This is a genomic window from Taishania pollutisoli (genome assembly GCF_014518315.1).
Lineage (GTDB): Bacteria > Bacteroidota > Bacteroidia > Flavobacteriales_D > Crocinitomicaceae > Taishania > Taishania pollutisoli.
This window is the reverse complement of the sequence record NZ_JACVEL010000001.1, coordinates 461,370-692,055: the sequence shown is the minus strand read 5'-3', so window position 1 is coordinate 692,055 and position 230,686 is coordinate 461,370. Positions and strand designations below refer to the sequence as shown.

The window sequence follows — 230,686 nt, the reverse complement described above, 5'->3', positions numbered from 1 at the left end:
TGTAGCGATTAGAAAAACCAACCAGCCCAATAAAACATTAAGTTTTCTGTAGTTCATAATACATGTTTACGTTGGATAGAATGAAAAAAACACACTACACCAAATTATTAATCTCTGCGAAAATATAAATATTCGGTAAGGAACAGGTGTTAATTATACGAAAAAAATCCAAAATGTTCAATTCAACGGCTTCCTTCCATTGTGCTCCTTCACCATGAAAACAAATTGACAAGAGCATAGATACTGGTCCATAAATAACGATTCAACAGCTACGTGTAACGGCTTTCAGAATACAGAAAGACAGAAAAAGCAACTTGTTTTTACATTTGATTATTAATATTTTAATGCTTTTGATGGTGTACTTAATCGGTTTATTAGCGTGCAAAAACAACTATTATTGTGAATTATTCGTCTTCTTTGTGCAAAATTTAATTCACCGGTTCAAGTGTCAGTACAATACGATAACGCAACAAGTAATTATAAATCTTCCTACTTTTACAAAAAAAATGCTAAATTGTTGAAACGACTTTTGATATTCCTTTGCCTTTTCCACGGATTTCATTTGTCCGCGCAAAAATTAAGTGCCACGAAAGGGATCGAGCAGCTTCGTACAATTGCCAATCAGTCACCTGCAAAAAATGTCAATAAGAACGTTCTGAACTTTTTAACGGCCAACCAGGAAAAAGCGTTTATTGACGATAGCCATTACAATGTATTCCTGCACGAAGTCGACACGTTTTTCAACGAATCACAGGATAATTACCTGGATGTGTTATTTTTTCTGGGAAGAAGGTTCCAATTGTCCAAACAAAACCAGGATGCCTTTCCCTACCTGTACAAAATTGAGTTGTTGATGACTCCGGGGAAATCGTACGAATTTGAATGCGAATTTTATGAATTGATGGGATTGTCTTACTTTTTTTTCAAACGGTATGAGCAATCCAAGGTTTACCTGAATAAATCGCTGAATTGCAGCAACACAACAGAACATGCTAAAATAAATATCTTAAACACGCTCGGACTGATATACAGCACTTCAGATCCGGAAAAATCAGAAAATTATTACACCGATGCAATTGATCTGGCTAAAAAAACCAACAATACCGTCTGGGTGGGAGTGTTATCCGGTAATCTGGGGGTTCTTTATTACAATAAAAACCAATATGAGCTGGCCCGGAAGTTTTTGACGATTGATTTTAATACCAGCAAGGCTGCAGGCGAAGTAGAGAGTGCATTGTCGGCAATGACCCAGTTGATCGAGATTGACATTGTATTTAAAAATTCGAGTGGTGTTCAAAAGAAAATCCAAACCATTGATTCCCTGGTTGCTGTTTACCCTAAAATGCAGCGTAATATGAGTTATTACAGGTCCAAAGCACTGTGGTACGAATACACACGCGATTATGAAAAAGCACTGGAACTGTATAAAGTGGAACAACGAATCAACGACTCGATCAACCGGTTGCGCAATATTGTAAATGCCAACAACACAGAGTTCCAGATTGATTTTGAGCACCGTCAGGCTAAAATACAGGTTTTACAAGAGCAATCAAGAACCAGTAAACGAATCATGATCGGGTTGATCATCCTGGTGGTGATTATTGCCATCGGTGCCTACATCATCATTCTCCAGATTTTGAAACGGAAGAAAAAAGAAAAAGAATTACTGGAACTGAAAAACAAACGGGTAAAGGAAAACCTGGAAAAAACGGAACAGGAAATGCAGTCTGTTCTGAAAAGTTTGATGGAGAAAAACGAGACCATTGCTAAAATGAATGAAGAACTGGAATTGCTCTTCCTGAAAATGGACCGGACAGAAGAAGAACACAAACATCTCACAGACAAATTACAGTCGTTTACTTTACTGACAGATGAAGACTGGTTGCAATTCAAACACCTGTTCGAAAAACGCTATCCGGGCTTCTTTGACTTTTTCTATACCAACTACGAAGATATTACCAATGCCGAGTTGCGACTTGCCGCTTTATTGAAGTTGAACCTGGAAAACCTTGAGATTTCGAAAACGCTGGGAATCGGTCCTGATTCCGTTCGAAAAACCAACCTGAGACTTCGCAAGCGACTGGACATTACCGAACAAAAAGACTTGCAAAAATTGATTCAATCCATCGCTTAATTAAACGATTGATAATCAGTTGTTATAATAGATGAATAGTTGCCCGTTACCGGTTTTATTCATTGTCCCATTATTGTCCCGTACTGAAAACGAATGCACTGATTTTTTATTCATAGACTTGCAATAAGATTAACTCGTCGTTAACTCATCATTATTTTATTAACGTTTAATAACTAACTTTTATGAATGTATTATACAAACCATTGAAAAGTGTTTGGGGCTTGTGTTTGGGGCTTACTGCATCAATGGCAATTGTCACAGGTTCGGTTGCACAGACAGTCAATGTACAGGTCGGTAACCAAACGGGTACAACTACAAATCTTCCTTTAAATGCCTATTATGGGTATTCTTATTCGCAGCAGATTTATACCGCTTCCGATTTAACCAATGCAGGAATTACAGGCCAGGCACAAATTTCACGCATCCGTCTGTACAAAACAACCGGAGATATGTCAAACGGATTGCAATGGGTCGTTTACATGGGGAATACCTCAAGAACAGCTTTCGCCAGTAATACAGACTGGGAAGCTGTTGGAAACTTGCAGGAAGTTTATTCCGGAACAATTACCAATGCCGGAGACAATGCGTGGTGGGAAATTGTTTTTACTACTCCCTTTATTTGGGACGGCGTAAGCAACATTATTCTGGCAGTAGATGAAAATCAAAGTGGATACGGATCGAATACTTACTGGAGAAAATCAGATCTGGGTGCCAACAGAGGAATTTATTTCTATGCCGATGGCAATAACCCGAATCCTGCTTCTCCGCCATCGGCTACAGGAAGAGCAGGACATGTCAATAACATTCAATTGATAGGTGATTACCCGGTTTCATGTTCCGGAACTCCTGTGCTTACAGATATTCTTTCAAGTGCAGGGACAGATTTATGTGAGGGAGAAAACACCGTTTTGTCTCTACAGAACCATGATACACACTATTTCCTTGACGGAATTACGTACCAGTGGCAACAGTTTGACGGAACGAACTGGGTAGATGTTGCAGGAGCAACGGATAAAACACATGCAATCACCGGAATGGAAAATTCAACGGATTATCAGGTTGTTATTGGTTGTTCGCATTCCGCGCAAGAGACTGTTTTGTCACCGATCAGTTTGACTGTTCACGCCGCTCCGAATGTGGTTGTGGATGTTGAAGAGAGTGTGATTTGTCCGTCATCTTCTGTAGCAATTACAGCAAGTGGTGCAGCAACGTACGCATGGACTCCTGCTGCCGGATTGAACGTTGCAAATGCTGCAACAGTGAATGCCAACCCGACAGCGACAACAATTTATACCGTAACTGGAACTGACAGCCAGGGATGTACGGCTACAGCACAAGCGAAAGTAATACCATATGGTAATGTATCTACACAAACAACAACGAATCCAACTGAGTTGTGTGAACCGAATGTACCGGCATCTATTACAATCACAGAAGTTGCAGATGTTGTCGGAGGAACATGGGAATACCGCTTCCTGGGTGTTGACGGAACAACAGAGGTTCAACCATGGAATTCAACAAACGTGTACAATTTCATTCCTACACAGGATTCCGTGTATACCTTCTATTACCAATTGAGAAATTCTGCATGTACAAGCCCGCTTGATTCAGTAAAAATCGGTGTTGTTGTTGGTTTCGGAGCACAGGATGTTACAATTGTAAACTACGATTGTATCAACCTGGGAGGTTCGGCTACATTGGTAAACCCGTTCGGACAAAGAGAAATCATGGAAATTTATTCCAATGACTTTAATGCATCCGGTGATTTGTCGGCATTGACATTGACAGGTACAGTAACACAAACTGCGGACAGATTACAATTGACGACAAATACACCGTCTGCTCTTGGAACAGCGCGTGTATCCATTCCAGGGTTTTCAACCGGAGCAAATAACTCGTTCTCTGTTGCGTTTGACCTGACAGCAGATCAACCGTATGACCAATATGGTACAGGCGGGGGAGACGGCTTGACGTACTCATTCGGAGACGATGCGACTTCAACAGCGAATGGTAACGGACACAATGGGTACGGAACAAAACTGCGTTTATGTTTTGATGCAGCAGGGAACAGCGGTGAGAATAACAATGCTGCGGGAATTTACCTGGTTTACGGGTGGACAGCAAACAATGCATTTGGTCCAACCAGTTCTCAGACACTGGCATATTCGCCGAATATCGCTTTATGGAAAACAAAAACAGACATTCCGGTTGTATTTAATATAACATCTGAAGGAACAGCTAACCTGACGGTTGACGGCGTAACAATTTTTGAAGATGTTCAATTGCCGGCAGCTTACCTGAATGCAGATGTATCCAACTGGTACCATTTATTTTCAGCAAGAACGGGAGGTGATGCATTGCGTCATGCAGTAGACAATGTAAACATTACTTCGGGAGCATTGTTGTACGGAATTACACAAAGTGCAACGGCAACTCCGACGGCATGGCAAACATCTCCTGAATTTTCTGATTTGTTACCGGGAACATACTATATATGGGCATCAAAAGACGAAGCAGTAACATGCGGGAAACAAATTGAAACAATTGTGATTTCAAATAGTAATCCTGTTGTTGATCTGGGTGCTGATACAACTATCTGTGAAGGAGAAACGTTGGTGTTGGATGCCGGAAATCCGGGATCATCTTATGTGTGGAGCAATTCAAACAATGTGAACCAGACACTGGAAGTTGCTGCGGCAGGAACATACACCGTATATGCAACAGCTCCGAACGGATGTTTCGGTGTCGGAACAATCAATGTTGCTGTTAATGGAGAACCGACAGCAAGCGGACTTTACAGACAAGGATCCTACCCGAATTTTACATTCACGGTATTGAATGCACAAAATGCAGCTTCTTATAACTGGAATTTTGGTGATGGTACGACCGTAAATAATGCGCCTGCAACGATTCAGCATACCTATACAAGTGATGCTTCTGTTACAGTTACAGCTACATTGACAAACGATTGCGGATCTACAACAATTACAGCTTCTTATGCAGACCTGGCAGTTGAAGAAAACCAATTCTCAGATTTGAAAATCTTCCCGAACCCTGCGACAGACAATTTCAAAGTGTCATTAAGCAATGCTATGGACGCGACTGTTTCTGTGGTTTCTACAACTGGTGCTATCGTGTTGAATGCAACATCATTTGCAAACGAAGTAGTTGTGAATACAGTACAATGGGAGAAAGGAATTTACTTCGTAACAGTTACAAGCAACGGATCTGCAACAACCAGCAAAATTGCAATCCGGTAAATAGATTATCTAAGATACCAGATACAATAATGACCATAAAAGGGAGAGTTCAATCTCTCCCTTTTATCCCTTTAGACCCAAACTGACTCTAACACACACTTGAAAAAAGACATTAAATTCAAAAAAAATGAGATTAGCAGCAGCTTTAGTGATACTCGGAGGTTTTAGCGCAAACGGTTTATTAGCCCAATGCGGATCTGTAGTACCCGATCTGGGGAATGATACACTTGTCTGCCAGGGGCAGTCGGTTATTCTGAACCCGGGAACGTTTGACTCATATCTGTGGGATAATAATTCCACCAACCAAACCCGGGCCGTTACACAAACCGGAACATATTGGGTAAAAGTCGGTACGACAGACCTGACCAACAACCTGATCGTCAACGGAGATTTTGAGCAAGGAAATGCCGGATTTTCAACAGGATATATTTATACAACGTCATCTACAGGTACCTACGGAATTCTTTCGCAGGAAGGGAGGTATACAATTACTTCTTCCCCGAGCCTGGCACATACGAATTTTACTTCGTGCACGGATCATACACCGGCTCCCGGAAATCAGATGATGGTTGTAAACGGAGCAAGTACTCCTACAAATGTCTGGTGTCAGACCGTAAATGTGACACCGAATACGGATTATTATTTCGGAACGTGGGTTTCCTCTGCTCTGAATGATGCGAATGTAGCACAATTACAATTTTCAATTAACAATGCGACCATTGGTGCTGTGTTTTCACCGCCGGTTACAGGATGTACATGGACACAATTCTATCAGGTATGGAATTCAGGAGCGAATACAACGGCTCAGATTTGTATCCTCAATCAAAACACGAACGTTTCAGGGAACGACTTTATGATTGACGATATAACATTTGCAACAATTTGTTATGCCCAGGATACCATCAATGTAACCAGTGTTCCGAAGCCTGTTATTACCGTCACTCCGAATGATAGCATCTGTGCAGGAGAACTTTCTTCCATCATTGCTTCTTCTACTTCAACGGATTTGGTGTATAACTGGACACCAGGAAATATTAATTCATCTGAATTAAATGTTTCACCGGCTACATCTACATTCTATTCAGTTACCGCAACGGATACAAACGGATGTGTATCTAACCTGGTAAGCCGTCTGGTACATGTGAAGCCGTCTCCTTCCGTTACGATTGTAGAAGCAGAAAATCCAGTCTGTTCGGGGAACCCGGTGTTTTTAACCGCCACTTCCCCGTCGTCAAATCTTACGTATAACTGGACACCGATTGCAGCAACAACACAACAAGTATCCGATACCCCGATAAGTTCAACACAATATACTGTCCAGGTAACGAATCAACAAGGGTGCTCAGGATATGACACCATTCAGATTGATGTTATTCCACCGCTTGCATTAACGTTTGCAGGCAATACAACTATTTGTCAGGGAGATTCAACCCAGTTGACGGTTTCCGGAAATATTCCTCAGATGCAGTTTGAATGGGAAGGAACGGTAATTGGAAATCAATATACCGTTGCTCCGACGGAAACAAGTTATATCTATGCTACGGGTTCTTTTCAGAATTGTCCGCAGGTAACCGATTCCATTCAGGTTGTTGTCAATGAAATTCCTACATTTGTTACTCCGCAGGATGTACAGATTTGCAAAGGAGAATCATTTCAATCAACTGTTATTGCAACCCCTTCATCAAGTACTGTTTACTGGACTACGTTTGGTGGAATGACCGGTCCGACGCAATCCATTACGGCGACGGATGATCAATACATTATTGTTTATGTTGAAAACCAGGGGTGTGTTGCCCCGGCAGATTCATTTTTTGTTGATGTATTGTTGTCATGTGACATTGTTGTTCCCAACGTATTTACACCGAATAAAGATGGTATAAATGATTTGTTTTCATTGATTTCCGCGGATGGTATTGAAAGCTTGAGTTGTGTGATCCTCAACCGATGGGGGAATGTTGTTCAAACATTCAGTCAACCGAACTTTACATGGGATGGAAGAGATGCCGGAGGAAATGATATGATGGAAGGAGTTTACTTTTACCAGATTACCGGAACAACCTCAGGCGGAGAAGAGATCGATAAGCAGGGATTTGTATCGCTGGAAAGATAATTTTTACCAAGATGAATAACCGAAAGCCATTGCTTCCTGTGAAGTAGTGGCTTTTTTCATGGATACTACTCATTTTTTAAGTAGTTTTGGACAAGAAAATTATCAAACAGACATGAAAGTAGGAGTTTTAGGAGCCGGTACAATGGGAGCCGGAATTGCCCAGGTAGCCGCACAGGCAGGACATCAGGTTGTGTTGGTGGATGTCAACCGTGAAGTGTTGGATAAAGCAAAAGGTAACCTTGTAAAAGTGCTGGATCGCCTTGTTGAAAAAGGAACGGTATCAGTTGCCGGTGCAGCCGAAATCAGCGAGCGATTTACGTATTCAACTTCCACCACTGACTTTTCAGCCTGCGGGATTGTCATCGAAGCAATTGTGGAGAATATGAATGTGAAACATACGGTATTCAAGGAGCTGGAGTCCATTGTCTCGGAAGAATGTATCCTGGCTTCCAATACTTCTTCCTTGCCGATCGCATCCATCGGTTCTGTGTTGAATAATCCGTCCCGTATCATTGGTATCCATTTCTTCAATCCGGCACCGTTAATGCCACTCGTAGAAATCATTCCTGCCGTTCAAACCTCGCAGGAAGTTATGACTGCTGCAAAGCAATTGATCGACAGTTGGAAAAAGATCACGGTTTTGTGTAAAGACACTCCGGGATTCATCGTGAATCGTGTAGCCCGTCCGTTTTATGGAGAAGCTTTACGAATCTATGAAGAAGGCCTTGCTGATTTTGCTACAATTGACTGGGCGATGACCAAACTGGGCGGATTCCGTATGGGACCATTCACGTTGATGGATTACATCGGAAATGATATCAATTATACAGTTACAGAATCTGTTTTTACAGCATTTTACTACGATCCGCGCTATAAACCTTCGTTTACACAAAAAAGACATTTTGAGGCAGGGTATTTAGGCCGTAAATCAGGAAGAGGATATTACAATTACGCGGAAGGAATTGTGCAACCGGAGCCGTCTGAAAATCCGGAACTCGGACAACAGATAGTTGATCGCATCCTGGTGATGCTGATGAATGAAGCAATTGACGCATTGTTCCTAAATGTCGCTTCCAAAGAAGATATTGACCTGGCAATGACCAACGGAGTCAATTATCCGAAAGGATTGTTGGCCTGGGCAGAAGAAAAATCATTGCCATGGGTACTGGAACAATTGGAGAATTTATTTGAAGAGTACGGAGAAGATCGTTACAGACCCAGCCCATTGTTGAAACGATTGGTCAAAGCAGGGAAAACTTCGTTTTAATAATTCGATTCTTAATAAAACATCTCGCTAAGACACAAAGGTCACAATACCGTATAGGTTTTGCATGTTAGAGAGATTCGTTAATCCAATTATCCCGGGTGGTCATAATGCTATTTTTACATTGTTGCTTCTTTTGGTAACAATACCGAAGAACATGATCAATAATGCACTCCATAAGATACAAAACAGTGTTCTCTTATCATCCTCCGCGTCTTTGTGCCTTAGCAAGCCCTTATTAAAGTTGGGTGATGAAATCGTGTTGAATAACCACAGATTCACGAATTACCTCTCTATTGACTGTTAATCGGTGTCATTTTTTTCTTTGTTCGTTCCTTTTTAATCTGTGTATCGTGGTGAAAATAGCACCCGATTTTTAGAACAGGGCCCTTAATTATTAAACCCTGCAAATTTCAAGCTGATCTTCGGCACCAGATTTTTGATCGCATCCGCGTCGGAATGATAGCCATAGCGGTAGAATGCTCCGATTCCCAGTTTCAGGAAGTTGATATTCAGAATCCCTGAAAGGATTAATCCTCCTTCGAAAACTCCTTTGTCCATCGTCCAGAATTTCATATTGTGCTGCGTCCGGTTGGCCATATCTCCGTACCCGATACCGTGATGTAGGATAAACTCAGGAGCAAACCATTTCTTCCTGGTCTTAATGACAGGGAAGGAGTAACGCGCAATCAATGATGCCTGTCTGTCGTGATAAAACTCTCCCGGGTATACCGTTTCCAATGCATTGATCGTTACAATATTCCAGTCTTGTCGCGTTCCGACAGCATATTGTTTCAATGCCATTGGTACATCTCCGAATGTCTGAGATGCTTCCAGGTGTACATTCAGTTTACCGAAACGCAGGCTTTCTACATCTTCATCAACTGCCAGAAACAAACGGACATAATCTGTTTGCGCATTCGCAATGCCAGACCATCCTTTCGCAATTTTCAATTTAATTTTTGGATAATTCGTAGATTGAGCCATTCGGATGTCTCCCAGTACAACAATTCGTTGACGGATGTTCCACTTCATTTCAAATGCTGTTTCTGCAAGATCCAGTTTTTGCAAAACCGCTCCCTCGTCATTCGTAAACCGGTAATTGCGGGTAAATTCCAGCCGCTGATAGTTTCCGGTTACGTGCATCGTTAAATTCCCCAATGGAGCAATCGTAAAGGTCATTTCAGCCAATCGCTGACGATCCATGAACTTGCGGAAGAAATTGGTGAACAACGTAGGAGAAGTGATGTCCCAGCTTGTTTTTGTCATGTCATTTGCTCCACGGGTCAGTACATCTTGCTGGTAGCGCAATCCAATGCTGATACCAAGACGTTTGTTGAGGTGAAATGTGGAATATCCGCCATATTTCCAGTCTTTGTCGCGCGTTCCCCAGGCAAAATAACCTCCCACAACAATATTTTGCATCAAGCGGTCGGATGTTTCCAGCCCGGCACCCAAACGGTATCCTTCGTGAAAGTTAAAATCAATGATCCGATCCAAAGGAAGACTTACATATCCCAGTCGCAGCTTTCCTGTTGTCAGGGCAATCAACCCGTTTAGTTTCCGATCGAAGTTTTCTGCCTTGCTGAAGCTGTCCAGCACCCGGTAAGTTGTCGTTTCCCTACTACTCAGCGTATCTCGTCGCAAGCGGTTCCATTCCTCCTCGGATTTGTCTCCTGCATCTTTATTGGTAGAGAGGGCAATGTTCCCGAACCCGTTCTTTTTGAGATCATCGGGATTCAGCTTGATATTCGAAATGTATGTATTTCCATGCCCGGTGACGTATCCCGATTCTTTGTCGAGTGACATCTGGAATCCTTTCAATTCCACTTTGGTTTTCAGATCTACCGGAAACCATTTCTTACCCTCAATCAACTTGTATTCTTGGATGATCTTCACATACGTTTGACTTTCGGATGCTTTTGCAGGTTCTGCAATGACTTTCTCAATAGCAAATCCGTTCGTATTAATAAACAGCAACCCTTTCAATCCTTCAATTCCCGCATCCGGGCGGGGACGAAAGGAAATCATAAAAGTCGTATCCGTTCCTGCAATGGTGGTATCTTCAATCAGGTAATAATACCGTTTGGTGCTCCCCAGTGCAATCGGATTAAAATACTTGGTTCCCAATAATTCAAACTGGTTATCGTAAAAATGGAAGGATTGCATACTTTGTGCAAAGGTGGAGAACAATGGATTGTTCAGCCCTGAAACCTTGTACGCAGTAATGTTTTCACGGTCTCTTGCGGGTGGAATGAATTTGCGTTCGGAAGAACTTTCCATCATGAATAAATGTTGCGATTTGATCAGACCGATCATATATTTGGAAGTATCGTCCGGGAGCTCCATCACCTTTTTTGTGAATGCCGTGTCCATGTCAAAAATGAATTTACTGTAACTTTCATACGTAAATGCATCGTTTTCCAGGGGATGGTTTTTCTTGCGGTTTTCAGTTACTTTATTGATGATCCTCAATGCAGGATTTACACCCGGAAGAATGACCACTTCGTCAAATTCCGTCGGGAGGACGCGCATCAGAACGGTTACCTGTTGTTGTCCGTTTAGCAGTACCGTTGTATCTTCATAACCGGAAAAACTCAGTTGTAAAGAAGTCACATCATTGGAAAATGTTGCTTTTCCGTCAATGTTGGTAAAAAACGGTTGTCCGACATCCGGGAATACTTTTACAAACGGCATGGGTTCACGACCTGCAGTATCGAGAACAATTAACTGTTTTTGTGTGAAGGCCTGAAATGAAAAAAAGAGAGTAATGAATTGAAGGAGATAGATAAGATGAATGTTTGATTTCATAAGGGGCACTAATTTTTAATTAAAATCAAGTAATTTATGTGTTAATGTATCAAATGAGTAACAACATCTCCTAACAGATCTTCACGAATGGTCTGAATGACCGGATGAAAGGTCAAAACGATGAATGAACAGTATGTTAATGTGTCCATTTACAATTTCTTCTTCCTTTATTCAGCCATTACATGATCCAATCCCTGCTTGATCACTTCAGCAGCCTTCTTCAGAATTTCCGGGTTGTGGACGCTGGATATAAATCCAACTTCATAACCGCTCGGTCCGATGTAGACTCCGTTGTTCAACAGAAATGCGTGTAGTTGTTTGAACTTGCTCATGTCGGGGTTGATCTGATCCGCACGGGTAATATTTTTCTTCCCGTCAAAATTAAACCAGAAAATGGACCCGATGGTCACAAATTCAAAATCATATCCTTTTTCCTTTGCATATGTATTGACATTCTCAACAAATGCTTTTGTTCTTTTTTCCTGATCCTGGTAAAATCCTTCTTCCGCACAAACGGTTAATTGTGCAATCCCTGCTGCCATTGCTACCGGGTTTCCGGACAGTGTTCCGGCTTGATAGACAGGACCGTCCGGTGAAACGCACGACATGATTTCTTCTCGTGCGCCGTAAGCACCAACAGGCAAACCTCCTCCGATGATTTTACCATAGGTAATAATATCAGGTGTAATTCCATAATATGCTGCCGCCCCGTTGAAAGAAACACGGAATCCTGAGATCACTTCATCAAAAAACAACAATGCACCGTATTCCGAGCAAACACTTCTTAAGGTTTTGAGGAATTCACCTCCCTGAAGCAATAACCCGTTATTGGCGGGAATCGGCTCAATGATTGCACAGGCGATATCAAACCCATGTTGCTGGAAACAACTTCTTAATGCTGCTTCATCATTCAATGGCAGAACCAATGTTTCATTCACAAATGCAGCAGGAACTCCGGCACTGGAAGACTCACCGAAGGTAACCAGACCACTTCCCGCTTTTACCAGCATCGCATCGGTATGTCCGTGGTAACACCCTTCAAATTTTACAACCTTGTTTCTCCCGGTATACCCTCTTGCAAGTCTTAACGCCGACATGACGGCCTCCGTACCGGAACTTACAAACCGGATTTTATCGATAAACGGGTTGCGCGACAAGATCAATTCCGCCAATTCATTTTCCAAAGCCGTAGGAGCTCCGAAGCTGGTTCCGTTTTGAAGTGCTTCAACAACTTTCCGGTAGATAGCAGGGTGATTGTGCCCCAAAATCAAAGGTCCCCAACTGGCACAAAAATCAATGAACTCATTTCCGTCCTCATCCCAGATTTTATAACCGTCCCCCCGTTTGATAAACAATGGATTTCCATCAACGGATTTAAATGCTCTTACAGGAGAGTTCACACCTCCCGGAAAATAAGTTTTTGCCTTTTGGAATAATTTTTCTGAATTGGAACGAGAAATTGAATGACTCATGACTTGATTTGAATTTTTGCAAAGATAGCAAAAAGTGGATAGTCCCGAAATTGATTGGAGATTCTACGCAGGGCAAACGCATTAAAAATTTTCACGCTTTTAGTGTCCACCACACATATTTCTTTAATGATTTACATGAACAATTGCTGCTAAGCCACAAAGTCGCAAAGGGGGGTGTTCATTCCGATCGCATCTTTGTGTCTTCGTGCCTTTGTGAGAACAAAAGACCTAATGCATTTTAAATTAAAAGTAAATGTGTTTCCCCATAGGGTTTTGTTGAACAGATCAAAAAAATAATGATGTGAATTTTCCACCTCATAAATGAGCGTTACCTTTGCCTGAAAATTCCAGACGTTAAAATGACAAGTATCATCCTTCTTTTTTTGTGTTTATTCATTGGGATAGGAATCCGTTATCTGAAAGCATTTCCTGCAAATACTCACACAACACTTAATCAATTCATTATTCACATTTCGTTGCCTGCAATGGCATTGTTTTACCTGCCTAAAATTGAATTTTCATCCGACCTCATTTATCCGGTTGCGATGCCCTGGATCGCTTTTGCTATGGCATTTATTTTATTTGCAGGTCTCGGAAAATTGTTCGGATGGTCAAAATCATTGATCGGCTGTCTGATTTTAACAGGTGGGTTGGGAAATACATCGTTTGTCGGTATTCCCGTCATTGAAGCGGTGTATGGGGAAAAAGGGTTGGAAACACTGATAATGATTGATCTGCCGGGAACCTTTGTGGTGTTGTCCACTTTAGGAATTTTGGTCGCAACAATTTATTCCAGAGGTACAAATGATTTCAGCGTGATCTTTAAGAAGATCTTTACATTTCCACCATTCATAGTTTTTCTGATCGGGATTGTTTTGAATGTCCTGGATATTCGTTTCCCGGATTACCTGGATGACGTTTTTTACAAATTAAGTGCAACCATTACACCTATTGCATTGGTGTCTGTAGGTTTTCAACTGAAAATCAATAAACGCAGCAAACACTGGCGGTTTTTGTTCCTGGGACTTGCCTACCAGTTAGTGCTTTTACCGGTATTTATTTATGTACTGTATGTCATTCTTCTGAAGCAGGAAGGATTGGCGATAGATGTTTGCATCATGGAAGCAGCCATGGCTCCGATGATTACAGCGTCAATTATTGCAGCTTCTTATGGCTTAAAACCACGGTTGAGCAACATGATGGTCGGAATCGGAATCCCCGTTTCGTTTATTACATTAACAATGTGGTATTTCATTTTAAGCTGGTAGCTTATCTGATGGCATGTTGGTTGAACAGGATATACCCGAAGCTGATCTGGAATGTAAACGGCTGTAATTGTTTGGGAAAATAATTGAAGGTCGCGCGTACAGGACCAACCGGAGAATGATAAATTACCGATCCGGAAGCAACAAAAGACTCTCCTTTGAAAGGTTTCGCATAGCCGAATGTACCATCATCATTGAGGAGGATAGATCGAAACGGCTGATAATAATACCCGTCCGCACGGATATCAATATTTTTTCGGATAGTGAAAATTAAATTGGTTCCCACACCCACGTATTGAGGACTTCGGAATTCCGGCATAAAATACGTTGACATGTCCGGAAGAGGAGTATAAGCGGTCATTGCCAGAACAGAAGCGGTATAATTTGAAAACAGAGACTGCGAATTAAAAACGGCCGTTCCGTGGATTCCCCAATGAAAGATTTTTAAATCCAGCGGAAAAGTTTGAAAATCACCTGAAATATTGATCCAGGAATGGTGCTTGGATTCGTCAAACGGGATCAAAGCCGTTGACCCCGAAACAGAATGCTCCCGGCCGTATACGTAACGTACCTTGAACGCAGCATAATGCCCGGAAGTAGCAAATTGCTTTCTGTTGAGTGTATTTTGTGTAAATTCCCAGCTGAATGTCACCCCCTGAAACTGGGTAAAGTCAGTGGTGTCTGCATTGCTGAAGTTCTTCGTTTGGTAGTAATCATCCTCCAGGAGGAAATAACGTCCCTGAAAAGTACTTTTGGTCGAATTTCCGATCGGGTGCTTGAAATCAATACCGGTATAAACCTCATTCTGAACCAGGAAAGAGGGCTTTTCCGGAGCAAAAAAGGTGGCAAAATTGCGAAAGTAATCAAAGCGGTTCAATACAAAATAACCCGAAAGGTTGACCGGAAAGATGGAAGGGATATCCATTCCGAGTTCTGTTTTTACAGACGTATAAAATTTTCCGAAATATGAGTTGACGTAGGCCCGCGAGGCAACCTTCCCCAAGTGACCGTAGGAGACACCGACATATCCGGTATTGACTGCCCGGGTTGAAAAATGTCCTCCTACCTCAAAATTAAAATCTTTGGATTTATTAACAATCAAGTCCAGGTTATAGGTACTGTCCGATTTCAGGCTGAGGGTCGGGAACATAAATCCTACTTGCGGCGTTGCCCGCAACCTGAAATAACGACGCTCCAGGATACGTTCCGGGATCACTTCATTCTTTTTAGACCGGATCAGGGAGTTTTTTGCAAAACTCAATGATTTGTTTTTTCGTGAAAAAGCATTGATATTGCTGATTGTAATCGGTATAATCTTTTTCCTGAATGCCTTTCTTTTCATATCAATTTCATCTTTTGTCACACGTCTGTCAATCCGTGCGAGAATGGAATCAATGTAGGGCAATGTTTGTTCATACCCCTCGCGGATAATTTGGGCGGCATCCTGGAAGTCAAACGTAGAAGAATTAATTTCAGGTTCAATTAATATGCCTTCCTGGCAGGGAATGGAAAAATCGGAATAAGAAACCAGCATGTTTGTCAACTGGCTGATGATGTTGTTTTTTTCCGGTAGCTGTGCATTAAACGAGACATTACTTCCAATGATGAAGTCGGGGTGAAATTGTTCATAAATCACGTTTGCCGGGAAGTTATTGTACAATCCTCCGTCAAAATACAGGGTATTGTTGATTTCAATGGCTTCAAAATAAAACGGATACGTCATCGACGCCCTCACTGCCTGATTGAGTTTCCCCCTGTTGAAGGTCACAGATTTTTTGTTGGCAATGTCTGAAGCAATACAGCGATATGGAACAAACAGACTGTCAAAATTGTTTCCGGCAATTTCTCCTGCCGGAGCCAGTAATTCCATCAAGACATAATCGACGTAAGCAGATGATCGGTAGTGTGTCGGGATAGAATTGAGAATGGAACTGTCTATCCCGATTCCGAATTTAAACATGGAAGCATTTTCATCGGGTTCCCGGTAAGAAAAACGTTGATGCGCTTCAATCTGACCGGTAGACATTTTCTGAAATGCCTCTGAACTTGCCAGGAGTTCGATTTCTTCGGGACTATATCCTGCGGCATACAATGAACCGATCAATGCTCCTGCAGATGTGCCGGTGATATAATCAACCGGGATACCATGCTCTTCCAGCGCTTTTAAAACCCCGATATGTGCCAGACCTGTTGCACCACCGCCACTTAATACCAAACCTACTTTCTCCTGAGCTACAAGTAGAAATGTATGGTTAAGCAGAACAAATGCAAAAAGATACCGGAATATTGCTTTCAATTTCTTTCTTTTGTACAAAATTAGTATAAATATTAATTGGTTACCACGTGGATAAGTACAGACAATCATCAAAGATCAAAACAACGGATGTGTCCGGCACATTTAAAATAACGCTCAAAACCCTGTTCGGGTTGGAGCAGGTGTTAAAAGAGGAGTTGGAAGAGCTGGGATACAACGAGGTAGAAGTGCTCAATCGCGCGACGCAAATCACGGGAACATGGAGAGATGTTTATTTTTTAAACCTCCACTGCAGGTGTGCGATTTCTATTTTAGTGGAGATTGCCGCGTTTAGAATCAAACACGAAGATGATTTGTACAAGCAGGCGAAAAAAATTGACTGGACGGCTTATTTTGACATTAATAAGACATTTGCAATAAAAGGAGCGGTCATTTCTAACTTCTTTAATCATACACAATTCCCATACCTGGTTGTAAAAGATGCAATCGCAGATGTATTTCGTGATCAATACGGAAAACGCCCGGATGTAGACATCAAGCGGCCACAGGTATTGTTTGATTTGTACATCAACAATGATTGGGTAACCATTTCGTTGAATACGAGTGGATTGCCATTGTATCAGCGGGGATACCGGGAAGATGTAGGGGAGGCTCCTCTGAATGAGGTGCTCGCTGCCGGGATGTTGCGTTTGGCGAAATGGGACAAACAGACACCGTTGATTGATCCGTTTTGCGGCTCGGGAACGATTTTGATTGAAGCGGCATTATACGCGGCCGGGATTCCGTCAACGATTGAACGACAGCATTATGCATTCAAGAATTTCTACAATTACGACGAAAAATTGTGGCAAGAGATATACGGGGAAGCGGAGCAAAAAATGAAAGCAACAGGAAAATTACCGGTTGAAATTTTAGGATTTGATATCAATTCAGAAATGGTACTGAAAGCGAGAAGAAACCTGAGAAGATTCAATATCGGCCGTTTTGTAGAGATCAAAACAGCTTCCTTCGATGAAGTAAAAAACCTTGGCTTTGAAAAAGGGGTGATGGTGACGAATCCTCCGTATGGAGAACGCATCAGCGCTAATATTCCGGAATTGTACTCCAAAATAGGTGATTGGATGAAAACAGAACTAAAAGGATTTGACTGCTGGATGATTACTTCGAGTGAAGAGGGGTTGAAATCCATCGGTTTAAAACCGGATGCAAAGATTAAATTATTCAATGGAAGCCTGGAATGCAGTTACCGGAAATTCAGTATCTATTCAGGGTCGAAACGGGAAAAATTCCAGGTAAAAGAACACTGATATGAAGCTGCTGATCGTAAATACATCGACCGGGTGGGGCGGATTGGAAATGAATGTCGTTAAACTGGCAGGGGAACTGCAGAAAAACGGTATTGAACTTCATTTTGCCTGCCAGGAGAATACTGTGTTCGATCAGCAGATTACACCATTGTTTTCGTCCGTTTTGCGACTGAAAAAGGTGAAAAAATATGTTGATTTTAAGAATGCTTCACGCGTTGCCGGCTACCTTCGGAAAAACGGTATCAGTGTAGTGTTCACAGCTTTTCGTCCCGACCTGGATTTGTTGTTGTGGACCAAACGAAAGGCGGGAAACATCCATATTATTCACCAGCAGCAGATGCAGATTGGTATTCCTAAAAAAGGATACATTCAACGCATGCGGTTCAAGGCAGTGGATGTGTGGCTGACCCCTCTGCAGTGGCTGAAGCAGGAAGTATTAGAGAAAACAACCCTGGCGGAATCGAAAATCCGGATTGTACCATTGGGCGTGAGAGTGGAGCCCTTTCTGAGTCAGCAACCGTCACGTTATGAGGCACAGCAATTCTTCGGGTTTCATTCAGATGCCTTTGTGCTGGGAGTAATCGGTCGGATTGATGAAAAAAAAGGGCAGTTATTCCTGGTGAAGACGGTCAAACAGTTGCTGGATAACGGAGAAGATGTCGCTCTGTTGATTGTAGGAGCACCAACTGTCGATGATCCGAAAACGATTATTTACCACCGGGAGATTGTCCGGTTTATTGAAGAACATCACTTAACAGAACGCATTCATTTTGCTTCACCGACAAAAGAAATTATCAATTTCTACCGCGCAATTGATTTATTTGTGATGTCAAGTGAAGGAGAAACATTCGGAATGGTCACCGTGGAAGCTCAGTTTTCAAAAACTCCGGTCATTGGAACCAATTCCAGTGGCACACCTGAGGTACTGGGACACGGAACCCGGGGAGGATTGTATACATTTAATGATGAACAATCGTTTACAACTACCTATTTCCGGGTACGAAAACAACTGAATGCCGGAGAACTGGATCTGGATGCCATTCAACAGGAAGCGATTGAACGCTATGCGTTGGATAAAGAAGTAGAGGGTGTATTGCAGGCAATCCGTGAATGCACCACCGGGAAATAAAAAATCCGCCATTTCTGACGGATTCTTTCAATATTATTGTGTGTATGATTGATTAATACAACTCTTCTTTCAAAGCTGTACGGTAATCTTTGATCTCTTCACGGTTAATTTTATGCTCTGCGTTTTTCAACAAGTTCAGTAAGTAAAGAAGATTCTCTTTGTCTTCTACCTCAATCGGGTACTCATTACCGTCCTCGTCTTCATCGTACTGCGCTTCTACATCAAAAGCATCATTAGCGGAAAGGTATTCGTAAGTCAAGCGTAATACTTTTGTTACCAAAGGATCTTGTTCTTTTAAGGCAACTTCTCTCAGCTCTCGTAAATCCTCCACCAGGTTAGGAGCTGAAATTCCCTTCTTCTCAACCTTCTCAACAATTGCATCCAACTTCTGATTTGCTTCCGCAGTCTTCATGTCTTTTCTTTTAATAAGCTTTTTTCCAAATAATTACCTACACCTAAACCGATTAATTCAGATGTATTTACGATGCAAATGTAATCAACTTAATGCATAAAAACATAATTCAGTACATTTTAATCTAAAAATAGTTGTGCTTCGACGATCTCCTGGTGGTTTTTTGCCGTCCGATATTCTGTCTGATTGTTTCATTGTTCCACAGCTTTTCGGAACCGGATTCCACACCTTGGGGAAAAATTCTACAATTAACAGGTGTTTTTGCCCGAAAAACCGTGTGGAATGGTGTTTGTCTTTCCTTTTTACAAAAACAGACACTATGTACAGAGAGAATACATTATCCATTTCAGATGCGAAAGCGAATGAAGAGCAAGCGATACACCAGACGAGGAAAATAAACAGGAGTCGATTGAAAGAAAAGTTAACATCCCGTGATACGCTGATCATTATCGGGACATTGTCCCTGCTGATAGGCGCTTTGATTCTGGTTATCGTTTTACAACCCTACTTTGAACGATTGCACACAGAACGGATGCAATCTTTTTGGGGAATTACCCTGATTTCAGCAGGATTTATACTGCTTGCATTGAAAGTAGCCTTCCTGTTATACCTGGTTGTGTTGTATATCCGGTACAAATCAGTGAAATCCGTTTCAGATGAGTTGCTCCCCACAGCGACCGTTATCGTACCTGCTTACAATGAAGGGGAATTGGTCTACCAAACATTGATGAGCCTGGCAAAAAGTAATTATCCGCAGGAAAAACTGCAGTTAATTTCAATTGATGACGGAAGCCGTGACGACACGTGGCAATGGATGCAAAAAGCCAAAGCAGAATTGGGTGACAGAGTTGCTATTTTTCAGCAACCCGAAAACAGGGGGAAACGACATGCGTTGTACCGCGGATTTAACCTGGGAACAGGAGAAGTGTTTATTACGGTTGACAGTGATTCCATTGTAAAAGAAGATACACTCCGCAATATGACCAGCCCGTTTGTGGTGAATGAAAAATGCGGGGCAGTAGCAGGAAACGTGCGGGTACTGAATACCCGGAAGGCACTGATTCCAAAAATGCTAAATGTCAGCTTTGCATTCAGTTTTGAGTTTGTGCGCTCTGCGCAAAGTACATTGGGTTCCGTTTTGTGTACACCGGGAGCGCTTGCAGCATACCGGAGAGAGGCAGTGATGGAATGTCTTCCTGACTGGATCAACCAGAAATTTATGGGGCAACCGACAGATATCGGAGAAGACCGTGCGATGACAAACATGATTTTGAAACAAGGATTTCATGTGTTGTTCCAACGAAATGCATACGTGTATACCAACATCCCGGAGAAGTACAAAAACCTGTACAAAATGTTTATCCGCTGGGAAAGAAGCAATGTGCGCGAAAACATCATGATGAGTAAATTCGCTTTTGGAAAATTCCGCGAGGAATCAACATTGGGACCGAGAATCTTGTTGTTGAACCAATGGTTGCGCATTTCTCTGGCATACCCGATGATTCTGTTGATGCTGTTCCTGGTTGTTACACATCCGGTCTTATTTATCAGTTCGACATTGCTCGGAATCCTTGTTTTCTCAAGTGTACAAGCCCTGTTTTATGCAAAACGACACAGCGTGTCGGAGTCATTCTGGGCATATCCGTATAGTGTATTTTATGCGTTTTCTTTGTTCTGGATTACGCCTTATGCCATTGCAACAGCCAATAGAAGGGGCTGGTTGACGCGTGGATTATCAAGTAAGTAGTTAGTTAGTTTGGTAATAGTTAGAGTAGCGATGTGAAAAGCGGCGGGTTAGCAGTAGCCCGTCGTTTTTCTATTTTAACACACCAGGTTTTCTTCCTTTTTTGTACATTCAGCGCCTGTATGGAAAAAGTTCAATATATCATTCAGCTCACTTCTTTGAGCAACCGGTCGGTAGAAAATACACTAAAACTATTGGAATCAGGAGCTACGGTTCCGTTTATTGCCCGTTACCGAAAGGAACAAACGGGGAACCTGGATGAGGTAGAGATAACATCCATTCGGGACGAAGCGAAGAAATACGATGACATCATTTCCCGTCAGCAGACGATGCTTAATAGTATTGAACAGCAAGAGAAGCTGACACCCGAACTGGAGGAAAAAATCCGTACAACATTTGACCTGGCAGCGTTAGAAGATATTTACCTCCCCTATAAACAACGCCGGGAAACAAAAGGTGATAAAGCCAAAAAAGCGGGATTGGAACCACTGGCAAAAATGATTATGTCACAGCGCGGAGGAGATGTGTTGGCAATGGCATCCCGCTTTGTGAAAGGAACAGTGGAAAGTGAAGAAGAGGCCATTCAGGGAGCAAAAGACATCATTGCGGAATGGATCAATGAATCGGTTACGGCACGTGCAAAATTACGAAACTTATTTGCCAGAAAAGGAAAATTAACCGCTAAGCTGGTGAAGGGGAAAGAAGAAGAAGCGGAGAAATACAAAGATTATTTTGACTTTTCAGAACCCTTATACAAAGCTGCGTCTCACCGTTTTCTCGCATTATACAGAGCTGACCGGGAAGGATTGTTGAAATTGACTGTTCAACCTGAGAAAGAAGAAGCACTACAGGTGCTGTACCGCCAGTTTGTGAAAGGAACAGATGAATGCGCAGGTGTCGTTGAAGAAGCTTGCGACGAATCCTACAAACGGTTGCTATTACCGTCACTTCAGAATGAAGCCATCCAGGTACAGAAAGAAAAAGCAGATCTGGAAGCAATTAAAGTATTTAGTACCAATCTTCGTCAGCTGCTACTGGCCCCTCCTTTGGGAGAAAAACGCGTACTGGCGATTGATCCCGGATTCAGGACAGGTTGCAAAGTTGTCTGTGTGGACGAACACGGAGATTTGTTGACCAATGCGACCATTTATCCACACCCGCCGCAAAAAGAAACAGCTCCTGCGAAAGCAAAAATTGCCCAGCTGGTAGAAGCATACAAAATTGATGCAATCGCGATCGGAGACGGAACGGCAGGTCGTGAAACAGAAGCATTTATCAAGCACATTCATTTTAACCGGGACATCCAGGTGTTCTCTGTCCGGGAGGATGGAGCATCCATCTATTCTGCCGGAGCAATTGCGCGGAAAGAGTTCCCGGATTATGATGTAACTGTCAGAGGTGCCGTTTCCATCGGACGAAGATTAATGGATCCACTGGCAGAATTGGTGAAAATTGACCCGAAATCCGTTGGTGTCGGCCAATACCAGCATGAAGTGAATCAAACGGCGTTGAAACAAGCCCTGGATGATGTGGTCATTTCTGCCGTGAATACAGTTGGTGTAGACCTGAATACAGCCTCACCATATTTGCTGAGTTATGTTTCCGGATTGGGAATGCAACTGGCTGAAAACATTGTAGCACATCGATCGGAAATAGGGAAATTCACTTCCCGGAATGACCTGAAAAAAGTAAAACGATTGGGAGATAAAGCGTTTGAACAGGCAGCAGGATTTTTGAGAATCAGAGAAGGAGTAAATCCATTGGATAATTCAGCCTTACACCCGGAAAGCTACAAGCATGTTGAGAAGATTGCCAAACAGTTAAAGTTGACAACTGTCGAACTGATCGGGAATTCCGAACAATTGTCCCGGTTGAAACAAACAGATTTTCCGGAAATTGATACCTATACGTTCAACGATATCATCAACGAACTCAAAAAACCGGGCCGCGATCCGCGCAAGCAGGCAAAAGTACTGGAATTTGATGCCGCGATCCGAACCATTGAGGATGTAAAGATCGGTATGGAGCTCAACGGAATTGTTACCAATGTAACTGCATTCGGAGCGTTTGTCAATATTGGAATCAAGGAAAACGGATTGATTCACAAATCACAGCTGGCCGATGAATATGTCGAAGATCCTTCAAAATATATTGCGTTGCATGAACATGTAAAAGTACAGGTCATGGAGATTGATGCTCCACGGAAGCGCATAGGATTGAAGCGCATGAAGTAAAGGTATACAGAAGTTGACCGCCCTTTAAAGATTCAGTTTCTCCCGCAAAGCGTTTCTCCCGCTTCCGGAAACTTTGAACACTTCCCCGGTAGTGAGTTCAACGCTTCCACCGTCATTTTTATTGATCCGTTTGATACAATCAACATTAATCAGGTGGGATCGGTGGATTCGGACAAAGGAAAATTTCTGAAGAATGTCTTCAAAGAAACCCAGTGTTTTGCTTGCGAATATTTTTTCCCCGGTATTCAGGTAAACATGTGTATAGTTTTGTTCCGCTTCCATCCGGATAATGGAATGAATGGGGATGATCTCCAATCCGTTGATGTCCGGAATAATTAGCTTGTTTTCCAGTAAGTTGACTTCAGCGGTGTCATTTTCCTCTGTTGACAATTTCGCGTGATACCGTTTGATGACGTCAATTACTTCATGGATATTGATCGGTTTCAGAATGTAGTAGAAAATGCCATTTTTAACAGCTTCAATTCCTTTGGAATCATCAGCGGTACACAAAATCGTTTTCGAAGCCAGTTCCGTGTGTTTTCGAATGAGTGACATGCCGTCTCCGTCAGATAATTGCAGGTCAAGAAATAACAGGTCGAAGTCAGAATTCCGGATCAACACCAGCCCCTCTTCCAGGTTGGAAGCACAAGCGGAGTATTCCGCTTCCGGAATGTATTTCCTGATAATTCCTTTTAACAAGCGCTGGGCTTCAGGCTCATCTTCAATGTGAATGATTTTTACTTTTCTTTGCGACATATAAATGTACATTGGTTCCCGGGTGTGCAGCCTCCATCACAAGGTAGCTGTCCCGTTTGTTTTCGTCAATCAATGACAATCGCTCATTGATATTCTTCAGAGCAATCGAATTGCCTTCCCGGTTGGAATTTCCAATCCCAATTCCGTTATCCGTTACCGAAAGTATGAAATAGTTCCCATCCTCAGTATAATCAATTGTAATTTTCCCTTCCGGTTCATTGCTTTTCTGAATGCCGTGCCAGATAGCATTTTCAATAATAGGTTGGAGGATAAACACAGGGACCATGATGTTTCCCGAATGATTGTTCAACCGGTCAGAGATCACTAACTCTACCCGTTTAGACAACCGGTTTTGCTCCAGCAATAAGTACTTTTTGACCAATCCAATTTCTTCGTACAGCGATACCAGATCTTTTTTACTGTACGAAAGAGATAAGCGGAGGTAATTGTCCAGGTTGGTAATTAATTGACTGCTCCTGATTGGGTCATTTTCAATAAAGCTGGTTTGGAGCGAGTTGAAGATATTTGATAAAAAATGAGGCTTCATCTGCATAATCAGCATTTTCATGCGATTTTGGGAGGCATCGAACCGTTGCTGTAACTGTTTTACTTTTCGTTTGCGCTGAGCAATCAGGATTGATGAAACAACAATGACAATCGCAAGAATAACAAGAAAGAGAAACAAGTTGGTTTTATGGAAAGGAGGAGGATTGTGGATAAACAAGATTAGTTTCTTGTCAAATGGCAGACTCCTGTCATCTAATTTTGCCTTGATCTCCAATTCATATGCACCGTACGGAGGGTCGATAATGGTAATCGTTGGTTGACTGGACAGGTTCCACTTTCCTTTATTGATGCGGTAGTAAAACACAACTGATTGGGCAGAAAAAGGGAAATAAATGTATTGAAGATTAACCTGCATCAGGTTGTTTTCTCCCTTTAAAAATACCGTATCGCCGGATAATTGTTTCCCGTTGACAAAGACGCGTTCAATTTTGAAATTGACATTCTTTTCATAATTAATCTTCTTAATGGAAGCGTCATTGAATGTATAAAAACCGTTTTTACAAATGAGGAAGTAATCTGTACCTATTTTTTCAATTCCCAGCTTATAAGGAGCAGTGATGCCGTCAAAACGATTGATTTCCATCAGGATGCTGAGGTCGTCAGGGTCGAGTTTTACAATGCTTGACTCCCCCAATCCCCAGATTTCCTTACCAACCATCTGTATTTTTTGAAGGTATTTATAATTGTTGTATACTTTCAGTAGCTGATGCGTTTGTATGTCCAGTATCAGAATAGTTCCGTCTTCCTTTCGGACGAGTAAATACTTTGAAGTAGCACAGACATTTCGAAGGTTCATGTCATCTATTAACAGCGTTGTTTTCTTGGTATGAACATCTGTTTTTCGCAATCCGCTCAATCCGACGGAATAAATAGAGGAACCAATGGCGCATACATCAAAAACATAGCCCGTATACCAGTGAACAGCTTTGATTTTTCCCTTTTTCCAGAGAATGGAATACAACCCGGAAGATGTCCCGATGTGAAAGGACGTGTCTGTTTCAAAATGGCATTTATACGATTCGCCATCAAAGCAATAACTTTCACCAGAAGAGCAGGAAGTCCATTGATCAAATACAAGCCGTTTCATAGGTCCGGGTTTTTTAGCCATGAGATAAGCTGTATTGTAATAATATTCCAGGTCCCAATCCTGGAAAAAAGCGGCAATATCAGTGGAGGTAAGAATTTCTAATCCTTCATTGGTTACCCGGTCGATACGTTTCGTGATTCCCTTTTTTCTGATCAGGTAGTGATAAGATGAGGTTGTAGACAAGGTAATAACGCTATCAGCGGTTTTGCTGTGGGAGGTAATATCGTCAACATTTCCTAAATCTGTGTAAGTGATAGAGGGAGAGAGTGCTTTTTCAAACCAGATGCCTTTGGAATAATCGCAAAACCAACTGTTTCCATACCGGTCTTTGTATACCATCACTACATCTTTATAAGTTGTATTGTAGCAGGAATTGTAGGGAGTAATTGCCTTTGTTGCCAGGTTCAACTTAAAAATCCCGGCTTTCCCACTGAGCAGGATATGATTGGCATCCAGTTTGGAGATGTGCCTGAAACCATCCATGAAGCCCGCAGGGAGTAATTCCTTTTTATTAGTGACTGTATTCCAGATTTGGATGAATGCTTCACTCTTTTTGTTGATCAGAAAAGATGCAACGATATCTCCGACAACTGCTCCTTTTTGATAACTATACGGATGATGTTTGGTCCACACCCGCTTTTTTTGGGAATTAATCAGCACTAAAACAGAATCAATTGTTGCTACATGTCCGTCCACACCGATTTTGTGTGTCAGTTTAGAGTTAACGGAGCCAATGTATATATTTCCCTGCTCATCTTCCGAGAAATAGTTGAAATGAATGTCGTGCAGGTGTTCTGTATTTTTAACCCGGTGGATACTGTCATTGTAGATGTAGGTCATGGGTGCTTGTCTGTTTCTCAACCACAGCCTTCCTTTACGGTCTTTGAAAAAACCCCAGGAGAACATTGTCGTCAGGTTATCTCGCAAATCTACCTTTGTGAAGGTATAACCATCATAATAAGCCAACCCTTTATCCGTCGCGATCCATAATTTCCCCGTATTGGATTCGGCACAATCATGTACGGAATTTCCGGGAAGCCCCGAATAATGATTAAATAAAACAGGAACATTTTGAGACAACAGCTGTGTCGTTAAATGAAACAAAGAGACAAGGAATATAAATAGCGTTTGTTTCGCCATGGAGAAACTTTGAAAGTTCAACACAAATATAAATTATTTAACAGATAGTAAGAATAGTTAAGCGTCTCTTTCAGAAGCAGATTTTATTGACCTGTAAGCAAAAACAATCATGATTGGGTTGTTCAATAATTCAAAACAGGCATTCAATCATTCAGAAGGGTGTCCCACTAACTGGTTTGTTTTTTATAGGGTAAAACGATTTTTTACATCGAAATTTGCTTTGTCGCTGGAAAAGTTGAATTAGGTTAAAACATAAATTGTGTAGTTGATAGTAGCATTAGGGAGATTGAATTTATTTATTTTCTCTTTTGCTACTCCATGGTTAGGTTGAAGATTAACTATTTACTTACTTAATAGCACATAATTAGGTCAATAATACGCTAGCCACTAGTGGTAAGTCTCCTGCGGTAAATTTACTGCAGGAGCTAACCATAAGACAGGTTTCCTCCCATGAAAAACAGGGACATAAAAATCATTCAATAACCGGCAAGGTTTATTTAATAATTCATACAATCTATTCAATAATTGGATATGCTTTTCACTTGTAAAATAGGTTTATTACGCCGAAATTCGTTGTGTTAACTAGTTGTTTAGATATATACGAAATATAATGGTACGCTTTAGTCATGCAAAACCGATAGTTGTAAAATAAACAACGAAAGATTTCATATATAACAAGTAGTTTCTACTGTTAGCATTTTTAGGTAAGAAAACGGAGCTGTCTTAAGAGACGGCTCCTTTTGTTTTTAATGCAACGGGTTTTACCGGACATAATCCTGTTTCACCACCAACATGTACTGATCGTTTTCTAATTTGAGATATCCTTGTTCGTAGCAAAAATAGTAGATGGCTCCTTTTTTCGTTTCGTATACGTTGGTAAAGTAGTGAAAGTTGAATCCCTCTTCAGCAAGTGTGATCCCGTCTACGGTGTTTTTGCCGTTGGGATTCAATTGTTCCAGAATGCGGCGGTTTTTGCGTAAAATATTGTTGATGCGCCGTACATACTTGTTTGCATCTTCATGTAGCCGGTTGTTGTAGGTATTTCGACATTGATCGGAACAAAACTTCTGGTCTTTCCGACCCCTGAGTACAGAGCCACATTCCAGGCATTCTCGTTTTTCCATCTCTAAGTGTTATAATTTCACAATGTTAACAATATTTAACAGCATAATCAAGCCCTACAGCAACGGATATGCTCAACTTTGTATGTTTCATCTTTTAAAAAATTATGTCAGAAAATATAAACCAACCATTAAGCCCGGCAGAAACACTGCGCCAACTGAGTGAGAAAATTGCCCTGGAAGTAGCTGGAATTAATACGTTGAGACAGGAAGTGGCAAAAGTAATCGTTGGCCAGAAATACATGGTTGACAGATTATTGGTTGCCTTACTGGCTGACGGACACGTATTGCTGGAAGGTGTTCCCGGATTGGCGAAGACACTGGCTATAAAAACACTTTCGGAAGCAATTGATGTCGATTTCAGCCGGATTCAGTTTACTCCGGATTTACTGCCGGCCGATGTGACGGGAACATTGATTTACAATCAGAAAAGTGAATCTTTTTCCATTAAAAAAGGACCGGTTTTTGCCAATTTCGTATTGGCTGATGAGATCAACAGAGCACCCGCAAAAGTGCAATCAGCGCTGTTGGAAGCCATGCAGGAACGACAAGTAACAATCGGGGATGAAACATTTATGCTGCCGAAACCATTCCTGGTACTGGCAACGCAAAACCCGATTGAACAGGAAGGAACCTATCCGCTTCCGGAAGCACAGGTGGATCGTTTTATGTTGAAAGTGTACCTGGATTATCCGGGGATTGAAGAAGAACGAATGATTGTGCGCTCCATTGTTCGTCCGGAAGGCCTTCCGAAAGCACAGAAAGTGATTACATCGGATGACATTCTTCGGGCAAGGATGTTGGTGAAAGAAGTCTACATGGATGAAAAGATCGAACGTTATATCGTTGATCTTGTCTATGCCACACGAAAACCACATCACTACGGATTGGAATACCTGCAACCGATGATTACCTTTGGTTGTTCGCCACGTGCATCCATCAACCTTGCACTGGCAGCAAAAGCATACGCATTTATCAATGGAAGGGCATTTGTTATTCCGGAAGATATTCGTGCCATCGCTCCGGACGTAATGCGTCACCGGATCGGGTTGAGTTATGAAGCAGAAGCGGAAAATTTATCTGCCGCAGACGTGATTAATAAAATTATCAATAAAGTTGAAGTTCCGTAAGGAACCAGGAACATACAGCAGGAAAAATCGCGATTCACTTTACAGGAAGTAAAATGGAAACCAAAGAGTTGTTACAGAAAATACACCGCTTGGAAATCAAGGCAAAAGGACTGACCAAGCACATCTTCTCGGGAGAATATCATTCTGCCTTCAAGGGAAGAGGTATGGCGTTTTCTGAAGTACGCAACTACCAGGTGGGAGATGAGGTCCGTACAATTGACTGGAATGTTACCGCGCGATTCAATGACCCGTTTGTAAAAGTATTCGAAGAAGAACGGGAACTGACACTCATGCTCATTGTAGATGTCTCCGGATCTGAAAATTTCGGTTCGACAGATAAATCAAAACGCGATATCATTCTTGAAACAATGGCTGTTCTGGCATTTTCTGCCTTGTCAAATAACGACAAGGTGGGCGCCGTTTTTGTAAGCGATGATGTTGAACGTTACATTGCCCCTCAAAAAGGTAAGAAACATATTTTGTACATCCTTCGTGAATTTATTGCCCTGCAACCGAAAAGCAAAAAAACAAACCTGAGCAACGGACTGAAGTTTTTCAGAAATACACAGAAAAAACGAACCATCTGTTTTGTTATCAGCGATTTTATTGATGAAAACAATTTCATTGAAGGAATGAAGGTAACACGCAAAAAACACGACCTGATCGCGTTGAAACTGGAGGATCCTTCTGAATATGAATTACCTAAAATGGGATTCATACAATTGTATAACGCCGAAACAGGTGAGACAACCTGGGTGAATACCAACGATGCCCGTACCAGAGACGAATTCAGAACGAATTTCCTGGAACAGAAGCAGCATACCCTGAAAGAATTCAGCAGAAACGGAATCGATTATGCTGTTTTGAATACCGGTGAAAATCACATTGTTTCGCTGGTGAATTTATTTAAGAGCAGGTAAATGGCAAAAACAATTCACATAGTCCGTTCAGTTTTTTCTCTGTGCAGAGCAAAAGAGGGAAATGTGTTGCGTGCAAATCGACTGTTTGTTTGCGTTTATTGTGTGTGTACTTCCGTTGCGTTTGGACAAGAGCTATCTGCTTACCTGAATCACGACCGGGTAAAGATGGGAGAAGCGGTTGTGTTGAAATTGGTGGTAAAGCTTCCCGAGAATTCAGATATTTCAATTGAGCCGTATGAAAAGGAATTTCCCGCATTGCGTAAAAAAGAAGATTCCCGGGTAAGTGAGAACAGGATTGTACTGGAAATAGAAAGTGCATTTAAAGATACGATAAAGCGTTCCGGTAACAAAATCACATGGATCGGATCGTATTCACTTGTTGCATGGGATACGGGGAAGATTGTAATACCGCCCCAGAAGGTCATCATCAACGATTCTACTTTTCTGTTTAACGAAACAGCATTTACAGTCATTTCAGAGACGATCGGTGTACAGGATGAATTGTTTGACATCGAAGAAGGATTTGCAACTGTTCCGGATGAGCTGACCTGGTTGCAATGGTTGAAAACCTATTGGTACATCACAGCGGGAGGAATCGTACTTATTACCGCCTCCGTATGGTGGTATATCAAACGAAAAAACAAACAACCTGTAAAAATGGAAACGGTGATGTCGCTGAAAGACAGGACATTGTTTGCAATCAATGTGTTGGACAAGCAAAAGTTGTGGCAGGAAGGAAAACTAAAACAGCATTACTCGGAAATGTCCCACATCATGCGTTCGTATTTATCCGGACGATACGGTCTTAATTTATTGGAACGGACAACATTTGAAACAAAAGCATTACTGCTTCAAACAGGTTTACCGGCTGATACGGTTGAAACATTTATGACCATCCTGCGACAGGCGGATATGGTGAAATTTGCCAATTCAACCACTGACGAACTGAATATTTTGAAAATTTCCATGCTTGCAAAGCAAATTGTAGCAGAAACAAGTCCGTTGGAAATCGAGAGTGAAGAAAGAAGAAGTTGAAATAAAGTGTGACTAAACAGTGAGTGGAATTTTAAATATACGGTTTTGGGAATTTGAGTTCTTTGCTCCGCACTGGTTGTGGCTGTTGCTGCTCGTGCCGTTTTTACTCTGGTTTCTGTGGCGGTCGGAAGTGAGGAAGCCGGGAGAATGGAAATACACGGGTACAGTTACCACTCAGAAGAAATACGGTTCGCGATTCATTCATGTCATTCGAAAAGTATTGATCGTCAATGCAGGAATTGTACTGATGCTGCTGATTCTTGCCATGTCCAAACCATACAACTGGAATGATCATGTAGACAATAATCACGATTATAAAAACGGGATTGACATTATCCTGACCATTGATATTTCCGGATCTATGCTGGAAATGGATTTTCAACCCAACCGCATTGAAGTTGCCAAAAAAGTAGCAAAAGAATTTGTTGATGGGCGAAAAGGAGACCGCATCGGGTTGGTCGCTTATGCAGGGGAGGCTTATACCGCTTGTCCGGCAACAACCGATTACGATGTGCTGAAAAAACAAATTGACGCGCTGGACTGTTATGCTAATATTGAAGGAGGAACAGCGATTGGTGTGGGTCTGGGCACAGCGGTAACCCGTTTGAGAAATGACAGTATTCCATCAAAAGTGATTATTCTGCTAACAGACGGAAGCAACAACATGGGGGACATTTCACCGGAAGAAGCTGCCGATCTGGCAAAAGCAAAAAATGTGCGGGTGTATACGATTGGAGTGGGAGCAGAATCGGGTGGAGTAATGACCATCAATACACCGTTTGGAGTGATTCAACAACCGGTAGAATCGGATTTGGATGAAAATACGCTGCAGCGAATTGCGGTAAAAACAGACGGAAAATATTTTCGTGCCACAGATGAAAAAAGCCTGCGCGGAATCTACGATGAAATTGAAAAAATGGAAAAACGGAAAATCATTGACCGTCATTTTCAATCGGAACCACCGGCAATGCCACAGTCATTTTTAAATGCAGCATTAATTCTGGTTGTTCTCGGATGGGGTATTCCACGTTTTTTATTCAGACAAAATGATTAAGCAGGAAGCAATGACATATCAACTGAAACGCCTGGCATCACTCGTAATCGTGTGGGAGCTGATCTTTTGGGCTGTATTCGTGGTGTTTGTGAAGTCAGGAAACTTCCTTTATTCAGGAAAAGGTACTTTTTTCTCGTTTCAGGAACCGCAACAGCTATACTGGCTATGGATGGTAGTGATAATTGCGGGAATCTTCCTGTACAATGCCTATCGCAATGAAAAAATATACCTGAGTGCGGGGGAAAAGATTCGTTCTACTGTTTTTAAGCCGGTTGGGACTAAAAAAGCATTTATCAGTTACCTGCTCTTTCGCAATGCACTGGTCTTTTTAATCATTGCCATGGCGCAACCTGCATTCGGAAAGAAAAAAGTGGCTGGAACGGTGCAAAGTATGGAATTGGTCATTTGCCTGGATGTATCGAATTCGATGAATACAAAAGATGTGGATCCGGCTATCTCCAGACTGGGAATTGCTAAGCGGGCGATCAGTGAACTCATCAATAAGCTGGGAGGAGAACGTATCGGGATTTCCATTTTTGCAAGCGATGCGTATACACAGCTGCCATTGACATTGGATTACTATGCCGCCAAAATGTATGTCAATGACATTGAAACCAATATGATCTCCAGCCAGGGTACAAATATCAGAAGCGCGTTGGAAAATGCGTACTCCATTTTTTCAGACAACAAGAAAATGAGCAAAGCGGTTATCCTGGTTACGGATGGAGAAAACCACGATGAAGACCCTTCGGATATCCTGGCGAAATACAAAGAAGAAGGCATTCAGCTGGCAGTATTGGGTATCGGAACGCGAAAAGGAGGTTTGGTTCCGGTTGATCCTGAAATGCCGGAAAAAGGATACAAAAGGAACGCGCTTGGAACAACCGTTCATTCCAAATTAAATCCGCAGTTCATTGAACGAATTGCGGAAAAAGGAGGCGGATTGGCTGTTGTAACAGAAGATGCTTACCCGGATTTGCGTAAAATGTTGAAAGAAATTACACACATGAAACGGGTAAAGACCGAGTCAATGGATTTTGAAGTAGAAGAACAGCGGTATCAGATTCCGTTGGCAATTGCACTGGTGTGTTTTGCAGGATATTTGATATGGTCAGGAATGTATGTAAATAAGAGTCGATCAAACAGATGAAGTACGTTGTATATATAGTGTTTCTAATCAGCTCTTTTGCAGGGTTTGCACAGGAATGGAGAGATTCATTGGCTGTGGCAAGAGATGCGTATCAAAAACAAGAATACGGCAAAGCGCTGAAATATTACCGGTCTGCACAGGAAAAAGCACCGGAAGGAGTCGACCTGTCAAAGGAAATGGGACAATCAGCTTATAAGAACCTGCAATACAAAGATGCAGAGAAGATTTACCGGCAGCAGGCTTCTGCGGAAAAAGTACCGGCAGAAAAAGCAAAAGCGTACCACAACCTGGGAAATAGTCTGATGCAACAAAAAAAGTATGACGAAGCAATTGAAGCATACAAACAATCCCTTAGAAACAATGCTTCCAATGACAAAACACGACATAATTTATCAGAAGCCATGCGCCTGAAGAAAGAACAGCAGGAGCAACAAAATAAAAATCAGTCTCAGGATCAGAAAGAACAACAACAGAATCAGCAAAATCAGCAGAATCAACAAAATAAAAATAACCAGGGAAATCAACAGCAGCAAAATCAGAATCAAGGACAGAACGGACAGCAAAATCAACAGAATCAGCAAGGTAGTCAGGGAGGAAATCAACAACAAAAGAGCCCGGGCGGAGGATCAAAACTTCAGGACAAGGCGGTAGAGAAAAAATTGGACGAATTAATGAAACAAGAATCCGCGACCAAGCGTAGAATGGGAGGGAATAATAATTCCGGCGGATTTTCTAAATCAGGGAAAGATTGGTGATGAAAGCAGTTATAGTACATAGTTGGTTTTGTATTCTTTCCTTTTGGGCGTTCAACCAGAAGGGGAGAGTACAGTTAACGGTTGAGCCCGAAGAAGTAGGAATCAACCAACCATTGGCCATTACGATTAATTCAAATGTCGAAGGGGACATTGTGGAGAACTGGCCCTCTAATTTTGTGAAGGGATATGGAATTCAATCCCTTTCCCGTTATGTGCAAGACGTCAATACAGGGAAAATGGTGCAGGAGCACGTTGTCGTGTTTACAGGAACGTTTAACAAGGTAGGCAAATATAAAATAGGACCGTTTTATGTGAAGGCAGGAAATAAAACGTATACATCCAATTCTGTCAAAGTGAACGTTGTCAGCAGCCCGACACAAGGAACCGGAGAAGATATTTCCAGGCAACAATTGCGTCAGCCGGCCTTCGGAACCATTGAAGTTTCTGCGACTAAAATTTACGAGGGAGAACCGTTGGTGATGCTGGGAAGGGTATATGCACGTGAACGGACGTATGGAAGACCGGTATTGAGAAGGCCGTTTTCAGTAGAGGGAGTAAGTGACGTATATCCGTTGCAGCAAACGGAAATGTGGGAAAATGTATCCATCAAACGAAAAAATTACGAATCGTTTGCATTTGAAAAGAAAGTATTGTTTCCAGTAGGAAGCGGAACACTCAATATCCAGCCCTTTGAAATCTATTTGCCTTTCGGAACACAGGATTACAATGTCGTTTCCTCTGTTCCGGTAGTTGAAGTCATCCCGTTACCGGCTAATTCTCCTTCAGAGTTTATCGGGGCAGTAGGAGAGTTTTCCGTTGAGCAGAATTGCGGAGCTAAAAAAATGAAACAAGGGGACATCATCCAGGTGGAGGTCATTGTTTCGGGAACAGGAAACCTGCATGCAATCGAAACCCCTGTTCTGCCGTTGCCAAAGGGAATGAATACCTATGGAGACGCGGAAGTAAAAGAAGACTATATTTTTAATTCCCAGGGAGCGGTGGGAAAAGTGACGTATACCTATCACATACAGGTGACCAAAGAAGGAGATCAAACGATCAAACCGGTAAAAATTGCATATTTCAATCCGAAAGAAGAAAAATATGTTTCTGTATCTGCTCCCAAAGCGATTACGGTCTCTGTTACGGGAGACCCTGCGTTTGAATTGCAGAATGATACGGATTCAATGGCGCTGACGAACCGGAATGCGGACCAGAAAAATTTGAATGATCCGTCGCAACGCCGATTTTTCTCCGGTGAAAACAGCTGGATGTGGTACGGAGCAGGAGGATTGCTGTTACTCGCTGGAATAGTACTGTTTTTGATGTTAAAACCTAAAAAAGGAAAAGAGGAGCAACCTGTTTCACAGAAACAAAAAAGCATTGAAAAGCCCGTAGCTGTCAGTGAGGCCAGGGAATTAATCAGCCAGGCTTCTTTCTACCTGCGGGAAAAACAAGCTGATAAGTTTTATAGTTCGATTGAAAAAGCACTGGTTGTTATTATGGCCGTCAAACTCAAATTACCCGCAGATACAGGGATGGGAAGAAGTGAAATGCTGGAAGAACTAAAAATACAGCAGCATGCATCGGTTCCCGTGATTCAAAAGTTGCTGGAGAAATGTGACTACGCACGTTTCGGAGTTGCTGATTCAGAAGATGAACAGGAAATAATTCTCAAACAAACAGAGCAGTTGATCGGTTAATTTGGTTCGGATTGTTGTGGTATTTGTTGCTTGCGCTTTAATTCTGCTTCCAGGGCAATGAAGATGGCACACATTCCCCAGATCGGAACACAAGCTTTGTCGGTATCTAAGTAATTGTTCAGAAATGCATGGACAAAATAAGTCGTCAGAGACAAAATCATACTCATGATCAACACCCGGTTTTTGCGATCTTCTGCCGGCCATTTTACATATAGGGTGATGGATTGATAAAAAATAGCGGCAACGACGCCCAGGAAGGTCAGTAATCCGAAAACCCCCATTTCAGCAAGTGAACCCAGGTACTCGCTGTGTGCATTTCCCAAATCTCCGAAATTAGTAGAAATGACGGTCAGGTTTTCAGGCCGCTGAAAGCGTGCATATTCAAATGCATACGTTCCCGGACCAAATCCTGTGACTGGTTTTTCAGCAAACATATCCAGTGCACATTGCCAGCGATTGAGGCGTTCCAGGTTGGAAGCATCCGTTGTAACATTGGTTGCCGATTGCAGACGCTCTCCGAAGTTTTCCGTTGTGTGTTCCTGCTTGTTCCGTTCCAGGTACTGCGTAATCTGTGTCCAGCTGACCCATAAAATTCCTCCGGTTATCAGTAAGGTTGTCACAATCCATTGAAATTTAATCTTGAAATGGATCAATAAGAACACACCGAATGCAGCAACAATACTCAACCAGGCGGCTCGGGTATATGAAAAATACAACCCGATCAGTGTAATGAAAATCATGCTGAGCAAAATAGCCTGAACCAATGCCGTATGCTTCTTATAAAAATACAACCCGACTACCAGCGGCGTAATCAATGCGACAATGGCTCCGTAAATGGTGTGATCTTTGAAAAACGGCCACATCACCCAGTGCCCTTCCTGTTCACCGAATCGGTACTGCGCGTGGATCACCAGGGTATAGCAAATGGAAATGATCATCCCGATACAAAACAACCAAATAAACAAGATTCTGTTCCGTTCGGATGCGAAAAAAACAGGCCCCAGAAATAACATCGGAATCATTAACCACAGGTGTGCCAGTAAGAACTTAAACGATGTTACCGGCATGGTACTCAGGATGGAACTGATCAGCATCCAGAAAAGGTACAGGCAAACGGTCCAGATAATCGGAGATTTCCAGACAGTGGACGGAATACTTCCCCTGTACAATTGTTGAATGCAGAAAAGTAACAATAAGCCGAAGAGTAACGGCTCTGTCGGGATAAACAATCCGAAACTGTCCGTGTAACTTTCGATATTGACGGAAAGCGGCGTCAGAAAAGCGATGGATAAAAAAGCGATGCGGGAGTAAAAGATTGCTGCGAATATGGCAATCAACCCGACCGGAAACAGTGTTAAGAATTCCTGTTTGTTCCACATCAAATAAGCGGCAATAACCAGGTAACAGGTACTCCAGAATAAAATCCAGCTATTTTGACGAATAAATTGCATCAAGCGATTCGCTTTAATTCACCAATTTTTTCACGAATCAATAATGCGAAGACAATAAAAAGAAATGTTCCCATTGTCCCCAAAAGAACAACAACCATTCGTTTCGGCTTATCCTTTTTATCGGCAACAACCGCTCTTTCTACAATAAATTTGTGGTTCAGTTTTGCGTTGGCATCCGATTCCGTTTGTTCATATATTGCCATGAACAACTCAAATGCAGTGATTTTTTCTCTTCGGATGTGCTCTAATTCATCATAAAATGGCCCGTCTTTCTCATTGACAAGCAATTTCTCTTTAATTTCGGCCTTTTCAGCAGGGCTTTTTGAATCAACAAATGCCTGGTACAATCCGGCGCGGGCATCAATATTCATGACTCCCAACTTAGCGAGACTGTCGATTTGCACGCTAATTTTATTGAGATCTTCCTGAAGCATGTCGCGCTTCCGTTGTGCAACTTTAAACGCCTCGGCGGTACGCTGGGCGATCATTTCATTTTTCATCGTATCAATCAGATCAACGACTTTGTTGGCCATTGCTGCAGCTTTTACCGGATCTTTGTCCAATACGTCAATTTGAATGGAACCGTAGCGGGTACGTGCGAAATTAAAGTTGCTGTTGAATTCCTTTACAAGCTTGTACTGCTTGTTCACATCATCCGGACTGATTTCATAGTGTTTGTACAAATCAAATTGGTGGACGATTTCATCCCGGATACTGGAAGACTGAAGGATTTGAACCATTTGTTCTGCCTGCTCTTCCTCTCCGAAGTCCATCGAAGATGCTTTTGCATTTCGTTGTTCAGAGAACGAAACCGTACTGGTTGCCGTGGGGAAAACAATTGCAGTGGAACGGAAAATGGGTGTCATTAACAGTGAAATAATTAATGAAACGATAAACCCGACAGCAGATACAAGGATGATTACTTTTCTGTTTTTCCAGATAAATAACAATAGATTTTGACGATCCTGTTCAAACTTTTCAATGCTTTCAGTCATTTGATAACTTTTAGTTTTATAAGAAGTGCGAATTTAGTTTTAAAAATTCATTTTGCGTATAGAAACTCGATTAAACCTGAAATATTGTGAAAGTAAATTAAAAAAACAGCAGAATATCAGTCCGGCATTGTATGTTGTAGCCGATGGCGCTTTTTAAATCCAACAATATGCTTATTTTCGTAGTATGGCAAAATTGAAATCAGCTTATTTCTGTCAGAATTGTGGTCATGAAGCCCCGAAATGGTTGGGAAAATGCCCGTCCTGCAATGAATGGAACACGTTTGTGGAAGAATTGATTGAGAAAACACTTCCCGGAAACATCGTCGCATTTTCCAAATCGGGTAAAACGTCTAAACCAACAGCGATTCTCGAAATCAAAGGTGTGGAACAGGAACGCCATTTTCTGGCTGATAAAGAGATCAACCGTGTGCTTGGAGGAGGACTGGTTCTCGGTTCTTTAGTGCTGTTCGGAGGAGAGCCCGGGATCGGAAAATCGACCCTGATGCTGCAACTGGCGATTTCCGATAACAATTTACAGGTACTCTACGTTTCGGGAGAAGAAAGCGAACAGCAGATCAAGATGCGTGCAGAACGGATCGGCGTTCAGAATCCGAAGTGTTTTATCTTGTCAGAGACAAATATTCAGAATATTTTCAAGCAGGCGGAAGAGATTCAGCCACAATTATTAGTGATTGATTCCATCCAGACCCTGTACAGTTCCGACATTGAAAGCTCACCCGGAAGTATTTCCCAGGTACGCGAATGTACAGCACAATTGCTCCGCTATGCCAAGACCACAAATATCCCGGTTTTCCTGATCGGGCATATCACCAAGGAAGGTTCCCTGGCAGGCCCCAAGGTGTTGGAGCATATGGTGGATACGGTATTGCAGTTTGAAGGAGATCGCAATCACGTGTACCGCTTACTGCGTTCGGTAAAAAATCGCTTCGGGAGCACCAATGAACTGGGAATTTATGAAATGGTTGGTTCCGGACTGCGTCAGGTAGAAAATCCTTCCGAAATATTAATTACCAATGCGGACAGCTCATTGAGTGGTATTTCGATTGGTGCTACAATGGAGGGAATGCGCCCGATGCTGATCGAAGTGCAGGCATTGGTGAGCACGGCAGCTTATGGGACACCACAACGCTCGTCAACTGGTTTCGACAGCAAGCGCTTGAATATGTTGCTGGCAGTAATGGAAAAACGATGCGGGTTTAAACTCGGGGCAAAAGATGTATTCCTGAACATTGCCGGAGGAATCAAAGTAGATGATCCTGCATTGGATTTGGCAGTAGTTGCTTCCGTCTTATCGTCAAATGCCGATATTGCGATCAATAAAAGTATCTGCCTTTCGGCGGAAGTAGGTTTGTCGGGTGAAGTACGCCCGGTGAATCGCATTGACCAGCGGATTTATGAGGCGGAGAAATTAGGTTTTGAGAAAATCATTATTTCGAAGTACAACAAAGGAATCAATCAAAAGGATTTTAAGATAGAATTGGTCCAATGCGGAAAACTCGATGAAGTAGTGAGGGCATTGTTCGCTTAAACGATTCATAATCAAATATGAAAAATAATTTAAAAACGTGTCTTAATCCGAAAAAACATATTACATTTGTAATGACATGCTTACCCCGCTTCCCGCTGATCAGCGCGCTTAGGGTAAGCTTTTTTATTTTCTAATCATGATAAATAAAATACCCTACTCTAAAAATTTCTTAATTATGAAGATCAATTAATTCAATTGAAACAACGTGGTATGTTGATCGAAGATGATGCAAAGGCGTTACATCTGCTCCAGCATATTAGTTATTATCGTCTAAGTGGTTATTGGTTTCCTTTGTTAAAAGATAAGAAACAGCATCTTTTCAAAGAAAATGCGACTTTCAATACTGCTTTTAAATTATATTGTTTTGACCGACAATTAAGGCAAATGGTTCTCTCTGAAATTGAAAAAATAGAAGTCGCCATTCGTGCAAAAATTGTTTTTATAATGGCTGAAAAACACGGACCTTTCTGGTTTCAGGATGGAAATGTATTTAAAAACCTAATAAAACATGCAAATTCACTTTCGAAAATAGGAGAAGAATTTCATCGAAGTGATGAAGAATTCATAGTGGCATTTAAAGATAAATATTCTGACGAGCTACCTCCCGGATGGATAACAATGGAAATTACTTCTTTTGGAACATTGTCTATGTTATATAAAAACATTAAACCGGGTAAAGAAAAAAGAGCAATTGCACATCATTTTGGATTGTCTGATTCTGTTTTTGAAACATGGTTGCATAGCATTGTATATTTGAGAAATGTATGTGCGCATCATACCCGTTTATGGAATCGTGCAATGAGTATTCGGCCTCAAATGCCCAGAAATCCACATAAAACATGGTTGAAGAATCCATCTGTTTCTACTAATCGTACTTATTTTATTTTGAGTATGCTACTTTATTTTTTACAAACAATTAATCCAAAAAACTCTTTCAGTGAAAGGCTGAATAAGCTACTAAGTGAGTATAGCAATGTAGATATTAAAGCACTGGGATTTCCTGGCGATTGGAAAGAAGAAAAATTATGGGGAAATTAAAAACAAGATAGCGTGAATTTTTTGTTAGAGATTTGAACTATAAGTGTCACATAACCTCAAATACTCCTCAATTTTCTTCACAGCATGGTGATAATTGGCTTTTAATCCGCCTTCGGAAACACCCGTTAATTTGGAAATTTCGGAGAATTTCAGATCCTGAAAAAACTTTAATTCAAACACTTCTGCTTGTTTTTGCGGGAGTGTTTCGATAGCAGCCATCAGGTGCCATTCGATGACTTCCGTAGAAATGTTGTTGAACCCGAAATCCTGCGCAATGACTTCAATGCTCGTTTCGCCCAAATCGGATGTGAACCGGATTTTTTCTTTTTTGATGTAATTCAGCGCTTCGTTATTAGCAATGCGGTACAACCAGGAATAAATACTGGAATCGCCCCGGAAATCTTTCAGGCTCTGAAATACTTTAATAAAAACGTTTTGCAGGCAATCTTCCGTCCACTGACGGTTTTTGGTCAAACGCTGGATTTGCGGAAACAACCGCGGACCGAATTGGGTGACAATAATCGTGAAGGCTTCGTTGTAAGAAGAAGCACTCTGCTTTGCCAATGTTAATATGTCGTCGTCAGAGTGCTTCAATAGGTATTGATTTTATTTTCTGCTGATCACTTTCAATGCCGCGGCAACAACATCCGGTGTGTCGATGTGATACTTTTTCATCAGATCATCCGGTGTTCCCGATTCTCCGAAGGTATCATTTACAGCTACGTATTCCTGTGGTAATGGGTTGGTTCTCGCCAGTAACTGTGCAATTGAATCTCCCAAACCTCCGTTGTACATGTGTTCTTCTGCTGTTACTACACACTTTGTCTTCGCTACGGATTGTAAGACAGCTTGCTCGTCCAAAGGTTTAATGGTGTGCATATTTATTACTTCCGCAGAAATCCCTTGTTTCTCCAGCTCCTGAGCCGCTTCGATGGACTTCCATACCAAATGGCCACAGGCGATGATCGTTACGTCTGTTCCTTCGATAATTGTGTCTGCTTTCCCGATGATAAATTTAGCATCCGGCTTTACAAAAATCGGAACACTCGGACGTCCGAAACGCAGGTAAACAGGACCTTCATGAGCTGCGCAAGCAATTGTAGCCTGTTTTGTCTGGTTGAAATCTGCAGGTACAATCACAGTCATATTCGGCAGCATTTTCATCATCCCGATGTCTTCCAGAATCTGGTGTGTTGCACCGTCTTCACCCAATGTTAACCCGGCATGTGAAGCAGCGATTTTTACATTTTTGTTGGAATAAGCGACCGATTGGCGGATTTGGTCGTACACACGCCCGGTAGAGAAGTTGGCAAACGTTCCGGTGAACGGGATTTTCCCTCCAATGGTCATTCCTGCAGCGATGCTGATCATGTTCGCCTCCGCAATTCCTACCTGGAAGAAACGTTCCGGGAATTCTTTTTGGAACGCGTCCATTTTCAATGAACCTGTGAGATCGGCGCACAAAGCCAGTACATCAGGATTGTTCCGCCCCAATTCCAAAAGCCCTTCACCAAATCCCGAACGGGTATCTTTTTTTCCAAAAACTTCGATTTCAATCATCTTTTAAAAGTTTAATGAGGTTGTTTTATTCGAATAGATTCTAAATTCTTTTTCTGTTGTGTAAATGGTGCTTTTGACCTTTCTAAAACGGTATACAACTTTATAATTTCCCGGTTGTAACTGCCAGGAGCCCTGCACCGGCTGATCGTCCAGATTGCATACCCAGGTAAAAGTACCGTCACCATTCACAGTAAATACCTGTCCGGTAATTGCACTGGTGGCTTTGTAAGTAAATAAGCCGGGTGCTGTAATATCCACTTTACTGACACTGCTTTGAGTTACGTCAACTGTCAGGTAGGTCCTTGGCAGCGTCAATATCTCCAGGTCGTACTTCCCGATAATGTATTTATCCGTTTCGCCGTTTTGCTGTACATTCAGCGTTGCCGGATTTCCTGTTTCCATAATCCGGGAAGGAATTACATAACTTTTTGTTCCGTTCAGCACGCGTGTTTGAATATATCCCTGGGGAACGTCAATGGAAATGATATTGTGCGTGTTGCGTTTCAGTTTGATTCCTTTCAATTCCCGTTTCGGCAAGGTGTTGACCACCATGTCGTATTCCAATGCAGGGTCCATGATCACTGTATCCGGTACATTGTTTTGATTCATCGTGTGTGTGAACGTATATTTCAACTCTTTTGTGCCCGCCTTGTACAGGAATAAGGTCACATTGGTTTCTTTCGGCTCCCCGGAGTTGGTGTTGAGGTTGATCTGAACGGTTGTATTGACCAACGCTTTGTTGACCACATTGTTCAGAACTTTTTCAAAGCTTTCCGGTGTTTCTGCGTCGGCATATTCACCGATACAACGGAATTTTTCCAGGTACGATAAGTCCATTCCCACACCGATCACAAAGGGTTTTACATTAACTCCCTTGTCTTTTAGCTTTTTTGCGATGACACATGGGTCGTTGTCACATGCTTCCAAACCGTCTGTGATAAGAATGATCACATTGCGGGATTTGGCATCCGGGAAATCTCCTGCCGCTGCTTCCAGTGACCGGGCAATAGGTGTCGTTCCTTTTGCCTGTATGGTTCTGATCCTACTTTTAATCTGACTGTGATTGTTGCTGCCGAACGGAACTTCCAGTTTGGTATCGTTACAATCCTGATAGGTTGCTGTGATTTCGGATTGGTGTCCGTATACGCGCAGCGCGACTTCCAGGTTTTCAACCCCTTCGAGTTCTGTCACCGATTTTGCAAGCAATTCCTTTGCTGCATCAATACGGGTTCTCGATCCCCATGTTCCGTTCATGCTGTTGGAAGCATCCAGGATAAAAAGGATGCGTGTCAGCTGTTCCTGTCCGAATGATGGCAGACAAAACAATAAGCATGCTATGACAACGTATTTTCTCAACCGATTAGTAATCTCCTAACGTTTCTTCCAATTGATTCAACGCACTCTCCAATTGTTCCGCATTTGGTGCTGAACCATGCCACTTGTGGGTTCCCATCATGTAGTCAACTCCCTGACCCATTTCTGTTGTCATCAGGATGACGATTGGTTTTCCGTGACCTGTTTTTGCTTTTGCTTCAGCTAATGTTTTGCGCATATCGTCAAAATCATGACCATTCATTTCCAATACGTACCAACCAAAAGCTTGCCATTTTTCTTTCAGATTCCCCAACGTAATCACATCGTCTACATCTCCGTCGATCTGACGTCCGTTGTAATCGATTGTTGCAATCAAATTGTCTACTTTGTGAGCAGCTGCATACATCGCCGCTTCCCAGATTTGTCCTTCCTGTAATTCTCCGTCACCGTGAAGTGTATATACAAGGGCATCATCCACATTCAGTCGTTTTACTTGTGCGGCGCCGATGGCGTTTGACAATCCTTGTCCCAATGAACCGGAAGCCATGCGAATTCCTTCTAATCCTTTTGCCGGAGACGGATGCCCCTGCAAACGGGAAGAAATTTTTCGGAATGTACTCAATTCAGCTACAGGAAAATAACCACTTCTTGCCAATACACTGTACCATACGGGACTGATGTGACCATTGGATAAGAAAAATAAATCTTCATTTTTTCCATTCATGTCAAACTTTTTCGGATCCTGTTTCAACACTTCAAAATACATGAGTGTAAAAAAGTCTGCACATCCCAAAGACCCACCCGGGTGTCCTGAACTAACTGCGGCAACCATACGTACAATATCTCTGCGTACCTGAGAAGCAATTCGTTTCAATTCGCTGTTTTCCATATTCTGCTAAATCGTTTTTGTTCGATACTTATAGAGCACAAAACTAACTTTTATTCTCCAGTTCTAAAAATCAAAAAACAGAGTATTTTTCAAGAGTTATTAAGAATTGTAAACAAATGAGAACAAATTCATACAATGATTTTCCATTTCTTCCAAAACCACTATCTTTAAACCCGTAGAATTAAAAAATCAAACAAATGCAACGATATAAAAGCTATGCGCTCGGTCAGTGGATTGACGGAGAAGGTGTGGAAACCAGTTTGTTTAATGCCATTACCGGAGAACAGATCGGAGAACTGTCAAGTAAAGGATTTGACTATGCCGCAATTTTAAATTACGGGCGTACGACCGGAGGCAAAGTGTTGAGAAAAATGACGTTTCAGGAGCGTGGGCGTATGCTGAAAGCGTTGGCCCTGTACCTGTTGGAACGCAAAGAAAAATATTACCAGGTAAGTGCCTGGACCGGAGCAACCCATGTGGATTCATGGATTGATATCGAAGGAGGAATCGGGAACTTGTTTGCCAATGCTTCATTGAGAAGACAATTCCCGGATTTACCGTATTACGTGGATGGAAGTGCAGCACCGCTGTCTAAAAATGGTTCGTTCATTGGGCATCACATTATGGTGCCGAAAGAAGGGGTTGCCATTCACGTAAATGCATTCAACTTCCCGGTATGGGGGATGCTGGAGAAAATTGCCGTGAACTTTATGGCGGGAGTTCCTGCGGTGGTAAAACCATCAAGTGTAACGGGATTTTTGACGCAGGTGGTGGTAGAAGACATTGTGGCATCCGGAATTTTACCGGAAGGCTCCCTGCAGCTGATTTTAGGCTCGGCAAGAGATTTGATTGAGCATGTAAACTCTTCCGATGTGGTTACCTTTACAGGAAGTGCCGATACCGGATTGAAACTGAAGTCCAACCCGGTGATTGCCCGGAATAATGTTCCGTTTAACCTGGAAGCAGATTCATTGAATGCGACAATTCTGGGAAAAAAAGCAGTTCCTGGAACAGTTGAATTTGACTTGTTTGTCAAGGAAGCAGTAAAAGAAATTACCGTCAAAGCAGGACAAAAATGTACAGCGGTGCGCCGTATTTTCGTTCCGGAAGAATTGATTGATGATGTTCAAAAAGCCATCGCAGCCCGCTTGTCGTCGGTGGTGATCGGAGACCCTGCAACAGAAGGTGTTCGTATGGGATCACTGGCATCAAAGGGACAGGTACAGGCAGTGCGCGAAAGTGTTGAATTGCTGACACGTTCACAGCAGATCGTATACGGAGATCTGGATCACTTTGAAGTAACAGGTGCCGACAGACAAAAAGGAGCGTTTTTCTCTCCGATTCTATTCAGAAATGATGATCCGTTTGTAAACACGGATGTACATAACATTGAGGCATTCGGACCGGTTTCTACCATCATGCCGTATAAAGAAATAGCGGACGCGGTGGAGCTGGCAAAAATGGGGAAAGGGTCATTGGTTTCTTCGATCGTGACGCCATGTGATAAAGAAGCAAAAGAATATGTCATCGGAGCAGCGAGTATGCACGGACGTATTTTGGTGCTGAATGAAAGTTGTGCGAAAGAAAGTACAGGACACGGTTCACCAATGCCGTTGTTGACACATGGGGGTCCCGGACGTGCCGGAGGTGGTGAAGAAATGGGTGGAAAACGCGGAGTATTGCATTACCTGCAACGAACAGCAATTCAGGGACATCCGACAACCATTACAGCAATTACGGAACAATTCCAGGTGGGTGCAGCCATGCCGGAAGCAAATCCACACGTATTCAGAAAACATTTTGAAGAATTGGTGGTCGGTGAAACGGTATTTACACACAAGCATACGGTTACGGAAACAGACATCGTAAACTTTGCGAATGTTTCGGGAGATAATTTCTATGCACACATGGACGAAACATCATTGGAAGGAACCATCTTTGAACGCCGTGTGGCGCATGGATACTTCATCCTGTCCAAAGCTGCGGGATTGTTTGTAGATCCGAAAAAAGGACCAGTCCTGCTGAATTACGGAATCGATGAAGCACGTTTTACAAAACCTGTGTACCCGGGAGCAACAATCGGTGTGCGTTTTACAGTGAAAGAAAAAGTGGACCAGGAAAAACGAAGCGAGGAGGATATCGCAAAAGGAATCGTTAAGTTTTTAGTGGACATCTACGATGAGACCGGAGAAACAGTAGGAATTGCTACGATTCTGACGATGGTGAAGAAACTGGATCAGTCGAAGTAAATTGAAATAAGGAAACAGAAAGCGGCTTATGCCGCTTTTTTCTTAATATACCAGTTGTTACTTTTCAGTTCGTTTTACATTCTTTCTAAACACACGATGCATTATTTGATTCTATATCTTTTTCTTGTTGTGAGTTCGCTTTCACTTGCCCAGTCAGAAGTGGACTGGAACAATTATGATGCAGATCAACTGAATGAATACATTACGATTGAAGTCAATAAACTTCGAAGAAAAGCAAGAGTAGATACACTTCACTATCAGCCGTTGTTACTAAATGCGGCTCAGGACCATGCTACATATATGCTCGAAAAAAATGTACTGACCCATCACCAGAAAAACAAGCAAAAGAAAACACCGAAAAACCGGGTTGATTTTTATGGAGAACAGTTTGCAACAGTCGGTGAAAATGTGCAGGTGCTAACGCTGAATAGCATTCCGAAACAATTCCGAAAGAAAGGAGAGCCACAAACTATTAATAGCTATGAATTAATGGCAAAAATACTGGTGTTGAACTGGAAAAATTCTCCTCCGCACTTTGCAAACATGATTCGTGCGGATTATTCAGGGACACTGACAGCAATTCGTGTCGGGAGTAATGGTGCTGTTTATGCCTGCCAATTGTTGGCCAACGAACCGTTCAACCACCCGAAAAAAGACGATGCTTTAAATTTCAGGTACAAACCGGACAATCGGAAGTTGATTCCCCGAAAGAATGATTCATTACAATTAAGGGGAACCGTTCATGTATTGGAAGACAAAAGCATTTACTTTTCATCGCATTCAAAAAAAAAATTTAAAAAGAATGTGCGAAATCCCTGGAGATCGGGAATTGCTGCAGATATCGTGTTAAAAAGCCAATACATTTGCGCAACAACCAATGCATTCAACGGAAAACGTGGAGTACGGGGAATTCCGATGAATCCGGTGTTCAGAAAATCATTCAGGAAAGGAGATAACATGTTCCGGAAAGAGAATGTATACATTTACCTGGGAAAGGTTCCTGACTGGATCGATGAAGCGTATGAAGTGAACCTGACAATTGTCAAGAAAAAAAGGACGTTTACGAATCATAAATTTGATGTCATTCCACTTGCATTCAAATTGGATCTGGATATTCAGCCCATTGTTGATGTTCCCTTTACCGAATTATATGAAATCATGCGGGATACGATTACTATTCGTGTACCATATGAAAAGTCGGATACTTCTTTTGACCCGGAATCATTCAACCGATTGCTGTTGCCATATACGGAAAAGATGAATAACCGCTCCCGGGTACTTATCAGGGGTTTTTCAAGTATTGAAGGTTCACGTGAAATCAATGAAAAACTGTATTTGAAACGTGCTGAAAACCTGGCAACTGTTCTTCGTGGACACCACATTGACAGTGCCGCTATACAGGTGAGTTCAGCAGAAAATATCGCAGGATTCCGGAAGGATATCAAGGGAACCCGGTTTGAGTTCCTGGACACACTGGATGATGAAGAATTAAAACAAGCTGTTACTGAGAAATGGAGCGATTCACTGGAACCGATTCTGAAACATCACCGGTATGCTGAATTAACCCTCCGGCTTCAGTGGAACGATACAATTGGAATGGACCCGGATCGGTTGAAACAGCTGTTTGACCAGTCGATTCAACAATCCGATTTTAAACAGGCGGGATTGGTGTTCAACAATGTGCTGCATGCTATACAAAAAGGGATGTTGGATCCCAGTCAACTGGCATTCTTTGAGCTTCCGCAGATAAAAGAATTTACTTATCAGCAGTTTCAAAAATTATTGCTGACTGTTCAAACAGATACATCGGCACAAGTGTGGTGGGACGAAAAATTCATGGGTGAGCTATACCAACTTGTACTCCTCGATGAACGGCAGCCTGAAGTCAAATCGTATTATTATTGGTTGTTGTATCATCAGGCGATGACAGCTTACGATCCGGGAACAATCCGGGATATTTTTGAGAATTTGACAGAACAAAAAAATATAAATGCCGTGCTCAAAGCCCGTATGTTACTGTCTTTGGCGTCCAGACACGATGAAATAATGCTGTGGTATGGAGGAGCAAAACAGGATGACTACCTGCATCAACACATCCTCCCCGTATACAAAAAAGCGGGGTTAACGCCGGATGAAATGATTTATACGGCACAATACTTCTATTATTTTGGGTATTATCCGGAGGTCAAATCATTGTTAAGGCGGGGGATTTCCGAACACTCATCCATAGAAGACATTGTAACATACCTGAAAATAATGAATGATAGCAATATGGGACTTTCTGAAAAGCAATATGTCAACCTGTTTGTGCAGGTTGCGGAATGGAAAAAGGAAGAGTTCTGCACATTGTTTAATTCCCCGAAACTCAATTTTCAGGTGATGGACATCGAGCAGATTAAAGAACTGTACTGTGAAAAATGCAGTACGCCTTAATGCCTTACATTCATTGTATTAACCATTAAGCCGGACGAACGTAATCGTCTGTCAGCAGATGATGCAAATCCGGTCTTCGAGAAAATACTTTCACTACAAACGGACAGGTCGGATAAATTTTGATTCCTTTTTCGGTTGCAAATTCAATCAGTTTGTCAAATAAGGGCATTCCCAAACGATGATCCCGGTATTCGTCATGTACCAGTGTACCGTTCGCATTAATGTTGCCGTTTTCCAACCATTTGTATTTGATGTAACCGGCCTCCTTACCGTCCACTTCTACAATAAAACGTCCTTCTTTACCGTCATCCATGTGTTTAAATGTACTTGTGCTCATCGTGTTTTTGTTTGAGTTATAAATGGTTGAATGATCAGTTATCAATTATCAAAGGTTGATTATTAAAACGTCACTTGATAATTAAATCATTGATAACTACTAATTACTTCAACTTCCTGATTCCTATTTCGTACAGCGCAAAACTGATCAAATCGGCATTCTCACCGATTACCTGCTCTGTTGAACGACCTGCTCCGTGTCCTGCATTGACTTCAATTCTTACTAAAATCGGGTTATTGCATCCTTGCTTATCCTGTAATTCTGCTCCGAATTTGAATGAGTGTGCCGGAACTACACGATCGTCGTGATCACTGGTGATGATCATCGTGGACGGGTAACACGTTCCTTTTTTTACATTGTGCACCGGAGAATAAGACTTCAGGTATTCGAACATTTCCCTGCTGTCTTCTGCTGTTCCGTAATCGTATGCCCATCCTGCACCGGCTGTAAATTTGTTGTAACGCAGCATATCCAGCACACCTACACCCGGGAATGCAACTTTCGCAAGATCGGGGCGCATGGTCATTGTCGCTCCGACAAGCAATCCACCGTTTGAACGGCCGGAAATTGCCATGTATTCTTTGGAAGTATATCCTTTTTTCTGTAAGTATTCCCCTGCTGCGATGAAGTCTTCAAATACGTTTTTCTTTTCCATTTTTGTTCCTGCATCGTGCCATTTTTTCCCGTATTCACCCCCTCCGCGGATGTTGGGAACCGCATAAATACCGCCATTTTCCATCCAGATCGCATTGACAACGGAGAATGATGGTTGCAAACTGATGTTAAATCCTCCGTATGAATAGAGAATCGTCGGGTTTTTACCGTCCAGCTTGATGCCTTTCTTGTAGCTGATCATCATCGGGATCTTTGTTCCGTCTTTTGATGTGTAAAATACTTGTTCCGAAACATAATCTGCCGGATTGAATTTCACATTCGGTTGCTGATACACCTCCGATTTTCCGGTTTCCACATTGAATTTGTAAATCGTCCCCGGAGTAATGTAATTGGTAAAAGAGTAATACAAATCTTTTTGTTTGAGTTTACCCCCGAACCCACCTGCAGTTCCGTTGCCCGGTAGCTCAATCGTACGGATCAGTGCACCGTTGTAATCCAGTTGCCGTACATATGACAAGGCATCTTTCATGTATTTGGCAAAAATATACCCGCCACCGGTGGAAACCGTCAGTACGTTTTCTGTCTCGGAAATCACATCGATCCATTTTTCGGGCTGATTGATATCAAACTTCTGGAGTTTGTTGTTCGGTGCGTTTTTATCAGTCAGTACATAGATGAAATCTCCTTTTGTATCAATAACTCCCGAACTGCAATCGTACCCTTTCTGAATGGTAATGAAATCCGTTTTGTTTTTCAAATCTTTGATGTACAATTCATTTCCATAGGTAGTATTGGACGCGGAAACAATAAGAAAACGCTCATCATCGGAGAGATATGCTCCTAAATAACGTCTTTTGAAATCATCTCCACCGATAATCAGCTGGTCTTCCTTTTGTTTTGTTCCCAATTTGTGGAAATACACTTTATGGGTGTCTGTTTTTGCAGAAAGCTCACTCCCCTGAGGTTTGTCGTAGCTCGAATAATAGAATCCTTCATCACCCTGCCAAGCGATTCCTGAAAATTTGATATCAACAAGTGTGTCACCGATTTGCTGCTTTGTCACCGCGTCGATGATGATAATTTTATTCCAGTCACTGCCCCCTTCGGAAATGGCATATGCCGCAAGTGTCCCTTTTTTATTGAAAGACAGGTTGCTCAACGAAGTTGTTCCCTGTGCAGAGAATTTATTCGGATCCAGGAACACCTCTTCCTTGCCGGTTTTATCTTTCCGGTACAAAACAGATTGTGCCTGCAAACCGTTGTTTTTGTAATAATAGACATAATCTCCTTCCTCAAACGGAGCACTGATCTTTTCATAATTCCATTTGTCGCGCAATTGATTGCGGATTTCTTCACGGAATGGTATTTTACCCAGGTAATCGTTCGTAAATGTTACTTCCCGCTCTACCCAGTCTTTGGTATCTTCCGACCGGTCATCTTCCAGCCAACGATAAGGATCCGAAACAGTAACACCAAAATAGTCATCCGAATGCTCTACCTTTTTGGTGGTCGGATACGTATGTTGAGAATAACAGGTAATTGAAGTCATCGCGAGTGATAGTGTAAAAAGTTTTGCCGCCATTTTGTTTTAGATTTTCTCAAAAATACAAATTATTTTTCAGCTTCAAATCATGTAACGATTCTACAAAATCATGTAATAGATTTTCCCTCCCTCCGCTGTAATTTTGTAATTCAAAATAGTAGTTAATATGACAACGATAAAAATTCCTTTAACCATCGACATCACTGCGGAGCAGTTGAAGCAAATCCGGCAAATCGAAGGTGTAACAGAAGTAAGTGTAACAGGCGATGGCCAGTTGGTGGTGATTGCAGAGAAGGATGAAAATGATGTTATTTCGCAAGTTTTAAATCAAATCAACGGTTTTGATGCGAAACTATCTGTAATAGAATCAGATTTTCCTGTAGAAAAGCTGACGTGCGGAGGTTGCGCGGCAAGTGCGGAACGATTGTTAAACAACCAACCCGGGGTGGTGACAGCTTCCGTAAAGTTCCCGACAAAATCAGCAAAGATTTATTATTTGCAGAATAAAACAACGCCGTTAAAATTGAAAGTCGCATTGGAACAGTTGGGGTATGAGTTGAAAATATGAGTTGAAGTATATACAACAATAGTACATCTTCTACATTCCATTGTTTTATAGCTACGGATTTATAGCGCATGGCCAGAAAATGTAAAAGATACGAATCGTTTATCCCGTTGATGCAAAAAGAACAGAATAAAAAAACATGGAAAAGAAAACAGTAACAGTAACCAACATGACCTGTGCTGCGTGTGCAGGAAGTGTTGAGCGGTTTCTGAATAACCAGGAAGGAGTTAGCAGTGCTTCAGTCAATTTTGCCAACGAAAAGGCAGTGATTGAATACAGCGAAGTGACCAGTTTTGATGCACTTAAATCAGCGGTGCAGTCGATTGGTTATGACCTCGTAGCTACAGATTCGGAAGCAGGAAAACAACAGGTTATTCAGGGAAAAGAAAACGAATACCGGAAATTGAAAAGACGGGTGATTGGAGCAATCATTCTGGCTGTTCCATTGTTTGTCATTGGTATGTTCTTCATGGAGATGCCCTATGCAAATTACATCATGTGGGCATTGTCGACTCCGATGCTGTTTTATTTCGGACAGCAGTTTTTTGTGGGAGCCTGGAAGCAATTGAAGCATCGTTCGGCAAACATGGATACACTCGTAGCGATGAGTACCGGAATTGCCTACCTGTTTAGTGTTTTTAATACCTTAAATCCTCATTTTTGGCATTCCAGGGGAATTCATCCGCATGTGTATTTTGAAGCAGCCGGAATTGTCATTGCCTTTATTCTGCTGGGAAAACTGTTAGAGGAACGGGCAAAAGGGAATACGAGTGCCGCCATTAAAAAATTGATGGGATTGCAACCTAAGACCGTTACTGTCATCCTGGAAAATGGTGAACAAGCGGAACAAGCAGTCAGTACATTGACAAAAAATACAATCGTATTGGTTAAACCGGGCGAACGGATTGCAGTGGACGGAGAAGTTATCGCCGGAAGTTCGTACGTAGATGAAAGTACGATCAACGGAGAGCCGATCCCTGTTGCAAAACAAGCGGGCGACACGGTTTTTGCCGGAACGATGAATCAGAAAGGTGCTTTCCGGTTTCGCGCGGAAAAAGTAGGAGGAGAAACATTACTGGCACAGATTATTAAAATGGTGGAGGAAGCGCAGGGAAGTAAAGCTCCTGTACAAAAACTGGTGGATAAAATTGCAGCTGTATTTGTTCCTGTTGTGATCGGAATCGCTGTGCTGAGTTTTATTACCTGGATGATTTTAGGTGGAGAATACGGGTTTGAACGTGGTTTGATTGCTGCAGTTACCGTTTTGGTGATCGCCTGTCCGTGCGCGCTTGGTTTGGCAACTCCCACAGCGATTATGGTGGGCGTGGGAAAAGCAGCAGAAAGAGGGATTTTAATCAAAGATGCGGAAAGCCTTGAACTGGCACAAAAAATGAATTCGGTTATTTTAGATAAAACCGGAACCATCACGGAGGGAAAACCTGTTGTAACGGATTTGGAATGGTTCGGTAATTTTTCGCAGGAACAACAGGATATTTTATTCAGTATTGAGCAATCTTCCGAACACCCGTTGGCAGATGCAATTGTTGCCCGTCTGAAAGAAACAAGTAAGTTTCTGGAAGGGGTTGAAGTGGAAAATAATTCCGGACAGGGAATTACAGGACGGGTAAACGGGAAAGAATACTTCCTGGGAAATGAACGTCTGATGCAACAAAAAGACATTGTTTTTTCTGAAGAACAGAAGGCGTGGATCAGTCAGCGATTGGAAAAAGCACAAACCGTTGTTTTGTTTGCTGAGGATGCCCGGTTATTGGGAGCGCTTGCTATTGCCGATCAGGTAAAAGAGACGTCCGCAGCTGCCATTCATGAACTGCACCGGAAAGGAATCAAAGTCGTCATGCTGACCGGAGACAATCCCCAGACAGCGAAAGCAGTTGCAGAAGAACTGGGAATTGATGTGTACCATGCGAATGTACTTCCCGCTGAAAAAGCAAACTATGTGCGGGAATTGCAGGAAAAAGGCGAAGTTGTTGCAATGGTGGGAGACGGAATCAACGACAGTAATGCCCTGGCACAAGCAGATGTCAGCATCGCGATGGGAAAAGGGAGCGATATCGCAATGGATGTGGCGAAGATGACGATTATTTCATCCGATTTGCTGAAAATTTCCGAGGCGATTCGGCTTTCGAAGCAAACAAGTACTGCGATCAGACAAAATTTATTCTGGGCGTTTATTTACAACCTGATCGGAATTCCGGTTGCTGCAGGAATTTTATACCCGTTCAACGGTTTTTTACTGGATCCTATGTGGGCGGGAGCGGCAATGGCATTCAGCTCAGTGAGTGTGGTAATGAATAGTTTAATGTTAAAAATTAAGCAGGTTTAATCAAAAAATTAAAAAAAATTAAAATTTCGGAGCCACTGTTTGGAATAAATTTACGTCTCTATGATGTAAAAGTTTATTTTAAATGATCAGATTAACAACAGCGATATTAATTTCATTAATTGCATCAATCGCATATTCCCAGCAGACAACTATTTCTTTTGGACCGGGTAGTAACAACCAAACATTTAGTACATGTAATGGATTTATCATAGACTCAGGAGGGCAAGGAGGATCCGGTTATTCCAATAATGAAGACGTTGTCATAACGGTTTGCCCTGATAACCCGGGTGATATTGTAAGTGTTGTATTCAACTTGTTTAATCTCAGTACCGTTGACGACAATCCTGCGCCAAATGTTACGAATCTTGATTACATGGATGTATACGATGGAACCTCCACTACATCCACACACATGGGGACTTATTCCGGAACCCAGCTTTCAGGTGTGATCATCCAGCCGACAGAATTGAATACAACAGGCTGTCTTACCTTTCGTTTTCGCTCTAATAGTGCAGGAACAGGGAATTTCGCTGCTGCGGTAACCTGCAAAACACCTTGTTCGAATCCAATGGCGGTAGGAGCCATCATAGGCGGGATTACCCCGGATTCCATCAGAGTTTGTATCGGTGATGTAGTCTCATTTACAGATAACGGGTCATACGGACAACCTGGATTTGCCATTGAAAGCTATGCATGGGATTTCATGGACGGAACAACAGCGGTAGGTCCTCAGGCCTCCCATAGCTTTGATAATCCGGGTATGTACATCGTACAATTGACAGTAAAAGATAACAATACAGACACTGCCTGTTACAATACCAACTTAACGGAGTTGAGAGTACTGGTTGCAACAGAACCGGATTTTTCACCACTTCCGACAGAAATTGATGTGTGTATCGGCGAATCCTATTCCATTACAGCCTATCCGGATGACTATGAAGTGGAATGGCAGGGATTTCCGGGCTCGACAACCGTTGATGACGGATGTATCACAGATGACTTGCTCGGAGTACAGCAATCTATTCCTTTATTGCAGACTGGTTTTGAGTCCGGAACACAGATCACAAGTGCTTCAGATATTATAAGTATATGCATGGAAATGGAACATTCATTCATCGGAGACCTTCTGATCACGCTGACCTGTCCGACCGGGCAGAATGTCATTTTGCACCAGCAGGGTGGTGGTGGCGTAAATCTGGGAGTAGCAGTGCAGGCGGATAACGTCGATTGCAGTATTCCGGAAACGATGGGAACACCCTTTTCCTATTGCTTTACCCCGGTTGCTAACCAGACCTGGGTACAGGCTGTTAATGCAGGCGCGGCTGTCGGAAATATTCTTCCCGCAGGAGATTATGCTCCTATCGGTTCACTAAGCAATTTAGTCGGTTGTCCGACCAATGGTACCTGGTCGCTGAATGTGACAGATTTGTGGGCAGCGGATGATGGAACGGTGTTTTCGTTCTCATTGAACTTAAATCCCGACTTCTACCCGGATGATATTTCATTTAAACCTGAAATCGGACACACTGCTGATTCTTCTTTCTGGAGTACAAGTACTTCGATTCCTTATGCGCTTTCGAACCAGAACAGTACAATAACAGTAACTCCGGATACTCCCGGACAATACGTGATTACCTTTCATGCCATTGATGACTTTGGTTGCGAAAACACCCACGATGTATTGGTGAATGTCAATGAACTGGCAGTTGTCAATGCAGGTAATGACACGTTGGTTTGTGAAGGAAACAGCTTCCAGCTGGATCCGTCTGTTGTCTGGCCGCCAACTCCTTGTAATTATACATTGGTACTGATCGATTCGTGGGGAGACGGATGGGAGGGTAACACCATGACCCTCAACGTGAATGGCAACATGTCTAATTATACCGTTCCGCCAGGAGGATCTGAAAATTCCATTCCTTTTGCAGTAAATAACGGACAAACATATACAACTACATTCAACGCAACTGGTTTTTCTATAAGTGAATGTTCTTACCGTATTCTGGATGAAGATGGAACTGTTGTTTACCAGTCTTCCGGGAATTTATCCGGACATAATATGACATTTACGTCAAACTGCGTCCCTGCGTATGAATATACGTGGACGCCGGGAACCAACCTTTCGGACGGAAGTATTTTAAATCCGGTCTGGTCACCACAAGGAGATGAAACAATTACGCTGATCATTAATCCGGTCGGACATCCGCTTTGTGCAAGTTCAGACAGCATTGCCATTACCGTAATTCCTCCACCGTATGCAGGTGAGGACAGTTCTCTGGTGGTCTGTTCTCAAGACGCCCCGGTAGACCTGTTTACATTGTTATCCAACAACCCTCAGACAGGTGGTGTCTGGAAAAATCCGCAGGGACAGGTGATTACTATGCCTTTCGATCCGGCTGTGATGCCTTCCGGAAATTATACTTACACGATCGGGGCGGCTGATTGCCAGGATCAGTCAGTTGTTGTGGTAGATGTAACCGATACTGAAATTACGAATCATGTCATTATTGATTCCGATTGTAACAGCAAGCCAAACGGTTCCATTACCGTTACAGGAACAGCAATTGATTATTACACCCTGAACGGAGGCCCCCAGGTCAATGCTATGTCTCCATTCACAATTGACAGTTTATTTGCAGGAGATTACGTGTTGGATGTGTATTCAGTAGGAGGATGTACTGACCAGTTAACGTTCACCGTTGAAGAACCTGATCCATTGGTGATTCCATTTATTTCTCCTGATACGCTGATCTGTCGGGAAGGCGCAGCAACATTAACAGCAACAGGTGAAGGAGGAAGCAGTGCCTATTCGTATTCATGGACGTTAAACGGGGTGACCGTTGGAAATACTCAGACGATCACGGTATCTCCGGGAGCAGGATCTCACAATTACTGCGTCACATTATCTGAGGCATGTGGTTCACCAACCGCAACGGCATGTACGAATGTATTTATTGAGGAAGAGATCATACCTGCGTTACTGCCTGATTTCCCTGAAGGGTGTGAAGCACACAGTGTCATTTTTGATAATTTGTCGAATGGAAATATTGATTCGGTCTTCATTTCTTTTGGAGACGGGACAAAAGACACTGTTATTCTTGGAAACGGGTCGTTCGGTCATACCTACCAGTCACATGGATTGTATACCGTTGAAATGGAAGTGATTTCATCTCTGGGATGTTATTACAGCAATACTTTTACTGATTTTATCACGGTATATCCTGTGCCGGATGCAAACTTTAACGCTTCTCCGACACCTGTAAGCATGTTTGATCCGACGGTGCATCTGACAGATATTTCAACAGGGAACATCGACCAGTACCAGTGGGTAATGCCAGGTGCCAATCCGTCTTATTCTTCACTTCAATCACCGAAGATTACGTATCCTCAGGGAGAAACGGGGGTCTATCCGATCACCTTGTATGTAATGACGGAATACGGCTGTACCGATTCAATTACGAAAAATGTGGAAGTGGTCAATGATGTCATGCTGTTTGCTCCCAATACATTCACTCCGGATGGAGATGAATTTAACCAGACATGGAAAGTTTACATTCAGGGAATAGATGATTATTCCTTCCATTTACAAATCTATAACAGGTGGGGAGAGCTGATATTTGAGTCGTACGACCGGGATTTCGGATGGGACGGTACGTTCAATGGGAAAATTGTTCAGTCAGGTTCCTATACATGGACGATCTCTGCCCGCGATTTGTTCAATGACAAGAAATATACGTTCAACGGACATGTGAGTATACTGAGATAAGGTAAAAAGCTTAAAAAGTGTAAAAAACCGTCGGTATAGTTAGGCGAATATCGATTCCCTTCGCTAAATTTGTGCTTTTCTTTTGAGAAGTGAAAAACATTAAATTATACCAGGTATTTCTTGCGTTATTGGGCTTGATTGCCATTTTACTTACCATTAGCCTCTTCATTCCCGAAGAAGGAATCAGGGTGTTTGGAATGAATTTAAAATTCCCGACCATCGGACGGTTGATGCATCCCAAAAAGCAAGAAACGGCAGAAATTGACAACATTATTGTGGATGTCGATACAACATTTGCAGATCCGTTGTTACAACATCAGAATGGAAGCAACGGGGACATGGGAGCGCCGAATGCCGGAGAGTTGAGTGTTAAGAACTCAACGATTATTCACCTGAATGATGCCGGATTGGTCAATCTTCACAATTTTTTTGAGAAATTGAGCTCCGCCGCTACAGCCAAAAAGAAAGTACACATTCTCCACTATGGAGATTCCCAGATTGAAGGTGACCGGATGACCGGATTTATCCGGGAACGCCTTCAAAACCAGTTCGGAGGAAACGGACCGGGATTGGTTCCGGCAAACAATGTGTACAATACCTTCGCATTCGTACAAACCTATTCACCCAATTTTAAGCGCTATACCTGCTTCGGAGGAGATAAACTCAACTCCCGCAAGTACGGTGTGATGGGTTCCGCAGCGCGTTTTACCAGGGAATACAAAGACAGCGCGGAAATAGCCAATGAAACAAGCATTAAAACCGGCTGGATTGAATTGGCGGCATCGGGAAGCGCATTCGGACGCTCCAGAAGTTTCAGTACAGTGAAAATGTATTACAACAGTTGTATCAAGCCGTGTGCGATTAACGTATATGAAAACGGTGCGCTGATTCACCAGGATAGTTTGAAAGCGGACGGGAAATCCCATATTTTTAAACTGACATTCCCGGGAACTCCGGGGAAATTGAAATTTGAATTCTCAACAGCCATTAGTCCGACCATCAGTAATTTTACCCTGGAAGGAGATTACGGAGTGCAGATGTCCAACATCGGGATGAGAGGCTCCAGTGGTACGATTTTTGGTTCGATGGACAGAGGGGTTGTTGCAGAAGCAATGAACGATTTGGGAGTAGAATTAATCATCATGCAATACGGTGGAAACTCGGTTCCGTTTTTTAAAGACAGCGCGTCTGTTCGCAACTACGCCAGTTATTTCAAAGGGCAGTTGAATTCCCTGAAATCAATGCGTCCTTCAGCAGCTATTGTGGTCATCGGACCGAGTGATATGTCGCGAATGGTAGACGGAATTTATGAAACATATCCGTTTTTGCCATACTGCGTTGAACAGATGAAAAAAGTGAGCATGGAAGCCGGAGCCGGATATTGGGATCTCTATGGTGCTATGGGAGGGAAAAATTCAATGCCGGCATGGGTGAACAAAGGACTGGCAGGAAATGATTACATCCATTTTAGTAACGGAGGAGCCCGGGTGGCGGCCCAGTTGTTTTATGATGCGCTAATTGCAGAGTACGTCAAATGGAGCGGAAAAGGGGAATAGTAAATGATTGTTATTTATCGACGACAGTTTAAGTATTGGCTCACCGGTATTCTGACCGGGATTTCAGTGTTGGCATATTCCCAGCAAAAAGATTCCCTTTCAGCCTACAATTTCCCGGATTTCGTTCGCATAGATACATCCACAAGGACAACCTACCCGTTCATTGATTTTTCTAAGAACAATTATAAATTTTACACCAAAACGAGCCCCAATTTCGAGTACCTGTACCACCAACTCGATTCCATGATCCGTTTCCAGGACCGCAAACTGAATTTCTACCACATCGGAGGGTCACACATCCAGGCAGATATTTATACCAATGATGTTCGGATGTTTTTGCAAACCAATTATCCTAAATTGACGGGAGAACGCGGAATGGTCTTCCCATTTAATCTTGCAGGAACCAACAACCCGGGAAATTACCGCTTTTCGTCTCCCTCAAATTTCAGAGGGTACCGGGTGGTCGCCAATAAAGACAATACCATTGATTTTGGTGTGCTGGGGGCAACGATCATCAGCAGCGATTCGATTGTCCTGTTTTCATTTCAACACAAGAATACGGTTTCTAAGCCGGGATTCTGCAAACTCCGGGTATTTCACAACAAAGGAGAATTGCCGTATGAGCTCAATTTCGGAAGTGATGAAATTCTCATCGAATCGGTGAAGCAAAACCCGGAAATAGGGTACACGGAAATTGAGTTTACGGATGAACTGGATTCACTGGACCTTCAGTTTTCACGAAAAACGAATCAATATACAGAGTTGGAAATCTATGGCTTCCAGTTCATGAACGACGACCCCGGAATCTCGTACAATTCGATTGGAATCAACGGAGCAGGGCTTTATTCCTACCTGGATTGTGCACGGTTTGAGGAACAGCTGAAAACCTATCCTCCTGACTTTTTTGCGTATTCCGTAGGAACGAATGATGCCAACGTTCCGTACGAAAAATTTGATCCCCAGGTGTACAAGCGCAACCTGGAAAAAATGATGAAGATGGCTTTGCGTGCCAATCCGAATTGTGCATTGCTGCTGACTGTTCCGAATGATGCCTACTACCGCAGACGCTACCTCAATCGCAACATTGCGCGTGAGCGGGAGGTTATCATCGAACTGGCGAAAGAATACAAAATGGCCGTTTGGGACATGTATGGTGTGATGGGGGAACTGGGGGCTTCCAAATTGTGGCAGCGAAGCGGGTTGATGCAACCGGATCTGGTGCATTTTACTGCTGCCGGTTATCACCTCAAAGGCTCTCTGTTCATCGACGGATTCCTGAAATACATGATGCAGATGGGAGAGCAACTCAAACCACTCAGTAAGAATGATTGATCCTAAGTAATTATGTCTGAATTATCAATTATCAAACCCCGTAAATCTCATTCACAACAATCATTGATAATTAAGCCATTCTTAAAGTCCGAAGGTCAAACCGAAATTGGCACCGATGGATGTCCCTTTGTGAATGTACGGATATGTTTTCAGATAACTGGACATCAATTGATGACGGTATTCAAACTGTACAAATACCCCGAACCGGTTCGTAATGCTGTAATGCAAACCGATGTTTCCGACCGCAGCAACAGTGAACGTATTCATCCCGTTGATCGTTTTGGTTTCAACGGTTGAATTGGTTCCTTCCCGGTTAACGAATGTATCTTCTCTTCTGAATTTCATCTGCATTTGCGGAATCACACCTGCTCCGATCTGTAACCGGAGTTTGTTGAAGTCGTATTTGTAATACAATTTTAACGGAACCCCCAACCAGGAATATCTGGAAGTATAATTGTGACTTGTATCTGTTGCGGAAAAACTGTACTGTTCACCATTTTGCATAAATGCTACTCCTGCTTCCCACATCAGACTCTTATTGATGTCACTCGTAAATCCCAATTGAAACGACCAGCGGGTGAGGCTTTTTTCATCTGCCCGAAGTCCGATACTGTCTGCGAACAGTTCATTTTTGTTCGGTTCCAGTGTTCTGTATGTGCCGGCAACAGTCGTTCCTGCAAACAATCGCAAACTATATTCTGTACTATCGTTCGGGTCTTTTTTGACCTTTTCTTTCTTCTCTTTTTTTGCCTTCGGCTGATCTCCACCGATCTGGATTTGTCCAAATCCAAAAGTTGTTAAAATGTTAATAAAAACAATCAGTATTACAATTCGTTTCATGAAATCTTGTATATTCACATATGATTTTCAAAAATATCGAAAAAAAACGTCACATATGAAATCTACAACTAAAAAAAAGAAGAGTTTGTTCAGAAGAATCTTAAAATGGTCGGGCATCACATTCTTACTCTTACTGATTGCAATCATTCTGATTCCAATCCTTTTCAAAGATAAACTAAAGCAATTGGTAATTGATGAAGTCAACAAAACCCTTACAGCCAAATTAGAACTGGATGATTTCGATCTGACGTTATTGAGTACATTCCCCAATCTCTCTGTTCAGCTGCACGGAACACGTTTGAAAGGTCTGGGAGATTTTGAAGGAGTGACACTGGCGGATGTCAAAACCGTACGCGCAGATGTTGGTTTGTGGGACGTAATCAAAGGAGAAACCATTTCCATTGATGCAGTACACCTGTATGAGCCGAAAATAGATGTACGTGTATTATACGATGGAAAAGCGAACTATGATATCGTAAAGCCGGATTCATTGAAAACAAAAGAAGAATTGGAAGAACCGTCCAATTTTGCCTTGAAATTGAAAAAGTACTCCATTGAGAATGCACAGATTCGCTACGATGATAAACCGGGAGGATTATATGCAAAAATTGTGAACCTGAACCATGAAGGAACAGGGGATTTGACAGCAGATGTGATCGATTTTGAAACGAAAACAACAACGGATGAGCTGACGTTTGAAATGGGTGGATTGACGTACCTTTCAAAAGTGAAAACCGATATTGTTGCCAACCTGTTGATGGAATTTTCCGAGAAAACATCCAAATTTACATTGAAAGAAAATACATTCCAGTTAAACGCACTGAAGTTTGGTGTGGACGGGTTTTATGAAATGCTGGAGAAAAATGATAACATTGACCTGAAATTAAACGCTGATAAAGCAACATTCAAAGAGTTTATCTCATTGATTCCGGCGTTTTACAAAACAGGTTACGAAAGCATGGTTGCTTCCGGTTCGCTTGCCCTCAATGCAAAAGTGAAAGGAATCCTGGATGAGAAAAACCTGCCGGGATGGGATGCGGGAATTAAAGTATCCAACGCATCGATTAAATACCCGGATTTACCCGGAACAATCCAGAACATTGCAGTGGTTGCCGGTTCTAAATTCGCCGGAGGAAGTAACCTGGACAATCTGACGGTAGATGTGGATAAATTCCATGCGGATTTTGTCGGAAACGTTTTGGATGCGACATTAAAATTGCGAAATGTAATGACAGATCCTGCGTTGAAATCAACCATTCTGGCAAAAGTAGATTTAGCTTCATTGGGGAAAGTTGTCCCATTGGCAGAAGGAGAGAAATACAATGGAAAACTAGATGCGGATATCAGCCTGGATGGGCGGATGAGCCACATTGAAAAGGAGCAATATGAACAATTCAAAGCATTGGGAACATTGAACCTAAAAGATTTCAACTATGTTTCACCGGAGTTGTCGCAAGAGGTAGATGTGAAAGAAATGGTGTTCCGATTTGCGCCGCAATACCTGGCATTGGAAAAGCTGGAAGCAAAAACAGGTAATTCTGACTTTGCAATGAATGGAACGATCGATAATTACATGGGATATATGTTCCGTGATGAACTGTTGAAGGGAAAATTCACACTCAACAGTAACTACATGGATCTGGATGAACTGATGAACATTGTTCCGGCTACGGAAACAACTGAAACAGCTCCGGCACAGCAACCTGCAGCAACGGGAGAAAGCAGCGGAGTTGAAATTCCGGGCAACATTGATTTTGCAGTAAACACAAAAATCAATAAAGTGAAATTCAACGGGATGAATGCCAGCGATGTCAATGGAGCTGTTACGCTGAAAGATAAAGTGGCAACCTTGAATAACCTGAACCTGAACGCGATGGGAGGTGCTATTGGGTTAACGGGACAGTACAACACACAAAATCCGGAGCGACCGAAAGCATCCTTTGGTTACAACCTGAAAGAACTGGATATTCAGCAATTGGTCAATAATTTTGTTACCGTAGAAAAACTGGCACCGATTGCCAAGCACTTGTCTGGTAAAATTTCGTCCAATTTTAACTTGTCAACAGACCTGACCTCCAATCTGGATCCGATTTTGTCTTCGGTGAACGGATTGGGAGATTTACTGAGTTCTTCGTTAAATGTTTCAGGAGTAAAAGCACTGGATAAAATTGCAGACGTCACAAAACTGAAAAACCTGAATAACCAGACGATCAAAAACCTGAAAGCAAAATTCAAAGTGGAAGATGGTAAAGTAGCCCTGAACCCGTTTGATATCGTATTGGGAGGAATCAAAACAAATGTATCCGGGACAACCAGCCTGGATCAATCCATCAATTACGATTTAAAAATGAACATTCCGAAGGATAAAATCCCGCAGGAAATGGTAAAATTGGTAGAGCAGGCGGCAGCAAAGGTAAATTCACTGGCTCCGAAGTTGAACCTGAATGTCATTCCGAACGAAATTCCGATCAATGTAAACGTACTGGGTACGGTGACGGATCCGAAAGTATCTACCAACTTCAAAGAAAAACTGATGGAAGCATCCGGAAATATGAAGGATGCCCTGGTAGATGCTGCTAAAGACAAAGCGAAAGAAGTTGTAGACAAGACAAAAGATTCAGTAAAAGCGGTTGTAAATAATGCAGTCGACAAAGGAAAAGAAGAGCTGGATAAAAAGAAAACCGAAATAATCAATGCGGCACAGAAACAAGCTGACAATGCAAAAGCGGAAGGGAAGAAAGCAGCAGATAGAATCCGTTCGGAAGCCGATAAAGCGTATACAGATGCTGTTGCTGCGGCAGGGTCGAATCCGTTAAAGAAGAAAGCAGCGGAGACGATTGCTCAGAAAGCAAAAGATGAAGCATACAAAAAGGCGACACAAACAGAAGACGAAGCCAATAAACGAGCCGATGGAATTATGAACAAGGCACGGGAGGAGGCTGACAAATTAAAATAAGCAATGAAAGCGGGGAGTAATCTCCGCTTTTTTTATTTGATTGCTCGCAAAGGCGCGAAGACGCAAAGTAAGTTGTTATTTATTTAGTGTATGAATTATACTCCGACTAAACGGATAGTTATTTAAACAGCAAACAGATGAATCAATTGATTCCGTATACCCACAGTGGGGGAATGTTTCGCAGTTCAAAGTATTTCTTTTCAATCGGCAACTCTTTGTAGACATTCTTCATGATACCTGGCATGTATGTAAAGAAACGGTAAATCGTTCCCCGTCTCGTCAGCTGACAAATCGCTTCGTCGGTTTTTTGCTTGATATCACCTTTCAGAAACGGTAGCCCCGAAATAATCACATCTACTTTATCAATCCCCAACTCTTCCAGTGTTTCAGAAAGTAGATGAGCACTCTTATTCACCAGAGTGATGCGGTCTCCGAATTTATTCTGCAGTAAGTTGATGTACGTCGGTTCTAATTCAAAAACAATGATCTTTGTATCAGCAGTGACCGTCTTGATGATTTCCCGGGTGAAAACACCATTTCCGGGACCAAGTTCTACAACAACAGAAACCCGGTTGAAATCGATTCCCTTCAACATGGCTTTTGAGGATGCTTTTGAACTGGGAATAACCGATGCATTTCGCAAGGGATTCCGGAAAAAATTTTTGAGAAAAAGGACTTTTTCACGCATAGGCTTTGTTCTTATCGTTGCAAAGGAAATCTGAAATAACCGACCGTAGATTACGAAGGTATAAAGTTTTAGTTATACTTTTCTTTCGAAAGTATCCGGAAGCCAGATGATGGTTAAACTCTTTCATCCGTGCATCTGTGGTGAAATAAAATAAGTCTTGTACCCATTGCGCCGTAACTACAAATGCACGAATTATTGTACTTCAACAGCAAATAAAGTAAGCTGCTATGTGTCACTCGGCATTTACAAACAGAACCGATGTGCCGATGTTCCGAAAGCAGTTGGTACTATGTGGTAAAAACAATCCTCCATTTCTAAAATTGACGTTTAGTAACGATATAAAAACTACACGTAAATGCCCCGATCGGGGAATTCTTCGGAGATATTTTCATATAACTCAAAAGCTTCCTTATTTTTGTAAATAAAATCGATCCGTTTTAAATGGAAAAAGAAAGAGAAAAAGAAAAAGAAACAGGGAGAGAATTTCCTGTACGTGTTGGAATATCAATCGGAGATATCAATGGAATCGGGCCGGAAGTAGTGATCAAAGCATTGAGTGATAATCGCTTGCTGCTGGATTGTACACCGGTCATCTACGCTTCCAATAAAGTGTTGGCTTACCACAAGAAATTAATCGAAAACCAGGATTTTTCCTATCAATCGTGTAAGTCTGCAGACGATGCGGTACATAAAAAAGTGAATGTCATCAACTTGTGGGACGAAGAAATAAAATTTGAATTGGGGCAACCGACTCAGTTAGGAGGGAAGTATGCGTTTAAATCACTGGAAGCAGCTACACAGGATCTGGCTTCCGGTAAGATAGATGTACTCGTAACAGCTCCGATCTCCAAAGAAGCAATGGCACTTTCCGGGTTTCAATTTCCGGGACATACAGAATATTTGGCCAACCTGGCAGGACAGGAAGATGCATTGATGCTGATGGTAGCGGATGATCTGAGAGTAGCGTTGGTCACAACACATGTTGCGATCAAAGAAGTAAGTTCCATGCTGACAAAAGAACGAATTGTTGCCAAAATTGCAGAACTGGACAAAAGTTTGCGGCGTGATTTTGGTATCCAGAAACCAAAGATTGCAGTGTTTGGGTTAAATCCGCATGCAGGAGAAAACGGCAAGATGGGCTCCGAGGAAAACGACATCATTGTTCCGGCCATCAGACAGGCAAATTCGAAAGGACACCTGGCGTTTGGACCGTATCCCGCGGATGGATTCTTCGGATCGAATGCCCGGAATCAGTTCGATGCCGTACTGGCCATGTACCACGACCAGGGATTGGCGGCCTTTAAAGCGCTCGCGTTTGAGGATGGTGTAAACTTTACGGCAGGATTACCCGTTGTCCGCACTTCTCCCGATCATGGAACGGCATTTGACATTGTCGGACAGAACAAAGCATCGGAATCTTCCATGAGAAGCGCGATATACCTGGCAATGGATATCTACCGGAACAACCTGGTACACAAAGAGATTTTTGCGAATCCGTTGCCATTTACCCCTGAGGAAAAGAAAAAGGGAAGGCACCGGGACGATTAACTAAATTACTTGCGTATGGAAGTAAAACAATTAGACAATGGAAAAAGCGGAAAATTTGTAGTTTCCCGGAATGATGAACGTATCGGAAGTGTAAGTTATACATGGAAAGATGACCGGCACATTTCCATCGACTATGTAGAAGTCCGTTCTGACCTGCGTGGAAACGGATTGGGCTACCGATTGTTTCTGGAAGTAATGAATGAAGTCCGCAGGCAAGATTTGAAAGTGACACCGGTTTGCTCGTTTGCTGTGGCGGCAATGGAACGAACAGAATCACTTTGGGACCTGAGAAAATAATTCAATCTTAACACACAAAATCAACTTACTGTTCGTACAGTGATTACTTTTGACACGGTTTTTGCTCATATCGGGCAGAGACGTAATGAATAACTAAATGATGAATAAACTGTTTTTTGCTTGCACGTTGTTATTGTTCAGCTGCAATGGGTTGACTCAGAAAGGAACACATGTAATCGGTTTTTACAACGTAGAAAACCTGTTCGATACCATCAACCAATCACATAATGATGAAGAATTTCTTCCAAACGGAAAAAACAAGTGGACGGGACCGCGTTACCTGGAGAAACTGAAAAAAACAAACCAGGTGCTTGATTCCATGGGGAAAATCGTGTTGCTGGGAATGTGTGAGATTGAAAATGAACAAGTGTTGAAGGATTTGAATAATGCCTCTTCTTCCCGTAAGAATTTTGGAATCGTACACCATGAAAGTGCAGATGCGAGAGGAATTGACGTAGGGATGATTTACGATCCTTCTGTGCTGAAATTTGTACAGTCGGGATTTATCCGTTTTCAGATTCAGAACGATGAAGCTCCGAATACACGGGACATTGTCTGGGGGAAATTTGTCCACAAGAAAGATACCTTATTTGCGATGATCAACCACTGGCCTTCAAGAAGAGGAGGACAGGATGAAAGTGAGCCCAACCGGATCAAAGCGGCACAAATGGCGGCTGCATTCATTGATTCTGTTATGAAAGCATCGCCGGCATCCAGGATTGTTTTCATGGGAGATTTGAACGATTATCCGACCAATAAGTCTGTGCAGATGATTGCCGAGCGGTTGACCCCGATGATTACAAAAGCGTCAGGGAAATTTGGAGGAAGCTACAATTACAGAAACGAATGGGATGTCCTGGATCACATCATGGTTTCTCCGAATGCATTCAAAGGTAAATTCCGCATGGTGAATAATTCGGGAACTATTTTGTCCAATGACTTCATTATTGAGGAGTACAAAGGAAACCTGGTTCCCAAACGGAATTATGCAGGAGACAAATACCTGGACGGATATTCAGACCACTTACCAGTAAAAATTGATGTGATTCTGAAGTAAATCCGGATTTACACTTTCTTGTGATTTTTTTACATCTTTCCGTAAATCGTTAATTTTTAACTGTTTTTTTACGGTTTTTTGCCTCTGCTTGCTTACATTTGTCTCCATGTCGTTGACAAAGAACAAAAATAGCGTGCAAAAACTGGTGATATACCTGTCACTGGCAGTATTCATTACGGCCAATGTCGGAATGGCTGTTTACACGCATACCTGTTCGATTTCCGGTACTGAAAAATCCCTGTTCCTGAGTTATGCAGATCCGTGTGGTGGTGGTGATCATGAAGAACCGACTCAACAGAAAAAATCCTGTTGTGCAAAAGAAACAGCAGAAACCGAAGCAGAAGATCAGGCACATATTGAAAAATCGTGCTGTTCAACAGATACGGATTACGTAGCCCTTGACATTGATACACGGATTGATAACAATCATATCCAGTTCGTGTGGTCACCTGTTTGGATAGACCCGTCAACACTCAGTCCGGTTGTTTATTTTTCTCCGGAAATCAGTCTTACTTCCCGGCAAATTCCGGAACATTGCAACCTCCCTCCTCCTAAATACCAGGGACGGGATTTCCAAAGCATTCACCAGGTATATTTGATATGATGTTCGATTTCATTTAAGTCCATACTTAATTGTCGAATCTAACATGAATATCATATATGAAAAATAGTATAGCAATCGCCTTTGCTTTTATTTCCTTTGGAGCAATGGCACAATTAAAAGGAACCGTATTGGGGTCAAATGGGAGCGTACAAGAACCGATTGAAGGAGCAAAAGTATACTTGTTAAATGCGAAAACGGGAGACATCACCTGTGATGCAGGAAATTTTGAACTCATTCTCCCCCGAACATTGCCGGATACATTGGTTTTCTCCGCACTTGGATATATTTCAGACACTGTTGTGGTGACCAAAGAAGACCGGTTCATCAACATGAAAGTCGTCTTGTTTGCAGATGAAGTATTGCCTGAAATCATTGTCGAGTACAGAAAAAACACCAAAACAATATCCAAACTGAAAGTACTGGCCGTGGAAGAAATTTCACTGGGAGAATTGAGAAAAGCAGCTTGTTGTAACCTTTCAGAATCCTTTGAAACGAATGTATCGGTGGATGTCAATTTTACAGATGCTGTTTCCGGAGCGAGAACCATTCAAATGATGGGACTGGAAGGTGTGTATACGCAAATTCAGTTTGAAAACATTCCCTACCTCCGGGGGCTGGAACAACCATTCGGATTGTCGTCTTTTCCGGGTACGTGGATCAATTCCATTCAAATTACAAAGGGGACGGGAAATGTCGTCAACGGGTATGAATCCATGGCAGGATTGGTCAATATTGAAATGTTTAAGCCACAGGACATGGACGCGTTTTTTTTGAACGGGTATGGAAATATCTACGGCCGGGCAGAATTAAATGCGCACGGGAGCATGCACGTTAGTAAAAAATGGAGTACAGCATTGTTTGCACACGGATCGGGGATGTTTGCAGAAAACAATCACAACCATGATAACTTCATGGATGCACCGATGGGAACCTTATTTTCATTTAATAACCGCTGGCATTATCAGGGTGAAAAAATGGAAGCACAGATCGGGGTAAATTCCTACCTGGAATCTAAATACGGAGGAGAAGTCGGTTATCGGAAAGGTGCTAATAACGGGCTGTATGGAATGGAAACGGATGCAAAACACCTCGATGTGTATGCAAAAACCGGGTTTTTCATGAAAAAACCGTACAATTCGATCGGTGTGATCTACAATTTGAAATACCAGGAAAATGATGCTTTGTTTGGTGTCCGTCAATTCAGAGGAGTTGAAAAGCGCGGCTACGTAAACGGTGTGTTTGAAAGCATCATCGGGAATACCATGCACAAATATAAGGTGGGTTTGAGTGGTGTATTCATCGATATGGACCAGCAAATGGATTCCCTGACAGATAACCGGGTTGAAATTGTACCGGGTGCATTTGCCGAATATACCTATACCGGACCGCGTTTGACAACGGTAATCGGAGCAAGGGGAGATTACCACAACCTGTACAACTTCCAGTTTTCGCCGCGCGTTCATGCAAAATATGCGATTACGGAATTCACCGATTTACGCGTGACAGCAGGGAAAGGATGGCGTGTACCCAATTACATGATCGATAATATTTCGTTGCTGGCAACATCTCGTCAATGGATTGCTCCGACAGAAACATTACCTGAAATCTCCTGGAATTTCGGAGGGTCGTTGGTACAGTCGTTTAAATTGTTTGGCAATCAAGCCTCTGTTGTTGTCGATTACTACCATACATTGTTTGAGCGTCAGCTGATCGTGGACCGGGATGAAAATGTGCACCAGATTATTTTTAGAAATATGACGAGCAAGTCCTTTTCCAACAGTTTCCAAACGGAATTCTCTTTTACTCCGTTCAGCCGATTTGATATCCGACTGGCATATAAGTTCCTGGATGTCCGTGCGGAATATGGAGGTCAGTTGCAACAAAAAGTAATGGTACCGAAGCACCGCGGATTCATCAATGTAGCCTATCACACCCGCAACAATAAATGGGAATTTGATGTCACTGCTTCTGTGTTCGGAACTTCCCGTCTTCCGGTGGCACAGCTGGATTCCGTAACATTCACAACGGATAATCATTCCAAAGTATATCCGCAGTTGAGTGCGCAGATCACGTACAAACACAAAAAATGGGACTTCTATATCGGAGGGGAAAACCTGACCAACTACCGTCAGAATCACCCGATCATTGATGCGGAGAACCCGTTTGGAACATATTTTGATGCGACAAGAATCTGGGCACCTGTCATGGGGATCAATGTGTATGCCGGATTTCGGTATGTAATTGCACACAAAAAACAAGAATAATAAAAACCCGCGCAGGAAGAGCATCCTGCACGATAAAACAAAATAACATGAAAAATATAGTGGTAATTTTTGCACTTCTGTTCATCGGCAACGGATTTGCACAGGAAGAAAAAAAGACACAAACGATTGAAATCGCTACATCTGCAGAATGTGGAACGTGTAAGAAAACCTTAGAAGACAAGCTGAATTATACCAAAGGTATCCGCTATGCGGAACTGGACGTAGCAACAAAAAAACTGACGGTTTCATACACAACGAAAAAAATCAGTGCGGAAGAAATCCGGAAAATTATTTCTGATACCGGGTACGATGCAGACGATGTTCCTGCAAATGCAAGTTCCCAAAAAGCATTGCCGACATGTTGCCAGCCGGGTGGTATGAGTAAGTGATTGGAACAACAATGATTTACGGAAGAAAAACCTGCATTAGAAAAGATGCAGGTTTTTTTCTATAGTTATACCTTGTTTTCAGAATATGAATTTTGTCAGAATCAGGTCAAAGAAATGCATGCAAATCAAAAAGATTCGTTATTTTTACTCCTCATTCTTAATTTTTTGAACCATGTTAATGCCCTTTAATTTACAGCAGTGGATCAACGATAACCGCGATTTGTTAAAACCCCCTGTCAGCAATAAAAACCTGTATGTTGATGCAGGTGATTTCATTGTGATGATTGTCGGAGGACCGAATGCGCGGAAAGATTATCACTTCAATGAAAGTGAAGAACTGTTCTACCAGATTGAAGGAGACATTACGGTAAGGATTCAACACGAAGGAAAGGCAAAAGACATCCACATCAAAGAAGGAGACATGTTTCTGCTGCCGTCAAATATTCCGCACAGCCCTATGCGGGGAGAAAATACGGTCGGGCTGGTAATCGAACGGGTTCGGAAGAACACTGATTTGAGTGACGGACTGATGTGGTTCTGCGACAAATGCAACCACAAACTGCACGAATACCGGTTCCCGTTAGAAAACATCGAACGGGATTTCTTACCGCGATTCAGAGAGTTTTACGCTTCTGAAGACCTGCGTACATGCAAAGCATGCGGGCACATGATGGAAGTAGATCCACGGTTTGTCTGAGCGATTGATCGTACGATAGAATACGTTCGTTCACGGGATGAAAAAGCTGAAGGCATATTTGTTTACAACGGTCACCCAACCGGACAAGTCAATACGGAAGTTTTTCCTCTGGTGGGGATTCATATTTTTATTGAGTATTCTCGTTCGTTTGCCGCATTTTCTGTCAAAAAACTTTTGGTTTGACGGAGATGAAGCAATCATTGGGATTATGGCGCAAGACCTGTTAGCGGGCAGCAATTTCCCTTTTTACTTCTCCGGACAAAATTACGGACTTTCAACATTTGAAGTATTTTCCACCGCCATTTTTGAACTGCTATTGGGACCAGGTATCTGGGCATTGCGTCTGGGAGGATTACTGCTGTTTAGTTTAGGCGTTACCTTCGTTTTGCGAACCGTTCAATCTTATCCATTGCCACGGTGGCTGTTTACCGCAATCCTCCTGTTATTGGTAACCTTTCCAACCTGGTATTTGTGGGGAAGCATGGTTAGAGGAGGCTACGTAACGGCATTTTTATTTGTATGTATTATTTTCTATTGCCTGTTCCGAATGAGGACGTCAGCAGGTCAATTATTCTTAATCGGAATTTGCTCGGGGATCGCGTTTGAATCGCATGTGTTGATTTTACTTCCGTTTTCCACATTAATTGCCTGGTGGTTATGGCAACAGGAAGGAATCCTGGTAAAATCAGCTACCATTCTCACCGGGTTTGTTCTGACGGTCGTATTATTCAGATGGTTCGGTTACCTGGACGAAGCCAATTGGGGAGGGACACAGTCAACCTGGGGTTGGAACAGCCAGATTGAAAATTTACAACTACAAATGCATGGTTTAGTTGCCGGGTTTAGCAGTTTTTCCCATTTTGAAATGAACATTCCCCGACCTTTTTGGTGGGACATTTTACTTAAATTGTTCCTGATTGTAAGCGGAATTTACCTGATTTGGCACTTTTTTTATTCAAAATCAACAGAAAGGAAACAGTATCTACTGATTTTCCTCAGTATTGCGGCGTACCTGATTCTCATTTCAACAATCGGCACCGCATCTCCCCGTTATTGGATTGGTTTATTTACCGGATTACTATTCTGGTTGATTGTTGCTGTATGTACGACCAGATCAGCGAAAACTTCGATCCTTACGATCAGTTTTTTGTGTTTGATTTCTGTCGCGGGAGTTTTTTCCGGCTCTAAAATGAAACAGCATTGGTATGACGCCGGAGTAAACGAAATCAACGCATTTGAAGGATTTCATAAAACAGTTCATGAAAGCGGGGCAAAAGCTGTTTTTATAACCGATAACTTTGTTCAATACCAGTGGAATTACTTGTATGGGAAAGAAATTCCTGCTTCCACGTTCCGGACAAAAGGGGAGCGGATCGAACGATTTTGTAAGCGTGTAAATGAATACTACAAGGAGAATCCGGAGGATGTCGTAATAGGTGGTTTATGGGGGATTTTTTTTACGATGGATACCATTCCGGGCTTTAATGACAGTCGCCACCAGGTGGAAACAAAGTATTTTATCAACCCGAATGCGAAAGAGGAGTTTGTACAACAGGGATTCAGATTTGTTGAAGGAAAAGGAGGGTGACTTTTTATTTCGAAATAGATTTTCTGATGCCGACGCCAATAACAATACGATCAATCCGTACATCTGTGGCAAAAAGAATCTCCGATTGATGGAACATCACATAGAATTATCGATGAACAAATAGTGTATTCAGATTTTTATCTAATTTCGCACCTGCTCTAATTTCAGCGGAAGTAAAAGGTTATGATAAATACATTGGATTTTAGTAGAATCGTTGAAGTGTTCTCATTTCAATTCAATCCGGAAACGGCGTTCCTCTATACGGGAGCTGAGTTCTGGATTTTCTTTTTTGCCGTTCTGCTTGCATATGTATTGCTGGAATCTTCCGTATTTGTTCGTACGACAACCCTGTCAATTGTTGCCTTGCTGACCAGTTGGTTCTTCCAAAATGGTGATTTGATTGTCTTTGGAGGGTTGTGTATCCTCAATTATGCGTTCTTACATGCCCTGTTCAAAGCACAGAAAAAATGGGGATGGGTATTCTCCTTACTGGTACTCAATACAATTGTTATCTACTATTTCTGGTTCAAAGTTACCTACTTTGATATCTATTTTACGGTGCGTCCGGTTGATATCTGGCTGCTGTTTCTGGCTGTTATTTTTATTCTTTCCTACTTCAAACAAAAGACACTTATCCGGGCTATTTTCCTATCGGCTGTCAGCTTGTATTTCTACTACAAATCATCCGATAAGTTTGTTTTCCTGTTGATTGTATCGGTATTTCTCAATTATGGATTGGGAAAATGGGTTTTTGCAGCTGGAAGTCAGACTGCGAAGAAATGGATCGTAGCGTTTGCAGTCACGCTGAATGTATTGATTCTGGGATACTTTAAATACACATATTTCTTCACCGATGCGTTCAATACCATGTTCGGGACGGAATTTGTGCCCACCAATATGTTTGCCGAATGGGCGAACTGGTTACTGGGGAAACCAACCTTTGTAACCGATATTTTCCTACCTGTAGGAGTTTCTTTCTTTACCTTTAAAACAATCAGTTACATCATTGATATTTACCGAAAAGAGATTGCACCCCTCCACAACATCTTTGATTATGCGTTCTTTGTGACGTTCTTTCCTGCATTGGTGGCAGGTCCGATCATCCGGGCAAGGGATTTTATTCCGCAGATTCACCAACCGTTTCACCTGACAAAAAAGGAATACAGCATTGCGGTGATTATCATTGTGACAGGATTACTGAAAAAAATAGTCCTTGCCGATTACATTGCGATTCACTTCATTGACAAAATTGCGGATGCACCGGAAACCTATCCCGGATTTGTGAGCGTGTTGGCCATGTGGGGATATTCCCTTCAGATTTACGGTGACTTTTCGGGATATACCGATATTGCGATCGGCTTGTCCTTGTTGATGGGATTCCGCTTGCTGGAGAACTTTAATTCGCCTTACAAAGCAATCAACGTAGCTGACTTCTGGAGACGCTGGCACAAATCTCTGGGGTCCTGGTTGCGGGATTACCTGTACATTCCACTGGGAGGAAACAGGAGTGGAGGAATCGGAACCTTTATTGCGACATTCCTGATTCTTATCTTCCTGATCTTCATTACCCAATGGTACGAGTTGCTCTATGTATATGGCGCATTGATGATCATTTACCTCGTGGTTGTACGTTTTGTCCCGTCTGCCCGCACGAATGTGTACCGGGATTTAAACCTATTGATCACAATGGTTGTAGGTGGTTTGTGGCACGGAGCAAGTGAAAACTTTGTGATCTGGGGAGCCATGAACGGTGTTGCCCTGGTGATTTTCAACTACTGGAAAAAGATTTCACCTTATGAGAACAAAACCAATCTGTTGGTGCGTTTCTGGAAGATTTTCCTGACATTCAACTTCATTACCTTTACACGTATCTGGTTTCGACTGGAAGATGACGGTATGCCCGCAGTTATGTTAGATCAGATCTGGAATCACTTTGGATTTACATGGGATACATTTGTGTTGGTGCTTCAAACTTATCAATCAGTTTTCTGGATCATGCTTGCCGGATTTATTGTACATTGGTTACCCACTTCGTGGAAAGATGCATACAAGAATTTGTTCATCAAACTTCCTGTTCCCCTTCAGTTAATTGCTGTAACCTGCATTATTTTCCTGATGTACCAGGCCATGACAGGTGAATCGAAGACCTTTGTGTACTTCCAGTTTTAAATCAACGAAACCAATAGTAATCGAACAGCAAATGAAATGAGCTGCTATGTGTCACTAGATTGACCATGCATAGCAACTATGTATCTATGTGTACTATGTGGTTTAAAGTATTTCGACTCCGATTCTGCAGAATTGAACGGCCTAACTCCATAAAAATTATTATCTTGCGATAAAAATATCTCCGATAATTTCAACAAAAACGTTAGTATGTGTCGCATTCAAAATTATAGATCCGGAATCGTCTGTTTTTTTATACTTACATTTAAGATCCTCACACTTTCTGCACAAAAAACAACTGCCACAGCTAATGTGAATGATGATTACAATGAATTTTGGTTTGTGAACTATGTAAATCCGATGATTGGTACTAAGAACATGGGGCATACATTTCCGGGAGCGACAGTACCGTTCGGGATGGTTCAGTTAAGTCCCGAAACCAATCAGGAGCCCATGTTTGAAAACGGGAAATACAACCCGGAAACCTATAAATACTGCTCCGGATACCAATACGATGATAACACCATCTTTGGATTTAGTCATACACACTTTAGCGGTACCGGACATTCGGATTTAGGTGATTTTTTACTTATGCCCACAACCGGAGAATTAAAACTGGAGCCAGGTTCGGCAGGTTCACCCAAGAGTGGATTCCATTCTCAGTTTTCACACCTGAATGAACAGGCCGAAGCAGGTTACTACAAGGTATTGCTGGATGACTATCAAATACAAGCCGAATTGACAGCGACGGAACGTGTCGGATTTCATAAATATACCTTCGCTAAAAAAGAGAAAGCACACATTGTCTTAGATCTCATACACTCGATTTACAATTATGAGGATAAAAACGTATGGACCTTTTTGCGTGTTGAAAATGATTCGACCATTTCCGGCTACCGGCAAACAAATGGTTGGGCCCGCACCCGCACCGTTTATTTTGTTATGAAATTTTCGAAACCCATTAGTAGTTACGGACATAAAAAGTACGATCACATTCAATACAACGGATTCTACCGAAAATTTGACGAGACAAAAAACTTCCCTGAAATGGCCGGTAAAAATATTCGGGCATATTTTGATTTTGACGTGGAAGAAGGAGAAGAATTGCTCGTCAAGTTTGCCTTGTCAAATGTAAGTACAGCTGGGGCTTTAAATAACTTAAATACCGAAGTAAATCATTGGGATTTTGACAAAACAAAACAGGAAGCACAGCAGAAATGGGAACATGAGTTATCTAAAATTCAAATCGGAACAGAAACAGAAGCGCAAAAAACAACATTCTATACGGCATTGTATCACACGATGCTGAGTCCGGTTATTTACGAAGATGTGGACGGGAGTTATCGCGGGTTGGATCAAAACATTCATCAATCCGACGGATTTGAAAATTATTCCATCTTTTCATTGTGGGATACCTATCGGGCGCTACATCCGCTTTATAACCTGATCCAACCAACACGCAACAACGATATGGTTCATTCCATGTTAGCTCATTACGACCAAAGTGTTCATCATGCATTACCGATCTGGAGCCATTACAATAACGAAAACTGGTGTATGATCGGGTATCATTCGGTATCTGTTATTGCCGATGCAATTGCAAAGAAAACAACCAATGTAAATCAAAACAGAGCACTGGAAGCATGTGTTAATTCTTCCAATCTGAGTTATTACGACGGATTGGATTTTTATCTGAAAAACGGATACGTCGCTGAGGATTTAAGTTCCTCATCTGTTTCTAAAACATTGGAGTACGCATACGATGATTGGTGTATTGCACAGATTGCGCGCAATTGTGAAAATTCAGCGTTAACAAACGAATATGTAAAAAGATCCGAGAATTATGTACATGTATTTGACCCGTCGATTCGTTCCATGCGTCCGAAGTTGAGTACTGGTCAATTCCGGCAGGAGTTCAATCCAATGGATACGCATGGTCAGGGTTTTATTGAAGGAAATGCATGGAATTATGGTTTGTATGTGCCTCAGAACATTCCGAAGATGGTAGATTTAATGGGCGGTAAAGCTACATTCAGCCAGTTTTTGGATCAGATTTTTACAACCCCCATTGAAGATAAATACATCGAAAAAAATGAAGATATTACACGGGATGGAATCATCGGTAATTACGTGCACGGAAACGAACCGGGGCATCACATTCCCTATTTGTATAATTGGACAAATACACCATGGAAAACACAAGAGCGTGTAAGAATGATTGTAAAAACCATGTATTCTGACAAGGAAGATGGCTTATGCGGGAATGATGACGCAGGTCAAATGAGTGCCTGGTACATTTTTAGTTCGTTGGGATTTTATCCGGTACTACCAGGATCACCAACATACGCAATCGGTAGCCCTTCGGTAAGAAATGCCGTAATAACATTTGAAAACGGTCGAACATTGACCATTCGAACAAAAAATCAAAGCACAGCGAACGTATATGTCGATAAAATAGAATGGAACGGAAAACTGATTTCCGGTTTTGAACTCAATCATTTTGATCTGATTGAAGGAGGAGAATTGGTATTTTATATGTCAAACAAACCAAGAAAAGTAAAGTAATCTGCGAACAGCGAACAAAGTGAGCTGCTATGTGTCACTATGACTACTTTATGCATAGCTCTATGTTCCTTTAGTCCTATGTGGTTTAAAAATAACGAAAGAATATAAGTTGTGCGATGATACAAGCGACCACAGATTCCTTAAATGTTGTTTGTTCCGGTTACAGAAGGAAACCGTTCCTCAAACTTTTGTTTTTGCTCGCGTTTCAATTCTTCCAGATCTTCCGGAATTGTTCGCTTCCAGCGTTTGTGTGACCACAACCAATAAGCCGGTTGTTCCAGAATGGCTTTTTCGAGTAAATGTGTATGTGCTTCTGTGATTTCGCCCCATTGCATGGTTTCCGGTGTATCGGTAATGAGTTGCAATTCCAGTTCATAATAACCGCGTTTGACCTTTCGGGTATGGTAAAAAACAACGGAGAAACCATATTCATGTGCCAGTTGCTCCGCCCCGAACAAAACCGCAGTCTGTTGGTTTAAAAACTCCATCCAGTAACTTTTACGGGCGTCTCCCGGAGATTGATCGGAAAGGGTGAGAATGGCGATCGGATTCCCTTCCTGCTCGCGAAATTTTTCCCGGAAATTTTTTGCGTGTACCACAATCATTCCATAGCGTTCCCGGCGTTCGTTCACTTTTTTATCCCAAAATTTGGAAGTCAACGGCATCCCGATTCCCATCGCCTGGTGCGGAAACTGGAAATTCTGGGAAGTGATCAGCCATTCCCAGTTGTTGTAATGCCCCGAAACAAGCAACACACTCTTTTGACGCTGGTATAGCTCTTCCATTACCTTGGGATTTTTTACCGTGTAACGCCGTTGAAGTTCCTCTTTGGAAATACTCAGATTTTTGATCCCCTCTGCCAGAATATCGGTAAAATGACGGTAAAATTGCCGAACCAATGCATTGATTTCCCGGTCTGTTTTTTCAGGAAACGAACGACGGATATTTCCCTCAATTACCTTTTTCCGGTAGGGGAAGATCCGGAATACTCCGTACAATAAGTCCGATAACAGGTAAATTCCCCAAAACGGGAGTTTGGAGATCGGGAAAACGAGGAGGTAATATGCCAGTTTTGCTCCCATTACCGGTTCCATAGCTTTTTAATGATCGCAGCAATTTCCTGCTCCTTGTTGCTACTGCCTGCATTGAAAAACACGGCGTTTTTGAGTTCTTCGGGAAAGAAGTTTTGCTGGACAAAATTCCCCGGGTAATCGTGGGAATACCTGTATTCTTCTCCGTACCCCAATTCCTTCATCAACTTGGTTGGTGCATTTCTGAGAGGTAGCGGAACAGGTAAATTCCCGGATCTACGGACTTCTTCCTGTGCCTTGTTAATTGCCATGTAGGCTCCGTTTCCTTTGGGTGAACTCGCCAGATAAATGGTACATTGTGCCAAAATAATTCTCGATTCCGGCCATCCGATGGTTTGAACTGCCTGAAAACAGTTATTGGCCATCAGTAATGCATTCGGATTGGCCAGCCCGATGTCTTCGGAAGCACTGATAATCAGTCTCCGTGCAATGAATTTAGGATCTTCACCGCCCTCTACCATGCGTGCCAGCCAGTAAACCGCAGCGTCCGGATCACTTCCGCGAATGGATTTGATAAACGCCGAAATAATATCGTAGTGTTGCTCTCCGTCTTTGTCGTAGCGGGCCAGACTTTGTTGCGCGACCGATTCAATGACCCTGTTGTTGATCACAATTTCCTGTTGTGTCCGGAACGTACCGATAATGATCTCAAATACATTCAGTAATTTGCGGGCATCACCACCTGAAATGGCAAGCAGTGAACTTGTCTCTTCCAGGACGATTTTTTTCTCCTTCAGAACACTGTCTTCCCGGATTGCTTTTTCAAGTAATTGTTGCAAATCATCTTTGGTATGACTTTCCAGTACATACACCTGACACCGTGAAAGCAATGCAGAAATGACCTCAAAAGAAGGATTCTCAGTGGTTGCACCGATCAGTGTAACGATGCCTTTCTCTACGGCACCGAGCAATGAATCCTGTTGTGCTTTGGAAAAACGATGAATTTCATCAATGAACAGGATGGTTCCTTTCTGGTTGAACATCCCCTGTCGCTCAACACCCTGGATGATTTCCCGCACATCCTTAACCCCGGAAGAAATAGCCGATAAGGTATGAAAAGGACGGTTGAGGTGATTGGCAATGAGGTTGGCCAGCGTTGTTTTTCCGACACCCGGAGGTCCCCAGAAGATCATCGAAGGAATGACACCGGAATCCAATGCGAGCCGGAGCGACGCGTCTTTCTTGAGCAAATGCTGCTGACCAATATAGTCATCGAGTGATTTCGGACGCATTCTCTCTGCTAAAGGGGCATTAAAATTCATGGCTGTTTTTCCTTGTTGTATGACTTCCTGTATTCAAACAGCTAAATTAATTATTTTGCTCCGAACGGCTATGGGATAGGCTGGTTTTATTCAGGGCAAACGCATTTAAAATTTTTCACAGGTTTCTTTTTCGATCACGCTCTCCGGGTTCTATAATAATTTACATATAAATAGCTCTCCAAGCTGCTAAGTCGCCAAGGTAGGGGGTATCTGATTGCGCCTTTGCGAGAATAAGTTAAACGCATCTAAAAGTATAAACCCTACACAATCAAAAGTTAATCTGTTTGCCCTGTGGTTTTATTCCTGTTGTTTTTTGTTGCAGTGAATACCATCGGTTGGATGCAGATCAGATGTGAATAAAAATTAAAATTTTTCCCATTTCATCGGTTCGGTTCAAAGTATTTAGTTACTTTGGTGGCGTTATGATGGCAATTGAACTGATTACTGAAGAAATACCTCCGTTGACCCATCTTGATACCGGAGAAAAGGCCCTGATATGGATGGAAGAGTTCAAAGTTTCGCATCTTCCTGTCTTAAAGAACGGAAACTTTGTAGGAGTACTGTCTGAAAATGATGTGCTTGATAAAATGGATGAGCGACAGACCCTGGATGTGTTGTTTGATCATTTGCCGCGCCCGTTTGTGTGGGAAACCGATCACATTTATGAAGTCATCGCGAAAGTCGGGGAATTTAAAATTTCCGTTGTCCCGATTCTTGACAGAAATGAAAAATACCTGGGATGCACGAGCATTCACCGGTTGATTCAACTTATCAGTAATACCGGAGGAATCAAGGAGCAGGGAGGAATCATTGTGCTGGAAATGAATAAAGTGGATTATTCACTGGCGCAGATTTCCCAGATTGTAGAAGGAAACAATGCGAAGATCCTCAGTTCATATGTGTTATCACTTCCTGATTCCACAAAAATCGAAGTGACATTGAAAATCAACGAAATTGATCTGGAGCGAATTTTGCGTACCTTTGCACGGTATGATTATACAGTAAAGGCATCGTATCACAAAAGCGAGTTTGAGGATGACCTCCGCAACCGATTCGATGCACTGATGAATTTTATGAATTTATAATATGCAAGTAGCGCTCTACAGCCGGAAAGTAAGTAAAACAAACCTGCCCTACATTGTAGAGTTGTTAAACCAGTTCAAACGAATGGGTTGGAAACCGGTGCTGGAAAAAGAATTCAAAAAACAACTGGTTAAAAAAATCGGGATGGATAATTCCACGCTGGAATTCACATCACACAAGGATTTCGTCAGTGGAATTGACATGGTTATCAGTTTGGGAGGTGACGGAACATTTATCCAAAGTGTCAACTACATCCGCGATTCGCAGGTTCCGATTATTGGCATCAATACTGGTCGCCTGGGTTTTTTGGCAAATGTTTCGAAAGAATCAATCAATGACGCATTTGAAAAATTGCAGCGCAAACAATTTGATTATCAAAAACGATCGTTATTACGGGTAGAAACGGCATCCAATCACTTTGGTGATGCCAATGTGGCCTTGAATGAGGTGACGGTTTCCCGGAAAGACAGTTCCGCCATGCTCACTGTTCATGCTTCACTGGACAATGAATACATGAACTCGTACTGGGCGGACGGATTGATCATTTCTACGCCGACAGGATCTACAGCTTACAACCTCGCCTGTGGTGGCCCGATTATTGATCCGCAGTGCCAGTTGCACGTCGTAACACCAATTGCACCACACAATCTGAATGTGCGGCCGATTGTTGTTCCGGACAGTACAACAATTACGTTGAGTGTGGAAGGGAGAAGCAGGAATTATTTGTTGAGCTTGGATGGTAATTCGGTCAACATTAAACAACGGGAAGAGGTCGTGATCAGAAAAGCTGATTTTATGATCAATATGATCAAACTGGAAGGACATAATTTTCTGGATACGATCCGCAATAAAATGTTATGGGGAATAGACAGGAGAAATAACTAAATAAAGCTATAAAACAAACAAAAATGAGAAAACTAAGAACAATAGGGTTGTTGATGTCTGTGATGACAATCGGAACAGCATTGTATGCCCAAAAAAATGCAGCACCGAAACTGGAAGACGGAATCTATGCTGAATTCACAACAAAAAAAGGAACAATCACACTGAAGTTGGAGGACGAAAAAACACCGATGACTGTTGCCAACTTTGTTGGGTTAATCGAAGGAAATTTTACGTTTCAGGATTCCATTAAGATTACCAAACCGTATTACGACGGATTGAAATTTCACCGCGTGATTGCTAATTTCATGATCCAGGGAGGTGATCCGGAAGGAACAGGAATGGGTGGGCCGGGATATAAATTTTACGATGAAACCCGTCCTGATCTGAGACATGACAAGCCGGGAATTTTGTCTATGGCTAATTCAGGTCCTGCAACAAATGGAAGCCAGTTCTTTATCACGCACAAGGAAACTCCGTGGTTAGATGGAAAACATACTGTGTTCGGACAGGTAATTTCCGGTCAGGAAGTAGTAGACAAAATTGCACAGGATGATGTCATGGAAACAGTGAAAATCATTCGTGTAGGAAAAAATGCGAAGAAATTTGATGCAACAAAAGTATTCAATGCCGAATATAGCCGCATTTCCGAAGAATACAAAAAAGAAGCGGAAGAAATTGAGCGCATTGCGAAAATGTCTCAGGAAGAATACCGCAATTTCATGTACCAGGAAGTGTTGAAAAAGTACCCGAATGCGAAACAAAGTACTTCCGGATTGGTATATGTGATCGAGAATGAAGGAGAAGGACTGGCAATTGAAAAAGGAGCACCGGTTTCCCTGCACTATTCAGGAACGTTCAGGAGAGATGGCGATAAATTTGATTCTTCATACGACAGAGGTCAGCCGATGGATTTCCAATACCAGGTGAATCGTATGATCCCGGGATTTGAAGAAGGAATTGCACTATTGAAAAAAGGAGGAAAGGCAAAACTGATTATTCCTTATTACCAGGCATACGGACCAAATGGACGTCCGGGAGCCATTCCGCCATACGCTGATCTGGTATTTGATATCGAGATTGTTGATGTAAAAGCTCCTGTTGCTCAGGATGACCACCACGGACACGATCACAGCGATCCGAATCACAAACATTAAGAAAAAATACGATCAACGAACGAACCCCATTCAATGCGAGTGGGGTTTTTTAATGCGCATATGCCAACGATATTTTTTTTGAAACAGGGTCATACGAGATAACGACCCGTTCGTTGTCAAACAACCGGTAGGTAACAGATCCCAATACCGTTATCGCTTCATCCGGATATGCTTCACATTCTCCTTGTTCATTCCAGCCGTCCGGACAAGTATTTTCACTTTCAAAAAACAGGAATGTACTGACGTTATTCCAGTAAAAGCACTTTTCAGGTGTTCCATATTCCCATTTGGTTGTCGTTAGTTGCTTGTACCGGGTGAAACAGGCCATATCCGCATACCAACCATAAACAGGTTGCTCTGATGCTTGGGTAAGCTGTAAAGAGATGTGTGGTTTGTCCATCAATAATGCCTGTGCTTCTTCATGATCTTCCTCGTTATCCCAAAAAAGTAATTTATCGGTTTGAAGCTTATGAGTCGGTACAATGTCCATACTTCCACAACAGGCAACAGTTAAAGAATAATTGGAATCCGGTTTGAAGTTACAAAGCACCTTCATGAATTGATCCGGTCCTTCGTTCAAAAATGCCAGCGTGTCAAAATTTGGGTAGTTGGTGCTTATATGTATTTCCGTACTGTTAATACGATATGTTCTTCCGTTTATTTCTACTGGAAATCCGTCACCAATGGCAGATTGAATCGTAAATGTTTTTTGACCGTAGCTGAGTGCTGTGCTGAGGATAATAATCAGATAACTAATTGCTTTCATGTGGATAAATGTATGGTAAATTTCCGGAAGATGTATCCAATGCCATTACTACCTGATTGTGTAAATTAAACTAACAACCGATTGTAAATAAGTAATTCCCGCATTTAACACTATCATCTCATTTTCCCGTTAACTTTAAAGAAAAACTCCTACACATGGCCAAAAAGAAAAAAACCTTCGTATTGGACACGTCTGTACTCTTACATGACCACCAATCGATCACTAACTTCGGAGCTAATAACGTTGCGATCCCCATTACCGTTTTAGAAGAACTGGATAAGTTCAAAATCGGAAATGACACGAAGAATTTTTGCGCACGTGAAGTCATTCGGTTCATTGATAAACTTTCCGGAAACGGTGGTTTGCAAAACTGGATCTCACTGGGAAGCAAGTTGGGAAATTTCTGTATTATTCTTGAAAACCACCCGCGTGAACTGGATGCTGAGATTGTTTATTCTCCGGGGAAGAATGATCACAAAATCATCAATGCAGCACTGTGTGTAAAGGAGAAAGATCCCAAAGCAGAAGTGGTTTTGGTAACCAAAGACATCAACCTGCGGATCAAAGCAAAAGCATTGGGAATCTTGTCTGAAGACTACGAAACAGGAAAAGTAGTGAATACGGATGCAGATGAACCGAGCTCCAATACAATTGAGCACATTGATTCTGAGGTGATCCGACACATTTTTACAAAAGGTAAAATAGATGAAGAGGGGATTCTGGGAAATAAAAAGACAAATAACGGGTATTACATCCTGAAAAACGGGAAATCATCGTCGTTGGCGGTCTATAACCAATGGACAGACCAGATTGAGCGCATCGAGAAAGAATTTGTATACGGTATCAAGCCTAAAAATGCAGAACAGGCATTCGCGCTCAATGCCCTGATGAACGAAAAAATAAAACTGGTTGCACTACAGGGAGTAGCAGGAACCGGAAAAACATTACTGGCATTGGCTTCCGCTCTGGAACAGAACAAACACTACCACCAGATTATTTTAGCCCGGCCGATTGTACCGCTTTCCAACAAAGACATCGGGTTTTTACCCGGAGACGCCAACGATAAGGTGGGACCCTACATGGAGCCATTGTGGGATAACCTGAAATTCATCAAAGCGCAGTTCGGTGAAAACGAAAAAAAACATAAATCCATCCTGGAAATGGAAGAGCAGGGAAAGATTGTGATTACACCGCTTGCCTTCATCCGGGGAAGAAGTTTTTCAAATATCATGTTCATCATCGATGAAGCGCAGAACCTGACTCCGCATGAAGTGAAAACCATCATCACACGGGCAGGAGAAAATACAAAGATTGTATTTACAGGAGATGTTAACCAAATCGATACACCTTATCTGGACGAGAACAGCAACGGGCTGGCATACCTCATTGACCGTTTGAAAGGACAGGAATTGTTTGCGCATGTGAAATTGGAAAAAGGAGAACGTTCCGAACTGGCGAACCTGGCAAATGAGTTGCTGTAAATACCGTACTCTATCCACCACGACAGGTAAGAAAATGAAAGGCATTGACCGGATATTCCGGGTCGTGGGGCAAAATATTCACTAAAATTCAAAAAACAAGCAACATTTTTTGTAATTTGGTCGCTTGAAATTTTGTAAAATGACAACATATTTAGATTTCGAAGAGCCGATAAGAGAGTTGGAAGAACAAATTGCCAACACGAAAGAAATAGGGGAAAATACGGGCGTTGATATGGCCGATAAGGTTGGCGAATTGGAGAAAAAATTAGTTGCGACAACAAAAGAAATTTTCTCCGGATTGAGCCCATGGCAGCGTGTACAATTATCAAGACACCCTGACAGACCTTATACCCTGGCGTACATCAAAGCAATTGCAGGAGATACGTTTCAGGAAATTCACGGAGACCGTGGCGTAAAAGACGACAAAGCAATGGTAGGTGGATTCGGATTGCTGGATGGTGAGACCGTGATGTTCATCGGACAGCAAAAAGGAGTCAATACAAAGATGCGTCAGTACCGTAACTTTGGAATGCCGAATCCGGAAGGATACCGCAAAGCGTTGCGTTTGATGAAACTGGCTGAAAAGTTCAATAAGCCGATTGTAACATTTATTGATACTCCGGGAGCATTTCCGGGATTGGAAGCGGAAGAACGCGGACAAGGAGAAGCCATTGCACGCAACATCTATGAAATGATGCGATTGAAGGTACCAGTTATCTGTATTATCATCGGTGAAGGAGCCTCCGGAGGAGCACTCGGAATTGGTGTGGGAGATAAAGTGGTAATGCTCGAAAACACATGGTATTCAGTTATTTCACCTGAATCGTGCTCATCTATTTTGTGGAGAAGCTGGGAGTACAAAGAGCGTGCAGCGGATGCATTGAAGCTAACTTCTTCGGATATGAAGAAAAACGGTCTGGTAGATGACGTAATCCCTGAACCCATCAACGGGGCGCACCGCAATCATGAAGCAATCTTTGAAACAGTGAAAAAACACATCTCAAAGTACTTGAAAGATTTGAAAAAGGTCGACCCCGATAAGCGTATTGATAACAGAATCAAGAAATTCAGTAAAATGGGTGTTTGGAAATAAGTATCCTTAACGACAAGAAATGAATAAATCCGGTTCTGTTTTCAGAACCGGATTTTTTTATGTACCAATAAAATGAACAGATAGAATGAATACACAAAAAATAACCATCATCGGCGTAGGAAATATCGGAACAGCAATCGCGGAAGGACTGATCCGCAATCAATTTTGCAAGGTCAGTAATGTAACTCTTGCCAAACGCAATACCGCTACACTGCATAGATTTGAAGAACAGGGTGCAAAGATTACTTCAGACAACGTGAAAGCAATATCGGAAGCAGACTACATCATTTTAGCTGTGAAACCCTTCCAGATTCGTGAAATTGCGGAAGAAATCGCTCCTCATGTGGATTACACGAAACAAGTACTCATCAGTGTCATTACCGGCGTGTGGCTGGAAGATCTGAAAACCCTATTTTCCGACGAAGCAGTCTTATTCAGAGCAATGCCGAATACCGCTGCCGCAATTGGTGAAAGTATGACAACGGTAGCACACTGCAATGCGACACAGGAAGAACTCTCGTTTGTGACAAGCCTCTTTGAAACAGTTGGAGAGGTAGTGATGATCAACGAACAGTTAATGGATGCAGCTACCGTGCTGGGAGCATGTGGTACTGCATTTGCCCTGCGCTATATCCGTGCCAATATTCAGGGAGGAATTGAAATCGGGTTTGACGCAAACACAGCTACGCTGATTGCCGCGCAGACAGTTAAAGGAGCAGCGTCTTTGTTGCTGGAGAATAAGACGCACCCGGAGCAGGAAATTGATAAAGTTACCACGCCAAAAGGATGTACAATTGCCGGATTGAATGAAATGGAACACCAGGGCTTCAGTTCCTCGCTTATCAGGGGATTGAAAGCCTCGTACGATAAAATTGTAAAAGATATGTAATTCAGCTAACGTAGTTGGCTGCTATGTGCCACCCTTTCGTACATAATACCTGTCTATGTATCTATGCGGTTTATCAGTAATTATTTTTTTCAAAATTTTTAAGGCTGGGCAACCTTTTACTTTTCAGTTTTGTAATAAGGGGGATAACTTATAAAAACGACAAAAATGAGAAAACTAAAACAAATGATACTACCGATGATGCTATTGCTGGCAACACAACAGGTATTCGGTCAAATTCCGGCCATTGACAGCTTCACCGTTATTCCTGAAAATCCTGTTGCCGGTGATGAGGTCAAAGTGATTGTCTATGCAACATTTCCCTATGGTGATTGTGACCTGACCAATCATGCAATAGATGTACAAAATGGAATCATTGTGCTGGATTTAGTGTATACCATCGGGGCAGCTGCGTATATCTGCCATAGTACAGATACAGTGACAATCGGGTATCTCGAAAAAGGAAAGCATCCACTGGAGATAAACCTGTATGTGGAAACAGGACTTACCGGTGAACAAACGCTGGAAGATTCTGAATCGACTATAATACCGGTTGATCAGCCATTGAGCATTCATGTACCACCTGGTGATTCAGGAATCAGTATGTATCCGAATCCGTTTTATGAAGAAGTTTTCATTGCAACACATTTGGTGATTGACCGCATTGAGATTATTTCTGTTCTTGGAGAAAAAACTGTGCTTCATGAGGAATATACTGCAGGTCAACCGATTGATCTCTCTGGTCTTCGAAACGGAGCTTATTTTTTAATAATAACCGACAAGGACGGAAACCGCTATTCGGAAAAACTAATTAAAACAGCCCCCTGATTGGTGTATGTTTTCGTCTTAATTAAAAATGAGTGTCAGATGATGTAGGCGATATACATTGTTGGCGATCAGATACAGGAATGGAGGAGAATACGGAAGAATTCATCAACGGAAATAAAAAAGCGTTTGATCGGGTGTACGAACAGTACGCTCCTTCCATGTTCGGTATTTGCATGCGCTACGCAGCTTGTAAAGATGATGCGGAGGAAATGTTGCAGCAAGCATTTATCCGGATATATGAACAACGGGAAAAAGCAGATCCCAAACGTCCGCTTGGTCCATGGATTAAGACAATTACCATTCACACAGCAATAAATTTCCTGAAAGCAAACAAAAGGATGGTTCTCACAGAAAATGAATCCTTTTTTGAACCCGTACCTGAATGGACAGATTCGGAAGATGGTGAAAAGGATATGAAAACCCGGTTGCTGGAATTGTTGGGAGAAATGCCGGAAGGATACCGCGTTGTATTTAACCTGTTTGTAGTGGATAATCTGACACACAAAGAAATAGCCGAATACCTCAATATAACGGAAGGAACATCCAAATCGCAACTGGCAAAAGCAAAGAACTGGATAAAGAACAAACTTGAAAATGTAAGAAAAGATGAAAGAGCTGGATGAAATAGATCACTTGTTCCGGGAGACATTTGATGGGTTTGAGGTAATCCCTGATCCGTCCGTGAAGGAAAAAATCGATCGTTCAATCGCTTCCGGAAAACGGAGACGACGATTTTTATTGATTTTCTTTCCATTGCTTGGTCTTTCAATGACGGTATTAGCCATCGGAATGTTATACGGCCCTTCAGGGACATCAACCGGTTTTTCCCGTACGAGTACCAGATCAGTTAAGACGGAAGCAGTGTATGTGCATACAACATCTGCAGACACATATTCCTTAACCGTAAACAGTAGTGCTGAAAAGGAATTAAAACGATCCGGTAACAGGAAAAAAAGCCCGGGAGTTGAATTGCAACATAAAACATCATTTCGTTTAGTCGAAAAGAGCGATAAAGAGATGGGGCATGAATTTTCCGGGCAAATAGTTGCTGTGTCCGGAACACATAAAACGGGCGATTCATCACCCACTGAAAAGACAGAAAGCGAAGATATGGCTATGCATGTGGCTACCGATTCAATACCTGATACTTCAAACGTGAAAACTCCGGAATCACTACCTGCAGAGGGGGAATTGTTGAAAGCCCCGGAAAAAAACGGAACCGGTAGTCGGTGGAATGTAACTGGTCTCGCCGGATGGGAAGGGGAGCGGGCCAAACCGGTTGAATCCCTGAATAGCAATGAACTTTCAAATGTCGGAAAAGAGTTTGCCGGTATTCGTTCTTCCTCTTTGTACGGAAAAGTTGAGTTAAATTACGAATTAACTTCGGGGTTGGATCTCATTGCCGGCTTGGGATTCCGTTCTACGGAAGTACAGCAACAGGCGACACGTTATGTGCGCGACAGCATCCCCGAATATGGGGATATAGCAACATCTGTTCCTACGTCTTATACCTATTTTGCCCGGGAAGATCAGGGACAACAGATTTTCCGGGTAAATTCAGTGATAATGCCCATCGGTATTGCCGGTTCACTGAGCGTAGGACGTTCATTTGTGCTAAGGTGTTCTGCAGGGACAGAGTTCTCGTACGGCTGGTTGAATAATGTACAATTACAACCGGATTTCAACCGCCCGGTGTTTCGACCGTTTGGCTGGAATATTTGGGTCAGACCGGAGTTGCATTACCCGATCGGAAGATGGCGTTTGATTGCTTACGGAACTGTTAACCAGGCCATCTGTCAACAGTTGAGATGGGATGTGACGAGCAAGAGAAACCCACTGTTTGGAGCAGGAATCGGGGTAAGTATTCGTTTGTAGCAGGAATAAAAAAGGTTCCGGAATACGGAACCTTCTGCTCAATCTATTGTGTATTAATCTACGTAACTTAATTTGATCATATTGGATTTTCCGAGTTCTTCCAGAGGAATGGAGGCAATGTTGACAACCAATTCACCGTCTTTCAGTAACCCTTCTCCTTTCAGGATGTTCTTGATATCTGAAATGGTATGGTCTGTTGAGATGCGTTTATCGTAATAGAACCCTTTTACGCCCCAGATCAGGTTAATTTGGGTAAGAATACTGCGGTTGCTCGTAAATACATAAATCGGTGCTTTCGGACGCTGAGAAGCCAGCTTGTATGCGGTATATCCTGAAAAAGACATCGTCAGAATCGCATCAGCTTCTGTTCGTTGAGATAACCGTACCGCATTAAAACAGATCGAGTCTGTAATGAAGCGCGCCTGGTTTTTTTCAGGGATCTCCTCTTTGTTGTAAATACCGTCGAATGTTTCCATTTCCTTTACAATGTTGGACATTGTTTTGATTACCTCAATCGGATGAGCACCAACAGAAGTTTCTCCCGATAACATTACCGCATCAGCACCATCCAGTACCGCATTTGCTACGTCGTTTACTTCTGCACGTGTCGGCATCATGTTGGAGATCATGGATTCCATCATTTGCGTTGCAACGATCACCGGCTTCGCATTTAAACGCGCCCTGTTGATAATCATTTTCTGAATCAATGGTACATTCTGGTAGGGAACTTCTACTCCCAGGTCTCCGCGGGCTACCATTAATGCATCCGCTTCCTTAATGATTTCTTCAATTGAGGCAACAGCTTCCGGTTTTTCAATTTTGGCTATTACTTTCGCTTTCGCACCTCTGTGTGCAATGATATTTTTCAGCTCTTTTATATCCTGCGGACTTCGCACAAAGGATAAACCGATCCAGTCAACCCCCTGCTCGATTGCAAAGTCCAGATCTTTTCGGTCCTTTTCTGTCAGCGAAGGCATGGATATCGCCGTATTCGGGAAATTCACTCCTTTCTTTGAGGAAAGAATTCCACCATAAATCACTTTTGCCTTGAATTCATGTTGTTTATCTGTCTCAATCACCTCCAGGGTAAGTTTTCCGTCATCCAGCAAGATGCGCTCACCCGGATTAACGTCTTTTGGCAATTGTTCGTAATTGATCGAGAAATGAGTGGATGTTCCCAATACTTCCTGCGTTGAAATGGTCACAATCGAATCGTTTTCCAGTAATACGCCGTTATTCTCCATCTCGTGCGTACGAATTTTCGGACCTTGTAAATCTGCCAGGACAGCAACGTTTAAAGCTAATTCTTCATTCAATTCACGGATAATTCTCAACGATTCCAAATGAGCGTCATATCCGCCATGGGAAAAGTTAAGGCGGCACACATTCAAACCTTCGAGGAACATTTGTTTCAATGTTTCCTTTTTTGCTGTTGAAGGCCCTAATGTTGCTACTATTTTTGTTCTTTTCATACGTTAAAATATAATATTTTCTGTTGAAGGTAATGATTCAATGTCTAATTGAAAAACTGCCAGGATGCTATTCACATTTCTTAGTTTGTCCGATAACAGGTCCAGATCGATGCTATTGTTTTTATAAACAAACAGGAAAAAATCAATAGTTGGCCGTTCAGGAATCAGAAATTTTCCATTTTCCTTGTTCTTAATTAAAAAATAAGTCACTCTGTTTTCGTCTTCATAGTACTCAAACATCGAATGCGATTGATGTGTGGTAACTCCTTTTTTTGTGTGTGTAATAAAAAAAGGATCGGACGATTGTTCCAGGTGAAATCCCAGTGTTGCGTTAATGCTCCAGGCCAGTCTATAGTCATTGTGATGGCTGCAGATTCCTACGACATCGTAGTCTGCTTCCACTTCAAATTCCAACAGATGTTTTTTCTGTTTTGCCATCAGCATTCACTTCATTACAGGTACAAATGTACTTATTTTTGAGCGTTCGTGCCTGATAGCTCCGATTTATTAATGTTATGGTAACAAATAGATCGCGGGGCGAAATTTCTTTGCCCGTTATTCTGTTTTGTCTTCTTCGTCACGAGGTTCTTTAATGAAGACCTCTTTGAAGCTGATTTCCTCCAATTGATTTGCCGTGATTCCTTTTACGCGTGCATTGACCATAATCAACATATTGTTCATCAACAGCGGAATTACAACAGCATCTTCAATGATTTCGGATTGCGCTTTGATAAAATGAAACCCTCTTTTTCGGGGATCTTTTTCAACTAAAGCCGCTTGAAGATTTGAATTGAACACCTCGTTGTTGTAGCGGAATTTATTGAATTGTTTACCGTTCGAATAAAACAAATTCAGGAATGTAACCGGGCTCGGATAATCAGCTACCCAGCCGGAACGCCAGATACTTGCTTCACCGCTGTTAATGGCAGCTTCCCGCTCAGTAAGTGAACACAACTTGATTGTTAAGTCAACGTTCAATTCCCGCTTAATCGCTTTTACAAATCCCTGAACCAGAGCATGGTTCTTAGAGCCTTCTACACCATTGACATAAATGGTCGTCACAGGGAAGTTTTTCCCGTTCGGGAACCCTGCCTGCGCGAGTAATTTCCGTGCTTTCTCAGGATTGGAGACCGGGATTTGAATTGTATTGTTCGCTCCTTCTATTTCAGGAACAAACCCGTTGTAGGGAGGATAACCATCCCCTCCGATGTAATTTTCAATCAATTCGGAAGGATCAACTGCAAAATAAAATGCTTCCCGCACCTCTTTTGATTTAAAAACCCCTTCCGCTGTATTAAACCCGATGTAATCAATACTGAGACTGTAAGAAGACTCCACTTTGTGCTTTAAATTCTTCCCGGCAACAGCATCCTGCAAGGTTCCCAGTACGTTTTCAATTTCGTCAGCCGGGATGTCCAGCAACAGGTCAATTTCTTTGTTTCTGAATGCGAGCATCTCGTTTTTCTTCTCGCGGATGTATTTCATCGAAACGGCAGCAAGGTATGGCAACTGATTTCCGAAAGCATCTTTTTGCCAGTAATTTTCATTGCGGACCAAACGCAAACCGTTCTGATCCATTTTTTCTAATTTGAACGGACCCGTACCGATCGGATGATGCGTGATTTCCTTCCCGTATTTTTCGTAGGCTTCTTTCGCAAAAATGACAATGTTTTTTCTGGCAAGTAGCGCTTCAAAACCGATGAACGGCCGGTTGAGCGTAATTTCAATGGATTGTCCTTTGATTTTAATACCGGAAACCCCTCCCTTCGGAAATGATTTTTTAGAAGAAGCTTTGTATTCGGAAGCCCCCTTGATCTGGTCAACCAATACATTGTTATCGTCATTGAGTTCATTGCCGGAACAAGCAAAGTCAAGCGAATACTTTACATCTTCGGGAGTTAATTCCCTTCCTTTTCCTCCAAAACACTCATCATCGTGAAAGAAAATACCTTTCTGAATTTTTAATGTATATACATCACCAGCTTCATTGACTGTAAAAGAAGAGGCAATACTCGGAGTTACCTTCAAGGTTTTCGGGTCAATGTTTAATAAGGTCTCATAAATCTGGGAAGAAACGTTGATAACATGCTGATGTGCAGCTGCCAGAGGGAATAATTCTGTAATCGGTTCAGAATAGGAAAATACCAGTTCCCCTCCGTATGTTCTTCCTCCGTTAATCAACGTCAACTCAGTCGAGTTCTTTGTTTTTTCACCGCAAGATGCTAATACAACTAATGAAATAAGAGCTAATAAATAAGAAAGTTTCATTTTCAATGATAATTAAAGTGGCTACAAATATAATAACATTTAGTTTATAGCATCTTAATCTTAATAACCAATCGTATTCCTCACGCGACTCAACACCACTTTTGCATATTCTCTCGCCTTCTGTTCACCAATCGCCAGGGTAGCAACAATCTCATCGGGGTGTTCCATCAGGTACCAGTATTTTTCCCGCTGTGTTTTGTATTTTTCGACAATTAACTCAAATAATGCCTGCTTTGCATGACCGTATCCGTACCCACCGGCTCTGTACTGAGTGGCCATGGTTTCCACAGCATCCTGATCTGCCAGTAACCGGTACAAGGCAAAAACATTACACGTTTCGGGATCTTTCGGATCTTCCAGTTCCTTGCTGTCTGTTTGTATCGACATGATTTGCTTACGCATTTGCTTGTCCGGAAGAAAGATGTTGATGTAATTGTTGCGCGACTTACTCATTTTCTGACCGTCCGTTCCGGGAATGATTTTCGTTTCTTCATTGAACAGACCTTCCGGCATCACAAATGTTTCGCCGAACTGGGCGTGAAAGCGCGATGCAACATCCCGTGTGAACTCCAGGTGTTGTTCCTGGTCTTTTCCTACCGGAACATATTCCGCGTCATAGATCAGTATGTCGGCAGCCATCAGCATCGGATAGGTAAAAAGCCCGCCATTGACATCGTTTAACCGGTCTGCTTTGTCTTTAAAGCCATGTGCCAGACTCAGGCGTGAATAGGGAAACAGACACAACAAGTACCACATCAATTCCGTTACCTCCGGAATCTGGCTTTGCCGGTAAAAGATCGTTTTACTGGTATCTACTCCGAAGCTCAACCACACCGCAGCGGTAGACAATGTGTTTTGTTTCAGTTCGTTCGGATCCTTTATCTGTGTAAATGAATGAAGATCCGCAATGAAAAGAAATGCGTCATTTTCCGCTTTGTTCGACATATCGATTGCCGGAATAATTGCTCCCAGTAAATTTCCCAAATGCGGAGTTCCCGTACTCTGTGTTCCCGTTAATATTCGTGCCATGACTTGGTTTTGGTGCGAAGATAAGGAATCTGCCGGGATTATCTGACGGGCAGTTCAGATAATTAAATTTCAATTTAAAATTATTTTACAGCGTCAACAACTGCTCTAAAACAATGAAATACCCTAAATTTGCACCGTAAAATCCAAAAGCCATGAGATTTGAGTTAACCAAAGAGTTTATTGAACAAACGCGAAATGCAATTGCTTCTCAGGATGCGGACTGGCTCAAAATTAATGTGCTGGATTTGCACTTTGCTGATGTAGCGGAGATTTTAAGACCGCTGAGCAATGATGAAGCGAAATACATCTACTACCTGATGGATGAAGATCAGCAGGCAGATGTATTGATGGAACTGGATGAAGATGTCAGAGATCGTTTCCTGGCATCACTCTCTACAAAAGAGATTGCCGATCAGCTGGAGAACCTTGATTCGGACGACGCTGCAGACATCTTAGGGGAATTGTCCGATGAGCAGGTGCAGGAAGTCATCTCCCAAATGCAGGATAATGATGCGATTGGTGACATTGTCGACCTCTTGAATTATGACGAAGATACTGCCGGTGGTTTGATGCAGAAGGAGTTTATCAAGGCAAGAGTTGACTGGCCTGTTGACAGGGCGTTGGTAGAGCTCAGACGGCAGGCAGAAGATGTGGAGCAGGTATTTACGATATACGTAGTGGACGACCTCGGGAAACTGGTGGGAGTGCTTTCACTGAAACGATTGCTGTTCGCAAAGCCGAAAACCAAAATAGCGGATTTATTCAATGGGAAAAATATCATTTCCGTAAAAACCAGTGAAGATGCGGAAGAAGTAGCGAAAATCATGGAGAAATACGACCTGGTTTCACTTCCTGTAGTTGATCTGCAAAATAAACTGGTGGGTCGGATTACCATCGATGACATGGTTGATTTTATTAAAGAAGAAGCGGATAAAGATTTCCAGTTGGCATCGGGGATCTCTGAAAAAATTGAATCGAGTTCAACCGTCTGGAAAATCTCACGTGCACGCTTACCCTGGCTGGTCATCGGAATGTTGGGAGGGATTCTCGGTGCGCAGGTAATTTCCGGGTTTGAAGCGCAAATTACTTCTGTTCCTACACTGGCGTTCTTCATTCCATTGATTACAGCGATGGGCGGAAACGTAGGGGTACAGTCCTCTGCAATTGTTGTGCAGTCACTGGCAAAAGGGAATGACCTGTTTGGGAGTGTACTTAAAAAAATCGGGAAGGAAACCCTGGTGGCATTGACAAATGGAGTATTGTTGTCCAGTTTAATGTATGGAATCGGAATGTTATTCGAAGGAACCACACTTGCGATTGTTGTAAGTTTATCCCTGTTCACAGTCATCATATTTGCTTCCATTTTCGGAACATTGATCCCGTTGATCCTGAATAAATATAAAATTGACCCGGCATTGGCAACAGGTCCGTTTGTGACGACGTTGAATGATGTATTGGGACTATTTATCTACTTTACCATAGGTATGTTATTATACCACATATAGTTCATGAAAGTACTTTTTATAGATACCGTTCACGAAATTTTGCAAAAACGACTGGAAGAAAAAGGAGTTACATGCATCGACGGAACCCGGTTTTCAATGAAAGAATGCCAAAGCGAGTTGCAGAAAGGAGTACACGGTATTGTGGTTCGTTCACGCTTCCGCATGGATGCCGCATTACTTGATGTTGCCGGGGATTTGAAATTTATTGCGCGTTCAGGTGCAGGAATGGAAAACATAGATGAGGACTATTGCCGGAAGCGAAACATTCGTTTATTCAATGCGCCGGAAGGAAACAGAACGGCTGTCGGTGAACATGCACTGGGGATGCTGTTGGCCTTGTTCAACAACCTGAAAAAAGGAGATGCTGAGGTCAGAAAAGGAATCTGGGACCGGGAAGGAAACAGGGGAATTGAATTGACGGGAAAGACAGTTGGGATTATCGGTTATGGTAACAATGGAAGTGCATTTGCAAAAGTGCTCCGGGGATTTGACTGCCGGATTCTTGCCTATGACAAATACCGTACAGGTTTTGGTGATGAATGGGTGGAAGAATCGTATGTAGAGCAAGTGTACGAACAGGCGGAAATCATTAGTTTTCACATTCCGCAAAATGCAGAAACAATCCATTGGGCAAACACGGCTTTCTTTCAGAAGGTAAAGCACCCGTTTTACCTGGTTAATCTGTCCCGGGGAAAAATTGTTCAGACAAATGCGTTGATGGATGCCATTGAAACAGGTAAAGTAAAAGGTGCAGTATTGGACGTACTGGAATATGAAAGTTCCAGTTTTGAACAGGCGTTTTCAGAGGAGATTTCGCCCGATTTTCAACGACTGCTGAATAGCGAACAGGTGCTTTTATCTCCACATGTAGGTGGATGGACCAATGAAAGCTATTACAAACTAAGCAGTGTGTTAGCAGACAAAATAGAAGCAGTTTATTTTACCAATGATCTGGCTTGAAATTCAGATGATATAGACTGAATTGTCGAAAGCTATTTTGTACGGTTCGTTGTTTCATAACCATAGATTGCCTGCTCACTATCCATCTGTGTTATTTTTATCTATCGTTTCTTTTTAATCCATGTATTCGTAGTGAAAATGGTACCCGATTTTTAGAACCGAACCCCCATCCAATTAACATAGTTCTTTAAAAAAGGTGTATTTTAGTTGCTTTCGGGCAGATTTGAGGATGCGATAAATGTATTTCCGCGATTTAGTTCTGATTTTGTTTTTCCAACTGGCGTCCATCAACAATGGAAAATGGTTATCACATAATTGTGCCTGCATCCGGAGATACATAATTGCTAATTTCCGTTCTGTTTGTTGTTGGAAATTTTGGGATTTAGCGCAAATAGGCGTATTTTTATAATTCAGGTTTATGGAATGTTTTATTGTTCAGCATCCCAATAGAAACAATAAAATAACGAATTATGAGAAAATTGATGATTGCGGCTCTATTGATGACAGGGTATTCATCTTCCGCACAAGTAGCATTAGGAGAAATACAAGGATATTTGGTTGAAAAGTCGACGAAAGAGCCGGTACCGCTTACTCACGTATTCATCCGGGATCTCGATAAAGTGTACCAGGTGATATCAGACGAAGAAGGGATGTTCCGGATCAGTGCCATACCTGCTGGAACATATGCCTTACAGATTCGTTACGAAGGAGATACAATTAAGGTGGACCCGGTACAGATAAAAATGAATTCAATAACTCAATTGGGAAAAATCGAACTGGCACCAATTCAGCAGTTAGGAACGGTTTATATAACACCGGGTGTTCGGCTGATAGACGGTGATTTGCCAATTCCTCAGTTAACAGGTGATGAAATAGCAAAAAGTGTTGCAAAATTCGACCCGAAAGGACTCATTACATCCATGTCGTCAGAAGTGCGTATTGCAGATGACGGAAGTCTGGTGTTTCGCGGAGCACGAAAAGGAGATATGATCTATATGATAGATGGAATCAAGGCAAATGATGTGGTAACCGTTCCGAGTTCTGCCATCGGAAGTATGATGGTCTACACAGGAGCCTTGCCTGCAAAGTACGGTGATACACTGGGGGGAGTTGTGGTTGTGGAAACGAAAAGTTACTTTGATTTGTACCGTGCATGGATGGCAGGTAGATAAGCATGAATTTAAAGGTGTAATCGACCCGGATATATAACAAAAGGCTTTGGAAACGAAGCCTTTTTTAGTGAATATACCTACTTGTCTGTCTTTTCCGCAATATAATTCCGGATATCCAGTAAAAAATCAATGTCCTCTTCTATTTTATTCCCGATCACTACCACATTTGCACCTGCTTTGTGAAGCGTGTTGATTTGCTCCAGGGACTTGACGCCACCGCCTATGATTAATGGCTGACCAAGTTCTTTCATTGCTATAACCATTGAAACGGAAACAGCATGTTTCGCTCCGCTTCCTGCATCCAGGAACAGCGCTTGGTGACCGATTAATTTTCCGGCAAGAGCAGTATTATAAGCGATGGATACCTGGTTGTGCGGAATAGGTGTGGTTTGACTGACGTAAGCAACAGATGAATGACTGCCTCCGTCAATTAACAAATAGGAAGTAGAAATCACTTCTGCTTTACTTTCAATAATTTTTTGAGCTGCCTGAACATGATGCCCGATAAGATAATCCGGGTTGCGACCTGAAATCAGGTTCAACAGCAAAATTCCGTCCGCTTTCTCTGAAACCTGGTGTGCCGATCCCGGGAAGATTACCAGTGGGATGGTGATCAGTTGTTTTAGTAAGCCAATTGTTTGCTCGAACTCTTTTTCACTGACAGTACTTCCACCCACAAATACAAAATCAACCCCTGAGAAATGAATTTTCTCCACCAGGTTGCGGATGACTACTTCTGACTGACATTTTTCCGGATCAATGAGAATTGCAATCTGGTTGGGTTGTTTAAATCGTTCGGAAATGTTCATCGGGAATACAGATCAGTATGGTTAATGGTTATAATCATGTTATCAACTACTTTCGAAGTCAAATTTACGTATTTTTTCCCCGAATTGGTATGTATCGAACAGAGAAACTGATCGTTTCCCGGAACAGACTCAATAAGAAGGTCTTTTTTAAAGATGAGTCCTTTTCTTCCGGCCAGCTTCAAAAGCGATTCTTTACACGACCAGGCACGGGTCATTTCCACTACATCTTCTGTGTTCAGAAAACCAGCCTCTTCAGGGTTGATAAACTTGGAGTGCAGACGTTGAGCCTTGTTACTCATAGGTTCAATATCAAGTCCTACGATGTGATCGGGACATACTGCAATGGCGGAAGCCCCTTTGCAGTGACTGACAGATAGATGCGGAGCATGTTCAATAAACGGAGCACCTTCTTTATTGTAATCAATCAGTGCTCCCGGGAAAATGGTGTCCTTTAATATGCGTGTTGCAATGTATTCTGTTCTCCGTTTTTCACTGGCAAATGTTTGCAATCGCACCTGTTCAACAGGATGAAGAATCTGAAAAAAATCCTCAATCGGAAAGTGATTGTATTTAATAATGTATACAATACTACCACCAATAGCAACATTTTCAAGTGTAAACATGTTCGTAAAACTAATTATTTTTTCTTTTTATGTGATGATTAGAAATTGATTAACGGTATTGTTGTTTGATTGTTTGGTTTAAATGTTTATTTAAAGTGTATGAATCTGCAATTTAAGGTGTTTTTAGACATGTATAAAAGGGTGAAAAAATGACTTTAAAAATTAGTTTTTATTCATTCTTTTCTTCTACATTTGTTAACGAAAGTTAAGTAAATGCAAATTTTATTTTTTTTAACAAATAGTTAATACCAAGATAAAATTTCTATATTTACCGCTTCATTGGCAAAAAATAAGTTAAAAAAATAGACTGTACTTATGTTAAGAAATCTACATTTGTTGATTGTAAGTGTATTGTTGTCAGCGGCTTATTCCTTTTCTCAATCCGGTTTAGGAACGATTAGAGGGTCCGTTGTCGACGGCGACACAAGAGAACCGATCGCATTTGCAAAAGTGTTGCTTTTGCAAGATGGAACGGTTAAAGGAGGTGCAAACACCGACGATGAAGGGAAATTTCAGATCAATTCCATTTCTCCGGGTTCTTACGACGTTGAAGTAAGAAATGAGGGAGATGGTTACCAACCTACTGCGTTGACAGGTGTGGTTGTGAACGCTGAAAAAATTACCTTCCTGGATAACATCGAAATTTCCAAGCCTTCTGATGTAAAGCAGATTGATGAAATGGTGATCGTTGCCTACAAAGTTCCGTTGATCGATAAAGATGGTGGAGCGTCCGGGGCAACAGTTACGCGTGAAGACATCTCGCGTTTGCCTGTTCGTTCTGCTGCAGGAGTTGCACAGACAGTCGGAGGGGTAAATACAAATGAGGATGACGGATCAATCAGTGTTCGTGGTTCCCGTTCAGATGCGACCTATTATTATATAGATGGTATCAAAGTGCGTGGATCTTCTAACCTTCCGAAATCAGCAATTGAAGAGGTTTCTGTCATTACCGGAGGTTTGCCTGCAAACTACGGTGACGTTACCGGAGGGGTTATTTCCGTAACAACGAGAGGTCCTTCTTCTAAATTCTTCGGAAGTTTGGAAGGTGTAACTTCTGGTTTTTACTTTAAAGGAAAAGATCCGGATGGGTATGACGGAAAAGTATACGGATTGGATAAGTACGCATATAACATGGTCGAAGGAATGTTTTCCGGGCCTTTGTTTATGAAGAAAGATTCAACAGGAGCGAAAGTGAAACCTATCTTAGGATTCTTGCTTTCTGCCAATTATTTGAATGAAGTAGATAACCGTCCGTTGAATGGTGGTAGCTACCGTATTAAAAAAGAGATCAGAGATTCATTAATGGAGTCTCCGTTGGTGTTGAACGCTTCCGGTAACGGAACATTCTACAGATCTTCTTTGTTGAGACAAAAAGATTTTGAAAACACAAAATGGAGAATGAATGCAAAGAGCCAGACACTTTCTGCTCAGGCAAAAATTGATGTGAATACAGGACCTTCTGTAAACCTTTCGTTTGGTGGTTCCATGAACTACTACGACAGAAGTTTGTACGACAGAAGCAGCTCCCTGATGAACTTTCAAAACTTCGGTACAGCGAAAAACCTCGACTGGAGGGTGTTCGGACGTTTAACACAACGTTTCTCAAACAACAGAGAAGGGTCTGCATCCAAAGTAAAGTCAGCAAACTATTCATTGATGGTTGACTATTCACAATCCCGCCAACGATCATACGATCCGAAGCACGGATTCAAAATATTTAATTATGGTCACGTTGGTACATTCCGCTCCAACTACGATACGAGTTTAGTATTTGTAGATTCACTGAACGCATACGTCCAACAAGCGGTACCATTCCAAAATGGCGTTACGTTTGAAACTTCTGAAACAAACCCTGGATTGTCTGCATTGACAAATCAATACTATGATTTATTCGGAAGTGCAACAGACTTTGATATGTTGAGAAACAGAAACGCATTGTTAAATGGTGATGCTCCTATTTCTGTTTATCAAATCTGGAATAACCTGGGGACTCCGTACAACGGTTTCGGAATTGTTGAAAACAACCAGTTCCGTGTAACAGGTTCCGGATCGATCAATATCGGTGGTCACTCATTATCTTTAGGATTTGAGTACGAACAAAGAACTGACCGCGGATGGGGTGCCGGAGATAACGGACCACTTGGAATCTGGTCACATGCCCGTTTGTTGATGAACAGCCACATTTCTGAAATTGATGTAAATAATCCTACCATCATCCAGGAAGGTGCATACAGAAAAATTTATTACGACCGTTTGAATACCGGTTATGCCGCTTCAAATGGTGGTGTATATGGTGGTGCGCAAAGTGGTGCGACAGGAGGACAAGTTGATTATCAGTCGTTCTTTGACTACAATGTAAGAAAAGAATTAGGGTTGAACCCTGGAGGAAATGATTACGTAGATATCGACTCATATGATCCGGGTATGTACAATTTTTCTATGTTCTCTCCGGATGAATTATTAAACAATGGGAATTCATATGTGACATATTACGGATACGACCACGCAGGAAACAGAGTAAAAGGTCGTACAGACATCGACAAATACTTTACTGAATTTGATGAGAACGGAAACTACAAACGTTTTGTAGGTGCATTCCAACCAACGTATATTTCCGGATACATCATGGATAAATTTGCATTCCGTGACTTAGTATTCAACGTAGGGGTACGTGTAGACGTATTCGATGCGAACCAACCGGTATTGAAAGACAAATACTTGTTCTACAATGCACTTACTGCGGGTGAAGCACGTGAACGTGCAAATACAGGCGGACAAGACTATGATTGGGTTGTTGTTCCTCAGTCTATCGGTGATGATTATACCGTATATGTGGACGATGTTGCAGCTCCTACCAGAATTAACGGATTCAGAAGCGGAGATACATGGTACAATGCAAACGGTGACCAGATAGAGGATCCTGCGGTATTGAGAGGTGCAGGAGGAATTGCTCCTTGGTTGCAAAACCCGAATCAAAAATCAATCAGCAGTGATGCATTTGAAGATTACAAAGCGCAGGTGAGCGTGATGCCGCGTATCGCATTCTCATTCCCGGTTTCTGAAGAGTCTTCATTCTTTGCTCACTATGATATCTTGACAAAACGTCCGACAACAGGTGTGCGCTTTGACCCGTATGAATACCAGTTTATTCAAACAAGAGGACAGGCGATTAACAATTCTAACCTGAAACCTGAAAAAACGATTGACTATGAATTAGGATTCCAACAAGTATTGACAAGAACGTCATCCATCAAAATCTCAGCATTCTACCGCGAACAAAGAGATAACGTTCAGTTGATCAACGTGGTTGAAGCATACCCGGCAACATACAGAACATTTGGTAACAGAGACTTCGGTACGGTAAAAGGATTGACAGTTGCTTATGACTTGAGAAGAACAGGAAACATCCGTATGACTGCAGCATATACATTGCAGTTCGCGGATGGTACAGGATCTGATGCAACATCCATGGCAGGTTTGATCAACGCAGGTTTGCCAAACTTACGTGCAATCTTCCCGTATTCATTTGACCAACGTCACGCATTCGCTATCTCGTTTGACTACAGATATGGAAAAGGAGCAGATTACAATGGTCCGAGAATTAAAGACTTCCAGGTACTTGCAAATACTGGTTTGAACATCATGACAAACATCTATTCAGGAAATCCGTATTCTAAGAAACTGGATATCGTGAATGAAGGAATGTTTACACAAATCGCTTCCGGTTTGGATGGTACCACAAACGGGTCAAGATTACCATGGTCTTACCGATTGGATATGCAGTTGGACAGAACGTTTGATATCGAGATCGGAAAAACAGACGATAAAAAGCGTGTAACATTCCTGAATGTATACTTACGTGTTACAAACTTGTTCAATCAAAAGAATGTCTTGAGCGTTTACCGTGCAACGGGTAACTGGAATGATGACGGATACCTGGAGGCAGCAAACAGCCAGGCGTCTATCCAGAATCAACAGGATGAACAATCGTTCAGAGACTATTATTTGATGAAAATTCAAAACCCTTTTAACATCAGTGCACCTAGAACAATTCGTTTAGGGGTTAAGTTTGACTTTTAATTCATTCTAATATAAAAAGTATGAAAAATTATATTAAAACTACCTGCATAATTGGAGCGTTTACCTTGCTCGCAAATATGTCCCTGGCGTACCTATACACAGGAGGTAGTAATATTGGACAACAGGGTAACAAGCCGAATGGTGCCTCAGCCAATACGGGAGGACCTAAGAGTGCAGGATGTACTCCGGCTGTAAGAAAATACATTTTGGATTTCAATGATGTGTCTGCCTTGCTCGAAATGGGAGGGGTATTATTTGAAGACCGTCAAAAGGGTGTTGCTGCCTATGAAGTTCCGAAAGGAGGTGGTGCCAGAGCAATCTTTGCCGCAGCTTTGTGGATGGGAGGTACCGATGAAAACGGGCAGTTGAAATTAGCGGCGGTTCGCTTCCGTCAGGTTGGAAATGACTTTTGGGGAGGTCCGTTAACAGTATCGATTCCTCATCTTCCAAATGTTAACTACGATCCGTTGCTACCGGTAGGTGACAATACAATCAGACCGTATGGGGATGGAAATATTTCGGCAACGGAATGTGCTAAATACGATAAATTCTTCCCGATCAATAAAGCAGCGGTTGTTCGTTTCAGCTTGTGGTGGGAAGCTTGTATCGACCCGAATGCTCCTGCTGGATCATGTGAACAAATTGAAGAAGAATCTCTTCCTACAAATGAGGAATTGGCAGCAATTACGGAATGGCCGGCACACGGTGATGAATCGCTGTTTCAGGACTACTATTTAGCTCCTTTCTATGACAGAGACGAGGATAGAGTATATGATCCGATGCAGGATGGAGATTACCCTTGGTATGACGATATTTTGGGACGAGATGATGTACAATGTGGCGTTGACCGTCGCGTAACACTATTTGGTGACCAGACAGTATGGTTTGTCTTCAACGATAAAGGAAACGTGCATACGGAATCTCAGGGAGAACCAATCGGAATGGAAATCAGAGCGCAGGCTTTTGCATTCGCAACTTCTGACGAAATCAACCGAATGACATTCTACAACTATGAACTGATCAACCGTTCGACACAAACATTGACAAATACGTTCTTCTCACAATATGTTGACCCGGATTTAGGATACTCTGCGGATGACTATGTAGGGTGTGACGTATCAAGAGGACTTGGTTATGCATACAACGGAGATGCGTTCGATGAGACGAACGGTTCTCAAATCGGTTACCAGGCAAACCCTCCTGCAATTGGAGTGGATTTCTTTGAAGGGCCTTACCAGGATCCGGATGGAAGAGACAACGTAGGTCCTGTATATGATGAAAACACACAAACGTGGACAACACCAAATGTTGCGGAAGCGCTTGCAGATACTGGTATCGTGTACAGAGGTATCGGAACAGGATACGGTGATTCTATTGTTGATAACGAGCGTTTTGGTATGAGACGATTCACATACTTTACGAACCCTCCGGGAGCAATTTACCCATACATTGACCCTTCTGTAGCAAACCAATATTACAACTTCATGTCCGGATTCTGGGCAGACGGTTCGAATATCACATTCGGAGGTACCGGTGCCAATGGATCCATCCTGACAGATTATGTATTCCCCGGAGATTCTGATCCGTTACATTGGGGAACTGCAGGAATTGACCCTGGAAACTCACAACCGTGGACAGAAGCACAGGCAGGTAATGCCCCTGGAGACAGACGTTTCGTGCAATCTGCAGGACCATTTACACTTGTTCCGGGAGCAATGAACAACATTACGGTTGGTATCGTTTACGGACGTGCTGCAGGTGGTGATCTGATGGCTTCTGTGGAAGTAATGAAAATCGCAGATACCAAGGCACAAGCGTTGTTCGATGCATGTTTTAGAATTCTGGATCCGCCGATGGCTCCGAAATTGGAGATCCAGGAGTTGGAAAATGAATTGATCCTAATGATCTCAAACCCTTCAACGTCGAATAACAAAGGAGAGACGTATGAGCAAGTGGATGATATCAATATTCCGATCAATGCAGTAGACAGAACATATAACTTTGAAGGATATCAAATTTACCAGTTGGTTGATGCATCTGCTTCCGTAGCCGATTTGCAGGATGAGTCAAAAGCACGATTGGTTGCTCAGTGTGACCTGGAGAATGACATCAAGGATTTGTACAATTATACGTTAAATGAACAATACGGATTCCTTCAGGGAAGAAGAATGGTTCAGGCAGCAAATAAAGGAATCCAGCATTCATTTAAATTGACAACAGATGCATTTGCGATTGGTGATAACCGATTGATCAACCACAAGACATATTATTATGTTGCTGTAGCATACGCACACAATGAATTTGCTCCGTATGATCAAAACGACCCTACAAAGTTGACAGGTCAGAAAATTCCTTACGTGTCTTCACGTTTGTCATATGACGGTAACAACATCAGATCCGTTCCGGCAGTACCGCACAATCCGAAACCGGAATTGGGAGGAACATACCAATATGTGGAATATGGTACAATGCCGAGAATTACAAGAATTGACGGTCATGGTAATGGTAATAACGGACTTGAGTTGACTGCGGAATCGCACAATACGATTTTGAGAAATGGTTCACTCGATAAAGTGAAATATGACTTTGGAGGCGGACCGATCAAAGTGAAAGTAGTGGATCCGCTGAATGTAGCAGGTGGTTATTATGAAATCTTATTCAGAGATTATACTCCGGATAACATTACAAACTCTGCTGATACAGCCCATTGGATTATCAACCGTTACACAAGCGAAGGAGGCCAGTTCCTGGAATCTGTAAGCAGTGAGCGACGCATTATTGTAAATAATGAGCAATTAATCCCAGAGTGGGGAATATCTGTTCAGATTACTCAAAACAAGTACACTCCTGGTTCAGGAAATGCCTCTACCAACTTTGCAAACCCGATCTCTGCATCACTTTTCTTTGCAGATAGTTCGAAAAGATGGTTGGCAGGTGTTCAGGATAATGATATCTATGAGCCAACGAACTGGATTCGTTCGGGAACAAATGCCGCAGGTACTGATGATCCGATAGCAGTTCCTTGGAGAAATCCGTTGAACTATGGGGATGAAATTGGCGCGGATGACAACCAATTGTATGAGAAATTACTGAATGGTACTGTTGCTCCGCACAGAGTTACCGGACACAATGTTGAATTCATGCCGATGGCATACTCTCCAAACATTACGAACCCGGCATACTCAAAAGGATTGGCTTCAATCTCTTACTTGCCAAGTGTCGACATCATTATCACTTCTGATAAGAGTAAATGGACACGTGTACCTGTAATTGAAATGGGACGTGATGCGAACCTGACATTTGGAGGTGCCAGAGCAGGAGAGATGAGAAAGAGTGCAAGCGTTGACAAGAATGGTAACCCGGACGGAACAGGAACAGGTATGGGATGGTTCCCTGGTTATGCGATTGATCTGGAAACAGGTGTTCGTCTGCACATGGCATTTGGAGAAAACTCGTATATGTCTTATGACGGAGGACGAGATATGATCTGGAATCCTACGTCTCGTATGATTGACCAAAACGGTAATTACGTAATGGGAGGTGTACATCCGATCTGGGTATTTGGTGTGAAGTCAAGAACGATTAACGGATTGACAAACCACTTGAGAGATATGGAACCATACAATCCGCTGAACGAATCAAATAACTTCTTGGCAAATCAATTGAGAAACATTGAGACAAGTACAGGAAACCTGAACGAGTTGGCGAGAGTTGTATACGGTAACCTGGCTTGGATTGCCTATCCGTTACTTGCTCCGGGACAACAATTGTTGGCAACAGATGTAACAATTAAGTTACGTGTGAACAAAGAGTACAAGAATTATGTGGCAACGAATGAAAACCAGGGACGTCCGATGTATTCATGGAACATGGATGAAATCGCAACGACAACAGGTAGCCGTGACGCACTTTCTGAAATTCTGGATATGATTAACGTTGTTCCGAATCCTTACCTGGCATACTCTGAGTATGAGAAGAGCAGATTGGATACACGTGTGAAAATCACAAACCTGCCGGATCAGTGTACAGTGAAAATTTACACATCGAATGGTAAATTGATCCGTACCTTTAAAAAGGATAGCCCGGTAACATCTATAGATTGGGATTTGAACAACCACCAAAGAATTCCTGTAGCGTCTGGTATGTACCTGATACATGTGGATGTTCCGGATGTCGGAGAGAGAGTATTAAAGGCTTTCATTGGAGTACGTCAGGTTGACTTACAAGGAATTTAATCATCTATTAAGACTTAATTGAAGAAAATGAAAAGTTCAATTTTAAATATTAAAGCGTTGTTAATCTGTGGAGCCATGATAGGTGGCTTCACAGTAAACGCCGGAAATGAGGACAGGGTAGGTCAGGCAGGTGCTGCTCACTTATTGATTAACCCATGGGCCAGAAGTTCTGCTTTGGGTGATGTAGGTATCTCGTTTACCAATGGATTGGAAGCTACTTTTACGAACATTGCCGGGTTGGCATCTACAAATAAGACGCAAATCAAGTTTAATTATACAAACTGGATGGGGTCAATGACAGGTGTGTCCCTGAATAGTGCAGGTATTGCTCAGCGATTAGGAGGTTCTTCTGTGATAGCAGTGAGCATTCAGTCACTGAACTATGGAGATATCATGATCACTACAGTTCAGAACCCGGAAGGAAATATCGGTACATTCTCCCCGCGGGCAAATGTATTCAATGTAGGATATGCCCACACGTTTTCAGCTTCTATCTCAGGAGGGATTAACGTGAAAGTAATTTCTGAAAATATTTCTAACCTGAAATCTACAGGAGTTGCAATCGATGCCGGAATTCGTTACGTATCAGGTGAACAGGAGCAATTGAAGTTTGGTATCGCGTTGAAAAACGTAGGACCGACAATGAAGTACAAAGGAGATGGATTGAACACGCAGGTACAATACCTGACTTCCAGCTTCATTGGATCATTGGAGCAACGTACTGCAACATTTGAAATGCCGTCTTTATTGTCCATCGGAGGTTCATACGACTTCATCTTCAACGAGAAAAACCGTTTGATCCTTGGACTTGGTTTTACAGCTAACTCGTTCTCCTATGACCAATTCAGAATTGGTTTGGATTATGGGTTTTCTTCCGAAAAAGTTGCATTCAACCTGAGAGGTGGATATGTATACGAAAAGGGAATCTTCAATGCTGAGAACAGAGCAAACGCCCTGATCGGACCAACAGCAGGATTCTCTGTTGATGCATTGTTAGGTGAAAAGAAAAGCGCGTTGGGAATTGAGTACGCAGCTCGATTTGCAGGTCCTTTTGGAATTATTCACACAGTTGGAGCAACGATCAGCTTGAAGTAAATAAAATAATTACTATATTTGTATGACAAGAGAGTTCGATTCGGACTCTCTTGTTTTTATGTTAAAACGTACTGTTATGGCACAAATTAATTATTACACAGAAGAGGGATTACAAAAATTGAAAGATGAATTGCATGAAATGAAAACGGTGCAACGCCCTTCCATTTCAAATCAGATTGCTGAGGCGCGGGATAAAGGAGATCTTTCAGAAAATGCAGAATACGATGCGGCCAAAGAGGCACAAGGGATATTGGAAATGAAAATTGCCAAGCTGGAAGAAATTATCAGTAATGCACGAATCATAGATGATTCCAATATCGATACATCTAAAGTATACATCCTTTCCAAAGTGAAAATTAAGAATGTTGCCAACGGAATGGCGATGGAATACCTGCTTGTTGCAGAAAATGAAGCAGATCTGAAAGAAAAGAAAATTTCAGTTGAATCACCAATTGGTAAAGGATTGCTGGGGAAAGCTGTCGGAGAAATTGCGGACATCCAGACACCGAACGGAATTGTTAAGTTTGAAATCGTTGAAATCTCCCGGTAATGGCTTCTATCTTCACCAAAATTATCAATAAAGAACTTCCGGCATACATCGTTGCGGAAAACGATCGGTTCCTGGCGTTTTTAGACATTATGCCTTTAAAAAAAGGACATGTGTTGGTCATTCCTAAGGAAGAGATCGATTACATCTTTGACGTGGAAGATGAATTGTTGGGAGAAATGATGGTGTTTGCAAAAAGTGTTGCGGTTAAAATCAAAAAAATAGTTCCGTGTAAACGCATAGGGGTTGCTGTTATTGGTCTGGAAGTACCGCATGCACACATTCATCTCGTTCCGATTGACGGAATCGGGGATATCAATTTTTCAAACCCGAAACTCCAGGTGGAAAAAGCAGAAATGGAAAGCCTGGCCGAGCGGATTAAAAACGCTTAGCATTCACTTAGACTACAAAAAAGAAAAGCTCCTGAACGGGGCTTTTTCTTTTTTTAAGACTTTTTAGAACGATCTCCGAAACTATTTCACCGATTAATAGTATTTTTACTACTGAAATTTTAAACGATTATAAAATGACTGGATTATTGATTGCATTGGGAGTGGTTGTTATACTTGTTATATGGTACATAGCAACAAACAATAAATTAGTAGCATTGAAAAACAATCGTGAAAATGCGTTTGCTGACATTGATGTTCAATTGAAGCAGCGACACGATTTAATCCCTCAGCTGGTTGGAGCCGTAAAAGGATACATGGACCACGAAAGTTCTGTCTTGACACGCATTACGGAGGCACGTTCAAAGGCAATGAGTGCAAATGATGTGAATTCCAAGATCGAGGCGGAAAAAGAATTGGGTGCAGCAATGGGAGCATTCAATATCCAGGTGGAAGCATACCCGGACCTGAAAGCAAACACCAACTTCCTGCAGTTGCAAAACGAAGTTTCCGACATCGAGAACAAACTTGCGGCAGTGAGAAGATATTTCAATTCAGCAACGAAAGAATTAAATACGGCAATTGAGTCCATTCCGTCCAATATTGTTGCCGGATTCAAAAAAATGACCGTTCAGCCGTTCTTTGATTTAGGACACGAGCAACGCCAACAAATAGACAAAGCACCGGAAATTAAATTCTAAGTACCCGCATGAAATATGTAGGTTTACATACCCAGATCGGGAGAAACAACCGAAAATCATTCCTATTACTGGTCGCTTTTCCTGCACTGATTCTGGTGGGAGTGTATGCAGTCCTGTATTTTCTCGGGAAAGGTGATTTTGATCTGATTAATCAACAGTTTCTGGTTGTTTTTCCGATTGTACTCGCAGCAGTAGCAATTTGGTTTGTCATTGCTTTCTTTTTTCATACCAAACTGATTCAGATGGCAACCCATTCTGTTCCCCTGGAACGGAAAGACAACATGCGCGTATACAACCTTACGGAAAATCTGTGCATGTCAGTCGGGATGAAAATGCCAAAACTGTTTATCATTGAATCCGGAGCGTTAAACGCCTACGCTTCAGGAATCAATGAAAAGACGTATGCGGTGACCTTAACCCGGGGAATTATTGATGCGTTAACAGATGAAGAACTCGAAGGTGTGATTGCGCACGAACTCACACACATTCGCAACAAAGATGTGCGCTTGCTGATCGTGACAATTGTATTTGTCGGGATTTTCGGATTGATTGTCGATGTCGCATTCCGTTCGTTTTTATACAGCGGAAACACACGTAGAAAAAATGATAAAGATAACAGCGGTGCAGCCATGCTGATTATTTTATTAGTGGCGGTAGTATTGTACTTCCTTTCCATGATCTTCAAATTTGCCCTTTCTCGTAGTCGTGAGTACATGGCGGATGCAGGTGCGGTTGAAATGACCAAAAATGCGTCTGCAATGGCAAATGCGTTGCGAAAAGTATCCGGAAATTCAAAGCTGGAAACAAGTAACGATGAAGTAAGGGAGTTATTCATCGACAACGGTGATGACAAGTCCAATAGTTTCTTTTCTGCTATTTCAAATATCTTTGCGACACACCCTCCGATTGAAAAACGGATTAAGATATTGGAACAGTTATAATCAGTCAACAAACAGACGTATAAACAGAGAAAAATCATGATGCGGTTTTTTTACTTCATGCTTAAAATCACATTGCCTTATACGACAAGGATGTACTATCCAAGGCAAAAAATTATCAATGAGCCAAAAGAACGATTCGGAAGAACGATCTATGTAAGTAACCATACTGCATCTTTTATGGATCCGTTGGTGGTAGCAGGACTGAGAAGGCCTATTGTCTTTTTTATGACCCGCTCAGATGTATTTACACCGGTTACAAAACCCATTTTGTGGGCCGCGCACATGCTCCCGATATACCGTGAGCACGATGGGGAAGATACAAAAGGAAAAAATGCAGAAGTGTTCAGGAAATGCGCCAAAGTCCTTTCTTTCGGGAGAAATTTGCTGATCTTTGGAGAAGGATTTACCGATGATGTCTTTATCAGAAGATTGAAGCCGGTTAAAAAAGGGGCTGTACGTATCGGTTTTTCCGCACTGGAGGAACTGAAGTGGCAAAAAAAGATCTATATCGCGGCAGTGGGCTGTAATTATTCCGAGCCAAACGAAATGAGAAGCGACCTGTTGATTGCAACATCAGACAAAATCTGCCTGAATGATTACAAGCAGGAATACGAAGAGAATCCGAATAAAGTCATTACAGAGCTAACACGCAGAATAGAAGTACTCATGCGCGAGCAGATCACGCATGTTGACAACAAGGAAATGGCTCCTTTTCATGAAAATGTAATGAAGATTACACGAAAAGGAATGAATGCCCGTTGCTCTGATACATCGATTCCCCTGGAAAAAAGATGGAAATATTCACAACAGCTGGCCAACTGGTTTAATGAACATGTTACTCCGGAGAACGAAGAACTGATGGCATTGAAAAAAGACTTAGAGTCCTATTTTTCATTGCTGCGAAAGTTTCGTCTGGATGAAAAATATGTGTACGAATACCAGACAAAAAATGGCTCCCGGACCAAAGAATTGTTATTCATGCTGACCATGTGGCCGTTTGCAATCCTGGGATTGATTCATTGTGGTATTCCCTACATGCTTTGCAAACGATTTGTTGAAAAAACATTCCGTAGAAAAGTATTCTGGGGATCTGTGAAATTGTTGACAGGAAAAATTTCCATGGGATTGTTAAACATCCCGTTTATTTTTCTGTTTTACAAATTTGTTTATCCGAGTTATTGGCTGGCATTTGCCTATTACCTCAGTATCGGGTTGTTCGGATTAGCAGCTTACATGTGGTTCCGCAACTTCAAAGCCTTTAAAATTAAAGGAGCAATGAAGAAAATGGACATTGGCAAATTCTGGAAAAAAAGAACAGAATTAGCTGAAAAAATCAAGCAGTTGATTCCCGTTGCATAGACGCAATGATAAGCTAAGGTGCTGAAATATTGATTTCATCCCAAGGATAATTCAAATAGAACGCCCTTTGAATAAAAAAAATATTATTTTTGCATTTCGAAAAATTGATACTCAATGTTAGAAAACGTTACTTCAGAAGAAATTAAAAGACAGTTTAAGTCTAATAAGCGATTAAGACTCATCACATTTGCAGTGGGTGGGGCGCTGGTCCTAATCGTAGGTTATTTAGTATATTATCAATTTGTGAGCGTTCCGAAAAACAAAAAATCAGAAGATGCATACTGGAACGGATTGAACCTGGCATCCAAAGATTCTACGGATATGGCAATTGAAGAGCTGACTGCTCAGGTGAAAAAATACGACGGATATAAAGGCGGTGAAAACGCTCAGTTCGTATTGGGACGCCAATACATGGAAAAAGGAGAGTTTAACAAAGCTCTCGAAACATTGGAGAAAGTGAAAGTAAGCGATACATACCTTTCTTCCATGACATTGGGATTACAGGGGGATTGCTACAGCGAATTGAAAAAATACAAAGAAGCGGCAGCGAAGTACAAAGATGCAGCAAAGGAAAGTATCAATGAATGGACCACGCCAATGTACTTGTTCAAAGCAGGATTGTGCGCAGAAGAATTGCAGGATTTCGAATCAGCACTGAAATTGTACGAAGAAATCAAAAACGATTATACAACATTTGCGAACAATAAAGCAATTGATAAATACATCGCGAGAGTATCGAACTTGAAAAAATAATTTGTTATGGCAACAGCTAATCGCAACTTGTCAGAATACAACAAGGACTTTGTTCCAAATGGTGCCGATTATAAAATCGGCATTGTTGTTTCTGAATGGAATGAATCCATCACGCTTAACTTGCTGGAAGGAGCTAAAAAAGCACTATTGGACAATGGGGTGTTAGAAGAGCACATTGTTATTCGGTTTGTTCCCGGAACATTTGAATTGCCCCTCGGCTCACAGTTCTTCTGTGAAATGACAAACGTGGATGGTGTAATTGCCATCGGTGTGGTCATCCAGGGAGAAACCCGTCATTTTGATTTTGTGTGCGAAGGAGCAACATCGGGAATCAAAGACGTAATGCTAAAATACAACAAGCCGGTAAGCTACTGTGTATTGACAGATAATAATATTCAACAATCAATTGACCGTTCAGGTGGAAGATATGGAAATAAAGGCGTGGATTGTGCCATTGCTTGCATGAAAATGATTGACCTGTACCGTTCATTCAGAAAATAAACGGACTATGACACTCATCAAATCCATTTCAGGAATCAGAGGAACAATCGGGGGAAATGTAGGAGAAGCACTTACACCGGTTGATGCTGTCCGTTTTGCTGCTGCTTACGGAACCTGGTTAAAAGAAAATAATTCCGGGAGATTAAAAGTAGTCATCGGACGGGATGCCCGTATCTCTGGTCAAATGATCGCTGATCTGGTTATCTCGACGTTGGTCGGATTGGGAATTGATGTTGTCAATTTGAATCTTTCTACCACACCAACAGTGGAAGTGGCTGTTCCGATGGAAAATGCGCACGGAGGAATTATCCTTACGGCAAGCCACAACCCGAAACAATGGAACGCCTTGAAATTGCTGAACAGCAAAGGAGAGTTTATTTCCGGAGAAGAAGGAGCACGTGTACTCGAGATTGCGGAAGCGGATGCATTTTCATTTGCAGAAGTAGATGACCTGGGAAGCGTTACCAACGATGCGACCTATTTGCAAAAGCACATTGATGCAGTGCTGGCACTGCCGCTGGTAGACAAAAAAGCCATTGAAGCCGCAAATTTCTCTGTTGTCGTAGATGCAGTTAACTCGACCGGAGGAATTTTCGTTCCTGCATTATTGGAAACGTTAGGAGTGAAAAAAATTACCCGATTGTATTGTGAACCGACCGGACACTTTCCACACAACCCGGAACCGCTTCCGGAACATTTGACAGATTTGGCCGAAAAGATCAAAGAAGTAAGTGCCGACCTTGGAATTACAGTTGATCCGGATGTAGATCGTCTGGCAATGGTATGCGAAGACGGAAGTATGTTCGGAGAAGAATATACCCTGGTTGCCGTTGCCGATTACGTACTGACCCATACACCGGGTGCAACGGTTTCCAATTTGTCTTCTACACGTGCGCTGCGCGATGTAACGGAAGCGAGAGGATTGTTGTACACCGCCGCTGCAGTAGGGGAAGTAAACGTTGTGAAAGCAATGAAAGATTCCAATGCTGTGATCGGAGGAGAAGGAAACGGTGGAGTCATTTACCCGGAATCGCACTACGGACGTGATGCATTAGTAGGAATCGCATTGTTTCTGAGCCATCTGGCACATAAGAAGATGACCGTCTCTCAACTGCGCGACAGTTATCCGAAATATACGATCTCGAAAAATAAGATTGAACTGACACCCGAAATCGATGTAGATGCCATCTTACACGGAATGGCTGAAAAATACGCTTCAGAGGAAGTTGATACAACGGATGGAGTGAAAATCTATGTCGGGAAAGAATGGGTGCACCTGCGCAAAAGCAATACGGAACCAATCATCCGGATATATTCGGAAAGTGAAAACGAGGCAAAAGCAAATCAACTGGCAGAAAAAATCATCACAGAGATCAGAGCAATGATCTGATGATGGATGCTGCCCGGGCTTTTACTTAAAAACAGCTGCTATGAAATACCTGATACTAATGCTCCTGCTAAAGATTTCCTGTGCAACCTTTTCACAGGTTTTACAACCGGGATTCAGTAAAGAAGAATACAGGGAACTGATGTACGTATCAACACGTACCACTGCAAGCCCCGATTACTACAATAAGTTTCCGGAACCAGCTGATTTTAAAATGGTTTATCAGTCACAGCCGATCGGGTTGGATAATTTATGGGATTTCTGGGTTTCTGAAGACAAGCGGGCAGTTATCAGTATACGGGGAACAACATCAAAATCGGAAAGCTGGCTGGCCAACTTTTATGCGGCCATGGTTCCCGCAAAAGGAAAATTGCAATTACCTGAAAATAAGGTGTTCACTTATGAGCTTGCCCGTTCTCCCGACGCAGCGGTTCATGTCGGATGGTTGCTGAGTACAGCCTACCTGTCAGAAGAAATTGTTCCGAGAATCAAAGAATACTATGCGCAGGGATTCAAAGATATTATCATCACCGGGCATAGTCAGGGAGGTGCTATTTCGTTCTTATTGACCGCTCACCTGTATGGGTTACAGCGCAACAATGAATTGCCTACGGACATTCGCTTCAAAACGTATTGCAGTGCGGCACCCAAACCGGGGAATTTACATTTTGCTTACGAATACGAGGCAATGACGTATGGAGGTTGGGCGTTCAACGTGGTCAATGCAGCCGATTGGGTTCCGGAAACACCTATGTCAATTCAAACACTACATGATTTCAGTGAAGTTAACCCGTTTGTCAACGCGAAAAATGCAATCAAACAGCAAAAGTTCCCGAAAAACATGATACTGCGTCATGTCTACAACCAACTGGAAAAACCAACCCGTAAAGCACAAAGGAAATACGAGCGGTACTTAGGGAAAATGACTTCGAAAATGATTGGTGAAACAATAAAAGGGTATGTAACACCGGAATTTTATAAAAGCAATCACTACGTGCGGACAGGAAATACGATTGTCCTGTTGCCGGATGAAGAATATTACAAAAAGTATCCGAATGATCCTGCCCGGATATTCATTCACCACCCACATCCGCCGTACCTGGAACTGTTGGAAAAATTACCGGATTGAACATGAAATAGCTTTGTAAAAAATGGCTTCATGAAAACATATGTATTGATTTTGCTGTTTATCCTTGGAATTACCAGTTCCTTTTCGCAGAATACCCAGGTGATTAGCGGTACCATTACTGAACAATTTACACTCCAGCCCGTTCCGTTTGCAAAAGTACAAGTGGCAGGAACAGAATACCGGACGGTTTCGGATGAAGCAGGATACTTTGAGCTGAAACAAGTGCCTGTCGGAAGAATCAACCTGCAGATTTCTGCAACAGGTTATAAATCGGCATACTTATCCAACCTGGAGCTATTGACAGGGAAACAATTGGTGCTGACAATTGAACTGACCGAGGAGATTACATCGTTGGAAGAGGTGACGATTGTGTCGGATGACAAACAATACAGTTTCAATGAAATGATCAAAGTCAGCCGGAGACAATTTTCCATCGAAGAAAGTAAACGGTATGCAGGAAGTTTGAATGACATCCAGCGGATGGCCAGTAGTTTTGCAGGAATTACAACCGCAAATGACCAGGTCAATGACATCATTGTCCGGGGTAATACACCTTCCGGAATGCTGTTTCGACTCGATGGAATGAACATCCCCAACCCCAATCACTGGTCCATGCCCGGATCTGCGGGAGGAACGGTAAGTATGCTCAATAATAACGTGCTCCGAAATTCGGATTTTATTACAGGAGCGTTTGCCGCAGAGTATGATGCGTTTTCAGGTGTATTTGACCTGCGGACACGAAACGGAAATTACAACAAACACGAATTTCTTTTTCAATTGGGATTCAACGGACTGGAAGCCGGAGCCGAAGGACCGGTTCATCGCAAGTCGCGAACGAGTTATTTGTTCAATTACCGCAAATCATTGTTAGAATTCTTGTCCCTGTTTATGCAATTCGGCACAGGAACTGCCGTTCCGAAATACCAGGATTTTTTCTTCAAAATAAACGCGCCGACACAAAAAGCGGGAACCTTTTCCTTCATTGCGATGGGTGGAACGAGCAATATTCACTTCACCCCGGAAGAAGACAAGCAGAATAATTACACGTATGAAGACCTGAAAAGTGGTAGTAACACCGGAGTAATTGGTGTTTCCCACCAAATTTCACACACGGCGAAGTATACCTTCAATACTTCCCTGATGGCTTCGGGAGTCCTTTCCAAAACAACGATTGACAATACCTGGATTGACCCGGTGAGTTCTGACCTGGTAAGAGAACCGTTTGCGAATAATAAATTCCTGGACAGTAAGCTTGAACTTAACCATTACACCCATATCAAAACAAATAGTAAGAATTATTTCAAGGCAGGATTTTACATTGATTATTTCATGGGAAACTACACGCAAGACGTCTTTCTCAATAAAATTCCGGGAACTTCCAAGTATTGGGTGCGCGGTATTGATTATTCGGGTAATTATGTACAGACGAATGTATACCTCAATTACCTCCATAAATTCAATGACCGGATCGAACTGGTTTCCGGGGTGGCATACAAATACCTTACATTGACAAAGCGGCAGGTTGCAGAACCGAAGATCAGTGCGAGTTTTAAAACAGGAAGCCGCGGAGCGTTCAGCCTGGGTACGGGATTGTATTCCAAGGCACCTTCACTCATTCATGTCAATGTAGTAGATGTTGTTTATGCACCGGACGGAACAATAGCATCTTCTACGCGTCACAATACGGGACTGGATTACATGAAAAGTTTTCATTCCGTGCTGGGATATGATTTCTTCATTACTCCTAAATTACACATAAAAACAGAAGTCTATTATCAACGTTTGTACGATGTTATTACAGCAAATACAGCGACAGATAGCACTTCGGCAAATAACGTTTATACGTCGCTGAATGAATTTTCTTTTTCCTTTGAATCCATGCCAACGATCCTTGGAAATAACGGAAAGGGAGAAAATTATGGGATTGAGTTGACTGTTGAACAATTCTTATCGAAAGGATTCTATTTTTTGGTGACCGCAAGTGTGTTTAACTCCCGTTATAAATCCGTTGATAATGCCTGGCGGAATACACGTTTCAATAGCAATCTGGTAACGAATGCACTGGCCGGGAAAGAATTCATTCTGAGACCGAAATTTAAATTATTGCTGGATGTGAAACTCAATTACATGAAAGGAAACAGATACATTCCATTGCTCGAACAACAATCCATAGCAAGCAATGAAGCGGTTTACGACTATACACAGGCATACGAACACCGCCTTCCCGACTTCTTCCGGATGGATTTCCGGTTAGGGTTCAAATTTGAAGGAAAAAAAATCACACAGGAAGCGGCATTTGAAGCACAAAACCTGACCAATCGCAGAAATATATACATGCAGCAATACAATCCGAATACCGGTTCCGTTGAAACACTGTATCAGAACGGAATTCTTCCGATGGGGCTTTACCGGATCTACTTCTGATCGGATACCAGTGCTTTGCTTCCTTGCAACATTTTCCTAACTTTGCAAAAAAATACAGCGATGAAGCTCCATTACAGAGAAACCGGAGAAGGAAAACCCTTTGTCATTTTACACGGATTATTCGGCAATTCAGACAACTGGCAAACACATGGAAAACGATTGTCAGAATATTACCGTGTCATCATGGTTGACTTGAGAAACCACGGACATTCCGGTTGGAGCGATGAATTTTCGTATGAACTGATGGCTGGAGATCTCAAAGAACTCTTTGATGACCTGAAGTTGGAAGAAGTAATCCTGTTGGGACACTCCATGGGGGGGAAAGCGGCAATGCTATTTGCCCAGAAATACCCTGAATTATTGGAGAAACTGATTGTTGTAGATATGGGGATCAAATCGTATCCGCCGCATCACCAGCACATATTAGAAGCATTGAATACATTGGATTTATCAACCATTGATAACCGTTCGCAGGCAGAACAACACTTATCGAAATACATTGACTCCGATGGTGTTAAACAATTCTTGTTGAAAAACATCTACTGGATTGAAAAAGGAAAGATGGCATGGAGAATGAATACACCTGTGCTGGAGCGGGAAATGGAGAACATTCTTTCAGCTTTGGAACCGAAAGAGTGTTTTGTACAGACCCTGTTTATACGGGGAGGCTTGTCGAATTATATCCTGGATGAAGATATTCCCGGGTTAGAGGATGCGTTTCCGGATAGCGAATTCATTACTATTCCCGATGCCGGACACTGGGTACATGCCGAACAACCCGATGCGTTTATTGATGCTGTATTGGGATTCTGTCTGAGGTAATTACCTGTTATGAAGCATGTAGTAATTGCAGGAGGAGGGCCGGCAGGGTTGATGGCAGCACACGTTTTGTCACAGAATGACACATTTCGGGTACAGGTCTTTGACGCGAATAAAGCAATAGCACGGAAGTTCCTGGTTGCCGGACATGGAGGCTTTAACCTGACGAATGCAGAAGCGACTGATGCATTTATTGAGAAATATACGCATCCGTTTATTCAAAATGCTGTGCGGCATTTTTCCAATGAACAAACCATACAATGGCTTTCGGAAATTGGTGTTAACACATTTGTCGGATCCAGCGGAAAAATTTTCCCCGAAAAAGGAATCAAACCCATACAAGTGCTTACCAAATGGATCGGGTACCTGGAAAAAAACGGCGTCACCATTCATACAGAACATCAACTGATCGATTTCACGGAAGGAACTGCCGTTTTTCAACACGAAGGAAAACGAGTAGCTGTTGAATATGATTACCTTATTACTGCTTTTGGAGGAGCTTCCTGGAAAAAAACAGGATCCACAGGAGAGTGGACAGAGTTATTCATCAGGAAAAACCGGGAGATCATCCCGTTTCAGGCAAGTAATGCAGGAATTGTACTTGCCGGTTGGGATGCCGGATTGGGCGGTGGAGTGCTGAAAAACACAGAAATCACCATTGACGGAGCAAAACAATTTGGAGAAATAGAACTGACAGATTATGGATTGGAAGGAGCTCCGGTATATGCATTGAGCAAAAAGATACGGGAAGGAGCAACCGAATTAGTGCTGAATCTGAAACCGGTATGGACTCCTGGACGACTGGCCGAAAAATACGCTGCGTTCAGTGGTTCTAAAACAGATTTTTTGAGCGCAATTAAAGTATCAAAACCGGGAGTGAAACTCATAAAACATGTGCTTTCAAAGGAAGAGTTTACAGATGATAAGCGTTTTCTCCGGGCAATTCATCACCTTGTTTTGCCCGTTGAAGAATTGCGACCGGTGGACGAAGCTATTTCTACGGTCGGAGGACTTTCGATGAATGAAGTGGATGCTTCTTTTCAATTAATCAACAGCGAAAAACACTACTGCATCGGTGAAATGTTGGACTGGGATGCTCCTACAGGCGGCTATTTACTGCAGGCGTGTTTTGCCTCGGGATACATGGCGGCTCAGTCTGTTTTGAAATTATGATTTATTACGAAAGTGGTAAGGGGCTGTAATATGATTGGACTGTTGCCCCAAATTTTCGGTGATCCTGAACTCAAAAATCTGTGAAATTTCACGAGCAAACAGACGAACAAATTATAAATTCATGCATTCGTGGTGAAAAGACGGCTCAATTTTTTTAACAGAATAATTACTAATCAGTCGATTCGGGGAAGGTTTACTTTTTCCTGTACAATAAAACTTGTCGGATAGGTTGTGCCTACTTCGGCTTTCAGTCGATCTGCTTCCAGTTGTGTTCTGAAATCACCAACCCGGAGAAAATAATTGGGCGCACTATAGGTAACGTACGTTTCAATTTTCGGAAATGATTTGGCAAATTGCATACGCGCCTGATCAACTTTTGATCGTTCAGAATCGAAGAACAGTTGCAGGCGGTAACCGTTGATCTGTACTGATGTGGCAGGAGGAATTACTTCTCCTTGCTTTTTAATCAACTCATTAATACGAGGATCTTTTACCACTTCAATGTTCCCCTGGCTGTAAACAACAGTGTTTCCAGGTGAAAGAATCCATAAACAGAACAACAAAATCGTTTTTTTCATTTCCGGTAATTACAATTCGATGATACAAAAGTAAAAATAATTATGATTTCCATAAATTTCTGCTTTTTCTCTTTTGATAACAATCATTGTGCCAATGGGGATTTTTCTTAGAAGACTTCTATTTTCTTGAGTTTCAAATTTTCGGTGAATCATCCGCGCAGTTATTTGATTTGAGACAAATTTTAACTTTTATTTAGAATGGTTTTAAATTAACGTTTTTGCGAGGAAAAATGTCATCAAACTGTCATCAAAATGGGTTTATATTCTAAATTTGCTACCGCTGATTGCTATATAATTGGCTGTAAATAGGCATTTTTGACATGAAATTATCTAATACTCAAATGTTTAGAAAAATTAACAAATGGTGCGTAGGTGCATTGACAGTAGTGTTGATGACCGGCACATTCAACGCAAAAGCTCAGCCTGACGGAGCTACTTTATTTAAAAAGTGTGCTACCTGTCACAGCCCGTTTAAAGACGGGACAGGTCCGAAGCTGAAAGATGTTAGAGCGAAGTGGGCTGACGGAGGAGCAAAAGAAGGTTCAATCAATCAATGGGTGCGTAACTGGGAGGCTGCTGCTGCGGCTGATCCGTACGCTGCTTCTGTGGCAAAAGTGAAGCCGACAAACATGGATAAATTCCCGGCGTTGACGGATGAAGAGATTGATGCGATTTTTAACTACGTTGACGCACAAGAAGAGCCTGTAGCTGCAACTGCTGCTGTAGACGGTGGTTCAGGAGGTGCAGTTGTTGAAGAGGAGTCCTCTATTGGTTGGATCTGGATCATTCTTGGAATCGTTTTCGTAACAATCATTCTTTCTGTTGGAGGTGTTCGTCGTCAATTGACAATCGCGAACGCAGAGCAGGAAGGGAAAGATGTTGAAGATGCTCCGTCGTATGGTGCTGAATTCAAAGCATGGGCTTGGAAAAATAGAAAATATGTAGGAATGGCTTCGCTGGTGATTGTGATTTCGTTGGTGGTTTCATTGTTTCTTGCATTATATAGTATTGACGTAAGAGAAGGATATCAGCCGTCTCAGCCAATCGATTTCCCGCACTCGGTTCACGCAGGAATTAACGGGATTGATTGTAAGTACTGTCACAATTCTGTTACAGAGTCAAGAACGGCAGGTTTGCCATCTGTAAACGTGTGTATGAACTGTCACAAACAAGTAACAGGAACAACTCCGGAACAACAGGAAAAAATCAAAAAGATTTACGAAGCTGCAGGATGGGACGGAAGTGTGTACACAGGTCAGACAAAAGAAATTATCTGGAACAAAGTACACGTTCTTCCTGATCACGTATACTTCAACCACTCTCAGCACGTAGTGGCAGGTGGGGTAGATTGTATCCAGTGTCACGGTGATATGAAAACAATGAAAGAAACAGCGAAAGTACAGCCGGTTTCCGAATTGAATAAATTAGAAGGGAATGTTAAGTTGACAAAGCCGACACTGACAATGGGATGGTGTATCGAATGTCACGATCAAAAAGGAATTTCTGAAGGTCCTCTTGATACAAAAGGAGACGGTTATTATGCAGAGATCCACAGACGTTTACTTAACAATGACCCTAAATTGTACCAGGAATACCTGAAAGACGGAAAAGTTTCCGTGAAAGAATTAGGTGGTTGGGAATGTGCTAAGTGTCACTATTAATTAACGAATTGAAGAAGTCGAAGTAATCATGGGAACGACAAGAAAATATTGGAAAGGTCTTGAAGAGTTAAACGAGACACCAGAATTCCTCCAATCGAAAGAACAAGAATTTCCGGCTCAACAAAAAATTGAAGAATTTTTGAGCGACGAAAAACTGGGAGAGACAACGACAAATCGTAGAGATTTCCTTAAATTTTTAGGATTTAGTGTCGCTGCTGCTACAGTTGCTGCATGTGAGGCACCTGTAACAAAAGCAATTCCTTACGTAGTGAAACCTGAAGATGTGACTCCAGGTATGCCGACGTGGTATGCAACAACATATTATGATGGTAGTTCATATGGAAGTATCTTGGTTAAAACGCGTGAAGGTCGTCCGATCTTTATCAAAGGAAACAGAGATCAGGGAATCAATAAAGGAGTTGTAAATGCTCAGATTATTGCTTCTGTTCTTGGTTTGTACGAATCAGCGCGATTGACAGATGCTTCTATAAACGGAGCCGCAAAAGGATTGGCTACAGTTGATAGTGAAATCATCAGCGCATTGAAAGCTGCTAATAAAGTAACCCTTTTCTCCAATACAATTATCAGCCCGTCTTTGCAGGGAGCTGTTGCTGAATTTGCAACAGGGTTGGGAGAAGGTAAATTTGAACATATTCAGTACGACGCTGTTTCATACGCGGGAATGCGTGCAGCGAACAAAGAATCATTCGGATTGACAATCGGCGGAGTTGCGGAGAACGACGGAATTATTCCTGATTACGACTTCTCACAAGCAAAAACGATTGTTTCCATCGGAGCTGATTTCCTGAACTCCTGGTTATTGCCGACACAGTTCTCCCGTCAGTTCGGAGAAACAAGAAACCCGGACGGAGAATGGATGTCTACCTTCTTTATGTTTGAATCAGCAATGTCTATTACAGGTTCCAATGCCGATTACAGAGGGTTGATCAAGCCGTCTGAACAAGCAAGTGTGTTGGCGTATATCCTGAAAGCATTTGGTGTTGCAACAGACGTTAGTACGGCATTGCCTGACGCAGCGAAAAAAGTAGCTGACCGTGCAATTGCGGAATTGAAAAAATCAAAAGCAAATTCATTGGTTGTTGCAGGTTCGAACAACAAAGCTGTTCAGATCCTGACAAACAAACTAAATGAAGTACTGGGAGCTTACACGAAAACAATCAATGTAAACAACCCGATAAATCTTTACCGCTCAGAAGACGCGAAAGTACAGAAGTTTGTTGGCGATGTTATTGCCGGAAAAGCAAGCGATGTAGTTATCTTCTTAGATACAAACCCGGTTTATTCACTGCCAAACGGTGAAGAATTCGGAAAAGCAATTTCAAAAATTAAAACTTCTGTTGCTATCTCTCAGTTCGCTGACGAAACAGCTTCAAAAGCAAAATACATTGTTCCTGCCTTACACGCGTTGGAAGCATGGAATGATTACAATCCGACAGCGGCACATTATGCAACTGCACAGCCTACGATTCGTCCGTTAGGAGCTAACACGTCTTCTCCGATCGAATCGTTCCTGGTATGGGCAGGAAAAGCAAACCGCGGAGGAAAAGATTCCAAGGTGGCTTACGACTACATCAAGTCGAACTGGCAAACACACGGATTTACTTCTCAAACGAAATACACTACTCCGGAGGATTACTGGAACATCGTGGTACACAACTCAACAGATGAGTTCCCGATTCCGGCTCCTACAGCACCTGCGTTTACAGCATCGTTGAATGTTGCAGCTCAGTTGCCGAAAGTGAGTGGTGTTACCGAAGTCATCCTGTATCAGAAAGCAGGTATCGGTATCGGAACACAAGCTGCGAACCCGTGGTTGCAGGAGATGCCGGATCCGATGACAAAAGTAACCTGGGATAACTACTTCACGATGAACCCGATCGATAAGGCTTATAACTACAATAAGACATACGATCAGGAGCACGGGTTGAGCCTGGCTACATTGACAGTAGGAGGAGTAAAAATGACATTACCTGTTTACCCGCTTCCGGGACAAGCACCTGGTACAATCGGTGTCGCATTGGGATACGGAAGAGGAGCAAATGGTGAAAACATCGGTAAAGGTGCTTACCAGGTAGAAGAATTCGGAGGTCTTTCAAAAGATGAAAATGGAAATCTGAAGCCAATTGGTGCCAATGCATTTAAACTGGTAAATGTTCAGAACGGAACATACGCATACGAGACAGCAGGTACGCTGAACAAAGAGCAGGGTGAGTATTTAATCGCGGCTACGCAGATTCACCATACTGTAATGGCTCGTCAGTCCATTGTCAGAGAAACGACACTGGATGTTTATAAAAAAGGAGTAAAAGAAGCATATAACCCGGCTCACGTATTGCAAAAAATCGATGAGAACGGACACCACGTTTCCTTACCGATCTCTGAGTTCAACCTGTGGGAAGAACATCCGGTAAACAACGTAGGACACCGTTGGGTAATGACAATCGACCTGAACCAGTGTTTCGGATGTGGAGCATGTTTGATCGCTTGTCAAGCTGAAAACAACGTTCCTGTAGTTGGTAAACACGAGGTCAGAAAAGGACGTGAAATGCACTGGTTGCGTTTGGATCGTTACTTCTCTTCAGATGTGGAAGCAACAATCGGTACACGAAAAGATCCGGATACATATGATTACCATGAGGCAGAAGTGGCAGAGTTGAACCCGAAAGTGGTCCACATGCCAATGATGTGTCAACACTGTAATCACGCACCTTGTGAAACGGTTTGTCCTGTTTCTGCGACAACTCACAGCAACGAAGGTCTGAACCAAATGACATACAACAGATGTATCGGTACACGTTACTGTGCGAACAACTGTCCTTATAAAGTACGTCGATTCAACTGGTTTAATTATCCGTCATACAAGAAATTTGCTGAAATCAACCCTGCACAGGACGATTTAGGACGTATGGTATTGAACCCGGATGTTACTGTTCGTACACGAGGAGTAATGGAAAAATGTTCAATGTGTGTGCAAAACATCCAGGAAGGTAAACTGAAAGCGAAAGTGGAAGGAAGACCGGTAGTTGACGGAGATATCACTTCAGCTTGTGGTGATTCTTGTCCTGCGGGAGCAATCACATTCGGTGACTGGAATGACATTCATTCAGCAGTTCGTAAGAGCGCGGATGAAGACCGTTCATACCAGGCATTGGAAGAAGTGGGTGTACGTCCGAACGTGTTCTACAAAGTGAAAGTACGTAATGAACAAAATGACCTGTTGTCAACGATTCAGGGAAAACGTGCGAAAAAAGCAGAACACCACGGTGAAGAGAAATCACACCACACAACAGAACATAAAGCAAGTCACTAACTAAGATAAAAAACGATTGTAATGCATAAGGAAGCAGCAATTAGAGAACCCCTCATTTTAGGTCACAAGACCTATCACGACATCACGGAAGACATTTGTCGCCCGATCGAGGACAAAGCGCCAAGAATGTGGTACATACTTTTCAGTATCGCATTGATCATTGGACTTTACGGAGTAGGTTGTATTTTGTACTTACTCGGAACGGGGATCGGAGTCTGGGGATTGAACAAAACAGTTAACTGGGCATGGGATATTACCAACTTCGTATGGTGGGTAGGTATCGGACACGCCGGAACCTTGATCTCTGCCGTATTGTTATTGTTCCGTCAACGATGGAGAATGGCGATCAACCGTTCCGCTGAGGCGATGACGATCTTTGCCGTATTCATGGCAGGTATCTTCCCGCTGATTCACATGGGACGTTTGTGGATGGGGTATTTTGTGTTCCCGTTGCCAAACCAGTTCGGTTCGTTGTGGGTTAACTTTAACTCTCCGTTGTTGTGGGACGTATTCGCAATTTCAACGTATTTATCTGTAGGTTTTGTATTCTGGTACATCGGTTTGATTCCTGACTTTGCAACATTGCGCGACAGAGCGAAAAAACCGGTTTCCAAGAAAATGTATTCCATCCTTTCATTCGGATGGTCAGGAAGAGCAAAACACTGGAACAGATTTGAATTGGTTTCATTGGTATTGGCAGGTTTGGCGACACCACTCGTATTCTCGGTTCACTCGATTGTATCCTTTGACTTTGCCACATCTGTAATCCCCGGATGGCATACCACGATCTTCCCTCCGTACTTCGTTGCGGGAGCCGTGTTCTCCGGATTTGCGATGGTACAAACATTGATGTTGATCATGCGGAAGGCAATGAACCTGGAGGCATACATTCATACACGTCACGTAGAATACATGAACATCGTAATCATGGTAACGGGATCCATCGTAGGTACCGCTTATATCACGGAGTTATTCATCTCCTGGTACTCAGGAGTTGAATACGAAGGATACGCTTTCTTCAACCGTGCTACAGGACCATACTGGTGGGCTTACTGGTCGATGATGACATGTAACGTGATCTCCCCGCAGTTGATGTGGTTCAGAAAATTGAGAAGAAGCTTGTTGTTTACATTTATCATTTCAATTGTTGTAAACATCGGGATGTGGTTCGAGCGTTATGTAATTATCGTTACTTCATTGCACCGTGACTACTTGCCGTCTGCATGGAGTATGCACTACCCGTCTAACATTGACATCGGTATCTATGTTGGTACAATCGGATTGTTCTTTGTATTCTTCTTATTGTTTGCCCGATTCTTCCCGGTACTGCCGATTGCAGAATTGAAAACAATCCTGAAAATTTCAGGGGAATCGTATAAGAATGCTCCTGATCATCACCACGGACACGATGATCATGGTCACGGACACCACGCACATGCTGAAGAGAAGCACACTGCTCCGGCGGCACCGAAAGCGGAGGAACACACATCAGAGGCACCGTCTTCTGACGAATCAAATGAAGAAAATAAGTCTGAGGAAGGAACAACTGATTCAGAAGAAAAATAATAGTATTAAATAGTTGACAAAATGGCTGATCAAGTAATTTATGCAATGTACGATGATGACGATGTCCTGAAGGATGGCGCGAAGAAGTTGGTTGCAAAAGGAGTTAAAGTAGCGGAAGTATTTTCTCCGTTCCCGATCCACGGAATCGACCCGATCATCGGAGTGAAGAATACACGTCTTGGAATCATGGCATTTCTTTACGGTTTGACTGGTTTGACGTTGGCAACAATTGGTATGCGTTACTTCATGATTGTTGACTGGCCGATGAACATCGGAGGTAAACCAAGCTTTTCGTACCTGGAGAATATGTTGGCATTCATTCCGATCTCGTTTGAGTTTACTGTATTGTGTGCAGCACACGGAATGGCATTGACATACTTCCTGAGAAACAAAACCTTGCCTGGAATCCCTGCACAAAACCCGGACCCGAGAACAACGGATGACCGTTTTGTAATGGAAATCAGAACGAGCGACAATACACACTTTTCTGCTGCAGAATTGGAAGCGTTGTTGAAAGAAACAGGAATTGTAGAATTGGATCAAAAAGAAATTAAATAATTTTGCCGGTTTTTTCGGACAGATTGATTTCCGAAGCTAAAAAAATAGAGAGATGAAAATGAATGTTAAGGCAATAGCAAGTTGGGCAATTACAGCAGTCGTACTGAGTGCATGTACAGCCGTTCCTGATAGCCCGGGATTAGAATACACGCCTGATATGTACCGTTCTGCGGCAATCGAACCATACGTTGATTATGGTCAGATCAAAGAACGTGTAAATCCGGAGTTGGCTATGAAAATGTCTGCAAAAGTTCCCCCGTTCGGAACAATTCCTTACTATGGAACAGACTCCGCGGAAGTTGCAATCAGGTTACCGTTCCCGTATTTGCCGAATGTTGCATTTAAGCAAACGCATGACTTAAGAGGATTTGATTTCTCTGCAGATGATACGTATTTGCTGGCTGCCGGATATTCAAACAATCCATATACACTGACAGAACAAAATGCAGATAAGATTTTTGCAGACGGTAAAAAACTGTTCAACGCAAACTGTGCACAATGCCACGGTGAGAAAGGGGACGGAAAAGGACCTATGTCTGTCAGCGGAATTTTCTCAGGAGTACCTGATTATGCTGATAAGAAAGACTTGAGCAACGGACAGATTTTCTATTCGATTTATTATGGAAAAGGAGCAATGGGATCACATGCTTCTATTTTGAATAAAAAGGAAATCTGGACATTGATTCACTACATCCGTAAGTTTCAGGATGCAAATTATGGCAAGTTCGGTGAAGCAGCGGTTGTTGCTGATTCGGCAACAGTTGCTACTGCAGAGAAAAAATAATTGACAAACAGAAATTGAAAACAGAGAAAAATGGAATTCAAAATCTCAAATAGAGCAAAGCTTGTTACTCTCAGCTTAATCGTTGTCGGAGCTTTGTTTACGTTAATCGGAGCTTTCACAATGGAAGAACATGGGTTGCAACGCTTTTTGGCGAGTAGCTTAACCAACAGTTTTTTCTTTTTCGCTATCGGACTGTTAGCATTGTTTTTCCTCGCGCTTCAGTACGCAACAGAAACAGCATGGTATGTATCTGTTAAACGGATGATCGAAGCAGTTGCAGGATATTTACCGTATGGTATTTTGTTTTTGATCATCACACTTGGTGTAATTACATTGTACGACGGTGCACACATCTACATCTGGATGGATCCTGAGTATACCAACCCGTCAAGTCATCATTACGATGCAATCATTGATGGTAAATCTGCTTATTTGAACAAAGGATTTTTCTGGATCAGAACAGTTGCATACCTGGCAACTTATTACTTGTTCTACTTAGGATTCAGAAAACGTTCATTAGAAGAAGACAGAGTAGGTGGAACAGCAATCCACTTTAAAAACTACAAAAAAGGAGCTACATTCTTAGTATTCTTTGCGGTATTCTCCTCCACACAAACGTGGGACTGGATCATGTCAATTGACGTTCACTGGTTCTCTACATTGTTCGGATGGTATGTATTTGCCGGAATGTGGTGTTCTGCAATGGTGGTGATTATCCTGGTAACATTGTATCTGAAAAGATTGGGTTACCTGCCGCGCGTAAATGATTCACACATCCACGATATCGGTAAATGGATTTTTGCTACTTCGTTCTTGTGGTCATACATGTGGTTCTCACAATTCATGTTGATCTGGTACGCAAACATGCCGGAAGAGGTAACGTACTACATCGCACGTATTGAAGATTATAAATTGATGTACTTCGGAATGTTTATTGTAAACTTCGCGTTCCCGATGTTGATTTTGATGTCAAGAGATGCAAAAAGAAATGCCGGAATCCTTTCATTTGTCGGATTGATTATCCTGGCAGGTCACTGGATGGACGTTTACCTGATGGTAACAGTAGGTTCTATGGGACCGACATCACATTTCGGCTTGCTGGAACTGGGAATGCCGTTATTGATCCTGGGATTCTTTATAAGAGTTATCCTGTTGAACCTGAGCAAAGCTCCGTTGACACCGGTGAATCACCCGTATTTGGACGAAAGTATTCACCACGAAATATAATACAGAACAGAATATATAACATAGATTATCAGAACTAATGGGAAGTAAATTAATCTTTTTGATCGTTGTCGTTTTAGGAGTAGTTGCAATTGCGCAGCTGGTTCGATTGTACGAACTTTCTTCTAAATTGAGAAAAAGAGGGGAGCACGAAATCAGTAACCGTGACAACCGCTTAAATGCGAAGTTGATGCTTGCATTTATGTTTGTCTTCTTCGGATCGATGATTTATTTGATGGTAAATTACGGTTGGACAGGAAGAGGTGTCGCAGCAACTGAACATGGTGAAAGACTGGATTGGTTGATGAGCCTGAACATGATAATCGTTCTGGTTGTATTTTTCTCTACCAATTTCTTATTGTTCCTGTTTGCATTCAAATATGTTAAAAAACCGGGGGTAAGAGCGCTTTATTTCCCACACAGTACAAAACTGGAGTTGATCTGGACAATTGTTCCTGCAATGGCCCTGTTGGTAATCATCGTGTTGGGGTTGATCGAGTGGGACAACGCTACATCAAAAGCAAAAGAAGATGCAATTGTAGTTGAATTGTACTCCAAACAGTTTGACTGGACAGCACGCTACTCAGGAAAAGACAATACACTTGGAAAATTCGATTACAAAGTAACTTCTGATAAAAACCTGTTGGGAATCGTTAACTCTGAAACATTGGACTATGCGATCGACAAGTTGAAAAACGATACGTTGTTGGGAATTGATGCAATGGAGCGCAACCTGAACAACAAAAACAAAATTTACAGCGTGGAAGAGCGTGAAAAAATGATGACTACATTGCACCGTAATGAAGAAATCTATCGCTTGTTGGTACAATTGAAAAACCGCCACGATAAGTCGTTGGATGCGCAATCATGGGATGATATCATCGTTGCAGGTCCTGCTGAGAAATTATACTTGTGTGTTGACCAGGAATATGAATTTAACTTCCGTTCGAAAGACGTTATTCACTCCGCTTTCTTCCCGAACTTCAGGGCACAAATGAACACGGTTCCGGGACAGACAACTCGTTTCAAATTCACACCGAACAAGACAACGGCAGAAATGCGAAAAATAAAGAATGATCCGAAATTTGATTATTCATTGTTGTGTAACAAAATCTGTGGTGGTTCTCACTACAAAATGTACATGTTGATCGAAGTATTGGAGAGAGATGAGTACAATGCTGTAATGAAAGCAATCGATTTGGGAAGTGACAATGCGACGCGTCCGAAAGATGATCAATTGACAGAAAAGGAATTGACTATTCTGAAAAAGAAATTCGGAGATGCGCTACCGGCAGCTCACCGTTTTGAAACCTTGTTCAAAGGTGCACCTGCTCCAGCGGTAGCTCCTGTGGTTGAAGGTGCGGAAGGAATGGTTGCTCCTGCTGATACGGCTCAAGTTGCAGCAGTTCCAGGAAAATAATTAAGTAGTAAGGAAATAAAATTTAAATAGATAAAAGATGTCTGTATTAGCACACGAAGCACACGGTCACCATGATTCTCACCACCACGATGAGCATGCTCACCACGAAGAACATTTCGTATCGAAGTACATTTTCAGCCAGGACCACAAAATGATTGCTAAGCAGTATTTAATTACTGCAGTATTCATGGGATTTGTAGGTATGTTGTTATCTATCTTATTCCGTATCCAATTGGCGTGGCCGGGTGAAAGTGCTGATTTCCTTTCATTCTTCCTGGGAGATACGTGGGCACCAAACGGTGTATTGAGTGAGGACATGTACCTGGGGTTAGTAACCATCCACGGTACAATCATGGTTTTCTTCTTGTTGACAGGAGGTCTCTCGGGAACATTCTCCAACTTGTTGATTCCATTCCAGCTGGGAGCAAGAGATATGGCTTCCGGATTCATGAACATGATTTCTTACTGGTTGTTTTTCATTTCAAGTGTGATCATGTTTATTTCTCTGTTCGTTGAAACAGGACCTGCGATGTCAGGATGGACGGTTTATCCTCCGCTTTCTGCATTGCCTCAGGCTGTTTCCGGTTCAGGATTGGGAATGGACTTGTGGTTGATCTCCATGGCGATCTTCATCGCTTCATCATTGATGGGATCATTGAACTACATCGTTACCGTTCTTAACCTGAGAACAAAAGGAATGACGATGACAAGAATGCCGTTGACAGTATGGACGTTCTTTGTTACAGCAATCTTAGGATTATTATCTTTCCCGGTTCTTTTGTCAGCAGCGTTGTTGTTGATCATGGACAGAACAATGGGAACATCTTTTTACTTGTCGGATATCATCGCTGGCTCTGAAATGTTGACGAACCACGGAGGATCACCGTTATTGTACCAACACTTGTTCTGGTTCTTAGGCCACCCGGAGGTATACATCGTATTGTTGCCTTCATTGGGATTGTCTTCTGAAATCATTTCTACGAATTCAAGAAAACCAATCTTTGGTTACCGTGCGATGATCGGTTCTACATTGGCCATCGGTTTCTTATCATTCATCGTATGGGCGCATCACATGTTCGTAACAGGTATGAGTCCGTTCTTAGGTTCAGTATTCGTATTTACGACATTGTTGATTGCGATTCCGTCAGCAGTAAAAGTATTTAACTACCTGACAACATTGTGGAAAGGTACAATTGTATACACACCGGCAATGTTGTTCTCGATCGGATTAGTATCTGCATTCATCACAGGGGGTATCACAGGGATTATCCTTGCTGACTCTGCGTTGGACATCACGGTTCACGATACATATTTCGTTGTAGCCCACTTCCACGTCGTAATGGGACTTTCAGCAGTATTCGGAATGTTTGCCGGGGTATACCACTGGTTCCCTAAAATGTTCGGAAGAATGTTGAACACACGATTGGGATACGCGCATTTCTGGGTAACAATTGTAGGAGCATACGGAGTATTTATCCCAATGCACTTCATCGGGATTTCAGGAGCACCACGTCGTTACTACGATTATTCAGTGTACGAAGTATTTGACGGAGAAACGTTCCTTAAGTTTGAAAACCTGAACCTGGTGATTACGATCTTTGCAATCATTGCAGCAACAGGACAGTTGATCTTCTTGTTCAACTTCTTCTACAGTATCTTCAGAGGACCGAAAGCACCTCAAAACCCATGGAACTCTTCTACATTGGAATGGACAACTCCTGTAGAGCACATCCACGGAAACTGGCCGGGAGCACTTCCGGTAGTTCACCGTTGGCCATACGATTTCTCTAAGCCAGGATGGGAAGAGGATTTTGTTCCTCAGACTACACCGCTGAAAGAAGGTGAAGAAGAACATTAGTAAAGACCTTTATAGTAAGAACCCCTCCGAAAAGAGGGGTTTTTTGTTTTAGTACAGTTTTAGCATGAAGATGCACGAATTCAAATTATTCCTATTTTTATGGTATGACTAATTCCATTTTCAATCCATCCAATATTCGGGAATACCAAAAGCGTGTTGGGAACCCGTTCTTGTTTAAAATCGGTTTGATGAAAGACCTGCCCTTAGCGTCGGTGATCGGTGTGAAATTAAAGCAGCTGAACGAAGAAAAATGCGAATTGACAGTTCCGTATAAGTTTTTGAATAAAAATCCGTTTAAAACGACGTATTGGGCTGTTTTGGGTATGTCTGCTGAGATGGCAAGCGGATTATTGTTGTTGATGTATACACACAAACTCAAACCAAGTGTTTCAACATTTGTAACCGGATGTGAAGCCAAATTTGTGAAACGGGCATTGGGGAAAACAACATTCAGATGCGAACAGGGAAAAGAGATTGCTGAAAAAATTACCCGGACAGTACAGACCTTTGAACCCGAAGAAATCAGGTGTGTAACGAATGCCTATGATGAACAGGGAGAATTGGTCGCAGAATTTGTTTTTACCTGGGGAATCAAAGCCCGGAAACCAAAAAATTGAATTTCATTTGTATCTTTGGCAAATAGTAGACAGAAGTGGAAGATTCATTCGATTACAGAGACGAAGCTGAGAAGCAGGACCTGGATTACGACAAGGTACTCCGGCCAAAAGCCCTGACTGATTTTACCGGTCAGCCAAAGGTTGTTGAGAATTTATCCATTTTTGTCAAAGCGGCTAAGTTGCGAAATGAACCACTGGATCACGTGTTGTTGCACGGACCTCCCGGATTAGGGAAAACGACCCTTTCAAATATCATCGCGAATGAATTGGAAGTGGGATTCAAAGTTACTTCCGGACCGGTACTTGACAAACCGGGTGATTTAGCCGGACTGCTGACAAACCTGGATACCGGAGACGTGCTTTTCATTGATGAAATTCACCGCCTGAGCCCTGTGGTAGAAGAATACCTGTACTCGGCAATGGAAGATTACCACATCGATATCATGATCGATTCGGGACCGAATGCCAGAACCGTTCAGATTTCATTGAACCCGTTTACGCTGATTGGTGCTACAACCCGCTCCGGATTGCTGACATCACCGTTGCGTGCACGTTTCGGGATCAACCTGCGACTGGAATACTATGATGCGAAAACATTAACACTGATTGTTGAACGTTCTGCAGGATTGCTTGGAATCCCGATCACGGAAGAAGCTGCATACCAGATTGCCAGTCGAAGCCGTGGAACACCTCGTATTGCGAATGCCCTGTTACGTCGTGTACGCGATTTTGCTCAGATCAAAGGAGATGGAACGATTGAAAACGAAATTACCAAATTCGCATTGGACGCATTGAACGTGGATCAGTGCGGGTTGGATGAAATGGATAATAAAATCTTGTTGACCATTATTGATAAATTTAAAGGAGGTCCGGTCGGACTGACCACCATTGCAACAGCCATCGGAGAAAATGCCGGAACATTGGAAGAAGTGTACGAACCATTCCTGATCCAGGAAGGATTTCTGATGCGTACGCCACGTGGACGACAGGTAACGGAACGCGCATATACACACCTCGGGAAGGATAAAGGCTGGTCACAAGGAGGATTGTTTTAGTGGTTGAACATGAATCAATTTTTTTTAAAAAGTGATGACGAGCTGACGACTCAGATTATTGAGGCAGGAATCGTAACCTGGAATGACCTGGTCCGGTCAGTTCAAAATTTTCATTATGCACGAAACGCAAATAGATGTGATCTGGCATTAGTCTGGAAAGAACGGAAAGGGACCTGTAGCAGCAAACATGCATTTTTAAAACACATTTCGGAATTAAATAACATTCCGGATGTAAAACTGATTCTTGGTTTTTACAAAATGGACGGACAAAATACTCCCGGAGTAGGAAACATATTAGAAGCATATTCCCTGCCATTCATTCCCGAAGCACATTGTTACTTAACGGTACACAATGAGGTGTTAGATATTACAAAGACAACTTCTGATTTTTCCGTCTATTCCAATGCCATTTTAGCTACCAGGGAAATAACTCCTGCGGATGTCATTGAAAATAAAATTACATGGCACCGTCAGTTTATAGCAAAATGGCTGGAAGAATGTCAATTGGAAATGACGTTGGATGAAGTATGGTCGATTCGTGAGCGATGCATTCAGGCATTGGAGCAAAAATAAAAAATAAAGCAATGAACCGAGAACGCTATTCCCAACTCATAAAATCCAAGGCATACGATCTTGGTTTTATGTATTGCGGGATTTCCAAAGCCGGATTTTTAGAAGAAGAAGCTCCACGGTTGGAACAATGGCTGAAGGACAACCGGAACGGAAAGATGGGATACATGGAAAACCATTTTGACAAACGGTTGAATCCGACATTGCTTGTCGATGATGCCAAATCAGTCGTTTCTTTGCTCTTAAATTACTTTCCGGAAGAACAGCAGTCGGATGACTCATTTAAGGTGTCGAAGTACGCTTACGGGGCAGATTATCACAATGTAATCAAAGACAAGCTCAAAGAACTGTATCAATTTATCCAAACTGAAATCGGAGAAGTAGGAGGTAGAATGTTTGTCGACTCCGCACCGGTCATGGACAAAGCCTGGGCAAAAAAAAGCGGACTGGGATGGATTGGTAAAAATTCCAACCTCATTCACCCGAAAGAAGGTTCATTTTTCTTTATAGCGGAACTGATCCTCGATCTTGAACTGCAAGAAGACGGTCCGATCAAAGATTATTGTGGCAGATGTACCCGGTGTATTGATGCCTGCCCGACGGAAGCAATTGTCGAACCATACGTTGTGGATGGCTCCAAATGTATTTCCTACCTGACGATTGAATTGAAAGATGCGTTGATCCCGGGAGCATTTCACGACAAAATGGACAACTGGATTTTTGGCTGTGACGTGTGTCAGGATGTGTGTCCCTGGAACCGGTTTGCAAAAGCGCACCAGGAACCTGCATTCATGCCGAACGGGCAATTGCTGGGTATGCGTAAAACAGACTGGAAGGAGCTGACGGAAGAAGTGTTTCGCGAATTGTTCAGGAACAGTGCTGTAAAGCGGACCAAGTACAGCGGGTTGATCCGGAACATCCGGACGATACAGGAGTGACCGTCCACGGTGTTAAAAAACAGATAAATTGTAGTTATTCCAATTTAAAAAAAGTATATTTACCCTAACGTAAATCCGCTTGATTATGAACGTGGCAATAACAGAAGGAGTAGAAATCCGGGTCAATGTAATCTTCCGACCTGATCTATCACAAGTTGAAAACGATTCATTCTTTTTTAATTACGAGGTTTTTATGGAAAACCACAATTCGTTTCCCGTTCAGCTGCTGTACCGGAACTGGTACATCTTTGATTCGATGAATGATGCCAGCGTTGTGAGTGGAGAAGGGGTTATCGGAGAACAACCGACGTTAAAATCCCAGGATACCTATACCTATATGAGCGGATGTGAACTGTACAGTGAGATTGGTTACATGAAAGGGTTTTATACATTCAGAAACCTGTTGACCGGAGAAAACTTTCAGGTGGTTATTCCCCAATTTGATCTGTTTTTCCCTCCGCGGTTAAATTAAGACAAATCAACTGCAATGCAGTTGAATAAACAGAATAAATGCGCATTGTTCTTCCGATTTCAGAAGCAAGCCTATAAAAACGACAAAACCCGCTGTAAAACGGGTTTTCATTCATTATTTTTAGCTGGATTGAGATCAGATCGTCATGATATCTTTTTCTTTCAGATCCAATTGCTCGTCTACTTTCTTAACGTAGCTATCAGTAATCGATTGAATTTGCGTTTCAGCGTCTTTTGCAAAGTCCTCTGACAAACCGTCATTTTTCAACTCTTTTACAAAATCCAGTGCATCTTTACGGTTGTTGCGAATACCCACTTTCGCATGCTCACCTTCAGCTTTTGCCTTTTTCACAAGCTCTCGACGACGCTCTTCTGTCAATGCAGGAACATTGATCAAAATGGTTTCTCCGTTGTTTTGAGGATTCAGCCCTAAATTTGAATTGATGATTCCTTTAGCGATTTCGTTCAACATTGCTTTTTCCCATGGTTGAACAGATATTGTACGGGCATCAATTGTTCCGATATTTGCAACTTGCTGTATCGGAGTAGGAGAACCGTAATAATCAACCAGAACACCGTGTAACATAGATGGAGTTGCTTTTCCTGCACGAACTTTTACTAATTCGTTTTCAAGGTGAGTCAATGTTTTATTGTTCGAATTTCTTAACTCACTATAAATCTCATTTAATTCCTCAGTCATCGTTTTTTTATTGCTGTGCAAATATATGTTATAAATTGTGAATTATCAATTACCCACTTTCAACTCTCCACTAATTCACTTTCAATTATGAATGTTCAATTATCAATGATCAAATGCTGACACTAATTTTTTTCTTACGAAGTCTTGATCATTTGACTTTATGACCGTTTGATTTCAAACTACTACCTCATTCAACATTCAGTATTCAATATCTTCACAAAATCTTGATAATTGAACATTGATAATTAATTACCCCACTAATTCACTCTCAACTATTCACTCTCCACTTCTTCCTAATTCCGAACAATCGTCCCCACTTTTTCTCCGGAGATCAGTTTTTTCAGGTTACCTACCGTATCCATGTCAAATACAATAATCGGAAGATCATTTTCCATACACAGTGTAAATGCTGTCATGTCCATTACCTTCAGCCCTTTGGAATAAGCATCTTCGAATGTAATTTCATCGTATTTCGTTGCTGTCGGGTCCTTTTCGGGATCAGCCGTGTAAATGCCATCGACGCGCGTTCCTTTTAGAATAACATCCGCTTCAATTTCAATTGCTCTCAGCGAAGCTGCAGAATCGGTTGTAAAATACGGATTTCCTGTTCCCGCTCCGAAAATCACCACACGTCCTCGTTCCAGGTGACGCACAGCTCTTCTGCGGATGTACGGTTCTGCAATTTCCTTCATTTCAATGGCCGATTGCAAACGTGTTTCCAGTCCTTTGGCTTCTAATGCGGCTTGCAATGCCATCGAGTTGATCATTGTGGCAAGCATCCCCATGTAATCGCCGTGTGTGCGGTCCATTCCTCCTTCTTCTGCCTGAACACCGCGGAAAATATTTCCTCCCCCGATGACAATGGCTACTTCGATACCTAAATCGCAAATTTCTTTGATTTCAGTGGCATAATCGCTTAACCGGTTGTTGTCAATTCCGAATTGTTTATTGCCCATCAGGGATTCACCGCTTAATTTGAGGAGGATTCGTTTGTATTTCATGTTATTGGATATGTGCAAAGATATGATTTTAATTTTTTTTCTCAACCTTCATTTTTCAATGAACTTGCATTCGCAAAAAAAAGACCAACTGTCTAAACAATTGGTCTTTCTCTTTTTTTATTTTTTCATTAACTAAGTGATGTACGTTTGAAGTCAGAAACTGTCAAACCTTTCACTGTAGAATCTAAGAATTGCTCAACCGTTAATTTGTTATCACGGATGAATTCCTGGCTCAACAATGTATTTTCTTTAAAGAATTTAGCCAAACGACCCTGAGCAATTTTCTCAGCCATATCAGCAGGCTTTCCTTCCTGGATCGCCAATTCTTTTCCAACTTCGATTTCACGCTCGATTGTACGCGCGTCAACTCCGTCCTTGTTCAAAGCAATCGGGTTCATTGCAGCAACCTGCATAGCAACCTGGCGACCAGCTTCGATGGCTTCAGTTGTTCCGTTGTTTACTGCAACCAAAGTTGCCAACTGGTTCCCAGGGTGGTTGTATGCAACAACAGCCCCACCTTTCAGAATCCCGTATCCTGTAACCTCCAATTTTTCACCGATCACACCGATTTGCTCGGTGATTTTCTCAGCTACCGTTAACTTGTCATCGTATTTCAATGCCAACAAATCTTCTGCAGACGCAGGTTGGTTGTCAATTGCAACTTTCATTAAGGACTCAACAAGTGTTTTGTATCCGTCGTTTTTCGCAACGAAATCCGTTTCACAGTTCAATGCAAAAACGATCCCTGTAGAGTTGTCTCCTGTAACCTGAGCCAATACGAAACCTTCTTTCGTTTCGTTCTCACCTCTTTTAGCGGCTACTTTCTGACCTTTTTTACGCAGAATATCGATTGCTGCTTCAAAATCTCCGTTTGCTTCAACCAACGCGTTTTTGCAGTCCATCATTCCTGCTCCAGTTTGTTGACGTAATTTGTTTACATCAGCTGCTGTAATTGCCATTTTGTCTAAATTTTATAACGATTATTAATCTTCTTTTGTTTCTTCAGAAGCAACTTCCTCTACTTTTTTAGATTCAGCTTTTACTTCTTCGTCAGCTCCTTTGTCTTTCAACGTCTTTCTGTCTTCCAATCCTTCTTTGATCGCTCCGGTGATTGATTCAAGAATAATTGCAATTGATTTTGTTGCATCGTCGTTTGCAGGGATCGGGAAGTCAACCGTTTTAGGGTTTGAGTTCGTATCTACCATCGCAATAATTGGAATACCCAATTTTTTAGCTTCAGCAACCGCAATGTGCTCTTTCAGGATGTCAACTACGAAAATAGCTGCCGGCTGACGTGTCATATCAGCAATCGATCCGAAGTTTTTTTCCAGTTTGTCACGCTGACGGTCTTTGAACAAACGCTCTCTTTTGTTCAATGTAGTCCATGTTCCGTCTGTCTTCATCTTGTCGATGTTAGCCATTTTACGGATAGACTTACGTGTTGTCTGGAAGTTGGTTAACATACCACCAGTCCAACGTTCAGTAACGTACGGCATGTTGATTGCGCTTACTTTATCTGCAACGATTTCTTTTGCTTGTTTTTTCGTAGCAACGAAAAGAATCTTTTTCCCCGACTTAGCAATCTGCTTTGCTGCAGCAGAAGCAATCTCCAATTGAGCAATTGTCTTATTAAGGTCGATGATGTGGATACCTTTTTTCTCTTCGAAGATATACTGAGCCATCGCCGGATTCCATTTTCTTTTCAAGTGTCCGAAATGTACACCTGCTTCTAATAAACTTTCAAAACTTACTTTTGACATTTTTTTACTTTTTTAGTGTTTACTTTCCGTTAGTAATTCAACCTGAAAGGGTTCAATCCTTGAAAGGTACTTTCGGGTTTGGATACTAAACAACTTATTTCTTTTATCAGTTCCGAAAAAGAACTGAATCCATTCTTAACGTTTAGAGAACTGGAATTTCTTGCGTGCTTTCGGTTGTCCCGGTTTTTTACGCTCAACCATACGTGGGTCACGTGTAGTCAATCCCTCTTCTTTCAACAATGGTTTGTTTTCAGCACTTACCTCGATCAATGCGCGTGAAATCCCTAAACGGATTGCTTCTGCCTGGCCGTTGATTCCACCACCTGCTACGTTAACGGTAACATCGTATTGACCTGTTGTATCAGTCAATTTGAATGGCTGCTCAATTTTATACTGAAGAACGTCTACCGGGAAAAACTCCTTGTAGTCCTTCTTGTTAACAGTTACGTTTCCTTTTCCTGGTGTCAGGTATACGCGGGCAACGGCTGTTTTTCTTCTTCCTAATGTGTTAATTACTTCCATGCGATTATTTGAATGTATCAAGGTTTAATACTTCTGGTTTTTGAGCCTCTTGTTTGTGCTCAGTTCCAGTATAAACTTTCAAATTTCTGTACAAAGCACGGCCCAAAGTGTTTTTAGGCAACATTCCTTTTACAGCTTTTTCGATAAGACGGCTAGGGTTTTTTTCTAATTGCTCCTGAGCAGAAAGAATGCGTTGCCCTCCCGGGTACCCCGTGTAACGGATGTACTCCTTATCAACCAGCTTAGTACCTGAAAAAGATACTTTCTCTGCGTTGATAACAATCACGTTATCCCCACAGTCAGCATGTGGTGTATAGTTCGGCTTGTGTTTTCCGCGCAGAACCTTAGACACCTTACTTGCCAAACGACCAACTGTCTGGCCTTCAGCATCCACTACGAACCACTTTTTATCAGCAGTTTCTTTGTTAGCGGAAATCGTTTTGTAACTTAATGTATCCACAATTTTACGTTTAAATAATAAGACAATTTTCCCCTCCCAATATGGAAAGGGGGTGCAAAGATAGTAAATTGAATTTTATTAACAAACGAAATGTCAATAAAATCTTTTTTCATGTGCGGTTGGGCGGTAACCCCGCGTCTCTTTTGGCTTTCCTATGAATATCCTGAGAGGTGTTCAAAGCTGATTTATTACGCGTAGATAAAGAAACGATCAAAAATAAAAAAAGTAGAAAAAATTGAAGGTTAAAAACCAGTTGATTACCCCGGAATCATGAAAAAACAACACGATTCGGGTAGTTTTACGCGTGGAAATAATGGTTGAATATCGTATATTTGAGCGAAACAATAGAAACTACTCATGGCTTCCTTAAATCCAACGACCGGAATATTAGGAATCCAAAGGGCTTCTCATCTACTACGGCGAGCTACTTTTGGACCAAATATTTCCAGTATCAATTCCTTTGCAACGATGACCGCTCAAGATGCCGTCACTGCTTTGTTTTTGCCTGATTCCGATCCTGCCTTCCCGGTAGATCCGTTGAACGGAACAGACTGGGTGTTCCCGAATACAAAACATCCCGATACGTTCAATGATACACTCTCCCGCTACACCTGCAGCTGGTGGATGGAAAACGCACGCGCATCCGGGATGAACCTTACGGAACGGATGATCTGGTTTTACTATACCCATTTCCCGATGATCATGTCACGCATCGAAGGGCGACCGCAATTCTCCATCGATTACTTGCGGTTACTTCGTTACTATGCACTGGGCAATTACAAAGAATTGACACGGGCCATTTGTATTGATAATGCCATGCTGGTACATTTGGATGGTAATCTAAATGTGAAAGGAGTGCCTCAGGAAAACTTTGCACGTGAATTTTTAGAGCTTTACACTGTAGGGAAAGGAGACGAGGTTGGAGTAGGGGATTACACTACATTTACAGAACAGGATGTGCAGGCAGCAACAAAAGTGCTGACAGGGTGGGGAATTGATCCTACATTCCAGACAGTAGATCCTGTAACGGGAATTCCTTCCGGGAAAGTGAAATCAAACAATGGTTCGATCTCTTCTCAACACGACGTAAGTACAAAGCAGTTTTCCTATGCTTTTAACAATACACAGATTCAGACAGCGGGAATTGTGGGTGGCGATGCAGATATTCAGGCAGTAGCGGACGAGTTGAATGAATTGATCGATATGATTTTTGATTCTTCCCATGCCGCAAAAAATATCTGCAGAAGGATTTACCGTGAGTTTGTTTACTTCGATATTACTCCTGAAATTGAAACGGATATCATCGAACCGCTGGCAGCTACCTTGGTCGCCAACGATTATGAAATAAAAAGTGTATTGGAAGTATTGTTGCAGAGCGAACACTTTTATGATGAAGATACCGTTCAGACAGATGATAATAACATTGGTGCGATTATCAAATCGCCAATGGACCTGATCATCGGGTCTATGCGCTTATTCGATTTACAGGTTCCGGATCAGACGACAGATTTGGAAAATCAGTATGCATTATATGCAGGATTGATCAATCAGTTGAGTCACCAGGGATTGGAGTTGTTTGAACCGTACGATGTTGCCGGACATGATCCGTATTTTCAGTTTCCAGACTTCCAGCGGTACTGGATTTCGTCTAATTACCTGGCAAACAGGTATAAATTTATTGAATACCTGATCTCCGGATTTTCGATGAACGGACAAGTGTTGTTGCAATTAGACATAGTTCAGTTTGTCCGGGATAATTGCTCAAACCCTGCCAATGCGACAACATTGGTGCAGGAGCTTGTCAGCTGGATGTTTCCAATGGCAATTGATACAGATCGCTTTAATTATTTCAGAGACGCGGTATTGCTGGATCAACTTTCTCCGATTAACTGGTCGGTGGAATGGAATAATTACATGACGAGTAACAACGATATGAATGTCCGATTACAATTAGAAGCACTGGCACTTGCGATGATGCAGTCACCCGAATACCAACTTTATTAAACCTTGTCTGCTATGGAAAGAAAAGATTTTTTACGTTTAACTTCACTTGCAGGCTCAGGATTGCTATTAAATCTGAACGGGATCAAACTTCACGCAATGGAGGATAATCATTTCCTGAATGACATTGCAAAGTCGAGTACCAATGACCGGATTCTTGTATTGATTCAATTGCATGGAGGAAATGATGGGTTGAACATGGTGATTCCGATAGACGGATACGGACATTACTACAATCACCGGCCGAACATTGCCATCCCGCAGAGTGGTTCCCGGAAATACATTACACTGGATCCAAATTTACCGGGAAACAGACAGGTAGGATTGCACCCGGACATGGTGGCGGCAAAAGCAATGTATGATGACGGGAATATGGCAATCGTGCAGAATGTATCGTACGAAAATATGAACGGATCGCACTTCAGAAGCCGGGATATCTGGTACATGGGTGGTGATTACAATGAATACTTTAGTTCGGGATGGATGGGACGTTACCTGGAACATTTGTATCCGGGATACCCGACCGGTTATCCAAGTCCGCAAGTACCGGATCCATTAGCAATTGAAATCGGGACGGGTGTTTCGCTGGCATTTCACAGGAATGAAGGAATTCCGATGGGACTTTCCGTGCAGGATCCGAATGCATTTTACAACCTGATCAACAGCGTCGGGGGAGATTTGCCGGTTACATTACCGGACACGCATGCAGGAGATGAAATTGAATACATTATGCAGATCGAACGCCAGTCCAATAACTATGCCGAGCGATTGCGGGATGTGTATAATTCGGGAACAAATTCGGCAACAGTTTACCCGGATATCTATCCGTTTGTTGCGCCAAGCAGTGCGATTAACAATCCGCTTGCGCCACAGTTAAAAATTGTTTCACGATTGATCAGCGGAGGAATCGGAACAAAAATTTTCCTGTGCCGGATCGGAGGATTTGATACGCATGCCAACCAGGTAGTAAATAACAATACAACGATGGGTGGACATGCGGCATTGCTCTACCACATTTCTTCCGCGGTAAAAGCGTTTTATGACGATTTGAGAAATTTAGGATTAGCAGATCGCGTGCTGACGATGACCTTTTCCGAGTTTGGGAGAAGGGTTGTTTCCAATGCAAGTTACGGAACGGATCACGGGAATGCGGCTCCGATGCTTATTTTCGGAACATGTCTCAACCCGGGCGTGTATGGAACAAATCCTGATCTACAAAATTTGCAGGGAGGAAACATTCCGATGCAGCACGATTACCGGCAGGTGTTCAGTTCCGTTGTAAAAGACTGGTTCGGAGCATCACAGACAGCCATTGAATCGGTCAGATTTGAAAATTTCATCGACAACCGGGTGGATTATATCAATTGTAAAGAGGTCGGTTTGTCGGAATTGTTCAAAGAAAACCTGTGGATGAAGTGCCACCCGAACCCGACGACCGGAATCGCAACGATTAGTTATTACCTCCGCAACAATGCAGCTATAAAAATTGAAGTCAGGGATTTGAACGGAAGAGTATTGGCAGTTGTCAAAGAGGAAAAATCATGGGAGGGAGAACATACGGTTAATTACGATTTCTCCCGATTTAAGAATGGAATGTACATTGTCACATTGATTATTAATGACAGTGCGTCAGTGACACAAAAAGTCATTTTAAACAGATAATGATGGTAAAGCAAAAAATCATACTGGGAATTGCTGTGTGGATGCTGGCATGCTCTGCACTGGCTCAAAAGTATTCGGTTCACCGGAAAAACAGAGTCTTTTTAGGCGTGTATGGAGGTGTAAATTATTCCTTACCCGATGCAACGGAAAAGCATTCGGTACTGGTAGCAGATCCACAGTCAGCAGACGGATTATCTGAAAAAGACTACAATAAATTATTTGAAAATGGTTCACATCAGTTTGGGATGTACTTTTTGTACTGCATGAGTAAACGGTTTTCATTGGTATTTCAGCCCGCCTATTATACAAACCGGTTTAAATACCAGACAGCTTATTCATGGAGGGATACGGTGAATTACATGGACTTTTCACGTGAATTACACCACGACCAGAAGATTGCTTATTTCTCGCTTCCTCTCCTGGTGCGTTGGGACATGACCGTGCGACGGGTTTCTCCCTATCTTCAACTGGGAATATACACCGATTTTCGCCACCGGGCAAGTAAATCGATCAGTTATGATGCAACAATCGATGGTGAACTAAATGAAGATCAGCTCAATTCTACTTCCAGCGCCATGGCAACGGATCATTTTAACAAATTCAACGTCGGATTGGTTGGTGGATTGGGGATTTCTTACTTCTCCAAGTATGTTGTGATAGGAATTGAAAGTAATTTCCGTTACGGATTACTATCCGTTGTGAATGAACGCAACCGTTATTCAGATCAGACGGGATTTACGGCCCAGTACCTGGATGTGTTGGATCAGTTGAAGTTGAGCAGTCTGAATTTTCAGATGAAAGTACTGTTCCCGATTGACAACCTCCGAGAGTTAAACATTCTGAGAAGAAGCAAATACTAATTTTTTACAAATGACGACAGTTATGAAACGCTACATCCAACAGATTCTTTTTATCGGCGCCATTCTTGTGTTTGCAGGATGTAAAAAGGATGATTTTCAACCGGAAGAATCATTTGTGAAAATATACAATGACTCGGAAGGAAATAAAAAATACGTTCCCCTCGGAATTCAGCAAACCACCGATCAGGGATATATTGTTTTGAGTGCTTACGGCGGATGGAATATCCATGTCATGAAAACGGATAAAGTAGGGGGAGTTGTGTGGAGAAAAACGCTACCGTCCAATTATGTGAATGCGACAAACCTGATCAAGCACGGCGGAAGCTATTATTTTGTGTGCATGGACAACGTCGGGTTATTTACATACCTGTTGCAATTGGATGAGGCGTCAGGAAATGTGAATGAAATCCAGAACTTTTCAGGGATCATCTATCCGACGTATGCGTACAGCAACGGAACGACGATGTACATCCAGAATTACGACCGATTGAGTTACAAAACAGGGATTCATCAATTGGATCCTTCTTTAACGAGCATTACGCAGTCGGAAGAATTGAACATCATGACAAGCGTAGAAGACAGAATCGTAGATCACATTACCCACGATGGAAAGCGCATTCCTTTTTTCGTGAGTTCTACTCCGGAAAATGACTACATCGTAATGAGTTGTTTTTATAATTACAGCTTTTCACTGGTGTTTATGAATGCCAATCTGCAATTTTCAGGAGTTTACAACGGAGCTAATTTTAATGGGGGAGTGAATGCCATTCTTCCGAAAGGAAATTCGCAATATGCTGTTGCACGATTTTCATACGACAACCAGTATTTCAATGCCAATGCTTCATTAAATCCTGCATCGGTTGATATTGCTGAGTCCATCAGTGCTTCCGGATATTCGGAACTGAATCCTGAAAAACCGGTCGTTATCCGTTCCATGGCAATCGGAGGTGTTTATTACGTGGTGATGGCAGGATCCACACGCAGCAATCAGTTATTGTTGTCATTTTTTGATCCCTATTCAGGAGCATTGAGAGGAACGAAATATGTGGGACAAAACACACCGTATTCGATTTGTGATTTCACAAAAACAGAAGACGGAGGACTGATGCTATTGGTACAGGCCAAGGTCATGGGAAGTTATGACCGCATTGCAACCGTAAAATTGTCAGATGAGCAATTGGCCGAATTGCTGGAATAAGTAATTTCTGGTTAATCCTCCAGGTACTTCTTATCGATTTCCTTCTTTGATTTCACACCCAGTTCCCGGAGTTTTTCCGCACTTCGAACCAGGTTTCCGTTGCCTTCATGCAATTTATTCATTGCATCGGTATAGGCTTTTTGTGCTTCGAGCTGCTTGTTTCCGATTTTTTCCATATCAGCAATGAATCCGACAAACTTATCGTAGAGGCGGGAAGCCTGCTCTGCAATTTCGATTGCGTTTTTTGTTTGTTTTTCGTGCTTCCAGATGCTTGAAACGGTTTTCAGTGTCGCAAGCAGGGTAGAAGGAGTTACCAGAACCACTTTTTTAGACAATGCCAGTTCGTACAAAGCCGGTTCTTCTTTAATCGCTAATGCAAATGAGGATTCCAAGGGAATGAATAGCAAAACAAAATCAGGAGAAGACAAGCTTTCGATGCTGCTGTAATTTTTATCTCCTAATTGCCGGATGTGATTTCTGATCGACAGAATGTGCTTGTTGAGTTCATCGCGTTTTGTTGCTTCATCTTCTGCATTGATGTACCGTTCAAAAGCAACCATGGAAACTTTCGAGTCAATGATGATGTGTTTGTTGTCGGGTAAATAAATCACTACGTCCGGACGCTGATGATGCCCGTGTTCATCTCGAAATGAATCTTGTGTTTTGTAGTCAATTCCTTTCTCCAGTCCACTGGTTTCCAGAATCCGTTCCAATGCGAATTCTCCCCAGTCTCCCTGCATTTTTTGCTCTCCGCGCAATGCATCTACCAGGTTTTGTGCTGTAGAATGCATTTCTGTATGTTGTTTGTGCAGGTGACCGATCATTTCTTTCATCGAAGAATACTGCTCAATGCCTTTTTCTTTCTGTTCTTTTACTTCCTGTTGAAAAGAAATCAGTTTTTCATGAAACGGCTTCAGCAATTGCTGCAGATGCTGTTCGTTTTCAACTTTTAGCTGCTGGGTTCCTTGTTGAACAAACGATTTGGCCATCAATTCAAGCTGTTCTTTCAAACTCTTTTCCTGTGCCGAGAAATTAGATTGATTTTGCTCAATGCGTTCTTGCAATGCACCAAGCTGCGTATTCAGACGGATATTTTCCATCTGTGTATTCGTGTGAAGTGTTTTCAATGCTTCACTCTCCGTTCTGCTTGTTTGCAATTGCCGGAACAACACAATAACGACTCCCCCGAGAATCAGAACAATGCTACCAAATACGATTTCAACCATGGTTCAAAAATAACTAAAAATAAGCAATGTATCCGAAGTGAATTTTACCGTTTCTGAACATGACCGGGTTGTCAAATTGTTTTCCGAGTGCATACGAGATTGAAAAGACACCGATGTTCGTTCCAAATGAAAAACCGACTCCAAAACCGGAAGGCTGATCGTTGTAGTAGGTCTGAGAACTGTTTTCGTACCAACTCTGATCAAAAAAAGCAAACGCATAGGAATTCCGGTCTACCAAAAACCGGTATTCAGCAGTGAATGTCGTCTGGGCTGTTGCGTACAATTCCTCCTCATTAAATCCCCGCTGTGTGCTCAACCCGCCGTACCGGTGCGCTTCGTTCGCATAAATAACGGGAGCCTGGTACAAATTGGTTTTGTTGCGGAGCATCAATACATGCCGTTTGGCCAGGGGAATAAATCCGGTAATATTGATCATACCCCGGTAAACAGTGCTTTTCACCTCAGAACTGGTGTCTGAAATCTGAGCAGTCCGCGTTCCTGCCGAAAATTTTGTTTCGAGGATCATTCCCCGGGAAGGGTTGGGCAAATAATCCACTTTGTTGTACACAAATGCGATCCCGTAGGAATTGGTTTTGACACTCCCCAGGTTTTGCAACGTCGAATTTGCCGCGCCGGAAAGTAGATTTGAGGTGTTATTCTGATAAAAAACCTTGATGTAACTGCCGCCGTTCAGGTAATAATTGACCCCTGCCGTCGCATTGATTTCAAGGAAGGTTGAATCCCGTTTGTACAAATCAAATGTTCCGTCTAATCCGAAATTGGTATTGAAGAAATACGGATAGGTCAGCTGTGAACGCAGTGACTGCGTCTGCGGCTGAATGCTGCGCCAATCAATGTACAATAATTCCCCGCGTTTTAAAATATTCTGAAGTTTCAGGCTCAATTCCCCCGTAAGGGATAATTTGGAAGTGAGCGGATTGGGTTGCAACCCGATGATTCCGTTGACGGAGCTCATGGGTTTGGAACGTAAATAAGTGTACAATTCAACACCTTCAGGCGTAAACAGAATTTCAGCAGGTTTGATTTCTTCAAAATAATTGATTTGCTTCAGTTTCTGGGAAATCCGGTAAAAGTCAGACTCACTGTAAATACTTTTTTCTTTGATTCCGATCAGACTGCCGACAAACTTTCTGGAAATACTGGAATCACCTTTCACATGTAGTTTACTCCACTTTAATTGTTCCCCCTTGTCGACCATCACAACTGCCTCAATAGAATTATTCAGAATGACGACGGAATCGAGGTAAACATTCACGAACGGATACCCGTTATCGAGGTACGTTTGCTGAATGGTGGTGAGCGTACTCATAAATTCCTGTGGGGTAAGCGGTGCTTTGAGCAGCATTTTTTCAGAAATACTTCCCTTCTTTCGCAAAAACCGTTGCTCTTCGGGTGCCGTTCTCAATACAGCATGCTGAAATTTTTCACCGGCAGAAAAACGAACGTAAAAACTGGTTTCTCCGGTCTTGCCGATGGTGTCAAATGAGGATAGGAGGTACCCTTTTTTGTGAGCAAACGATTGGAAATCTTTTAGATAGTTTTTTAAGGTAATGGAGTCTTTAAAGCGCGTTTCGGGGTGCTTCTTTATAACTTTATACTCGTTGTTGATAAATAAAAGCGTATACTTTTTCTGTCCCTCTGAAATGAGTGGAAACAGCAGTATTATCAGGAGTGAAAAAAGACGCATCGAACACAATAACGGGATGAAAATTACGTTATTTCATTTTATAAATAATTAAATGTGGAAAAGAATATTGCAATTCTTATTCATTTTTTTATATTTTTGTTGGTGTTCAATCAAGACCTTTAATATTTAAAAACAACAACAGATGAAAAAAATTTTGGCCTTAATGCTTGTTAGCTTTGGATTGGTAGCTATCATATCTTCTTGCGGATCTTCACGCGGCGGGCATTGTGATGCCTACGGAAGCGTAGAAATCGCTCCTGCGGATGATGTGGCTGCTTTGTAACAGTAGTTGTAAAAGAAATTGGAAAAAGCTACCTGTCAATGACGGGTAGCTTTTTTGTTGCTACTGCTTCTCAAATACCTGTACTTCACCGAATAGTTCCTTCTTGAACAACTTCTGCCATTCTTTTAACGTAGGTGTTAGGACAATTGTTGTCAACCCGTTTTCCGAAGTAACGGGTTGTGTTTCTTTAATCTTATTAAACAATTTGCTTTCCTCATTGTAATCAAAATAGGAGATGTGTAGTTGATTGTTTTTCAGTTCCAGTAATGCAGGCGTATACCCGTTATCTGTTTTAAAGTTCAATACATAGCTTCCGGGTCCGTTTGGAACCAGTTTGTTCGAGCTTTCGACTCCTGCCAGTTGCACCGCATTGCGTACACCAAAGTAATAATTGTCATCCTGGAACACATATGGAATAGAATCTTCCACTACACCGAAGATGTGTTCATTCCGGATACTGTATTTGCTGTTTTCCCGCAATGTTTCTTTGGAAATTGCCTGAATATTGATGGTATGGATAAACAGCCCTTTCTCGTTTAGTTCATAACTCAGTTGAGGTCCTTTTGTACTGATATAGGTGCCGAAATAGGTGGTTTCTACTGAATAAACCGGTGCCGTTTCAACCGGAACCGGAAGACTGAATTCGTATGATTTTTGAGAAAATAAAGAGAGTTGGATGCACCAGAAAGTTAAAAATGCGGTAAAAAATGTTGGTTTGAACGGATTTTTTTTCATAACTTAAAAATAGAGAACTTTAATAATACAATGCCAATTACCCGGAAATATTTCCATTCATTTGCAAATATTTCCAAAATAATGCCAATTACATGGAGAAAAAGTGGATAATCAGACAATCTGTTGACCGTACAACCATCGATTCATTTCGTTCAGAATTAAAAGTAAATCCTGTTGTTGCAGAATTATTGCTGCAACGGGGAATCAATACATTTGAGAAAGCAGAACATTTTTTTCGTCCGAAATTGGAAGACCTGCACGATCCGTTTTTGATGAAAAACATGCCGGAAGCTGTTCACCGGCTTGAAAAAGCGATCAATGAGCAAGAAAATATATTACTCTTCGGCGATTACGACGTGGATGGGACAACAGCAGTCGCATTGATGTATACCTTTCTGTCCAAACACCACTCACACCTGGATTACTACATCCCGGACCGTTATACCGAAGGATACGGATTGAGTAAAAAAGGAATTGATTGTGCCAAAGAAAACGGTTGCTCATTGCTTATTTTGCTGGATTGCGGGATCAAATCGGTGGAGTTAATTGAATACGGAAAGAGTTTGGGGCTGGATTTCATTGTGTGCGATCATCACCAACCGGGAGAAAGAATCCCGGATGCACTTGTCCTGGACCCCAAGCAGGTCGATTGTAACTATCCTTACAAAGAATTATGTGGTTGCGGAGTCGGATTCAAACTATTGCAGGGATTGAGTATCCGGAAAGGGTGGAAACGGGCGGATTTGTATGAACTGTTGGATTTTGTTGCCGTTGCCATCGGAGCGGATATTGTTCCTGTGACAGGGGAAAACAGAATTCTTGCGCACCACGGAATGCGACTCTTAAACGAATATCCCAGAACTTCGTTCAAAAGGTTGCTCACACTGGCTAAACGAAGTTTCCCGGTTACGTTGACCGATGTGGTCTTCACGATTGCTCCGCGTATCAATTCAGCAGGAAGACTGTATTCCGGTCGACATGCCGTAGAATTAATGGTGTCGGAAGATACAAGCCTCATTGAAGAACTGGCGCACGCAATTGATAACTACAACCAGGAACGTCGGGAATTGGATGCAGAAACAACACAGGAAGCTCTCGAAATTCTGGACGCTGATGAATGGTATACGCATGCCAAATCGACTGTTGTTTTCAATGAAGGATGGCACAAAGGAGTTGTTGGTATTGTCGCTTCCCGGTTAATTGAACGGCATTTTAAACCAACCATTGTTTTGACCGAGAACGACGGAAAATTAACGGGCTCTGCACGTACGATTAACCATTTCGATATTTACAATGCGATTTTATCCTGTGAAGATTTACTGGAACAATTCGGGGGACACACCTATGCAGCAGGATTGACATTGAAAAAAGAAAATTATGAGGCATTCCGTCATCGTTTTGATGAAGTGGTACAAGCATCTTTGCAGTTGGAGGATGAGGTTCCGACCGAAACTGTTGATCTGGAACTGAATTTTGATTCCATCTATGAGCGATTGGAAAACCGAACTTTGATTCCGAAATTAAAACGCATTTTAAGACAGATGGAACCACACGGACCGGGGAATATGCAACCTGTTTTTTATTCTGGGAATGTGTATTCCACCAATGTTCGGATTCTGAAAGAAGCGCATCTGAAATTACAGGTCACACAACCGGATACGGATGTGGTACTGGATGCAATCGGGTTTAATCTGGCAGATAAAGAACTGGAAGTTGCAGCAGGAGTTCCGTTTGAAATGATTTACACGCTGGAGTCCAACCGTTGGAACGGGAAAGAAAGTTTGCAATTGAATATCAAAGATATCCGCGCAATGATTTAGGTTGTAAATAAACTACATAAAGAACCGAAACAGGTTGTTCTTGTTGAAGAATATCATCAATTGTCGGTATGTCTCCCCCTTTGGAGGGATAAAGGGGGAGGACAAATGAAACCGATCTCTCCGACTAATTCAATTGCAGTTTAATAAGCCGCGGTAAAACGCTGACGAATGTGTTTCGGGTGTTCCAATTCATCTGCAATTACAACAGCTACATCCTCTACCGAGAGAATACTGCGGTTGTTTTCATCAAAAACAGGGTTTTCCAATGCCGTTCTGTATGTCCCTCTTCTTACTCCTGCAGTTCCCTGATGCATTTCGATTGCCGGACTGAAAAACGTCCATTCCAGATCATTTTCTCCTTTGAGGTGTGTCAGGTAATCACGTGCAGCCAATGCTCCCGGTTTTATTTCAGCAGGAAACTGAGGTGTGTCTACCAATTGAGTTTGCTCGTCGATGTAAAGACTTCCCGCTCCACCGATGACAATGTAACGTTTCACACCTGCGTTTTTTACAGCGTTTTCAATCGTTTTTGACCCGGCCAGAAAATCATCGTAAATATTCGGATTTGTCCATCCTGCGTTGTAAGCGCTGATCACGGCATCCACACCACTGAGTGCTTGCTGCAGTTCTTCTTCATTGTTGATGTTTACCGCCACGGGTTCTACTAATGGTGATGGTTCTATTTTTTCCGTGTTGCGTGCAATTGCTTTTACTACTACATTTCTGTTAACCAATTCATGCAAAATCTGCGTTCCCACAAACCCGGTTGCTCCAATTAATGCTACTTTTTTCATTCTTATTGTTATTAAAATTGTTACAATTAAAACTAAAAAAATTAAGAGAACGATTCTCTGAATGATCTTAGTGTGTGACCCTCTAATTGAGCTGTGATCCCTGATTCTACTGAACTGAATACATCTTCCAGTCGCGCGTTCATCTGCATTCCTACCGGACATTTAGGATTCGTTTCGTTGTACTTCCCGATGTGTTTTGGATGAACAGCATTGTATATTTCAGATAACAAAATGGAGGAGGCACTTTTTTTAAGCCGATACCCGCCGACCTTTCCCCGTTTACAGTCAATCAATCCTGCATCACGGAGGGTGCCGATTTCTTTGCGTACAATAACAGGATTCACACCGATGCTACCGGCAATCAGGTCTGAGCTTAACCAATCCGTATCGAAATAATCCAATAAAACCAGGATGTGCAATGCTGTTGAAAATCGTAAATTGTTCATGTGTGCGACAAATAATCGATGCAAATATAATTATAATTTTAATTGTACCAAAAAAAGTTACGATTTAAAATTGCATTAAAAAAACCCGGAATACCGGGCTGAATTATTTTTAGAGATGTGGAGAATTATTCTTCGTCCTCATCCTCGTCTTCCTCGTCATCTTCTTCTGCATCTTCATCGATATCGTCGTCATCGTCTGATTCATCATCGTCATCACCTACCGGAATATCTGCTCCCAATGTGTCGTCTACAAAATCATCGTCCTCATCATCCAAAGAAGAGTGGAAAGAAGCTTTATTGATTTTTACCAGGTAAATGATTTCTTCCGTCTCCCAGATCAACGCGTCCAATACTTCTCCTGTCGGAGTTTTGATGGTCGTCAGATTCCCCAGGAAACCTTCCGGAAAGTCATGTTCCAACTTCTTTTTTTGTTCAACGGTCAGTTTGTCGTAACTAATAATCGATCTTCTCTTTGTCGTCATGCTTTTTAATTAAATTTCTAATTTAACGATTCTTTGTATAGGAATAAACACATTTTTCTTCAACAGAATATACAACTCTGTCGTTCCCCAGATAGTTGTATATACGACTTTCTTCCCTTCGGCATCTTCGAAGTAAATTTTTACCTTATGATGTTCTGTATTTCCTAACGTATTTGCACGTTCAAGCTGTGCTTTTAATACCTTCTTCTCATCATCGCTAATCAATACATCTTCTTTTGGAAAATGAAAATTAGGAACTTCCTCCTTTTCTACTAGTTTATATTCGGAACTCATCGGGTCAATTTTTGAGCAAAAATAAATGAATTGGTTAATACCAAACAAATATTATAAAGTTTTACAGAAAAAAAATAATTTTTATGAAAAAATTAAGCCTTATTCTTCAATAAAGGTAGGGCAAAGATGGTCAAAATGTATTATTATCTCAATACTTTTTTGATGAAGTTGAGCTTTTTAAGTGAATGCGGAGAGTACTTCAGATTAAGCTCAAACCAGGTGGATTTATCCAGGATGCTTTTATAATGAGAAAATGCATTGAAACCGGCAATTCCGTGGTAGGAACCTATCCCGCTTTCACCCACTCCTCCAAAGGGCAGATGACTGTTTGAAACGTGCATAATTGCATCGTTGACGGCACCTCCTCCGAAGGAAACTTCGCTCAGAATCCGTTGTTTGATCTGCGAATCAGAAGTGAAAATATAACAAGACAATGGTTTGGGGCGTTCCTTCACGTTTCGGATTGCTTCTGAAAGGTCGTTGTATGCAATAACCGGAAGAATTGGTCCGAATATTTCTTCCTGCATGATGCTGTCATCGAACGACGAATCGGCAAGTACGGTCGGTTCAAAATAACGTGTTTCACGGTTGTAAGTTCCCCCGAAGTGTATGGTGTTCTGACCGAGTAGCGCTGCCAGTCGCTCGCCATTGCGTTCATTGATAATCTGAACATAATTTCCGTTTTCAATCTTGAAATCTGATTGGCGGATTTCCTCAGTCAACGCGTCCAAAAAAGCGTGTTTAACCGATTGATGAACGAGTACATAATCCGGAGCGATGCATGTCTGTCCGGCGTTGAGAAACTTCGCCCAAACCAATCGTTTAACCGACATGTTTAAGTTGCAGTTTTCCGTCACAAACGCCGGACTCTTTCCTCCGAGTTCCAGTGTAACGGGAGTTAATTGTTTTGCTGCAGCCTGGTAAACAATTCTGCCTACAGGAACGCTGCCGGTAAAGAAAATCGTATCAAATTTTTGTTCCAGCAATGCCGTTGTTTCTGCTACGCTTCCCTCTACGACTGCGATGTATTCCTGCGGGAACGTTTCCGACATAATTTTTGCCATAATTTTGCTGGTAGCTGCCGGTAGTTCACTTGGTTTGAGAATCACGGTACACCCGGCAGCAATGGCTGCTACCATCGGTGCAAAAGAAAGCTGATAGGGATAATTCCACGCACCAATGATCAGTGAAACACCCAGCGGCTCCGGAATGACATAGCTTTTTGCCGGAAAATTGATGAGGTTAGTACGGGTTCTTTTTTTTCGCGTCCATTTTTTTACATTCCTGATTGCCTCATTGATATCGCTATACACCAACATTAATTCATTGGTATAGGTATCAAATTCTGATTTTTTAAAATCCGAATCAATGGCCTCCATCAATGCCTGTTCGTTCGCTTGAAGAGTCACCTTCAGCTTTCTTAACTGTTGAACTCTGAATGCAACAGGTTTGGTGGCATTGCTGTTAAAGAATGCCCGTTGCTGTGAAACAATCAGGGAGTAATCCGGATTCATTGTTGCATAAATTTTATAGGTGTACAGTACGAATGTACGAAAATGAAATGACCTGTGAAAAAGAAAAGACTGCCTCTCGGGAGACAGTCTTTTTCATCATTGATTCAGCTTTCTAGTGTGTCGGAAAATCATTATCCTTGTTCTTGAAAAACGAATTGCTTCATTGTACCTAATTGTAATAAACTGCTATGCCATTGCAAAGCTTCTTCAATGATATGGGGGGTATGTCCTCCTCTTTCCAACGCGCGGTTGTAATAATCCTGCAACTGCTCTTTGTACGCGGGATGGACACAATTGTCTATGATCATTTTTGCACGTTCTCGCGGTGCTAATCCTCTTAAATCCGCTAATCCTTGCTCGGTAACAAGAATGTCTACATCGTGCTCGGTATGGTCAGTGTGTGAAACCATCGGAACAACATGCGAAATAGCATCGCCTTTTGAAACGGACGGAGCAACAAAGATGCTCAGATAAGCGTTTCTGGCAAAATCCCCCGAACCTCCGATTCCATTCATCATTTTTGTCCCTGTAATGTGTGTAGAATTAACGTTTCCGTAAATGTCGAATTCGATTGCTGTGTTAATTGCGATAACTCCTAAGCGTCGGATTATTTCGGGGGAATTACTTATGTTTTGTGGTCGTAAAACAATTTTGTCTTTGTAGCGACCGAAATTGGCTAAAAGTGTGTTGTAACAAGCTTTTGTAACAGTGATCGAAGAAGCGGATGCAACGTCCAGTTTTCCGGAGTCGATCAATTCAAAAGTACTGTCTTGCAATACTTCGGAATACATGGTCAGGTGTTCAAAGTCTCCTTTTGCAAAACCGGACAGAACAGAGTTGGCAACTTTACCGATTCCGGCCTGCAACGGAAGTAGCGATTTTGTCAAACGCCCTGCCTTGATCTCCCGGTTGAAAAAATCCAGTAAATGGTCAGCGATGGCAGTTGTAGTTTCATCCGATTCTGTTTCCCGTGCAGGGCTGTCTGTCATTTCTGTGAAAACAACCCCGATTACTTTCTCCGGGTCAATGGAAATAAAATCCTGACCGATTCTGCTTCCTGTGTGTGTCACATTGTATACGTGCCGGTTAGGATAGTCTTGCGGAATGATCACATCGTGAATTCCTTTGAAATCCAATGGAATTGCCGTATTGATCTCAATAATGATCTTTTTTGCCAGGTGTGCAAACGTTGCCGAATTTCCTACAGATGTTGTCGGGATAATGTTTCCGTTTTCATCGACGTATGTCGCTTCTATGATGGCGATGTCGATTCCGGGCAAATGCCGGTTGGAAAGCAGTTCAGCTGTTTCACTCAAATGCTGGTCGATGAACAAAATGGAACCGTCATTAATTTTCTCGCGCAAACTGGAGTCTAACTGAAACGGCATACGCTTGTACAGCGCGTTGTTGTTGGCAAGATCTGTATCTGTTGTGTGCCCCAGGGATGCACCGGTTATTAGCGTGATTCCCACTTGCTCATTGGCTGCACGTTTCGCAAATGCTGGCAACACCGCTTTACTGTCCCCGGCCTTTGTGAAGCCGCTCGAACCGATAATCATCTTGTCTTCAATCAAGCGTGCGGCCTGTTCGGCTGTCATGATCTTGCTTTCGTACAAAGAATAATATATGCGATTGTTGTCCATGCGATCTACGTAACTTAGTTTTCAATTCAAGAGATCATTAACAGTCAGTTAATAATCCTATTGCAATATTAATTGAAAATAAAGAAGTCTTAATATCCTATAAAGTCAAAAAAATATTAATTTCGGACAATGAATTTTAAAAACCCCTCTATTGACAAGTACTACATCACAGAAGTGGATGTTCACGCGGATAGTATTTATTGTTACCACGACGTCATGGGAGAATTACTGATTCCGACCCACAATCATCAGAAGGCGCAATTGATATATACAGAGGGGGGAATCGTTCACATCCACACCTCCAATCACGTTTATTATATTCCCCCACGCCATTTTATGTGGATTCCGGCAGGGGTTGTTCACAGCATTCATACAAATACAGAAAAGGCAATTATGAGAAACCTGTATTTTCCTGTGGAAAAAAATGATGTTCTGTTTTATGAACAGGAAGGAATTTACCTGGCGAATGATTTGTTGCTGAATTTAATTATGTATACAGACAGGTGGAGAGGAGATCTTCATCAACAGGATAAAAATTATTCAATTGCCCTTGCTGTAAAATCCATTTTACCGGAGCTTTGTCAGAGTTCTGTCCCATTGTCATTACCATCCCCGAAAAATGAACGCTTGAAAAAAATCATTTTTTATATGACGGAGCACCTGGAAGAGCAGATTTCCTACAAAAAAATGTCCCATACATTCGGTTTCAGTGAGCGTTCACTCAACCGGTTGTTTCAAAAAGAAACAGGCATGTCATTTATCCGGTACTTTACCATTCAGAAAATGTTACGAGCCATTGAGTTGCTACTTGCAGGAAAACACACCATTACCGAAGTGGCATACGAGGTCGGATACAGCAGTGCGCCTACATTCAGTAATACCTTTTACAAATTGTTAGGGCAACGCCCTTCGGATTACCTGATTGAAAACAGGATTCGTTGAATTGTTCTCTTTTTCAAGTCACTTTATTGTGCGGTTAAAAACGTTAACTTTACAACGGAAATTTCATAATACATCAGATGAACTATCACTTTAGAACAGATAATCCCAATCAGCAATATGTGCATGTTTCCGCGGAAGGAACTGCTGTTACTACAAATCCTGTCATTCAGTTACCTTCCTGGCGTCCCGGACGCTATGAACTGGGGAATTTTGCAAAAAACGTAAAAGGATTCAAAGTGTTTACATCCGCAGGAAAACGTGTTGATTTTCACAAAATCACAAAAGATGCATGGCAACTGTCGCTGAATGAAGGAGAAACATTTAAAATCGAATATGCTTATTATGCCAGTGCGTTGAATGCAGGTTCAACGTTCCTGGATGCGACACAGCTGTACGTTAACCCGGTGAATTGTTGTGTATACCAGGTAGGGGATGAGCATACGCCATGTACATTGCAAATACACATCCCCGTTCATTGGCAGGTAGCAACTTCACTGGCAAAAGAAGGTGAGTTATACACAGCTGAGAATTTTGATGAACTGGCGGATTCGCCGATGATCTGTTCAGCAAATCTGCAGCATGGAGAATACACTTCCGGAGAAACGAAATTCCATGTATGGTTCAACGGAATTACCAAGCCGGATTGGGAACGGTTGATAAAAGATTTTAAAGCATTTACGGACAAACAGATTGAGAAGTTCTCGGAATTCCCGGTTCCGGAATACCATTTTTTATTCCACATCCTGCCATACAAAGCCTATCATGGAGTGGAACACTGCAAATCAACGGTGATTTGCCTGGGGCCATCCTACGAAGTGTATCAGTCGTTGTATAAAGAATTACTGGGGGTAAGTTCACACGAATTGTATCATACCTGGAATGTCAAAGCGATCCGGCCGATTGAATTATTTCCGTACGATTTCACAAAAGAAAATTATTCCCGGTTGGGGTATTTGTGTGAGGGTGTCACCACTTATATGGGAGATTTATTCCTGCTGAAAAGCAAGGTGTTTACGTTGGAACAATACCTGGTTGAGTTGACTGCACGTTTCCAGATTCATTTCGACAATCACGGACGGTTTAATTATTCGGTTGCGGCTTCTTCCTTCGATACGTGGCTGGATGGCTACGAAGCAGGTGCCCCTAACCGGAAAGTTTCTATTTACACAGAAGGAAATCTGCTTGCATTTGTTGCCGACGTGATGATTCTGAAAAGTACAAACAACAAGTACGGGTTAGATGAGGTAATGCGTCGTTTGTATTTCAATTATGCCCTGCAGGGAAAAGGTGTCTCGGAAGAAGATTACAAACGGGAACTGGAAACAGTTGGAAATTGCTCGTTTGATGATTATTTCTCGGATTATGTAGATGGAAACAAACCGTACGAATCAATCCTGGTGGATGCACTGGAATACATTGGTTTGGAATTGGTGCAAAAGCCATCAGCGGTGTACAGCCACGCACGATTGGGAATGAAATGTATTGTTGAAGGAGAAAAGACCATTGCGAAAGTATTTTATCCCGGCGGACCTGCAGATTTGGGAGGAATGATGGTGGATGATGTAATTGTAGCAGTCAATGGGATTGTCATCAACGGAAACCTGGACCAATGGTTGAAGTACTTTGATGAGGATGAAAAACGGATGACCATTAACAGATCCGGTCGTTTGATTGAACTGGTGCTGCCGGAAGTGAATCGCAATTTTTACATGGAACAGCAACTAAAACCTGTTGCGGAACCAAATAATTCCCAGAAGAAAGGATTTGCAGCCTGGAGTGAGTAATTATAGAATTGAAACGCATTCATGGAAAATAATCCATCCAAATTCATTGCATTTCAACAAGCGGTTGAAGGAATTTCTTTGCCCGCTAAATTTACCTTTCCGTTTTATTACGAACCCCATCCCCTGAGTCTCATTGCTGCTGAAGAATTACAACAATACATTGAACAACAGACAGAGTGGGAACACAATTTCGGATTGATTCCCGGTCAGAAAGGAATGGTCATCGGAAAAATGTTTGGTGTACTTGTCGTTCAAAACCAGAAAGAAGAGTTGGGGTACCTGGCTGCATTTTCCGGAAAGCTGGCCGATGCAAATGACCACGTACATTTTGTTCCCCCGATTTTTGACATGCTCAAAGAAGGTGGCTTTTACCGGGAAGGAGAACGTGTTCTTTATGAGATGAGTGCAGAGATTGACCAGTTGGAACGTTCTGAGGAATTAGCATGTTTGAAGCAACGGGTCATCGACACGGATCATCTCTGCAAGACGGAAATGCAGTCGTTCAAACAGCAGGTGAAAGAGGCGAAGGAACAACGAAAAGGACTGCGGGAACAGGCGGAATTGTTTCCGGAAGAACAACGGGATCAACAACTGGAAGAATTGCGGAAGCAAAGTATGCGGGAGCAATTTTTCCTGAAAGATCTGACAAAACAACACCGCGAAAAACGTGCGATTGCCCAGGCTGAGCTGGACCGGTACCTGGATCGGATCAGTCAATTAAAACGCGAACGCAAACAACGTTCTAATGAAATCCAAAATCAATTGTTTGACCAATACCGTTTTTTAGATGCGACCGGGAAAACCAAACCTGTTTTAGAATTGTTTCAACACGTAGAAAACGGAAATCCACCATCCGGTGCAGGAGAATGTTGTGCGCCGAAATTGCTGCAGTATGCTTATCTGCATGCGTTGAAACCCATTGCGATGGCTGAATTCTGGTGGGGAGCATCGCCGGCATCTGAAATACGAAAACACCGGCAATTTTACCCGGCTTGCAGGGGGAAATGTGAACCGATCCTGGGACACATGTTGCAAGGCCTAAAGGTAGATCCGAATCCGTTGAAAGAAAATCCTGCGGAAGGGAAGGAGCTGACCATTTTGTATGAAGACGACTATGTAGTTGTGATCGATAAACCTGCGGAATTTTTATCTGTTCCGGGTAAAACAATTTCAGATTCGGTACTGAAACGCATGGAGGTCTATTTACCGGAAGCAACAGGTCCGTTACTGGTGCATCGTCTGGATATGTCTACCTCAGGGATTTTGCTGGTCGCGAAAACCAAAGAGGCTCACGAGTACCTGCAGTACCAGTTTATCCGAAGAACCATCAAAAAGCGATATGTTGCGCGATTAGATGGTGAATTAAAAGAAACCGGAGGTGTGATTGATCTGCCGTTACGTGTCGATTTGAATGACCGGCCCCGTCAGTTGGTGTGCTACGAATACGGAAAACATGCCCGGACTGAGTGGGAGTTGATGGAGGTAAAAAATGGCTGTTCGGATGTTTATTTTTACCCGGTTACCGGCCGCACACACCAGTTGCGTGTACATGCTGCACATCCGGGGGGATTGGGGATGCCCATCGTAGGAGATGACTTGTATGGAACAAAAGCCGACCGCTTGCATTTACATGCGGAACGATTGATATTCCGACATCCGGGAACAAAAGAATGGATGACCGTTTCCGCGCCCGTTCCGTTTTGATCTGAAGTAGAAAAAGAGCTGCTTTTTCACTTGCAAATTTCAAACCGACCACTTATATTTGTTTGGATAAGTGCCACTTAAACGCGCAATGCAAATACCATGGAAAAAGATCAGTTGGAAATTCTCAATGTCAGCATCAATATCAATCAATCACTGGATGTTGTCTGGGACACCTGGAACGATGAAAACCAAATGAAATACTGGATGTTCACTTCACCGGATTATGAAATAAAAAACGCGCACAATCACCTTTCAATCGGTGGAGGATATGCGTACCGGATGGTTGCTAAAAGCGGAGGGGTTGATTTTGATTACGGAGGAACATATACAGCAATTGAGCTCAATAAATTTATTGCCTTTACCATGACAGATGGCAGAAAAGCAGAAATCGTCTTTTCGGTAATCGAAGATGTGGTTCACATTGAAATGCAGTTTGAAGCTGTTGAAGAGCAAGATGCCGATGTGCAACTCAACGGTTGGCAGGCGTTGTTGAACAATTTTAAAAACCACGTGGAATCGGTTTAATGCCGTAGATTAAATAACCGGATACACAAAGGAACAAGTCCAATCGAAACAGCTATAAAAATACCTACTCTTACGTAGTTGAGCGTCTGCCAGAGTGATGTCCGGTTGATGAGATCTTGTGCAAATGATGGAGTTTCCGCCATTTTTTGAAAAGCGATGATGTTAGGGGCAAAAAACGAAAGCGTCCAGATTCTCACGGCAATATGAATGGCAAATAAAATCAGCAGCCAGTTTCGTACAGGATCTATTTTCCAGCAAAAAACAATTGCAAGAATGAAGGTGATTTCGTGTAAGGAATGAAGGACAATCCAGAAAATTTTCAGACTGACTCCCGTCCCGTCCGATAGTAGTTTGAAATTATCGGGGGGAGAGTTTACCCATTTGGGGACAAACACAAGGGTTTCAAAAATTTGTGCACCATTCATTAAAAAATAAAGAAGCGTAGTGATGCAGAGCCATAATTCAGCTCTTGTTATATAGGGTGTTGTCAATAGTTCCATTTTGATCATTGATTCATGTTTAAATTGGCCGCTGTTTCCTGCATAATACGGGTAGCGCCTGTAAAATATCGTTCAATTACCTGGATTTGCTCCTCGGAAAATGAGGCAAGAAGGGTAGTTGTTTTTTGTTGTAAATCATCAAAAATTGGCTGTAAAAGCCGCATAATGTTCTCAGTATTGGGGACAATAATCACTTTCCGTCTGTCATCTTTGGTAAATTGTCGTTCCAGCAATTCCTTTTTTTCCAATCGGTCAATGAAACCTGTAACCGCACCTGTTGATAACCCTGTCAATTTAGAAATATCTCCTGCCGTTAATTCCTGATGTTGCAATATCAATCCCAGGTACTTGTGATCTGTGCCGGATAATCCTGCTGTTCGTGCAATTGCTTCATGCATCAAAATGGAAGCGTCGGAATAGGCCCTGCTTGCGATTCGGAAACGTTCAATATTGTTTTTAAGATTCTTTTTACTCATTGTCTAAATATCTTAGTTGCAAAGATAAATGATTTGAAACTAAATATCCAAACAATTTTTAATTTAATATGGATATGTATACCAGTATTTTAAATGATGAAAAACAGATCAATACATAACAGATGAAATCATTTTTTATTAGAAACAGAGTTCTACACCAATAAAAAAGGAGATAAATTACTTTATCCCCCTTTCCAATTTATTCAATTAAACAAACGTCTAGTTTCTAATGTCTAACTTCTAGCATCTCAACCCTATTTCTTAGCAAAATTCGGTGCTACGATCAGGTCTTTGGTTCCATGTGTCCATGAATAAAATCCTTCTCCGGATTTCACACCTTTTTTACCGGCAGTTACCATGTTTACCAACAGCGGACAAGGCGCGTATTTCGGATTTCCGAATCCTTCAAACAATACTTCCATGATTGCCAGACAAACATCCAATCCGATGAAGTCAGCCAATTGAAGCGGTCCCATCGGATGCGCCATTCCCAGCTTCATGACCGTATCAATTTCTTCTACACCTGCAACGCCTTCATGTAGAGTGATAATCGCTTCATTGATCATTGGCATCAAGATGCGGTTGGCAACAAATCCTGGGTAATCGTTTACTTCCACCGGCACTTTTTTCAGGTTGCGGGATGTTTCCATGATCAGGTTGGTTACGTCATCCGAAGTAGAATACCCGCGGATGATTTCTACCAGTTTCATTACCGGAACAGGATTCATAAAGTGCATTCCAATTACTTTATCAGGACGGGAAGTCACCGACGCGATTTTGGTGATGGAAATCGAAGAAGTATTTGTTGCTAAGATCACGTTTGGAGCAGTCAGTTGATCCAGATCCGCAAAGATTTTCAGTTTCAGATCTACGTTTTCCGTTGCTGCTTCCACCACCAGATCCACTCCTTTTACACCTTCTTCCATACTTGTAAACGTCTTCAGGTTATTCAGCGTAGCTGTTTTATCTGCTTCTGTAATACTTTCTTTCGCAACTTGTCTGTCAAGATTCTTAGTAATGGTAGCAATTCCTTTGTCCAGAGATGCCTGAGAGATATCGATCAGCGATACATTGTATCCGAATTGTGCAAATACGTGAGCAATTCCATTCCCCATTGTACCGGCACCTATCACCGCAACATTTTTCATGTGTTGATTTTTTAAATTTTAGTTCTCTGACAAAAATAATAGAAATGCAAACAATTCAAAGAAGAGTAACAAAAAAGACAGAGCAAACGCATTTAAAATTTTCACGCTGATTTCCTTAATGATTTGTATAGAAATAGCTCGCCAAGCCGCGAAGTCGCAAAGGTATTGGTTTATTCAGATTGCGTCTTTGCACCTTTGCGTCTTTGCGAGAACAGGTTAAATGCATTATTTATGCCTTCTTATCTTGCTATACGTTTAAATGAGTTCTGCGTTTACCCTAACAAAAAAGACTGCCCAGTTAAAAGCGGCAGTCTCTTTGTCGTGAATAGATAAGAAGAGGTATTATTCGATGGTGACAGTTTTAGAACGAACCGTTTCATTGATCAGGTAATAATCTCTTGAACCGATGTTTTGAAGATCGTACTTCAATCCTACTACCTGAACGATTCCCGTTCCTGCTCCTGCAGAACTTACCTCAGAAGCGCTGAATGTGTGAGAAGTTGCAGTTCCCGGTAATATTTTGATAACGTTGTTGTTCTGACCTACCAATGTGAACAAAACAGAGTCCGCATTGCTGATTTGATTGGTCACAAGTGTATAGTCAGCTGAAGTAGAAGGATTTCCGGAAGTGATTTTTCCTACCGTTGAAAATCCTTGAGTGGAAGATGCACTGAATGAAGGCCATACGTTTCCGGAACCTGTCCATGTAACATCTCCGGAAAAATCAAGTCCCGTCGGGTTGCTGGTAGTGATCTGGTATACATACGACAGGTTGCTTTGTGCTGTCAATTGATTGGAATTGACATTCACCGTCCCTGCAGATAAGAGGTTGGATCCGCCATCTTCTGAAAACAGTGCTACAGCTGTACCTACATAGGTATCCATTTCTCCGATGGGTGTAGAGGTCGTTGTAACGGTTTTCAATGCTACCAATGCTCCGAATGTTCCGTTGAATGTCGGTGTATAAGGAGCCGGTGTCGGTGCAGGAGCCGGTGTGTTGTATTCACAAGACCCGTCATCTTTGGTTGCTTCAATGTTGTAGTTCGAAGCGGTAGGATCTGTACATCCTTTCTTTTTACAGGAAATAACACCCAACATCAAAGAAGCTCCGGCAAGGATAAGAATTGATTTTTTCATCGTATTTAATTTAAGTTTTAACGTTTTATTTGCAACAAATGTATAACCGTTTAGCTAATCAGCAAATACGACAAACGACTGATTTTTAAGAAGACTTACCCAGTAATACATCCGATACACGTTCAGGGGCAATGTTTTCAATACATTTGCATGTCGTTTTTTTAGCGCAGTTCGGACAATTTTCGTCATTCACCAGGTAATGCGTATCTTTCCCGATTGCATGCCACCTGCCGGGATGAATCGGTTTTCTGCTGGAGAATAAACCAACAGCTTTTACACCTAAAAAGCCTCCGATGTGCAACGGCCCCGTTGAGCAGGCAACAATTCCCCTCGATTTACCAATCAATGTCATGAGTTGTTCCAATGTCAGTAATCCACTGGTGTCAATCACCATTTCGCTGCCCGGCAGATAACCTCTGAACGCTACTCCTTCTTTTTCAGTTCCTGTAAATGCTACTGCGATCCCTTCTTTATTCAGAAGGTTGGACAGTGCTGCGTATTTTTCCGTTGGCCATTCCAATGCACTTCCCTGTGATTTCGGATGCAGGATAACAAAATCAGGATGTTGTTCAATGAATTGCGCCACGACTTCGGGTAATTGCTGAGCGGTTGGCTGGAATAAAGCTGTTGAAGCAGCAATTTCTTCCATAGACGGGATTTCTTTCAACCCCAATGGTCGTAGCAATTCAAAGTTTAATTGGGATTCATGCTTGTCGGAACGTTTACGGGTGAAGTTGACTTTATGATTGCATGTCAGCAAATGAAAACTTCTGTGAGATGTTCCGATCCGGTGAGGAATTTTTACCTTTTTTGCCAGGTTCGCAATCTCTTTATTCGGAAAAACGTGAATAATCGCGTCTGCATTCAAGCTGCGGAATTTTGAAAGCCGCTGAACAGTTGGAAGTTCCTCAAATGCGCTCCAGTCGCAAACTTCATCGATTGCTGTATAGGCTTTTAGAATGGGTAATGTATAGTTTTTACCCAGAAAAATAATGTGGGCATTCGGATACTGCTGCTTGATCCAGTTACAGATGGGTAAAGTCAACAAAACATCTCCGATGCTGTCTGTTCGTGATATAATAATACGTTCTATATTCATGCGTTTCGCTGTAATTTCAATAGTTTCATGTACTTTCTGTAGGTAGCATAGGCACTCAGCCTGGAAATAGTGAAACCTGTTCTTCCGTCCAGAAAACCTTTCTTAATGAAAAAGCTTTTAATAAACTGGGCGGTCACTTTGGTAATAATCGTGAAATAACTTGTGGTTTTTCCTTGTTCGAATAATTCTTTTGCTGCAATGTCACCAAAGTATTCAATCTGTTTGTAGTGTTCGTCACGACTGTTGTAAGAATAATGGAGCAAATCACCTTCCAGGAATCCGGTTGCCTCTCCGCTGATCATATCCAGTCGGTCGTGTGGATTGGTTCCCATCCAACGAGCTTTGATTTTACGGACCAGCCTGACTTTTGTATCCGGGTACCATCCGCAGTATTTTACCCAATGTCCGCAATAGTTTGTCAGGCGGTTGAACCTGTATCCGTTGTACTGCGGATTACTTTTTATTTTCAGGATTGATTGCTGTAGTTCTTCTGTCAGCGCTTCATCGGCGTCCAGTGATAAAACCCAGTCAAAAGCTGCGTTTTCCAGGGCGTAATTTTTTTGCTGAATGTGTCCCTGAAATGGATGTTCAATAAACCGGGCACCAAGTTCCAGGCAGATTTCTTTTGTCCGGTCTGTTGAGAAAGAGTCAACCACAAATACTTCATCTGCAACAGGTAATAAAGAACGAATACAACGCTCAATATTGCCCTCTTCATTATAGGTGATAATTGCTGCAGTAAGTTTCATAAAGATAAAAAATGGATTACCTCACGCGGAGCTTCTGACCCAATCGTAACCGATCGATATTGATACCGGGATTCAACTGGCGCAACTGGCTGATAGATTTTCCGTGTCGCTGCGCAATTTTTCCAAAAGTATCTCCTGATTTAACGGTGTAATACTTGGCTTGCGTTGCCGTCGTATTGGGTTTGGCAACAGGAGTTGTATCTGTATTGTCTACTGCTTTTGTCGATTCGATTTTCAATCGCTGTCCCACATAAATATGGGTGGAACTCATGCCGTTCAGCGTCATGATCTTGTTGATTGTTGTACCGTATTTTGTAGCAATATTGCCCAGTGTTTCTCCCGATTGTACTTTGTGATAGAACGTATTTCCCGCCGGTGTTGCTCCCGGGGTTTCCGTTTGTGTGGAATCTGTTCCTACCAGAGGTGTTTCATCGACGACAGGTGCAACAACCGCCGGCGTACGTGATGGATTGTAAATGGATTCTTCCAGACGGTAAAGAGAATCTTCCAGACTCACCAGTTTGCCGATGTACTTGATCGGACCGTAAATGCACTGCTTCGGATTGGTTTCAGGAATGTACGACAATTTATAAGTCGGGTTCAGTGATTTGATTTCTTCTTCGCTCCAACCAACGAGTTTCGTGATGGTAGACATGTGTATTCCTTTGGACAGGCAGATCGTGTCCAGCTCAGCATAATGAATCGGTGCTTCTGCCGGAATAATATTGTGCTCAGCGTGATACGTCAGTAAATAAGCTGCGGCGATGAAGTTCGGAACGTATCCTTGTGTTTCTTTTGGTAAAAACGGCCGGACTTCCCAATACGTTGTTTTATTTCCGGAGCGACGAATCGCTTTGTTGACATTTCCGGGTCCTGCATTGTAAGCTGCCAATGCCAGGTTCCAGTCGCCGTAGATGTTGTATAATTGCTTCAGGTACCGGCAGGCTGCTTCCGTTGCTTTTTCCGGGTCCATGCGCTCATCAATGTATGAATTGTCTTTTAATCCGAACATTTTTCCCGTTCCGTACATGAACTGCCACAATCCCAATGCGCCGGCACGTGACTTCACTTGTGGGCGGAGTCCGCTTTCAATGACGCTGAGGTATTTTAATTCCAGTGGTAATCCATGCTCCGCGAGTTTTGCTTCGTACATGTCGAAATACAAGTGTGAGCGGCCAAGTACAATGCGTGCGAATCCCCTTCGTTTAGCTGCGAAAAAGCGAATAGTTGACAATGTTGTTTCATTGCATTCCAGTTTGAAAGGCGTCAGCTTATTCATTTCTTTGAGCCGTTGACAGTAGACTTCATCCGAAAATTCAACAACCTGTCCGTCTGAATAATTCAGTGCGTCAATAACAGCTTCGTACGAACTTCCTTGTTTGTCTGCATATTCGGCATAGTAGAATGCCAATGATTGCTCTACAACATTCACAAATTGGTCACTGCCAGGTACCGGTGTTCCTGTTTTGGGCTGTGCAAAACCAAGGGATGCGGTCAGAATAAACGAAACAAGAAGAACAACAAATCGCATAATCTTTTCTTAAATTAATTTTCCAGGTATGCTGCAAAATTTAACAGTCCATTCTCATCAAACGGTTTCCCGATAATCTGAATACCGAATGGAAGCCCGTTGGAATGGTTTCCGAATGGAATGGAGAGTGCCGGGTGTCCGGTCAGGTTGGCATGTACAGTGAAAATATCCTGTAAGTACATCTGAATCGGGTCTTTTACTCCACCTTGTTCAAATGCAGTGGAAGGTGTCGTTGGCAACAGGATGAAATCGTACGAACGGAAAATCTCATCTGTTTTTGTTTGCAATACCCTCCTTACTTTTTGTGCTTTTGTATAGTATGCATCATAGTAACCATGGGAAAGGACAAACGTTCCTGCCATGATTCTTCGCTTTACTTCTTTTCCGAACCCTTCACTTCTGGATTTTTTGTACGTTTCTTCTACGCCTTTTGCATCCGGACTTCTGTAACCGAAGTGTACGCCGTCAAAACGGGATAAGTTGGAAGAAGCCTCGGCTGTTGTTAATACGTAATACGCAGGAACAACATAGTCCAGGTATGGAAATGATACCAGCTCTACTTCATGTCCTTTAGACCGGAGATCAGCGATGATTGCTTCTGTTGTACTGACAACTTCCGGATCAATTCCCTTTGTTTCAAAACTTTCTTTTAATACGGCCACTTTTATCTTAGAAGGAAGTGCCCCGTCCATGTAAGCGGGAACTTCACGCGAAGAAGCCGTTGAGTCATACGCATCTTTTCCTGCCATAATTTGCAGAAGAAGTGCTGTGTCTTCCAATGAATTGGTAAACGGACCAATCTGGTCAAATGAAGATGCATAGGCAATCAGTCCGTGTCGGCTGATTCTTCCGTATGTTGGTTTTAGTCCGTATGTTCCCGTAAAAGATGCCGGTTGTCTGATTGATCCTCCGGTATCACTTCCCAATGAAGCAGTACATAAACCGGCGGCAACTGCTGCTGCAGAACCTCCGGATGAGCCTCCGGCCACTTTTGATGGATCAAGTGGGTTTTTAACAGTGCCAAAAGCAGATGTTTCATTGGAACTTCCCATCGCGAATTCATCGCAATTCAGTCGCCCTATGATAACTGCACCTTCATCGATCAGCCGTTGCACAGCTGTTCCCGTAAACAGGGATTCAAATCCGTGAAGGATGTTTGATGATGCACTTACTTTGTGTCCTTTGTAGCACAGGTTGTCTTTTATTCCGATAACAACCCCGGCTAATCTACCGGCAGTACCCGATTTTATTTTTTCGTCAACTTGCTGAGCTTGCTCCAAAACAGATTCGGTGAACACTTCCAGAAAAGCATTCAGTTCTTTTTGTTTCTCTATTTCTGTCAGATAATCCTGTACGATAGACACAACAGTCTTTCCGGCAGAAAGCTGCGCTTTTACCTCACCAATTGTACGATACATATTTTAGACGGAAATTATTTTTTCTCCTCTGCTTTTTCTCCTTCTCCTTTGGAGGCATCCTTAAATTCTTTGATACCTTTCCCTAATCCTTTCATCAATTCAGGAATTTTTTTCCCTCCGAAAAGCAATAAAACAACCGCTAAAATCAACAATATTTCGGTTACACCAAATTTCCCCATCTCTTAAATTTTTAAATGCAAAATGCAAATGTAATGAAAATTACAGCATCAATCCTATTCTATGGTGATCAAGAATCAGATAAAATTTGATTTTTTAACAAAAAGAAGTTGAAAATGATGGTTCATCACCAGTCTTCAAGGAAATCGGAAATGTCTCTTCTGTCTTTTTTTGAAGGTTTTCCGCTGCCGAATTCCCGGTATGAACTTTGGGCGAGTTGATATGCTTTGTACTTTTCTATCTCAACAGGATCTGTGATGTCTTCCAGGTAATCTGTGACCAGTTTTGCACCGACTCTGTTGGGGAGTAACTGCACGATTTTATAGGAAAATGTGGCAGTATTTTTCTGAATGGAAATGATGTCTCCCGGCTTGACTTCCCTGGATGGTTTGATCAGTTCTCCGTTTAACTTTACTTTTCCCTTTGAAATTAACTCCGTTGCGATTGAACGCGTTTTAGAAAGCCGTACACACCAGAGGTATTTGTCAATTCTCGAGCTCATTTCTCAATTTTTTTGGCAGAGATGCATAAACAAGATCGTACGAATGATCAATTAACTCAATTACGAGTGAACGATTGATACTTCCATCCAGTGAAACCGTATTCCAATGTTTTTTACTCATGTGGTATCCCGGGATGATGCCATCGTATTGCTCTCGCAACTCTTCCGCACGTTCCGGATCGCATTTCAGGTTGATGCTTCTTGCTTCATCGATGTCAATGAGTGCATACATTTTACCAAATACTTTGAAAACAAGCGTTGTTGCATCAAACGGAAATGTTTCCTCCGTTCCTTTTTTTGAAAGACAATAATCACGGATTTCTTCCAGGTACATGCGATCAATTAATGATGAATCCCCGGAGCATTGTCATACTTGCCCAGATTTTTAAGCAATTTCGTATGATCTTTTATCGCACCGAAGAACGTTGCATAACTATAATACGGAAGGTTGTACTCAATTGCCGTCTGCTTCACAATCTTGGAGATATCTTTGTAGTGAACGTGGCAAATATTCGGAAACAAGTGGTGTTCTACCTGGAAGTTCAATCCACCGACGTACCACGACAGAATGCGCGCTTTCGGAGCAAAATTAGCTGTATTGTACAATTGATTCACCGCCCAGTCTGCATGGATGTCTCCCGATTCATTCGGTGTTGGAAAGTTGGAAGACGGAACCACATGCGCGGATTGAAAAATAACGGACAATACAAAACCTGCGATGAATTGCATCAGGAAAAATCCGATCAATGAAATGTACCACGCGGATGGTGCTACCCAGATTGGCAGTGCAATCATCAGGAATGCGTACAGTAATTTTGTGAAAACAATAATAGAAAGTGCTCTCCGGAAACTGATGTTTTGCGTTGCCAGTAATCCCATTTTCTTGTAACGGCTGATTTGCTGGTAATCTTTTCTGAAAAACCAGTTAATCGTCAGTAATCCGTATAAAAACCAGGCATACACGTGCTGATAACGGTGTGCTTTCAATCGTTTTTGATTGGGAGAGAAGCGCATTAGTCCGTCAACGTCGATGTCTTCATCCATGCCGTCTACATTGGTGTAAGTGTGATGCAATACATTGTGTTGGATTCTCCAGTTCAAATCACTTCCGCCGACCATATTTGCCAGATACCCCAACGATTTATTGATAAAACCATACTTTGAGTAAGAACCGTGATTGGCGTCGTGCATTACCGATAACCCGATTCCCGCCATTCCGAAACCTGCAACAGCCCATAGCAAAAGTGCAAACCAGGCTTGTTCAGCAATTGTCAGGATTAAAACATAAGGAACAATATACAACGCAACCATGAAGATCGTTTTTACGACCATGTTGGTATTTCCAAATTTTGATAACTGATTGGTCTTGAAATAAGTATTGACTCTTTTTTTTAATTCTTTATAAAATTCTACATTGTGATCCTGAGAGAATTTAATTGAGCGTATATTCATTTTCTGATGATAAAAAGTGGTGCAAGTTAGTTATTTTTTGGCAGATCTGCTTTAAAGAAAACGTTAAAGTTTCTATAATAGATTTTTCAGGACATTTTTCTTTTCATACTTTTGCACCATGAAAAAAATACGGTTGGCAATTTTTGCTTCGGGAACAGGTAGTAATGCGCTGAATATCATTCAGTACTTCAAAACGTCTGATGTGGTAGAGATCGGTTTCGTGTTGTCGAATAAGCAAGATGCAAAAATTGTTAACGCTGCCCGTGAACAAGGAGTAGAAGTGGTAGTTGTCTCCAACCAGGAGGTAGAAGCGGCCGGAAAACTGGTTGATTTGTGCCGGGAAAATGCGATCGATTACATTATTCTGGCAGGTTTTCTGAGAAAAATTCCGGAACAGCTGATTGGTTTGTATCCTGACCGGATCATTAATATCCATCCTTCCCTGCTTCCGAAATACGGAGGGAAAGGAATGTATGGAGCGAATGTACACAAAGCCGTATTGGAAAACAAAGAAAAAGTATCCGGTATTACCATTCACTTTGTGAATACAGAGTTTGACAAAGGAGAAATCATTGCCCAGTTTCAATGTGTTGTCGACGAAGGGGAAACGCTGGAGTCGCTGCAGCATAAGATTCACCTGCTGGAACATGCCAATTTTCCTAATGTAATTAAAAATACAATTGTATCATGACAGAATTTTTCAGCGGATTTAGCTGGTCTCAGATTTTGAAAACAACCATGGTTTTGTTTGCCGTGATTGATATCCTCGGATCCATTCCGTTAATCATTAAACTCAAAGAAAAAACAGGTGACATCAGTCCGTTGAGAACAAGTTTGGTTTCCCTGGGGATTATGATCTGTTTTTTGATTCTGGGAGAATCCATCCTGAATATCTTTGGGGTAGATATCCGTTCCTTTGCTGTGGCGGGATCGTTGATAATCTTCGCCCTGGCCCTGGAAATGATCATGGGATGGCATTTGTTCCGGGATGAAGTCTCCGGAAAAGTAGCCAGTATCATTCCCCTTGCGTTTCCGATTATTGCCGGAGCGGGTACAATGACTTCGATTATTTCACTAAAAGCTGAGTTTTCTGAAGTGAATATTGTGATGGGAATCATCATTAACATCATTTTCATCTACATTGTACTGCGTTTGACCAAAAAAATAGAATCATTACTGGGAGAAGGAGGAATTGCAATTGTTAAAAAAGTATTCGGAATTATCCTGCTGGCAATCGCCGTCAAATTATTTTCCTCCAATATTTCCGCGCTTTTCTCAGTATAATAGCTACTAAACGATTTATTTCCTGTTGCTTGATTTTGTAATTAATTGATAACATCAATCAAACATTGTGTTATTATTTTAATGAAATTGTTAGATTTGCGCTACACAATTTATAAGTCAACCATGGATTCTATAGGTAAAATAACCGAGGATATCATCAATCGTAGCCCATTTTTAAGGGAATCTATGACTGAAGGCCTCATCAATGTTTCTGCATTAGCCAGAAAAATTCAACCCGAAATTGAAGAAGTAACGGGAAAAGAAGTAAAAGAAGGAGCGATTGTTATGGCGATCAAACGCATGTCTCCCGGATTGTACCACAAACTCAATGTGAAAATTAAAAATGTATTGGGTGAATTGGGCGACTTTCTGGTGAGAAGTAACTTGTCCGACTTCACGTATCAAAACTCAGATACATTGGGATTAAAACAGTCAGAACTGATTCGTTTGCTGGATGCAGAATCTGACGGGTTTTTCGCGTTGTGCAAAGGTGTTACTGAAACAACAATCATTACCAGTGATAAACACAAAGCAACCATCGAACGCTTGTTTCAAAGTGAGAAATTAATTTCCACTACTCAAAATCTGGCTTCGGTGACAGTAAAACTGCCGCACATCAATGTGGAAATCTACGGAATTTATTATTACATCCTCAAGCAGCTCGCCTGGGAAGGGATTAATATCATTGAGGTCATTTCTACCGCGAATGAATTTACGGTATTGGTAGACCAAAATGACGTGGATAAGGCATTTAAAATTTTAATGCAGCTGAAAAGAGGATTTTAATTCACTGAGAATGTCAAAAATGGAGGGTCCATCCTCTGTTGGAAAGTACGGAGTAGGTTGTCACCAATTCCAATGCGTTTGGAAAAATTGCATGACTATCGGCCAGGTATAAGTGATGTTTATCGATAACGGGATGCAGGTTCAACGGGAAACGGATTTCGGGTTCTGTTGTCTGCTGTTCCAGTCTGCGAAGCCATTTCTGAAGCAATTGGATGGATTCATTCTGGCTCCATTGCAAAGCAGAGGATTCAACAGAACAGATGAAATCAATCGTTTCGGATGCCCTGGAAAGTAATACATTCAGTCTGTTGCTTCCGGAATGTGTGTTGAGCGGACCGAAACGCAGGTGAAAGTTACCATCTTCATCGGGTGCATATCCCAGGCTGATAATGAGGTGTTCACATTCATCTCCCTGGACTTTTTCCAACGGCTTAATAAAACAGGTATTCTGATCGATCCGGTTTTGAATTTCCGTAGCCAATTCCGGTGGAATCAGTTTCCGGATTGTATCTGCCTGTTCCTGAGAAAATGCGACAATTCCAATCGTTTTTCCGGAGGTCAACCGTTGTTGAATCAGTTCAACTGCTTTTTTTGCTTCTGCATGATTTTTTCTGTCAATGTATTTCCCTGTGCTGCAAAAATGCCGGGTAATGCAGTCCTGGTTTACAGGAAAAGAAGGATAAACAACCAGCTGATTGTCGTAAAAATGTTCATTGGAGAACGCGATAAGCCGGGGATGACGACTTCTGTAATGGTGTGTAAGGGTAATCTTCGGATAGTAAAATCCTGCATGGTGCAAGACACTTGTAACGTCGGTTGATCCTGCCCTGAAATAAGCTGTTGGATTCATTTGTTGTTCATCACCGGCAATAATCACTCGCTTGCTGCGATGAATGGCCCCTGCTCCGTTTTGAACCGGAATCTGACTCGCTTCATCCATGATGCATACATCGAATAATTCGTTGTGAAGCGGAAAGGTCTTTGCCAATTGAGTAGGGTTGGTCAGCCATGCGGGTTTTAACAGGCGAATCCACCATGCGGCTTCCGAATGCATTAACTCCCGCATCGTCGGGTGTTGCCGGGTTTTGGAAAATTCCCTGACCAGGATAGACTTTCCTTTCTTTAATTGCTGACGTATTTTTTTCTGTTCGTCCGATAGCTTCGCAGGTGGGGTTGTAATGAGTTGATTGTATCCGTCAAAAGTCGCTTTTATACGATTTAAAATCTGTTCTGCGGTCAGAAAATGTTCCTTTTGCATCGCAGCAATCAGCGATAGCACTTTTTCTTTCAGCATAGCGGGTTCAAAAGCAGACAAAGCAGGATACCGCGATTGAAAAATGGTGAAATGTGTCCCGGATACGCTTCTTTTGTACATTTCCAATGAATGGCAAACAGAAAGCGTATCTAAAATTGACTGATTCATTTCCGCCAGGTCTTTTTCCAGGAGAACGAATTGCGGGAGGGATTGTAACAGTGCATTTAACTGTTCTGCAACAGGAATTCCGGGCTGTAACCTGTAATTGATGTTCAGATCGTCTTTTAACTGGTTAATCTGCGTGTGTAGCTTATTGAATAGCTGCCGTTGCTCAGGTGAAAACGAATGGTAAATTTCCCATTTTTCAGTTGAAAAAAGATGCAGACCGGCCTTTAGAACATCGAGATCAGCAATGTCTGTAATTCCCAGCCGGGCCAATTTTTCTTCTACCAGCAGTTGTTCTTTTTTATACGTTTGATACTCCAATAACCGTTGAATAGATGTGGTAGCTGCCTTTGCAGGTAATTGATTCACCTGTGACCACCGTTTTTTGAAGCGCAGACGCCTCAACAGAGAAGCATGCTGACTGACTTCCAGCAGGTGATTCAATTCCAGTTCCGAAGGAATGATTTTCCAATCGGATTGACTTTCTGAATGATATTCTACCTGTTTTTGTAACCGTTTATATTCCTGGTGTAACTTTAAAAATTGTTTCCGGGCTTTCGATGCGGGATCAATGATTGCTGCGTATTTCTTGGCCAGCTCGTTTTGAAACAATTGATAAACGACGGAATAATAATGCAGCTGATCGAAATCGTTTGGTGTCACTCCCGGAAGCAGTTGCTCAAGTTGCGCTACGCGTTCGCTCGTTTGACGGATCGTAGTGGCCAGACGGGCAAGATTTCCTTCCCTGAATCTTGAAAAGGGGAGCAGGGAACAGGCCATGGCAATTTGTTTTGCATAGAGTTGTTCCACGATTGGAAGCGTTTTCGCATAATCGTCCAGCAGGGGAGGATTGGGTAGAAAAATAGTATCCGGATGTTCTTGCAGGTTGGCTTCTTGTTTCAGCGCATTAAAGGTTGAAAAAGAAACGCCGCCAATTAATTGTGGTTGGTTCAGTAGATCCAGTATAAACTGAAGATTATCTTCCTGTTCTTTTCTGGTAGAGATCTCAACAGTTTTAGTTGGCGTATAATGGTCGAGAAATTCCCAGGTAGCTTTTAGATCCCGAAGAAAATCGCGGACAGGTAAATCATCCGTCGCAACGATTGAAAAGTGCCCCAGGCCACATGACCGGAGACGTTTGTCAACTACTTCCAAGGCTGCTCTTTTTTCAGAGATAAACACCAGTGAATGCCCGGAAAGTACTAATTTCCCGATCAGATTGGTCATTAACTGCGATTTTCCTGTTCCGGGCGGGCCCTGTACCACACAATTTTCGGTGGCCACCTGTTCGAAAACGCGTTGGTGATCCGTATCATACGGCAATAATGCTCCGTCTGAAAGCGAGAGGTGGTGGTGTTTCGTCCGTTCTCCCGATAAGAATTGTTTTAATGAAGGAGAAAGGAGCGGCGAATCCACCAGGTCATGTAATTCTTTCAGTAAGACATACCGGTGATGGTGAAAATTCCCAACGGCTTTAAAGGTCGGATCAATGGTTTCAAACCCGGCTTGCTGGAGCTGTTTGATGACAGTTTCAAGCGCATCAATATCAAGTTCAATGGAATAAATTTCTGCCATTTTTTTTGCCAGGAACGGATTGACAAAACCAGTTTCTTCGTCGGGGATCAAAGTCACCTGTTGCCGGACTTTATCGATCTTAAAGAAGCAGGGTGTAATCCAGATCGGGGTTTGAACGGGTTGGTTGTTCCACTCCCAACTCAATAATCCGGTAGCAACAGAAAAAGGATTTATACCGCTTTCTTTGATTGAATTTTGCGAAACAGAAAGAATTTTTGTGATTTGCTCCAGTGGGATGATTTCGGAATAGGAGATCGTTTTGTGATCATTGATGGTGACCAGCAAGTCGTTTTTACTGAATTCGCTTTGTTGCAAAATCCAGTCATTTAACACGTGATGCCCTTCCGGTTTCATAGGGACTAAGATAGTGGTTTTTTAGTTCCCCGTACGCACGAAGATTTTATCAATATTTGCGTTTCAATCAGAAAGAAAGAAAGTTAAATTGTCAGTTCTCCGGCGATTGATTCTTGCAGTCGGAGCTTGAGTTCGGAAGCAGATAAATTACATCCCAGCAGGTACATTAATTTTGTCATTGCTGCTTCTGTTGTCATGTCGGCACCTGAAATCACACCTGCTTTATGGAAGAAACTGCTCGTTTCATATTTTCCCTGCTCCACTTTCCCTGAACTACACTGCGTGATATTGAGGACAACGCCCCCGCCTTGAATAAATTGAGACAGCAATTGTTGAAATACAGGGTCACTTGGTGCATTTCCGGATCCGTAGGTTTCCAATACAAGCGCTTTTACCTGTGTATAATCGAATAATTGCCGGTAGTAATTGATATTGATTCCGGGATATAATTTTAACAGCGCGACTTCATTCACAAAATTCGGGTGAAATTCCAGGTGGGATTTGGAGGTTCTGTACAAATCATCGTTGTTGTAATCGATGTCCACACCGGCAACTGCCAAACGCGGGAAATTAGGAGATTTGAACGCTTCAAATTGATTAGCGGAAACTTTCGAACTTCTGTTACCTCTGTACAGGGAATACTCAAAGTAAACAGCTACTTCCCGAATCAATGACTGATTATTCAGATCTTTCGCAGCTGCTATTTCGATGGCTGTGATGAGGTTTTCTTTCCCGTCGGTGCGGATGGTTCCGATGGGCAATTGAGAACCTGTTAAAACCACCGGTTTGGTTAATCCCTGCAACATAAAACTCAATGCAGACGCTGTATAGGCCATGGTGTCTGAGCCGTGAAGAACAACAAACCCATCGTACCGATCGTAGTTCTCAACAATTAATTCACCGATCCGTACCCAGTTTTCAATCTTAATCTCAGAAGAATCAATGGGATGTTCAAAACTTTCTGCGGTTAGCTGGACATTGAGCCGTTGCAATTCCGGAACATGTGTATAGATGTGATCGAAGTCAAATGCCTTCAATTCGCCCGTGTGTATATCGTTCACCATCCCGATGGTTCCACCGGTATAGATCATCAGTACAGTTGGTTTGTTACTCATGTCTGTAGAGTTTTAATCGTTGTTTGTATTGCCTGTTTATGTTTTTCTGCTCTTTGATGATTTGCAACACGTCCTCTAATTTGAGAGTGGATGTGTTTGAAGGAATAAGAGCAGGTGTCCCCGTAAACTTACTGTTTAATTTCATTAAAAAGCGACTTGCCCGATTTACCTGGTCAAAAATTTCTGTTTCATCTTTCAGGTATATAGCAATCATTTTTTGCTTCTGCAGTGTGATGATTTTTATGCCTTTAATATTCGCCCAATAAACCAGGTAACCACTGCCAACATGTGAGTAATTGGTGATTCCGCTTTTGTCTATTTTCAGTGCGGGTTTAGATTGAATCATTTGATATATGATCAGTAAACCTACCAATCCGAACAAAAGAATCCCGATCGTTCCGTAAAATTGTACTGATTCAACAGAATATCTTGAACTGCTGACATCCCTGACAATCATGATGTAACCAAGAATGACAAAGCACAAACAGCCGAATAGAAGCAAGAGTTGTTTCCATCGACTTTTCCTGATGACAATTTCATCCATTGTGAGGGAGAAATTACCTCCCCCTTCGGAGGGGGACAGAGGGGGAGGAATGGTCATTTTTTACTTAAATTTCAGCACTTGAAACCGGAAATGCCCGGTCTACTTTTTTGAATAACCCCTGTAATACTTTCCCGGGACCGACTTCTACAACTTCCGTAGCTCCGTCAGCGATCATTTGCTGCATGATTTGCGTCCACTTCACCGGAGCTGTCAATTGCGCAACCAGGTTTTTCTTAATTTCTTCCGGATCTGTTACTCCTTTTGCATTGACGTTTTGATATACCGGGCATGTCGGAACATTAAAGGTTGTTGCTTCAATTGCTGCTGCCAGTTCTTCACGTGCCGGCTCCATCAACGGGGAATGGAATGCTCCGCCAACCTGTAAAATCAATGCTCTTTTTGCTCCGGCTTCTGTCAGTTTTGTACATGCTTCTTCTACTGCAGGAATTGCTCCTGAGATGACTAATTGTCCCGGGCAATTGTAATTAGCCGGAACAACAATTCCGTCAATGGTTGCACAAATTTGCTCTACTACCTCGTCTTCCAGCCCGAGGATTGCTGCCATTGTAGAAGGTTCTGCTTCACACGCTTTCTGCATGGCCAATGCACGTTTATAGACCAGCATCAATCCGTCTTCAAAGCTCAATGTTCCATTCGCAACCAAAGCGGATAATTCACCCAATGAGTGACCGGCAACCATGTCCGGTTTGAAATCATCACCAAGAACTGCCGCAAGAATTGTGGAGTGAAGGAAAATTGCGGGTTGCGTCACTTTTGTTTGTTTCAATTCTTCATCCGTTCCTTCGAACATGATCTTCGTTATATCAAAACCCAATAATTGGTTTGCTTTTTCAAATAATTCTTTTGCTTTCGGGGAGTTGTCGTACAACTCTTTTCCCATTCCTGAAAATTGGGCTCCCTGCCCTGGAAATACATATGCTTTCATAAAAATAAATTCTCTATACTGTCAGAAAATGACACGCGTTTATTGGCACAAATATACATATTGTATCGGGATAATATGATGATTCTGTCTGCTCCCTTAATCTCCCTCCAAAGGGGGAGATAATTTGCTGTGAAAAATAATTCTGTAAAGAAATAATTAGATTTTATGATTGAATGAAATACGATCCCATGTCGGCATATTTCCCCCTTTGGAGGGAGATTAAGGGGGAAGAACTATATTTTATTTACTAACAATTCACAGAATTTATTACTCAGAATATCGATTATGCGAATAAAAAATCCCGGGTGTCATTTATGAAAGGGTACAAATAACATCCGGGAATCTCATCTGGTGAACCCGAATAGTGTTAGAATTTAATAATCTTGAATTCGGTTCTTCTGTTCAATGCATGTTCTTCTTCCGTACAGGTCGACTGTACTTTTCCTTCGCATGCACAATCGTTCAATAATTTTGATTCACCGTATCCTTTTCCGTAAATGCGCGAAGGAGTTGTGATGTGCTTTTTGATATAATCAGCAGATGCTTTTGCCCGTTTGTCTGAAAGTGACAGGTTGTACTTTGCAGAAGAACGGCAGTCGGTGTGAGACCCTAATTCGATTACCATAGAAGGGTTTTCATTCATTACCTGTACAATCTTATCGAGTTCCAGTTTCGCATCATCACGTATTTTAGCACTGTTCAGATCAAAATAAATCGGATTAATAGCGATGATCGTTGCTAAATCTTTTCCGATTTCTAACTTATCCAGGTCAACGCCTAAATAGATTTCACCACTCATTGCGATGACATGGCTGAACGGAACTTCTTTTGCGATATAACCGGGTTTCTCAATTTTGATGCGGTAATTCAGGTTGTCACCTTTTTTTGTTCCTTCCAGCAGTTGTTTAAAATCTCCGTTTCCATTTGATTTTCCGGTAAAAGCAACCGTTTTTCCGGATTTATCTTTGATGCTGATTTTAGCATCCCCAACCGCAGCTTTTGTCGCTTTGTCCGATACGTTAACCAATAAGGTAGAACCCAGGTTTTCTTCCAGGGAAATATTCTTTGTCAGGTCGTTGTCAGCAGTGGTGATTTTATCTGTTTTTGGGATGTATTCTTCTTTTTCTGCCGTCAACTGCAATTCGGATGCGGCCGGAACATAAACGGAATAAACACCCTGACCGTCAGAAACGGTATTAAACACTTCTCCTGTTTTTGCATCTTTAAGTGTAAGTGTTACATTCCCGATGGTTTGATTGCTCACCAGATCGGTTGTTTTCCCTGCGAGTGTGATCATACGCGGGAACGGATTTGTCAACTGTATGGCATAGATATCATCAGCATTGCCAAAAACTCTGTTGGAAGAAACATAACCGTTTTTACCGTCAGCGGATAATGTCAACGCAAAATCATCCTGTGAGGAATTTACATTTGCTCCGCAATTCACAATTTTAACAACATTGTACCCAGCCATTACTGCTACAAAATTGTCCAAACCTCCCAGTCCCGGATGACCGTCTGAGGTGAAGTAAATATTGCCATCGGTGCTGATCCACGGAAAAAATTCATTGCGTGGTGTATTGATGATCTTCCCCATGTTTTTGACATTTGTCACATCACCGTTTTCCGTTACATCAGCAATATATAAATCGGCACCGCCATATCCGCCTTCAATAGTCGAAGAAAAAATCATTTTTTTACCGTCCCGTGTCAACACCGGATGACCGACAGAATGGTTGTCTGAATTGATGGATAAGCCTCTGACATTGTTCCATTTTCCTTTGCTGTCAATATCGGCTGTATAAATGGACAAATGATACAGTCCGTCGGTATTCTTTTTGTTATTGCGGGTAAAATAAACGCGTTTGTTATCGGAAGTGATAAACAGTGAGCCTTCGTTCAGTTTTGTATTGACTTTCCCTTTTACTTTTTTTGCTTTGGAATAGGTGTTGTTTGCTTGTTTTTGTACCCGGTATATATCCAGGAATCCTCTTCCGTTGTATAGGTTTTTACGGTTAATGAATCCGGAAGAACCCCTGTCGGAAACAATGTACAGGTCATTTCCATTGAACTGATACGCCCCGAATTCATTGTTATCTGTGTTGAGTTTTGTTTCGGTTAATGTAAAATGAACCGTACTTTTCAATTCATTCAGGTAATTGGGATTCTGCTTGTATTCTTTACAACGGTCATCTCCGAAGTTGTTACAAAAATGATTGAGCAACTCATTTGCTTTGGTAAAATCACCTTGCATTTTTGCCGCCTGGATATAGTTGTACAAGTCTTCTTTCTGATAGTCAGAAAGGTTGATACCACCATAATATTTAACTGCCTTTTCATTGTTACCCATGTGGTAATAGCTGTTTGCCAGACGAATTCTCATTTGTGGCGAGTCGTTATCAGAATCAATCAACCGTTCATACTGCGTAGCAGCGCTCCAGTAGGATTTGAGGTTGTACAGGTCATCTGCTTTTTTTAACCTTGCCTGTGCGGAGAGGAAACCTGAAAGCAGTATAAAACAGCATAGTGCGAATATATTTTTCATCGTCGAATGCATTATATTTAGAAATAGCGTGGTGAGTACACTCCTTTTTTGAGGAAATTAAAATCATACGATAACAAGACTTCAAATGTACCGGAGTTGTATTGTCTCAACTTCTGTGTTCCGAAATCTGATGCGATTCCCAATTTAAACTGGGGAGAAATCTGCACCTGGACAAATGCTCCCAGCGCGGCATCCAGACGGTACAATGCACCAAACCACAATCTGTCGTTGTAAATTGCCGCCAGGGATGCATCCATGCTGAACGGTGCTCCTTCCGTAATTTTGAATTGAGCGGAAGGACGCAACTTCCACTTCTCATGGAGTTTGAAAATATACCCCAACGTAGCAAAATAGTGACGTTTCTCTTTGTTAAAATCAGTGCCGTCATATGTGTTCTGAATCAATTTAGGCGTACTTACCCCAAAGAAGAATTTTGGCCCGTGGTACAATACACCAAACCCGATATTTGGATTCGCCCGGTTTTCAATTTGTTGCATTGCAGAAACCGGATTCCCCGCATTGTACAACTTATCCCTGTCGAATCCAAGCAGGTTGACACCGGCTTTTACTCCGAATGAAAGTTTTGTTTTGTTTTTAAAACGAAGTGAGTAACTGATGTCTGCGGCAATAATTGTCTGGCGAATAGGTCCTGCCATGTCATTCACTGCTGTTATTCCAACTCCTACGGACTCGTAAGGAAGCGGGGAGTGGATACTCAACGTTGTAGAGCGCGGACGTCCGTCAACACCAGCCCACTGTTCGCGGTGTATAGCAGTAACATTCAACATGTCCCTGCTTCCGGCGTATGCCGGATTGTAAAACAATGTATTGTCAAAGTACTGTGTAAAATGTGGATCCTGCTGTGCGTTTGCATAGATTCCTGTACCTGACAAGATAACTATTAAGATGAATTTTAAATTTTTCATAACCAGTGTTTTTTAAGGTGTTGATTAGCGTTCCAGGTAAATGAACCCTGTTTTTACTCCGTGTAGTTCGGATTGTGTATCAAGTACATAGTAATACGTCCCCGTTGGTAATTCATCACCACCGACATTGAGCTTACTTGTACTGCGTCCGTCCCAGTCATTCTGGTAATTGGTTGTATGATACACGACATTTCCCCAACGATTGTAAATCGTTAGTTCATTGTCAGGGAAATTTTCAATTCCCTGGATCACAAATACATCGTCAACACCGTCTCCGTTTGCAGTCACGTAATTCGGAATATCAAATTCTTTACAATTGATAATAATGGTAACCGTTACACTTGTATTTCCGCAACTACCTTTTGATATCGTATACACGTATGTATAAGCGCCGTTTTCCAAATTGGTAATGTTCAGGTTACCATTCGGATTCAAATAAATAGAATCGGCACCAGTCGCTGACCATACGCCATTTGGATGCGGATTCGCCAGGAACGTGTTCAAATCAATTTGGCTTATATTTTTCGGACAGAACGCAGTTCCCGGATTTTCTTCTCCCGGATCAACGTTATAGTCAGTGAAAACATTTATGATTACTTCCAGTGTATCAGATTTACAGATTCCCACAACGTAATCAAAGATGTATGAACCTGCCGGCAGGTTCTCGACAGTCAATACCGTTCCATTCAGTGCATTCCCCGGGTTTAGCCCTGATGAGCTAACGATCCAGCTTCCTCCCGGATCAGCATCATTCGGTAGCAGTGTCACAAGATCAATACTTCCTGTTGATGAACACAACTGAACAGAAGAAATCGGAGATCCTGCATTGGATTGTGGCACGTTATCAACAATTGTTACCTCAAACGAACAAGTCGCCTGGTTTCCGGATGCGTCTTCGGCTGTAATTGTTACAGTAATCGATCCGTCTGTTGTAGAAACCGTTGTCCCTGCTGCCGGACTTTGGGTGTAGGTAATTGTTCCTGTACAGTTATCGGTTGCAGTAACCAATCCGGTATAATCCGGTAGTGTCGTTTCACAATTAGCAGCAGTTATCTGGAGTGTCGTATCTCCCTGGCAATCTACAATTACCGGGTCAATATCATCCTCAACGGTTACATTGAATGTACAGGTTGCTACATTTCCTGCCGCATCTGTTGCAGTGTAGGTAACCACTGTTGTCCCCGCCGGGAAAATATCTCCCGGGTTATGACTTGTAGTCAGTGAAGGGGTAGAACAATTGTCTGTTGCTGTTGGTGCAGTCCAGGTCACTGTTGCAGTACATGAACCTACAGATGAAACAGTAATATTTGCCGGACAGTTGGAAATAACAGGATCCTGATCATCTCCGACCTGAATGGTTCCGGCTCCTGTTGTCGCCGTTGCCGTTAAAGGAGATGCGCACGGATCATCGGATGTGAGTACAACAGATACCACGTCTCCGTTATTGAGAGTGGAAGTGGTGTAAGTTGACCCGGTTGCTCCCGGCATATCAGCGCCGTTTACCTGCCATTGATAAGTTGGTGTCGTTCCGCCGTTTGTCGGATTCGCCGTAAATGTGACACTGGTTCCTGAACAAATCATCGCTGATGGTGTTCCAGTGATAGTGACAGAAGGAGTGACATTGGCAACAATTACTGCCGCAGGAGTGTCGTCAGATGCTGTAGCAGGTGATGCACACGGGGAACTTGACATCATGATGACCGTTATGACATCGCCGTTATTCAATCCGGATGTACTGAAGGTACTGTTCGTTGCTCCGGACACATTGCTGCCGTTAATCTGCCATTGATAGGTCGGTGTCGTTCCACCGTTCGTCGGATTGGCTGTTAAGTTAACAGTTGAACCTGCACACAAACCAGTAACAGCATCACCCGTTATACTGACTGAAGGAACAACCGTTGTTGTTACAGTAATTGCGGTTGTAGAAGCAGACCCGGATGCCGGTGAGGCGCATGGTGCGTTTGAAGTCATGATGACCGTTACCACATCACCGTTGTTGAGGGAGGATGTTGTGAACGTACTGTTGGTTGCCCCGGGTACATTTCCACCGTTTACCTGCCATTGATAGGTTGGTGTGGTTCCGCCGTTCGTCGGATTTGCTGTGAAGGTCACACTGGTACCCGAACAGATTGCCGCTCCCGGAGTCCCTGAAATTGTTACACCTGGCGTTACGGTAGGAGTTACAGTAATTGCGCTTGTTGAAGCAGATGCTGTAACTGGTGACGCGCACGGAGCATTCGATGTTAAGATTACCGTTACCACATCACCGTTGTTGAGGGAGGATGTTGTGAACGTACTGTTGGTTGCTCCTGGTACATTTCCACCGTTGATTTGCCATTGATATCCGGGAGAAGTGCCGCCGTTCGTCGGATTTGCGGTGAATGTTACACTTGTTCCGGAGCAAATAGCTGCTCCCGGAGTTCCTGAAATTGTTACACCTGGTGTTACGGTAGTAATCACTGAGATTGCAGAAGTGGAAGCAGATGCTGTTGTTGGTGAGGCACATGGTGCATTTGAAGTCATGATGACTGTTATTACATCTCCATTGTTGATAGAAGTCGGTGTAAATGTGTTGTTTGTCGCCCCTGCTATATTTCCACCGTTTACCTGCCATTGATAGGTCGGTGTGGTCCCGCCGTTTGTCGGATTTGCTGTGAACGTTACACTGGTACCCGAGCAGATTGCCGCCCCCGGAGCTCCTGAAATTGTTACACCTGGCGTTACGGTAGGAGTTACAGTAATTGTGCTTGTTGAAGCAGATGCTGTTGCCGGTGACGCGCACGTAGCATTTGAAGTCATGATTACCGTTACTACATCTCCGTTGTTGAGGGAGGATGTTGTGAACGTACTGTTGGTTGCCCCGGGTACATTTCCACCGTTTACCTGCCATTGATAGGTTGGTGTGGTTCCGCCGTTCGTCGGATTTGCGGTAAATGTTACACTTGTTCCTGAACAGATTGCTGCTCCCGGAGTCCCTGAAATCGTTACGCCCGGTGTTACGGTAGTAATCACTGAGATTGCAGAAGTGGAAGCAGATGCTGTTGCCGGTGAGGCACATGGTGCATTTGAAGTCATGATGACTGTTACTACATCTCCGTTGTTGAGTGAGGAGGTAGTAAATGTACTGTTTGTCGCTCCGGATACGTCTCCACCATTGATTTGCCACTGATACGTTGGTGCTGCTCCCCCGTTCGTCGGATTTGCAGTAAATGTGACGCTTGTTCCTGAACAGATCGCCGATCCCGGAGCTCCTGAAATCATGACATTTGGTATTACTGTTGGTGTAATTGTAATGGAAACGGTATTGGAATTTCCGGTACATGAACCATTGGTTACAACTGCTCTGTAACTTGTCGAAGTCGTAATGTTGTTGACAACATAAGGAGTTGTTGTTGCCCCGGAAATAGTGGTCCAGTTAGCTCCACCGTTTGTTGAAGCTTCCCACTGAATGGTTCCTGAATGACCTGCTAATGTTAATGTCGCACTTGAACCGGAACATGCTGATGTTGGGTTAATGCTTGCTGTTCCGGTAGTTACAGTTGTTACGTTTGCGGTAACAGGTACGCGTGGACTGGCACACATTCCTGTTCCGGATGACACATAATATGTTGTTGTCGTTGTCGGACTTACATTATATGTCGCCCCTGTATGAAGTACTGTCGGTGAACTCTGCGAGCTGTACCAATTGTAAGGCGCTCCCATTCCCCCGCTGGCAGTCAAACCGACAGATGCTCCGGAGCAAAGAGATACATCCGTAACGTCAGGTGGTAATGAAGGGTGAAATTGAGAGATTCCCACTCCGGCACCTGAAGGATTGGATGATGTTCCGTTATAATAAGCACCGTTTCCAGGATCAACGACAGGTAGATTGTTATAATATAAAGTCGTTGCTGTATAAAAAGGTGCCTGGTTGATGTTCGCGGCAACATTTGCCTCACTTGATATATTCGGATTGATGTAACTGTCCCATTCAAATGCGAAAGTGGAAGAACTCAACATGGTAATGTACCCGCTTCTTCCGGCTCCCGTTCCTTGTGTTAAGTTATAACCGGAACCGGCTCCTGTTAATTGCTTGGTTGCCTCTCCGGCGCTTCCGATGTAGAATTTATTACATCCTCCGAACGCAATATTCTCGATGAGATCACCTCCTCCGGTTTCACTATAATAATAGGTGGAATAATTCAATGCTCCTGCTGTCGAAAACTTACATAAATGGGCGGCATAATTCCAGAAAGAACCGGAAGATCCACCGAAATCAATGTGTGTAGGAGCTGTTTTGTTATATGCTCCCGGTAAATTGGTTACCGGTAAGTTGTTACTGGTTGTATTAAATGCCAGGATGAGTTCATTGGTTGTCGGATGAACTAAAATTCTTGCTCCGTGTCCCTGCTGACCTCTTCGTGCATCTGATCCATTCCCTCCGTACAAGGTACTCCAGACCAATTGTCCTGTGTTGGTGAATTTACCCAGCATTACATCCGTTCCTCCGCCAACTGTACTTTGATTATACGCCCCGGGTAAATTGACCAATCCGGCATTATTGGAGGTTTCACCTACAAAGTAGATGTTGTCATTGCTGTCAAAGGCGCACATAAAGTTTTCTTGCGAACCCGTTCCTCCCATAAATGTTCCCCAAATCTGTGTATAGGAGGCATTGAATAAGAGCAATCCCATGTCTTTTGTACCACCGTTGATTCCCTGGTTGTAAGCTCCTGCACGGTTTAAAATTGGCAAAGTATTAAAATCATATGCATCATTTGCAATGGCTACCAACCCGCTGTTACTGATTGAAATGCTTGGTTTGTATCCGCTTGATAAGCTGGTGAGGTGTTCCAGTACTCCGGTATTTTTATTGAAACGGGCCCAGAAATTTCGTGCTGCAGTATTCTGAAAGAATCCACCGCCATTTGTAAAAGGCGCACCGGTAGTGATTCGCTCCCCGACCAGGTGAAGGGTAGTACCTCTGGAGGTAATGATTTCTCCGTCATAGATTTCGTCATACCCCGAACCTCCGAGGTAGGTGCTCCACACGAGTTGCCTGTTGGCGTTGAATTTCGCGAAATAACCATCGGCTGATCCGTTGGCAGCAGTTGTATAAGCACCTCCCGGGTTTACTACCGGATAAGTACTTGCCGCATTTTGAGCCATCCCGTAAGTAAAGTAATTTCCGTCATTGTCCAGGTGATTCGCAATACCGTACAATTGATCTGTTCCGGATGCCAGGTTAAAATAAGAACCCCATTCCAATACCGGATCAATGGTTAAGGTTGTATAAGTTACCTGATCTTTTAACCGGAATCCGACAGTTCCGTCTTTGTGAAGGATATATTCTACTTCAACGGCACGTGCCTGGTCTCCATCGATAAAGGAAAGCGGAATTTCCTCTGTTATTTCCCGGTTGTTCACGGAAATGATCAGTTTTTTATTTTCAATACTGACTTTTGCTCCCTCAAACTTCAAATGAATGTCCTGGATATTTGCTCCTGCTTTTAATACAAGGTCGTATTTTAATCCATTGGGAGTGTGGTAAAAAACAACATCAATATTGGGATAGATGTTTTCGTATTTAACGGATTCAAAAGAACGTACATCTCTGATCCCATTTCGTTTATTCAGATAATAATGAGTCACCCCCTGGCTTTGTTTTCCTGTTGAGATGACGGGATTTGCCTGTGCATGTTGAAATACCATGTCTAACCGATGGTAAACGGCCTGCTGATTTCTCAGAGCTTCTTCATAACCTTCCCGGTCATTCTGAAAACGCGCAAGATCCAGTTGTTCACTTTGTTTAAAATTGTAGACGAGCCGGTCGTTTTGTAAATAAACCGCTGCTGCATGATCAGCATAATAATAACTGACCTCCGGGTGATGGTTTTCATAAAAATCCAGTACCTGACCTTTGTTTTCAATAAAGACCTGGCTGTACAAAGATGAGGTGAATAACGGTAATAAGAATAAAACCGTTGCCTTAAGAATCGGGTGTATTTTCATAAGCAATTTGTAATAGTTCGTGTGTAAAAAATACAAAATAGTAGACTTCAAAAATAATAATTTATTGATTAGTCGGGCAATAAAATGGTTTTATTTGACATAAAGGTGGAATTTTCCGTTTTAAATGATATCCGGAAGAGATAAATTACGATAAGATTTATCTGCCCCGAATGCAATGGAACAGCCCGGTTTCAGGGAGAAATATGACCGATTGTATTTCAATGATTTAAAAACCCGATTTATTTTTTCCGGAAATGCATTGGATCGTTTGTCTGTATTTTTTGAGAGAAATGTATAGCGGGTATCGGATTTTATATGTAGTTTAATCACTTTTCATACTGTAATTTCAAACATGATGTTGTACACGAGTAGAATTGGCTATACGTTTTCAGAAGATACTACAACCAGGTTTTCTACATTCAATTGCCTTCAAAATGAAGTGAATAAAGAAGAATATTGTGTGGTAACGATAAAAGATGCGCAACGTGCAGCTGTTCTGGCATCCAAAGCCGCCCGGCTATTTAAAAATACCGAAGTTTCGGTCCGGGTTGATTTTTTGAATGGAATTGCAGATGAATTGGAGTTGAAACGTTCGGAACTGACAAATATGTACTGTAAAGAATCCAGTTTGTCTGTCCAACGAGCGAATTCGGAATTGGACCGGACGATCTTTCAATTGAGAAATTATGGTCATTATTTATTGTATGAACACTGGAACCGTCCGCTGGTAAGTGAGCCGGAACAGGTGCCGTTTAAGATAGAAACCCGTCTTCAGGCAATTGGACCTGTTGCTGTTTTCGGATCGAGTAATTTCCCTTTTGCCTATTCTACAGCAGGTGGAGATACGGCCTCCGCACTCGCTGCCGGTTGCCCGGTAATTGTAAAAGCACATCCGATGCATGCCGGAACAAGCTGGCTGGTAGCGGAATGTATCATCAAAGTAGCGCAGGAGCATCAATTGCCGGATGGTGTCTTCTCACACCTGTTGGACAATGGGCACGATATCGGAGAAGAACTGGTTGGAAATGAATACATCAAAGCGGTTGGATTTACAGGTTCAATCCGGGGGGGAAGGGCATTGATGGACCTTTCTGCAAAACGCGATGCACCGATTCCTGTTTTTGCTGAAATGGGAAGCATCAATCCTGTTGTGTTTTTTCAATCGGAACTGGAGAAAAACCTGGAATTGTGGATCGATAAATTTACAGGGTCTATTTCCAATGATGCCGGACAGTTCTGTACAAAACCAGGATTATTGTTTGTAAACCAATCGACCGAAGGAATGCAGTTTGTTGCAGAACTTAAACAACAACTTTCAGTAACCGAGCCGAAATGTCACCTGCATCCGAATTTGTTTAAAAATTATAAAGAACAGGTCGAAGAATCATTTGAGTGGATTAAATGCAAGCAACCGTATCATTCTCAACCCGTATTGCGGGAAGTGAGTGCCCGGGAATACCTGAACGATTACAATTTCTATGAAGAATTTTTCGGACCCCAGGCGATCGTTGTGTTGTACAAGTCCCGGGAAGAATTAATGGAAATGCTTCACAAACTGGGAGGGCAGCTGACAACGACATTTATCGGATCGGAGGAGGAATTCCGAACCCATGAAGAAATCATTGACTGCGCGAAAGAGAAAGCAGGCAGAATTATTTTTAATGGTGTTCCCACAGGGGTTACCGTTTGTGATGCCATGGTGCACGGAGGTACTTATCCAGCCGCTTCCGACAGTCGTTTTACAGCAGTTGGTACACAAAGTATTTACCGGTTTTTACGTCCGGTTGCGCTGCAAATGATTCGATAAAACACCAAAGCACAGATTAACAAAAACATTTTACATATCTTCGTGAACCAAATGATTGTTAAGAATGAGAAAACAATTACTTACCTACACGAAATGGTTTTTTATACTACAATTATGTTTTATTGTGTTCGGAACCATTTCCTGTTTGCTTCCGAATGAATCAATTAAAGAAAACATTGTACATTCCGTGGAAATGTACAATGACGAACATGCATACCCACAATACCTGATCAGGGAGCCGGCTCACCAGGCTGATAACTTTACGGATTACCTGATTATGAATATGATCTACAATACCAGTCCGCATAAACCCTTTAAATATTTGTTGTTCCCGCAATGGTACTATTCAAATGAGAATTCTTTGGACGCTACAATCCACATTAATCTGGGAATACAGAAAAAAATGCATGAACCCAACTTTATTTATGGAAGATACTGGCATGGGAGTTCGTTTGCATATCGCTGGCTGTTTATTACTTCAGATCTGTCCGGAGTAAGATGGATAAACTTCCTGATATGCAGCGTTGTCATTTTTGCTTTTGTTGCTGCGCTGAGCAGGAATATCAGGAAACCTGAAATGTATTTGCTGTTGATCGGGATGGTTTTTGTCAATTATTACCTGATTCTGATGTCGTTGCAGTTTACTCCCGTCTTTCTGATTGCAATGATCGGATCGATTACACTGCTTAAGAACAATAACCAACAAAAAAGAGTAGATGTTTTATTCCTGATTCTGGGATCACTTACCAGTTATTTTGACCTGCTCACGGCTCCGGTTATTACATTGGGTATTCCGCTGCTGGTATGGGTGGCTTGTCAAGGTGCGGTTGTTGACTGGTTTCAAAAATTCAAAACCATTGTCGGGTATTCGCTGCTTTGGTTTTTTGGGTACCTGCTTACCTGGATGTTTAAATGGTTGCTGATCTTCATTTTTACAGATTATTCCATTACTAAGGAAATTGCTGAAAAGATCGAAGAGCGTGCAGGGGTATGGCACAGTTCACGAATAGATGTTATTCTTGATAATATCACAATGCTCAATCTTGTCCCACTGAGTATTATTCTCATAGGATTACTCATATTGGTGGTTATTTACTTTAATCGAAAAGGCATACAAAAGGCGCTGCTGTTTCTGGCAATTGCATGCATTCCCTTGTTGTGGTTGTTCGCAACAGCAAATCATGCGGAAATTCATAGCTGGTTTACGTACAGGTCGCTATGGGTAACTGTTTCAGGATTGTTTTTAACAGTTGTATCCCTGATCCGATGGAGTGATATCAAGTTCCCGTTCTTTGCAAAAAAAGTGAATGTATGAAAAAAGTAGCAGTACTGATTCCCTGTTATAATGAAGCACTTACCATCGAAAAAGTTGTAAAGGATTTTCAGCAACATTTACCGGAAGCAGCAATTTATGTGTTTGACAACAATTCGACGGATAATTCTGTGGAAATAGCAACAAATGCGGGAGCAATTGTTGAACGTGTGTATCAGCAGGGAAAAGGAAATGTGATTCGCACCATGTTCCGGACTGTTGAAGCAGATTGTTATTTAATGATAGATGGTGATGACACTTATCCTGCAGAAGAAGCCGTGAAGATCATTCAGCCGATTCTTGAGGGACGCGCTGATATGGTGACGGGAGATCGTTTGTCTTCTACCTATTTTACCGAAAATAAACGGGCTTTTCACAACACCGGAAATAAATTGGTCAGGAGCTTAATCAATACGATCTGGAAGAAAGAACTGAGGGACATCATGAGTGGGTACCGGGCATTTTCCGAGTCATTTGTTAAATTATTTCCGGTTATGACTTCCGGTTTTGAGATCGAAACGGAAATGACGATTCATGCCTTGGATAAACGACTGAGCATTGTGGAAGTTCCCATTCAGTACAAAGACCGTCCCGAAGGAAGTGAATCCAAGCTCCGGACATTTTCTGACGGATTTAAAGTCATTAAAACAATCGTTACCCTCTTTAAAGAATACAAGCCCTTATTGTTCTTCGGCTGGTTATCCGTGCTGCTGATCGGTTTGGCGGTGCTCTTTTTTATTCCTGTATTTATTGAATACATTGAGATCGGACTTGTACCGCGGTTTCCGACATTTATTCTGAGTGTTTTTCTCGCCCTGAGTGGTATTATCTCCTTATTCACGGGGTTGATTCTGGATGTATTGGTTCAAAAGAACAGAAAAGAGTACGAAATCAAGTGGACGGAATTTTACAGGAATTCCCGCCGGTAATTGATTTTGAACAAATTCTTTACGGAATTAAATAACACATTGAATACCTGTTTCCAGGTTCGTTTTTACACCGTCAACCAATGAATAGCAAGCTAATTTATCCCGGAATACATTGGATTTAAAAATAGACTTGTTCAACAACATTCTCACACATTCCTGAATTCCTTCAACAATAGATGGATGCGGATGAATCAACTCCGATAACACTTCAATCGGTTGATTCATTTTGATCAATAATCCGACTCCCTGGATAGCTGTTGAAGCGTGTTCTCCACATGCCCGCATTCCGAGAATACGCATCTCCTCATCATTGGTAACGATAATTTTAAAGAATCCCTGCGTTTTGCGCATAGCAATAGCCCGTGCGATCAATGAAAAATCAATTTTAACTACCTTGATCGGAATGTTCTTTTCCACACACTGCTGCTCATTCATTCCAACGAGTGCAACTTCCGGTTGCAGGAACATAATGGTACAAACATTGTCAATGTTGAGCCGGTTCTGAATATTTCCGAAAATCTTTTCTACAGCATGGCGGGCTTCAATCTCTCCCATGTTAACCAGCGAAATTCCGCCGCTTACATCTCCTACGGCGTAGATGTGCGGAATTTTTGTCTGAGTGTCGTCTACCTCAATCAACCCCCTGTCTGTTAACGTCACACCAATGGCTTCCAGGTTCAAACCTTCTACATTCGGGACTCTTCCGATTGATAGCAATGCTTTTTTAACGCGAATCGTCTGACGGGTTGTGTCCGGGTAACTCAATTCATATTCTACTTCTCCGTCAACAACTTCCATGCGTTCCAGTGTCGCATTGTGGTGAATGGTTACTCCTCTGCTCTCCAGGTTTTTTGCAACCAGTACGGAAATATCTTCATCTTCTCCCGGGAGAATACGACTTTGTCTGTCAATGAGGTATACTTTTGTTTTTCCCAGGTTGGCAAAAATAGTTGCATATTCACAACCGATGACTCCTGCACCGACAATTACCAGGCTTTCCGGGTAATCCTCGATGTGTTCGATTCCGTCACTGGTTAAAATGGATCGTTCATCAATTTCATAGTGAGGAAGATGACGTGGCCTTGATCCCGTAGCCAAAATAATGTGTTCTCCCCATATTATTTTTTCACCTCCTTCATGAACGATTTTCACTTCATGGGCCGAAACAAAGGATGCTTGTCCCCGCTCTACCCACAACAATTGATTGGTCGTTGTGTCCTGAAGCAATTTAAGGTGCATGGAGTACTGTAATTTTCGTTCCAGTTTTGCCTCATTTACCGTTTTTTGTACAGATTCCCATGAAATTTCGTAAGGATCTCTTCCTTCCTGTACAATTGCATCATTGATACTCGCCACGCGATTGGCGACTTCCCAAAGGGTTTTGGAAGACAGGGCTCCGTCGTACACTCCGGCCCCGCCAATTTTATCCCGCTCTATTAAACAAACTCTCTTTCCGTAATCAATTCCTCTCATTGCTGCGGCATATCCGGAAGGACCGCCACCGATGATAATCAAATCAAATGTGTCCATATCTAAGTAATTCACGATAAAAATAACAAATTTATTTTGACAATAAACCTGCTTTCCGGTTATGTTTTCATGATTTATATTTGCACTCATGGACAAACAATACCAGGATTGGATGAATCAGGCAGCTGCTAAAAGTGAAAACATTGCGAAGCAGTTGAAAGGCTTTAAAAAGAAAAAGCCGAAGAATTTAGATGAGCTGTTTCACAAGGAGCACCAGGCTGTCTTTCGAAAAGTAGACTGTTTAAAATGTGCCAATTGTTGTAAAACAACCAGCCCGATTTTCAGAGATATTGACATCAGACGAATTTCGGCACACATGCGAATGACAGCATCGGATTTTATTAAGAAATTTTTAAAAATAGATGAAGACAATGACTATGTATTGCAGCAGTCTCCATGTCATTTTTTGATGGCTGATAATACCTGTATTATCTATGAAAACAGACCCTTAGCTTGCCGGGAGTATCCGCATACGGATAGAAAGAACATAAATCAGATTCTTGATCTGACCCGAAAGAATGCGGAAATTTGTCCCGCTGTGTCAAATATATTGCTGCAGATCAATAAATCTTTTTAATTTCAGCCAACTTTTTAATCAGTTCAATCGTTCTATTTAAAAACAAACCTTTGAAGTAGAAATATTCTTGATAATATATTGAGTACTTATGAGACAACTATTCATACTCGTCTTTCTCCTGCTCCTTCACTCTTTTTCATTAGTTGCTCAAAGAGGGAAAAATGGCAATGCAACCATCAATACGGCAGGTACGATTGTTAATACATATACTACATTGACGTCCAATGCAACGATTGGAAATTCTTCGATAACTGTTGCCGCAAACCAACTGAACGGAGCGGGTTTTACAGGAAATCTGCAGCAGGGAGATTTAATCATGATCATCCAAATGCAATTTGACAATATTGATGGTCTGAATTACAATATCAATAATTATCCGGAAGTAAGCTGGGGAGGAGGTGTTGAAGTAAACTCCAATTACGGACAATCGTATCAGAATGCACATAAATACGGCCGGGTTGCTAACTATGGAAGTGTGGGTAATTTTGAATTGAGGGAAGTCGCTTCTGTAGGTGGAACTACACAGATCAATTTGACGTGCCCGTTGGAAAATAATTACCTGAGTGCGGGTAAAGTACAGGTTATTCGTGTTCCGCGCTATGGAAATTTAACAATTAACAATCCCGGAGCTGTTATTTCTCCCGATTGGAATGGAACAACAGGTGGTGTAATTGCGATCGAAGTTGATGGAAATCTGGCATTAAATACAGCAGGAGCAATCAATGCTTCTGCAAGAGGATTTCGGGGTGGTGTAGTTGAAGGAACAAGTGCAACGGGTGGTAATACACCACACACGGAAGGTGCAGGTAACGGAGACACCCGTTTGGGAACGATGAATGTTACACTGGGTGGTGCGATCGGTGAGAGTATCATCGGTTTTACCACTGAATATACAACGCTTTATTCCCGTTACGGACGTGGTGCTCTTGCCAATGGTGGCGGCGGTGGCGGCCCTCAGAACTCCGGCGGTGGCGGTGGCGCGAATGTAGGAGATACAAACGGACATACCGGAAAAGGAATTCCGACACCTGGCTATGCTGCTATCTGGAACCTGGAGAAGCCAAACATGGCAACAACGTTGAGTTCCGGTGGAGGTCGTGGTGGATATACTTACGCCAACTCCAATCAGAATCCTGCGGTGAACGGACCCAACAGAGCAATCTGGGGAGGAAACGCCCGTAAAGAGAATGGTGGTTACGGTGGGCATGCCTTGGTATACAACCCATCTAAAATCTTCCTTGGAGGAGGAGGTGGTGCCGGTGGACAAGATTCAGGACAAGGAGGTTCCGGTGGTCGTGGTGGTGGAATTATTCATCTTACTGTTTACGGAACGATTACAGGTACAGGAAGCATTCTTTCCAACGGGGAAAACGGACAAAATTCAAATCCAACCAATCAAACAGCCGGAGTGGGGCAACGTAGAGGAAATGACGGAGCCGGCGGTGGTGGCGGTGGCGGTTATATCTACGTGAAAAACAGTAACCCGATCCCGGCAACAGTCAACCTTACTGCAAATGGCGGTGGCGGAGGATCGCATAGCCTGGTGTTTTCATCACTTGGAGGCGGAACTCATGAACTGTGCGGACCGGGTGCAGGCGGAGCAGGAGGTGGAATTACCTATACTTCAGGAACCCCTGTGTTATCTGTTGCAGGCGGAGCACCGGGTGGTACGACAAGTAACGGAAGTCAAAACCCCTGGTCTGCTTCTTTCCCCATGAACGGAGCAACGTCTGGTGGTGTGGGACTTACCAATACGGGTACATCAATCTATGATATTACTGCCGGCAATGATACGATTTGCGGAAGCCAGTCAACAACACTGACGGCAACAGTTACCGGAACACTTCCGGGCGGTGCAACTATTGGATGGTACACGTCACAATTCGGAGGAGCTCCTGTTGCAACAGGATTAACATTTAATACCCCCGTTCTGACAACAACAACGACCTACTATGTAGGAACATGCCCGGGAACATTCAGAAAACCGGTTAGAGTAGTTGTCGGGGCAAGTCCGTCGATTACAGGTACAGTGGTGATTACCAATGCAACTTGTACCGCAGGAGGTTCAATTTCCGGTTTAAATGCTTCCGGTGGAACAGGTACATTGACATACAACTGGAATGGGACAAGTACTCCGGGAACGAATTTGTCAAATGCATCAGCGGGTAATTATACACTCACTGTAACAGATGAGAATGGATGTACGGCACAAAGCGGTCCACATACAATCAGCGGAGTAGGAGGACCTACAATCAGTGGAACACCTGTGATTACAGCTGCAACATGTTCAGCGAACGGTACCATTACAGGATTGGTAGTGAATGCGTCTGTTGCCATCACAAATTATGACTGGAACGGGACTACGACACCAAACCAGGATTTGTCTGCTGCACAAGGTTCATATACCTTAACCGTGACAGATGCAAACGGATGTACAGCACAAAGCGGACCCTATGTAATACCAATGACTGCTGCACCTGTGATTTCAGGAACAGCGGCTATTACAAATGAGAATTGTAATACTGGTGGAGCAATTACAGGGTTGGCAGTGACCGGTGGGGGAACTCCATACCAGTTTGACTGGAGTGGAACGGTAACAACAACAGCAGATCTTACGGGAGCTGCTGCCGGAAGTTATACACTTACAGTAACTGATGACAATGGTTGTCAGGTACAGTCGGGACCTTACCAGGTTGATGAAGATACCGCTCCTGTTATTGGAGGTACGCCTGCCGTAACAAATGCAACATGTACAAGCCAGGGGGCAATTTCCGGACTGACGGTGACTGGTGGAACAGGAACACTTACCTATCAATGGAATAGTAACCCGTCAGCTACAATCGACCTGGCAAATGTACCTGCGGGCCCTTATGTTTTTGTCGTGACAGACGCGAATGGGTGTACGGACACGAGTGCGACGATTACAATTAATATGGTCGGAGCTCCGGTAATTAACGGAACAGCAGTTGTAACAAATGCTACATGTACTACGCAGGGTTCTGTCACAGGATTAACCGTTTCCGGAGGAACGCAACCGTATACGTTTGCGTGGAATACAACGATTTCAGCGACAACTGATCTTACAGGCGCAGCAGCGGGACAATATACATTAACAGTTACAGATAACGCGGGATGTGTCGTTCAAAGCGGACCGTATACCATTACCCAGGTGGCACCACCTGTTTTCGGTGGAACAGCAACCATTACTGATGCAACATGTACGCAAGGTGGAAGTATTACGGGAATTACTGTTTCCGGAGGCGCACAGCCATATGTTTATGCGTGGAATACCAATGTGACAGCTCAAATTGATTTGTTGAACGTGTCAGCAGGTTCATACACACTTGTTGTAACAGATGACAATGGTTGTCAGATTACCAGTGGCCCACATGTGATCAATAGCCAGGGAGTTCCTTCGATAACCGGAACAGCTAATGTTGTTTCCGCGACCTGTCAAACCGGAGGATCTATTTCAGGGTTGTCTGTGACGGGTGGAGTAGGTCCGTATGTTTATGAGTGGAACGGAGATGTAAACCCGACAGCTGATGTTTCAGATTTACAACCGGGAACCTATACATTGGTAGTAGAAGATGCAAATGGTTGTACAGCGACAAGTGCTCCGTATACAATTACAGCACCTGCTGCTCCGGCAATTGCAGGGCAACCTGTTGTCGATAATGCTGATTGTATGCAGGGAGGTAGTATTACGGGGGTAACGGTAACCGGCGGAACAGGTCCTTATACGTACTCCTGGAATGGTGGTGTATACACAACGTTGGATATCTTTAATCTACAAGTTGGTACATACACACTAACAGTAACAGATGCAAACGGATGTTCAGTAACAGGGACTCCGATCACGGTAGCTGAGGATGTGTTTGTGGATGCCCGGTTCAGTTATTCTCCGAATCCTGCGTCTATGAATGAACCGATTCAATTCCACGATGAATCGACAGGCAATATTGTTTCATGGAACTGGGAATTGGATACGACTACATTTGCTGTAACACAGCATGCGAACTATGTATTTACCCAGGACGGATTTTACAATGTAACACTGACAGTGACCGATGCGAATGGTTGTGTTGATTCAGTAACCATAACTATTGAAGTGATTTCTGAGTTGGAGGCTCCGAATATTATTACTGCGAACGGAGACGGAATCAATGACTTGTTTATTCTCAAAGGATTGCTCCCTGATACAAAATTACTGATTGTGAACAGATGGGGAAACCTGATCTATACCAATGATAACTATGACAATACATGGAATGGACGGGATATGTCAGGAAACATGGTTGTTGAGGGAGTATATACATACGCGATAACGTTGCCCGATGGTAATCAGAAACATGGATTTGTTCATGTAGTGCATACACATTAATAAAATTAGTTTTCATTTGTACAGTAATTCACTGCGATGATTGATATACAGAAACATATAAATGTCTCAATAGATACGATTTACCAATCCTATCTTTCTCTGTACGAGAAAGACCTGGGGTTTCATGTGCTGTTGAAATATTATGGTGAGTTTTCTGTAAACCTGATCCGGAGTTTTGCCGATGGCGTAGAAGAGATCATGATCAAACTGGGAGATAAGCGTCACGTGATCAAACGAATGTTTAGTATTCTCGTTGAGGGGCTGCAGAATATTCATTTGCACGGAGGTTTGGATGACAATGGTCAACAAACAGCTTTTCTGATTGTTACGCACAATAACCTGGGGTACAAAGTGCTCTTTGGCAACATCGTAGAGCCGGAAGATCGGTCATCGGTAAAAACGTACCTGGGAAATATTAATAATCACAGTGACGAGGAATTAAAACAATTGTATCTCAGTATTCTGAAAGACGGGTATTTATCCCAAAAAGGAGGAGCAGGGTTGGGAATTGTTACCATGCGAATCAAATCCTCTGAAGACTTACAGTACCGTATTTATGATTTACCTTCCAACAAAGCCTTTCTGGTGATGGAAGTTGAACTCAACAAGCAATAACCATTACGCATTTCTGAAAAACTCAGAAAGTAAGATTCCCGTTGCAATGGAAACATTGAGTGATTCGGCACCTCCACGTTTTGGAATGGAAACAGGATGGCTGATGAATGACCTTAATTCTTCGGATATTCCGTTTCCTTCATTTCCCATGAGTAAAATTCCCTCAGGTTGTACCGTCGTTTTGTAGATGTTTTCCCCTTCCAGTAAGGCTCCGAATACAGGTAATTGTGTCTTCTGAAAATAGGGTTTCAAATCGGTGTATTCTACCTGAACTCTTAAAAATGCCCCCATCGAGGCCTGAATTACTTTCGGATTGTATACATCAACAGTTGTCCGGGAACAGATAATTTTTTTGACACCAAACCAATCTGCCAGGCGCATGATCGTGCCCATATTTCCGGGATCCTGCACTTCGTCTAATGCCAGTAAGAAAGAAGTGCGTGTGTCCGGAAAAGCCATTTTTCTAACAACGGCTATGACTTTATTGGGTGTTTTGAGTGAAGAACAACGTTTTAAAGTTTCCTCATCACATTGATACCATTCCACACCTTTCGCGTATTCAGAATAAAAGTCAGCAGTAGATACACAAAATTCAACGTGTTCTGAAGCAGTCATTAAAACTTCCGCTACCATTTTTTCCCCTTCTACAACAAATAAATCGTGTTCATCACGGCATTTTTTTTGCTGTAAGCAACGAATTTGTTTTATCTTGTTTTGTGATAAAGCGTTCACGTTCTCTTTTATATTATTTTTGTTTCGAAATTAAAGAAATTTTGCATCGGTTTGCTGGCATAGCTGTCCTTTTTATGACAATTGTTACACTTTTAATTGGGTGTAAACAGACAAAGTATGTTCCGGAAGGTAAATACCTGTTGAAAAAGAACACCATTGAAGTGGATAAAAGTGAATTGAATGATGATGACCTGGCAGGGGTTATTCGTCAGCAGCCAAACTACAAGACGCTTGGAATGAAAATAAAACTGGCGGCTTATAACGCAATTGACTCTGCTAAAGTTGCTGAAAAACGTATTCGGAAAAACGAACAACTGAAGGTAAAGAATCAGAAAATAAGATCGAAAGAAAAACGGATTAATGAGAAGCGAATTGCGCGTGCCAGGCGGAAAGGAAAAGAATGGTACACCAAACGCGTTTTACCGGTAAAGGATACAGTTGATCCCAAAATGTTTTTCCGTGAATGGTTGAAATACAAGTTCGGAGAACCACCGGTTATTTACGATACGATCTATTTTGACAAATCAATCGAGCAATTGAATGTCTACCTGAAGAAGAAAGGGTATTACTACGGTTCTGTCAATGGAGAGGTCGTCTATAAAAACAATAAAAAAGCAATTGCGAAATACTATGTTCACCCCGGAAAGAGGTATTACATTGATTCTGTTTACCTGACAGGGCCTAATTCATCCATTAAAAATTCCTACGAGAAATTCATTCAAAAAGGAAAGGTCGAATCGCTGCTGAAAAAACCCTTCGACACGGATTTGTTGAATGATCACCGGAACACTGTGGCCGGTTTAATGCGTGATGAAGCATATTTCGGATTTAGTTATTCCAGTATCGATTACGTGGCAGATACGGCAAAAGGAGATTACAAAGTAACGCTGGGAATTCGTTTCGCAGAGCGGATGATCCAGTCACCTGACTATGCCGACAGCGTTATTACGATCCCTTACCGGACCTTCCTGGTGAAAGATGTGCATTTCCATATCCTGGATACACTCACAATGAAAGGTTCGTTCAAAGAACGTCTGAAGGAATTGAGTTTGCCGATGATGACTGACGGAAATCTGACAACCATTGACACGTTGGTATTCAAAGATGTTTATTTTAATAAAAATGAAAAAAAGAAAAGAGGGATTCCAAAAGATTTGGATACCCTGAATATTCAGCGGATTGCGAATTTCTATTACAATGAACGGATGTTTGTCCGACCGGGTATTATCGAGTTGCAGAATTACCTGGAAAATGAAAATTATTACAAAGAGTATTACCTGGAACGTTCTTATACGCGATTACTGCAACTGGATATTTTTTCTGTGGTGAAACCAAAATTAGTGGAGATTCCCGACTCCAACAAGGTAGAAGTTCATTATTACCTGGTTCCATCGGAAAAGCAACATTTCAGTTTCGAACCGAAGGCAACGAACTCCAACGGGTTTTTAGGGGTGTCGGCATCGTTGAATTACAGCAACAGGAATTTATTCCGGGGAGCGGAAAAACTGACATTTTCCCTCAGTGGCGGTTTCGAATCGCAACCGGCTATTTTTGATGAATCGGTCAATGGGGAGAAAGTAAAGAAATCAGGGAGAAGTTTCAATACGTTTGAACTCGAACCAGGAGTTAAACTGGATTTACCGGGATTACTCCCGTTGAGAAGAGCTGTTTACATGGCCAAACGCCAGCGTGCAAGAACAATTCTTACGGCTTCCTTTAACTACCAGAACCGGGAAGATTTTGACCGACGAAGCTTCCAGTTTGGCTACTTATGGCGATTCTATGGCGCGGAAACACAGATTTTCCAGATTGGTCTCCCGACAAGCTCTGTCATAAAATATGTGCTGTTTAATCCGAAGGGTAATTTTCAGGATAAACTCAACCAGTTGAACGATATGTTCTTGCGTAATACATACAGTGACCAGTTTATCTGGCAGGATTGGAAGATTACCTATGAATACAACACAACCGAGAAGAAGAACAAGAAATCAAATGCCAATATTTACTTCAAGACTTCTTTTGACCCGGCGGGGAATTTCCTCTCGTTGTTCAAAAAATACCAGGACACCAATTCCATCGGTCAACGGACGATCTTTGGGTTGGGCTATTCCCAGTTTTTGCGCCTGGATAATGAGATCATTTATGCCCAACCGATTGGGAAGAAACATAGTCTGAACATGCGTTTTCTGGCAGGTGTCGGGATGCCGTACGGAAACACGACAACTTCCCTGCCGTATGACTATGGTTTCTTTGGGGGAGGAGCCAATGACAACCGTGGATGGCGCTCACGTACATTAGGACCGGGAGTATATAAATATTACCTGGATCAAAACAGAACCGTTACACAAATCGGAGATATCCGGATTGCCGGCTTTGCCGAATTCCGTTTTTCGATGGGGGGAATTTTTAAAGCAGCCATCTTTTCTGATATCGGAAATATTTGGACATGGAATGAAGACGTCAACCGACCCGGATCACAATTCTCAAAAGATTGGTACAAACAGTTGGCTGTTTCCGGAGGAATCGGTTTGCGGATTGACCTGGATTTCTTTGTTGTGCGACTGGATTTAGGTATTCCGCTTTCAAACCCTTCTCTTCCGAAGGGGTCACAGTGGATTTTCCAATCCCGCGATGCGTTCCACCAGGAACTGGAAAACACACCGGGACTGGATATGTCAACAGTACCCAAACCATTTATCCCGGTATTACACTTCGGTATCGGATATCCGTTCTAAGAACAGATTCATCTAATTCCGGTTACACAATCTGCTTAAGCTGAACTCAGGTTAATGTAACATCACGTGTTTAGTATACTTTTCTATCAACTGTTTTAGTTCATTTTCATCCGTTTTTGATTCGTTAAGATTGGAACTAATTTCAGTTAAATAATTCGTGTTGATTCTGCCTTTGAAGGCAGAATTTCTCAGTTCTAGTCCAAATGCAATCAATGTCGTGAGAAAAGAGTCTTCTTCCGGTTTTTGTGCTTTCGGTAAAGAAAATTGCTCCTCAATACTCACTGAATCTTCAAAAGGTTTATAGCGCAATTTTACAAATGCCAATTCGCTATTGTTTCCTGTTTTTTCTTTCGATTTTGTAAAATGATTCTTATCCGTTTCGGCTTTTCCCAAAACGATTTCATACACAGCAGTCACTTCATGTCCATATCCAATTTCTCCCGCATCTTTTGTGTCATCTACAAAATCTCTTGGTTTTAGCAATCTGTTTTCATATCCGATCAATCGGTATTCTTTGACTTCATCCGGATTGAATTCCACATTTAATTTTACATCGCGGGCAATGTTTAAAATATTTCCCAAATCATCGATCAGCACTTTTTTACATTCAGCCAAATTGTTGATGTAGAAGTGATTGCCATCTCCTTTGTTTGCAATCGTCTCTAAGGTTGAACTATGATAATTCCCCATTCCAAAACCAAGTGCAGTAAGGTAAATTCCTTTTCCTCGTTTTGACGAAATATAGTATTCTAAATCTCCGGGAGTATTTATTCCCACATTAAAATCACCGTCCGTACATAAAATAATTCGATTATTTTTTTCTGCATCAAAATGTTGTTCCGCTAAATCGTAAGCTGTTTGAATTCCTCCGATTCCGTTTGTAGCCCCACCCGAAGATAGTCGATTTAACACCTCAATTATTTTGTCTTTTTGAGCACACGAAGTTGGTTCAAGTGCGACTCCACTTGCTCCGGCATACGTTACAATTGAAACAAAATCATCTTCATTGAGTGAGTATACAAGGTCTTTGAATCCTTTAACAAGTAAGGGTAATTTATCTGAGCTTGTCATGGAACCAGAAACATCAATTAAAAACACGAGGTTGTGTTTTTTACGTGGTAAATCTTTTGGCAAATCTTTCGCCTTGAGATGAATCGCGATTAATTCGTTTTCTGAATTCCATGGACACACAATTCGACGCATCGCAAGATTGATCAAATTCTTTTGTTCCACATCAACATAATGATAGGAGTTGATCATTTCTTCCAATTTCACAGCATCTTTTTGCACATGCTGATTTCCTTCAATCATTCGTTTGATATAGGTCCATGATGCTCGATCCACATCTATTCCAAATGTTGAATTTGGATGACTGATGGAAGACAAAAATTCATTTTCATAAATGGGTAAAAATTGATCATAATTCATTTGAGGAAGCATTGGTTCAGGCTCACTGAATGACTGGCCAATTGTAGTGTTATTTCGCTGTTTCTTTGAGGGATAATTACTTGATTGTTGAATGGATGACCTCGATTGTATCGCGATGACACCACCCGTAAGGTCTCCATAATTGGCAGGAATTCCTCCAGTAATTACGGTCACATCTGAAATGAATGCTTTTGGTATATTTTGAATGGACGACACCCGCATTCCGTCAATATAATAAGCATTGGCATTTGACCTTCCTCCACGAATATGTAATTCATCTGCTCCTTCTATGCTATTCATACCTCCGACAGTTGAAGCAACTCCGTTAACACTTCTAACAGGAAGATGATTAGCGTCTTCACGAGTTACGACAGCACCTGATGCACTACTGTAATGATCAATCAGCGGAACACGATATGCTGTAATTGTAAGACATTCTATTTCTTTAATTTGTGAAACTGGCAAATCTCCATCTGCCATGCGAATTGGACTTCTGTCGATTAGTATATTCTCTTTTTGCATCCCATTTGGATCTCGAACGAAATCTCTTCCAAAATCAACTACTTTGACTTTGAATATACTGTCTAATAAAAAAGAGCATTGTAATAATTGATTTTCCTGAATGTAGACTTTGGATGTTCTCAATTGATTATTTGCCAAAAACCAAAGTGAAACCTCACCCGAAGGAATTCCTTTGAACATGGATTTACCATCCTGATTTGTAGTTCCTTCAAGGCATAACGAATCACTGTGAACCTCAATAACCAAATCGGCAATTGCTTCCAGATTAGATTGCTGTAAACACTCAATCTGCAAACTTCCTGTCTGAGCATTTAATAGCTGTGAGCAGCATACGAATAAGAATAGAATAAATCGTTCCATAAAGACTTTTTTCTATCAGATGATTTAAAATGGAAGATTCCATAAAAAATCGATTTGGATTCACATTCAAGAGACTTATTGTTTGTCGTAGCAGCGAATACAAACAACGGAACAAATGGGTGTTTTATAAATGAGTACTCGTACCCCATAGGTTACAAGCGATCTGACTTTTCTTATCCCGATCTCGGGTTAAATATAAAAACAAAGACTTAAAACAGATGTTTTTCTGCGTGGTAAGAAGAACGAACGAGCGGACCGCTTTCTACGTAACGGAATCCCAGCTTTAGTGCGTATTCTTTGTATTCTGCAAATCGTTCAGGAGTTACAAATTCCGCAATCGGAAGGTGTTTAGGGGTTGGTTGTAAATACTGTCCCAGTGTGACAATATCCACATTTACAGCACTGAGGTCTTCCAATGTTTCAATGATTTCCTCATGGGTTTCTCCCAGTCCGAGCATAATACCGGATTTAGTGCGCATTCCTCCTTTTTTTAAACGAAAAAGAACTTCCAGACTGCGGTCATATTTTGCTTGGATACGTACTTCTTTGGTGAGTCGTCTGACAGTTTCCAGGTTGTGTGATACAATTTCAGGAGCTACATCAATGACGTTTTGCAGGTTTTCCCATTTTCCTGCGAAGTCAGGGATCAGTGTTTCGAGGGTTGTACCCGGAGATTGATTCCGGATGGCACGAACCGTTTGAGCCCAAATCAATGATCCTCCGTCTTTCAGATCATCCCGGTCTACGGAAGTAATCACAGCATGTTTTACACGCATGGTTTTTACACTGTGAGCTACACGTCCCGGTTCAAATTCATCAACAGCATCCGGACGCCCGGTTGCAACAGCACAAAATCCACAGGAACGCGTACAGATGTTCCCAAGAATCATGAATGTAGCAGTACCTTCTCCCCAACATTCGCCCATGTTCGGACAGTTTCCGCTTTCGCAAATGGTGTGCAATTTATGTTCGTCAACCAGTGAGCGTACCATCCGGTAATTTTCTCCCGTGGGCAATTTCACACGCAACCAGCTTGGTTTTTTGATGCGAACTTTTGATTCTCCGATTTCTTTGACCTGATCCATTTTTTTCTGATGGTTATTTACGATAACCGTATACAAAGGTATAAAAAATTAATCTCCCGCGATGCGAAGTAGGCCCGGACGATTCAATAAGGTCAGTTTACGGGTGTGAATTTCAATCAATCCTTCCTCCTTGAAATCTTTTAGCAAACGAATCAATGTTTCTGTTGCCGTTCCGATGAAGTTTGCCAGGTCCTCCCGTGACAGATTAATGGACTCTTCACTATAGACTTTATCGAGGTAAACCAATGAAAAAGCCAACCGTTCGCGAACCGATTTTTGGGCCATATTGGTCAGCAGTTTTGTGCGGGTATTCAACTCTTTTGAGAGCTCCTTCATGACATTATCCCGTAAGGTCGGGTTGGTGTCAATCATGTTTAAGAATTCATCTTTGGCGATGAAGCAAATGTTACAATCTTCCAGTGTCTCAGCTGAAACCTGGTAGGGGTCACCACTCAACATGGCTCTGAATCCGATGATTTCACCATCTTTTGCAATGTGAACGATTTGTTCTTTCCCCTGCTCACCAATCGAAAATACCTTGACTTTCCCTTCACTGAGGCAGTATACTCCACGTGGAAGGCTTCCGGCCAGGAAAATCGGCTGTTTCTTTTTGTAGAAATTACAGGATTTGGCACTATTCAGACATGCAGTCTCTTCACAGTTGAAATGACTGAACAACGAATCCTTGCGCGACCTGCAATTCTCGCATGTGAGGTGCTTGTGAGAGTGAATAAGCATATACCGTAAAATGACACTACAAAGTTAATACATTTTTACATGCAAAGCTGATGCAAGTCATTTTTTCAGCGATAGATACGGAGTAATTTTGCCGTACGGTTTGAGGGATAATTCCCGTTATATATGGTTTGAAGGTATGGAGAAAGGATGTTACCACTGTGGAGATCAGATTGTCGGCAGGCCACTGGTGTTCAACGAAAAGGAATTTTGTTGTACCGGTTGTAAAATGGTGTATACGATTCTGGTAGACAATCACCTGGATAGTTTCTATAAGTTCGAGGCTGTTCCGGGAACGAAACCGGACAAGTTGAGTGAAGGCAAGTACGATTTTCTGGAACTGCCGGACATTCGTGAGAAAATTATTTTGTTTGAAGAAGGAAACTACAGCAAAGTATTGTTGTACCTTCCGGCCATTCATTGCTCTTCCTGTATTTACTTGCTGGAAAACCTGTCAAAAATAGAACCTGCGGTTTCTCAGTGCCTGGTGAATTTTACAGCGCGGGAAGCCGCCATCACATTTGACGCATCGCAATTAAAATTGTCTGAACTGGCAACTTTGCTGCATCGGATCGGTTATGCGCCGAACTTTGGAAACCGGAAGAAAACACAAAAACTAATCGATAAGCAATTCCTGATCAAACTTGGAGTCGCGGGGTTTGCTTTCGGAAGCATCATGTTGTGGAGCTTTCCGGAGTACCTGGGAATTGATGAAGTCAATCCGGAATTCCGAAAATTTATGTCCTACTTATCATTCGGAGTTTCAATTCCCGTACTGTTCTATTCTGCCAATGAATTTATTATTTCTGCCTGGAAAGCTTTACGGGCAAAGGCGATCAACCTTGATGTGCCGATAACAATCGGAATTTTTGCATTGTATTTCCAAAGTGCTTATGCTATTTTCTCCGGTCAGGGAGCCGGTTATATGGATTCTTTCGCTGGTTTTATCTTCTTTTTACTGATTGGTAAATGGTTTCAGAGTAAGACCTATCAATCCCTGAGTTTCGAACGTGATTACACGTCTTACTTCCCGATTGCGGTAACTAAAATAAATGCTGATTCCTGCCAGGAAACCATTGCCATTGAAAAGTTGCAGAAAGGGGATACCATTCTCATCCGGAACGAAGAAATTGTACCATGTGATGCCATTTTGCTCACTGATGAAGCAACGATGGATTATAGTTTTGTTACCGGGGAGTCTGAATTATTGACAAAAAAACAAGGCGAACAAATTTTTGCGGGTGGAAAGATACTGGGAAAAAGTGTCCGGCTGGAAGTCAAAGAAGCGACGAACAGAAGTCACCTGACCAGCTTGTGGAATAACTCTTCTGTAAAGGAAACCACGAAGTTATTCTCCGATACACTTTCCAAATGGTTTCTGGTCGCTGTACTGATCATTTCAGCAATTGCCGCTATTGCCTGGTGGTTTATTGATGCGGGAAGGATCGTGGAAGTGGTTGTCGCCATTTTGATCGTTGCCTGTCCGTGTGCATTGGCACTCTCTGCACCGTTTACGTATGGAAACAATATGCGCTTGCTGGGAAGAAAAGGATTGTACCTGAAGCATGTGACAGTTGTAAAAGACCTGGAAAGTATCACCGATATTGTCTTCGATAAAACCGGTACACTGACAGAAGTCAGTAATGTGGTTCATTATGAAGGAGTAGAATTATCTCCGGCGCAGAAAGCAGCTATTTTTTCGATGGCACATTCGTCTGGGCATCCCTATGCCATGGCATTGAAAAAAGAGCTATATGACAGTATGAATGTCGAAATGACTGTGGAGTTGGATCAGTTTGAAGAAGTGAAAGGGAAAGGGATGAAAGCGGTATACCAGGGGAAAGATTATGAATTGGGTTCTGCCGCATTTGTGGGAGTTGATATCGAAGACAATCGTTCTTCTGTATATGTCAGAATAGCGGGGATTGTCATGGGGCGTTTTATTTTCAGTTCACACTTGCGAAAGGGGTTAGAGCCGATGATCAGTCAATTGAGTAGGTACCGCTTACATGTTCTTTCCGGAGATTCTGAAAAAGATAAATTCATGCTGGAAGAGTTGTTTCCCGGAAACGTCAGCATTCGGTTTCACCAGACCCCTCAGTCAAAGCGGGATTATATCCTGGAGTTGAAAAACAAAGGTGCAAAGGTGTTGATGATCGGAGACGGACTGAATGACTCCGGAGCATTGAAGGAAGCACACGTAGGAATTTCCATTACGGAAGATGTTTTCCAGTTTACTCCCTCCTCTGATGCGATTCTGGAAGCCAATAAGCTCAACCAGTTGCCGGTTTTATTAAAAATTGCAGCTTTTTCTAAAACAATATTGCGCGTTTGCTTCGGCTTTTCCCTCTTGTACAATACCGCCGGGTTAAGTTTCGCATTGAGTGGTCAACTGGAACCAATTGTCGCAGCGATCATCATGCCGTTGAGCTCGATAACCATTGTCGCGGTGGCAACATTCGGAATCATGTGGTTTGCTCCTAAGAAGTAATTAGTTGAAAGTGGAGAGTTATCTTAATTTTCCACTTTCCACTTATTTCATTCCCCTTCGTTTCTTGATTGCTTCGTAAGCCTCCTGAATTTTCTGGAATTTTTCTTTTGCTCCTTTCTGGAATTCTTCTCCCATCTGGGCGACTTTATCCGGGTGAAATTTCACCGCCATCTTGCGATAAGCGCGTTTAACTTCCTCATCCGTAGCACTTTCTTCGATGCCTAAAATCTTGTAATCCGAGTCAACGTTGCGATAGAACATATTCTTGACGGATTCAAAATCAGCTTGGGGAATTCCCATCATGGACGCGATATTGGAAATGACATTCAATTCACTCGCAGAAACATCTCCGTCGACCCGGGCAATACCAAACAAGTAATGAATCAATTGTAATCTGGATTCCGGTCGTAAATGAATGCGCACATCCGCACAAATTTGCGTAATGGGAATATCGTTGTTGAGGTAATTTTTCAGACTTTGCAGATGCTCTGTACTGAATTGATGCCCGAACTGTTGATTGAAAAAGGCTTTGACGTAGCTCAATTCTACTTTCAAGACTTTTCCGTCAGCCTTCATCACCGCGGCAGACAATGCCATCAAGGTGGTTGGGACGTCTGTTGCCCGTGCGGACCGGGATTGGTAATAATTGTAAATATCTTCCGCTGATCTTCGTCCGTGTTGTCCGCCTCCTTGTTTATTCTGAGTGTTACGGACGCGTTGCAGGTTGTCAATGTAGCTACCGATAAGAAATGCAAAAAACGCAGCAATAAAACTCCTGGTGGTGAAATACGTTAAAAAACCGAGAATAATTCCAAACACTGCTAAGCGATTTAATTGATAAACAAGCAGCAAATGTAACCGTTTTTACCGGATGTTTTTCTTAAAAAATCTAAATACACCGCTCAACAGGACATTAAACAGTCTCAAATAGCAATCACGGTTAAAATCAATAGTCCAGAATTTTAACTTCGGTTCTCCGGTTTTCCTGGTGCTCTTCTTCCGTACATTTGACACCATCTTTACAGTGATTAACAAGCTGAGATTCTCCATATCCTTTTGCATTGATCTGGTTGGTTTTTACCCCTTTTGTCAGCAAATAATCGACACAACTTTGAGCACGTGCCTGTGATAATTTCTGATTATATGCAGCACTTCCCCGTGAATCCGTGTGTGCACTCAACTCGATTTTCAGATCATTTTTAATGATGAAATCAGCTAATTTATCCAGTGAGGACATACTCTCAGGTCGCAAAGTAGATTTGTTCAGGTCGTAGAAGATATTTTCCAACTTGAATTTTTCTCCTTTTTTGATCGGTGTCAATTCCAGTTCCAGCTCAATGATTTTTCCATCTTCGTTGGAAGTACTAAACCCCCGCTCTGCATCGATGTATCCTTTTTTTGACCCATGTGCCCAAAAGTTTTTGTTTCTGTCAACAGTTAGTGTTACCAAACCGTATTCATTGGTGATCAATGTCGTGTCCCATCCGATTGCAGCATGTGAAATTGCAGCTGTTGCTTCATTCAAAGGCAATTTGGTGTCTTTGGCAATGATTCGCAGCGCAATGGTAATTTTTGTTGGTAACAGAAATAAATCGGCTCGAAGGATAGAATCTTTGGCTACACCAACGGAAGAAATCGTTTCTTCTTTCAATAAAAGAAATTCTTCTTTTGCGGTTGACAACAGGTAATCTTCATGTTGGCGGATAGACAGGTGCAAAATTCCTTCATTGTTTGTAAAAAACTCCTCTTCTACACCTGTTGTTATATTCTGAAGGTAAACAGGATGATGTGGAACAATTTCATTAACATCGTATTTCTCAAAGACATTTACAATCACTTCAATCTGGATGTTTTCCCGTTCAAATGCATAAATCCCGTCGATTGTTTTTTCCCGGTTGGAAGAGAAATACCCGTTCATTCCTTCTGCATCACAAATCAATGCAAAGTCATCTGCTGATGTGTTGATGGGGAATCCCATATTGCGCGGACGCTCATTCTTTTCAAGGTTTGCTTCAAACACATCCAGACCACCCAGTCCGAAATGACCGGTAGAAGCGAAATACAGATGATCACCAATGACGTATGGGAATAATTCCTGCAGATTTGTATTGTAAGTTGCCCCCAGGTTTTCCGGTTTCGACCATTTTCCATCTACCAGTAATGACCGGTAAATGTCTGTTTGTCCCATTCCTCCGTCCATGTCTGAGATGAAATACAACGTTTTGCCATCGTCTGAAAAGCAGCCGTGTCCTACATTGTACGCATCATTGTTATATTCAAACGGAACCAATTCGGTCCATTTTCCTTCTTTTATTTCCGAAAAATAAAGTGCTAAGACAATCACATCTTTTCCCTTCTTTTTCCCAAATTTATTTTTAGTGATGACCATTTTTTGCTCGTCTCTTGTAAATGCAACAGGTCCGTCATGTGCCTTGTCAAGAAATTGGTGACGAAGCAGTTTCCCATTTCCAATCGTCGAATCCGGTTGCAATTCACTTTGGAGCAAACTCACATAAAAACTATTGTCCCATTTATACCGACCGTTGATTGTTTCCGTATTGAGTGATTTGGTAGCATACACTAACCCGTTTTGATAAAAAGTAGGAGAAAAATCCCCGTAAACGGAAGAAATTCCTGTTTTTTTGATGGTTGTATAGGCAGAATCTGCAAATAAAGCATTGAAATTTTTCAATTCTTGTTTCAATTGACTGAAATAGGTATTCTTCGGATAAAGACTTTGGGAAATACCGATCAATTGTTCCGCTTCCTTGTATTTTCCGATAAACCGTAATGATTGAATGTAGGATTCCCTGTCCTGCTCACTCAAATTGGATTGTTTATCCAGAAATTCAAAATAAGAAATTGCTTCTTCCATTTTGAACAACTTGAAATTGGCAATCGCAGCGCGTCGGACATTTTCCAGGTTTTCGACTCCTTTTCCCTTCATGGTTTTGTGAGCAAGTTCGTTGAACATTTCAACACATTCATAATATTCCATGCGGATAAAGAGTTCATCCGCCATTTTTTGCTTTAGCTGACCGAAAAGAACACCATTGATGACTAAAAAGCAGAGTATTGTGAGTTGTTTCATGTTAAAAATATCTGGGTGAAGTGTAAGGAATTTTTTTCGTTCGGATGTCAAATTGCAGGAAGATTTCATGTGATCCGCTCTGGTACTTTCTCAAGCCGTTGATGGGGAAATCATACACATAGCCAATGGTAAAATCCTTAATGATAACAGCGATATTTGCTCCCATTGACTCATTGAACCGATACATCAGTCCTGTCCAAAGGCGTTCGTAAGAGAGTAAACTCAGATTGACATCAAACGTGAGCGGTGCTTTCGGCGTGTATTTGATCAGCGTTGACGGTTTTAACTTCAGAACAGAATTCAAATCAAACACATACCCTGCGGCAATGAAAAAGTGTCGCGCGTTGACTTGTTTTTCCAGATCCTGGGCATTTCTGATCACCGCCTCCAACAGTCGGGGAGAGGAGATACCGATATAATGGCGGTTTCCATAATAGTAAATTCCCGCCCCGACATTCGGTTTGGTTGCAGAAACCTGCATTCCGTAAAACGGATCATTGACATCATTCACCGTGGCATTGGTAAAATCGAAGCCGAGCACATCAACCCCGACGGATAAACCTGCTGCTATTCTGCTTTGATTGGTTTTACTCAGTTGGATGCTCCCGCTGATATCTGCAAAAACAGCCGTCCGGTTGCGTTTCCCTATCCGGTCATTGACCATGTGCCCACCAACTCCCAATGATTTGAACAATAGTGGCGCATGAACGCTGAACCACTGTGAACGGGGCGCACCGCTGTAATTGACCCATTGAAACCGTCCGACGGCGACAGCACTGATGGCATCTTTACTTCCGGCATAAGCAGGATTAAAGTAAAGAGGATTGTACATGTAAATAGACATCTGTTCATCCTGTTGAGCATGTGCATCAGCGAGGTAACAGAATGTAATTAAGAGAAGAAGAATCAGTTTTTTCATAAGTGGTGGCTTTAGTATTGAATTTCAATATAACCTTTATAAGGAGGAGTATTGTCCGGGTCATTGAGAATCAGAATATAAAAGTACGTTCCGACCGGAACTTTACCGCTGGACCCGATTGTTGCACCGTGATTTACTTCTCCGTACCAGTCATTCTGATATCCATTCGTTTTGTAGATAAGATTTCCCCACCGGTTATATATTTCCACGGAATTATTCGGGAAATTTTGGATACCCGGAATTGTCCATGTATCGTTGAGGTTGTCTCCGTCAGGTGTTACCAGGTCGGGAATTTTAAGACATTCCGCTTTGGGTTCCACGCTCAGATATGTAGAATCGGTTGCTGTACAATTATTTGAATCCGTTACTGTAATAAAATACCAGCCTGAGTTTGCCGGAGCAGCATTCGTCAATACAAAATTTTGATTGGAAGTAATGTGCCCCTGAGGTCCGCTCCAGCTATAAGTCGTTCCGCCGGAAGATGAGGTAAAGTTGACAGATTCACCCGGACATACAATACTGTCATTGTCCGGCTGCACATTTACGTTCGGCATGGATATCGTAAGCTCGATACTATCTGTAGTACTGCAATTATTAGCATCAGTTCCTGTGACAACATACCAACCGGAAGTTGTATTGTTCAGATCGTTGATTGTAATTGTCGTTCCCTGAGCACTTGTATTGTCAGGTCTGATCCAGGTGTAAGTTAATGCCCCGTCCACGGTTAGTACCGCGGAAGCATGATTACAATAAATTCCTGATGCTACATCTGTCGTAATGGAAAGATTGGGATTGTCGGCCATTGCTATCAAAACAGAATCTTCACCTGTACAACCGTTTCCATCAGTTCCGGTTACGTAGTAATAACCTTCACTGACAGCAGTGAAAGGCTGTACCTGAACCGAATTTCCGGTAGCTGTATATGCATTCGGACCACTCCATGAGTAACTGTTCCCTCCGCTGGCAGTTAAAATCGCTGTTCCTCCCTCACAAATTAAGGTCGTCGTTCCTGCCTGTGATACGATAATGTTTGTGGGAGGATTGATCGTAACGGCTGTACACCCCGGCTGACTCACGCAGCCGGCAACGGTAACCGTAGCACAATAATTTCCTGCATCGGCAGCTGTGAAATCATCAATGGAAAATGGAGTAGTGCTGGCTATAACTCCTTGCGGACCTGTCCACTCAATGGTTGCTCCTGATGGAATGGAAGCAGAGAATGAAACAGAACCACCGCTACAGATGCTGTTGTCACTTGCCGAAACTACAGGAGTTGCCGGTGCGTTCGGATTGATAATGGTAACTGGTCCGTAAGTAGCCGAACAACTATTGGCATCCGTAACTGTCAACGTATAGGAACCTGCAGGAATATTGCTGACGTCAGGAGTGGTTCCCACAACCGTATTTGCCGCATTGGTCCACTGCACAGTAGTTGAAACAGGAGAGGATACAACCAGCCCTGAAATACTTCCTGTTGCTGCTCCGCAGTCAGATGGTGTTGCATTGGCTGTCCCTGAAATTACAGGAGGTTGATTGACCATAACCGAATAATTGGCTGTCGAAGAACATCCGTTTGAGATTCCTGTTACACTATAATTCGTTGTTGTTGCAGGTGTCACTGTAATGCTGGTTTGCGTAGATCCGGTGCTCCAATTGTATGAATTGGCCCCGTTTGCAGTTAGTGTAACGCTTTCGCCGTTACAAATAGCTCCTGTGACATCCGGAGTGATGAAAACAGTAGGCAGCGGAGTCACCATGACCTGGAAAGAAGTACTGGCATCACATCCGTTGGTTGTTCCTGTCACAGAAAAAGTGGAGGTTGTAGACGGAGATACGGTGATGGATGCTGTCGTTGCCCCATTGCTCCACAAATATGAACTGGCTCCGCTGGCTGTGAGTGTGATGCTTTGGCCGTTACAGATCGGGTTGGTGCCGGACGGAGTAATCGCTACTGTCGGAGTAGGATTTACAGAAACAGTGATAGTATTTGAACCCGTACAATCATCAACCTCTCCGGTTACAGTGTAAGTTGTTTGTGTTGTCGGAGAAACCGTAATTGTTGATGTGCTTTGTCCCGTATTCCAGGAATAGGTATCAGCACCTGTAGCGGTCAATGTGATGGATTCTCCGGAACAGATAACCGGGTTTGTTACATTGAACTCAATGATCGGAGAAGGTTTTACAACGACCTGCACATCCAATGTTTGTTTGTATTCACACAACCCTGTTACTTCACAGTAGAATGTTTGGGTTGTTCCGGGACTCACCGTCACAGATTGTGTGGTGCTACCGTCATGGGCCCATAAATAACTGTCAGCTCCGGGAGGCGCTGTCAAAATAACGGACTCTCCTATGCAAATAGGAGGAACGTCAGGGATATCCGGAAATTGAACCCCCGAATTGGCAGAAATGGTATAATTACAAATGTCACCCGCATATCCATCTACCATTAAAATGTAGTCGTCGCCGACTGTTAGCCCATTTGCTGTAATTACAAATTGCGTGGAGTTTTCTTCAAAATTGGAAATCGGAACGAAATTGGTGCATCCGTTGGAACTGAAAATTTGCATTTGTATTCCTCCGTTGGGATAGTTCCCGACAAAACAATCGGAGATTGAAACCGTCAGTGTTGCTGTCGTTGCCGCTGCTGTAAAGCGGATCCATGAATTATTCTCAATGTTTACATCGATTGCAGGAGAAGAATAAGGTCCGGGGACGTTGCTCGGAGGGTAGTAACCGAAAGGTCCGCCTGAATTTGTACCATCCACCAGGTTTATTCCGGCTGCTGTTTCATTGTTTCCGTGCATGTTGCCAGGTCTGTCGGGGGTAAATGCTGCTGAGGTCGAAGCACTGTAACCGTTGATGTCACAAATGTAGAGTGCATTGGCACAAGCATCGTTGGTTGCCGTTGTTACACAGAAACCAAATGTTCCCGTACTGGTATTGAATCCCCAATAACGTAAATATACTGTTGATCCTGGTGTCAAACCTGAGACATTTAACATGGGCTTCATGTCATTGGTACTTCCCGGGTAATTGTAATCATCCGAGCAGGCAATCTGAGTGAGTGAACCACAGGGTCCGGAATAGAGTGCCATAACACCATCATTGATACTGCCCGGTCCCATGTTCGGTTTATTGGTAATGTTAATGCTTCCGGATGCAGGAACGGTAATTGAGAACCACACATCGGCAGTAGATGCATTAAATCCTCCGATCTGGGGAGCACTTCCTCCCGCACATGTAGCAGGTGTAGGTGCGGACAGTGTTGCTGTTGCTCCTACATTGGAAAATTCCAGGTATTGACAGGTTGAGGTAACCGGTGGAATCTGAATCGCGTTACAAGGCTGGTCGTTTGTCGGAACCGGTGTTGGAGTTCCTGAAATACAAATCTGGAAGTTCCCGGTATTGCCGATCGCATAGTCGTATACACGGACATAATAGGTTGCTCCTACGGTTAATCCAACTAACTGAATGGATTCTGCTGATCCGGTGAAAGTATTGTCCACACAATTTAACGTTGTCAAAGAACCACACGATCCGGAATATATTGCAAAAACCAGGTCCAGCGAACTTTGCGGTGTAACAGTAACTGTTTGTACGGAATTCGTTGCTGTGAACGAATACCAGACATCTTCATCGGCAGTCCCCGAACACCCCGGAAGGGATTGTGTTGCGCCGTTCAAGGTGCCGTTTGTAGGAGTACAACCGGAATTTACAGCAAGCGGAGTTGCTCCGGAACAATGATCATTGGAAGGCGGACTTGGTGTTCCTGTTACACAAATTGAAAAGGTACCTGTTCCTGAACCGGTCCCGTAGTGGTAGATTCTGATGCGATAGGTTGCACCAATGGTTAAACCTGAATAGTTAATTGTTTCTGTTCCGCCACTAAAAAAATTATCGCGGCAAACCAATGACGTCAATGAAGAGCAGACGCCGGAAAACAACTGTACAACAGCATCCATACCGGCAGATGGTGTAACAATAATGCTGTGAGAAGTGCTTGTTGCGACAAACTGGTACCAGACATCGTCGTCCGCATTTCCTGTGCATCCCGGGATTGTTTCCGTTGCTCCGATCGTGGTTCCGTTTGTGGGAGAGGAGCAGGTGGCGTCAATTGTCAGTAATGTAGCAGCAGAACATCCATCTGCCTGCGCATGTATGTGATTCAGGAATGCAATGCATCCTGTTAACAGTAAGAGAGAAATTCGTAGCATGTGAATCAGTGTTTTATTTCGATAAGTTCTACGGGAATTAACCCGCTATCAGTGATTAATTTTTTCAGTTGAATGAGCAAATCCGGGTTTTCACCTTCTTTTTGTTTCGTATAAGGTTTGATATCCAGAAGAATTTCTCCGGCAGAAAGTTCTTCTTTGTACTTAATTTTACATGAATTGATTCCTTCGATCTGTTGAATTTTAGTTTCCAGATCGACACTGTTTTCAATCGTTCCGGAAAAAGAGTAGGAATACTGTTGCTGACCATAAACACCCAAAGTCAGGAACGTAGCAAAAGCGAATAGCAAATGTAGCATGTGTGTTAGTTTTAATTGTTAAAAAGCGATAATAGTCTATAAATGTAATACATAAAAAGTTAGAAAACAAAAAATCCTGTCTCAATTTGAGGCAGGATTTTCATATTAATCGGTTGAATTTCTTAACCTAAAAACGGGTAACGGTAATCCGTCGGAGAGACAAATGTCTCCTTAATTGTGCGAACAGATACCCAACGCATCAGGTTCATTGCAGCACCTGCTTTATCATTTGTTCCCGAACCTCTTGCTCCTCCGAATGGTTGTTGACCAACGACAGCTCCTGTCGGTTTATCATTGATATAGAAATTTCCGGCCGCATTGCGCAGTGCATCCGTTGCTTGTGTAATCGCGTAACGATCTGTTGCCATAATGGATCCAGTCAATGCGTATTCGGAAGTTGAATCAACAATGTGAAGCGTTTCTTCGTATTTGTACTCATCGTATACGTGAATTGTCAAAACCGGTCCGAAGATTTCTTCTTCCATTGTCTTAAATTTCGGATTCGTTGTAACGATAACAGTTGGTTCAATAAAATACCCTTTGCTTCCGTCGTAATTTCCTCCGACGATGATTTCTGCATCTGAAGCTGCTTTTGCATAATCAATGTATTCAGAAATCTTTGTAAATGCTTTTTTATCGATCACTGCGTTGATGAAGTTGGATGTATCTTCCGGAGATCCCATTTTCATGGAAGAAACCTGACTCACCAAAATGGATTTAACATCCGCCCAGATATTGGATGGAATGTATGCTCTGGAAGCTGCAGAACATTTTTGTCCCTGGTATTCGAATGCTCCTCGTGACAATGCTGTTGCTACTTCGGCTGCTTTTGCCGAACGGTGTACCATGACGAAATCTTTTCCTCCTGTTTCTCCTACAATTCGTGGGTATGACTTGTATTTATCCAGGTTCTCACCGATGTTTTTCCACAACCCCCGGAATACTTCCGTTGATCCTGTAAAGTGGATACCTCCAAAATCTCTGTGTTTGAAAATCACTTCACCTGCCGTAGGACCATCAATGGTGACCATGTTGATCACTCCGTCTGGTAATCCTGCTGCCTGGAACAGTTCCATAATCACAGCAGCGGAATACACTTGCGAAGCAGCCGGTTTCCACACAACTACATTCCCCATCAAAGCGGGAGATGCGCACAAATTGGCACAAATAGATGTAAAGTTAAACGGAGTAATTGCATAAATAAACCCTTCCAGTGGTCTGTATTCTACACGGTTCCATACGCCCGGAGATGAAATGGGTTGATCTTTGTAAATCGTTGTCAGGTATTGTACATTGAATCGGAAGAAATCAATCATTTCACAAGCAGCATCAATTTCCGCCTGGAATACATTCTTTGACTGTGCCAACATCGTTGCAGCATTCATTTTGTCTCTGAACGGACCTGCCAGTAATTCTGCTGCTCTCAGGAATACAGCTGCACGTTGTTCCCATGGTGTATTGGCCCAAGCTTCCCGCGCGTTCATTGCCGCTTCAATTGCCTGTTCTACATGAACAGCACTTCCCTGGTTGTAATGACCCAACAGTTTCTGGTGGTCGTGCGGAGGTGCCATCGGACGCTTTTTTTCCGTTCTCACTTCCTTTCCTCCGATGTACATCGGAATGTCAATTTGAGGCTGGTTGTACAGCTCTTTGTATTTGTCAATCAGATTTTTATGTTCTGCTGTTCCCGGAGCGTATGCTCTTACCGGTTCATTCACAGGTACCGGGACATTAAAGAATGCATTTGCCATATTTTTTTCTTGCAAAAGTAATCATTGTTCCTTATTCTTGCAATTATTAACTATTAAGATGGGCTTGAAACCATTTCTCAAATATGCTTTCCGTGTATTATTGATACTATTTTCAACAGGATTTACTTCTTACGGACAGACATTTAAACAATTTATCGAATCAGATGATATTGATACGAAATGCGGCATAGCGGAAGAATTGTCCCTGGAATATGTCGTCTCTGACCTGGATTCATTGCGGATGATGGGGGAGAGTTTATTGAAATTTTCCAATAAACTGCAGAGTAAGAAAGGGATCAATATGTCGTATTATGTGATTGGGAACTACCTCACACGCACAGCGAAAGAACAGGAGGGAATGGAATTACTCCGCCAGGCGAAAAATTATTACCTGAGCATTGAAAACTACAACCTCGTTACTTCCATTCTCAATGAAATAGGAAATGCGTACCAATACCTTGGCAAACATGAGGAATCGTGTAAATGGTATGAACAATCGCTGAAATACGGAGAATTCGCATCCGACGAATATGTCATGCATGCGGCACGGATCAACCTGGCTCAGGCGTACAATCACCTTGAAAAATACGAACAGGCGAAAGAGCAGGCGGAACAGTATCGGGATTGGGTACTGAAACTGGGGTCATTGAAAAGTTCTTCCAATGCATTTGCTGTTTTGGGTTCCATTGAATTAAACCAGGGGAAAAATAAGCAGGCAATTTACTATTTTGAGCAATGTTACAAGTTTGCTGTCCGTGCAGGAGATAACTCGGGGCAAGGACATGCATTTACCAACATCGGGATTGCGAAATACCTCGAAGGGGATATGGATGAGAGTGAGCGTTACTTCAAAGAGGCGCTGGAATTCAGAAAACAAGTGAGAAATGTCGCCATGACCTGTGATGCATACCTCAACTACGGAGGGATTTTATACGAACGCGGGAAAAACGAAGCGGCAATTGAAAATTATGAGACAGGATTGAACCTGGCCAGAAAGCATAAGAAATACACGAATGAAATTGAATTTCTGGAAGCACTGAAGGAATTATACGCCACATATGACCCCAAGAAAATAGAGGAATTGGATCACGATATTGAATTAGCACAGAAACTACAAACCTATTTTGACCACGATCAGCAAAAAATTGATGATGTATTGGCCAGTGAACTGCGGGAGAGTGATAAAATCCGGAAAAGCGGGTTTGTGAGCGAAAGCAACCGGTGGCCATTTTACATTGGAGCTTCAATCCTGTTTGTAGGTTTCTTTTTCCTGGTCGTCCGAAAAAAATTAAACTAAGAAGTATGATTGTTAGGGCATTTTGGTTACTTTTAATGGGTACTATGTCCTATGGAAGTTTTTCGTGTTAATATTATAGACTTTTTTCGTTCCTTTTTCCCGTTCCAGTTGATTGTTGCCCATCTGAAACACAACCTGTTGGGAATCGTGACATGGTTGCTTTTTTTCCTGATTATTTCAGGCCGGTTGGGAGGCCGGTTCGGATTGCCGATTTTGTTTTTTTCTCCGGAATACCTGGGAAAAGTTTCCTACTGGTCATTCGGATTGCTGGGATTTGGTTTTGGCGGACTCACGATGGCGTTCAATACGTATTCGTACAGTAAGTTGGGAAAGCGGTTTCCCTTTTTAATCTTTGTGAAACGCCCGTTTCTGCGGTTTTGTAAAAACAATGCGATCATTCCGGTTGTTTTCTTCTCATTTTACCTGATCAATATGATCAATTATCAATGGACGGAAGAATATGCCTCTGCCTGGAAAGTATTTTTCTACAGCCTTTCATTTATCGGGGGAATTGTCCTGTTTGTTGCGTTCTCACTGTCTTATTTTTTTCCGATTTTTAACCGTTTTCGCTTGATTAACCTCGTAACAGATGACGATGGAAGTTATCCGTTTCAGGCAGTCTACCGGAAGCAGGAAGGGAAGTGGTACAGCCGGATTTTTGCAAAAACGGACCGCCGGTACCTGTACTTCGGGCGCGGGTTTAAAATGTACCTGAGCCGGCCGATAGACCACATTGATGATACAATTGTCCAGAAAGTACTCGCCAGAAACCGCATCAACACCTCACTGTTTGAATTGTTGACGGTATTGTTGTTTATCGGTATCAGCCTGTTTCCCGATTACAGTATTTTTGAGCTTCCTGCTTCTATGAGCATCGTATTGCTGGTTACACTTATTTTTATGTTGTATTCCGTTTTACAGACCTGGTTCAGAAAATGGACTCCTTTCCTGTTTGGATGTGTGATACTGGCAATGAATTACCTGAGCACGAATACCCAGTATTTCTCCTACCGGAATTATGCGTACGGGTTGAATTATGATTCGTCCAAAAAACCGGCTTATTCACTGCCGATGATTGAGCAGTGCGCGCAGCAGGAGACCGATAAATCTACTTCCGAATCGTACCGCAATTACATCCGGTTGCTGGAGAATTGGAAAGAGCAGACGGGCGAAGCCAGACCGAAGCTGATTATTGTTAATTCGTCGGGAGGTGGATTGAGAAGCACGCTGTGGACATTTGGCGTATTGCAAAAGCTGGATCAGGAATTTAACGGGAAGTTGAAAAAAAATATTCACCTGTACACAGGAGCTTCAGGAGGAATGATCGGTGCCAACTATTTCAGAGAGTTATGCCTGAGAGCGGAGAAGGGAGAAATTCAATCCATTTATTCCAAGGAATACAGTGAAAAGCTGGGAAAGGATATGCTCAATAAGTTGGCTTTTTCGGCTTCAACCCGCGATTTATTCCTGCGGATCCAGAATTTTGAATACGGAGGCTATGAATATCCCAAAGACCGGGGGCAGGCATTTGAAGATCAATTGCATGCCAATACGGATTATGTAATGGATCATACACTGGGGTATTATGCCGAATATGAGCAGAAAGCACAAATCCCGTTGATGATTGTGACACCGACGATTGTGAATGATGGACGAAGATTGCTGATCAGTTCCCAGTCGTTGGGATTTCTTACTGCCCCGTCCAACACGGGACATTTTCTTTCAAAAACGTATGAAAACATTGATTACCAAACATTTTTTAAAGACCTGGATCCCCAGAATATCCGTTTTTCGACCGTGTTGCGTTCCAGTGCTACGTTCCCTTTTGTGACACCAATGGTGACACTTCCCACGACCCCTGAAGTACAGTTGATGGATGCAGGAATCCGGGACAATTACGGGGGGAAAATAACCATGGAAATCTTGTTTCACCTGCAGGAATGGATCAAAGAGAATACTTCGGGGGTGATCATTCTTCAGTTGCGGGACACAAAGAAAATACTGGACAATACAACCTACCGGCAGGTGTCGTTGATCAATAAACTGATGCTCCCGTTCGCAAATATGTACTCCAATTTCCCGAAAACCCAGGATTTTGACCAGGACCAGTTGTTCAAACTGGGAGTTGCAGAACTGACATTTCCGGTGGATGTGGTGAACTTTAATCTGCGGGAAAAGGTAAACGATCAGATTTCGCTGTCCTGGCACTTGAGTACACAGGAAAAAAACAAAATCAAACAAGCGTTTTACAGCGAATTGAATCAACAGGCCTTTCAACAACTGAAAGCACTGATTGAAAAAAAATGATGGGTTGCTTCACCATAAAACCGATTGATTTTGATTACTTTCGGTCATGAAAACATTGAACAACGTTATATGAAACTTACCCGATTGATACTCGTTATATGCCTCATCGTTCCGTTTTTTTCGGAAGCACAGACCATTGTAACCGAACTGAAGAAAAAGAACTACGGAGTTTACAAAGGAGAAATTCCGTCGTACATATACAGCAGTGATACGTCTTTGTTTACAATCGACGCGACACCGATTGAGGTACAGGTATCGGAAAATGCCATTGCTGTTACAATCGGGAAATTGCATAAAAAAGGAAGTTATCACATTTTATTTAAGGACAAAAACTATTACGTACTGGATGCTTTTTTTGAAGGAGACATCCTGACAGAGCGAATTGTGCTGTACGAAAAAACAAAATCAATGATCCGGGAAGGGAGTTATCCGCAACCGAATGCACTGTTGAAAAAAGCGGGGAGATAATGAGTGGGGCAGGAGTAATCTAACTAAAAAACGGGATACTTGAAAGCACCCCGTTTTACAATGATTTATTTTTTCAGGACTATCCGATCACAGCTTTGTAACCATCCGCGTCCAACAACCCGTCTAACTCAGACGCGTCAGAAAATTTAATTTTAATAATCCATCCTTCTCCATACGGATCAGAGTTAACCAATTCAGGATTTCCTTCCAGGTTGGTGTTGAATTCAACGATCTCACCTGAAACAGGCAGGAATAAATCAGAAACTGTCTTCACAGCTTCTACTGTTCCGAACACCTCATGTTGATCCAAAGTTTCACCTTCAGTTTCTACTTCAACATAAACAATATCCCCCAATTCTCCCTGAGCGAAATCTGTAATTCCCACAACAGCAGTGTCGCCTTCAACACGTACCCACTCGTGGTCTTTTGTGTACTTCAAGTTTGCCGGTATACTCATTTTTTTGAATTATAACGTTTTAGATTAATAGCATAACAATTGTCTGTTGTTCAACAAGACGTAGCAAATGTAGCATTTTTTTTAGAATGCAAATCAAATAAAAAAGAGGTGTCGATTAAAACACCTCTTTCCGACTTACTTATGAATACAACTTTCGTTAAAATTGCCGAACTTGGGATGCTCCTGTTACTAATTTGGAGCTGATTTTAGGAGTGCCTCTGTATTTTAAGTCGCTGGCACCCGATGCATCTATTTCCAGGGTATCCGTCACATGGATTTTTGAGGAACTGGCGCCGGAACATTGCATTTTTGCGGTTTTGACTTTGAATAATTCTGCCTTTAATTCACATGCACCTGTGCTCATCATATCCATCATCGCAGCCGATCCGGATAATTTTACATCACTGGCACCTGTTATTAATCCTTTTACCTTATTGGAAGAAAGATTGAGCTTCACGTCACTGGCGCCGGATAAATCCAGATCAATGTCGGGAACGGTTAAATCCAGTTCTACATCGGTAGCTCCCATGACTGTTAACTTCAGGTTGTCAAATTTCAGGTTGGTTTTTGAGGAAAGGTTCACCGCGCCGAAACACTCAATGGATTTCAGATCCACAACTGTCAGGTAAATAGTGATGACAAAATCGTTTCCTTTTTTCTTATTGGCGGTTGTGATTTCAAGTGTTTTATTGGTGTTGCTGATTTCCAGAGCCTCTCTTCCATTTTCGTCAGCCTCTACTTTTACGGATTCTTTGGTACCTTGCGAAATGTAAATATGATCTACCGCTCCGGACAACTTAAGTGAATGGAAGGTTCCATAATCTTTTTCACTGTCGAAAACAGGAACGATCGTTCTGTTTCGCTTTGTTTCATACTGAAACGGAAACTGGACAGGAAGCTGAAACGGAGGTAGTGTTTGCTCCTGAAAATCCATTGCGGATACAGGCGTTTCAGGTGCCTCAGGTGCTTTCGGAGCGACAGGAGGCATTGATCTGATAAGTAACGGCGCCGGTGGCGGGAGTTCATTTTCCAGTTTGATTTCGTTGGTATCCTCCATTTTACTTACACCGATATCCATCGGTCGTTTTCTTTGTTCAGGTTGTTTTTCCGTTCCATATAGAAAATAGGTTCCCAACCCGATTCCTACGGTTAAAATTGCTGTTGAATACATGACTACTACTGATTTCGTAAATACTAATTTCATTTTTGTGAGCAAACCGGTAAGTAACATTCCGATTGTAATCAACCCGATCCACCTCTGAATCTCGTTGACAGGTGTTTCAACTTTCTTGTTCCGAGCCTGTTCAAACAGGTTATCCATTATTTTTTCTTCTCTCGACATACCTTTCTTTTTATGCAATAACAGGTTGTTCTGTCAATAGTTTGGCCAATTCTTGTCTTCCGCGCGTTAATCGTTTTTTTACAGCATCTTCACTTGCTTCCTGAATTACTGCTACTTCCTTGATGGAGAA

175 protein-coding genes (2 of these 175 only partly in view) are annotated in these 230,686 nt (G+C 42.3%); 99 read left to right on the top strand and 76 right to left on the bottom strand.

Annotated features, from left to right (window positions below; translation table 11 throughout):
• Positions 1-57, bottom strand: partial view of a glycosyltransferase family 117 protein gene (locus H9Y05_RS02865; protein WP_216713444.1) — the start only. It extends 4,086 nt beyond the left edge of the window; 57 of the gene's 4,143 nt are visible here — the first part of the coding sequence; the start codon lies at positions 55-57; its stop codon lies off the left edge, out of view.
• Between the two features lie 460 nt (positions 58-517).
• On the opposite strand from H9Y05_RS02865, the gene H9Y05_RS02860 reads away from it, so the two are divergent.
• From H9Y05_RS02860 to H9Y05_RS02845, 4 genes are all read left to right on the top strand, one after another.
• Positions 518-2,134 carry a hypothetical protein gene (locus H9Y05_RS02860; RefSeq protein WP_163490601.1) on the top strand — a complete coding sequence of 539 codons (1,617 nt, stop codon included), beginning with the start codon at positions 518-520 and terminating at the stop codon, positions 2,132-2,134.
• A gap of 182 nt (positions 2,135-2,316) precedes the next feature.
• Entirely contained in the window at positions 2,317-5,394 is a 3,078-nt protein-coding gene (locus tag H9Y05_RS02855) for a T9SS type A sorting domain-containing protein (protein WP_216713443.1), read from the top strand.
• A 127-nt stretch (positions 5,395-5,521) separates the two neighbouring features.
• Entirely contained in the window at positions 5,522-7,504 is a 1,983-nt protein-coding gene (locus H9Y05_RS02850) for a T9SS type B sorting domain-containing protein (protein ID WP_216713442.1), read from the top strand.
• Positions 7,505-7,616: 112 nt separating this feature from the next.
• Positions 7,617-8,771 (top strand): 3-hydroxyacyl-CoA dehydrogenase NAD-binding domain-containing protein, encoded by a 1,155-nt coding sequence (locus H9Y05_RS02845; RefSeq protein ID WP_216713441.1) that lies wholly within the window; start codon positions 7,617-7,619, stop codon positions 8,769-8,771.
• Positions 8,772-9,158: 387 nt separating this feature from the next.
• On the opposite strand, the gene H9Y05_RS02840 is transcribed toward H9Y05_RS02845, so the two are convergent.
• Entirely contained in the window at positions 9,159-11,579 is a 2,421-nt protein-coding gene (locus H9Y05_RS02840; protein ID WP_216713440.1) for a DUF5686 family protein, read from the bottom strand.
• A gap of 167 nt (positions 11,580-11,746) precedes the next feature.
• On the bottom strand, positions 11,747-13,051 hold the full coding sequence (gene hemL / locus H9Y05_RS02835) for a glutamate-1-semialdehyde 2,1-aminomutase (RefSeq protein WP_163490591.1): 1,305 nt from the start codon (positions 13,049-13,051) through the stop codon (positions 11,747-11,749).
• A 359-nt stretch (positions 13,052-13,410) separates the two neighbouring features.
• Here hemL and H9Y05_RS02830 point away from each other — a divergent pair, with 359 nt between their 5' ends.
• Positions 13,411-14,319, top strand: coding sequence for an AEC family transporter (locus tag H9Y05_RS02830; protein ID WP_216713439.1), 909 nt, complete (start codon positions 13,411-13,413; stop codon positions 14,317-14,319).
• Position 14,320: 1 nt separating this feature from the next.
• Here H9Y05_RS02830 and H9Y05_RS02825 read toward each other — a convergent pair whose 3' ends face one another.
• On the bottom strand, positions 14,321-16,612 hold the full coding sequence (locus H9Y05_RS02825; protein ID WP_163490589.1) for a patatin-like phospholipase family protein: 2,292 nt from the start codon (positions 16,610-16,612) through the stop codon (positions 14,321-14,323).
• Positions 16,613-16,659: 47 nt separating this feature from the next.
• Between H9Y05_RS02825 and H9Y05_RS02820 the strand changes: the two genes are divergently transcribed.
• Together H9Y05_RS02820 and H9Y05_RS02815 are read left to right on the top strand one after the other, a co-directional pair.
• The gene (locus H9Y05_RS02820; RefSeq protein WP_163490588.1) at positions 16,660-17,877 is read left to right on the top strand and encodes a THUMP domain-containing class I SAM-dependent RNA methyltransferase; all 1,218 of its coding nucleotides are present in this window, start codon (positions 16,660-16,662) and stop codon (positions 17,875-17,877) included.
• 1 nt (position 17,878) lies between these two features.
• On the top strand, positions 17,879-19,006 hold the full coding sequence (locus tag H9Y05_RS02815) for a glycosyltransferase family 4 protein (RefSeq protein WP_216713438.1): 1,128 nt from the start codon (positions 17,879-17,881) through the stop codon (positions 19,004-19,006).
• Positions 19,007-19,058: 52 nt separating this feature from the next.
• Here the strand turns inward: H9Y05_RS02815 and H9Y05_RS02810 are convergent, their stop codons facing one another.
• Positions 19,059-19,418 carry a hypothetical protein gene (locus H9Y05_RS02810; protein ID WP_163490586.1) on the bottom strand — a complete coding sequence of 120 codons (360 nt, stop codon included), beginning with the start codon at positions 19,416-19,418 and terminating at the stop codon, positions 19,059-19,061.
• A gap of 319 nt (positions 19,419-19,737) precedes the next feature.
• Between H9Y05_RS02810 and H9Y05_RS02805 the strand changes: the two genes are divergently transcribed.
• Together H9Y05_RS02805 and H9Y05_RS02800 are read left to right on the top strand one after the other, a co-directional pair.
• A complete protein-coding gene (locus H9Y05_RS02805) occupies positions 19,738-21,165 on the top strand; it encodes a glycosyltransferase (RefSeq protein ID WP_163490585.1) in 1,428 nt (475 codons plus the stop codon).
• A 119-nt stretch (positions 21,166-21,284) separates the two neighbouring features.
• Entirely contained in the window at positions 21,285-23,396 is a 2,112-nt protein-coding gene (locus H9Y05_RS02800) for a Tex family protein (RefSeq protein WP_163490584.1), read from the top strand.
• 24 nt (positions 23,397-23,420) lie between these two features.
• Here the strand turns inward: H9Y05_RS02800 and H9Y05_RS02795 are convergent, their stop codons facing one another.
• The 3 genes from H9Y05_RS02795 to H9Y05_RS02785 all read right to left on the bottom strand — a co-directional run bounded on the left by H9Y05_RS02795 (position 23,421) and on the right by H9Y05_RS02785 (position 28,070).
• Positions 23,421-24,152, bottom strand: a complete 732-nt coding sequence (locus tag H9Y05_RS02795; protein WP_163490583.1) for a LytR/AlgR family response regulator transcription factor — start codon at positions 24,150-24,152, stop codon at positions 23,421-23,423.
• On the bottom strand, positions 24,118-26,946 hold the full coding sequence (locus tag H9Y05_RS02790) for a sensor histidine kinase (protein WP_216713437.1): 2,829 nt from the start codon (positions 26,944-26,946) through the stop codon (positions 24,118-24,120). The genes H9Y05_RS02795 and H9Y05_RS02790 overlap by 35 nt, the downstream gene beginning before the upstream one ends.
• 761 nt (positions 26,947-27,707) lie before the next feature.
• The gene (locus H9Y05_RS02785) at positions 27,708-28,070 is read right to left on the bottom strand and encodes a hypothetical protein (protein WP_163490581.1); all 363 of its coding nucleotides are present in this window, start codon (positions 28,068-28,070) and stop codon (positions 27,708-27,710) included.
• A 104-nt stretch (positions 28,071-28,174) separates the two neighbouring features.
• Here H9Y05_RS02785 and H9Y05_RS02780 point away from each other — a divergent pair, with 104 nt between their 5' ends.
• The 7 genes from H9Y05_RS02780 to H9Y05_RS02750 are packed head-to-tail and all read left to right on the top strand — an operon-like array spanning position 28,175 to position 35,811.
• Positions 28,175-29,197, top strand: a complete 1,023-nt coding sequence (locus H9Y05_RS02780; protein ID WP_163490580.1) for an AAA family ATPase — start codon at positions 28,175-28,177, stop codon at positions 29,195-29,197.
• 53 nt (positions 29,198-29,250) lie between these two features.
• The gene (locus tag H9Y05_RS02775) at positions 29,251-30,117 is read left to right on the top strand and encodes a DUF58 domain-containing protein (protein WP_216713436.1); all 867 of its coding nucleotides are present in this window, start codon (positions 29,251-29,253) and stop codon (positions 30,115-30,117) included.
• Positions 30,118-31,152, top strand: a complete 1,035-nt coding sequence (locus tag H9Y05_RS02770) for a hypothetical protein (protein ID WP_216713435.1) — start codon at positions 30,118-30,120, stop codon at positions 31,150-31,152.
• Positions 31,153-31,171: 19 nt separating this feature from the next.
• The gene (locus tag H9Y05_RS02765; RefSeq protein WP_216713434.1) at positions 31,172-32,206 is read left to right on the top strand and encodes a vWA domain-containing protein; all 1,035 of its coding nucleotides are present in this window, start codon (positions 31,172-31,174) and stop codon (positions 32,204-32,206) included.
• On the top strand, positions 32,199-33,356 hold the full coding sequence (locus H9Y05_RS02760) for a VWA domain-containing protein (protein WP_163490576.1): 1,158 nt from the start codon (positions 32,199-32,201) through the stop codon (positions 33,354-33,356). The genes H9Y05_RS02765 and H9Y05_RS02760 overlap by 8 nt, the downstream gene beginning before the upstream one ends.
• A complete protein-coding gene (locus H9Y05_RS02755) occupies positions 33,353-34,111 on the top strand; it encodes a tetratricopeptide repeat protein (protein WP_163490575.1) in 759 nt (252 codons plus the stop codon). The genes H9Y05_RS02760 and H9Y05_RS02755 overlap by 4 nt, the downstream gene beginning before the upstream one ends.
• A complete protein-coding gene (locus H9Y05_RS02750) occupies positions 34,111-35,811 on the top strand; it encodes a BatD family protein (RefSeq protein ID WP_216713433.1) in 1,701 nt (566 codons plus the stop codon). Before H9Y05_RS02755 ends, H9Y05_RS02750 begins: the two co-directional genes overlap by 1 nt.
• Here the strand turns inward: H9Y05_RS02750 and H9Y05_RS02745 are convergent.
• Positions 35,808-37,262 (bottom strand): O-antigen ligase family protein, encoded by a 1,455-nt coding sequence (locus H9Y05_RS02745; RefSeq protein ID WP_163490573.1) that lies wholly within the window; start codon positions 37,260-37,262, stop codon positions 35,808-35,810. The two genes, H9Y05_RS02750 and H9Y05_RS02745, sit on opposite strands and share 4 nt — an antisense overlap.
• Positions 37,262-38,257 carry a Wzz/FepE/Etk N-terminal domain-containing protein gene (locus H9Y05_RS02740; protein WP_216713432.1) on the bottom strand — a complete coding sequence of 332 codons (996 nt, stop codon included), beginning with the start codon at positions 38,255-38,257 and terminating at the stop codon, positions 37,262-37,264. The genes H9Y05_RS02745 and H9Y05_RS02740 overlap by 1 nt, the downstream gene beginning before the upstream one ends.
• A 184-nt stretch (positions 38,258-38,441) precedes the next feature.
• Between H9Y05_RS02740 and radA the strand changes: the two genes are divergently transcribed.
• Positions 38,442-39,806, top strand: coding sequence for a DNA repair protein RadA (gene radA, locus H9Y05_RS02735; protein ID WP_163490571.1), 1,365 nt, complete (start codon positions 38,442-38,444; stop codon positions 39,804-39,806).
• Positions 39,807-40,016: 210 nt separating this feature from the next.
• A complete protein-coding gene (locus H9Y05_RS02730; RefSeq protein WP_216713431.1) occupies positions 40,017-40,844 on the top strand; it encodes an Abi family protein in 828 nt (275 codons plus the stop codon).
• Between the two features lie 24 nt (positions 40,845-40,868).
• Here H9Y05_RS02730 and H9Y05_RS02725 read toward each other — a convergent pair whose 3' ends face one another.
• The 4 genes from H9Y05_RS02725 to H9Y05_RS02710 are packed head-to-tail and all read right to left on the bottom strand — an operon-like array spanning position 40,869 to position 44,607.
• Entirely contained in the window at positions 40,869-41,438 is a 570-nt protein-coding gene (locus H9Y05_RS02725; protein ID WP_216713430.1) for an RNA polymerase sigma factor, read from the bottom strand.
• Positions 41,439-41,450: 12 nt separating this feature from the next.
• Positions 41,451-42,404: a transketolase family protein gene (locus H9Y05_RS02720; protein WP_216713429.1), complete on the bottom strand. Its 954-nt coding sequence runs from the start codon at positions 42,402-42,404 to the stop codon at positions 41,451-41,453.
• 3 nt (positions 42,405-42,407) lie between these two features.
• A complete protein-coding gene (locus tag H9Y05_RS02715; RefSeq protein WP_163490568.1) occupies positions 42,408-43,760 on the bottom strand; it encodes a vWA domain-containing protein in 1,353 nt (450 codons plus the stop codon).
• A gap of 4 nt (positions 43,761-43,764) precedes the next feature.
• On the bottom strand, positions 43,765-44,607 hold the full coding sequence (locus H9Y05_RS02710) for a transketolase (protein WP_216713428.1): 843 nt from the start codon (positions 44,605-44,607) through the stop codon (positions 43,765-43,767).
• A 197-nt stretch (positions 44,608-44,804) separates the two neighbouring features.
• On the opposite strand from H9Y05_RS02710, the gene paaZ reads away from it, so the two are divergent.
• Together paaZ and H9Y05_RS02700 are read left to right on the top strand one after the other, a co-directional pair.
• Positions 44,805-46,856, top strand: coding sequence for a phenylacetic acid degradation bifunctional protein PaaZ (gene paaZ / locus H9Y05_RS02705; protein WP_216713427.1), 2,052 nt, complete (start codon positions 44,805-44,807; stop codon positions 46,854-46,856).
• A 96-nt stretch (positions 46,857-46,952) separates the two neighbouring features.
• Complete coding sequence (locus H9Y05_RS02700; RefSeq protein WP_216713426.1) at positions 46,953-49,289, top strand: CAP domain-containing protein; 2,337 nt, start codon at positions 46,953-46,955, stop codon at positions 49,287-49,289.
• A gap of 25 nt (positions 49,290-49,314) precedes the next feature.
• Here H9Y05_RS02700 and H9Y05_RS02695 read toward each other — a convergent pair whose 3' ends face one another.
• Complete coding sequence (locus H9Y05_RS02695; RefSeq protein WP_216713425.1) at positions 49,315-49,626, bottom strand: GNAT family N-acetyltransferase; 312 nt, start codon at positions 49,624-49,626, stop codon at positions 49,315-49,317.
• 103 nt (positions 49,627-49,729) lie between these two features.
• A complete protein-coding gene (locus H9Y05_RS02690) occupies positions 49,730-51,790 on the bottom strand; it encodes a prolyl oligopeptidase family serine peptidase (RefSeq protein WP_235992092.1) in 2,061 nt (686 codons plus the stop codon).
• Between the two features lie 160 nt (positions 51,791-51,950).
• On the opposite strand from H9Y05_RS02690, the gene H9Y05_RS02685 reads away from it, so the two are divergent.
• From H9Y05_RS02685 to H9Y05_RS02665, 5 genes are all read left to right on the top strand, one after another.
• Positions 51,951-52,352 (top strand): heavy-metal-associated domain-containing protein, encoded by a 402-nt coding sequence (locus H9Y05_RS02685; RefSeq protein ID WP_216713423.1) that lies wholly within the window; start codon positions 51,951-51,953, stop codon positions 52,350-52,352.
• A gap of 136 nt (positions 52,353-52,488) precedes the next feature.
• Positions 52,489-54,693, top strand: a complete 2,205-nt coding sequence (locus tag H9Y05_RS02680; RefSeq protein WP_163490561.1) for a heavy metal translocating P-type ATPase — start codon at positions 52,489-52,491, stop codon at positions 54,691-54,693.
• An 82-nt stretch (positions 54,694-54,775) separates the two neighbouring features.
• Positions 54,776-58,456 (top strand): PKD domain-containing protein, encoded by a 3,681-nt coding sequence (locus tag H9Y05_RS02675; protein ID WP_216713422.1) that lies wholly within the window; start codon positions 54,776-54,778, stop codon positions 58,454-58,456.
• 89 nt (positions 58,457-58,545) lie between these two features.
• Positions 58,546-60,012 carry an SGNH/GDSL hydrolase family protein gene (locus H9Y05_RS02670; RefSeq protein WP_163490559.1) on the top strand — a complete coding sequence of 489 codons (1,467 nt, stop codon included), beginning with the start codon at positions 58,546-58,548 and terminating at the stop codon, positions 60,010-60,012.
• Positions 60,013-60,015: 3 nt separating this feature from the next.
• The gene (locus H9Y05_RS02665) at positions 60,016-61,344 is read left to right on the top strand and encodes a GDSL-type esterase/lipase family protein (RefSeq protein WP_216713421.1); all 1,329 of its coding nucleotides are present in this window, start codon (positions 60,016-60,018) and stop codon (positions 61,342-61,344) included.
• Positions 61,345-61,425: 81 nt separating this feature from the next.
• On the opposite strand, the gene H9Y05_RS02660 is transcribed toward H9Y05_RS02665, so the two are convergent.
• On the bottom strand, positions 61,426-62,184 hold the full coding sequence (locus H9Y05_RS02660; RefSeq protein ID WP_163490557.1) for an outer membrane beta-barrel protein: 759 nt from the start codon (positions 62,182-62,184) through the stop codon (positions 61,426-61,428).
• Positions 62,185-62,239: 55 nt separating this feature from the next.
• Here H9Y05_RS02660 and H9Y05_RS02655 point away from each other — a divergent pair, with 55 nt between their 5' ends.
• Positions 62,240-65,140 carry an AsmA-like C-terminal region-containing protein gene (locus H9Y05_RS02655; protein ID WP_216713420.1) on the top strand — a complete coding sequence of 967 codons (2,901 nt, stop codon included), beginning with the start codon at positions 62,240-62,242 and terminating at the stop codon, positions 65,138-65,140.
• Between the two features lie 142 nt (positions 65,141-65,282).
• Here H9Y05_RS02655 and H9Y05_RS02650 read toward each other — a convergent pair whose 3' ends face one another.
• On the bottom strand, positions 65,283-65,828 hold the full coding sequence (locus H9Y05_RS02650; RefSeq protein WP_216713419.1) for a class I SAM-dependent methyltransferase: 546 nt from the start codon (positions 65,826-65,828) through the stop codon (positions 65,283-65,285).
• Between the two features lie 441 nt (positions 65,829-66,269).
• On the opposite strand from H9Y05_RS02650, the gene pdxA reads away from it, so the two are divergent.
• From pdxA to H9Y05_RS02600, 10 genes are all read left to right on the top strand, one after another.
• On the top strand, positions 66,270-67,376 hold the full coding sequence (pdxA, locus tag H9Y05_RS02645) for a 4-hydroxythreonine-4-phosphate dehydrogenase PdxA (protein ID WP_163490554.1): 1,107 nt from the start codon (positions 66,270-66,272) through the stop codon (positions 67,374-67,376).
• 15 nt (positions 67,377-67,391) lie between these two features.
• Entirely contained in the window at positions 67,392-67,673 is a 282-nt protein-coding gene (locus tag H9Y05_RS02640; RefSeq protein ID WP_163490553.1) for a GNAT family N-acetyltransferase, read from the top strand.
• Between the two features lie 100 nt (positions 67,674-67,773).
• Positions 67,774-68,730: an endonuclease/exonuclease/phosphatase family protein gene (locus tag H9Y05_RS02635; protein ID WP_216713418.1), complete on the top strand. Its 957-nt coding sequence runs from the start codon at positions 67,774-67,776 to the stop codon at positions 68,728-68,730.
• A 106-nt stretch (positions 68,731-68,836) separates the two neighbouring features.
• Positions 68,837-69,334 (top strand): hypothetical protein, encoded by a 498-nt coding sequence (locus H9Y05_RS02630; RefSeq protein WP_216713417.1) that lies wholly within the window; start codon positions 68,837-68,839, stop codon positions 69,332-69,334.
• Between the two features lie 56 nt (positions 69,335-69,390).
• A complete protein-coding gene (locus tag H9Y05_RS02625; protein WP_216713416.1) occupies positions 69,391-71,598 on the top strand; it encodes a TonB-dependent receptor in 2,208 nt (735 codons plus the stop codon).
• Between the two features lie 47 nt (positions 71,599-71,645).
• Entirely contained in the window at positions 71,646-71,987 is a 342-nt protein-coding gene (locus H9Y05_RS02620) for a heavy-metal-associated domain-containing protein (RefSeq protein WP_163490549.1), read from the top strand.
• Positions 71,988-72,159: 172 nt separating this feature from the next.
• A complete protein-coding gene (locus H9Y05_RS02615; protein WP_163490548.1) occupies positions 72,160-72,684 on the top strand; it encodes a 3-hydroxyanthranilate 3,4-dioxygenase in 525 nt (174 codons plus the stop codon).
• 37 nt (positions 72,685-72,721) lie between these two features.
• On the top strand, positions 72,722-74,272 hold the full coding sequence (locus tag H9Y05_RS02610; protein WP_216713415.1) for an ArnT family glycosyltransferase: 1,551 nt from the start codon (positions 72,722-72,724) through the stop codon (positions 74,270-74,272).
• Positions 74,273-74,455: 183 nt separating this feature from the next.
• Positions 74,456-76,441 carry an MBOAT family O-acyltransferase gene (locus H9Y05_RS02605; protein ID WP_216713414.1) on the top strand — a complete coding sequence of 662 codons (1,986 nt, stop codon included), beginning with the start codon at positions 74,456-74,458 and terminating at the stop codon, positions 76,439-76,441.
• 207 nt (positions 76,442-76,648) lie between these two features.
• A complete protein-coding gene (locus H9Y05_RS02600; RefSeq protein WP_216713413.1) occupies positions 76,649-79,003 on the top strand; it encodes a GH92 family glycosyl hydrolase in 2,355 nt (784 codons plus the stop codon).
• 140 nt (positions 79,004-79,143) lie between these two features.
• Here the strand turns inward: H9Y05_RS02600 and H9Y05_RS02595 are convergent, their stop codons facing one another.
• Together H9Y05_RS02595 and H9Y05_RS02590 are read right to left on the bottom strand one after the other, a co-directional pair.
• Positions 79,144-80,097, bottom strand: a complete 954-nt coding sequence (locus tag H9Y05_RS02595; RefSeq protein WP_216713412.1) for a lysophospholipid acyltransferase family protein — start codon at positions 80,095-80,097, stop codon at positions 79,144-79,146.
• Positions 80,085-81,356, bottom strand: coding sequence for a replication-associated recombination protein A (locus H9Y05_RS02590; protein ID WP_163490543.1), 1,272 nt, complete (start codon positions 81,354-81,356; stop codon positions 80,085-80,087). Before H9Y05_RS02590 ends, H9Y05_RS02595 begins: the two co-directional genes overlap by 13 nt.
• A gap of 422 nt (positions 81,357-81,778) precedes the next feature.
• Between H9Y05_RS02590 and H9Y05_RS02585 the strand changes: the two genes are divergently transcribed.
• The 3 genes from H9Y05_RS02585 to H9Y05_RS02575 all read left to right on the top strand — a co-directional run bounded on the left by H9Y05_RS02585 (position 81,779) and on the right by H9Y05_RS02575 (position 84,478).
• Entirely contained in the window at positions 81,779-82,441 is a 663-nt protein-coding gene (locus H9Y05_RS02585; protein WP_163490542.1) for a CBS domain-containing protein, read from the top strand.
• A 1-nt stretch (position 82,442) separates the two neighbouring features.
• On the top strand, positions 82,443-83,324 hold the full coding sequence (locus H9Y05_RS02580; RefSeq protein ID WP_216713411.1) for an NAD kinase: 882 nt from the start codon (positions 82,443-82,445) through the stop codon (positions 83,322-83,324).
• 110 nt (positions 83,325-83,434) lie between these two features.
• A complete protein-coding gene (locus tag H9Y05_RS02575; RefSeq protein ID WP_235992090.1) occupies positions 83,435-84,478 on the top strand; it encodes a peptidylprolyl isomerase in 1,044 nt (347 codons plus the stop codon).
• Between the two features lie 49 nt (positions 84,479-84,527).
• On the opposite strand, the gene H9Y05_RS02570 is transcribed toward H9Y05_RS02575, so the two are convergent.
• Complete coding sequence (locus H9Y05_RS02570; protein WP_216713409.1) at positions 84,528-85,244, bottom strand: hypothetical protein; 717 nt, start codon at positions 85,242-85,244, stop codon at positions 84,528-84,530.
• A 155-nt stretch (positions 85,245-85,399) separates the two neighbouring features.
• Here H9Y05_RS02570 and H9Y05_RS02565 point away from each other — a divergent pair, with 155 nt between their 5' ends.
• The 6 genes from H9Y05_RS02565 to H9Y05_RS02540 all read left to right on the top strand — a co-directional run bounded on the left by H9Y05_RS02565 (position 85,400) and on the right by H9Y05_RS02540 (position 91,407).
• Positions 85,400-86,725, top strand: coding sequence for a PhoH family protein (locus H9Y05_RS02565; protein WP_163490538.1), 1,326 nt, complete (start codon positions 85,400-85,402; stop codon positions 86,723-86,725).
• 139 nt (positions 86,726-86,864) lie between these two features.
• The gene (locus H9Y05_RS02560) at positions 86,865-87,818 is read left to right on the top strand and encodes an acetyl-CoA carboxylase carboxyltransferase subunit alpha (protein ID WP_163490537.1); all 954 of its coding nucleotides are present in this window, start codon (positions 86,865-86,867) and stop codon (positions 87,816-87,818) included.
• A gap of 85 nt (positions 87,819-87,903) precedes the next feature.
• A complete protein-coding gene (gene proC, locus H9Y05_RS02555) occupies positions 87,904-88,707 on the top strand; it encodes a pyrroline-5-carboxylate reductase (protein ID WP_163490536.1) in 804 nt (267 codons plus the stop codon).
• 165 nt (positions 88,708-88,872) lie between these two features.
• Positions 88,873-89,532 (top strand): T9SS type A sorting domain-containing protein, encoded by a 660-nt coding sequence (locus tag H9Y05_RS02550; protein WP_163490535.1) that lies wholly within the window; start codon positions 88,873-88,875, stop codon positions 89,530-89,532.
• A gap of 32 nt (positions 89,533-89,564) precedes the next feature.
• A complete protein-coding gene (locus tag H9Y05_RS02545; protein WP_216713408.1) occupies positions 89,565-90,155 on the top strand; it encodes an RNA polymerase sigma factor in 591 nt (196 codons plus the stop codon).
• Complete coding sequence (locus tag H9Y05_RS02540; protein WP_216713407.1) at positions 90,139-91,407, top strand: hypothetical protein; 1,269 nt, start codon at positions 90,139-90,141, stop codon at positions 91,405-91,407. Before H9Y05_RS02545 ends, H9Y05_RS02540 begins: the two co-directional genes overlap by 17 nt.
• A gap of 53 nt (positions 91,408-91,460) precedes the next feature.
• Here the strand turns inward: H9Y05_RS02540 and pyk are convergent, their stop codons facing one another.
• From pyk to trpS, 4 genes are all read right to left on the bottom strand, one after another.
• A complete protein-coding gene (gene pyk / locus H9Y05_RS02535; protein ID WP_216713406.1) occupies positions 91,461-92,879 on the bottom strand; it encodes a pyruvate kinase in 1,419 nt (472 codons plus the stop codon).
• A 3-nt stretch (positions 92,880-92,882) separates the two neighbouring features.
• Positions 92,883-93,317, bottom strand: coding sequence for an IPExxxVDY family protein (locus H9Y05_RS02530; RefSeq protein ID WP_163490531.1), 435 nt, complete (start codon positions 93,315-93,317; stop codon positions 92,883-92,885).
• Positions 93,318-93,434: 117 nt separating this feature from the next.
• Entirely contained in the window at positions 93,435-95,147 is a 1,713-nt protein-coding gene (locus H9Y05_RS02525; protein WP_216713405.1) for an ABC transporter substrate-binding protein, read from the bottom strand.
• A 60-nt stretch (positions 95,148-95,207) separates the two neighbouring features.
• Positions 95,208-96,176 carry a tryptophan--tRNA ligase gene (gene trpS, locus H9Y05_RS02520; protein WP_216713404.1) on the bottom strand — a complete coding sequence of 323 codons (969 nt, stop codon included), beginning with the start codon at positions 96,174-96,176 and terminating at the stop codon, positions 95,208-95,210.
• A 152-nt stretch (positions 96,177-96,328) separates the two neighbouring features.
• On the opposite strand from trpS, the gene mgtE reads away from it, so the two are divergent.
• The 3 genes from mgtE (at position 96,329) to H9Y05_RS02505 (ending at position 99,813) form a co-directional block, all read left to right on the top strand.
• On the top strand, positions 96,329-97,681 hold the full coding sequence (gene mgtE, locus H9Y05_RS02515) for a magnesium transporter (protein ID WP_205729538.1): 1,353 nt from the start codon (positions 96,329-96,331) through the stop codon (positions 97,679-97,681).
• Positions 97,682-97,684: 3 nt separating this feature from the next.
• Complete coding sequence (locus tag H9Y05_RS02510) at positions 97,685-98,641, top strand: NAD(P)-dependent oxidoreductase (protein WP_216713403.1); 957 nt, start codon at positions 97,685-97,687, stop codon at positions 98,639-98,641.
• Positions 98,642-99,111: 470 nt separating this feature from the next.
• Entirely contained in the window at positions 99,112-99,813 is a 702-nt protein-coding gene (locus tag H9Y05_RS02505; RefSeq protein WP_216713402.1) for a carboxypeptidase regulatory-like domain-containing protein, read from the top strand.
• Positions 99,814-99,890: 77 nt separating this feature from the next.
• Here the strand turns inward: H9Y05_RS02505 and H9Y05_RS02500 are convergent, their stop codons facing one another.
• A complete protein-coding gene (locus tag H9Y05_RS02500; protein WP_216713401.1) occupies positions 99,891-100,622 on the bottom strand; it encodes a geranylgeranylglyceryl/heptaprenylglyceryl phosphate synthase in 732 nt (243 codons plus the stop codon).
• On the bottom strand, positions 100,619-101,245 hold the full coding sequence (locus H9Y05_RS02495) for a 4'-phosphopantetheinyl transferase family protein (protein WP_163490526.1): 627 nt from the start codon (positions 101,243-101,245) through the stop codon (positions 100,619-100,621). Before H9Y05_RS02495 ends, H9Y05_RS02500 begins: the two co-directional genes overlap by 4 nt.
• A 315-nt stretch (positions 101,246-101,560) precedes the next feature.
• On the opposite strand from H9Y05_RS02495, the gene H9Y05_RS02490 reads away from it, so the two are divergent.
• The 15 genes from H9Y05_RS02490 to H9Y05_RS02420 all read left to right on the top strand — a co-directional run bounded on the left by H9Y05_RS02490 (position 101,561) and on the right by H9Y05_RS02420 (position 122,778).
• Positions 101,561-105,325, top strand: a complete 3,765-nt coding sequence (locus H9Y05_RS02490) for a TonB-dependent receptor (RefSeq protein ID WP_163490525.1) — start codon at positions 101,561-101,563, stop codon at positions 105,323-105,325.
• Positions 105,326-105,345: 20 nt separating this feature from the next.
• A complete protein-coding gene (locus H9Y05_RS02485) occupies positions 105,346-109,560 on the top strand; it encodes a T9SS C-terminal target domain-containing protein (RefSeq protein WP_216713400.1) in 4,215 nt (1,404 codons plus the stop codon).
• 27 nt (positions 109,561-109,587) lie between these two features.
• The gene (locus H9Y05_RS02480) at positions 109,588-110,655 is read left to right on the top strand and encodes a PorV/PorQ family protein (protein ID WP_163490523.1); all 1,068 of its coding nucleotides are present in this window, start codon (positions 109,588-109,590) and stop codon (positions 110,653-110,655) included.
• A 76-nt stretch (positions 110,656-110,731) separates the two neighbouring features.
• The gene (gene greA / locus H9Y05_RS02475; RefSeq protein WP_163490522.1) at positions 110,732-111,205 is read left to right on the top strand and encodes a transcription elongation factor GreA; all 474 of its coding nucleotides are present in this window, start codon (positions 110,732-110,734) and stop codon (positions 111,203-111,205) included.
• Positions 111,205-111,594, top strand: a complete 390-nt coding sequence (locus H9Y05_RS02470; protein WP_163490521.1) for an HIT family protein — start codon at positions 111,205-111,207, stop codon at positions 111,592-111,594. Before greA ends, H9Y05_RS02470 begins: the two co-directional genes overlap by 1 nt.
• 134 nt (positions 111,595-111,728) lie before the next feature.
• Entirely contained in the window at positions 111,729-112,292 is a 564-nt protein-coding gene (locus H9Y05_RS02465) for a LemA family protein (protein WP_216713399.1), read from the top strand.
• An 8-nt stretch (positions 112,293-112,300) separates the two neighbouring features.
• Positions 112,301-113,233 carry a M48 family metallopeptidase gene (locus tag H9Y05_RS02460; protein WP_163490519.1) on the top strand — a complete coding sequence of 311 codons (933 nt, stop codon included), beginning with the start codon at positions 112,301-112,303 and terminating at the stop codon, positions 113,231-113,233.
• A 36-nt stretch (positions 113,234-113,269) separates the two neighbouring features.
• Positions 113,270-114,592, top strand: a complete 1,323-nt coding sequence (locus H9Y05_RS02455) for a 1-acyl-sn-glycerol-3-phosphate acyltransferase (protein ID WP_216713398.1) — start codon at positions 113,270-113,272, stop codon at positions 114,590-114,592.
• 114 nt (positions 114,593-114,706) lie between these two features.
• Positions 114,707-115,345, top strand: a complete 639-nt coding sequence (locus H9Y05_RS02450; protein ID WP_163490517.1) for a tetratricopeptide repeat protein — start codon at positions 114,707-114,709, stop codon at positions 115,343-115,345.
• A gap of 6 nt (positions 115,346-115,351) precedes the next feature.
• Positions 115,352-115,846 carry a 6,7-dimethyl-8-ribityllumazine synthase gene (gene ribH, locus H9Y05_RS02445; protein WP_163490516.1) on the top strand — a complete coding sequence of 165 codons (495 nt, stop codon included), beginning with the start codon at positions 115,352-115,354 and terminating at the stop codon, positions 115,844-115,846.
• A gap of 7 nt (positions 115,847-115,853) precedes the next feature.
• The gene (glmM, locus tag H9Y05_RS02440; protein ID WP_216713397.1) at positions 115,854-117,236 is read left to right on the top strand and encodes a phosphoglucosamine mutase; all 1,383 of its coding nucleotides are present in this window, start codon (positions 115,854-115,856) and stop codon (positions 117,234-117,236) included.
• 40 nt (positions 117,237-117,276) lie between these two features.
• Positions 117,277-118,362 carry a lipase family protein gene (locus tag H9Y05_RS02435; protein ID WP_163490514.1) on the top strand — a complete coding sequence of 362 codons (1,086 nt, stop codon included), beginning with the start codon at positions 117,277-117,279 and terminating at the stop codon, positions 118,360-118,362.
• Positions 118,363-118,392: 30 nt separating this feature from the next.
• Positions 118,393-120,786 carry a TonB-dependent receptor gene (locus tag H9Y05_RS02430; RefSeq protein ID WP_216713396.1) on the top strand — a complete coding sequence of 798 codons (2,394 nt, stop codon included), beginning with the start codon at positions 118,393-118,395 and terminating at the stop codon, positions 120,784-120,786.
• A gap of 60 nt (positions 120,787-120,846) precedes the next feature.
• The gene (locus H9Y05_RS02425) at positions 120,847-121,608 is read left to right on the top strand and encodes an alpha/beta fold hydrolase (RefSeq protein WP_163490512.1); all 762 of its coding nucleotides are present in this window, start codon (positions 120,847-120,849) and stop codon (positions 121,606-121,608) included.
• Positions 121,609-121,617: 9 nt separating this feature from the next.
• The gene (locus H9Y05_RS02420; RefSeq protein WP_216713395.1) at positions 121,618-122,778 is read left to right on the top strand and encodes a BaiN/RdsA family NAD(P)/FAD-dependent oxidoreductase; all 1,161 of its coding nucleotides are present in this window, start codon (positions 121,618-121,620) and stop codon (positions 122,776-122,778) included.
• A gap of 173 nt (positions 122,779-122,951) precedes the next feature.
• On the opposite strand, the gene H9Y05_RS02415 is transcribed toward H9Y05_RS02420, so the two are convergent.
• Complete coding sequence (locus H9Y05_RS02415; protein WP_163490510.1) at positions 122,952-123,356, bottom strand: SPOR domain-containing protein; 405 nt, start codon at positions 123,354-123,356, stop codon at positions 122,952-122,954.
• Positions 123,357-123,697: 341 nt separating this feature from the next.
• Between H9Y05_RS02415 and H9Y05_RS02410 the strand changes: the two genes are divergently transcribed.
• The 13 genes from H9Y05_RS02410 to apaG all read left to right on the top strand — a co-directional run bounded on the left by H9Y05_RS02410 (position 123,698) and on the right by apaG (position 139,410).
• Positions 123,698-125,017: a c-type cytochrome gene (locus H9Y05_RS02410; protein ID WP_216713394.1), complete on the top strand. Its 1,320-nt coding sequence runs from the start codon at positions 123,698-123,700 to the stop codon at positions 125,015-125,017.
• Positions 125,018-125,045: 28 nt separating this feature from the next.
• A complete protein-coding gene (locus H9Y05_RS02405) occupies positions 125,046-128,348 on the top strand; it encodes a TAT-variant-translocated molybdopterin oxidoreductase (protein ID WP_216713393.1) in 3,303 nt (1,100 codons plus the stop codon).
• Between the two features lie 21 nt (positions 128,349-128,369).
• Complete coding sequence (nrfD, locus tag H9Y05_RS02400; RefSeq protein ID WP_235992073.1) at positions 128,370-129,914, top strand: NrfD/PsrC family molybdoenzyme membrane anchor subunit; 1,545 nt, start codon at positions 128,370-128,372, stop codon at positions 129,912-129,914.
• 21 nt (positions 129,915-129,935) lie between these two features.
• Positions 129,936-130,472, top strand: a complete 537-nt coding sequence (locus H9Y05_RS02395) for a DUF3341 domain-containing protein (protein ID WP_163490507.1) — start codon at positions 129,936-129,938, stop codon at positions 130,470-130,472.
• A 52-nt stretch (positions 130,473-130,524) separates the two neighbouring features.
• Positions 130,525-131,256 (top strand): c-type cytochrome, encoded by a 732-nt coding sequence (locus H9Y05_RS02390; protein ID WP_163490506.1) that lies wholly within the window; start codon positions 130,525-130,527, stop codon positions 131,254-131,256.
• 30 nt (positions 131,257-131,286) lie between these two features.
• Positions 131,287-132,483 carry a quinol:cytochrome C oxidoreductase gene (locus tag H9Y05_RS02385; protein ID WP_216713392.1) on the top strand — a complete coding sequence of 399 codons (1,197 nt, stop codon included), beginning with the start codon at positions 131,287-131,289 and terminating at the stop codon, positions 132,481-132,483.
• A 37-nt stretch (positions 132,484-132,520) separates the two neighbouring features.
• Positions 132,521-133,900, top strand: a complete 1,380-nt coding sequence (locus H9Y05_RS02380) for a cytochrome c oxidase subunit II transmembrane domain-containing protein (protein ID WP_216713391.1) — start codon at positions 132,521-132,523, stop codon at positions 133,898-133,900.
• A gap of 37 nt (positions 133,901-133,937) precedes the next feature.
• On the top strand, positions 133,938-135,758 hold the full coding sequence (locus H9Y05_RS02375) for a cytochrome c oxidase subunit I (RefSeq protein ID WP_163490503.1): 1,821 nt from the start codon (positions 133,938-133,940) through the stop codon (positions 135,756-135,758).
• Between the two features lie 104 nt (positions 135,759-135,862).
• Positions 135,863-136,375: a PaaI family thioesterase gene (locus H9Y05_RS02370; protein ID WP_163490502.1), complete on the top strand. Its 513-nt coding sequence runs from the start codon at positions 135,863-135,865 to the stop codon at positions 136,373-136,375.
• Positions 136,376-136,410: 35 nt separating this feature from the next.
• A complete protein-coding gene (gene ruvB, locus H9Y05_RS02365; protein ID WP_163490501.1) occupies positions 136,411-137,430 on the top strand; it encodes a Holliday junction branch migration DNA helicase RuvB in 1,020 nt (339 codons plus the stop codon).
• 9 nt (positions 137,431-137,439) lie between these two features.
• A complete protein-coding gene (locus H9Y05_RS02360) occupies positions 137,440-138,003 on the top strand; it encodes a hypothetical protein (RefSeq protein WP_216713390.1) in 564 nt (187 codons plus the stop codon).
• 11 nt (positions 138,004-138,014) lie between these two features.
• A complete protein-coding gene (gene queG / locus H9Y05_RS02355) occupies positions 138,015-138,938 on the top strand; it encodes a tRNA epoxyqueuosine(34) reductase QueG (RefSeq protein WP_216713389.1) in 924 nt (307 codons plus the stop codon).
• 85 nt (positions 138,939-139,023) lie between these two features.
• Complete coding sequence (gene apaG / locus H9Y05_RS02350; protein WP_163490498.1) at positions 139,024-139,410, top strand: Co2+/Mg2+ efflux protein ApaG; 387 nt, start codon at positions 139,024-139,026, stop codon at positions 139,408-139,410.
• A 135-nt stretch (positions 139,411-139,545) separates the two neighbouring features.
• Here apaG and frr read toward each other — a convergent pair whose 3' ends face one another.
• From frr to rplM, 6 genes are all read right to left on the bottom strand, one after another.
• A complete protein-coding gene (gene frr / locus H9Y05_RS02345; RefSeq protein WP_163490497.1) occupies positions 139,546-140,109 on the bottom strand; it encodes a ribosome recycling factor in 564 nt (187 codons plus the stop codon).
• Positions 140,110-140,402: 293 nt separating this feature from the next.
• On the bottom strand, positions 140,403-141,110 hold the full coding sequence (gene pyrH, locus H9Y05_RS02340) for a UMP kinase (RefSeq protein WP_163490496.1): 708 nt from the start codon (positions 141,108-141,110) through the stop codon (positions 140,403-140,405).
• A gap of 128 nt (positions 141,111-141,238) precedes the next feature.
• Positions 141,239-142,069: a translation elongation factor Ts gene (gene tsf, locus H9Y05_RS02335; protein ID WP_163490495.1), complete on the bottom strand. Its 831-nt coding sequence runs from the start codon at positions 142,067-142,069 to the stop codon at positions 141,239-141,241.
• 24 nt (positions 142,070-142,093) lie between these two features.
• Positions 142,094-142,870: a 30S ribosomal protein S2 gene (gene rpsB / locus H9Y05_RS02330; RefSeq protein WP_163490494.1), complete on the bottom strand. Its 777-nt coding sequence runs from the start codon at positions 142,868-142,870 to the stop codon at positions 142,094-142,096.
• A 135-nt stretch (positions 142,871-143,005) separates the two neighbouring features.
• The gene (gene rpsI, locus H9Y05_RS02325; RefSeq protein ID WP_163490493.1) at positions 143,006-143,392 is read right to left on the bottom strand and encodes a 30S ribosomal protein S9; all 387 of its coding nucleotides are present in this window, start codon (positions 143,390-143,392) and stop codon (positions 143,006-143,008) included.
• Positions 143,393-143,396: 4 nt separating this feature from the next.
• Positions 143,397-143,852, bottom strand: a complete 456-nt coding sequence (rplM, locus tag H9Y05_RS02320; RefSeq protein ID WP_163490667.1) for a 50S ribosomal protein L13 — start codon at positions 143,850-143,852, stop codon at positions 143,397-143,399.
• Between the two features lie 357 nt (positions 143,853-144,209).
• Here rplM and H9Y05_RS02315 point away from each other — a divergent pair, with 357 nt between their 5' ends.
• From H9Y05_RS02315 to H9Y05_RS02300, 4 genes are read left to right on the top strand one after another with little or no spacing between them, the layout of a single operon-like run.
• Positions 144,210-145,856, top strand: coding sequence for a DUF1800 domain-containing protein (locus H9Y05_RS02315; RefSeq protein WP_216713388.1), 1,647 nt, complete (start codon positions 144,210-144,212; stop codon positions 145,854-145,856).
• A 12-nt stretch (positions 145,857-145,868) separates the two neighbouring features.
• On the top strand, positions 145,869-147,515 hold the full coding sequence (locus H9Y05_RS02310; RefSeq protein WP_163490491.1) for a DUF1501 domain-containing protein: 1,647 nt from the start codon (positions 145,869-145,871) through the stop codon (positions 147,513-147,515).
• A 2-nt stretch (positions 147,516-147,517) separates the two neighbouring features.
• Positions 147,518-148,375 (top strand): outer membrane beta-barrel protein, encoded by an 858-nt coding sequence (locus H9Y05_RS02305; RefSeq protein ID WP_216713387.1) that lies wholly within the window; start codon positions 147,518-147,520, stop codon positions 148,373-148,375.
• A 22-nt stretch (positions 148,376-148,397) separates the two neighbouring features.
• Positions 148,398-149,573: a hypothetical protein gene (locus tag H9Y05_RS02300; RefSeq protein WP_216713386.1), complete on the top strand. Its 1,176-nt coding sequence runs from the start codon at positions 148,398-148,400 to the stop codon at positions 149,571-149,573.
• Positions 149,574-149,584: 11 nt separating this feature from the next.
• Here the strand turns inward: H9Y05_RS02300 and H9Y05_RS02295 are convergent, their stop codons facing one another.
• The 3 genes from H9Y05_RS02295 to H9Y05_RS02285 all read right to left on the bottom strand — a co-directional run bounded on the left by H9Y05_RS02295 (position 149,585) and on the right by H9Y05_RS02285 (position 153,525).
• On the bottom strand, positions 149,585-150,799 hold the full coding sequence (locus H9Y05_RS02295) for a DNA recombination protein RmuC (protein WP_163490488.1): 1,215 nt from the start codon (positions 150,797-150,799) through the stop codon (positions 149,585-149,587).
• A gap of 13 nt (positions 150,800-150,812) precedes the next feature.
• A complete protein-coding gene (locus H9Y05_RS02290) occupies positions 150,813-152,507 on the bottom strand; it encodes a BamA/TamA family outer membrane protein (protein WP_216713385.1) in 1,695 nt (564 codons plus the stop codon).
• 343 nt (positions 152,508-152,850) lie between these two features.
• Positions 152,851-153,525, bottom strand: coding sequence for a hypothetical protein (locus H9Y05_RS02285; RefSeq protein WP_216713384.1), 675 nt, complete (start codon positions 153,523-153,525; stop codon positions 152,851-152,853).
• Between the two features lie 92 nt (positions 153,526-153,617).
• On the opposite strand from H9Y05_RS02285, the gene recJ reads away from it, so the two are divergent.
• On the top strand, positions 153,618-155,345 hold the full coding sequence (gene recJ / locus H9Y05_RS02280) for a single-stranded-DNA-specific exonuclease RecJ (RefSeq protein WP_216713383.1): 1,728 nt from the start codon (positions 153,618-153,620) through the stop codon (positions 155,343-155,345).
• Positions 155,346-155,485: 140 nt separating this feature from the next.
• Here recJ and H9Y05_RS02275 read toward each other — a convergent pair whose 3' ends face one another.
• The 6 genes from H9Y05_RS02275 to H9Y05_RS02250 form a co-directional block, all read right to left on the bottom strand.
• Positions 155,486-156,139, bottom strand: coding sequence for an NAD(P)-dependent oxidoreductase (locus H9Y05_RS02275; RefSeq protein WP_216713382.1), 654 nt, complete (start codon positions 156,137-156,139; stop codon positions 155,486-155,488).
• Positions 156,140-156,180: 41 nt separating this feature from the next.
• Complete coding sequence (locus tag H9Y05_RS02270) at positions 156,181-156,585, bottom strand: RrF2 family transcriptional regulator (RefSeq protein ID WP_216713381.1); 405 nt, start codon at positions 156,583-156,585, stop codon at positions 156,181-156,183.
• Positions 156,586-156,710: 125 nt separating this feature from the next.
• The gene (locus tag H9Y05_RS02265; protein WP_205729535.1) at positions 156,711-157,067 is read right to left on the bottom strand and encodes a hypothetical protein; all 357 of its coding nucleotides are present in this window, start codon (positions 157,065-157,067) and stop codon (positions 156,711-156,713) included.
• Between the two features lie 9 nt (positions 157,068-157,076).
• On the bottom strand, positions 157,077-157,361 hold the full coding sequence (locus H9Y05_RS02260) for a hypothetical protein (protein ID WP_163490482.1): 285 nt from the start codon (positions 157,359-157,361) through the stop codon (positions 157,077-157,079).
• Between the two features lie 143 nt (positions 157,362-157,504).
• Positions 157,505-158,875, bottom strand: a complete 1,371-nt coding sequence (locus H9Y05_RS02255) for an aldehyde dehydrogenase (RefSeq protein WP_216713380.1) — start codon at positions 158,873-158,875, stop codon at positions 157,505-157,507.
• 131 nt (positions 158,876-159,006) lie between these two features.
• On the bottom strand, positions 159,007-160,518 hold the full coding sequence (locus H9Y05_RS02250; RefSeq protein ID WP_163490480.1) for a succinate CoA transferase: 1,512 nt from the start codon (positions 160,516-160,518) through the stop codon (positions 159,007-159,009).
• A 129-nt stretch (positions 160,519-160,647) separates the two neighbouring features.
• Between H9Y05_RS02250 and H9Y05_RS02245 the strand changes: the two genes are divergently transcribed.
• The 4 genes from H9Y05_RS02245 (at position 160,648) to H9Y05_RS02230 (ending at position 165,473) form a co-directional block, all read left to right on the top strand.
• Positions 160,648-161,460, top strand: a complete 813-nt coding sequence (locus tag H9Y05_RS02245; RefSeq protein ID WP_163490479.1) for an AraC family transcriptional regulator — start codon at positions 160,648-160,650, stop codon at positions 161,458-161,460.
• A 77-nt stretch (positions 161,461-161,537) separates the two neighbouring features.
• Positions 161,538-163,244, top strand: a complete 1,707-nt coding sequence (locus tag H9Y05_RS02240) for a M61 family metallopeptidase (protein WP_216713379.1) — start codon at positions 161,538-161,540, stop codon at positions 163,242-163,244.
• A 21-nt stretch (positions 163,245-163,265) separates the two neighbouring features.
• Positions 163,266-164,948: an RluA family pseudouridine synthase gene (locus tag H9Y05_RS02235; protein ID WP_216713378.1), complete on the top strand. Its 1,683-nt coding sequence runs from the start codon at positions 163,266-163,268 to the stop codon at positions 164,946-164,948.
• A 99-nt stretch (positions 164,949-165,047) separates the two neighbouring features.
• A complete protein-coding gene (locus tag H9Y05_RS02230) occupies positions 165,048-165,473 on the top strand; it encodes an SRPBCC domain-containing protein (RefSeq protein WP_163490476.1) in 426 nt (141 codons plus the stop codon).
• Here the strand turns inward: H9Y05_RS02230 and H9Y05_RS02225 are convergent.
• The 12 genes from H9Y05_RS02225 to H9Y05_RS02170 all read right to left on the bottom strand — a co-directional run bounded on the left by H9Y05_RS02225 (position 165,470) and on the right by H9Y05_RS02170 (position 175,662).
• Complete coding sequence (locus H9Y05_RS02225; protein WP_235992069.1) at positions 165,470-165,982, bottom strand: transposase; 513 nt, start codon at positions 165,980-165,982, stop codon at positions 165,470-165,472. The two genes, H9Y05_RS02230 and H9Y05_RS02225, sit on opposite strands and share 4 nt — an antisense overlap.
• A complete protein-coding gene (locus tag H9Y05_RS02220; RefSeq protein WP_216713377.1) occupies positions 165,979-166,449 on the bottom strand; it encodes a MarR family winged helix-turn-helix transcriptional regulator in 471 nt (156 codons plus the stop codon). The genes H9Y05_RS02225 and H9Y05_RS02220 overlap by 4 nt, the downstream gene beginning before the upstream one ends.
• A gap of 254 nt (positions 166,450-166,703) precedes the next feature.
• Positions 166,704-167,597 carry a 3-hydroxybutyryl-CoA dehydrogenase gene (locus H9Y05_RS02215; RefSeq protein ID WP_163490474.1) on the bottom strand — a complete coding sequence of 298 codons (894 nt, stop codon included), beginning with the start codon at positions 167,595-167,597 and terminating at the stop codon, positions 166,704-166,706.
• Positions 167,598-167,939: 342 nt separating this feature from the next.
• On the bottom strand, positions 167,940-168,734 hold the full coding sequence (locus tag H9Y05_RS02210; protein ID WP_163490473.1) for a hypothetical protein: 795 nt from the start codon (positions 168,732-168,734) through the stop codon (positions 167,940-167,942).
• Positions 168,735-168,819: 85 nt separating this feature from the next.
• Positions 168,820-169,833: a glycosyltransferase family 9 protein gene (locus H9Y05_RS02205; protein ID WP_216713376.1), complete on the bottom strand. Its 1,014-nt coding sequence runs from the start codon at positions 169,831-169,833 to the stop codon at positions 168,820-168,822.
• Positions 169,830-170,582: a glycosyltransferase family 2 protein gene (locus H9Y05_RS02200; protein ID WP_216713375.1), complete on the bottom strand. Its 753-nt coding sequence runs from the start codon at positions 170,580-170,582 to the stop codon at positions 169,830-169,832. Before H9Y05_RS02200 ends, H9Y05_RS02205 begins: the two co-directional genes overlap by 4 nt.
• A 16-nt stretch (positions 170,583-170,598) precedes the next feature.
• Entirely contained in the window at positions 170,599-172,113 is a 1,515-nt protein-coding gene (locus tag H9Y05_RS02195; protein WP_216713374.1) for a lytic transglycosylase domain-containing protein, read from the bottom strand.
• 14 nt (positions 172,114-172,127) lie between these two features.
• The gene (gatA, locus tag H9Y05_RS02190) at positions 172,128-173,531 is read right to left on the bottom strand and encodes an Asp-tRNA(Asn)/Glu-tRNA(Gln) amidotransferase subunit GatA (RefSeq protein ID WP_163490469.1); all 1,404 of its coding nucleotides are present in this window, start codon (positions 173,529-173,531) and stop codon (positions 172,128-172,130) included.
• Between the two features lie 14 nt (positions 173,532-173,545).
• Positions 173,546-173,710, bottom strand: a complete 165-nt coding sequence (gene tatA / locus H9Y05_RS02185) for a twin-arginine translocase TatA/TatE family subunit (RefSeq protein ID WP_216713373.1) — start codon at positions 173,708-173,710, stop codon at positions 173,546-173,548.
• Positions 173,711-173,835: 125 nt separating this feature from the next.
• The gene (locus H9Y05_RS02180; protein ID WP_163490467.1) at positions 173,836-174,210 is read right to left on the bottom strand and encodes an RNA-binding S4 domain-containing protein; all 375 of its coding nucleotides are present in this window, start codon (positions 174,208-174,210) and stop codon (positions 173,836-173,838) included.
• Positions 174,194-174,544 (bottom strand): MmcQ/YjbR family DNA-binding protein, encoded by a 351-nt coding sequence (locus tag H9Y05_RS02175; RefSeq protein WP_163490466.1) that lies wholly within the window; start codon positions 174,542-174,544, stop codon positions 174,194-174,196. The genes H9Y05_RS02180 and H9Y05_RS02175 overlap by 17 nt, the downstream gene beginning before the upstream one ends.
• 8 nt (positions 174,545-174,552) lie before the next feature.
• Positions 174,553-175,662, bottom strand: coding sequence for a fatty acid desaturase family protein (locus H9Y05_RS02170; protein WP_163490465.1), 1,110 nt, complete (start codon positions 175,660-175,662; stop codon positions 174,553-174,555).
• A gap of 118 nt (positions 175,663-175,780) precedes the next feature.
• Between H9Y05_RS02170 and purN the strand changes: the two genes are divergently transcribed.
• The 3 genes from purN (at position 175,781) to H9Y05_RS02155 (ending at position 177,732) form a co-directional block, all read left to right on the top strand.
• Positions 175,781-176,353 carry a phosphoribosylglycinamide formyltransferase gene (purN, locus tag H9Y05_RS02165; RefSeq protein WP_216713372.1) on the top strand — a complete coding sequence of 191 codons (573 nt, stop codon included), beginning with the start codon at positions 175,781-175,783 and terminating at the stop codon, positions 176,351-176,353.
• The gene (locus H9Y05_RS02160) at positions 176,350-176,946 is read left to right on the top strand and encodes a MarC family protein (protein ID WP_163490463.1); all 597 of its coding nucleotides are present in this window, start codon (positions 176,350-176,352) and stop codon (positions 176,944-176,946) included. The genes purN and H9Y05_RS02160 overlap by 4 nt, the downstream gene beginning before the upstream one ends.
• A gap of 186 nt (positions 176,947-177,132) precedes the next feature.
• A complete protein-coding gene (locus H9Y05_RS02155; protein ID WP_235992067.1) occupies positions 177,133-177,732 on the top strand; it encodes an ACT domain-containing protein in 600 nt (199 codons plus the stop codon).
• A gap of 13 nt (positions 177,733-177,745) precedes the next feature.
• Here H9Y05_RS02155 and H9Y05_RS02150 read toward each other — a convergent pair whose 3' ends face one another.
• From H9Y05_RS02150 to H9Y05_RS02120, 7 genes are all read right to left on the bottom strand, one after another.
• Positions 177,746-181,081: a DEAD/DEAH box helicase gene (locus tag H9Y05_RS02150; RefSeq protein ID WP_216713371.1), complete on the bottom strand. Its 3,336-nt coding sequence runs from the start codon at positions 181,079-181,081 to the stop codon at positions 177,746-177,748.
• A gap of 83 nt (positions 181,082-181,164) precedes the next feature.
• Entirely contained in the window at positions 181,165-182,196 is a 1,032-nt protein-coding gene (locus tag H9Y05_RS02145; RefSeq protein ID WP_163490460.1) for an asparaginase, read from the bottom strand.
• The gene (locus H9Y05_RS02140; protein ID WP_216713370.1) at positions 182,189-182,797 is read right to left on the bottom strand and encodes an STM3941 family protein; all 609 of its coding nucleotides are present in this window, start codon (positions 182,795-182,797) and stop codon (positions 182,189-182,191) included. The genes H9Y05_RS02145 and H9Y05_RS02140 overlap by 8 nt, the downstream gene beginning before the upstream one ends.
• A gap of 7 nt (positions 182,798-182,804) precedes the next feature.
• Complete coding sequence (fabD, locus tag H9Y05_RS02135; protein ID WP_163490458.1) at positions 182,805-183,686, bottom strand: ACP S-malonyltransferase; 882 nt, start codon at positions 183,684-183,686, stop codon at positions 182,805-182,807.
• Positions 183,687-184,053: 367 nt separating this feature from the next.
• Positions 184,054-186,231, bottom strand: coding sequence for an OmpA family protein (locus H9Y05_RS02130; protein WP_216713369.1), 2,178 nt, complete (start codon positions 186,229-186,231; stop codon positions 184,054-184,056).
• A 17-nt stretch (positions 186,232-186,248) separates the two neighbouring features.
• On the bottom strand, positions 186,249-187,157 hold the full coding sequence (locus H9Y05_RS02125; protein WP_216713368.1) for a PorP/SprF family type IX secretion system membrane protein: 909 nt from the start codon (positions 187,155-187,157) through the stop codon (positions 186,249-186,251).
• Positions 187,158-187,181: 24 nt separating this feature from the next.
• Entirely contained in the window at positions 187,182-193,148 is a 5,967-nt protein-coding gene (locus H9Y05_RS02120) for a DUF7948 domain-containing protein (protein ID WP_216713367.1), read from the bottom strand.
• A gap of 352 nt (positions 193,149-193,500) precedes the next feature.
• On the opposite strand from H9Y05_RS02120, the gene H9Y05_RS02115 reads away from it, so the two are divergent.
• From H9Y05_RS02115 to H9Y05_RS02105, 3 genes are all read left to right on the top strand, one after another.
• On the top strand, positions 193,501-194,955 hold the full coding sequence (locus H9Y05_RS02115) for an aldehyde dehydrogenase (NADP(+)) (RefSeq protein ID WP_163490454.1): 1,455 nt from the start codon (positions 193,501-193,503) through the stop codon (positions 194,953-194,955).
• Between the two features lie 64 nt (positions 194,956-195,019).
• Positions 195,020-196,270 (top strand): hypothetical protein, encoded by a 1,251-nt coding sequence (locus tag H9Y05_RS02110; protein ID WP_216713366.1) that lies wholly within the window; start codon positions 195,020-195,022, stop codon positions 196,268-196,270.
• The gene (locus H9Y05_RS02105; RefSeq protein WP_163490452.1) at positions 196,267-197,196 is read left to right on the top strand and encodes a glycosyltransferase; all 930 of its coding nucleotides are present in this window, start codon (positions 196,267-196,269) and stop codon (positions 197,194-197,196) included. Before H9Y05_RS02110 ends, H9Y05_RS02105 begins: the two co-directional genes overlap by 4 nt.
• 27 nt (positions 197,197-197,223) lie before the next feature.
• Here H9Y05_RS02105 and H9Y05_RS02100 read toward each other — a convergent pair whose 3' ends face one another.
• Positions 197,224-198,726, bottom strand: a complete 1,503-nt coding sequence (locus H9Y05_RS02100; RefSeq protein ID WP_216713365.1) for a dihydrolipoyl dehydrogenase family protein — start codon at positions 198,724-198,726, stop codon at positions 197,224-197,226.
• Positions 198,727-198,814: 88 nt separating this feature from the next.
• Here H9Y05_RS02100 and H9Y05_RS02095 point away from each other — a divergent pair, with 88 nt between their 5' ends.
• The 3 genes from H9Y05_RS02095 to H9Y05_RS02085 all read left to right on the top strand — a co-directional run bounded on the left by H9Y05_RS02095 (position 198,815) and on the right by H9Y05_RS02085 (position 204,302).
• On the top strand, positions 198,815-199,303 hold the full coding sequence (locus H9Y05_RS02095) for a YkgJ family cysteine cluster protein (RefSeq protein ID WP_216713364.1): 489 nt from the start codon (positions 198,815-198,817) through the stop codon (positions 199,301-199,303).
• Between the two features lie 88 nt (positions 199,304-199,391).
• The gene (locus H9Y05_RS02090; RefSeq protein WP_216713363.1) at positions 199,392-203,687 is read left to right on the top strand and encodes a T9SS type B sorting domain-containing protein; all 4,296 of its coding nucleotides are present in this window, start codon (positions 199,392-199,394) and stop codon (positions 203,685-203,687) included.
• Between the two features lie 36 nt (positions 203,688-203,723).
• Complete coding sequence (locus tag H9Y05_RS02085) at positions 203,724-204,302, top strand: SiaB family protein kinase (protein WP_163490449.1); 579 nt, start codon at positions 203,724-203,726, stop codon at positions 204,300-204,302.
• Between the two features lie 3 nt (positions 204,303-204,305).
• On the opposite strand, the gene H9Y05_RS02080 is transcribed toward H9Y05_RS02085, so the two are convergent.
• Entirely contained in the window at positions 204,306-205,034 is a 729-nt protein-coding gene (locus tag H9Y05_RS02080; RefSeq protein WP_394366335.1) for an RNA methyltransferase, read from the bottom strand.
• Positions 205,035-205,108: 74 nt separating this feature from the next.
• Between H9Y05_RS02080 and tamL the strand changes: the two genes are divergently transcribed.
• Positions 205,109-207,769: a translocation and assembly module lipoprotein TamL gene (gene tamL / locus H9Y05_RS02075; RefSeq protein WP_163490447.1), complete on the top strand. Its 2,661-nt coding sequence runs from the start codon at positions 205,109-205,111 to the stop codon at positions 207,767-207,769.
• Between the two features lie 51 nt (positions 207,770-207,820).
• Here tamL and H9Y05_RS02070 read toward each other — a convergent pair whose 3' ends face one another.
• From H9Y05_RS02070 to H9Y05_RS02060, 3 genes are all read right to left on the bottom strand, one after another.
• Entirely contained in the window at positions 207,821-210,079 is a 2,259-nt protein-coding gene (locus H9Y05_RS02070) for a vWA domain-containing protein (RefSeq protein WP_216713361.1), read from the bottom strand.
• Between the two features lie 209 nt (positions 210,080-210,288).
• Entirely contained in the window at positions 210,289-211,164 is an 876-nt protein-coding gene (lipA, locus tag H9Y05_RS02065) for a lipoyl synthase (protein WP_163490445.1), read from the bottom strand.
• A gap of 48 nt (positions 211,165-211,212) precedes the next feature.
• Complete coding sequence (locus H9Y05_RS02060; protein ID WP_163490444.1) at positions 211,213-211,902, bottom strand: Crp/Fnr family transcriptional regulator; 690 nt, start codon at positions 211,900-211,902, stop codon at positions 211,213-211,215.
• Between the two features lie 136 nt (positions 211,903-212,038).
• Between H9Y05_RS02060 and H9Y05_RS02055 the strand changes: the two genes are divergently transcribed.
• On the top strand, positions 212,039-214,390 hold the full coding sequence (locus H9Y05_RS02055) for a heavy metal translocating P-type ATPase (protein ID WP_216713360.1): 2,352 nt from the start codon (positions 212,039-212,041) through the stop codon (positions 214,388-214,390).
• A 42-nt stretch (positions 214,391-214,432) separates the two neighbouring features.
• Here the strand turns inward: H9Y05_RS02055 and H9Y05_RS02050 are convergent, their stop codons facing one another.
• The 6 genes from H9Y05_RS02050 to pruA form a co-directional block, all read right to left on the bottom strand.
• Complete coding sequence (locus H9Y05_RS02050; RefSeq protein ID WP_163490442.1) at positions 214,433-215,209, bottom strand: TerB family tellurite resistance protein; 777 nt, start codon at positions 215,207-215,209, stop codon at positions 214,433-214,435.
• Positions 215,210-215,336: 127 nt separating this feature from the next.
• Complete coding sequence (locus H9Y05_RS02045; RefSeq protein WP_216713359.1) at positions 215,337-217,481, bottom strand: OmpA family protein; 2,145 nt, start codon at positions 217,479-217,481, stop codon at positions 215,337-215,339.
• A gap of 1 nt (position 217,482) precedes the next feature.
• Positions 217,483-218,400, bottom strand: a complete 918-nt coding sequence (locus H9Y05_RS02040) for a PorP/SprF family type IX secretion system membrane protein (RefSeq protein WP_216713358.1) — start codon at positions 218,398-218,400, stop codon at positions 217,483-217,485.
• Between the two features lie 11 nt (positions 218,401-218,411).
• On the bottom strand, positions 218,412-222,617 hold the full coding sequence (locus H9Y05_RS02035) for a gliding motility-associated C-terminal domain-containing protein (protein WP_216713357.1): 4,206 nt from the start codon (positions 222,615-222,617) through the stop codon (positions 218,412-218,414).
• Positions 222,618-222,622: 5 nt separating this feature from the next.
• The gene (locus H9Y05_RS02030; protein WP_163490438.1) at positions 222,623-222,934 is read right to left on the bottom strand and encodes a hypothetical protein; all 312 of its coding nucleotides are present in this window, start codon (positions 222,932-222,934) and stop codon (positions 222,623-222,625) included.
• A gap of 122 nt (positions 222,935-223,056) precedes the next feature.
• Entirely contained in the window at positions 223,057-224,685 is a 1,629-nt protein-coding gene (gene pruA / locus H9Y05_RS02025; protein WP_216713356.1) for an L-glutamate gamma-semialdehyde dehydrogenase, read from the bottom strand.
• A 58-nt stretch (positions 224,686-224,743) separates the two neighbouring features.
• Between pruA and H9Y05_RS02020 the strand changes: the two genes are divergently transcribed.
• The 3 genes from H9Y05_RS02020 (at position 224,744) to H9Y05_RS02010 (ending at position 228,757) form a co-directional block, all read left to right on the top strand.
• Positions 224,744-225,982, top strand: a complete 1,239-nt coding sequence (locus H9Y05_RS02020; protein WP_163490436.1) for a tetratricopeptide repeat protein — start codon at positions 224,744-224,746, stop codon at positions 225,980-225,982.
• Positions 225,983-226,033: 51 nt separating this feature from the next.
• Complete coding sequence (locus H9Y05_RS02015; protein ID WP_163490435.1) at positions 226,034-228,289, top strand: patatin-like phospholipase family protein; 2,256 nt, start codon at positions 226,034-226,036, stop codon at positions 228,287-228,289.
• Between the two features lie 69 nt (positions 228,290-228,358).
• Complete coding sequence (locus tag H9Y05_RS02010; RefSeq protein WP_163490434.1) at positions 228,359-228,757, top strand: hypothetical protein; 399 nt, start codon at positions 228,359-228,361, stop codon at positions 228,755-228,757.
• 79 nt (positions 228,758-228,836) lie between these two features.
• On the opposite strand, the gene gcvH is transcribed toward H9Y05_RS02010, so the two are convergent.
• The 3 genes from gcvH to H9Y05_RS01995 all read right to left on the bottom strand — a co-directional run.
• A complete protein-coding gene (gcvH, locus tag H9Y05_RS02005) occupies positions 228,837-229,214 on the bottom strand; it encodes a glycine cleavage system protein GcvH (RefSeq protein WP_163490433.1) in 378 nt (125 codons plus the stop codon).
• A 157-nt stretch (positions 229,215-229,371) separates the two neighbouring features.
• Positions 229,372-230,556 carry a head GIN domain-containing protein gene (locus H9Y05_RS02000; protein WP_163490432.1) on the bottom strand — a complete coding sequence of 395 codons (1,185 nt, stop codon included), beginning with the start codon at positions 230,554-230,556 and terminating at the stop codon, positions 229,372-229,374.
• Between the two features lie 10 nt (positions 230,557-230,566).
• Positions 230,567-230,686, bottom strand: the end of a protein-coding gene (locus H9Y05_RS01995) for an RNA polymerase sigma factor (protein ID WP_163490431.1). The gene runs 381 nt beyond the window's last position; 120 of the gene's 501 nt are visible here — the last part of the coding sequence; its start codon lies off the right edge, out of view; the stop codon is at positions 230,567-230,569.

Bases quoted from the DNA above. Each gene is read 5' to 3' on its own strand.
- H9Y05_RS02720 (WP_216713429.1), bottom strand. From the start codon at position 42,404: ATGATTGAAATCGAAGTTTTTGGAAAAAAAGATACCCGTTCGGGATTT.
- H9Y05_RS02235 (WP_216713378.1), top strand. From the start codon at position 163,266: ATGGAAAATAATCCATCCAAATTCATTGCATTTCAACAAGCGGTTGAA.
- H9Y05_RS02085 (WP_163490449.1), top strand. From the start codon at position 203,724: ATGATTGATATACAGAAACATATAAATGTCTCAATAGATACGATTTAC.
- H9Y05_RS02815 (WP_216713438.1), top strand. From the start codon at position 17,879: ATGAAGCTGCTGATCGTAAATACATCGACCGGGTGGGGCGGATTGGAA.
- H9Y05_RS02785 (WP_163490581.1), bottom strand. From the start codon at position 28,070: ATGGAAAAACGAGAATGCCTGGAATGTGGCTCTGTACTCAGGGGTCGG.
- H9Y05_RS02110 (WP_216713366.1), top strand. From the start codon at position 195,020: ATGAGAAAACAATTACTTACCTACACGAAATGGTTTTTTATACTACAA.
- H9Y05_RS02415 (WP_163490510.1), bottom strand. From the start codon at position 123,356: ATGAAAAAAACGATTTTGTTGTTCTGTTTATGGATTCTTTCACCTGGA.
- H9Y05_RS02790 (WP_216713437.1), bottom strand. From the start codon at position 26,946: ATGGCGAAACAAACGCTATTTATATTCCTTGTCTCTTTGTTTCATTTA.
- H9Y05_RS02560 (WP_163490537.1), top strand. From the start codon at position 86,865: ATGACAACATATTTAGATTTCGAAGAGCCGATAAGAGAGTTGGAAGAA.
- H9Y05_RS02420 (WP_216713395.1), top strand. From the start codon at position 121,618: ATGAAGCATGTAGTAATTGCAGGAGGAGGGCCGGCAGGGTTGATGGCA.
- H9Y05_RS02390 (WP_163490506.1), top strand. From the start codon at position 130,525: ATGAAAATGAATGTTAAGGCAATAGCAAGTTGGGCAATTACAGCAGTC.
- H9Y05_RS02590 (WP_163490543.1), bottom strand. From the start codon at position 81,356: ATGAATTTTAATGCCCCTTTAGCAGAGAGAATGCGTCCGAAATCACTC.
- H9Y05_RS02105 (WP_163490452.1), top strand. From the start codon at position 196,267: ATGAAAAAAGTAGCAGTACTGATTCCCTGTTATAATGAAGCACTTACC.
- H9Y05_RS02435 (WP_163490514.1), top strand. From the start codon at position 117,277: ATGAAATACCTGATACTAATGCTCCTGCTAAAGATTTCCTGTGCAACC.
- H9Y05_RS02465 (WP_216713399.1), top strand. From the start codon at position 111,729: ATGACTGGATTATTGATTGCATTGGGAGTGGTTGTTATACTTGTTATA.
- H9Y05_RS02770 (WP_216713435.1), top strand. From the start codon at position 30,118: ATGGCAAAAACAATTCACATAGTCCGTTCAGTTTTTTCTCTGTGCAGA.
- pdxA (WP_163490554.1), top strand. From the start codon at position 66,270: ATGGAAAAAGAAAGAGAAAAAGAAAAAGAAACAGGGAGAGAATTTCCT.
- H9Y05_RS02745 (WP_163490573.1), bottom strand. From the start codon at position 37,262: ATGCAATTTATTCGTCAAAATAGCTGGATTTTATTCTGGAGTACCTGT.
- H9Y05_RS02360 (WP_216713390.1), top strand. From the start codon at position 137,440: ATGAATCAATTTTTTTTAAAAAGTGATGACGAGCTGACGACTCAGATT.
- H9Y05_RS02180 (WP_163490467.1), bottom strand. From the start codon at position 174,210: ATGAGCTCGAGAATTGACAAATACCTCTGGTGTGTACGGCTTTCTAAA.
- H9Y05_RS02015 (WP_163490435.1), top strand. From the start codon at position 226,034: ATGGAAGTTTTTCGTGTTAATATTATAGACTTTTTTCGTTCCTTTTTC.
- H9Y05_RS02830 (WP_216713439.1), top strand. From the start codon at position 13,411: ATGACAAGTATCATCCTTCTTTTTTTGTGTTTATTCATTGGGATAGGA.
- recJ (WP_216713383.1), top strand. From the start codon at position 153,618: ATGGAGAAAAAGTGGATAATCAGACAATCTGTTGACCGTACAACCATC.
- nrfD (WP_235992073.1), top strand. From the start codon at position 128,370: ATGCATAAGGAAGCAGCAATTAGAGAACCCCTCATTTTAGGTCACAAG.
- pyrH (WP_163490496.1), bottom strand. From the start codon at position 141,110: ATGAAATACAAACGAATCCTCCTCAAATTAAGCGGTGAATCCCTGATG.
- H9Y05_RS02845 (WP_216713441.1), top strand. From the start codon at position 7,617: ATGAAAGTAGGAGTTTTAGGAGCCGGTACAATGGGAGCCGGAATTGCC.
- apaG (WP_163490498.1), top strand. From the start codon at position 139,024: ATGAACGTGGCAATAACAGAAGGAGTAGAAATCCGGGTCAATGTAATC.
- H9Y05_RS02010 (WP_163490434.1), top strand. From the start codon at position 228,359: ATGAAACTTACCCGATTGATACTCGTTATATGCCTCATCGTTCCGTTT.
- H9Y05_RS02425 (WP_163490512.1), top strand. From the start codon at position 120,847: ATGAAGCTCCATTACAGAGAAACCGGAGAAGGAAAACCCTTTGTCATT.
- H9Y05_RS02655 (WP_216713420.1), top strand. From the start codon at position 62,240: ATGAAATCTACAACTAAAAAAAAGAAGAGTTTGTTCAGAAGAATCTTA.
- H9Y05_RS02120 (WP_216713367.1), bottom strand. From the start codon at position 193,148: ATGAAAATACACCCGATTCTTAAGGCAACGGTTTTATTCTTATTACCG.
- ribH (WP_163490516.1), top strand. From the start codon at position 115,352: ATGGCAACAGCTAATCGCAACTTGTCAGAATACAACAAGGACTTTGTT.
- H9Y05_RS02585 (WP_163490542.1), top strand. From the start codon at position 81,779: ATGATGGCAATTGAACTGATTACTGAAGAAATACCTCCGTTGACCCAT.
- H9Y05_RS02245 (WP_163490479.1), top strand. From the start codon at position 160,648: ATGAATTTTAAAAACCCCTCTATTGACAAGTACTACATCACAGAAGTG.
- mgtE (WP_205729538.1), top strand. From the start codon at position 96,329: ATGAGATTTGAGTTAACCAAAGAGTTTATTGAACAAACGCGAAATGCA.
- H9Y05_RS02480 (WP_163490523.1), top strand. From the start codon at position 109,588: ATGAAAAGTTCAATTTTAAATATTAAAGCGTTGTTAATCTGTGGAGCC.
- H9Y05_RS02620 (WP_163490549.1), top strand. From the start codon at position 71,646: ATGAAAAATATAGTGGTAATTTTTGCACTTCTGTTCATCGGCAACGGA.
- H9Y05_RS02055 (WP_216713360.1), top strand. From the start codon at position 212,039: ATGGAGAAAGGATGTTACCACTGTGGAGATCAGATTGTCGGCAGGCCA.
- H9Y05_RS02040 (WP_216713358.1), bottom strand. From the start codon at position 218,400: ATGAAAAAACTGATTCTTCTTCTCTTAATTACATTCTGTTACCTCGCT.
- H9Y05_RS02430 (WP_216713396.1), top strand. From the start codon at position 118,393: ATGAAAACATATGTATTGATTTTGCTGTTTATCCTTGGAATTACCAGT.
- H9Y05_RS02210 (WP_163490473.1), bottom strand. From the start codon at position 168,734: ATGAAAAAATCAATTCTTATCCTTGCCGGAGCTTCTTTGATGTTGGGT.
- H9Y05_RS02840 (WP_216713440.1), bottom strand. From the start codon at position 11,579: ATGAAATCAAACATTCATCTTATCTATCTCCTTCAATTCATTACTCTC.
- H9Y05_RS02410 (WP_216713394.1), top strand. From the start codon at position 123,698: ATGTTTAGAAAAATTAACAAATGGTGCGTAGGTGCATTGACAGTAGTG.
- H9Y05_RS02540 (WP_216713407.1), top strand. From the start codon at position 90,139: ATGAAAGAGCTGGATGAAATAGATCACTTGTTCCGGGAGACATTTGAT.
- H9Y05_RS02665 (WP_216713421.1), top strand. From the start codon at position 60,016: ATGATTGTTATTTATCGACGACAGTTTAAGTATTGGCTCACCGGTATT.
- H9Y05_RS02640 (WP_163490553.1), top strand. From the start codon at position 67,392: ATGGAAGTAAAACAATTAGACAATGGAAAAAGCGGAAAATTTGTAGTT.
- H9Y05_RS02635 (WP_216713418.1), top strand. From the start codon at position 67,774: ATGAATAAACTGTTTTTTGCTTGCACGTTGTTATTGTTCAGCTGCAAT.
- H9Y05_RS02270 (WP_216713381.1), bottom strand. From the start codon at position 156,585: ATGAACAATTTACGATTTTCAACAGCATTGCACATCCTGGTTTTATTG.
- H9Y05_RS02175 (WP_163490466.1), bottom strand. From the start codon at position 174,544: ATGTACCTGGAAGAAATCCGTGATTATTGTCTTTCAAAAAAAGGAACG.
- H9Y05_RS02000 (WP_163490432.1), bottom strand. From the start codon at position 230,556: ATGTCGAGAGAAGAAAAAATAATGGATAACCTGTTTGAACAGGCTCGG.
- H9Y05_RS02495 (WP_163490526.1), bottom strand. From the start codon at position 101,245: ATGTTTACACTTGAAAATGTTGCTATTGGTGGTAGTATTGTATACATT.
- rpsI (WP_163490493.1), bottom strand. From the start codon at position 143,392: ATGGAAGTAATTAACACATTAGGAAGAAGAAAAACAGCCGTTGCCCGC.
- H9Y05_RS02205 (WP_216713376.1), bottom strand. From the start codon at position 169,833: ATGAATATAGAACGTATTATTATATCACGAACAGACAGCATCGGAGAT.
- H9Y05_RS02455 (WP_216713398.1), top strand. From the start codon at position 113,270: ATGATGCGGTTTTTTTACTTCATGCTTAAAATCACATTGCCTTATACG.
- greA (WP_163490522.1), top strand. From the start codon at position 110,732: ATGGCACAAATTAATTATTACACAGAAGAGGGATTACAAAAATTGAAA.
- paaZ (WP_216713427.1), top strand. From the start codon at position 44,805: ATGCAACGATATAAAAGCTATGCGCTCGGTCAGTGGATTGACGGAGAA.
- H9Y05_RS02710 (WP_216713428.1), bottom strand. From the start codon at position 44,607: ATGGAAAACAGCGAATTGAAACGAATTGCTTCTCAGGTACGCAGAGAT.
- pruA (WP_216713356.1), bottom strand. From the start codon at position 224,685: ATGGCAAATGCATTCTTTAATGTCCCGGTACCTGTGAATGAACCGGTA.
- pyk (WP_216713406.1), bottom strand. From the start codon at position 92,879: ATGAAAAGAACAAAAATAGTAGCAACATTAGGGCCTTCAACAGCAAAA.
- H9Y05_RS02755 (WP_163490575.1), top strand. From the start codon at position 33,353: ATGAAGTACGTTGTATATATAGTGTTTCTAATCAGCTCTTTTGCAGGG.
- H9Y05_RS02810 (WP_163490586.1), bottom strand. From the start codon at position 19,418: ATGAAGACTGCGGAAGCAAATCAGAAGTTGGATGCAATTGTTGAGAAG.
- H9Y05_RS02385 (WP_216713392.1), top strand. From the start codon at position 131,287: ATGGAATTCAAAATCTCAAATAGAGCAAAGCTTGTTACTCTCAGCTTA.
- H9Y05_RS02595 (WP_216713412.1), bottom strand. From the start codon at position 80,097: ATGGAACCGGTAATGGGAGCAAAACTGGCATATTACCTCCTCGTTTTC.
- H9Y05_RS02685 (WP_216713423.1), top strand. From the start codon at position 51,951: ATGACAACGATAAAAATTCCTTTAACCATCGACATCACTGCGGAGCAG.
- purN (WP_216713372.1), top strand. From the start codon at position 175,781: ATGAAAAAAATACGGTTGGCAATTTTTGCTTCGGGAACAGGTAGTAAT.
- H9Y05_RS02510 (WP_216713403.1), top strand. From the start codon at position 97,685: ATGAAAGTACTTTTTATAGATACCGTTCACGAAATTTTGCAAAAACGA.
- H9Y05_RS02030 (WP_163490438.1), bottom strand. From the start codon at position 222,934: ATGCTACATTTGCTATTCGCTTTTGCTACGTTCCTGACTTTGGGTGTT.
- H9Y05_RS02580 (WP_216713411.1), top strand. From the start codon at position 82,443: ATGCAAGTAGCGCTCTACAGCCGGAAAGTAAGTAAAACAAACCTGCCC.
- H9Y05_RS02370 (WP_163490502.1), top strand. From the start codon at position 135,863: ATGACTAATTCCATTTTCAATCCATCCAATATTCGGGAATACCAAAAG.
- H9Y05_RS02795 (WP_163490583.1), bottom strand. From the start codon at position 24,152: ATGTCGCAAAGAAAAGTAAAAATCATTCACATTGAAGATGAGCCTGAA.
- H9Y05_RS02490 (WP_163490525.1), top strand. From the start codon at position 101,561: ATGTTAAGAAATCTACATTTGTTGATTGTAAGTGTATTGTTGTCAGCG.
- H9Y05_RS02020 (WP_163490436.1), top strand. From the start codon at position 224,744: ATGGGCTTGAAACCATTTCTCAAATATGCTTTCCGTGTATTATTGATA.
- queG (WP_216713389.1), top strand. From the start codon at position 138,015: ATGAACCGAGAACGCTATTCCCAACTCATAAAATCCAAGGCATACGAT.
- hemL (WP_163490591.1), bottom strand. From the start codon at position 13,051: ATGAGTCATTCAATTTCTCGTTCCAATTCAGAAAAATTATTCCAAAAG.
- H9Y05_RS02375 (WP_163490503.1), top strand. From the start codon at position 133,938: ATGTCTGTATTAGCACACGAAGCACACGGTCACCATGATTCTCACCAC.
- H9Y05_RS02750 (WP_216713433.1), top strand. From the start codon at position 34,111: ATGAAAGCAGTTATAGTACATAGTTGGTTTTGTATTCTTTCCTTTTGG.
- H9Y05_RS02470 (WP_163490521.1), top strand. From the start codon at position 111,205: ATGGCTTCTATCTTCACCAAAATTATCAATAAAGAACTTCCGGCATAC.
- H9Y05_RS02550 (WP_163490535.1), top strand. From the start codon at position 88,873: ATGAGAAAACTAAAACAAATGATACTACCGATGATGCTATTGCTGGCA.
- H9Y05_RS02565 (WP_163490538.1), top strand. From the start codon at position 85,400: ATGGCCAAAAAGAAAAAAACCTTCGTATTGGACACGTCTGTACTCTTA.
- H9Y05_RS02485 (WP_216713400.1), top strand. From the start codon at position 105,346: ATGAAAAATTATATTAAAACTACCTGCATAATTGGAGCGTTTACCTTG.
- H9Y05_RS02855 (WP_216713443.1), top strand. From the start codon at position 2,317: ATGAATGTATTATACAAACCATTGAAAAGTGTTTGGGGCTTGTGTTTG.
- H9Y05_RS02600 (WP_216713413.1), top strand. From the start codon at position 76,649: ATGTGTCGCATTCAAAATTATAGATCCGGAATCGTCTGTTTTTTTATA.
- tamL (WP_163490447.1), top strand. From the start codon at position 205,109: ATGACAATTGTTACACTTTTAATTGGGTGTAAACAGACAAAGTATGTT.
- H9Y05_RS02140 (WP_216713370.1), bottom strand. From the start codon at position 182,797: ATGACCATTCCTCCCCCTCTGTCCCCCTCCGAAGGGGGAGGTAATTTC.
- H9Y05_RS02605 (WP_216713414.1), top strand. From the start codon at position 74,456: ATGATAAATACATTGGATTTTAGTAGAATCGTTGAAGTGTTCTCATTT.
- frr (WP_163490497.1), bottom strand. From the start codon at position 140,109: ATGACTGAGGAATTAAATGAGATTTATAGTGAGTTAAGAAATTCGAAC.
- H9Y05_RS02740 (WP_216713432.1), bottom strand. From the start codon at position 38,257: ATGACTGAAAGCATTGAAAAGTTTGAACAGGATCGTCAAAATCTATTG.
- H9Y05_RS02285 (WP_216713384.1), bottom strand. From the start codon at position 153,525: ATGAAAAAAAATCCGTTCAAACCAACATTTTTTACCGCATTTTTAACT.
- H9Y05_RS02100 (WP_216713365.1), bottom strand. From the start codon at position 198,726: ATGGACACATTTGATTTGATTATCATCGGTGGCGGTCCTTCCGGATAT.
- H9Y05_RS02695 (WP_216713425.1), bottom strand. From the start codon at position 49,626: ATGAGCACAAGTACATTTAAACACATGGATGACGGTAAAGAAGGACGT.
- H9Y05_RS02225 (WP_235992069.1), bottom strand. From the start codon at position 165,982: ATGATCAAAATGGAACTATTGACAACACCCTATATAACAAGAGCTGAA.
- H9Y05_RS02660 (WP_163490557.1), bottom strand. From the start codon at position 62,184: ATGAAACGAATTGTAATACTGATTGTTTTTATTAACATTTTAACAACT.
- H9Y05_RS02275 (WP_216713382.1), bottom strand. From the start codon at position 156,139: ATGAAAAAAGTAGCATTAATTGGAGCAACCGGGTTTGTGGGAACGCAG.
- H9Y05_RS02610 (WP_216713415.1), top strand. From the start codon at position 72,722: ATGAAAAAGCTGAAGGCATATTTGTTTACAACGGTCACCCAACCGGAC.
- H9Y05_RS02215 (WP_163490474.1), bottom strand. From the start codon at position 167,597: ATGAAAAATGTTGCGGTGATAGGTGCCGGTACAATGGGGAATGGAATT.
- lipA (WP_163490445.1), bottom strand. From the start codon at position 211,164: ATGGATCAGGTCAAAGAAATCGGAGAATCAAAAGTTCGCATCAAAAAA.
- tsf (WP_163490495.1), bottom strand. From the start codon at position 142,069: ATGGCAATTACAGCAGCTGATGTAAACAAATTACGTCAACAAACTGGA.
- H9Y05_RS02800 (WP_163490584.1), top strand. From the start codon at position 21,285: ATGGAAAAAGTTCAATATATCATTCAGCTCACTTCTTTGAGCAACCGG.
- H9Y05_RS02220 (WP_216713377.1), bottom strand. From the start codon at position 166,449: ATGAGTAAAAAGAATCTTAAAAACAATATTGAACGTTTCCGAATCGCA.
- H9Y05_RS02570 (WP_216713409.1), bottom strand. From the start codon at position 85,244: ATGAAAGCAATTAGTTATCTGATTATTATCCTCAGCACAGCACTCAGC.
- H9Y05_RS02850 (WP_216713442.1), top strand. From the start codon at position 5,522: ATGAGATTAGCAGCAGCTTTAGTGATACTCGGAGGTTTTAGCGCAAAC.
- H9Y05_RS02690 (WP_235992092.1), bottom strand. From the start codon at position 51,790: ATGACTTCAATTACCTGTTATTCTCAACATACGTATCCGACCACCAAA.
- H9Y05_RS02675 (WP_216713422.1), top strand. From the start codon at position 54,776: ATGATCAGATTAACAACAGCGATATTAATTTCATTAATTGCATCAATC.
- H9Y05_RS02295 (WP_163490488.1), bottom strand. From the start codon at position 150,799: ATGGTTGAAATCGTATTTGGTAGCATTGTTCTGATTCTCGGGGGAGTC.
- H9Y05_RS02150 (WP_216713371.1), bottom strand. From the start codon at position 181,081: ATGAAACCGGAAGGGCATCACGTGTTAAATGACTGGATTTTGCAACAA.
- H9Y05_RS02500 (WP_216713401.1), bottom strand. From the start codon at position 100,622: ATGAACATTTCCGAACGATTTAAACAACCCAACCAGATTGCAATTCTC.
- H9Y05_RS02070 (WP_216713361.1), bottom strand. From the start codon at position 210,079: ATGGAACGATTTATTCTATTCTTATTCGTATGCTGCTCACAGCTATTA.
- H9Y05_RS02805 (WP_163490585.1), top strand. From the start codon at position 19,738: ATGTACAGAGAGAATACATTATCCATTTCAGATGCGAAAGCGAATGAA.
- glmM (WP_216713397.1), top strand. From the start codon at position 115,854: ATGACACTCATCAAATCCATTTCAGGAATCAGAGGAACAATCGGGGGA.
- H9Y05_RS02460 (WP_163490519.1), top strand. From the start codon at position 112,301: ATGAAATATGTAGGTTTACATACCCAGATCGGGAGAAACAACCGAAAA.
- H9Y05_RS02310 (WP_163490491.1), top strand. From the start codon at position 145,869: ATGGAAAGAAAAGATTTTTTACGTTTAACTTCACTTGCAGGCTCAGGA.
- H9Y05_RS02115 (WP_163490454.1), top strand. From the start codon at position 193,501: ATGATGTTGTACACGAGTAGAATTGGCTATACGTTTTCAGAAGATACT.
- H9Y05_RS02780 (WP_163490580.1), top strand. From the start codon at position 28,175: ATGTCAGAAAATATAAACCAACCATTAAGCCCGGCAGAAACACTGCGC.
- H9Y05_RS02125 (WP_216713368.1), bottom strand. From the start codon at position 187,157: ATGAAAAATTTAAAATTCATCTTAATAGTTATCTTGTCAGGTACAGGA.
- H9Y05_RS02170 (WP_163490465.1), bottom strand. From the start codon at position 175,662: ATGAATATACGCTCAATTAAATTCTCTCAGGATCACAATGTAGAATTT.
- H9Y05_RS02240 (WP_216713379.1), top strand. From the start codon at position 161,538: ATGAACTATCACTTTAGAACAGATAATCCCAATCAGCAATATGTGCAT.
- H9Y05_RS02630 (WP_216713417.1), top strand. From the start codon at position 68,837: ATGTCGTTGACAAAGAACAAAAATAGCGTGCAAAAACTGGTGATATAC.
- H9Y05_RS02760 (WP_163490576.1), top strand. From the start codon at position 32,199: ATGATTAAGCAGGAAGCAATGACATATCAACTGAAACGCCTGGCATCA.
- gatA (WP_163490469.1), bottom strand. From the start codon at position 173,531: ATGTATCGTACAATTGGTGAGGTAAAAGCGCAGCTTTCTGCCGGAAAG.
- tatA (WP_216713373.1), bottom strand. From the start codon at position 173,710: ATGGGGAAATTTGGTGTAACCGAAATATTGTTGATTTTAGCGGTTGTT.
- H9Y05_RS02380 (WP_216713391.1), top strand. From the start codon at position 132,521: ATGGGAAGTAAATTAATCTTTTTGATCGTTGTCGTTTTAGGAGTAGTT.
- trpS (WP_216713404.1), bottom strand. From the start codon at position 96,176: ATGGCACGAATATTAACGGGAACACAGAGTACGGGAACTCCGCATTTG.
- H9Y05_RS02265 (WP_205729535.1), bottom strand. From the start codon at position 157,067: ATGACGACAAAGAGAAGATCGATTATTAGTTACGACAAACTGACCGTT.
- H9Y05_RS02405 (WP_216713393.1), top strand. From the start codon at position 125,046: ATGGGAACGACAAGAAAATATTGGAAAGGTCTTGAAGAGTTAAACGAG.
- H9Y05_RS02315 (WP_216713388.1), top strand. From the start codon at position 144,210: ATGGCTTCCTTAAATCCAACGACCGGAATATTAGGAATCCAAAGGGCT.
- H9Y05_RS02195 (WP_216713374.1), bottom strand. From the start codon at position 172,113: ATGCGATTTGTTGTTCTTCTTGTTTCGTTTATTCTGACCGCATCCCTT.
- H9Y05_RS02650 (WP_216713419.1), bottom strand. From the start codon at position 65,828: ATGCGTGAAAAAGTCCTTTTTCTCAAAAATTTTTTCCGGAATCCCTTG.
- H9Y05_RS02525 (WP_216713405.1), bottom strand. From the start codon at position 95,147: ATGAAACTTTCTTATTTATTAGCTCTTATTTCATTAGTTGTATTAGCA.
- H9Y05_RS02625 (WP_216713416.1), top strand. From the start codon at position 69,391: ATGAAAAATAGTATAGCAATCGCCTTTGCTTTTATTTCCTTTGGAGCA.
- H9Y05_RS02035 (WP_216713357.1), bottom strand. From the start codon at position 222,617: ATGCTACGAATTTCTCTCTTACTGTTAACAGGATGCATTGCATTCCTG.
- H9Y05_RS02615 (WP_163490548.1), top strand. From the start codon at position 72,160: ATGTTAATGCCCTTTAATTTACAGCAGTGGATCAACGATAACCGCGAT.
- H9Y05_RS02200 (WP_216713375.1), bottom strand. From the start codon at position 170,582: ATGAAACTTACTGCAGCAATTATCACCTATAATGAAGAGGGCAATATT.
- H9Y05_RS02155 (WP_235992067.1), top strand. From the start codon at position 177,133: ATGACTGAAGGCCTCATCAATGTTTCTGCATTAGCCAGAAAAATTCAA.
- H9Y05_RS02145 (WP_163490460.1), bottom strand. From the start codon at position 182,196: ATGAGTAACAAACCAACTGTACTGATGATCTATACCGGTGGAACCATC.
- H9Y05_RS02045 (WP_216713359.1), bottom strand. From the start codon at position 217,481: ATGAAACAACTCACAATACTCTGCTTTTTAGTCATCAATGGTGTTCTT.
- H9Y05_RS02700 (WP_216713426.1), top strand. From the start codon at position 46,953: ATGCATTATTTGATTCTATATCTTTTTCTTGTTGTGAGTTCGCTTTCA.
- H9Y05_RS02395 (WP_163490507.1), top strand. From the start codon at position 129,936: ATGGCTGATCAAGTAATTTATGCAATGTACGATGATGACGATGTCCTG.
- H9Y05_RS02090 (WP_216713363.1), top strand. From the start codon at position 199,392: ATGAGACAACTATTCATACTCGTCTTTCTCCTGCTCCTTCACTCTTTT.
- gcvH (WP_163490433.1), bottom strand. From the start codon at position 229,214: ATGAGTATACCGGCAAACTTGAAGTACACAAAAGACCACGAGTGGGTA.
- fabD (WP_163490458.1), bottom strand. From the start codon at position 183,686: ATGAAAGCATATGTATTTCCAGGGCAGGGAGCCCAATTTTCAGGAATG.
- H9Y05_RS02160 (WP_163490463.1), top strand. From the start codon at position 176,350: ATGACAGAATTTTTCAGCGGATTTAGCTGGTCTCAGATTTTGAAAACA.
- H9Y05_RS02230 (WP_163490476.1), top strand. From the start codon at position 165,048: ATGGAAAAAGATCAGTTGGAAATTCTCAATGTCAGCATCAATATCAAT.
- H9Y05_RS02060 (WP_163490444.1), bottom strand. From the start codon at position 211,902: ATGCTTATTCACTCTCACAAGCACCTCACATGCGAGAATTGCAGGTCG.
- H9Y05_RS02260 (WP_163490482.1), bottom strand. From the start codon at position 157,361: ATGAGTTCCGAATATAAACTAGTAGAAAAGGAGGAAGTTCCTAATTTT.
- radA (WP_163490571.1), top strand. From the start codon at position 38,442: ATGGCAAAATTGAAATCAGCTTATTTCTGTCAGAATTGTGGTCATGAA.
- H9Y05_RS02505 (WP_216713402.1), top strand. From the start codon at position 99,112: ATGAGAAAATTGATGATTGCGGCTCTATTGATGACAGGGTATTCATCT.
- rpsB (WP_163490494.1), bottom strand. From the start codon at position 142,870: ATGTCAAAAGTAAGTTTTGAAAGTTTATTAGAAGCAGGTGTACATTTC.
- proC (WP_163490536.1), top strand. From the start codon at position 87,904: ATGAATACACAAAAAATAACCATCATCGGCGTAGGAAATATCGGAACA.
- H9Y05_RS02130 (WP_216713369.1), bottom strand. From the start codon at position 186,231: ATGAAAAATATATTCGCACTATGCTGTTTTATACTGCTTTCAGGTTTC.
- H9Y05_RS02530 (WP_163490531.1), bottom strand. From the start codon at position 93,317: ATGGCAAAACAGAAAAAACATCTGTTGGAATTTGAAGTGGAAGCAGAC.
- H9Y05_RS02250 (WP_163490480.1), bottom strand. From the start codon at position 160,518: ATGGACAACAATCGCATATATTATTCTTTGTACGAAAGCAAGATCATG.
- H9Y05_RS02300 (WP_216713386.1), top strand. From the start codon at position 148,398: ATGAAACGCTACATCCAACAGATTCTTTTTATCGGCGCCATTCTTGTG.
- H9Y05_RS02450 (WP_163490517.1), top strand. From the start codon at position 114,707: ATGTTAGAAAACGTTACTTCAGAAGAAATTAAAAGACAGTTTAAGTCT.
- H9Y05_RS02680 (WP_163490561.1), top strand. From the start codon at position 52,489: ATGGAAAAGAAAACAGTAACAGTAACCAACATGACCTGTGCTGCGTGT.
- H9Y05_RS02255 (WP_216713380.1), bottom strand. From the start codon at position 158,875: ATGAATCCGGATTACTCCCTGATTGTTTCACAGCAACGGGCATTCTTT.
- H9Y05_RS02095 (WP_216713364.1), top strand. From the start codon at position 198,815: ATGGACAAACAATACCAGGATTGGATGAATCAGGCAGCTGCTAAAAGT.
- H9Y05_RS02730 (WP_216713431.1), top strand. From the start codon at position 40,017: ATGTTGATCGAAGATGATGCAAAGGCGTTACATCTGCTCCAGCATATT.
- H9Y05_RS02775 (WP_216713436.1), top strand. From the start codon at position 29,251: ATGGAAACCAAAGAGTTGTTACAGAAAATACACCGCTTGGAAATCAAG.
- H9Y05_RS02290 (WP_216713385.1), bottom strand. From the start codon at position 152,507: ATGCGTCTTTTTTCACTCCTGATAATACTGCTGTTTCCACTCATTTCA.
- H9Y05_RS02305 (WP_216713387.1), top strand. From the start codon at position 147,518: ATGGTAAAGCAAAAAATCATACTGGGAATTGCTGTGTGGATGCTGGCA.